At 55.4% G+C, this 230686-nt stretch carries 207 protein-coding genes, 4 tRNA genes and 1 riboswitch (1 of these 212 running past the window's edge); of the genes, 97 read left to right on the plus strand and 114 right to left on the minus strand.

Translation table 11 applies throughout. From position 1 onward, the window contains the following. Positions 1-158 precede the first annotated feature (158 nt). Positions 159-992, minus strand: a complete 834-nt coding sequence (locus AUQ43_RS13940; RefSeq protein WP_062956828.1) for an ABC transporter substrate-binding protein — start codon at positions 990-992, stop codon at positions 159-161. Between the two features lie 279 nt (positions 993-1271). Continuing rightward, positions 1272-3017 carry a DEAD/DEAH box helicase gene (locus AUQ43_RS13945; protein ID WP_062956829.1) on the minus strand — a complete coding sequence of 582 codons (1746 nt, stop codon included), beginning with the start codon at positions 3015-3017 and terminating at the stop codon, positions 1272-1274. A 381-nt stretch (positions 3018-3398) separates the two neighbouring features. On the opposite strand from AUQ43_RS13945, the gene AUQ43_RS13950 reads away from it, so the two are divergent. Next, entirely contained in the window at positions 3399-5069 is a 1671-nt protein-coding gene (locus AUQ43_RS13950; protein WP_062956830.1) for a methyl-accepting chemotaxis protein, read from the plus strand. Between the two features lie 94 nt (positions 5070-5163). Here the strand turns inward: AUQ43_RS13950 and AUQ43_RS13955 are convergent, their stop codons facing one another. Further along, a complete protein-coding gene (locus tag AUQ43_RS13955) occupies positions 5164-5868 on the minus strand; it encodes an SDR family oxidoreductase (protein WP_062956831.1) in 705 nt (234 codons plus the stop codon). 120 nt (positions 5869-5988) lie between these two features. Here AUQ43_RS13955 and AUQ43_RS13960 point away from each other — a divergent pair, with 120 nt between their 5' ends. After that, positions 5989-6894: a LysR substrate-binding domain-containing protein gene (locus AUQ43_RS13960; RefSeq protein ID WP_062956832.1), complete on the plus strand. Its 906-nt coding sequence runs from the start codon at positions 5989-5991 to the stop codon at positions 6892-6894. A 52-nt stretch (positions 6895-6946) separates the two neighbouring features. Here AUQ43_RS13960 and AUQ43_RS13965 read toward each other — a convergent pair whose 3' ends face one another. Beyond that, on the minus strand, positions 6947-7807 hold the full coding sequence (locus AUQ43_RS13965; RefSeq protein WP_062956833.1) for a prephenate dehydratase: 861 nt from the start codon (positions 7805-7807) through the stop codon (positions 6947-6949). A gap of 69 nt (positions 7808-7876) precedes the next feature. Further along, entirely contained in the window at positions 7877-8617 is a 741-nt protein-coding gene (locus AUQ43_RS13970) for a 3-deoxy-manno-octulosonate cytidylyltransferase (protein WP_062956834.1), read from the minus strand. Positions 8618-9000: 383 nt separating this feature from the next. Here AUQ43_RS13970 and AUQ43_RS13975 point away from each other — a divergent pair, with 383 nt between their 5' ends. From AUQ43_RS13975 to AUQ43_RS13990, 4 genes are all read left to right on the plus strand, one after another. Continuing rightward, positions 9001-9696: a cytochrome c family protein gene (locus AUQ43_RS13975; RefSeq protein ID WP_062956835.1), complete on the plus strand. Its 696-nt coding sequence runs from the start codon at positions 9001-9003 to the stop codon at positions 9694-9696. Positions 9697-9884: 188 nt separating this feature from the next. Next, entirely contained in the window at positions 9885-10667 is a 783-nt protein-coding gene (hisN, locus tag AUQ43_RS13980; RefSeq protein ID WP_062956836.1) for a histidinol-phosphatase, read from the plus strand. A 60-nt stretch (positions 10668-10727) separates the two neighbouring features. Then, complete coding sequence (locus AUQ43_RS13985) at positions 10728-11519, plus strand: inositol monophosphatase family protein (RefSeq protein ID WP_062956837.1); 792 nt, start codon at positions 10728-10730, stop codon at positions 11517-11519. A gap of 89 nt (positions 11520-11608) precedes the next feature. Then, on the plus strand, positions 11609-12826 hold the full coding sequence (locus tag AUQ43_RS13990) for a sodium:proton antiporter (protein WP_062956838.1): 1218 nt from the start codon (positions 11609-11611) through the stop codon (positions 12824-12826). Positions 12827-12883: 57 nt separating this feature from the next. Here the strand turns inward: AUQ43_RS13990 and AUQ43_RS13995 are convergent, their stop codons facing one another. The 5 genes from AUQ43_RS13995 to AUQ43_RS14015 all read right to left on the minus strand — a co-directional run bounded on the left by AUQ43_RS13995 (position 12884) and on the right by AUQ43_RS14015 (position 17804). After that, on the minus strand, positions 12884-13543 hold the full coding sequence (locus AUQ43_RS13995) for a LysE family translocator (RefSeq protein ID WP_062956839.1): 660 nt from the start codon (positions 13541-13543) through the stop codon (positions 12884-12886). Then, the gene (locus AUQ43_RS14000; RefSeq protein WP_062956840.1) at positions 13540-14040 is read right to left on the minus strand and encodes a DinB family protein; all 501 of its coding nucleotides are present in this window, start codon (positions 14038-14040) and stop codon (positions 13540-13542) included. Before AUQ43_RS14000 ends, AUQ43_RS13995 begins: the two co-directional genes overlap by 4 nt. Before the next feature lie 45 nt (positions 14041-14085). After that, on the minus strand, positions 14086-15039 hold the full coding sequence (locus tag AUQ43_RS14005) for a DMT family transporter (protein WP_062956841.1): 954 nt from the start codon (positions 15037-15039) through the stop codon (positions 14086-14088). 145 nt (positions 15040-15184) lie between these two features. Beyond that, positions 15185-17197, minus strand: a complete 2013-nt coding sequence (locus AUQ43_RS14010) for a potassium/proton antiporter (protein WP_062956842.1) — start codon at positions 17195-17197, stop codon at positions 15185-15187. 145 nt (positions 17198-17342) lie between these two features. Then, on the minus strand, positions 17343-17804 hold the full coding sequence (locus AUQ43_RS14015) for an Lrp/AsnC family transcriptional regulator (protein ID WP_062956843.1): 462 nt from the start codon (positions 17802-17804) through the stop codon (positions 17343-17345). Between the two features lie 162 nt (positions 17805-17966). Between AUQ43_RS14015 and AUQ43_RS14020 the strand changes: the two genes are divergently transcribed. The 5 genes from AUQ43_RS14020 (at position 17967) to AUQ43_RS14040 (ending at position 23254) form a co-directional block, all read left to right on the plus strand. Further along, complete coding sequence (locus AUQ43_RS14020; RefSeq protein WP_062956844.1) at positions 17967-18953, plus strand: DMT family transporter; 987 nt, start codon at positions 17967-17969, stop codon at positions 18951-18953. Next, positions 18946-19896, plus strand: coding sequence for a DMT family transporter (locus AUQ43_RS14025; protein WP_062956845.1), 951 nt, complete (start codon positions 18946-18948; stop codon positions 19894-19896). Before AUQ43_RS14020 ends, AUQ43_RS14025 begins: the two co-directional genes overlap by 8 nt. Before the next feature lie 4 nt (positions 19897-19900). After that, complete coding sequence (locus AUQ43_RS14030) at positions 19901-20797, plus strand: DMT family transporter (protein ID WP_062956846.1); 897 nt, start codon at positions 19901-19903, stop codon at positions 20795-20797. A 190-nt stretch (positions 20798-20987) separates the two neighbouring features. Continuing rightward, positions 20988-22376: a hypothetical protein gene (locus AUQ43_RS14035; RefSeq protein ID WP_062956847.1), complete on the plus strand. Its 1389-nt coding sequence runs from the start codon at positions 20988-20990 to the stop codon at positions 22374-22376. A gap of 116 nt (positions 22377-22492) precedes the next feature. Next, positions 22493-23254, plus strand: coding sequence for an SDR family NAD(P)-dependent oxidoreductase (locus tag AUQ43_RS14040; protein ID WP_062956848.1), 762 nt, complete (start codon positions 22493-22495; stop codon positions 23252-23254). Positions 23255-23339: 85 nt separating this feature from the next. Here AUQ43_RS14040 and AUQ43_RS14045 read toward each other — a convergent pair whose 3' ends face one another. From AUQ43_RS14045 to AUQ43_RS14055, 3 genes are all read right to left on the minus strand, one after another. Then, positions 23340-23630, minus strand: coding sequence for a 4a-hydroxytetrahydrobiopterin dehydratase (locus AUQ43_RS14045; RefSeq protein WP_062957325.1), 291 nt, complete (start codon positions 23628-23630; stop codon positions 23340-23342). A 67-nt stretch (positions 23631-23697) separates the two neighbouring features. Beyond that, entirely contained in the window at positions 23698-24333 is a 636-nt protein-coding gene (locus AUQ43_RS14050; RefSeq protein WP_062956849.1) for a uracil-DNA glycosylase family protein, read from the minus strand. Positions 24334-24336: 3 nt separating this feature from the next. Then, a complete protein-coding gene (locus AUQ43_RS14055; protein WP_062956850.1) occupies positions 24337-24996 on the minus strand; it encodes a glutathione S-transferase family protein in 660 nt (219 codons plus the stop codon). Between AUQ43_RS14055 and AUQ43_RS20460 the strand changes: the two genes are divergently transcribed. The 3 genes from AUQ43_RS20460 to AUQ43_RS14065 all read left to right on the plus strand — a co-directional run bounded on the left by AUQ43_RS20460 (position 24995) and on the right by AUQ43_RS14065 (position 27117). Beyond that, positions 24995-25141, plus strand: a complete 147-nt coding sequence (locus AUQ43_RS20460) for a hypothetical protein (RefSeq protein WP_198157171.1) — start codon at positions 24995-24997, stop codon at positions 25139-25141. The two genes, AUQ43_RS14055 and AUQ43_RS20460, sit on opposite strands and share 2 nt — an antisense overlap. A gap of 125 nt (positions 25142-25266) precedes the next feature. After that, positions 25267-26667: a M17 family metallopeptidase gene (locus AUQ43_RS14060; RefSeq protein WP_062956851.1), complete on the plus strand. Its 1401-nt coding sequence runs from the start codon at positions 25267-25269 to the stop codon at positions 26665-26667. A 102-nt stretch (positions 26668-26769) separates the two neighbouring features. Next, positions 26770-27117, plus strand: a complete 348-nt coding sequence (locus AUQ43_RS14065; protein WP_062956852.1) for a MarR family transcriptional regulator — start codon at positions 26770-26772, stop codon at positions 27115-27117. Positions 27118-27390: 273 nt separating this feature from the next. Here the strand turns inward: AUQ43_RS14065 and AUQ43_RS14070 are convergent, their stop codons facing one another. The 7 genes from AUQ43_RS14070 to AUQ43_RS14100 form a co-directional block, all read right to left on the minus strand. After that, positions 27391-28098 (minus strand): LysE family translocator, encoded by a 708-nt coding sequence (locus tag AUQ43_RS14070; RefSeq protein ID WP_062956853.1) that lies wholly within the window; start codon positions 28096-28098, stop codon positions 27391-27393. 147 nt (positions 28099-28245) lie between these two features. After that, positions 28246-28932, minus strand: coding sequence for a hypothetical protein (locus AUQ43_RS14075; RefSeq protein ID WP_062956854.1), 687 nt, complete (start codon positions 28930-28932; stop codon positions 28246-28248). Between the two features lie 85 nt (positions 28933-29017). After that, positions 29018-30652 carry an ABC transporter ATP-binding protein gene (locus tag AUQ43_RS14080; RefSeq protein WP_062956855.1) on the minus strand — a complete coding sequence of 545 codons (1635 nt, stop codon included), beginning with the start codon at positions 30650-30652 and terminating at the stop codon, positions 29018-29020. 11 nt (positions 30653-30663) lie between these two features. After that, positions 30664-31695, minus strand: coding sequence for an ABC transporter permease (locus tag AUQ43_RS14085; protein ID WP_062956856.1), 1032 nt, complete (start codon positions 31693-31695; stop codon positions 30664-30666). 2 nt (positions 31696-31697) lie between these two features. After that, on the minus strand, positions 31698-32819 hold the full coding sequence (locus AUQ43_RS14090) for a microcin C ABC transporter permease YejB (RefSeq protein WP_062956857.1): 1122 nt from the start codon (positions 32817-32819) through the stop codon (positions 31698-31700). 3 nt (positions 32820-32822) lie between these two features. Further along, positions 32823-34775 (minus strand): extracellular solute-binding protein, encoded by a 1953-nt coding sequence (locus tag AUQ43_RS14095; RefSeq protein WP_232310682.1) that lies wholly within the window; start codon positions 34773-34775, stop codon positions 32823-32825. A 184-nt stretch (positions 34776-34959) separates the two neighbouring features. After that, positions 34960-35895: a LysR substrate-binding domain-containing protein gene (locus tag AUQ43_RS14100; RefSeq protein WP_062956858.1), complete on the minus strand. Its 936-nt coding sequence runs from the start codon at positions 35893-35895 to the stop codon at positions 34960-34962. Between the two features lie 169 nt (positions 35896-36064). On the opposite strand from AUQ43_RS14100, the gene AUQ43_RS14105 reads away from it, so the two are divergent. Beyond that, a complete protein-coding gene (locus AUQ43_RS14105; RefSeq protein ID WP_062956859.1) occupies positions 36065-36274 on the plus strand; it encodes a DUF1127 domain-containing protein in 210 nt (69 codons plus the stop codon). Positions 36275-36547: 273 nt separating this feature from the next. On the opposite strand, the gene AUQ43_RS14110 is transcribed toward AUQ43_RS14105, so the two are convergent. The 3 genes from AUQ43_RS14110 to AUQ43_RS14120 form a co-directional block, all read right to left on the minus strand. Next, entirely contained in the window at positions 36548-37825 is a 1278-nt protein-coding gene (locus AUQ43_RS14110) for a bifunctional 2-polyprenyl-6-hydroxyphenol methylase/3-demethylubiquinol 3-O-methyltransferase UbiG (RefSeq protein ID WP_062957327.1), read from the minus strand. A 77-nt stretch (positions 37826-37902) separates the two neighbouring features. Next, a complete protein-coding gene (locus AUQ43_RS14115; RefSeq protein ID WP_062957328.1) occupies positions 37903-38895 on the minus strand; it encodes an NADPH:quinone oxidoreductase family protein in 993 nt (330 codons plus the stop codon). A gap of 127 nt (positions 38896-39022) precedes the next feature. Next, complete coding sequence (locus AUQ43_RS14120) at positions 39023-39328, minus strand: hypothetical protein (protein ID WP_062956860.1); 306 nt, start codon at positions 39326-39328, stop codon at positions 39023-39025. 349 nt (positions 39329-39677) lie between these two features. Here AUQ43_RS14120 and AUQ43_RS14125 point away from each other — a divergent pair. Both AUQ43_RS14125 and AUQ43_RS14130 read left to right on the plus strand, forming a co-directional pair. Beyond that, positions 39678-39767 (plus strand) — tRNA-Ser (locus tag AUQ43_RS14125). Between the two features lie 152 nt (positions 39768-39919). Next, the gene (locus AUQ43_RS14130) at positions 39920-40105 is read left to right on the plus strand and encodes a hypothetical protein (protein ID WP_232310683.1); all 186 of its coding nucleotides are present in this window, start codon (positions 39920-39922) and stop codon (positions 40103-40105) included. Between the two features lies 1 nt (position 40106). On the opposite strand, the gene AUQ43_RS14135 is transcribed toward AUQ43_RS14130, so the two are convergent. Further along, entirely contained in the window at positions 40107-40613 is a 507-nt protein-coding gene (locus AUQ43_RS14135; RefSeq protein ID WP_062956861.1) for a MarR family winged helix-turn-helix transcriptional regulator, read from the minus strand. A 169-nt stretch (positions 40614-40782) separates the two neighbouring features. Between AUQ43_RS14135 and AUQ43_RS14140 the strand changes: the two genes are divergently transcribed. Then, positions 40783-41682: an EamA family transporter gene (locus AUQ43_RS14140; protein WP_062956862.1), complete on the plus strand. Its 900-nt coding sequence runs from the start codon at positions 40783-40785 to the stop codon at positions 41680-41682. Between the two features lie 36 nt (positions 41683-41718). Next, positions 41719-42381, plus strand: coding sequence for an NAD(P)-dependent oxidoreductase (locus AUQ43_RS14145; protein ID WP_062956863.1), 663 nt, complete (start codon positions 41719-41721; stop codon positions 42379-42381). Positions 42382-42454: 73 nt separating this feature from the next. Here AUQ43_RS14145 and AUQ43_RS14150 read toward each other — a convergent pair whose 3' ends face one another. From AUQ43_RS14150 to AUQ43_RS14180, 7 genes are all read right to left on the minus strand, one after another. Next, positions 42455-43231 (minus strand): pyrroline-5-carboxylate reductase, encoded by a 777-nt coding sequence (locus AUQ43_RS14150; protein WP_062956864.1) that lies wholly within the window; start codon positions 43229-43231, stop codon positions 42455-42457. Further along, positions 43228-43824: an RNA 2',3'-cyclic phosphodiesterase gene (gene thpR, locus AUQ43_RS14155; RefSeq protein ID WP_062956865.1), complete on the minus strand. Its 597-nt coding sequence runs from the start codon at positions 43822-43824 to the stop codon at positions 43228-43230. The genes AUQ43_RS14150 and thpR overlap by 4 nt, the downstream gene beginning before the upstream one ends. Positions 43825-43890: 66 nt before the next feature. Next, positions 43891-44757, minus strand: coding sequence for a pirin family protein (locus AUQ43_RS14160; RefSeq protein ID WP_062956866.1), 867 nt, complete (start codon positions 44755-44757; stop codon positions 43891-43893). A 125-nt stretch (positions 44758-44882) separates the two neighbouring features. Continuing rightward, the gene (locus AUQ43_RS14165; RefSeq protein WP_062956867.1) at positions 44883-45923 is read right to left on the minus strand and encodes an NADP(H)-dependent aldo-keto reductase; all 1041 of its coding nucleotides are present in this window, start codon (positions 45921-45923) and stop codon (positions 44883-44885) included. A 152-nt stretch (positions 45924-46075) separates the two neighbouring features. Then, positions 46076-47194, minus strand: a complete 1119-nt coding sequence (locus tag AUQ43_RS14170) for an FIST C-terminal domain-containing protein (RefSeq protein ID WP_062956868.1) — start codon at positions 47192-47194, stop codon at positions 46076-46078. Between the two features lie 146 nt (positions 47195-47340). Next, positions 47341-48045 carry a J domain-containing protein gene (locus AUQ43_RS14175; RefSeq protein ID WP_062956869.1) on the minus strand — a complete coding sequence of 235 codons (705 nt, stop codon included), beginning with the start codon at positions 48043-48045 and terminating at the stop codon, positions 47341-47343. A gap of 1029 nt (positions 48046-49074) precedes the next feature. Next, entirely contained in the window at positions 49075-49737 is a 663-nt protein-coding gene (locus tag AUQ43_RS14180) for an arylesterase (protein ID WP_232310684.1), read from the minus strand. A 242-nt stretch (positions 49738-49979) separates the two neighbouring features. Between AUQ43_RS14180 and AUQ43_RS14185 the strand changes: the two genes are divergently transcribed. After that, entirely contained in the window at positions 49980-50726 is a 747-nt protein-coding gene (locus AUQ43_RS14185) for an ABC transporter ATP-binding protein (RefSeq protein ID WP_062956871.1), read from the plus strand. Beyond that, the gene (locus tag AUQ43_RS14190; protein ID WP_062956872.1) at positions 50723-53281 is read left to right on the plus strand and encodes an ABC transporter permease; all 2559 of its coding nucleotides are present in this window, start codon (positions 50723-50725) and stop codon (positions 53279-53281) included. Before AUQ43_RS14185 ends, AUQ43_RS14190 begins: the two co-directional genes overlap by 4 nt. 105 nt (positions 53282-53386) lie before the next feature. On the opposite strand, the gene AUQ43_RS14195 is transcribed toward AUQ43_RS14190, so the two are convergent. Together AUQ43_RS14195 and AUQ43_RS14200 are read right to left on the minus strand one after the other, a co-directional pair. Next, positions 53387-55003: an acyl-CoA synthetase gene (locus AUQ43_RS14195; RefSeq protein WP_062956873.1), complete on the minus strand. Its 1617-nt coding sequence runs from the start codon at positions 55001-55003 to the stop codon at positions 53387-53389. A 109-nt stretch (positions 55004-55112) separates the two neighbouring features. Further along, on the minus strand, positions 55113-56624 hold the full coding sequence (locus AUQ43_RS14200) for a hypothetical protein (protein WP_232310685.1): 1512 nt from the start codon (positions 56622-56624) through the stop codon (positions 55113-55115). Positions 56625-56881: 257 nt separating this feature from the next. Here AUQ43_RS14200 and AUQ43_RS14205 point away from each other — a divergent pair, with 257 nt between their 5' ends. After that, the gene (locus AUQ43_RS14205) at positions 56882-57601 is read left to right on the plus strand and encodes a Bax inhibitor-1/YccA family protein (protein WP_062956874.1); all 720 of its coding nucleotides are present in this window, start codon (positions 56882-56884) and stop codon (positions 57599-57601) included. 120 nt (positions 57602-57721) lie between these two features. Here AUQ43_RS14205 and AUQ43_RS14210 read toward each other — a convergent pair whose 3' ends face one another. The 6 genes from AUQ43_RS14210 to AUQ43_RS14235 form a co-directional block, all read right to left on the minus strand. Then, positions 57722-59332: a hypothetical protein gene (locus AUQ43_RS14210; protein ID WP_062956875.1), complete on the minus strand. Its 1611-nt coding sequence runs from the start codon at positions 59330-59332 to the stop codon at positions 57722-57724. Positions 59333-59522: 190 nt separating this feature from the next. Further along, on the minus strand, positions 59523-60536 hold the full coding sequence (gene htpX, locus AUQ43_RS14215; RefSeq protein WP_062956876.1) for a zinc metalloprotease HtpX: 1014 nt from the start codon (positions 60534-60536) through the stop codon (positions 59523-59525). A 204-nt stretch (positions 60537-60740) separates the two neighbouring features. Then, the gene (locus AUQ43_RS14220) at positions 60741-63920 is read right to left on the minus strand and encodes an efflux RND transporter permease subunit (protein ID WP_062956877.1); all 3180 of its coding nucleotides are present in this window, start codon (positions 63918-63920) and stop codon (positions 60741-60743) included. 36 nt (positions 63921-63956) lie between these two features. Next, complete coding sequence (locus AUQ43_RS14225; RefSeq protein ID WP_232310686.1) at positions 63957-65132, minus strand: efflux RND transporter periplasmic adaptor subunit; 1176 nt, start codon at positions 65130-65132, stop codon at positions 63957-63959. 135 nt (positions 65133-65267) lie between these two features. Continuing rightward, positions 65268-65906, minus strand: coding sequence for a TetR/AcrR family transcriptional regulator (locus AUQ43_RS14230; protein WP_062956878.1), 639 nt, complete (start codon positions 65904-65906; stop codon positions 65268-65270). 308 nt (positions 65907-66214) lie between these two features. Next, a complete protein-coding gene (locus tag AUQ43_RS14235) occupies positions 66215-71050 on the minus strand; it encodes an NAD-glutamate dehydrogenase (RefSeq protein WP_062956879.1) in 4836 nt (1611 codons plus the stop codon). Positions 71051-71416: 366 nt separating this feature from the next. Between AUQ43_RS14235 and fabI the strand changes: the two genes are divergently transcribed. Next, positions 71417-72175 (plus strand): enoyl-ACP reductase FabI, encoded by a 759-nt coding sequence (fabI, locus tag AUQ43_RS14240; RefSeq protein WP_062956880.1) that lies wholly within the window; start codon positions 71417-71419, stop codon positions 72173-72175. 8 nt (positions 72176-72183) lie between these two features. On the opposite strand, the gene AUQ43_RS14245 is transcribed toward fabI, so the two are convergent. The 3 genes from AUQ43_RS14245 to AUQ43_RS14255 all read right to left on the minus strand — a co-directional run bounded on the left by AUQ43_RS14245 (position 72184) and on the right by AUQ43_RS14255 (position 73120). Next, on the minus strand, positions 72184-72825 hold the full coding sequence (locus AUQ43_RS14245) for a DUF488 family protein (RefSeq protein ID WP_062956881.1): 642 nt from the start codon (positions 72823-72825) through the stop codon (positions 72184-72186). Positions 72826-72933: 108 nt separating this feature from the next. After that, a tRNA-Gly gene (locus tag AUQ43_RS14250) sits at positions 72934-73008 on the minus strand. A gap of 37 nt (positions 73009-73045) precedes the next feature. Beyond that, positions 73046-73120: transfer RNA gene (locus tag AUQ43_RS14255), tRNA-Gly, on the minus strand. 218 nt (positions 73121-73338) lie between these two features. On the opposite strand from AUQ43_RS14255, the gene AUQ43_RS14260 reads away from it, so the two are divergent. The 5 genes from AUQ43_RS14260 (at position 73339) to AUQ43_RS14280 (ending at position 76245) form a co-directional block, all read left to right on the plus strand. Continuing rightward, positions 73339-73857: a prolyl-tRNA synthetase associated domain-containing protein gene (locus tag AUQ43_RS14260; RefSeq protein ID WP_062956882.1), complete on the plus strand. Its 519-nt coding sequence runs from the start codon at positions 73339-73341 to the stop codon at positions 73855-73857. Between the two features lie 134 nt (positions 73858-73991). Beyond that, positions 73992-74918, plus strand: a complete 927-nt coding sequence (gene trxA, locus AUQ43_RS14265) for a thioredoxin (protein WP_084272110.1) — start codon at positions 73992-73994, stop codon at positions 74916-74918. Beyond that, on the plus strand, positions 74915-75607 hold the full coding sequence (locus AUQ43_RS14270; protein WP_062956883.1) for an LON peptidase substrate-binding domain-containing protein: 693 nt from the start codon (positions 74915-74917) through the stop codon (positions 75605-75607). Before trxA (AUQ43_RS14265) ends, AUQ43_RS14270 begins: the two co-directional genes overlap by 4 nt. Before the next feature lie 47 nt (positions 75608-75654). Beyond that, positions 75655-75843: a Trm112 family protein gene (locus tag AUQ43_RS14275; RefSeq protein WP_062956884.1), complete on the plus strand. Its 189-nt coding sequence runs from the start codon at positions 75655-75657 to the stop codon at positions 75841-75843. Between the two features lie 15 nt (positions 75844-75858). Then, a complete protein-coding gene (locus tag AUQ43_RS14280) occupies positions 75859-76245 on the plus strand; it encodes a gamma-butyrobetaine hydroxylase-like domain-containing protein (RefSeq protein WP_062956885.1) in 387 nt (128 codons plus the stop codon). Positions 76246-76362: 117 nt separating this feature from the next. Here the strand turns inward: AUQ43_RS14280 and AUQ43_RS14285 are convergent, their stop codons facing one another. Together AUQ43_RS14285 and ubiH are read right to left on the minus strand one after the other, a co-directional pair. Beyond that, on the minus strand, positions 76363-77025 hold the full coding sequence (locus AUQ43_RS14285) for an OmpW family protein (RefSeq protein ID WP_062956886.1): 663 nt from the start codon (positions 77023-77025) through the stop codon (positions 76363-76365). Positions 77026-77222: 197 nt separating this feature from the next. Further along, positions 77223-78446, minus strand: a complete 1224-nt coding sequence (gene ubiH / locus AUQ43_RS14290) for a 2-octaprenyl-6-methoxyphenyl hydroxylase (protein WP_084272111.1) — start codon at positions 78444-78446, stop codon at positions 77223-77225. Between the two features lie 584 nt (positions 78447-79030). Here ubiH and AUQ43_RS14295 point away from each other — a divergent pair. The 5 genes from AUQ43_RS14295 (at position 79031) to AUQ43_RS14315 (ending at position 86820) form a co-directional block, all read left to right on the plus strand. Continuing rightward, positions 79031-79369: a P-II family nitrogen regulator gene (locus AUQ43_RS14295; protein WP_007088725.1), complete on the plus strand. Its 339-nt coding sequence runs from the start codon at positions 79031-79033 to the stop codon at positions 79367-79369. A gap of 23 nt (positions 79370-79392) precedes the next feature. After that, the gene (gene amt, locus AUQ43_RS14300; RefSeq protein WP_062956887.1) at positions 79393-80721 is read left to right on the plus strand and encodes an ammonium transporter; all 1329 of its coding nucleotides are present in this window, start codon (positions 79393-79395) and stop codon (positions 80719-80721) included. A gap of 267 nt (positions 80722-80988) precedes the next feature. After that, positions 80989-82191: an aminotransferase class I/II-fold pyridoxal phosphate-dependent enzyme gene (locus tag AUQ43_RS14305; RefSeq protein ID WP_232310687.1), complete on the plus strand. Its 1203-nt coding sequence runs from the start codon at positions 80989-80991 to the stop codon at positions 82189-82191. 56 nt (positions 82192-82247) lie between these two features. Continuing rightward, a complete protein-coding gene (locus AUQ43_RS14310) occupies positions 82248-84698 on the plus strand; it encodes a DNA translocase FtsK (RefSeq protein ID WP_062956888.1) in 2451 nt (816 codons plus the stop codon). Positions 84699-85134: 436 nt separating this feature from the next. Then, the gene (locus tag AUQ43_RS14315; protein ID WP_084272112.1) at positions 85135-86820 is read left to right on the plus strand and encodes a methyl-accepting chemotaxis protein; all 1686 of its coding nucleotides are present in this window, start codon (positions 85135-85137) and stop codon (positions 86818-86820) included. A gap of 74 nt (positions 86821-86894) precedes the next feature. Here the strand turns inward: AUQ43_RS14315 and trxA (AUQ43_RS14320) are convergent, their stop codons facing one another. The 6 genes from trxA (AUQ43_RS14320) to tsaE form a co-directional block, all read right to left on the minus strand. Beyond that, complete coding sequence (gene trxA, locus AUQ43_RS14320) at positions 86895-87215, minus strand: thioredoxin TrxA (RefSeq protein WP_008888557.1); 321 nt, start codon at positions 87213-87215, stop codon at positions 86895-86897. 163 nt (positions 87216-87378) lie between these two features. Beyond that, on the minus strand, positions 87379-90843 hold the full coding sequence (addA, locus tag AUQ43_RS14325) for a double-strand break repair helicase AddA (protein ID WP_062956890.1): 3465 nt from the start codon (positions 90841-90843) through the stop codon (positions 87379-87381). Beyond that, positions 90840-94001: a double-strand break repair protein AddB gene (gene addB, locus AUQ43_RS14330; RefSeq protein ID WP_062956891.1), complete on the minus strand. Its 3162-nt coding sequence runs from the start codon at positions 93999-94001 to the stop codon at positions 90840-90842. The genes addA and addB overlap by 4 nt, the downstream gene beginning before the upstream one ends. Beyond that, the gene (locus AUQ43_RS14335; protein ID WP_062956892.1) at positions 94001-94762 is read right to left on the minus strand and encodes a nucleotidyltransferase family protein; all 762 of its coding nucleotides are present in this window, start codon (positions 94760-94762) and stop codon (positions 94001-94003) included. The genes addB and AUQ43_RS14335 overlap by 1 nt, the downstream gene beginning before the upstream one ends. Beyond that, positions 94759-95883 (minus strand): aminoglycoside phosphotransferase family protein, encoded by a 1125-nt coding sequence (locus AUQ43_RS14340; protein WP_062956893.1) that lies wholly within the window; start codon positions 95881-95883, stop codon positions 94759-94761. Before AUQ43_RS14340 ends, AUQ43_RS14335 begins: the two co-directional genes overlap by 4 nt. After that, positions 95880-96356, minus strand: coding sequence for a tRNA (adenosine(37)-N6)-threonylcarbamoyltransferase complex ATPase subunit type 1 TsaE (tsaE, locus tag AUQ43_RS14345; protein WP_062957335.1), 477 nt, complete (start codon positions 96354-96356; stop codon positions 95880-95882). Before tsaE ends, AUQ43_RS14340 begins: the two co-directional genes overlap by 4 nt. A 241-nt stretch (positions 96357-96597) precedes the next feature. Here tsaE and AUQ43_RS14350 point away from each other — a divergent pair, with 241 nt between their 5' ends. The 3 genes from AUQ43_RS14350 to AUQ43_RS14360 all read left to right on the plus strand — a co-directional run bounded on the left by AUQ43_RS14350 (position 96598) and on the right by AUQ43_RS14360 (position 98501). Further along, complete coding sequence (locus AUQ43_RS14350; RefSeq protein WP_062956894.1) at positions 96598-97620, plus strand: NAD(P)/FAD-dependent oxidoreductase; 1023 nt, start codon at positions 96598-96600, stop codon at positions 97618-97620. A gap of 36 nt (positions 97621-97656) precedes the next feature. After that, positions 97657-98055 carry a GFA family protein gene (locus AUQ43_RS14355; protein WP_062956895.1) on the plus strand — a complete coding sequence of 133 codons (399 nt, stop codon included), beginning with the start codon at positions 97657-97659 and terminating at the stop codon, positions 98053-98055. A 173-nt stretch (positions 98056-98228) separates the two neighbouring features. Then, positions 98229-98501, plus strand: a complete 273-nt coding sequence (locus tag AUQ43_RS14360) for a hypothetical protein (protein WP_062956896.1) — start codon at positions 98229-98231, stop codon at positions 98499-98501. Between the two features lie 97 nt (positions 98502-98598). Here the strand turns inward: AUQ43_RS14360 and AUQ43_RS14365 are convergent, their stop codons facing one another. Both AUQ43_RS14365 and lepA read right to left on the minus strand, forming a co-directional pair. Next, positions 98599-99063 carry a heme-degrading domain-containing protein gene (locus AUQ43_RS14365; protein WP_062956897.1) on the minus strand — a complete coding sequence of 155 codons (465 nt, stop codon included), beginning with the start codon at positions 99061-99063 and terminating at the stop codon, positions 98599-98601. 132 nt (positions 99064-99195) lie between these two features. Beyond that, positions 99196-101001 (minus strand): translation elongation factor 4, encoded by a 1806-nt coding sequence (gene lepA, locus AUQ43_RS14370; RefSeq protein WP_062956898.1) that lies wholly within the window; start codon positions 100999-101001, stop codon positions 99196-99198. A gap of 85 nt (positions 101002-101086) precedes the next feature. Here lepA and AUQ43_RS20345 point away from each other — a divergent pair, with 85 nt between their 5' ends. The 3 genes from AUQ43_RS20345 (at position 101087) to AUQ43_RS14385 (ending at position 104194) form a co-directional block, all read left to right on the plus strand. After that, positions 101087-101413 carry a hypothetical protein gene (locus AUQ43_RS20345; protein WP_147250444.1) on the plus strand — a complete coding sequence of 109 codons (327 nt, stop codon included), beginning with the start codon at positions 101087-101089 and terminating at the stop codon, positions 101411-101413. A 132-nt stretch (positions 101414-101545) separates the two neighbouring features. Beyond that, positions 101546-103609 (plus strand): ATP-binding protein, encoded by a 2064-nt coding sequence (locus AUQ43_RS14380; protein WP_062956900.1) that lies wholly within the window; start codon positions 101546-101548, stop codon positions 103607-103609. 111 nt (positions 103610-103720) lie between these two features. Next, entirely contained in the window at positions 103721-104194 is a 474-nt protein-coding gene (locus tag AUQ43_RS14385) for a hypothetical protein (RefSeq protein WP_062957336.1), read from the plus strand. Between the two features lie 79 nt (positions 104195-104273). Here the strand turns inward: AUQ43_RS14385 and pheT are convergent, their stop codons facing one another. The 4 genes from pheT to rpmI form a co-directional block, all read right to left on the minus strand. Then, positions 104274-106682 carry a phenylalanine--tRNA ligase subunit beta gene (gene pheT, locus AUQ43_RS14390; RefSeq protein WP_062956901.1) on the minus strand — a complete coding sequence of 803 codons (2409 nt, stop codon included), beginning with the start codon at positions 106680-106682 and terminating at the stop codon, positions 104274-104276. Between the two features lie 4 nt (positions 106683-106686). After that, on the minus strand, positions 106687-107757 hold the full coding sequence (pheS, locus tag AUQ43_RS14395; RefSeq protein WP_062956902.1) for a phenylalanine--tRNA ligase subunit alpha: 1071 nt from the start codon (positions 107755-107757) through the stop codon (positions 106687-106689). A 114-nt stretch (positions 107758-107871) separates the two neighbouring features. Then, positions 107872-108228, minus strand: a complete 357-nt coding sequence (rplT, locus tag AUQ43_RS14400; RefSeq protein ID WP_008888574.1) for a 50S ribosomal protein L20 — start codon at positions 108226-108228, stop codon at positions 107872-107874. A 17-nt stretch (positions 108229-108245) separates the two neighbouring features. Continuing rightward, complete coding sequence (gene rpmI / locus AUQ43_RS14405) at positions 108246-108443, minus strand: 50S ribosomal protein L35 (RefSeq protein ID WP_008888575.1); 198 nt, start codon at positions 108441-108443, stop codon at positions 108246-108248. A gap of 253 nt (positions 108444-108696) precedes the next feature. On the opposite strand from rpmI, the gene AUQ43_RS14410 reads away from it, so the two are divergent. Next, on the plus strand, positions 108697-109647 hold the full coding sequence (locus tag AUQ43_RS14410) for an AEC family transporter (RefSeq protein ID WP_062956903.1): 951 nt from the start codon (positions 108697-108699) through the stop codon (positions 109645-109647). Between the two features lie 67 nt (positions 109648-109714). Here the strand turns inward: AUQ43_RS14410 and AUQ43_RS14415 are convergent, their stop codons facing one another. The 4 genes from AUQ43_RS14415 to AUQ43_RS14430 form a co-directional block, all read right to left on the minus strand. Further along, positions 109715-110119 carry a response regulator gene (locus AUQ43_RS14415; RefSeq protein WP_062956904.1) on the minus strand — a complete coding sequence of 135 codons (405 nt, stop codon included), beginning with the start codon at positions 110117-110119 and terminating at the stop codon, positions 109715-109717. Between the two features lie 52 nt (positions 110120-110171). Next, entirely contained in the window at positions 110172-110687 is a 516-nt protein-coding gene (infC, locus tag AUQ43_RS14420) for a translation initiation factor IF-3 (RefSeq protein ID WP_062956905.1), read from the minus strand. 229 nt (positions 110688-110916) lie between these two features. Next, entirely contained in the window at positions 110917-111915 is a 999-nt protein-coding gene (locus AUQ43_RS14425; protein WP_084272113.1) for a glycosyltransferase family 9 protein, read from the minus strand. Further along, positions 111912-113126 carry a glycosyltransferase family 4 protein gene (locus tag AUQ43_RS14430; RefSeq protein ID WP_062957338.1) on the minus strand — a complete coding sequence of 405 codons (1215 nt, stop codon included), beginning with the start codon at positions 113124-113126 and terminating at the stop codon, positions 111912-111914. Before AUQ43_RS14430 ends, AUQ43_RS14425 begins: the two co-directional genes overlap by 4 nt. Before the next feature lie 57 nt (positions 113127-113183). Here AUQ43_RS14430 and AUQ43_RS14435 point away from each other — a divergent pair, with 57 nt between their 5' ends. Beyond that, entirely contained in the window at positions 113184-113993 is an 810-nt protein-coding gene (locus AUQ43_RS14435; protein WP_062956906.1) for a carboxylesterase, read from the plus strand. A gap of 39 nt (positions 113994-114032) precedes the next feature. Here AUQ43_RS14435 and AUQ43_RS14440 read toward each other — a convergent pair whose 3' ends face one another. From AUQ43_RS14440 to tsaD, 5 genes are all read right to left on the minus strand, one after another. Further along, the gene (locus tag AUQ43_RS14440; protein WP_062956907.1) at positions 114033-114368 is read right to left on the minus strand and encodes a Rieske (2Fe-2S) protein; all 336 of its coding nucleotides are present in this window, start codon (positions 114366-114368) and stop codon (positions 114033-114035) included. After that, entirely contained in the window at positions 114365-114778 is a 414-nt protein-coding gene (locus AUQ43_RS14445; RefSeq protein WP_062956908.1) for an EVE domain-containing protein, read from the minus strand. The genes AUQ43_RS14440 and AUQ43_RS14445 overlap by 4 nt, the downstream gene beginning before the upstream one ends. A 3-nt stretch (positions 114779-114781) precedes the next feature. Continuing rightward, positions 114782-115060, minus strand: coding sequence for a YciI family protein (locus AUQ43_RS14450; protein ID WP_008888584.1), 279 nt, complete (start codon positions 115058-115060; stop codon positions 114782-114784). Between the two features lie 102 nt (positions 115061-115162). Beyond that, positions 115163-116167 (minus strand): NAD(P)H-dependent glycerol-3-phosphate dehydrogenase, encoded by a 1005-nt coding sequence (locus AUQ43_RS14455; protein WP_062956909.1) that lies wholly within the window; start codon positions 116165-116167, stop codon positions 115163-115165. A 69-nt stretch (positions 116168-116236) separates the two neighbouring features. Continuing rightward, positions 116237-117295, minus strand: a complete 1059-nt coding sequence (gene tsaD, locus AUQ43_RS14460; RefSeq protein ID WP_062957339.1) for a tRNA (adenosine(37)-N6)-threonylcarbamoyltransferase complex transferase subunit TsaD — start codon at positions 117293-117295, stop codon at positions 116237-116239. Positions 117296-117585: 290 nt separating this feature from the next. Here tsaD and hemC point away from each other — a divergent pair, with 290 nt between their 5' ends. Together hemC and AUQ43_RS14470 are read left to right on the plus strand one after the other, a co-directional pair. Further along, a complete protein-coding gene (hemC, locus tag AUQ43_RS14465) occupies positions 117586-118530 on the plus strand; it encodes a hydroxymethylbilane synthase (protein ID WP_062956910.1) in 945 nt (314 codons plus the stop codon). 23 nt (positions 118531-118553) lie between these two features. Next, a complete protein-coding gene (locus AUQ43_RS14470) occupies positions 118554-119273 on the plus strand; it encodes a uroporphyrinogen-III synthase (protein ID WP_062956911.1) in 720 nt (239 codons plus the stop codon). Positions 119274-119296: 23 nt separating this feature from the next. Here the strand turns inward: AUQ43_RS14470 and AUQ43_RS20580 are convergent, their stop codons facing one another. Further along, the gene (locus AUQ43_RS20580; protein WP_232310688.1) at positions 119297-119710 is read right to left on the minus strand and encodes a hypothetical protein; all 414 of its coding nucleotides are present in this window, start codon (positions 119708-119710) and stop codon (positions 119297-119299) included. On the opposite strand from AUQ43_RS20580, the gene AUQ43_RS14475 reads away from it, so the two are divergent. Together AUQ43_RS14475 and AUQ43_RS14480 are read left to right on the plus strand one after the other, a co-directional pair. Further along, the gene (locus tag AUQ43_RS14475) at positions 119700-120857 is read left to right on the plus strand and encodes a COG4223 family protein (protein WP_232310689.1); all 1158 of its coding nucleotides are present in this window, start codon (positions 119700-119702) and stop codon (positions 120855-120857) included. The two genes, AUQ43_RS20580 and AUQ43_RS14475, sit on opposite strands and share 11 nt — an antisense overlap. Further along, positions 120854-122305, plus strand: coding sequence for a heme biosynthesis protein HemY (locus AUQ43_RS14480; protein WP_062956913.1), 1452 nt, complete (start codon positions 120854-120856; stop codon positions 122303-122305). The genes AUQ43_RS14475 and AUQ43_RS14480 overlap by 4 nt, the downstream gene beginning before the upstream one ends. Before the next feature lie 78 nt (positions 122306-122383). Here the strand turns inward: AUQ43_RS14480 and purH are convergent, their stop codons facing one another. The 4 genes from purH to AUQ43_RS14500 form a co-directional block, all read right to left on the minus strand. Then, a complete protein-coding gene (purH, locus tag AUQ43_RS14485) occupies positions 122384-123961 on the minus strand; it encodes a bifunctional phosphoribosylaminoimidazolecarboxamide formyltransferase/IMP cyclohydrolase (protein ID WP_062956914.1) in 1578 nt (525 codons plus the stop codon). Positions 123962-124303: 342 nt separating this feature from the next. After that, positions 124304-125710 (minus strand): VOC family protein, encoded by a 1407-nt coding sequence (locus AUQ43_RS14490; RefSeq protein WP_198157172.1) that lies wholly within the window; start codon positions 125708-125710, stop codon positions 124304-124306. A gap of 223 nt (positions 125711-125933) precedes the next feature. Further along, positions 125934-127883: a nucleoside-diphosphate sugar epimerase/dehydratase gene (locus tag AUQ43_RS14495; RefSeq protein ID WP_062956916.1), complete on the minus strand. Its 1950-nt coding sequence runs from the start codon at positions 127881-127883 to the stop codon at positions 125934-125936. 126 nt (positions 127884-128009) lie between these two features. Beyond that, the gene (locus AUQ43_RS14500) at positions 128010-129020 is read right to left on the minus strand and encodes a glycosyltransferase family 4 protein (protein WP_062956917.1); all 1011 of its coding nucleotides are present in this window, start codon (positions 129018-129020) and stop codon (positions 128010-128012) included. A 205-nt stretch (positions 129021-129225) separates the two neighbouring features. Here AUQ43_RS14500 and AUQ43_RS14505 point away from each other — a divergent pair, with 205 nt between their 5' ends. After that, on the plus strand, positions 129226-130569 hold the full coding sequence (locus AUQ43_RS14505; RefSeq protein ID WP_062956918.1) for an RsmB/NOP family class I SAM-dependent RNA methyltransferase: 1344 nt from the start codon (positions 129226-129228) through the stop codon (positions 130567-130569). A 132-nt stretch (positions 130570-130701) separates the two neighbouring features. Next, on the plus strand, positions 130702-131367 hold the full coding sequence (rpe, locus tag AUQ43_RS14510; RefSeq protein ID WP_062956919.1) for a ribulose-phosphate 3-epimerase: 666 nt from the start codon (positions 130702-130704) through the stop codon (positions 131365-131367). Positions 131368-131450: 83 nt separating this feature from the next. Here rpe and AUQ43_RS14515 read toward each other — a convergent pair whose 3' ends face one another. Then, the gene (locus AUQ43_RS14515; RefSeq protein WP_062956920.1) at positions 131451-131714 is read right to left on the minus strand and encodes a DUF1674 domain-containing protein; all 264 of its coding nucleotides are present in this window, start codon (positions 131712-131714) and stop codon (positions 131451-131453) included. A 246-nt stretch (positions 131715-131960) separates the two neighbouring features. On the opposite strand from AUQ43_RS14515, the gene AUQ43_RS14520 reads away from it, so the two are divergent. The 5 genes from AUQ43_RS14520 to AUQ43_RS14540 all read left to right on the plus strand — a co-directional run bounded on the left by AUQ43_RS14520 (position 131961) and on the right by AUQ43_RS14540 (position 137472). Then, positions 131961-134327 (plus strand): Tex family protein, encoded by a 2367-nt coding sequence (locus AUQ43_RS14520; RefSeq protein WP_062956921.1) that lies wholly within the window; start codon positions 131961-131963, stop codon positions 134325-134327. A 120-nt stretch (positions 134328-134447) separates the two neighbouring features. Then, a riboswitch (TPP riboswitch) is annotated at positions 134448-134553 on the plus strand. Positions 134554-134623: 70 nt separating this feature from the next. Further along, positions 134624-135433, plus strand: coding sequence for a hydroxyethylthiazole kinase (gene thiM / locus AUQ43_RS14525; RefSeq protein WP_062956922.1), 810 nt, complete (start codon positions 134624-134626; stop codon positions 135431-135433). Further along, the gene (thiE, locus tag AUQ43_RS14530; RefSeq protein ID WP_062956923.1) at positions 135430-136074 is read left to right on the plus strand and encodes a thiamine phosphate synthase; all 645 of its coding nucleotides are present in this window, start codon (positions 135430-135432) and stop codon (positions 136072-136074) included. Before thiM ends, thiE begins: the two co-directional genes overlap by 4 nt. A 156-nt stretch (positions 136075-136230) precedes the next feature. Then, positions 136231-136569 carry a hypothetical protein gene (locus AUQ43_RS14535; RefSeq protein WP_232310690.1) on the plus strand — a complete coding sequence of 113 codons (339 nt, stop codon included), beginning with the start codon at positions 136231-136233 and terminating at the stop codon, positions 136567-136569. Between the two features lie 297 nt (positions 136570-136866). Further along, positions 136867-137472 carry a superoxide dismutase gene (locus tag AUQ43_RS14540; RefSeq protein WP_062956924.1) on the plus strand — a complete coding sequence of 202 codons (606 nt, stop codon included), beginning with the start codon at positions 136867-136869 and terminating at the stop codon, positions 137470-137472. 134 nt (positions 137473-137606) lie between these two features. Here AUQ43_RS14540 and AUQ43_RS14545 read toward each other — a convergent pair whose 3' ends face one another. The 3 genes from AUQ43_RS14545 to AUQ43_RS14555 are packed head-to-tail and all read right to left on the minus strand — an operon-like array spanning position 137607 to position 141702. Next, entirely contained in the window at positions 137607-139106 is a 1500-nt protein-coding gene (locus tag AUQ43_RS14545; RefSeq protein ID WP_062956925.1) for an aldehyde dehydrogenase family protein, read from the minus strand. A gap of 60 nt (positions 139107-139166) precedes the next feature. Further along, entirely contained in the window at positions 139167-140483 is a 1317-nt protein-coding gene (locus AUQ43_RS14550) for an aspartate aminotransferase family protein (protein ID WP_084272114.1), read from the minus strand. Between the two features lie 31 nt (positions 140484-140514). Next, positions 140515-141702, minus strand: a complete 1188-nt coding sequence (locus AUQ43_RS14555; RefSeq protein ID WP_062956926.1) for an FAD-binding oxidoreductase — start codon at positions 141700-141702, stop codon at positions 140515-140517. 279 nt (positions 141703-141981) lie between these two features. Between AUQ43_RS14555 and gcvA the strand changes: the two genes are divergently transcribed. Beyond that, positions 141982-142914 carry a transcriptional regulator GcvA gene (gene gcvA / locus AUQ43_RS14560; protein WP_062956927.1) on the plus strand — a complete coding sequence of 311 codons (933 nt, stop codon included), beginning with the start codon at positions 141982-141984 and terminating at the stop codon, positions 142912-142914. Positions 142915-142927: 13 nt separating this feature from the next. On the opposite strand, the gene AUQ43_RS14565 is transcribed toward gcvA, so the two are convergent. The 8 genes from AUQ43_RS14565 to AUQ43_RS14600 all read right to left on the minus strand — a co-directional run bounded on the left by AUQ43_RS14565 (position 142928) and on the right by AUQ43_RS14600 (position 151343). After that, complete coding sequence (locus AUQ43_RS14565; protein ID WP_062956928.1) at positions 142928-143752, minus strand: heme ABC transporter ATP-binding protein; 825 nt, start codon at positions 143750-143752, stop codon at positions 142928-142930. Further along, positions 143749-144816 (minus strand): iron ABC transporter permease, encoded by a 1068-nt coding sequence (locus AUQ43_RS14570; RefSeq protein WP_232310691.1) that lies wholly within the window; start codon positions 144814-144816, stop codon positions 143749-143751. Before AUQ43_RS14570 ends, AUQ43_RS14565 begins: the two co-directional genes overlap by 4 nt. Positions 144817-144830: 14 nt before the next feature. Beyond that, entirely contained in the window at positions 144831-145688 is an 858-nt protein-coding gene (locus AUQ43_RS14575; RefSeq protein WP_062956929.1) for a hemin ABC transporter substrate-binding protein, read from the minus strand. Between the two features lie 7 nt (positions 145689-145695). Next, entirely contained in the window at positions 145696-146778 is a 1083-nt protein-coding gene (locus tag AUQ43_RS14580; RefSeq protein ID WP_062956930.1) for a hemin-degrading factor, read from the minus strand. 58 nt (positions 146779-146836) lie between these two features. Continuing rightward, a complete protein-coding gene (locus AUQ43_RS14585; RefSeq protein ID WP_062956931.1) occupies positions 146837-148885 on the minus strand; it encodes a TonB-dependent hemoglobin/transferrin/lactoferrin family receptor in 2049 nt (682 codons plus the stop codon). A gap of 117 nt (positions 148886-149002) precedes the next feature. Further along, positions 149003-149170 carry a hemin uptake protein HemP gene (gene hemP, locus AUQ43_RS20640; protein ID WP_084272143.1) on the minus strand — a complete coding sequence of 56 codons (168 nt, stop codon included), beginning with the start codon at positions 149168-149170 and terminating at the stop codon, positions 149003-149005. A 195-nt stretch (positions 149171-149365) separates the two neighbouring features. Further along, complete coding sequence (locus AUQ43_RS14595; RefSeq protein WP_062956933.1) at positions 149366-150634, minus strand: MFS transporter; 1269 nt, start codon at positions 150632-150634, stop codon at positions 149366-149368. A gap of 76 nt (positions 150635-150710) precedes the next feature. Continuing rightward, a complete protein-coding gene (locus AUQ43_RS14600; RefSeq protein WP_062956934.1) occupies positions 150711-151343 on the minus strand; it encodes a LysE family translocator in 633 nt (210 codons plus the stop codon). A gap of 160 nt (positions 151344-151503) precedes the next feature. Here AUQ43_RS14600 and iadA point away from each other — a divergent pair, with 160 nt between their 5' ends. The 14 genes from iadA (at position 151504) to AUQ43_RS14670 (ending at position 166270) form a co-directional block, all read left to right on the plus strand. Continuing rightward, positions 151504-152673, plus strand: a complete 1170-nt coding sequence (gene iadA / locus AUQ43_RS14605) for a beta-aspartyl-peptidase (protein WP_062956935.1) — start codon at positions 151504-151506, stop codon at positions 152671-152673. A 204-nt stretch (positions 152674-152877) separates the two neighbouring features. Next, positions 152878-153111 carry a hypothetical protein gene (locus tag AUQ43_RS14610; protein WP_062956936.1) on the plus strand — a complete coding sequence of 78 codons (234 nt, stop codon included), beginning with the start codon at positions 152878-152880 and terminating at the stop codon, positions 153109-153111. Next, entirely contained in the window at positions 153108-153683 is a 576-nt protein-coding gene (locus AUQ43_RS14615; RefSeq protein WP_062956937.1) for an RT0821/Lpp0805 family surface protein, read from the plus strand. Before AUQ43_RS14610 ends, AUQ43_RS14615 begins: the two co-directional genes overlap by 4 nt. A 235-nt stretch (positions 153684-153918) precedes the next feature. Beyond that, positions 153919-154215, plus strand: a complete 297-nt coding sequence (locus AUQ43_RS14620; RefSeq protein ID WP_062956938.1) for an SCP2 sterol-binding domain-containing protein — start codon at positions 153919-153921, stop codon at positions 154213-154215. Between the two features lie 33 nt (positions 154216-154248). Beyond that, positions 154249-154917 carry a DUF6134 family protein gene (locus tag AUQ43_RS14625; protein ID WP_062956939.1) on the plus strand — a complete coding sequence of 223 codons (669 nt, stop codon included), beginning with the start codon at positions 154249-154251 and terminating at the stop codon, positions 154915-154917. A gap of 54 nt (positions 154918-154971) precedes the next feature. Then, a complete protein-coding gene (locus tag AUQ43_RS14630; RefSeq protein ID WP_062956940.1) occupies positions 154972-156282 on the plus strand; it encodes an OmpP1/FadL family transporter in 1311 nt (436 codons plus the stop codon). A 97-nt stretch (positions 156283-156379) separates the two neighbouring features. Then, a complete protein-coding gene (locus AUQ43_RS14635) occupies positions 156380-158071 on the plus strand; it encodes a long-chain fatty acid--CoA ligase (RefSeq protein ID WP_062957343.1) in 1692 nt (563 codons plus the stop codon). A 104-nt stretch (positions 158072-158175) separates the two neighbouring features. Beyond that, a complete protein-coding gene (locus AUQ43_RS14640; protein WP_062956941.1) occupies positions 158176-158580 on the plus strand; it encodes a MerR family DNA-binding transcriptional regulator in 405 nt (134 codons plus the stop codon). 45 nt (positions 158581-158625) lie between these two features. Further along, on the plus strand, positions 158626-159762 hold the full coding sequence (locus tag AUQ43_RS14645) for a thiolase family protein (RefSeq protein ID WP_062956942.1): 1137 nt from the start codon (positions 158626-158628) through the stop codon (positions 159760-159762). Further along, entirely contained in the window at positions 159762-162086 is a 2325-nt protein-coding gene (locus tag AUQ43_RS14650) for a 3-hydroxyacyl-CoA dehydrogenase/enoyl-CoA hydratase family protein (RefSeq protein ID WP_062956943.1), read from the plus strand. The genes AUQ43_RS14645 and AUQ43_RS14650 overlap by 1 nt, the downstream gene beginning before the upstream one ends. A 22-nt stretch (positions 162087-162108) precedes the next feature. Then, on the plus strand, positions 162109-163893 hold the full coding sequence (locus AUQ43_RS14655) for an acyl-CoA dehydrogenase C-terminal domain-containing protein (protein ID WP_062956944.1): 1785 nt from the start codon (positions 162109-162111) through the stop codon (positions 163891-163893). A 55-nt stretch (positions 163894-163948) separates the two neighbouring features. Further along, complete coding sequence (locus AUQ43_RS14660) at positions 163949-164479, plus strand: acyl-CoA thioesterase (RefSeq protein WP_062956945.1); 531 nt, start codon at positions 163949-163951, stop codon at positions 164477-164479. Between the two features lie 68 nt (positions 164480-164547). Next, positions 164548-165354 (plus strand): enoyl-CoA hydratase/isomerase family protein, encoded by an 807-nt coding sequence (locus AUQ43_RS14665; protein ID WP_062956946.1) that lies wholly within the window; start codon positions 164548-164550, stop codon positions 165352-165354. 22 nt (positions 165355-165376) lie between these two features. Beyond that, positions 165377-166270, plus strand: a complete 894-nt coding sequence (locus tag AUQ43_RS14670) for an NAD(P)-dependent oxidoreductase (RefSeq protein ID WP_062956947.1) — start codon at positions 165377-165379, stop codon at positions 166268-166270. 271 nt (positions 166271-166541) lie between these two features. Here AUQ43_RS14670 and AUQ43_RS14675 read toward each other — a convergent pair whose 3' ends face one another. The 4 genes from AUQ43_RS14675 to AUQ43_RS14690 form a co-directional block, all read right to left on the minus strand. After that, positions 166542-167021, minus strand: coding sequence for a hypothetical protein (locus AUQ43_RS14675; protein ID WP_062956948.1), 480 nt, complete (start codon positions 167019-167021; stop codon positions 166542-166544). A 137-nt stretch (positions 167022-167158) separates the two neighbouring features. Then, positions 167159-169276, minus strand: a complete 2118-nt coding sequence (gene mdoH, locus AUQ43_RS14680; protein ID WP_062956949.1) for a glucans biosynthesis glucosyltransferase MdoH — start codon at positions 169274-169276, stop codon at positions 167159-167161. 56 nt (positions 169277-169332) lie between these two features. Continuing rightward, on the minus strand, positions 169333-171066 hold the full coding sequence (locus AUQ43_RS14685; protein WP_232310692.1) for a glucan biosynthesis protein: 1734 nt from the start codon (positions 171064-171066) through the stop codon (positions 169333-169335). A 260-nt stretch (positions 171067-171326) separates the two neighbouring features. Beyond that, positions 171327-172220 (minus strand): AraC family transcriptional regulator, encoded by an 894-nt coding sequence (locus AUQ43_RS14690; protein WP_062957344.1) that lies wholly within the window; start codon positions 172218-172220, stop codon positions 171327-171329. A 118-nt stretch (positions 172221-172338) separates the two neighbouring features. Between AUQ43_RS14690 and AUQ43_RS14695 the strand changes: the two genes are divergently transcribed. Further along, entirely contained in the window at positions 172339-172878 is a 540-nt protein-coding gene (locus AUQ43_RS14695) for a YHS domain-containing (seleno)protein (protein WP_062956951.1), read from the plus strand. A 149-nt stretch (positions 172879-173027) separates the two neighbouring features. Here the strand turns inward: AUQ43_RS14695 and AUQ43_RS14700 are convergent, their stop codons facing one another. The 4 genes from AUQ43_RS14700 to AUQ43_RS14715 are packed head-to-tail and all read right to left on the minus strand — an operon-like array spanning position 173028 to position 177667. Then, on the minus strand, positions 173028-174626 hold the full coding sequence (locus tag AUQ43_RS14700; protein ID WP_062956952.1) for a gamma-glutamyltransferase family protein: 1599 nt from the start codon (positions 174624-174626) through the stop codon (positions 173028-173030). A 9-nt stretch (positions 174627-174635) separates the two neighbouring features. After that, positions 174636-176159, minus strand: coding sequence for a tripartite tricarboxylate transporter permease (locus tag AUQ43_RS14705; protein WP_062956953.1), 1524 nt, complete (start codon positions 176157-176159; stop codon positions 174636-174638). A gap of 15 nt (positions 176160-176174) precedes the next feature. Beyond that, a complete protein-coding gene (locus AUQ43_RS14710; RefSeq protein ID WP_062956954.1) occupies positions 176175-176726 on the minus strand; it encodes a tripartite tricarboxylate transporter TctB family protein in 552 nt (183 codons plus the stop codon). Next, positions 176723-177667 carry a tripartite tricarboxylate transporter substrate binding protein gene (locus AUQ43_RS14715; protein WP_062956955.1) on the minus strand — a complete coding sequence of 315 codons (945 nt, stop codon included), beginning with the start codon at positions 177665-177667 and terminating at the stop codon, positions 176723-176725. Before AUQ43_RS14715 ends, AUQ43_RS14710 begins: the two co-directional genes overlap by 4 nt. A gap of 211 nt (positions 177668-177878) precedes the next feature. Between AUQ43_RS14715 and AUQ43_RS14720 the strand changes: the two genes are divergently transcribed. Together AUQ43_RS14720 and AUQ43_RS14725 are read left to right on the plus strand one after the other, a co-directional pair. Then, positions 177879-178712: a sulfite exporter TauE/SafE family protein gene (locus tag AUQ43_RS14720; protein ID WP_062956956.1), complete on the plus strand. Its 834-nt coding sequence runs from the start codon at positions 177879-177881 to the stop codon at positions 178710-178712. Between the two features lie 113 nt (positions 178713-178825). Then, positions 178826-179497: a FadR/GntR family transcriptional regulator gene (locus tag AUQ43_RS14725; RefSeq protein WP_062956957.1), complete on the plus strand. Its 672-nt coding sequence runs from the start codon at positions 178826-178828 to the stop codon at positions 179495-179497. A 32-nt stretch (positions 179498-179529) separates the two neighbouring features. On the opposite strand, the gene AUQ43_RS14730 is transcribed toward AUQ43_RS14725, so the two are convergent. From AUQ43_RS14730 to AUQ43_RS14750, 5 genes are all read right to left on the minus strand, one after another. Then, positions 179530-180288 carry an aspartate/glutamate racemase family protein gene (locus tag AUQ43_RS14730; RefSeq protein WP_062956958.1) on the minus strand — a complete coding sequence of 253 codons (759 nt, stop codon included), beginning with the start codon at positions 180286-180288 and terminating at the stop codon, positions 179530-179532. After that, the gene (locus AUQ43_RS14735) at positions 180285-181121 is read right to left on the minus strand and encodes an ABC transporter permease (RefSeq protein WP_062956959.1); all 837 of its coding nucleotides are present in this window, start codon (positions 181119-181121) and stop codon (positions 180285-180287) included. Before AUQ43_RS14735 ends, AUQ43_RS14730 begins: the two co-directional genes overlap by 4 nt. A gap of 2 nt (positions 181122-181123) precedes the next feature. Continuing rightward, complete coding sequence (locus AUQ43_RS14740; protein WP_062956960.1) at positions 181124-181981, minus strand: ABC transporter permease; 858 nt, start codon at positions 181979-181981, stop codon at positions 181124-181126. Between the two features lie 161 nt (positions 181982-182142). Further along, the gene (locus AUQ43_RS14745) at positions 182143-183459 is read right to left on the minus strand and encodes a PotD/PotF family extracellular solute-binding protein (RefSeq protein WP_062956961.1); all 1317 of its coding nucleotides are present in this window, start codon (positions 183457-183459) and stop codon (positions 182143-182145) included. Positions 183460-183495: 36 nt separating this feature from the next. After that, positions 183496-184581, minus strand: a complete 1086-nt coding sequence (locus AUQ43_RS14750; protein ID WP_062956962.1) for an ABC transporter ATP-binding protein — start codon at positions 184579-184581, stop codon at positions 183496-183498. A gap of 321 nt (positions 184582-184902) precedes the next feature. On the opposite strand from AUQ43_RS14750, the gene AUQ43_RS14755 reads away from it, so the two are divergent. The 3 genes from AUQ43_RS14755 to AUQ43_RS14765 all read left to right on the plus strand — a co-directional run bounded on the left by AUQ43_RS14755 (position 184903) and on the right by AUQ43_RS14765 (position 188354). Beyond that, entirely contained in the window at positions 184903-185634 is a 732-nt protein-coding gene (locus AUQ43_RS14755; RefSeq protein WP_062956963.1) for a GntR family transcriptional regulator, read from the plus strand. 536 nt (positions 185635-186170) lie between these two features. After that, the gene (locus AUQ43_RS14760) at positions 186171-187748 is read left to right on the plus strand and encodes an aldehyde dehydrogenase (NADP(+)) (protein WP_062956964.1); all 1578 of its coding nucleotides are present in this window, start codon (positions 186171-186173) and stop codon (positions 187746-187748) included. A gap of 180 nt (positions 187749-187928) precedes the next feature. Then, a complete protein-coding gene (locus AUQ43_RS14765; RefSeq protein ID WP_084272115.1) occupies positions 187929-188354 on the plus strand; it encodes a GFA family protein in 426 nt (141 codons plus the stop codon). 12 nt (positions 188355-188366) lie between these two features. On the opposite strand, the gene AUQ43_RS14770 is transcribed toward AUQ43_RS14765, so the two are convergent. Continuing rightward, positions 188367-188816, minus strand: a complete 450-nt coding sequence (locus tag AUQ43_RS14770) for a PaaI family thioesterase (protein WP_062956966.1) — start codon at positions 188814-188816, stop codon at positions 188367-188369. A 301-nt stretch (positions 188817-189117) separates the two neighbouring features. Here AUQ43_RS14770 and AUQ43_RS14775 point away from each other — a divergent pair, with 301 nt between their 5' ends. Together AUQ43_RS14775 and AUQ43_RS14780 are read left to right on the plus strand one after the other, a co-directional pair. Next, positions 189118-189294, plus strand: coding sequence for a hypothetical protein (locus tag AUQ43_RS14775; protein ID WP_157088467.1), 177 nt, complete (start codon positions 189118-189120; stop codon positions 189292-189294). Between the two features lie 91 nt (positions 189295-189385). Further along, positions 189386-190318, plus strand: a complete 933-nt coding sequence (locus AUQ43_RS14780) for a LysR family transcriptional regulator (protein ID WP_062956968.1) — start codon at positions 189386-189388, stop codon at positions 190316-190318. Between the two features lie 19 nt (positions 190319-190337). Here AUQ43_RS14780 and AUQ43_RS14785 read toward each other — a convergent pair whose 3' ends face one another. Next, positions 190338-191138: a CbiX/SirB N-terminal domain-containing protein gene (locus tag AUQ43_RS14785; RefSeq protein ID WP_062957345.1), complete on the minus strand. Its 801-nt coding sequence runs from the start codon at positions 191136-191138 to the stop codon at positions 190338-190340. A 104-nt stretch (positions 191139-191242) separates the two neighbouring features. After that, the gene (locus tag AUQ43_RS14790; RefSeq protein WP_062956969.1) at positions 191243-192154 is read right to left on the minus strand and encodes a LysR family transcriptional regulator; all 912 of its coding nucleotides are present in this window, start codon (positions 192152-192154) and stop codon (positions 191243-191245) included. A 140-nt stretch (positions 192155-192294) separates the two neighbouring features. Between AUQ43_RS14790 and AUQ43_RS14795 the strand changes: the two genes are divergently transcribed. The 4 genes from AUQ43_RS14795 to AUQ43_RS14810 all read left to right on the plus strand — a co-directional run bounded on the left by AUQ43_RS14795 (position 192295) and on the right by AUQ43_RS14810 (position 195107). Continuing rightward, complete coding sequence (locus tag AUQ43_RS14795) at positions 192295-192996, plus strand: pirin family protein (protein ID WP_062956970.1); 702 nt, start codon at positions 192295-192297, stop codon at positions 192994-192996. Next, positions 192996-193208 (plus strand): DoxX family protein, encoded by a 213-nt coding sequence (locus AUQ43_RS14800; RefSeq protein WP_062956971.1) that lies wholly within the window; start codon positions 192996-192998, stop codon positions 193206-193208. The genes AUQ43_RS14795 and AUQ43_RS14800 overlap by 1 nt, the downstream gene beginning before the upstream one ends. A gap of 158 nt (positions 193209-193366) precedes the next feature. After that, positions 193367-193840 (plus strand): response regulator, encoded by a 474-nt coding sequence (locus AUQ43_RS14805; protein WP_062956972.1) that lies wholly within the window; start codon positions 193367-193369, stop codon positions 193838-193840. Between the two features lie 16 nt (positions 193841-193856). After that, the gene (locus AUQ43_RS14810; RefSeq protein ID WP_062956973.1) at positions 193857-195107 is read left to right on the plus strand and encodes a response regulator; all 1251 of its coding nucleotides are present in this window, start codon (positions 193857-193859) and stop codon (positions 195105-195107) included. Between the two features lie 79 nt (positions 195108-195186). Here the strand turns inward: AUQ43_RS14810 and AUQ43_RS14815 are convergent, their stop codons facing one another. The 3 genes from AUQ43_RS14815 to AUQ43_RS14825 form a co-directional block, all read right to left on the minus strand. Beyond that, positions 195187-196662, minus strand: a complete 1476-nt coding sequence (locus tag AUQ43_RS14815) for a sensor histidine kinase (RefSeq protein WP_062956974.1) — start codon at positions 196660-196662, stop codon at positions 195187-195189. A 31-nt stretch (positions 196663-196693) separates the two neighbouring features. Beyond that, positions 196694-197173 (minus strand): hypothetical protein, encoded by a 480-nt coding sequence (locus AUQ43_RS14820; protein WP_232310693.1) that lies wholly within the window; start codon positions 197171-197173, stop codon positions 196694-196696. A 90-nt stretch (positions 197174-197263) separates the two neighbouring features. Further along, complete coding sequence (locus tag AUQ43_RS14825; RefSeq protein ID WP_062956976.1) at positions 197264-198451, minus strand: EAL domain-containing protein; 1188 nt, start codon at positions 198449-198451, stop codon at positions 197264-197266. Between the two features lie 147 nt (positions 198452-198598). Here AUQ43_RS14825 and AUQ43_RS14830 point away from each other — a divergent pair, with 147 nt between their 5' ends. The 5 genes from AUQ43_RS14830 (at position 198599) to AUQ43_RS14850 (ending at position 204078) form a co-directional block, all read left to right on the plus strand. Continuing rightward, the gene (locus AUQ43_RS14830; protein ID WP_062956977.1) at positions 198599-199567 is read left to right on the plus strand and encodes a response regulator; all 969 of its coding nucleotides are present in this window, start codon (positions 198599-198601) and stop codon (positions 199565-199567) included. Between the two features lie 173 nt (positions 199568-199740). Then, positions 199741-200406: a sugar transferase gene (locus AUQ43_RS14835; protein ID WP_181838543.1), complete on the plus strand. Its 666-nt coding sequence runs from the start codon at positions 199741-199743 to the stop codon at positions 200404-200406. Further along, positions 200406-201608, plus strand: coding sequence for an outer membrane beta-barrel protein (locus AUQ43_RS14840; protein ID WP_062956979.1), 1203 nt, complete (start codon positions 200406-200408; stop codon positions 201606-201608). The genes AUQ43_RS14835 and AUQ43_RS14840 overlap by 1 nt, the downstream gene beginning before the upstream one ends. Next, positions 201609-202169, plus strand: coding sequence for a polysaccharide biosynthesis/export family protein (locus AUQ43_RS14845; protein ID WP_062956980.1), 561 nt, complete (start codon positions 201609-201611; stop codon positions 202167-202169). A gap of 241 nt (positions 202170-202410) precedes the next feature. Beyond that, positions 202411-204078, plus strand: coding sequence for a thiamine pyrophosphate-binding protein (locus AUQ43_RS14850; protein WP_062956981.1), 1668 nt, complete (start codon positions 202411-202413; stop codon positions 204076-204078). A gap of 36 nt (positions 204079-204114) precedes the next feature. On the opposite strand, the gene AUQ43_RS14855 is transcribed toward AUQ43_RS14850, so the two are convergent. The 4 genes from AUQ43_RS14855 to AUQ43_RS14870 all read right to left on the minus strand — a co-directional run bounded on the left by AUQ43_RS14855 (position 204115) and on the right by AUQ43_RS14870 (position 208168). Continuing rightward, positions 204115-204762, minus strand: coding sequence for a 5'-methylthioadenosine/S-adenosylhomocysteine nucleosidase (locus tag AUQ43_RS14855; protein WP_062956982.1), 648 nt, complete (start codon positions 204760-204762; stop codon positions 204115-204117). A 92-nt stretch (positions 204763-204854) separates the two neighbouring features. Then, positions 204855-204931 (minus strand) — tRNA-Arg (locus AUQ43_RS14860). 150 nt (positions 204932-205081) lie between these two features. Further along, positions 205082-206818: an adenylate/guanylate cyclase domain-containing protein gene (locus tag AUQ43_RS14865; RefSeq protein ID WP_062956983.1), complete on the minus strand. Its 1737-nt coding sequence runs from the start codon at positions 206816-206818 to the stop codon at positions 205082-205084. A gap of 408 nt (positions 206819-207226) precedes the next feature. After that, positions 207227-208168 (minus strand): alpha/beta hydrolase, encoded by a 942-nt coding sequence (locus AUQ43_RS14870; protein WP_062956984.1) that lies wholly within the window; start codon positions 208166-208168, stop codon positions 207227-207229. 312 nt (positions 208169-208480) lie between these two features. Here AUQ43_RS14870 and AUQ43_RS14880 point away from each other — a divergent pair, with 312 nt between their 5' ends. Further along, positions 208481-208768, plus strand: coding sequence for a hypothetical protein (locus AUQ43_RS14880; protein ID WP_062956986.1), 288 nt, complete (start codon positions 208481-208483; stop codon positions 208766-208768). 98 nt (positions 208769-208866) lie between these two features. On the opposite strand, the gene AUQ43_RS14885 is transcribed toward AUQ43_RS14880, so the two are convergent. Continuing rightward, the gene (locus AUQ43_RS14885; protein ID WP_062956987.1) at positions 208867-209829 is read right to left on the minus strand and encodes an ABC transporter ATP-binding protein; all 963 of its coding nucleotides are present in this window, start codon (positions 209827-209829) and stop codon (positions 208867-208869) included. A 195-nt stretch (positions 209830-210024) separates the two neighbouring features. Between AUQ43_RS14885 and AUQ43_RS14890 the strand changes: the two genes are divergently transcribed. From AUQ43_RS14890 to AUQ43_RS14910, 5 genes are all read left to right on the plus strand, one after another. Further along, entirely contained in the window at positions 210025-210204 is a 180-nt protein-coding gene (locus AUQ43_RS14890) for a zinc-finger domain-containing protein (RefSeq protein WP_062957346.1), read from the plus strand. Positions 210205-210352: 148 nt separating this feature from the next. After that, complete coding sequence (gene trpB, locus AUQ43_RS14895; RefSeq protein ID WP_114129816.1) at positions 210353-211570, plus strand: tryptophan synthase subunit beta; 1218 nt, start codon at positions 210353-210355, stop codon at positions 211568-211570. Further along, complete coding sequence (trpA, locus tag AUQ43_RS14900; RefSeq protein ID WP_062956989.1) at positions 211567-212415, plus strand: tryptophan synthase subunit alpha; 849 nt, start codon at positions 211567-211569, stop codon at positions 212413-212415. Before trpB ends, trpA begins: the two co-directional genes overlap by 4 nt. Positions 212416-212470: 55 nt before the next feature. Then, positions 212471-213397 carry an acetyl-CoA carboxylase, carboxyltransferase subunit beta gene (gene accD / locus AUQ43_RS14905; protein ID WP_062956990.1) on the plus strand — a complete coding sequence of 309 codons (927 nt, stop codon included), beginning with the start codon at positions 212471-212473 and terminating at the stop codon, positions 213395-213397. A gap of 1 nt (position 213398) precedes the next feature. Beyond that, complete coding sequence (locus tag AUQ43_RS14910; protein WP_084272117.1) at positions 213399-214688, plus strand: folylpolyglutamate synthase/dihydrofolate synthase family protein; 1290 nt, start codon at positions 213399-213401, stop codon at positions 214686-214688. On the opposite strand, the gene AUQ43_RS14915 is transcribed toward AUQ43_RS14910, so the two are convergent. Together AUQ43_RS14915 and AUQ43_RS14920 are read right to left on the minus strand one after the other, a co-directional pair. Then, a complete protein-coding gene (locus tag AUQ43_RS14915) occupies positions 214689-215261 on the minus strand; it encodes an alpha/beta hydrolase (RefSeq protein WP_062956992.1) in 573 nt (190 codons plus the stop codon). A 42-nt stretch (positions 215262-215303) separates the two neighbouring features. After that, positions 215304-216065, minus strand: coding sequence for a hypothetical protein (locus AUQ43_RS14920; RefSeq protein ID WP_062956993.1), 762 nt, complete (start codon positions 216063-216065; stop codon positions 215304-215306). A 302-nt stretch (positions 216066-216367) separates the two neighbouring features. Between AUQ43_RS14920 and polA the strand changes: the two genes are divergently transcribed. Then, positions 216368-219187 (plus strand): DNA polymerase I, encoded by a 2820-nt coding sequence (gene polA, locus AUQ43_RS14925; protein ID WP_062956994.1) that lies wholly within the window; start codon positions 216368-216370, stop codon positions 219185-219187. A 99-nt stretch (positions 219188-219286) separates the two neighbouring features. Here polA and dapB read toward each other — a convergent pair whose 3' ends face one another. From dapB to AUQ43_RS14945, 4 genes are all read right to left on the minus strand, one after another. Then, the gene (gene dapB / locus AUQ43_RS14930) at positions 219287-220087 is read right to left on the minus strand and encodes a 4-hydroxy-tetrahydrodipicolinate reductase (protein ID WP_062956995.1); all 801 of its coding nucleotides are present in this window, start codon (positions 220085-220087) and stop codon (positions 219287-219289) included. A gap of 130 nt (positions 220088-220217) precedes the next feature. Further along, positions 220218-221366: a molecular chaperone DnaJ gene (gene dnaJ, locus AUQ43_RS14935; protein ID WP_062956996.1), complete on the minus strand. Its 1149-nt coding sequence runs from the start codon at positions 221364-221366 to the stop codon at positions 220218-220220. Positions 221367-221470: 104 nt separating this feature from the next. Beyond that, positions 221471-223387, minus strand: a complete 1917-nt coding sequence (gene dnaK, locus AUQ43_RS14940) for a molecular chaperone DnaK (RefSeq protein WP_062956997.1) — start codon at positions 223385-223387, stop codon at positions 221471-221473. Positions 223388-223723: 336 nt separating this feature from the next. Further along, complete coding sequence (locus AUQ43_RS14945; protein WP_062956998.1) at positions 223724-224224, minus strand: DUF2244 domain-containing protein; 501 nt, start codon at positions 224222-224224, stop codon at positions 223724-223726. A gap of 127 nt (positions 224225-224351) precedes the next feature. Between AUQ43_RS14945 and AUQ43_RS14950 the strand changes: the two genes are divergently transcribed. Together AUQ43_RS14950 and nth are read left to right on the plus strand one after the other, a co-directional pair. Beyond that, positions 224352-225302, plus strand: coding sequence for a glycosyltransferase family 2 protein (locus AUQ43_RS14950; protein WP_062956999.1), 951 nt, complete (start codon positions 224352-224354; stop codon positions 225300-225302). 25 nt (positions 225303-225327) lie between these two features. Next, positions 225328-225969: an endonuclease III gene (nth, locus tag AUQ43_RS14955; RefSeq protein WP_062957347.1), complete on the plus strand. Its 642-nt coding sequence runs from the start codon at positions 225328-225330 to the stop codon at positions 225967-225969. Positions 225970-226013: 44 nt separating this feature from the next. On the opposite strand, the gene AUQ43_RS14960 is transcribed toward nth, so the two are convergent. Next, the gene (locus tag AUQ43_RS14960) at positions 226014-227387 is read right to left on the minus strand and encodes a penicillin-binding protein activator (protein WP_232310694.1); all 1374 of its coding nucleotides are present in this window, start codon (positions 227385-227387) and stop codon (positions 226014-226016) included. Positions 227388-227389: 2 nt separating this feature from the next. Here AUQ43_RS14960 and rsmI point away from each other — a divergent pair, with 2 nt between their 5' ends. Further along, positions 227390-228448, plus strand: coding sequence for a 16S rRNA (cytidine(1402)-2'-O)-methyltransferase (gene rsmI, locus AUQ43_RS14965; RefSeq protein ID WP_084272118.1), 1059 nt, complete (start codon positions 227390-227392; stop codon positions 228446-228448). A 2-nt stretch (positions 228449-228450) separates the two neighbouring features. Beyond that, positions 228451-228834 carry a YraN family protein gene (locus AUQ43_RS14970; RefSeq protein ID WP_062957000.1) on the plus strand — a complete coding sequence of 128 codons (384 nt, stop codon included), beginning with the start codon at positions 228451-228453 and terminating at the stop codon, positions 228832-228834. 23 nt (positions 228835-228857) lie between these two features. On the opposite strand, the gene AUQ43_RS14975 is transcribed toward AUQ43_RS14970, so the two are convergent. Further along, entirely contained in the window at positions 228858-229265 is a 408-nt protein-coding gene (locus tag AUQ43_RS14975) for a DUF2000 family protein (protein ID WP_062957001.1), read from the minus strand. A gap of 32 nt (positions 229266-229297) precedes the next feature. Here AUQ43_RS14975 and AUQ43_RS14980 point away from each other — a divergent pair, with 32 nt between their 5' ends. Beyond that, positions 229298-230161 carry an AraC family transcriptional regulator gene (locus tag AUQ43_RS14980; RefSeq protein WP_062957002.1) on the plus strand — a complete coding sequence of 288 codons (864 nt, stop codon included), beginning with the start codon at positions 229298-229300 and terminating at the stop codon, positions 230159-230161. A 146-nt stretch (positions 230162-230307) separates the two neighbouring features. Next, on the plus strand, positions 230308-230686 hold the 5' portion of the coding sequence (locus AUQ43_RS14985) for a BON domain-containing protein (protein WP_232310695.1). It continues 254 nt past the right edge of the window; the window shows 379 of its 633 coding nt (coding positions 1-379); it begins with the start codon at positions 230308-230310; its stop codon lies beyond the right edge, outside the window.

The following is a 230686-nucleotide window of genomic DNA, read 5'->3' on the forward strand; positions in this document are numbered from 1 at the left end:
CACTGACGGTTGGAGGTTGGAGAACAGGTGTCGGAGAGTAGGCGCCGGATGTTTGTCGCCATCGGTTGGTCGCCAGAGGTTTTGCTAAACGTGGCGGTCGGGCGGATTGCTCGTTTTACCCTCGACGCCTTGTCGGGCGCTGGCCTGGTCGGGACGCCCTAGTTGGTGTGTTCGCCCCAGTCCTGAATGCTGGCTTCGAGCATTTCGGTCATGACACCTTTTGAAACGAGTTCGAAAACAGCACGCGAAATACGGCCCCGCAGGTCGCCGGAATTGCATTCCGATTTGTGCGACATGGTCAGATACAGGTTTTCGGTGCTGACAGGCGTTTCGTAGCTGCGGATATTGGTGATATTTTCGTGGGCCGCCACGGCCTTGCCGGGGAATTCTTCGTAGATCAGGTATTCAGCCCGACTCAGCGAGAGCATTTGCAACCCCTGTTCAAGACTTGGCACCTCGCGGATGGTCAGATTGTGGCGGGCATAGGCATCGAACGCCTGGCCGAAACTGTTATTGATCACGGTAAGCCCTTCGATCCCGACAAGATCCGACCACTGGCTATAGCCCAGATCAAGATTGTCGCGGGTCCAGATCAGGGTACGGGTGCCCTGAAAGGCCGGATAGAAATAATCCATGTATTCGAGGCGCGGCAGGGTCAGGAAAGCGCCGGCAATCATATCAATCGTACCGTCGCGCATATGTTGCTGCACACGGCCCCAATTGCCCGAATAGACCACGTCAATTTCGACACCTGCGATTTCACCAACGCGCTTGATGAAGTCAGCAGCAGCACCTTGCAAGGCTTCACCATCCTTGGCGACCCAAAGATAAGGCGGGTAGTCGGGGTTGCCCGATGCCACCAGACGCGTGCAATCGCGATGTCCATCTGCATCATGGGCAAAGCTGTAATCAGAGGCCTGCGCACGCAGCGGCAGCCAACCAATCACGGTGGCCAACGCCATGGCCAAAGATGCATGCCTGATGTTCATCATTTCCACTCTTTCCCTGCCTGTAGGCCAAACCAAGGCGCCGTGCAGAACAGAATACTTAAGCTTAGGTGTAGTAAATTTAGCCGAATTCCACACTTCGGAATAGGTCTAAACACGTTTATCTCGAATTCAGAACCGGAATAACACACGCCAAAATGGCGAAGGACCAGCTGTCGCCAGCTGGTCCCCCCATTATCAATGTCATTCCCGGTGATCACCCGGCACCGCATCTGATGTGCATCTTCATCACACTAGACAGATACAGACCGGATCCAGGGTCGTTTACGCCGAACGGCGTTTCATACCCTGATTGCCACCACGGCTGTCGCGGCGCGGACGTTCGTTGAAGTCACGTCGACCGGCATCGCGACCGCCATCACGGCCACGGAAGTTGCCACCGCGATCCCCACGCGGCTTATCGGCAAAACGGCGCTCATCGCGGTTGCCGCCTTCGCGCTGGTCACGGTTGGCAGCACCTTCGCCACGCGGGCGGAAGTTGCCACCACGGCCACCACGGCCACCACGCTCTTCGCGTTCAGCACGCGGCGGGCGATCATCATTGTCAAACCGCGGCTTGCGGAAATCATGATCTTCGCGGCGCGGACGATCATTGAAGTCACGACGACCACCGCCATCACGCGCAGCGCGTTCACCTTCGCCACGGCCGCCATCACGACCGCCGCCGAAGCCACGCCCGCGACCACCGTCACGATTGTCACCACGGGCACCATCGCGGCCGCCATCACGACCACCACCGAAGCCACCACGGCCCCGGCCACCATCACGGCCGCCAAAACCACCGCGACCGCCGCCGCCGAAGCCACGACCACCGTCACGGCCACCACGACCACGACCGCCGCCACCACCGGCACCGAACGAACGGGGCGGCGGAGCGGCATGGAATTCGTGATCTTCGTCAATATCGACATCCTGTTTGATCAGGCGTTCGATGTTGCGAAGCAGGCGAATGTCACGCGGCTCGCAGAATGAAATCGCAATACCTTCGGCACTGCCACGACCGGTACGACCGATACGGTGAACATAGCTTTCGGCATCCTGGGGCAGATCGTAGTTCACAACGTGGGTAATACCCGGAACGTCGATACCACGTGCGGCAACATCGGTCGCAATCAGGACCGGGAAACGGCCATTGCGGAAGTTGCGCAGGATTTTCTGACGGATGCGCTGCTGTTTGTCGCCATGGATGGCATCGCTGTCGATGTCTTCATCGCGCAGCTGGAACGACAGTTCGTCGGCATCTGCCTTGGTTTTGGTGAAGACCAGAACACGCTCTGCTTCATCACGCTTGAGCAGCTGAACCAGAAGCTTGGTCTTGTCGTGACGTTTCACGAACATGCCAACCTGGGTCACGCGCTCGGTCACGCTCGACTGCGGAGCCGTTTCAACCTTGACCGGGTCATTGAGAAGACGGTCGGTCAGGTGTTTGACTTCCGGCGGCATGGTTGCCGAGAACATCACGGTCTGATGATTGTTCGGAAGCAGTTCCGCCACGGTCAGAACATCTTCGGAGAAGCCCATGTCGAGCATACGGTCGGCTTCATCAAGGATGAAGACTTCGACATCGTCGAAACGAACCGTGTTGCGTGACATGTGGTCAAGCAGACGACCCGGGGTCGCAACCAGGATATCAACGCCACGGCGCAGTTCCTGAATCTGCGGGCCCATCGGGGAGCCACCAAAGACAACAGAAGAAAACAGGCGGATGCCTTTTTTGAAATCACGCAGGCACTGGCCGATCTGGGTCGCCAGTTCGCGGGTCGGTGCCAGAATAACAGCGCGCGGCTGACCCGGTTTCGGGCGCTGCGGGTTTTCGGCAAGACGCTGCAGCAACGGCAGGCAGAAAGCGGCCGTTTTGCCGCCACCCGTATGGGAAATCCCCATCAGGTCCTTGCCTTCGAGAAGGGCCGGGATCGTCGCAGCCTGAATTTCGGTCGGCGCGGTAAAACCGGCAGCTTCAACATTGCGCAGCAGGGGCTCGATGAGGTTGAGCCCATTAAAATTCGTCATAAAGGAAAGTCCTTCGTTTATCCGGTCGGCGCCATGTTCACGCCTGTGGTGCCTGCCCAAACGCAGTCAAGACCGGTGCTTGGCAAAGAGCCAGCGTCGGACCCGCATGAGAGGCAAATGATGTGAGGCATCGACGTCATCACGTCGTACCCGCCCTCGCCTTTTCATACAGTTCCTGACAGCTCATTCTGTCTTTGCAAGCGAAGGAATGAGCGGGGTGATACAGGGCAGCGCACAATAAGTCAAACATTCCCCGCGCCGATCAGCCATGCAAAAACGCTTAGCCCCTGATAATGCGACGAAAGTTTCTTTTTAAATTAATCATTTAAGGCAAAAATAAAGTGTACGGAGTGGAGAACTGCATTTCAAAAGGGGAATTCCATGCGGTTTCGCGTTGTGACGGGGATTTTTTCAATTCCCGCGATCTGTCTGGTTGTGTTGCTTGCAATCATCGCGACAGTATCATTGAACTATCAAACAAGCCTGCGTAACGGAAAATTCGAACAGATTTCGCATCTGACCGAAGGGGCCGTGACCATCGTTAACAGCTTTGTCGCCAAAGCCAAAAGCGGCGAGATGAGCGAAGCCGACGCCAAGGCAGCAGCCCTCGATCTTCTTAATGATTATCGGTTCGACGGCGAGAACTATATTTATGCCACCGACTATAATCACTGCATGGTTCTTGATCCGCTCAGCCCCGGTGATGTCGGCAAGTGCAATCCCGACAGCCGGGTGCGCAGCATGATTGTCGAGGCCGCCAAATCGGGCGGTGACATTATCACCTATGAAACCAAGAAGCCCGGCGAAGGGGACAAACTGATCGAGAAAGCGGCCTATGTCCGCCCGATCACCGAATGGAACTGGGCCCTTGGTGCCGGTGTCTATATGGATGACGTCCAGTCAGAGTTCGTTTCCATCATCACCCGTATCGTGATCATTTCCGCCATCGCCATCGTGATTGCCGGGATTCTTTCGTGGATTGTCGGCACCCGGATCACGCGTGGCATCGTTGGCCTGAATGACAGCATCCGCGCGATTGCCGATGGCGATTACAATGCGCCAGTGGAAACCGATTCCCGTTTCATTGAAATCGGCGATATGGGCGAAGGGGTTCTGGCACTGCGTGACAAATCGGCACAGGCCCAGAAGCTTGAAAATGATGCCGCGGGTCTCAAGGCAAAATCCGAAAAAGAACGCCGCGAGAATATCCGCGCGATTGCATCTAAACTTGAAAGCGAAGTTGGCGGGATCGCAGGTGCTTTGGATCAGTCGGTCAAACGCAGCAATGATCTTGCGATCAGCATGGCACGCAATGCCGATGGCATTCTGGGTCAAAGCCAGCATGCAGCATCCGCAGCCGGTGAAGTGTCGCACAGTGTTGATGCGGTTGCAGCCGCGACCGAGGAACTGTCATCGTCGATCACGGAAATCAACGTCCAGATCAGCCAGATGTCGAACACGGTCGAACGGGCAACCGATGAAAGCCAAAGCGCATCCAATGATGTTGCTGGCCTCTCGGCAACGGTCGAGAAGATCAAGGAAATCATCGGCCTGATCAATGACATTGCAGGCCAGACCAACCTTCTGGCGCTCAATGCCACGATCGAGGCGGCCCGTGCCGGTGAAGCAGGCAAAGGCTTTGCCGTGGTGGCCAACGAGGTGAAGAACCTTGCGACCCAGACAGCAAAGGCAACCGACGAAATTGCCGCCCAGATCAATGACATTGTCGATGGCACCGAACGTGCCGTAACCGGCATTTCGCGGGTTTCGGAAACCATCGAACAGGTCAGAAGTGCCTCGACCGCGATTGCCGCAGCCATCGAGGAACAGGGTGCTGCAACGCAGGAAATCTCGGGCAACGCCAACCGCAGTGCGGACGGGGTCAAGGAGATCTCCAACAGTGTTGAAGACACCATGAACAATGCCCAGAGCACGACACAGGAAGCAGATGAACTGAAATCAGCCTCCGCCGAACTTTCCAGCCGTTCGAGCGAGCTGACCCAGATCATCAAGCGTTTCTCGACCGATCTTTTGAAGCAAGCCGGTTCATAAGAACCTGATATCAAGAAGGGCCGGACATTAGATTGTCCGGCCCTTTTTGTGTTTATTGCGTGTTTTTCGGGAGAACCGCAGTCACGATCATGCGTTACACCGAACGCGTAATCCCGCCATCGACCCGGATATTCTGGCCGGTAATGTATCCGGCACCGTCGGAAGCAAGGAATGCAATGGTGGCGGCAATTTCATCGCTTTTGCCATAACGCCCCATCGGCACGCGATTGCGTCGCTCGTCCGTTTCCGGCAGGCTGTCGATGAAGCCCGGAAGCACGTTGTTCATACGGATATTTTCCGCGGCATATTTATCAGCGAACAGTTTGGTAAATGCCGCAAGTCCCGCCCGGAAAACACCGGATGTCGGGAAGACCGGATCCGGTTCGAAAGCGGCAAATGTTGAAATGTTGATGATCACACCGCCGCCCTGCTTTTGCATGATCGGTGTTACGAGACGGGTCGGGCGGACCGCGTTCAGGAAATAGACATCCATCCCCGCATGCCAGTCTTCGTCTGTCAGGTCGAGCACGGGTTTGCGCGGACCATGACCGCCAGAATTGACCAGAACGTCAATGCGCCCCCATTCTGCCATCGCCAGATCGACCAGTTTCTGAAGGTCATCTTCCGACTGGTTTGAGCCGGTGACACCGATGCCACCGAGCTCCTTTGCCAGTGCTTCACCCTTGCCCGACGAGGACAGGATCGCAACTTTATATCCTTCGGCTGCGAGCTTGCGGGCAGCATCGGCACCCATGCCACTGCCACCGGCGGTGATAAGTGCTACTTTTTCTACTGTCATGATGATTCCTTTCCTTGGCATTTTCCGGCCTGAGAAACTATGATATTTTCGAAAAATAAAGCCTTACAGCATGCCACACCAATCATAATTTCATCGTCGAGACTGTAGAAAAACTATCTCATGGACATATCATCGGCACCAACACCTCCCCTGAACGGTCTTCGGGCATTCGATGCCGCGGGACGGTATCTGAATTTCAGGCTGGCGGCGGAAGAACTTGGTGTGACGCAAGGCGCGGTTGCCCAGCAGGTTCGCGGACTTGAGGCCTTTTTGGGGGTGACGCTTCTGGATCGCTTGCCACGCGGGCTTAGACTGACGGAAAACGGGCTTCGATTTCATGCCGAAATCAGCCGGGCCTTTGACATCATCCGCAATGCAACACAAACGTTGCAGCCCAAATCCACACATCTGACGATCAGTGTCACACCGACCTTTGCAGCAAAGTGGCTGATCCCGCGTCTGCCGGATTTCACGGCAGAAAATCCGCATATCGATTTGCGGATTGTTGCGACGGAAAAGACATCCAATTTCCATTCGGATGGTGTTGATCTTGCCGTTCGCCAAACAGGTTCGTCGTTTGCAGCGGGACTGTCTGCGGATTTTTTGTTCGCACATGACATCGTTTCGATTTGCAGTCCCGCACTGCAATCAAAATTCGGTCAAACCCCGGACATCAACGATCTGGATCAGCTTGTACTTATTCATGACTCGCACAATTTGTGGCCGGAATATCTGGAACTGGTTTTCGGGCGGAAAATTTCAGACAAGGCAAAAGCCGTGCGCCTGAACCAGACCAGTCTGGCAATTGATGCGGCCCTGTCGGGGCAAGGCATTGCCCTTGCCAGCCGGTTTCTGGTGGAGAATGATTTAAAGGAAGGGCGGCTTGTCCAGCCCTTTGCCGAGACCCTGCATGGCGGGTCGGATTTCCATCTTGTTATTCCGCGCCAAAGCAAAAAACCCGATGCCTGCCGTCAGGTGCGTCAATGGATGCTTAGCCAGGCCAGGCGCACGGTCGCCGACAAATGACAAAAGGGCCGGAAATGGCCGGCCCTTTGGCATTGGGTATGTGGCTGCGCGCCTACTCGGCCGGAAGATTGTTTTCCTTGCGGAAGGAATGCGCCGGATAAACACCCAGAATGCGGACTTCGTGCGAGAAGAATTGCAGTTCTTCGAGCGCGTGGCGCAGGCCGAGCTGTTCGGGGTGGGCTTCGACCTCGGCGAAGAACTGGGTCGCGGTGAAGTGGCCTTCGACCATGTAGCTTTCAAGCTTGGTCATGTTGATGCCGTTGGTGGCAAAACCGCCCAGCGCCTTATAGAGCGCAGCCGCAACGTTGCGCACCCGGAAGACGAAGCTGGTGACGACCGGCGTGCCATCATTGGGAATATCAAGCGGTTCGCGCGCGAGAATGATAAAGCGCGTGGTGTTGTGTGCGGCGTCTTCGACCTCGGTACGGAGCACATCAAGGCCGTAAATCTCGGCCGCCAGCGCAGGCGCGATGGCGGCAATTGATTTGTCGCCGCGATCAGCAACTTCCTTGGCGCAGCCCGCGGTATCGGGCCCGACGACCGCATTCACACCGAGTTCCTTGCGCAGTTTGCGGCATTGGCCAAGCGCGTGAACGTGGCTGTGGATTTCCTTGATGTCCTCGATCCTGGTACCGGGCACAGCAACCAGCGCGTGGTTAATGCGCAGGAAGGTTTCGCCGATAATATGCACACCGGACTCTGGCAGGATGTGGTGGACGTCCGCCACGCGACCGGCCAGCGTATTGTCAATCGGGATCACCGCCAGATCGACGTCGCCTTCTTCAAGCGCACCAAAAGCGCCTTCAAAGGTCCTGTACGGTACTGTCGTTGCACCCGGAAAGGCGCGACGGGCTGCCTGATCTGAATAGGCACCGTGCATTCCCTGAAAAGCGATCCTTTGTTGCGCAGTCATCTGGCTGTTTCCTGAAGTGGTCATGTATTTTGATTATGAACTTAAAGCACTTGGTGGCTGGTTCCGCAACTATGCACCCAGCACTTCGCGCGCGCGTTCAAGGTCTTCTTGCGTATCAACGCCAAGCGGCACACCATCCACCAGGGCAACCGCAATCACCATGCCGTTTTCAAGCGCGCGCAACTGTTCGAGCTTTTCACGTTGTTCAAGTTCGGCGGGCGGCAGTGAGACAAAACGATCAAGGGCCGCACGGCGATAGGTATAAAGACCGATGTGATGATAAAGCGGCCCGTCCCCGTAGGGTGCAGTCGCGCGCGTAAAGTAAAGAGCACGTGCGACACGCCCGGAACCAAAGGCCGCGACGGCCTTGACCACATTGGGGTTGGTGCGTTCTTCGTCGCGTTTGATTTCAGCGGCCAAAGTCGCGATATCCACCGACGGGTCAGCAAGCGGTTCAAACACCGCACGGATGTCGGCGGCATCAATGGTTGGCAGATCGCCCTGCACATTGACCACGGCGTCAAACTTGCCTTCGGGGTCGAATGTCTGAAGTGCTTGATGCACACGATCCGAACCGCTGGGCAAATCGGGATCGGTCAAAACGGCAATACCCCCGGCAGCCGTAACCGCATCGGCAATTTCCTGTTCGGCGCAGGCGACCAGAACCGGGCCGATTCCCGCCTCAGACGCGCGTTTCCAAACCTGCACGATCATGGGTTCGCCACAGATATCGGCCAGCGGTTTATTTGGTAAACGTGTGGACGCCATGCGGGCGGGAATTACAACGACAGGATTGCGCGGGGTCGACATTTCTTTACTCCGATCAGGCACAAATCACCGGTGTTTGATCTTGCGCAAAGCATGATGTGAAACAGCAATGGCAGAACACAGGCATTAATCGGCGCGACATTAGCCGGTTTTGGTGTGGCGACGAAAGGCGGAATCGCTTTTTTGCAGGACACCGGGGGCAATTACGTGAATGCGTTTAGACACTAGACGAAAGTTCTAAGGCAAGCATGTTCACCTTGGTGTTTAAGAAAGGTTGATGCAAATCGCTGAAACGTATAGTTTCCCACCGATCAGTTTTGCCAGCGGTTACACGTGTGTTTCTCATCAATGAGAGTTGCCGGGGACGCATGGGTAGAACATAAAGATAAAACCTGAGAGTGATTAGGCTGTAACGGGGTCCCGTCATGAACACGATGGAAATCAACAAGATCGTCGCCGGCGTTATTTGTGCTGTGCTTCTGGTAGTGGTTGTCGGCAAGGTCGGCAGCGCGCTGGTCAGTCCTGAAGAACTGGAAGCACCGGTATATCCGTTCTCCGAGGACGTGATGGCGGGTGCAAGTGCGCCTGCTGCTGCACCGGCAGAACCGGCAGGCCCGGAACCGATTCTTGCCATGCTGGCCTCGGCCGATATGGGTGAAGGCGAAAAAGTCTTCAAAAAATGCGCATCCTGCCATGACGTCGAAAAAGGCGGCCCGAACAAAACCGGCCCGAACCTTTATGGCATCGTTGGTGCAGACTTTGCGCACAGAGATGACTTCTCCTACTCCGATAGCATGGCCAACCATGGCGGCAGCTGGGGCTTTGAGGAGCTGAACGAATTCCTTTACAAGCCGCGCGATTACATCGATGGCACCAAAATGAGCTTTGGCGGTCTGAAAAAGGCCGAAGACCGTGCAGCGGTTATTGCCTGGCTGAACACCAAGTCTGACAACCCGGTCGCCCTGCCCGATCCGGCAGCGGTCGAAGCCGCGGAAGCGGCCGAAGAGGCTGTTGACGAGGCAGCCGAAGCGGTTGAGGAAGCTGTTGACGAAGCAGCCACCGCCGTTGAGGGTGCCGCCGAAGAAGCCGGCGACGCGATTGACGCGGCCACCGCGCAATAAGCACGCAATAAAGACATCGTCTGACCATCAATCTGTGGTCAGCACCGATTTCGCAGGGGACAGGAAACTGTCCCCTGTTTGCATTTGGGTGTTTGTTTCGGATCACGGCCCAAGGCGTTCTTGCGTTCCGGGTCCAAAGCAGAAATATTACCGCCCACATAACATCAACTGCCTGCAGGAATGCCTTTATGGAAAATCTCGACCCGTTTTTGGAAATTGCCCACAAGCTGGCAGATGCGGCGCGCCCTGTTGTGCGCAAATATTACCGCACCCCGGTCGCGGTTGACGTAAAGGCCGATGACAGCCCGGTGACGATTGCGGATCGCGAGGTTGAACGCACCATGCGCGATATCCTGAATGCGGAATTGCCCGACCATGGCATTCTGGGCGAGGAACATGGCCGCGAAAATGTTGATGCGGAATATGTCTGGGTGCTTGATCCGATTGACGGGACCAAATCGTTCATTGCCGGCAAGCCGAGCTTTGCGACCCTGATCGCGCTTTGCCACAAGGGAACCCCGGTTCTGGGCATTATTGATCAGGCGATTACCGATGAACGCTGGGTCGGCGTCATGGGACAGGCCAGCACGATGAATGGCGTTGAGATCAGCGCACGCGAATGCGAAGAGCTGAAAAGTGCGACCTTCTTTACCACCGCGCCTGAACTGTTCAAGGGCGATGCCGCCAAGGCCTACGCGGCGATTTCGAAGAACTGCCGTGTGCCGATGTACGGGGTGGATGCCTATGCCTATGGCCTGACCGCCCTTGGCCTTGCCGATACGGTGGTTGAGACCGGAATGCAGGCATATGATTTTTGTGCGCTGGTGCCGGTTGTCGAGGGTGCGGGCGGTGTGATGACCGACTGGTCGGGCAAGCCGCTTGATATCGATAGTGCCGGTGATGTGGTTGCCAGTGGTGATGCGCGTTGCCATCAGGATGTTCTGGCAACGATCAAGGCCGCGATGGCCTGATCGCATTTACCGTCTGACCGCGCCGCCACCCAACTGATCTTGCCGAATACTGGAAATCCGATGACCAACAATGCCCCGTTTCTCGATATGGCCCACAAGCTTGCCGATGCGGCGCGCCCGGTGCTGCAAAGCTATTACCGCAAGCCGCTTGATATCGATGAAAAGGGTGATGCCAGCCTGGTCACCGACGCCGACCGGGCGATCGAGCGCACCATGCGCGACCTGATCAATGCGGAACTGCCCGATCACGGCATTCTGGGCGAGGAATACGGCCCGGAAAACCTTGATGCGGAATATGTCTGGATCCTTGATCCGATTGACGGCACCAAATCATTCATTACCGGCAAGCCCAGCTTCAACACCCTGATTGCACTGTGCCGCAATGGCAAGCCGGTGCTGGGCGTGATCGATCAGGCGATCCTTGATGAACGCTGGATCGGGGTGGACGGACAGCCCACCACGCTTAATGGCAAGGCGGTCACGGCACGTGAATGCCAACACCTGAAAGATGCCACCATTTTCACCACCGGACCGGATCTTTTCATTGATCCAAAGGCAATTGCCGGATACGAGGCGATCTTTGGTGCCGCGAGGCAGCCAATTTACGGGATTGATTCATATGGCTATGGCCTGATTGCCATGGGGTTTGGCGATGTGTTGGTGGAATCCAATCTGCAGCCCTATGATTTCTGTGCCGCGGTGCCGGTGATTGAGGGTGCGGGCGGGATCATCACTGATTGGGATGGCAATGCCCTTACGATGCACAGTGGCGATCTGGTGATTGCCAGTGGTGATGCGCGTGCCCATGCCGAAGGGCTTGCGGTTTTGCAAAAGGCCATCGCGCAGGATTGAGGCCTGCCGTAACTGGTTGGCGAATGGTGACCTTTCGGGCACACTTGCCGTGATCAGGGCAACATCACGGCAACAGGTTGGGCAGCGCCATGTTTGAATGGGTGATCATTCTTTTTCTCGGCTCCGGGCTGATATACGGGCTGCAATCACGTCGCCTGCAACGGCGTAATATTTCATCGCCGATGATGATGTTTCTGACCGGGATGCTGGTGGCCCTGCCGCTTGGCATTTGGCACGGTGCGCCGCTTGATGCGCTTTCGGGCAGCATTCATTTTGCCACCGGCTTTGCCGAGATGACGCTGGCGATCATTCTGTTTCTTGATGCCGCTGTTCTGAATTACCGCAAGGAAAGTGCCGCGCGCAACGTGGCGATCCGGCTTTTGCTGGTGGGCCTGCCGCTCACCATCGGGGTGACATGGACCTTTATCGTCGGGCTTGATCCATCCATCGGGTTGGTGTCGGCACTCATCCTGGCACTTATTGTCAGCCCGACCGATGCCGCCCTTGGCCGACCTGTGCTTGAAAACAAGGGCGTGCCCGAACCGGTCCGCCAGGGCATCAATATTGAAAGCGGGCTGAATGACGGGCTGGTCCTGCCGGTTTTCACCACGGCGGTGTTGCTTGAAGCCAATCTTCTGAGTAACGGACATCAGGGCTGGGTGGCCGAGGCGCTGCTTGAAATTTCAATCGGTGCCGTGATCGGGGTTGTATCTGGCTTCGTGATCGGGCAAGTCGTTAATCATGCGGTCAAGCACCGCACCATGGTCGTGCGGTTTGAAAGACTGCTTGGTGTTCTGGCAGCGCTTTTCATTTTCCTTCTGGCCGAGGAATTGGGCGGCAATGGCTTTGTTGCGGCCTTTGCCGGGGGGCTTGCGCTTAATATCTCGAGCGACAAGGTGCGCGATACCATCGAAAGCTTTGGCGAGGCCGAGTCAGAGCTTTTGACCATGCTGACATTCTTTGTCTTTGGCCTGATCGTTGTGCCAGCACTTTATGACGCCTGGACATGGCAGATGCTGGTGTTTTCCATTGCAAGCCTTGCTGTGCTGCGCCCGCTTTGTGTCTGGATTTGCATGATTGGCAGCCCCTATAGCCTGGGCGAGAAGCTTTATATCGGCTGGTTCGGACCGCGCGGGATTGCATCGGTGATTTACATGCTGATCATGGCAACCATGATCGAGCCGGGCACGTTCAAGCCGCTGTTTGCGGCAGGTGCGATGATTATCTGCATCAGCATTGTCGCGCACGGTATTACAGCCGCCCCGGCATCACACGCACTGGTGCGCTATCTGGCGCGAAAATCCTAGTCGGGCAAGCCCCTTTGGGAGCGGCGGGCAGACATAAAAAGTCCCTGCCCGGTCAGCTTATTGCTGGGTGATGGCAAGGCGGATGCCAAGCGCGATGAACATGGTGCCAAGGGCACGATGCAACCACGCGCCAAGCCTGCGGCTGCCCTTGATCCGCCCGGCAGCGGATGCCACAGCCATGACCAGCATGCCTTCAACGACAAGTGCGATCAACAGCACCACCAGCCCCAGAACAAGAAACTGGGTCGCCCCATTGCCCATGGCCGGATCGACAAATTGCGGCAGAAAGGCCATGAAGAAAATCGCGACCTTTGGATTGAGCACATCAATCATTACCCCCTGACGCCAGGCGGCAAATGCTGTCATCGGTTTTGTTGAAACGGGTGCTGCCGGTTCATCGGAGCCGGCATCGTTGGCGGATTTGGCAAAACTGCTGCGCAGCGCCCCGAGACCAAGCCAGACCAGATAAGCCACCCCGATCCATTTGACGATGGCAAAGGCAAGGGCGGAAGTCGCAAGGATTGCGGACAAACCAAGGGTCGCCGCCAGCACATGCACAAACGCCCCGGACACCACACCAAAGGATGAAAACAAGCCGATCTTGCGCCCGTAAACGGCCGTCTGCCCGACAATATAGGCCATATCCGGCCCGGGCGAGATATTGAGCAACAGTGCGGCGATCAGAAACGGCGTATAGGCAACGAACAGCTCGATCATGCCAGCAGTTCCCGACCGAAATAGATCAGGTCAATCTCAAGCGGACCTGAGCCGGCCTCAATCAGCATATTGGACAGTTGCCCGCGATGATGGGTCTGATGGTTGAACATATGCCCCAAAATCAGATCGCGCGGCATGGTATAGGCCCCGGCGGTAACGGACTGATAGCTTAGATCGGATGTGACTTCGGCGTCGGTCAGGTTTCTGGTGAATTCAAGGATCGCCTGATCTTCGGCTTCGCGCGCGGTACGCAGTTCATCGAAGTCTTCGTAAAGCACAGTATCAAGCGCCATGGTCACCGGACTACCCAGCAAGCGCCCCATCCAAAGCCGGTCGGCAACGACAAGATGGTTGAGTGTGCGCATGATTGACGGGAAGAAGGCGCGGCGGGGCGCGTCCAGTTCGGCCTTTGACAATTTTGCGCAGGCATCATAGGCATGGGTATTGGCCCAGATATTATATTGCGCCATGCGTTCGAAATAGGCCGCACCGTTCATCTTCTTACTCCGTCTTTAGATCTGCCTTTGGGGTCGCGGTCGCGATCAGGACTTCGCCGCCGGATTTGGCGTGCAGGTGGTCGAAACTGGCACCGCCGCCGGTGCGACCTGTTCAAGCACCTGACTTGCCGGTTTGGGCACACGTTTGGTCAGAATAACCACGTTGCCCACCAAAGTCAGTGCAACACCCCAGATAATATTGCCTGTCCAGTGGAAATCCTCAAACCAGGTCGACAGCAACAGCGCGACAATCGGAAACATCACCGAACTATATGCCGCACGATCCGGCCCGATCTTGCCCAGAAGCGTCAGATAGAAGCCAAAGCCCAGAACCGACCCGAACAATGCGAGATAGACCAGTGCTGCCATGAAGCTGGCACTCGGATCAAAGGAAACCGGAATCCCGGCAAGGGCGATATAGCCAAACAGCAAGACCGTGCCATAAAGCATGCCAAAGGCATTGGCCTGCATGACCGGCACGCCGCGCGCATGGTTGCGGGCTGATGCCATATTGCCAAGCGATGCGATGTAACTGCCCGCAAGGGATACCAGAAGCCCGATGCTGCCACCTGTGGTGAGATCAAATGCGGCCAGATCGTTGGCAAACACCATGGCAATGCCGGTAAGGCCAATCCCGGCCCCGATCAAAGTGCGGGTTTCGGGGCGGCGGCGGAAAAAGATCACGCCATTAATCATGTTCATGATGACGATGGTCGAAAATACCACCGCCAGAAGCCCAGATGTCAGATGCACACTGGCGAGATAGATCAGCACATAGTTCAGCGAAAACAGACAAACACCCAGAGCCGCCATGAAGAAATGATCGCGAAGCGTAAAGCGCATCGGCAAACGGCGGAAGCCACACCAGGCCATCATGATCAGCGTTGCCAGCGCAAACCGATAGGCAACCGCAACTTCGGGCGCGACCGAAAGCTGATACTGAATGGCGATCCAGGTCGATCCCCAGATCAAGACAACCGCTGCATAAAGACCCAACATGGCCCAAGGACTCCAAAATATTTGAAGCCACAATTTAAGGCAGTTCAGAATCGACACCAAACCAGCTTTTTTGATCCGGGCATTAGCCAAACTAATCCAAAACCCTGAAATCTAATGCATTACCGATCAGGTTTTTTGGGTGGATCTATTTCGACGGGCTTTTGCCATTGCCTTTCGGTTTGGTGGGTTCAGCACCTTCTTTCGGTGTTTCACCAACCGTGTCGTTGGCCACATCGTCGATCATATCGTCAGATGCGTCAGACATGTCGGGTGCCTCAGGCAGATCAGTCTCGTCTGTGGCAGCTTCGGCAGTCTTGGCCGTCGATGATGTCTGATCGCGAAGTGCAGCGTTCTTTTCGGCCCGCCTGCGTTTCTGCCAGTCTTTCCAGATTGCCAGCAACTCGCTGCGTGACTGGAAGATCGGGATGCGACGTTTGGGTTTGGTTTTTTGTTGTTCGACTGCAAGGCCGACTTCGATCACGCCATGTTCGTCATCTGTGCGACGCACGATCAGCTCCACCGTGCCATAAGACAGGCGATCGCCGAGTTCGAGGTCGCCGGCAAGTTCACGTTCCATGATCTCGGCCACGGTTAGCTCGGCGTCATTGTCGGCAAGGGCGAAGCCGTAAAGGCGCGCGATATCGGCAATGCGGGTATCGGCCGGGAAGCTGAAATCACCAAACAGTTCGACGTCATTGGCCCCCTCTGCCGGACCGGCGAAGAGCTGATCAAGCAGTTCGACATGGCGCGGCGGGGTGATGATATAGACCTGATCACCGGCCTGAATGGGCCCGGCAGAATGCGGACGCAGCGACGCGCCATCGCGCAGGATCAGGCTGGGCCGTGCCCAACGCGGAATGCGCTGGCCGGTGGCAACCGCACTGGCGTCGTGCACGCGATAGACAACAATTTCCTGATTGGCATTACCGGGCAATTCCAGATCAATACGATCCACCGGACCATGGCGCGGCGGCACGATAATGCCCAACCAGTTGGCGACCTTGCGGATCGTCCAGCCCTGCAACAGAAGCGAGGTGATGACGACGATAAAGGCGGTGTTAAACAGTAACTGTCCTTCGGGCACACCTTCGACCATCGGCACAATGGCAAGCAGGATCGACACCGCCCCGCGCAAGCCAACCCATGAAATAAAGGCCGTGTCATTGCGCGAGAAGTTAAAGAACATCAGGCAAAGCCAGACCGCAACCGGGCGGGCGATAAACACCAGAACAAGTGCCAGGATCACGCCCGGAACAATCACTTCACCAAATTCAGATGGCGTTGCCAGAAGACCCAGCGTGACAAACATCGCGATCTGGGCCAGCCACGTCGTGACATGCTGAAAACGCCGGACACCGACGCTCATTTGCATTTTGCTGTTCCCGGCATAAAGGCCCGCAACATAGACCGCCAAAAAGCCACTGCCGCCCAGAATACTGGTCGCGCCAAACAAACTGAGGGCAAGCGCCATGGTGATGATCGGCACCAGACCGGGTTCAAGTTTGACCCGGTTGATCATCCAGACCAGAGCATATCCACCGGCCAGACCAAAGATGCCGCCAAGACCAATCTGCAGAATGAAGCGCTGCAGGAGCTCAAGGGCGATGTTTTCGCCGCCGCCCAGAATGATCAGCTCGACCAGCGATATGGTCAGAAACACCGCCATCGGGTCGTTCGAACCCGATTCAACTTCCAGCGTGCTGCGCGTACGATCACGCAGATTGATGCCGCCAACGCGTAACAGGAAAAACACCGCCGCCGCATCGGTCGAGCTGACAATCGCACCAAACAAAAGCGCGACCAGCCATGGCACATCGAGCACCAGCCATGTGACCCCGCCAATGACACCCGTGGTAATCATCACGCCGATGGTCGCCAGAACCAGCGAGGGCCCGGCGGCAATTTTCAACGTTCGAAGCTGGGTTTCAAAGCCACTGTCAAACAGGATGAGGGCGAGTGCGATAGAGCCGATGAAATAGGCCAGCGGCGCATTGTCGAACATGATGCCGCCAATGCCATCTTCGCCCGCGCCCAGCCCGACAAACAGAAACACCAGCAGCAAGGGTGCGCCGACCCGGAAGCTGACCAGACTGGTGAAAACGGCAACCACCACCAGAATCGATGCAATCAGGATCACCAGATTCATCGATTCAATCATTTCGGGGGCTCCTGTGTCGGGACATCACAATGGGTGTGGCGGATTACTCGCGCATTACTATCACATCAGATACTTAGGAAATGATGACCGATAATGCCATCGCACCAGAGATATCGATAAAAATTATCCGGAAACTGCAAATCAATCAGTCGTTCTCGGATTCAGCCGGAACAAACAGTGTTTCTTTCGATGTCGACAAGGCAATTTCCGGAAGAACTTCGACCACGCCGGGCATTTCCTTGATCGTGTCGGAAATAAATGATTCCAGATGCGCGGTATCACGCAGACGCAGTTTGATCAGAAAGTCAAAGCGCCCTGTCATGTGATGACATTCAAGCACCTCGTCGGCCTTGATCAGGGATTTTACCAGCTTCTTGTTGCCCTTGGCCGGATCAGTGCGCAGCCAGACCAGTGCGGTCAGGGCCCGGCCAATGGCCTGCGGATCAACTGAAATACGATAGGCTTGAATGACCCCCTGTTCGCGCATCTTGCGTACGCGATCATTCACTGCAGAAACCGATAGCCCGACCTTGGTCCCCAAAACCGAATAGGACAGCGACGCGTCTTCCTGCAGGATGTCGATCAATTTGCGATCAATTGCATCCATTAATCTTCCCCCTGAATGGATTTGATGGCGTTGATCTTACACGAAAAATCGGCAGGCGCGAACTGTTCGCCACAACTTAAGGGTTATTCCTGCGGGCGGCTGGACCATTTTTATGCGGTTGGACTGGATTTTTTCCAGATAGCTGCGTAATGCTAGAAGATAATGAACGCGCCCCAACCCAATTCTGACAATGCAGCCCTGATGGGCGCCCTTCTGATGATCAGTGCTGCAATGTGTTTTGCGGTAATGGCCGTCTTTATCCGCTATGTCACAGCCGACCTTCACCCGTTCGAGGCATCGTTTTTCCGCAACCTGTTTGGATTGCTGCCGATGGTGCCATGGATGGTGCGCCATGGGCGGAGCGGATTGAAGACCGAGCGGTTCAAGCTGCATTTTCTGCGCGGTGTGCTTGGCTTTGGGGCGATGTCGTGCATTTTTACTGCCCTGTCCTTGTCCCCGGCTGCCCAAGTCATCGCGATCAATTTTACCCTGCCGATCCTGACCACGGTTCTTGCCGCCATTGTGGTCCGCGAAACCGTTCGCGCGCGCCGCTGGAGCGCGATTGCCATTGGCTTTGTCGGGGCAATGATTGTGATCCGTCCGTTTGGCCAAAGCTTTGAGACCGGCGCGATCCTGGCCCTTGGTGCGACCGTGTTCATGGCCTGTGCGATGACCACGGTCAAAATGCTGTCGCGCACCGAAAGTGCCAATGCCATCGTGACGTGGATGGGGCTGATCATGACACCACTGTCGCTGATCCCGGCCCTGATTTACTGGCAGGGGCCAAGCGTTTGGCAGTTATTTATCCTGCTGGTGATTGCGGTAACCGGTACCGCCGGTCAGCAATTGCTGGTGCGGGCATACCGCACTGCGGACCAGTCCTATGTCATGATCTTTGATTTCCTGCGCCTGCCCTTTGTTGCGATCCTTGCCTATATCATGTTTGGCGAAGTGGTTGATTTCTGGACGTGGGCCGGGGCGGCCCTGATTATCGGATCAGCGCTTTATATCGCGCGGCGCGAGGCGGTTCTGGCGAAAAAGGCCAGAACACAGACTCGCCTGCCGACCACCGCCCCCGCCGACCCACAAGCCATCCCCGCAACCAAGATCGACCGTGCCGACCGACCGAAAGACGATCCTGATGCGTAGCTGGTTCAACGCGTTGCCACCGTATCTGCAAGCCACGGCATTTGGCCTGATGGCATCAATCAGTGCTGCGGTATTTTCGGTATTTGTCCGGCTTGCGACCGAGCATATCCACCCGCTTCAGGCCGTGTTTTTTCGCAATTTCTTCGGGCTGTTGTTCATCGCGCCGCTTGCACTTCGCGCGGGTCTGACGCCGCTTAAAACCAAGCGATTCCCAATGTTTTGTTTACGCGCGGTTCTGTCGATGGGGGCGATGAGTTTCTGGTTTTCGGCCATTGCCTATATGCCACTGGCCGAGGCAACCGCGCTTAACTTTACCGTGCCACTGTTTGGCACCATTCTGGCCGCGATCTTTTTGGGTGAGACAATCCGAAAATACCGGATTGCCGCGCTTCTGGTCGGGTTCGGCGGGGTCTTGGTCATTATCCGGCCGGGTGATGAGGCTGTGCAATTGGCAAGCCTGTTGCCGATTGCGGCTGCGGTTTGCATGGCGAGTGCGGGTCTGACGATCAAGTCGCTGTCACGGACTGAAAACCCGACCACCATCATTCTGTACATGATGGTGCTGACCACGCCGATGACCCTGATCCCGGCGCTTTTTGTCTGGCAGACGCCAAGCCTTGAGGCGATCTTGCTGATGGTGGCGGGCGCGTTCATGGCCAACCTGACGCAGATCGGCAATACCAATGCGTTTCGGGTCTATGATTACGGCTTTGTCGTCGGGTTCAATTACCTGCGCCTGCCCTTTGTGTCGATCATCGCGCTGGTGATCTTTGGCGAAGTACCGGAAATCTGGCTTCTGCCCGGTGCGATTTTGATTGTCGGGTCCGCACTTTATATCGCCCGGCGCGAGGCGAAACTGAACCGTGAAGCCAACCGCCTCAAACGCGGCCTGTCGGCCACGGCAAGCGATCTTGATCTGCCGCCTTCCAACAGGAAGTCGTGACAGCATGCGGACATGGTTCAACACCCAATCCGATGTGATGCGGGCAAGCTTTTTCGCGCTGTTTGCAGCCATTCTGGCGGCGTGTTTTACCCTGACGATCCGCTATGCCACCGAGGAGTTGCATCCCTATCAGGCGGTGTTTTTACGCTTTGCCTTTGGCTTGATCCTGATTTTGCCGATGGTTATGAAGCGCGGGATTGGCAGCCTTGCCACCAAGCGCCTGCCGCTGTTTGGAGTGCGTGGCATCCTGTCGGCGGCAAAGATGTGTTTATGGTTCATGGCAGTTTTGTATTTGCCGCTGGCAGAGGCCACGACGCTGAATTTTACAGTGCCCTTGTTTGGCACCGTTCTGGCCGCACTGATCCTGCGCGAACAGGTGCGCATTCACCGCTGGCTTGCGATTGTCATCGGATTTATTGGTGTGGCGCTGATCATTCAGCCCGGGACAGATACCATGCGAGCGGCCAGCATTTTGCCGATTGCAGCGGCAATCTGCATGGCCAGTGCCGGGTTGATCACAAAGCGGTTGGTGGCAACCGAGTCCACCGCATCGCTCTTGTTTTATCTGATGATCATCACCACACCGGTTTCCCTGATCCCGGCATTGTTCGTCTGGCAGACGCCAAGCTGGTCTGCACTTGGCCTGATGGCGGTTGCCGCCCTGATGATGAATGTGATGCAGATTTGCAATGTCAGAGCCCTGCAACTGGCCGATTACAGTTTCTTTGTCGGGTTTTCCTATTTGCGTTTGCCGATCATTGCGGTGCTGGCGCTGATCCTGTTTGGCGAAGTGCCCGATATCTGGATATTGCCCGGCGGGGCGATGATTATCGGGGCTGCGATCTATGTCGCACTTCGGGAAGGAAAATTGAACAGCGAAGCCAGACGGATCGAACGGTAGCACGCTTCATGGACAAGCAATTGCGAACCACGTACGCCAACTTCTAAAGAGACCAGCAATTGGGAGTTTCAACCTGAAACCCGTAAGAACGAACCTTCTACCAATCCAACACCTTGCCAAACCATGTGAACCTGCAACAAAAAAAGCTACTATTGCACCAATTATCCAACAACAGTTGCGGACCTAACTAATGATAAAAGATACAGCGTTCATCGGGATAGGATCTGAGGAAACGTCGATTGATCCAATTCAGTACATTAGCAATTACAACATCTCTGAGCTCGATTATCTATTTTGGAACTCGGCAACTTTCAGCGATGAATTCAGCAGATATGTAAAGAATGTTTACGGCAGCTCTAGCGAGAATACTAGACAGCAGTCCTGCATTACTTACTCAGAAAAGACAGAAAAACTTATAGATTTTTCAGAAAATGGTGGAAACATTGTAATATTTACTGGAGGAGAAACAAAAGTAAACATTGGGTTTGGAAGACGGGATGACCCATCATTACTTGAAAAGTTTCGCCTATCAAGAACACATGGTAAAAGATATAAATTTATTGAAAATGAAAAAATTAACAGAACGCTAAATGAAATATATTCAGAAATAAATTACTCATTTATAATAAAAAACAATAAAACAAAAACTTTGATAACAGTTCCCAGAACTGAAGAAGTAATATCTTCCTTTTATCTAACTGATGGAGGCGGAATTGTTATAGCGATGCCGCTACCTACTTCATCACCCCTCCCAGTAAGTAAAATTAAGACTCTGATATCAGATATTAAGGCCGAATTTTCAGCGGAAAATTCGAAGAGCGATCTTCCAAGACTTGCATCAAACTATCATCTACCGCTGGAACACCAAAAAACAGCTGAAAACAAAAAAATATCTGAAGAGATACAAGCTATGCAGGCTCAAATAGATGAAAATAGGCTGATAATCTCGAAGGAGGCTGAATGGAAGCACCTATTTTCGTCACATGATGAAGCGCTTGAGAAAGCAGCAGCCAAAGCCTTTGAGGAACTTGGGTTTTTAGTGGGCTTTGGACCCAAAACTCACTGCGACATTGTCTGCGTAAAAGAAAAAACAATACTTGCAGTTGAAGTAAAAGGCCTGAAGAGAAGTGCAAAACCTGCAAACGTCAATCAATGTAAAAGATGGATTTCAGACATTGTAGGTGCTCTTGATTATGCACCAGACGACAAAGATAGCGTTCTAGAAGAATACGTTGATTGCCTTAAGAAACTTGGCGTCAAAAACCCGTCTTCTTCAGAAGAATGGGACGTCAAAGGTGTCGTTGTGATCAACACGTTTAGGAACAATTCACTCGAAGATCGAAATGATCCGAGCGAGCCTTCATTTAACAAGCAAGTTCGTGAACGGATGAAACGTGAGAACATCTGTGGAATGACCGGGATACAACTACTTAATCTTGTTATACGCATCACAGAGAACCCGTCAGAGAAAGAAAGTGTTTGCGAAACCATCATCAAAACTGCCGGACAAATTGACCTTAAAGAAGATTGGAAAACCTACATCAGCAAAGTTGAGATATGCGAAACAGACCCAAAATGAAGGCTCCAACCCCTGAACACTTAAAATCAAACAGATAGCCGTTGCCGACAAAAGATATAATTTGGTATACAAATACCAAATTAAGCATAAACACGCGCGTCTGGAGGCTTCACGTCATGCAAATCAAGGGTTCGATTGCCATTGTTACCGGGGCTGCGTCTGGTCTTGGGGCGGCAACGGCAGAGACACTGGCGAATGCCGGGGCACGGATTGCCGCCTTTGATCTGAATACAGACGGGGCCAAGGCAACGGCCGAGAAACTGGGGGGCGTTGGCTATGGCGTGGATGTTTCGAATGCCGAAAGTGTCGAGCACGCAGTTTCCAAGGTGGTCAAGGATATCGGTATTCCGTCGATCCTTGTGAATTGTGCAGGCATCGTGCATGGCGAGCGGATCGTCGGGCGCGAAGGTCCGGCTGATCTTGAAGCCTTTTCCAAGGTGATCACGGTCAACCTGATCGGCACATTCAACATGATGCGGGTTGCCGCCACCGCGATGAGCCAGAACACCCCATCAGACTCCGGCGAGCGCGGGGTGATTATCAACACCGCCTCCATCGCGGCCTTTGAAGGGCAGATCGGGCAAGCAGCCTATGCCGCGTCCAAGGGCGGGGTTGCGTCGCTTACCCTGCCGGCCGCGCGTGAATTGGCGCGACACGGGGTTCGGGTGGCGTCAATCGCACCGGGTCTGTTTGGCACACCGATGTTGATGGGCCTGCCGGACGAGGTTCAGGAAAGCCTGGCTGCCAATACGCCGTTCCCCAAACGCCTTGGTGATCCGTATGAATATGGTCGTCTGGCGATGCATATCTGTGAAAATGAAATGATCAATGGCGAGACCATTCGCATTGATGGCGCGGTCCGGCTGGAACCGAAATAGTCCCACACCATTTCGCTTCTTTATCACCGCAGCCAAAGCGCCCTGTCGTCCCCCCAGCGGCAGGGCGCAATTTTCAGGGCAAGCTTTATTCGCCTGCCGCCGTTTGGCAGAAGGTTGCCAGATCAATGTCCTTTTGCGTCACGCCACCGGCATCGTGGGTGGTGAGCGTCATTTCGACCTTGTTATAGACATTGAACCATTCGGGATGGTGATCCATCTTGTCGGCCTTGAGTGCCACCCGCGCCATGAAGCCGAAGGCGGCATTGAAATCGCCAAACTTGTAGACGCGCTTGATTGAAAGCCCGTCATCGGCAAGCGTCCAGCCCGGAAGATCGGCAAGTGCGGTTTCGATGGTGGATTTTTCAAGTTTGCTCATATGGCGTGCCTCCATTGGTTGAAGTCTGCGCGCATTGGAACATAAATCCTGCCATAGCCCAAATCGTCTAGCCCAACAGGCTGTGCACCCGGCTTTGCAGGATTGGCAGAAGGTCGCGTTCAAACCACGGGTTCTTTTTCATCCAGGCGGTGTTGCGCCAGCTTGGATGGGGCATGGGCAGGATGTCTTCGCCAAGGAAGTCGTCAAACTGATGGACGGTTTCGGTCATGGTCTTGGCGCGGCGTTTACCAAGATAGCGTTCTTGCGCATATTGCCCGATCAGAAGCGTCAGACCGATATCGGGCAGATGTTGGCGGAGCGCATCATGCCAGGTCGGGGCGCATTCCGGGCGGGGTGGCAGATCCCCACCGCGCTCAAAGCGGCCGGGATAGCAAAAGCCCATCGGCATGATGGCGAGCTTTGCCGGATCGTAAAAATCATCAACAGATAGCCCCAGCCAGTCGCGCAACCGATCGCCCGATGCATCATTCCACGGCAAGCCGGTTTCATGTACGCGGGTACCGGGCGCCTGCCCGATCACCAGAATGCGTGCCGATTTCGCCATGCGCACCACCGGGCGCGGACCAAGTGGCAAATCCCCCGCGCAGATACGGCATGCACGGACGTCTGCCAGCACCCGATCAAGGGCATCATCCCCGCCCATCGGATCAATTTCAGGCAATTGTCCAGTCAGCCCCGGCATGGGTTATTTGACCTCTTCTTCCGCGATCACCCATTCCTCGGCCGCAGCGGCCGCGTACCATTCCTGCATGTCCGGCAGGGCAAGGATGGTTTCCATATAGGCATTGCCAATCGGATCGAGGGTCACGCCATAGGTTTTGAAGCGCGAAACGACCGGGGCATACATGGCATCGGCTATCGAGAATTGGCCAAACAGGAAATCCCCGCCCTGACCATATTGGGTGCGGCACATCTTGAAGATTTCAGTGATGCGGTTGATGTCCTTGTCCACACCGGCGTTGCGGCCAAGCCCGGCCAAGCTTTTGCGGCAATTCATCGGCATGGAACTGCGCAGCGCGCCAAAGCCGCCATGCATTTCAAGCGACACGGAACGGGCAATCGCACGCACATCGATGTCCAACGGCCAGAGCATGGTGTCAGGCTGGTGGTCTGCGATGTATTCGAGAATGCCAAGCGCCTCCCAGATGGTTTTCTTGCCATCGAAGAAGGCCGGGACCTTGGCACTGGGGGAGAAGACCGGGGCCTTGGCGTGCCATTCTTCGGTGCGCAGCGGAATGAGCTTTTCCTCGAACGCTACGCCAGCGACGCGCAGGCCAAGCCATGCACGCAGCGACCAGGACGAATAGTTTTTATTGCCAATATAAAGCACGGGAAGGTTTTGCATGGTGGGACCTTTGGCGGTTGGCGCGATTGGTATGTCTGATGATAGCGGCGATTACTATCTGGTCTTTGGGCGTCGGGTTCAAGCCAGACATTCAAGCGCGGTTTCAAGTGCAAAGTTGCGTGCTGATTGTGTGAATGAGTTTTGACCCCGGGGGATGGCAGCCGTAAGATCAGACAACATATCTTGTGAACACATCTTGCGTGGGCCGTTGCTGCTGCGCGGCTGCCCATTGCGTTCACCATCACCCGTCACCATCAGGGAAGTCTTAAATTGTTCGACCACATCATCGCACGCGACCCTTCTGCCAACCCGACCCCTATTACCCCCATCCTTGAAAGCGGCTTTGAAAGCTGGCTTGCCACGCAATCCGACGCGACCAAGTCATGGATTGCCGCCAACGGGTTTGAGGGCAAGCGCGGCACGCAACTTTCGCTTCCCGGTGCGGATGGATCGGTCGGGACGGTCCTGATCGGGTACGCTGATGATGCCAAGGCGATCTGGGATTTTGCCGGTCTGCCGAAATCCCTGGCCGCCGGGACCTATGCCCTTTCCGATGATCTGACCGATAAGGACGATCTTTATGAGAAGGCTGCCCTTGGGCTTTATCTGGGTGGGTATCAGTTTGATCGTTATCGCAAGGATGATGGCAAGAAGGACAAGCGCGCCAGGATCGCCCTGCACGATATTGATGCGGCCAAGCGTGCCGAAAACATCGCGCGCGGGATCGGCCTTGCACGCGATCTGATCAATGTGCCTGCCAATGACATGGGCCCGGCAGAGCTTGAAGAAGCCGCCAGTGCGCTGGGCAAGGAATTTGGTGCCAAGGTCAGTGCGATTGTGGGCGAAGAGCTGATCAAGCAAAATTACCCTGCCATTCACACCGTGGGACACGGCAGCGATCGCGCGCCACGCCTGATTGATCTTAAATGGGGTGACGAAAATGCACCAAAGATCACACTGGTTGGCAAGGGCGTTTGCTTTGACACGGGGGGCTATGACCTTAAACCGTCAAGCAACATGATCCTGATGAAAAAGGACATGGGTGGTTCGGCACAGGTTCTTGGCCTTGCGCGCATGATCATGGCGGCCAACCTTCCGGTGCGGTTGCGCGTTCTGATCCCGGCGGTCGAAAACATGGTGTCAGGCCGGGCCTATCGCCCGAGTGATATTTTGCAAACCCGCAAGGGCATTACGGTTGAGGTTGGCAATACCGATGCCGAAGGCCGCATTGTGCTTTCCGATGCCCTGACCGAGGCAGCATCCGAAGACCCCGACATGCTGCTTGATTTCGCGACCCTGACCGGGGCTGCACGTGTGGCACTTGGTCTTGGTCTGCCGGCGCTGTTTTCCAATGACGATGATCTGGCCAACGGGTTAATGGAAACGGGTCTGGCGGAAAATGATCCGCTGTGGCGTTTGCCGCTGTGGGATGATTATCGCAGCCAGCTTGATAGCAAGGCGGCTGACATGAACAATATTTCCGGCAGTCCGTTTGGCGGCGCGATTATTGCCGCCCTGTTCCTTGATCGGTTTGCAGAGGGGGCAAAAAGCTGGGCGCATATCGATCTGATGGCGTGGAACCCGTCTGACCGCCCGGGTCGTCCGACCGGCGGCGAGGCACAGGGCATTCGGGCCGCCTTCAAGCTGATCAAGGATCGTTACGGTAAGTAAACCAAAACGGAAAATACATTTTCCCCAATTACACCTTTGACATCATTGCCGGGGTCAGGTAGAGATTACGTATTCGTAACAAATAAATTGTTGGGCACAAACATGTCGATCGAGATCAAACCGTCTCAGGCGCTTGACCTTTGGCGTATCGCGATTGTTGAGAGTGTGCGTCGGGATTCCCCCGACCTGTCAGCCCGACAGATGGCCTTGTTGCTTAGCGTTTACCTGACCCCGGCACCGCATACCGTGCGCGGTCTTTCCGAGGCGCTTAACATTTCCAAACCGGCAATTACCCGTGCGCTTGATCGTCTGAGCTCCCTTGGCATGGTCAAACGCAAGGTCGATGAAGAAGATCGCCGTTCGGTGCTGGTTCAAAGGACCGTCAAAGGGTCCGTCTTCCTGCGTGAATTCGGCGATATCATCGTCGGCGCCGGTCTTGAGACCGAATAATCCGGTTGTAAAACAAATTTCGGACGTCTGAAACCAGACCGGAAATGATGCCCGAGGGGGCGATTTTGGCGCAAAGTGGCGCAAAACCGACCTTTTAGGACAGCAAAGCTTCCCCATCTTGAATGCATGAAAACTGATATGGCGAAAATTCGCTATATACAGACTGGTTGGTCTGTAGCGTGGCTGACCAAATCTCTGTGACAGAAGGAATTTCTTCCCTCTATATCAACGTGTTACAGGCCCCGTGAACACGTGATGCATGGCATATCGGTGCTAGCGGTCCGATTGCTGGATTATAGGTTGTTCAGGAGATATATGCGGCTTGGCCATGGTTTCGGGCATCTCGATCAGGGCCAAAAGGCCCGCTGCAACGATCAAAACGCCACCGGACAGCCGTGCAATCACGTTATTGCCCCCACGCTTGACCAGCCAGGGCATGACCCGCGCGGCCCCGACCGCATAAATCATTACGAAACTGTAATCAAGAAACACGAAGGTCGCGCCAAGGATCAGCAATTGGGGTGCCAATGGCTCGGCGGGGTCTACAAACTGCGGGAACAGTGCCCCGAAAAACGCAATCGCCTTGGGGTTGCCAGCAGCAACCAGAAAGCCTTCGCGAAACAGACGCAGGGCATTGGCCGGTTCAAAGCAGGTCCGGTTATTCGTTTCGGTACCGGTTTTGATCTTGATTTCCGTGGGCTTGCGAAAGAATGACAGCAAACCGATCACCAGCAAAAACCCAACACCACACCATTTGACGATGGCAAAGGCGGTTACCGATGTTGCCAGGACTGCCCCCAGACCAACCGCAGCAATTACCATCTGGATCATGTTGGCTGTGACATCACCAAGGGCTGTCATCAGGGTGGGGCGTGCGCCATAGCGCAGCGCATGTGACATGCCAATCAGGATGCTTGGCCCCGGTGTCAGGACCAGCAAAAAGACAAGCAGGGTAAAACTGAGCCAGATTTCAAAGGACATGTTGGGGCTACTCCGGTGACGAATGCCCACCGGATATCACACCCCAGATCACAGACAAGTGCCGGTTCGGCAATGGCCCATGCACGAGGCGCGCGCCATGACATCCATCAGGCGCGCCCGGACCGGATCACGGTGCGCAATCAAGACTTAGCGTTTTTTGACGTCGCCCGGCCAGAAATCATAGAACATGCGGATCTGGACAGAACGCAATGTATCGGGCGGAAGAACGCCTTGGGCTGTGCGCAGCAACTTGTTCTGAAGGGCTGCGAAATACCGATTTCCCGCGGGCTGGAACGGGCTGAAAGGCGGTTCCTTGGTGATTTCCTCGCCATTTTCCTTGGCCTGTTCGGCGGCCTCAGCTTCGGCGGCGAGTTCTTCCTCTGTCTTGGGGGGAGGTGGTGGCAGCAAGGCAGGGGCGGTATATTTGAAGCCACGCTTGCCCGGTTCGCGGGTTTCAAAGCGATGTTCGGTATCGCGATACATCAGGCGCTGAAGATCGACCAGAAAAGCGTTGATGACCTTGGGCAGGCGTTGTTCGATGACGCCCACAGCCTGCTTGTTGGTGGCTTCCAGCCAGATGTTAAACACCATCTGACGGATGGCGCCGCTTTTGCGCAGGACCACCGTCAACGAAACCGGATCAGGCACGACAACGGTATCGGGAATTTCCGGGACGGCGGGTTCTTTGTCTTGCTGGGTTTCTGCGCCATCCCCGGACGCAGTACTGGCACGGGCGGGCAGACTGACTGAAAACAATATTACGGCCAGCGCAACGATCAAAGCGCGGCCCCAAAGACGATGTCCGGTTCGATTTTTGATCGCACGTGACAACATATCCACTCTTAATCCTGCCTTTACGGTTCTGTTATTCTTGCCGTGTCATACGGGTTGTAGCCGATCACGGATGACTCTTCTGATCCTACTTACTGACAAATTCTGTCCCCGCAGCCTTAAGATCAAGGGCCGCAGCCAGAAGGGCCTTGGTGTAGGGCTCTGCCGGGTTGTCAAACACATCGGCCGCCGCACCGCTTTCAACCAGTTTCCCGTTCTTCATCACCATGACCCGATGCGACAGTGCACGCACGACGCGTAAATCATGGCTGATGAACAAGTATGCCATTTTATGGCGCGCCTGCAAATCGCGCAGCAAGTCAACGATTTGGGCCTGTACCGACATATCAAGCGCCGATGTCGGTTCATCCAATACGATAAAGCGCGGCTTTAGCACCAGTGCGCGTGCAATCGAGATGCGCTGACGCTGCCCGCCGGAAAATTCGTGCGGATAGCGATCCATGGCATTTTGCGGCAGGTCGACTTCGTCAAGCGCCTCGGCAATGCGGGCTTCACGTTCGGCCTGGGTCAGGTCGGGCGCATGGATTTCCAACCCCTCACCAACGATCTGGGCGATGGACATGCGCGGGCTGAGCGATCCGAACGGGTCCTGAAAGACCACCTGCATGTCGCGGCGCAGTTTGCGCAGATCAGCACCAGAGAACCCGCGGATATCCTGCCCGGCAAAGCGGATATCCCCGCTTGATTTCAAAAGCCTGAGGATCGCCATGGCCAGGGTTGTTTTGCCCGATCCGCTTTCGCCAACGATGCCAAGGGTTTCGCCCTGTTTAAGGGACAGCGAAATCTGATCAACCGCATTCAGATAATGATCGGGCCGCCCAAGGATTCCCTTGCGCCCGATCGGGAACTGAACATGGATGTTGCTGGTTTCAAGCAACTCTGTTGCGTTTTCCGGCAAGGGCGGGGCTTCGCCACTTGGCACGGCCGACAGCAGCTTTTTGGTATAGGCATGCTTGGGCGCATCAAACAGGGTGCGGGCTTCGCCGGCTTCTACAATCTCGCCGTTTTTCATCACGCAGACGGTTTGCGCCATCTTCTGAACAATCTGCAGATCATGGGTGATCAGCAAAAGCGCCATGCCCAGTTTATCCTGCAGGTCCTTGAGCAGTTCGAGGATTTGCGCCTGAATGGTGACATCAAGGGCCGTGGTCGGTTCATCAGCAATCAGGAGTTCCGGCTCGTTGGCAAGGGCCATGGCGATCATCACACGCTGGCGCTGGCCACCGGAAAGTTCGTGCGGCAGGGCCTTAAGGCGCGACGCCGGATCGGGAATACCGACAAGTTCAAGCAATTCAAGAATACGCGCGCGCGCCTTGGCACCGCGCAGGCCCTTGTGGAGCAACAACACCTCGCCGACCTGCTTTTCGATATTGTGCAGCGGATTAAGGGACGTCATCGGCTCCTGAAAGATCATGGAAATCCGGTTGCCACGGATTTTGCGAAGCTTGCGTTCCTTGGCCCCGACCATTTCCTGCCCATCAAAGATGATCGAACCGGACGGATGGCTGGCGCGCGGATAGGGCAGCAATTGCAAAATCGAAAGTGCGGTGACCGACTTGCCAGATCCACTTTCACCGACAAGCGCCATGGTTTCGCCGCGCTCAAGGGTAAAGGACACATCCTTTACCGCAGTGGCATCGGCGAATTTGACCGAAAGATCGCGAACGGCAAGGAGCGGCTGATGGGCGGATTGCGCTGTCATTTTCCTACTCCTTAAAACGTCTTGCGCGGATCAAAGGCATCACGCACCGCTTCACCGATAAAGATCAAAAGACTGAGCATGACGGCGATGGCAAAGAAGGCCGTGATGCCAAGCCACGGGGCTTGCAGGTTGTTCTTGCCCTGGAACAGCAATTCACCAAGTGACGGAGAGCCCGGCGGCATGCCCAGTGACAGGAAATCAAGCGAAGTGAGCGCGACAATCGAGCCATTCAAGACAAACGGCAGGAAAGTGATGGTTGCCACCATCGCGTTGGGCAAAACGTGGCGATACATGATCCGGAAGTCGGTCATGCCAAGCGCACGTGCGGCACGGACATATTCAAAGTTACGCGCACGCAGGAATTCCGCACGGACAAGGCCGGTCAAACTCATCCAGCTAAACAACACGAGGATGAACAGCAACGTCCAGAAACCCGGCGCAAACAGGCTGGCAAGAATGATCAGGATGAAGAGTTGCGGCAGGCCTGACCAGATTTCGATCACGCGCTGAAAACCAAGATCGACCCAGCCGCCGAAATATCCCTGCACTGCGCCTGCTGCAATGCCGATCACGGAACTGACGGCCGTCAGGGCCAGACCGAACAGGATGGAAATCCTGAAGCCGTAGATCAAACGTGCGAGAACATCACGCCCCAATTCATCCGTACCAAGCAAGTGCCGCCATGATGGCGGGGCCGGTTGTGGTTCGCGCATTTCAAAATCGATGGTGTCGTAGGAAAACGGTATTAAAGGCCAGATGGCAAAGCCGTTTTCGGAAATCTTGTTCTGGATATAGGGATCATAAAAATCCGTCTCGATGTCGAAATCCCCGCCATAGACCGTTTCGGGGTGGTCCGATACGATCGGCACGTACCAGTCATCGCCATACTTAACAAAGATCGGTTTGTCATTGGCGACCAGTTCGGCCACCAGACAAATGACAAACAGGATTGTAAAGATCACAAGCGACCAATAGCCACGCTTGTTGGCCTTGAAGTTTGACAGACGACGCTGATTGAGCGGTGAGAGAACGGCATTGAACATGATCAATTCCCCCGCGCTTCAAAGTCGATCCGTGGATCAACCAGATGGTAGCTGAGGTCGCTGATCAGGTTCATGATCAGGCCAAACAGCGTGAAGAAATAAAGGGTTGCGAACATCACCGGATAATCACGGGTCATCACTGCGTTAAACCCAAGCAGGCCCAGACCATCAAGGGAGAAGATCACCTCGATCAGGACCGAGCCGGTAAACAGCATCCCGACCAGCGCACTGGGGAACCCGGCAATGATCAGAAGCATGGCGTTGCGGAACACGTGACCATAGAGCACACGTTTTTCGGTGAGCCCCTTGGCACGTGCCGTCACGACATACTGTTTGTTGATTTCATCCAGAAACGAGTTCTTGGTCAGCATGGTCAGCGTGGCAAAACCCGAAATCGTCAAAGCGATGATCGGAAGGGTCAGATGCCAGAAGTAGTCAACGATCTTGCCCCACAAGGACAGCTGTTCCCAATTTGACGATGTCAGCCCGCGCAACGGGAACCAGTCAAGATAGCTGCCCCCGGCAAAGACCACGATCAGCATGACCGCAAACAAGAAGCCCGGAATGGCAAAGCCAACAATGATTGCAGCTGATGACCAAATGTCGAAATTCGATCCATCACGCACCGCCTTGGTAATGCCAAGCGGAATCGAGATGATGTAGATGATCAGGGTTGACCAGAGCCCCAGTGAGATCGAAACCGGCATTTTATCGACCACGAGATCAACCACGTCGCGGTCCTGAAAATAGCTTTGGCCGAAATCAAAGGTCAGATAGTTCTTCATCATCATCCAGAACCGCTCGTGGGCGGGCTTATCAAACCCGAACTGCACTTCGAGCTGTTTGATGATTTCGGGATCAAGCCCCTGCGCCCCGCGATAGTCCGAGGTCGAGGAGAAATTGTTACCCGACGCCGATGATGCATCTGACCTGCTGCCACCGCCGCTGTCACTGCCCTGATTGGTCACCCGCGCGGTCGAGGAAACGTCGGTTCCCTGCAGTTGGGCAATGACCTGTTCAACCGGTCCGCCCGGCGCGAACTGAATGATCGCGAAGTTCAGCAGCATAATGCCAAACAAGGTCACCGGAATCAGGAGCAAACGGCGCAGAATATAGTTCAGCATGGCCTAGTTCATCCCCATCTGAAGTTTTGCAGCCTTGTCCGGATCAATCCACCAGCGCATGACCGACATCCCCTGGAGCGGGACTTCATCGGGCCGCCCGAAGATGTTCCACCACACCATGCGATCACCGCCGAGATAGTATTGTGGAATGACATAATCCCCCCACAGCAACACCCGATCGAGTGCGCGGGTGGCGGCAACCAGTTCTTCCCAGCTGTTCGCAGACGTAATGTTTTCGATCATCGCATCAACCACGGGGTTCTTGATCCCGGCGAAGTTGCGCGATCCCGGCTGATCAGCGGCCTCGGAGCTCCAGAACACGCGTTGCTCGTTGCCCGGTGTCAGAGACTGTTGCCACCAGAAGGTCGTGACTTCAAAATCAAAGGCCTGAATGCGGTTCACCCATTGGCCGGTATCAATCAGGCGGATATCCATTTCGACGCCCAGCTGTTTGAGGCGCGATTTGACCACCAGCGCAATCTTTTCGAGTCCGGGTTGGCGAATGATCAGTTCGAAACGGAATGGCTGACCCGTTTCCTTGTTCACCAGAACCTTGTCGCGCACTTCCCAACCGGCTTCGTTGAGCAGTGTCATCGCTTCACGCAGGGCTTCGCGGCGACCGTTGGGCGCATCGAAATCTGGCAGGGTATAGGGTTCGGTAAACAGTCTGGCTGGCAGTTGATCACGATACGGTTCCAGCAGGGCCAGTTCATCGCCCGTGGGAATGCCGGTTGCCGCCAGTTCGGAGTTCACAAAGAAGCTGTCGGTCCGGCTATATGCCCCATAGAACATGGCGCGGTTGAGCCACTGGAAATCAAAGCCATATTGCAACGCGCGCCGAACACGCTGATCCGAAAAGATCGGCAGGCGATTATTCATCACATAGGCCTGCATTCCGACCGGCAGATTATCGGGCATGAATTCCTTCTGGATGTCGCCGCGTTCCACCGCCGGGGTGTTATAGGCGGTGTTCCAGTCCCGGGATGAATGCTCTGAGCGGATCATATATTCCCCGGCAAGGAACGCCTGACGCTGTACTTCGGGGTCAAGGTAGGTGTCGTACTGAATGGTATCGAAATTGTTCTGCCCGCGATTGACGGGCAAATTCGCCGCCCAGTAGTTGGGGTCACGTTCATAGGTGATGCGACGGCCTGCCTCGATGCTGGCAACTTTATAAGCCCCGCTGCCAACCGGGATTTCGAAGGTGGTTTTGGCGAAGTCCTTACCGTCCCAGAATTTCTTGGGCATGATCGAAATGCCCGCCACGGTCAACGGCGTTTCGCGATTGTTCCCCGGTTTGAAAGTGAATTTGACGGTGAGTTCGTCAATGATTTCGGCCCCTTCGATCTGTGAGAAGACCTGTCGATAGACCGGACTGCCCTTTTCCAGCAGGATTTCATAGGAGAACTTCACATCCTCGGCGGTGATGTCGCTGCCATCCTGAAATTTTGCACGCGGGTCAAGGTGGAAGATGGCAAAGGATCGGTCCTGCGGGAGTTCGATCTCGCGGGCGATGAGGCCATACATCGAAGAGGGTTCATCGGCACTGGAAACCATCAGGCTATCGTAAATCAGGCCTATGCCCGCCGCTGCATTGCCCTTGAGCGTGAAGGGGTTAAGCGTATCGAAGGCAACGATGGAAGATTGCAACAGCTTGCCGCCCGTGGGCGCATCCGGATTCACATAATCAAAATGATGGAAGTCCGGGCCGTATTTCAGATCACCATAAAGCGAGATGCCATGTGACCGCGTGGTCAGCGGCGCCAGATCAGTCTCGTCCACGGCCACTGTCGGGGCCGGATTGATGTTTGGTTTGCTGTCTTCCTGCGCATGTATGCCTGTGGATGGCAGAACGGCGGCAAGCAGGGTGAAGGCGCTGGCAAAAAGGATGGATGTCATGGCCGCGCCCAGCCGCCCCCTGCCCGGCATTTTCATGCTGGCTGCATACGAAATCATGTGATTATCGTCTTTCCCCTGATGCAAGCTGATGCCTGTTGTCTCTGTTTTACTATGTGAGCTTACACTGCAGGACGCAATCAATGGTCACCAATTGTCTTGGCCAATCATGATGCGACTGTGAATATTGCCACACGAGAACTATCTGATACTCACTATTAAATCGTTCAATTTCAAGGCACCATCACGTGACCTTGCTGTTTTCCATGTCTTTTTTCGACAGTTTCTGCCGTCCGGTTTCAAGCTTGATCTCGGTCATCAACCAATCACGGAACGCCTTGACCTTGCGCCGTTCCAGTCGCCCGCGCGGATAACTCAGCGAATAGGCATAGGGGCTATCAACCGGCAAATCGAACGGGACGGTCAATCGATTGGTCACGACATATTCCCCGATCATCGCCGGATCGGAAATGACCACGCCAAAGCCACTTGCCGCAGCCTCCATCGCCATATCAAGGGTGGCGAAAACCGGGCCCTTTGAACCATCGACCCCCTTGATACCCGTCCCTTCGAGCCAGATGCGCCAGTCTTCACGCTGGGCAGAGCAATGCAACAATGTGACACGGGCAAGGTCTTCGGGTGTTTCAAGTTGCTTGGCCAGGTCGGGATGGCACACCGGCAACAGACGTTCGCCGGTCAGGAATTCATGGACAAGCTGTTCGTTGCCGTGATCGGCAAAACGGATGGCGATATCGACCTCGTTGAAATCAACAGAGGCCAGATCATCGTTATAGGTGCCCAACTGGACCTGAAAATCGGGGTATTCCATCTGAAACCGCCCCAGACGCGGCACGATCCAGCGCATGGAAAATGTCAGCGGGGCGGTGACGGAAAGCAGCGTGTCATCCGCACGGTCTTCGACCTTGGCAACCGCGTCTTCCATGGCATCAAAGGCCGGCGTCAGTGATTCCAGAAGGTTGCGCCCGGCACGGGTCAACCGAAGGCTTCTGTGGTGGCGTTCGAAAAGCTGCCGCCCGAGCACCTCTTCGAGATGCTGCACCTGTCGACTGACAGCCCCTTGGGTCACGTTGAGCTCATGTGACGCTTTGGTGAAACTTTCGAGCCTTCCGGCCACTTCGAAGGCCCTGAGCGCGTTTAACGGTAACGGACGGCGTTTCATGACAGCTGCTTTGCATGATAAAAACTCATACCATGATGACAAAAGGTGGTTTGAGCGCAAGCCTTTTTTCAATTAACCCTGAGTTTAACGAGAGTATAGACACACGCATCATGGATGCACGGGCCGCTGAAGTGTTGAGAGCAGGCCTCGTTTTAAAAGGATTAGAACAATGGTTGCTATCACCAAAGACGCAGGCGCATTCGCCACCACCCGTCGCCATCACAATACCACCAGCCTGCTGGATCTGCCGCGCACCTGGTTCAAACGCCACGACCTGCGCCAGAAACTTGCAGACATGGATGCCCACATGCTGCGTGATATCGGCTGGACCGTCTACGACGCAAAACGCGAAGCGGCCAAGCCGTTCTGGAAAGCTTAACCCGCGCAAAAGCGCATAACCGAGTGTTTTGTCATGCAGAACAATGTAACCCCGCTGCACAGCGCAATTACTTTCCCGCTTCAGGTTCTGATCGAAGCCCTGATGGATGCGTGGAAAGGCATCAGCCTTAAATAAGGCTTTGCACCCAAGATCCCTGAGCGCAATTCCAGCCTCCCCCCGTTGGAAAGTGCGCATGTAAATGCCGGTCACATCCCCTTGTGACCGGCATTTCTTTTTGCACCAACACAGGCGAGAAATCGCAGACGTGCCGGGTTATTTTTTCGGGGGATAGCGCAAATACATCAGGTTTGCGGCATTGAGCACCGAATACATCACCGCAAATTGCGCGTTGAATTCGAACTTTTCGGGCTTCGGATCGAACATCGCGTAGATTTCATCAATCGAGCGCTTGCCATCAATCCGCGACAGGATGGCGGGGGATGCCGACGGCATGGTGCGGGTGACCGCAAGTCCGGTAAATGTGATCTTGATATTGCCGGTTTTGGCAACCGAACGCGCCAGCGACGGACCATCAACACGGGTAAAAGTCGGGATCAGTTCCGGCGATGGCACCGGTGGTTTGACCTTGTTCTTGGCCTTTACGACATAGAAGGTGTGCTTGGTAATATTGCCTGCCATCAGTTCGGCAAGAGCCGCGCGTTCGCGAAACGGCACATGAACCGCCCTATCAAGCACATCATGGCGCGAACAATAGGTGGTCGGGTCATAGCGCATTGGTTCGATAAAGTTTTGCAGGCGCAGACCGGCGGCCTCGACAAAATCAAAGACCTCATCGACGCGATAGGCGCGATCCTGTTGATGCAACAAAAGGTCATAGAAACCGGCATCGCCACCATGAATATGGTCGCCAACAAACGGGTTGCGCTTGAGCCAGTTGGTGCCGGGCAGCGAATTAAACAGCGCCTTGCCGAAATTCAGGCGCTTGGATCCGCCGGCCTCGGCATTCAGGCGTTCCATCATTTCCTGCATGTGATAGACGCCCTGACGACCCAACTCGCCATAGACCATCAGACCCATGCCACCATCGGGTTTGAGCGCATCGGCAAGCGCCTTGAGCCCGGCATCTGGATCCGGCAGGTGATGGAGCACCCCGCAGCAATCAATATAGTCAAACGGACCATATTCAGCGGCCAGATCCACAAAGGACCCGGTCACAAAGGTAACGTTCTTTTCCAGGCTGCGGCGTTTGATCCGCGCTTCGGCAATGGCGCGCGAACTTTCGGAAAGGTCGATATAGACGATCTCGGCCTTGGCCTTGCGATCGCGGGCCTGCTGGGCCAGCATGACCAGCGCATCGCCAGTCCCGCCACCCGCGACGAGAATTTTGATCTTGCCGCTTTTGGTCTGTGCGGATGGATCGCGCCCGCCAAAGACGAAATGCACAACCTCGTCCCAGTTGCCCGGTGACCCGGTGATCAGGCGTTTGTCCTCATCCTCGGGACTACGTTCCGGATAGGGATAGCTTTCATACTGATCGCGCGTCTTTTGAGAAGACGGAACGTGATCGGGCCTGTTTTTATCGTCGGGCATTGCGGCGAAATCCGGCATCGAAGTGGTTGGGACGCCAGTATCCTATACCAACGAATTAATGAAGGAAATCCACGTATTTACCTGTTTGGACGACAATCAATCACCAATTTGCCGGTTGCGGTACGATCCCGGATCGACGCCAAGGCGTCCATCGCGTCTTCAAGGCGATACACCGCAGAGATCATCGGGCGGATTTCCCCGGATTTCAGGCGATCCAGAAGTTCTGTCATGCCCTGTTGTGCAATAACTGCGTTCTGTTCGAGATAGGCACCAAAATAAAAGCCAATCGCGGTGACGTTTTTGACCAGCAGGATATTGGCCGGGATTTGGGGCACCGCGCCACTGGCAAACCCGATCAGAAGCATGCGCGCGCCGGGCGCAACGCAGCGCAGGCTTTGATCAAACACATCGCCACCAACCGGATCATAAACCACGTCTGCACCTTTGGGCTGCCCAAGTGAGGCCGTGATTTCACGCACCCGGTCACGGATATTTTCGGATTTGTAATCAATGACATGATCTGCGCCATGATCACGCGCGATCTGGCATTTGTCCGCGCCGCCCGCCGTGGCAATAACCGTCGCGCCCAAAAGCTTGGCGCATTCAACCGCGGTCAGGCCAACCCCGCCAGCCGCCCCATGAACCAGAACAATCTCGCCCGGCTTGACGTCTGCGCGATATTTCAGAGCAAACCAGCTGGTGCCATAGGCAATCTGAAAGGCAGCAGCATCGTTGACATCAACACCATCGGGCAAGGCGATGACAAGACTGGCATCGGCAATGACCATTTCGGCGTAACCACCCCAGTCGGGCATCGCCATCACCGCATCGCCGGGCTTAACATTGGTCACACCATCCCCAATGGCGCGCACGGTGCCACTGACTTCAAAGCCCGGAGAAAAAGGGCCGCTGGGGCGCTTTTGATATTTGCCCTGCAAGATCAGGGTATCGGCGAAATTGACACCGCAGACTGCGATATCGATCAGAACCTGACCGGGTTGCACCACCGGATCGGGCACATCACGCCATTGCGGTTCTTCGCCAAATGCGTCGCAGATCCACGCCTTCATGCCGATTTTCCTGCCTGTTGTTGTGTTGGTTTCGGGCAGTTTGGCGGTTGGGCCCGCTGCAGACAAGGCGACAAAGGACTAAACCCGCCACGCAAATGACGGATCGATCAATCGGGAAAGCCGGATATCAGAAAATGCGCTGACGCTTGCGTTTGCGGGTCAGCAGAAGAAGGATCGCGGATGGCACAAACAGGACGACAAGTGCTGGCGCAAGGAGGACAGGCACAAAGATCGTGTCCCACACCCACACAGAGATATAGCGCTGAACGACCGATTGCAGCAGGTTGAGGCTGCCAGCATCAAGGCGATACCAGAGCTCGCCTGCGGCGACCAGTCGAAAACTGCCTGTCTGAAGCGCGGTGATGGAATCATCAACCAGCACGGCGATGCTGGCAAATAACAGGATCCATCCCAACGCCCGGAAAAACCACATTATCCTCTCCAAACTACCTGTCAGGGTCGGTATATTAGCAAAAAACACCGGAACCCTAACGGGTCTTTGCCGCCGCCGTAAAGGGGCACATGACGTACCCCGGCCGACACAGCGATTGGAAATCCTGACCTCAAACCTTACGGATGAGACATCAACAAGAAGTAAAGATTATGGCAACGCCTTCATTGCCAAAGGTTTCAGGCGGTTAAACCGTGGGTAAACACCCCGCGCCACAGGCCCATTTGCGGCGATTTCAGCAAAGTAAAAAAAGAGGCTTATTGGGCCTTGTCAAGCGCGGGCGTCTCGGCTAATGTCCGCCCGCTTTCGCGATATATCAAAGATCGCATGTGGAGAGGTGGCCGAGTGGTTTAAGGCGCACGCCTGGAAAGCGTGTTGGGGTGTAAGCCCCTCAGGGGTTCGAATCCCCTCCTCTCTGCCATTGACCAGAAAGCCTTTTTCCAAGCATACAAAAACGACCAGTTGCCCCCCGAATGTGGCGTCAGCAATACTCAGACATGCGATGTCTTTGGCGCGGCTCCTGACAGCAGGCTGTCAGGGGGATTTGTTCATGATGTCCTTTTGCACGGAGGCATGATGATCAAATACCTTTATCCTGACGGCAGCCATTGTTACCGCGCGCTGCATACAGCGCACGCAGTCTTTCGCAATGCGGATGGCAAGCTGATCGCCCGGGCCGAAAAGGCCGATGGGTCAGGCAAGTATGAGTTTGAAATCGCGGGCTTTGAGCTTTTGAGCCCGGGTATCGTTTATGACTGATCTAGCCGTTTTCTGAATCCCCGGCCGCATTCATCGCAGCCAGCCATTTGCGCAAGAGCCCGTCAAGCTGGTCGAGCTCTTCGGGGTTTAGTGCTTCGAGTATCTGATGCTGGTTGGCGACATGTTCTGTAACGGCAGCGTCGATCAGCTCAAACCCCTGGTCGGTTAGGGCAATGACAAAGCCGCGACCATCTTCGGGGTTGCGTTGACGGGTAATCAGCCCGGCCTTTTCCAGCCGGTCAAGGCGGTTGGTCATGGTGCCCGATGTCACCATGGTCCAGTCAATGAGTTCTGACGGGCTAAGCGCATAGGGCGGGCCGGACCGACGCAAGGTTGCCAGAACATCAAAACTTGCCAGTGACAGATCGTATTTTTTGAAAACACGTTCATGTGCAGCACTCAAATGGCTGCGCAGATGACCTATCCGACCAATGACACCCATTTGGGTGACATCAAGGTCAGGCCTTTCACGGCGCCACTGCGCAAGAATGCGATCAACTTTATCCATGGTCAGGGTCCAAACTATTCACATGATCGTTCCGGTCGCCCGGATTTGTGCGGATAGGCGACGCAAATCCGCGGGAAGAATTAACATCTTTCTAGGTCTTGCCGAACTTTTATCTTGACGTCAAGATTTCTAAATATATCTTGAAGTCAAGATAAATGGAGACGCCACCATGAACCGAACAACTGATTTATGCCTCACCGCACTTGCTCCAATCATTTGGGGCAGTAGCTATATCGTCACCACGGAGATGTTGCCCGATGGGTTTCCACTGACCGTGGCCCTTTTGCGCGCGCTGCCTGCCGGCTTGATCCTGTTGCTTGTGGTCCGGCAATTGCCGCCCGCCGGCTGGCGCACACGGGTATTTATTCTGGGTGCGCTTAATTTCGCAGTGTTCTGGTCGATGCTGTTTGTCGCAGCCTATCGCCTGCCCGGCGGGGTGGCAGCAACACTTGGCGCGATTCAGCCATTGCTGGTGCTGTTTTTGGCCCGCTTCGCCCTTGGATCGGGCATTACGATTCTGGGTGTTATCGCGGCAATTTCGGGATTGATCGGGGTCGCGATGCTTGTGCTTGGCCCGACAAGCAGCCTTGATCCCATTGGCATTGCTGCCGCCCTTTTCGGTGCTGCATCCATGGCTGCCGGCACCGTGATGACACGCAAATGGCAACCCCCTGTATCACCGCTGACCTTTACGGCCTGGCAATTAACCGCAGGCGGGCTGCTTTTGATCCCGGTAGCACTGATCATTGAACCGGGCTTTCCGATGCCGACGCCTGTCAATCTGGTCGGTCTGGTGTGGCTTGGCCTGATCGGGGCGGCACTGACCTATTTCCTGTGGTTCCGGGGTATTGCGCGCCTTGGCCCGACGACGGTGACAAGCTTTGGCTTTTTAAGCCCGACCAGTGCGGTTTTGCTGGGCTGGGTAATCCTGGGCGAGGCGTTAAGCCCGCTTCAGATGACTGGTGTGATTGTCGTGCTTGTCAGCATCTGGCTTGGTCAGCGCGCCGCCCGACCTGCGCCCGCACCGATCAAGAGCCCGATCACCGAACCAGCCCCGCGCACCACCTAAAAACGAAACGCCCCACATATATAAAGGAAACGTCCGATGAAGATTGTACTGTTTGGCGCCACTGGTGATGTCGGCACCGCCACCCTGCGTGAAGCCCTGACGCGTGGACATAGTGTTACCGCGATTGCGCGCAATATCCACAAACTGGCTGATGTGCCAGACAGCGTGACACGCGAAAGCGTTGATGTGCTGGCCAAGCCGGACCGCGTTGCAGAGCTGATGGCAAGCCATGACGTTGCAATCAGCGCACTTCGCCCGATCAGCGGATCAGAAAGTTTGCTGGTTGATATGAGCCGGGTTTTGCTGGACGCGGCACGTAAAACCAAAGCCCCGATTTACCTGACCGGCGGGGCCGCAACCCTGAAACTGGCCGATGATAGCGGCTATACTGTCCTGAGTGCGCCTGATTTCCTGCCTGATACCGTTCGACCGATTGCCGAGGCCTGCGCAAAGCAGGATGCGCTGTTTAATCAGTATGAAGACGTGCAATGGACCTGCCTGCGCCCGCCCGCGATGCTGATTGATGGACCGCTGACCGGGCAATATGTGCGCGGCACTGATACGCTGGTCCCCGACCATGACGGGATGGCGCGCATCAGCTTTGCTGATTTCGGCTATGCCATGGTTGATCTGATAGAAGACGGAAATGGTGGGCAGCAACGCCTGACGGTTGGGTATCAGAACAGGGCGGCGGCCTGAAACTGCTGAGCCGGATTATAGAAAGAACGGAAAACGGGCGGCCATCAAAGCCGCCCGTTTTTGTTGCCTGAACTTACTTGGCAGATGCCTTGATCCGCGCGAACACTTCATCAAGCGCAGCATGAAGCGCATCGGTGCCCTTTTCACGGATGAAAGTTTGCGCAACCTGCTCATTGAGACCACCAGCGGTGATGTGGCCTTCATAAAGATCGGCAAAACTTTGATCTGGGGATTTGTCCGTGTTCCCGGCAAGCCCGGAAAACAGCGCGGCAAGGTAGCGCCTGGCATCAGCATAGTCGGAGCCCTGTTTGACCATCCACTGCGCGGCACTTTCAAGCACGGTGAAATAGGTCGCCATCAGGGCACTGCCCGCTGCGTAGCCATCAAAGGCATCAATGGTTTCAGCCGCCACCGCACCACCGAGTTTTTCAAACAGGGCCATGACATCGGGCGAACCGGGATAGACCGCCGTGACACAGGCATGATGTTCGACCGGTGGCAGGGGGATGGCACGATCACATTGTGCGTTGGTGCCCAGCCAAAGCTTAAGGTCGGCAATCGGGATGGTGGCAATCAGGCTGACAATCTGTTTGTCATCGGGCACGCGCAGCGTTGAGAGAACATCACCGGCAATCTGTGGCAGAACCGCAAGAAAGACCATATCGGACTGATCAATGATCGCCTGATTGTCGTCTTCGACCCGCACCTGGTTAAAGTCGGCGGCGAGCTTTGCGGAGATATGCGCGCTTCGGCGTGAAACGATGATTTCGCTTGCCGGATAGTCAGATGTCAAAAGACCGCGAATGACCGCATCGCTGATTGCGCCGGTTCCGATAAAGCCTAGTTTCATTGAAAATCCTCTGTTGCGAAGGCCTCTGAGAGGTCTGGTTCAGGAAGCGGGCCATCCTTGCCATCATAGGCGGCAATCACGCGAAATTCCGGACCATCCGTTGTTGAATGGCTTTCATACAAGCAGAAACGATCAACGGTGAACACCCGCGAGGTCACATCCCCATGATCGACAATCGCCTGTTCGATGGAAGCCCGCGCGGCATCGCGATTGCGGCCCAGCGTGATATGCGGGGTGAATTTGCGCATATCCATATCCGGGCATTCTTCAAGTGCGAGAAGCGCATTTTCCACCCGATTGGCAAGCGTGTGCAACGCCGGTTGATCCTTTACCCCAGCCCAGAAGATGCGGACCTTGCGGTTGGATGCAAACATATCAAGTCCGGATACCTGCAAATCAAAGGGGTCGAATTTGACCTGCGAGAGGGCCTTGTCAATCTCGCCTGCCAGCCCCGGATCGACATTACCGATGAATTTCAGGGTGATGTGCATGTTTTCCGGGGTCTGGGGATCAAGCCCCTTTATCGCGCGCCCCAGCGGATAAAGTTCGACCGCAATATCGTGGGGAATTTCCACACCAACAAACAAACGCATGTCTTCAATCCAATTAAAGTTCGGGGGTGGGTCAGAAGCGGCTCAAGAAGGAATAGTGTATGGATATTATCCGGTCGAGCGCGCAGGCAGCGGCAAAGCGTCGTCTTCACCATCGATTTGCGGGAAATTGCCCGCCGCCCAGTCGGACTTGGCCGCTTCAATGCGGTCCTTGCTGCTGGAAACAAAGTTCCACCAGATGTGACGTTTGCCAAGCGGCAACCCGCCGAGCAACATCACACGACAATCGGTTTTGGCGACGATATCGGGGATTTCTTCGGGCGCGACATACAGAAGGCTTTGTGGTTCGTGACTTTCACCGTCGACCATTAGCGTGCCGGATACAACGTAAATCGCCCCTTCCTGATTTTCGCCAGGCAACACAAGCTGCGCGCCTTCGTCAATGGCGACATCCAGGTAATAGAGCTTGGACTTGACCGGCACCGGGGCCGTTTTGCCAAAGGCTTCGCCCGCGATCAGGCGCATATGAAGCCCGGCATCCTCGATGATTGGAAGATCATCCTTCGGCACATGATAAAAGGCGGGATCGGATTCCTCGTCCTCTTCGGGAAGGGCCACCCAAAGCTGCAAGCCATGAAGGGCATGAACCGAATTGCGCACGATCTCGGTTTCACGTTCGGAATGGGTAATACCGCGGCCCGCATGCATCCAGTTGAGATCACCCGGGGTGATTTCGATATTGCTGCCCAGACTGTCGTGATGGAGGATCGCCCCATTGAACAGATAGGTGACGGTGGCCAAGCCGATATGCGGATGCGGGGGTACATCAACACCGTGGCCGGGCTCGAACTTTACCGGGCCCATGTGATCAAAAAACACAAACGGACCGACAGAACGCACCTCGCGGTGAGGTAAAATGCGGCGGACCGTCATATCCCCGAGATCAGCTTCCTTGCCGTTGATACGCTTAACCATTGGTCGCCTCCGTCTCGGTGGTGAGGGATACGGCGAGGCATGGAATACCGCGCCGCATCTCCCAAGTTTGGGGTCAAAATCTGACCATCCTGTGACGTTACCGCCAAGGATATCCCTTCAGTTCCTTACGGGCAGGGATAGGTATAGATTTTGTGAATGTTTTCGATTTCTTCGAGAACAGTGTCCGACAGGGTGATTTTGGCGGATCCAATGTTGGATTTGAGCTGTTCCATGCTGGTTGCGCCAATGATGTTCGAGGTCAGGAACGGGCGCGAATTGACATAGGCCAGCGCCATCTGTGCCGGATCAAGGCCGTTATCCTTGGCAAGCTTCACATAGGCTTCGGTTGCCTTGACCCCGTTTTCGGTCAGATAGCGCCCGAAATATTGGGGCCAGACAGAGGAACGCGCACCTTCGGGACGCGCACCGCCCAAATATTTGCCCGACAGCGCCCCACCGCCCAGCGGCGAATAGGCCAAAAGACCGGCATCTTCGCGGATCGAACATTCGGCCAGACCGACTTCATATTGACGGGTCAGAAGGCTGTAGGGGTTCTGAACAGAGACCACGCGCGGCCAGCCATTCTTTTCGGCCAGCTCAAGGAACTTCATCAGGCCCCACGGGCTTTCATTCGACAGACCGATATGGCGGACCTTGCCAGCCTTGACCAGTTCATCAAGGGCGCCAAGGGTTTCCTCGATCGGGGTGAATTGTTCTTCCGCGTCATGGGTATAGCCCAGCTTGGAGAAGAAGTTGGAATTCCGATCCGGCCAGTGAAGCTGATAAAGATCGACATAATCGGTTTTCAGGCGCGCAAGCGAGGCGTCAATTGCCTCAAAGATTTGCCCACGGGTCAGACGCGGCCCACCACGCACATACGGGAAACGATCCGCCGGACCGACGACCTTGGTGGCAATCACCAGATCATCACGACGGCCGCGCTTTTCAAGCCAGTTACCAATGATGGTTTCGGTTTTGGTAAAGGTCTCTTCCATCGCCGGGACCGGATACATTTCGGCTGTGTCGATGAAATTGATTTCGTTGGCAGTGGCGTAATCAAGCTGTTCGAAAGCTTCGTCTTGCGTGTTCTGCTGGCCCCAGGTCATGGTGCCCAGACAAATCACACTGACATCTATATCAGTACGCCCCAGTCGACGATATTCCATATGAAATTCCCCTGTTTTGTGCCGCCAGAACCGCTGAATCGGGGCGGCACATGATTTTGCAATGGTATGAATATATCCGCTTGGCCGCGTGATGAAACCGTTGGCGGGCAAATTTATTGTGACGGGGTATGAGGTGGCCCTGGCGTCAGGACCTAGATAAACAGGGTCAGAACCCCGGTATATCCATAGAAGCGGTCATTGCAGATTTCGCCATTGCCATAAAAGCCGGTTAGCGGCAGATCGCCCAGTTCATCGCGGATGATCATCATTTCGCGGCTTTCGGTGCCAAACAGATGCGGGCCACGGGCAACGCAGCTGCAATACAGCGCTCCGCGCGGCTTGCCCGGCAGACGTTTTTGCAAATCAGCCAGCATGCGCCGCAGATCCTGCTCGGCCGCTGCCCCGTCGCGGCGGACAAAGCGGATGGCATCGCCCGCCTGCACATCACCGCTGATCGCGATCATGTTGTTATGGGGATCCACCCCCATCAGGTTGCGCACGACAAAGTCGCCGGTGTCCGATCCCGGTACCATCAGGGCCGCATGATACCGCCCCGATGCCATGGATTGTTCCCCACCGTCGGCGTCGAGTTCTTCCTTAAGCACCTCAAGGGCTGGACGATCATCAAGGGTCGAGACAATGCCATCGCGCCCCTCGGTCACGCGATGGACCGGACCAACCGGGGTGCAGGCCTGACTGATACCGACCTGAACACTGGTTTTACCGTCAAACAGAACACCCGAAAGGCCGCCATCGACAATGCGATCAGCAATCTGTGGCGCACCGCGTTCGCCCGAGGCAATCCCGCCAACCAGATAAGTCGAGCCCAACCTTGCGAGCTCGGCCAATTGACCGAGGCTGTCAGGTGCGCCCGGGTCGCCATGCACCAGACCAAAAATCGGTTGCAGACGATCAATCGCCTTTTGCAGTTCGGGGGCGTCCAGATCGGCTTCGGTTTTCAGGGGTTCAAAGATGTGGAAGTCATCACGGGCAAACGGGGCGATCATGACAGAGGCCGCCGGAACCCCGAAATAGGCGCGCCCTGATCCGCAAACCCCAACACCGGACGTTCCGATCCAGTGTTCAATCGACAGGCGCGAACGCAGGAAGGTCAGGATACTGCCAAGATCCCCGGCAAGCGGTTCGGAGACATACAAAAAAGCCAGTGCCTGTTCTGGTAATGGTTCTTTTTCCAGAAGTTCGGCAAGCTCGGATGCGACCGAGGCCCAGTTTTCACCGCTGGCATGTGCCGCCCGAAATTCCGCCGTCATGCTGTCTCCCATTGCTGGCTGGTCGGGGTGGCCGGTTCTTGTGCCCGGTCGCCAAACCAGAAATCGACTTTCTTACATCTAAGCATTGCGCGAACCCTTCCACAAGGGGCCGTGGATCGGTTTGTCATGGCGCACAATATGCGCAATCAGGAAACGTGTTTGCGCAGGATCTCCATCGCGGCATTGAGCTGCGTCATGCGCTGGTGGGAGCCATAATTGCTGTCGGGATGATGGATGGCTGCCAGAACGCGATATTTCGACCGGATCGCTCGCATATCGGGCCGGGCGCTTGGCGGAAAGCCCATGACGTGAAGCGCCTCGTTAAAGGTGGTGACGCCACGATCAAGCGGATCAAAGGCAAGGTTATCAACAATCTGACGGAGACGTTCGAGCTCTTCACGCGATTGCAGAAGTTCGACAGGTGGCTCTGCCTGACGTTTCTTAAGGGCACGGGCTTCTTCGAGGGCAGCGCGTTCAGCAGCCAATACATCTGACTTCTCGACGCGCATATTCACATCCCCCGCGTCGAAATCAATCGCCATTTGCAACGCCTTGCGCACGGTCACCACCGAAAAGCCCGGAGGCAGGCGCAATTGCAGGCGGGGTTTGCGCCGCCAGGGCCGCCCCTCGGCCGGGCCGGACTTCAGCACGATGGTTTCACGGTCCCCCTTGGGCGGATCGCCGGGGTCCTGATAGTCCTCAATCGCCTTTTCCGGAACGATCAGCATGACCGAGCGCGCCAGATCGGCGGCATTCACACCGCGCCGTTCTGCCAATTGCAGCACCGCGTCGCGGAAGATCGAGGAACAGGGAATGGTGTAGGACTGCTTGACGGTGGAAGAAGACGACACAGAACAATCCCTTTAAGGCATTGAATTATTTAATTAATTTAGCATAACCGAACATGAGAAACGCAAAAGAGCGCCCGATATTCAACAGCATAAGAAGGAAGTGTATCGACGGAGTCCGGCCCCTGCAACTGCATTTGCAGTCAAAATTGAATCGCTTCCGATTCATTCACAGGCCAATTTGCGACTCCCAGGAAACAAACGGGGTTCACTGAAAAATACCAAGCGTTTGATATAAAACATTTTTTGATGAATTACGTGTATTTCCTTGACGTCATACACCCGTTTTGACTGTTGCGGAGTTATCCACAGGTCGCAGATTACAGACACTCTTTGCGAATTCTGTTAAGTGATTGCAATAAAACATTATTTTCAAGTCGTTGTTGGGAAGAGGGTCCAATTCGTCGGCGGAGGCAAAACCGTCAAAAACTGAAATTGTCGTCGATCCCCTGTCAGAGCGTTCCCGTAAAACAACATATGCAGTTAACGTAAAGCCAGTTCGAAACATAACCGAAAGTAAATGAGGTGTTAATTTTACACCAAACCCCATGTTTTGGTCCCCAAATGGGGATTTTCAGGCAAGATTCACGGCGCACGCACCACCCGGAAGACAACGCTAAATATATGATTTAATTGTATTATTCCTGTTTCAGGTGAGTGACACTGGTATCCTTACGGTCTGACCGGTAAATCGTTTCGAGTTGTTGACATTTTCTATCTACATATGCAGTTTTTTATTGGCCGCAAGCGGCATAATTGCGCTGATTTACGCACTTGCGAAATTTTATAACTTGCTGGAAACCGCATAACCCCTTGGAAACAGCCCATTTTACGCACAGCATTCAAATCGAGCGCAAGAAACGCTCGGCACGATGTGTGCCCGACCGTCTTGTGAGCAAACCTGTGGGTTATTAACTGGAGACGTTTTGATTACAGGGGTGACGTGCCGGTTTTATGCCAACGTAACCGGATGGTGGCTTTCAGGAACCGATAACTGCCTGAATTGTCCGGCAGCCGCAGATCTTGGCCTTGTTAGCTGGCGTCTGATGTCTGCAGCAGATTGATCACATCTGGCAGGATACTTTTTACGATAACGTCCACGCCCTCGGCATTGGGGTGCATGCCGTCATCCTGATTAAGGCTGGGTTCTGCGGCAACGCCTTCAAGGAAAAACGGGTAAAGATCAACCTGATAGCGGCTGGCGAGATCAGGATAGATGCTGTTGAATTCATTACCATACGCCGTTCCCATATTGGGCGGCGCCATCATGCCAGCCAGCAAGACATCGACATCCATGCCGCGCAGCTTCTCAAGGATTTCTGCCAGATTTTCCCGGGTCTGGGACGGCTCCATACCGCGCAGTGCATCATTGGCACCAAGTTCGAGCAAGACCGCGTCGGGCTTGTCAACCAGTGCCCAGTCAAGGCGCGCAAGACCCGCCGCCGTGGTATCGCCAGAGACGGAACTATTCACGACTTCCACATCATGACCTGCATCCTTCAGGGCCGCCTCAAGCTTGGGCGCGAAGCCATTTTCATGGGCCAGGCCGTAACCGGCCATCAGGCTGTCGCCAAACAATACAAGGGTTTTGGTCGCTTGATCGGTTTCCTGCGCCCGCGCTTCATCAGAAAATCCAGCCAGGGCAAAGACAGCAATGGCAAGGGCTGCGCATGCCTGCGTGGCAGATTTACGCAACTGTTTTGCCAACTTGTACGTGAACTTGTTTACAGTGTGACCTTGCCCAAACACCGAATTCATTACAAATCTCACCTTAATATGCTGCGAACTTGCCCGAGCGGTTTCCGAACGTTTACCCTTGATGAACGCAGACAGAAGTCGTTCAGATCAAAAGAAGTCTGAACCAGAAACGTCCTGATCCGTAAACCTATTTAGCCTGCTTTGCCGATCTTGCAACGGACAACCCGATAGGACCCGAAATGAGTGTGACCGAAACCACCACGATACCGGAACAAAATGTCGCCGCGTCTGGTGAAGCGCCAAAACAGACAATTGATGTGCAAAACCTGAAGCTGCGGCTGCAAGGTCCGGCCGGGATTGTCGAGATCCTTAAAGGGGTTGATCTTTCGATTGGTGCAGGCGAGCGGGTATCGCTTGTCGGGCCGTCGGGGTCGGGCAAGACATCGCTTTTGATGGTTATTGCCGGACTGGAACAAGCCCAGGAAGGCGTTGTGAAGGTGTGTGGCAAGGACCTGCGCGCCCTTGATGAAGACGGGTTGGCCCTTTATCGCCGCCATCATGTCGGCATCGTGTTTCAGGACTTCCACCTGATCCCGACCATGAGCGCGCTGGAGAACGTTGCGCTTCCGATGGAATTCGCCGGGCGCAAGGATGCCTTTGAAAAAGCGCGCGAAGAGTTGGAGCATGTCGGGCTGGGCCATCGCACCGATCACTATCCGGGCCAGCTATCGGGCGGGGAGCAACAGCGCGTTGCGCTTGCACGTGCACTTGCCACCGACCCTGAGCTTTTGCTGGCCGACGAGCCAACCGGCAACCTTGATGGCACGACCGGTGAAACGATTATCGAACTGTTGTTTGATCTGACCAAGCGGCGCGGCTCGACCCTGCTTTTGATTACCCATGACCCTGCCCTTGCCAAGCGGTGCGACCGCACGGTGATGCTGCGCGACGGCGAAATCGTTTCGCATCTGGAATCGCAGTCATGAATACATCTGTTTCCCCCACTGACGGTGCGGACCGCCTATGGTCCATTGCCTGGCGGGTCTGTCGGCGCGAATTGCGCGGCGGGTTATCAGGTTTTCGTATTTTTCTGGCTTGTCTGGCGCTTGGCGTCGGGTCGATTGCGGCTGTCGGAAACGTTTCGGAATCCGTTCTATCGGCACTGGAGCGTGACGGGCGGAAGCTTTTGGGCGGCGATGTTGAACTGCGCCTGACCCATCAGGAAGCGACCGGTGATCAGATCGAGTGGCTGCGCGCAAACACCGAACGTGTTGCCGAACTGGCCACCATGCGCACCACGGCCTATGGCCCGGACCAGCGCCGGTTGGTGGAGCTTAAGGCGGTTGATGATGCCTATCCGCTGTTTGGCGCGATGGAGCTTGCCGACGGGGTTGCCTTTGACGGGATCCTTGAACAAAAGGATGGCGTTTGGGGGGCTGTGACCGAGGCAGGCTTGCTTGAACGGCTTCGGATCGATGTCGGTGACACGGTCGCGCTTGGCGATATTGATGTTCAAATTCGTGGTGTGATCAAGACCGAGCCTGACAAGGCCGTTGGCTTTTTCAATTTTGGTCCGCGCCTGATGGTCTCGATGGACGGGTTGATGGAGACCGGGCTGGTGCAGCCGGGCAGTCTGATCCGCTATTATTACGCTTTGGATATCAATGATAATGAAACCCCGACCGCCTTTCGCGAACGGCTTGAAGAGCGGTTCGAAGAGGCAGGCTGGCGCATTCGCGATACGGCCAATGCCAACCCCGGCCTGAAACGCTTTATCGAGCGCCTGACCCTGTTCCTGACCCTTGTTGGTCTTTCGGCCCTTTTGGTCGGGGGTATTGGTGTGGCCAATGCCGTGCGCAGCCATATCGAAAGCAAAACATCCGTTATTGCCACACTTAAATCCATCGGCGCATCGCATGCGCTGGTGCTTCGGATTTACTTCCTGCAGATCCTTGTTCTGGCCCTGATCGGGATTGCCATCGGGCTTCTGATCGGCGCGGTGACACCGGCATTGATTGCGCCGGCCCTTGCCGGGCGGCTGCCAATTGATGTGACGCTGGGCCCGGCATTGCCATCGCTGATCATTGCCACCAGCTTTGGTGTGCTGACCACTTTGGTCTTTGCCCTGCCGTCCTTGTTGCGCGCACGCGAAATCCCGGCGGCACGATTGTTCCGTGCCAGTGCCGGACTGTTTAGCGGCAGTCCTGTACGCAAGCGTGACCTGCCCTATATCGGTGTGCCGTTGGTGCTGTTGCTGATCCTGACGGTGCTGACTGCGACCGACAAGGCGATTGCGCTTGGCTTTATTGGCGGTTCGGCGGCGGCGGTGGTGATTTTCACCTTCGCCGGGCGCGGTATCGTATCCCTTTCGAAACGTTTAATTACGGGACGCAGTGCCTTTTCCAGACTGGCGCTTGCCAACCTTCACCGTCCGGGGGCAAGCACCGTACCCGTCGCGCTATCGCTTGGGTTGGGTCTGACACTGCTGGTGACGATTTCGGGGATCGAGGGCAACCTTGATAACGAGATCAACGAGAACCTGCCGGACTCTGCCCCGGCCTTCTTCTTCCTGGATATTCGCCCCGATCAGATCGACCAGTTCCGCGATCAGCTTCTGGCACAGGATAATGTTTCGGATATCGAACAAACTCCGATGCTGCGCGGTCGTGTGACGGCGGTTGATGGCGTTAATTCCAACGATGTCGGACCAGGTGATGATCGCTGGTTCCTGCGCGGTGATCGCGGGTTGACCTTTGCCGCAACCGCACCGCCTGAAACCAAACTGGTGCGCGGTGAATGGTGGTCAGCTGATTACAATGATGCGTCAAAGCCGCTGGTGTCGATCAGTGCGGATATCGGTCGCGCGTTTGACCTTGAGCCGGGCGACACCCTGACCATCAATGTGCTGGGTCGCGACATCACCGCCGAGATCGCCAATTGGCGCGAGATCGAATGGCAAAGCCTTCGTATGAATTTCGCGATGGTGTTCTCACCGGGTCTAATCGACAAGGCGCCCTATAGCCTGATCGCCACCGCCCATATGCCGCGCGAAATGGAAGAACCGGTCGATCGCATGATCGGTATGGACTTCCCGAATGTCTCAGCCATTCGCGTGCGTGAGGCGCTTGAGGCCGCCAATGCCATTCTGGCCGGGATCGGCACCGCCCTTAATGCGACCAGCATGATTGCGATTGTCGCTGGCGTGCTTGTCCTTGGCGGGGCAGTTGCGGCAGGTCGCCGCAAGCGGATCTATGACGCGGTAGTGCTCAAGACACTGGGCGCGACACGTTCAAACATTCTTTATGCCTATGCGCTGGAATACGGGATCCTTGGTCTTGCCACCGGTGTGATTGCGGCCTTTGTCGGGTCGGTTGCGGCCTGGTCGGTGCTGGTGCTGATCATGGAGGCTAACTGGGTGCTGTTGCCGATGACCATTATCGGACCGATTGCGATTGGCCTGTTTGCCACGCTGGCAGCCGGTTTTGTCGGCACATGGCAGGCTCTGCGCAGTCCGGCAGCGCCGTTGTTACGCAACGAATAGCCAACAGGCGCAGATGACCTTAAACACGCAAGGCCGGATCCAGAAAGACCCGGCCTTGTTTTATACAAAACCGTTTTGGGAACGATTTGAAATCCGGGCACGATATCAGGTGATGTCGCGCAAGGCCCGCCGCACGACCTTGCCGGTGGTTGTCATTGGCAATTGGTCAAGGAAGGCGATCTCGCGCGGGTATTCGTGTGCGGCCAATCGGGTTTTGACGAAGTTCTTGATTTCGCTTTCAAGCTCCGGACTTTCGGCGAAACCATCGGCCAATACGACAAAGGCCTTTACGATCTGGCCCCGCTGATCATCGGGCTTGCCGATCACACCGGCCATGCGCACGGCAGGATGGGCAATCAGACAGTCTTCAATTTCCCCCGGCCCGATACGATACCCGGCCGAACTGATGACATCATCATCGCGCCCGACAAAGCGGATGTACCCATCTGCATCGACACTGCCCATGTCCCCGGTCAGAAGCCATTCACCAACAAACTTGTCGCGGGTGGCTTCGGGATTGCGCCAGTATTCGAGGAACATCACCGGATCAGGCGCACGCACGGCAATGCGGCCCATTTCACCGGGTTCAAGCACCGTTCCCCCCAGATCAATCACCGCAACATCATGACCGGGCACCGGACGGCCCATAACACCGGGTTTTGAGTCCATGATCGACTGACAGGAACTAACCACCATGTTGCATTCGGTCTGGCCATAAAACTCGTTGATGGTGACATCAAACACCCGACGCCCCCAATCAAGTAATTCCGCACCCAATGTTTCACCACCGCTTGCAATAGAGCGGAGTTTGAAATTGAACCTTTGCGCCAGCTCGTCGCCCGCGGCCCGCATCATCTTGAGCGCGGTCGGTGGCAGGAAAGTATTACGCACACCATATTCCGCCATCAGGCGAAAGGCATCCTCGGGCGTGAATTTTTCAAACCGGTGGGCAACAACAGGCACGCCGTGATGCCAGGCGGGCAACAGGACATCCAAAAGCCCGCCAATCCACGCCCAATCAGCCGGGGTCCACATGACATCCCCGTCTTCGGGGAAGAAATCATGTGACATTTCAACACCGGGCAAATGTCCCAGCAACACACGGTGCGCATGCAAAGCACCCTTTGGCTGACCGGTGGTGCCCGATGTGTAGATGATCAGCGCCGGTTCATCGGCACGGGTGTTGACCGGTTCGAAATCGTCACTGGCTTCTGATGACAGGGCCTTGAAATCAAAACAGTTGTCTGGCGCCCCATCGATCACATAGACATATTCAAGTGCGGGCAAAAGATCGCGAATTTCAGCGATCTTGGCGGCCCCTTCCTTGTCGGTCACCAGTACCTTGGCGGCACAGTTCCCCAGACGATATTCGAGCGCATCCACCCCAAACAGGGTAAAGAGCGGCACGGCAATACCGCCCATTTTATAAGTCGCAACATGGGCGATCGCCGTTTCCGGACTTTGTGGCAACAGGATCCCGACCCGGTCGCCACGCCGTATGCCATGACGGCGCATGACATTGGCAAAGCGGTTTGACAGGCGTTTGATCTGTGAAAATGTATAGTCACGGCGCGTGCCATCACGCCTGCGATGCATCAATGCCAAACGATCCGGGTCGTCCGCCCATTTGTCGCAGACATCAACGCCGATATTGAAGTGGGTCGGCACGTCCCAGGCAAAACTTGAACGCACCGAAGCATAGTCAGAACGACTGCCCAGCATATTTCCTCCCTGAATTCGCCGCTGTTCTTTGTTTTTGGGTGCGGCAAATGTTGCGATGCATGCTAGTGGCAATCGTGGAAAATTGGAAGGTCTCTCTGTTCGTGATCGGTTAGCTGCCCGGATCAAGCAGAAAGGTAAAGTTGGCAACCTGTCCGGCGTCACTTGTTGCGCGGGCATGGCATCCCAAACAGGTGGCATCCGGTTGATCCTGCATGAAGCTTTCAAGCGTGCTGTTGGTCAGAAAACGCGGCACTTCACCAATACCAAACGGTGCACCGCCGGGATTTCCGATCCATTGCGTACCCAGCAGCATGTAATTTGCCCAGACGGTGCCCGAAAGTTTGCCCTGCCAAACAAAGTTGCTTTCCGCCGTGCCGGAAAACAGCCGCCAGCAGCGCACGATTTCCGGGGGCAAGGGCCTATCCCCCGATGACAGGCGGGCATATGGCGCATGGTCGGCCCATTTCAGGGTTTCAGAGATTGGCTGGTTGGCGGGGCTGCCGACCGCCCCCATCCCGCCGTAAAAGGCGTATTGCTGATCCACTGGCCCCGGTGACAGGCATCCGTTTTCAAACGGTTCCTTGGTGATGATGCTGTTGGGACGGAGCGCATTTGTGGCCAGGGGAACATTATCGACATGCTCGAAACTCGACCAGATCCAGCGATCCCCATTGCCGCTGGCAACCCGTTGCACAAGATGCAGGCCAACCAGCCCGACCGTGACATCAAGGCATGTCGCCTGCCCGTCCAGCATCTGGTCACTGCCAAGCGATATCCGCGCCGGGCGGGTGAAGTAGCGCGCATTTTCTGCCGCATTGTCGGGGGACAGAATGCGCCATGCGAACTTTAACAGTTGCGCGCCCATCACACCGGGCGCCGATGGCGGAATTGCCGAATCAGGCTTTTGCACCCCATCGCCATTGGCGATGGTGGCCTTAACCTTGCTTTCGGCACCCGCCGTCAAATGCCCGGTCGGGAAATCAATGAACTGTCCGGTATTGGCAAATCGCGCACGCCCGGCCTTTGATTGCAGGTTGTTGGCAATGATGTAGTCAGCGGCCACCGGATTGATGCGTGTTTCAAACAGAACAAAGTTACCTGCCTGATCAATCAGCGTATCTCCGGTCGATTGCAGGTAGCTTGCCAGCAACAGATGCCCGTCTGGCAGATCATCCCTGCATGCTGGATTGGGATAGGCCAGCTCGGCAAACAGATCACGCCGTGTCGGGAATGTTTCCCAGTAGGTTTTCTGGCCCGGGTACTCAAGTGGGCTCATCAGCGCTGTGAAGGCCTGCCACGAGAATCGATCAAACGGGCGTTGAGCATGATAAGCCAGAAATCGATAAACGAAGCTGGCATCAAATTCCGGCACATCAACCGGGGCAACAGCGCACGGGGCATCACCATTGCCATCGGCACAAAATTCCGATCCGTCATAAACATCGGTAAAGACCGGAATGTCACCATCACCCGGCGCACGTTGAAGGTTGGCATTTTGCGCCTTCACATCCAAGGCAACAGCACCAAAAAGCCCCGCGATCAGCCCGCCGGTTACCAGTGCACGCCAAAACACCCGGACCGGGTTTGACAGCGACATATGGTTTGCGGCGCGAAATGACATGGGGTCGGGCCTGTATGCGTTGAGTGGATTTTTTGCGAGTCCCGCAAGCGTCATCATAGACCCGTTTACAAAACCTGTCGTCATCGGGTGATTTCACGATAGCGTCATATCGAAGGTGAACAAGTTCACATCTGATGGCGACCTATTGGCACCCGATCAGGCAAACCGTTGCTTTTCACGGAAATCCTGCCATATTTTGATCATCGCAGAATTGTATACCTATGTTCTGCTCACAATTGGATCAAAGAGGGATTTCAATGGCTTTTGAAACGCGTCAACGCGGCTATGACGTCTCGGTTGGCCGGTCGGCGGCCGAGATCGATGAAGGTCTCCGCGCCTATATGCTGCGTGTCTACAACTACATGGCATCTGCACTTGCCTTGACCGGTATCGTGGCAATGGCTGTGTCGACCAGCCCGACCCTGATGCAGGCTATTTTCGGCACTGGGCTGCACTGGATTGTCATGCTGGCCCCGATCGGGCTTGTCGTCTTCCTGAGCGCACGCATCCACAAGATGAGCTTTGGTGCTGCACAGGCGACATTCTGGATCTATGCCGCAATGATGGGTCTGTCCCTTGCGTCGATCTTCCTGGTTTATACCGGTGAGTCGATTGCACGTACCTTCTTCATCACCGCGGGTACCTTTGGTGCGATGAGCCTGTTTGGCTACACCACCAAGAAAGACCTTTCGGGCTGGGGCAGCTTCCTGTTCATGGGCCTGATCGGTATCATCATCGCGATGGTGGTGAATATCTTCCTTGCAAGCACGATGCTGCAGTTCGTCATTTCGGCGGCTGGTGTTCTGATCTTCACGGGCCTTACCGCCTATGACACCCAGCGCATCAAGGAAGAGTATCACGAACATGACGATGCAACGACCGCAGGCAAAAAAGCCCTGTTTGGTGCGCTGCGTCTGTATCTCGACTTCGTGAACCTGTTCATCATGCTGCTGCACTTCTTCGGTAACCGCGAATAGAAGTCATCCGGCTAGAACATCACGCTTCGCAGTCAAAACCCCGCAGCCTTGCGCTGCGGGGTTTCTTTTTGTCGAACTGCCGGATGAATGAAGCAGGTCCTTGCCCGAAGTAAAAACACATCAGGAGGCGTTTGCAGCACCTTTGTCCGAACTTTCACCAACACCGCCGGTGGCATCCATGACCGTCTTGCGGTGACCAAGCTGTGACAGGAAGTTTTCCGATCGGGTGTAGCCGCCAGATGCGGCACGTGCCGCGCCCTTCGCCCCTGCTTCGTTAAAGGCTTCGTAGGCTTGGGAATAGCTCATCCGGGCATGGGTGAGCATTTCGATATCCTTGTGAAGGTTGCCGTTGGTCAAATAGACAGTTGCAAGGGCAAACATGATCCGCCCCCAGATATAGGGATGATCGCGCCGCGTGCAGACCTTGAGTGCGGCCTGAAAGACCGGGACCACCTGTGTATCGGGGATCGTGACATCACGGATGGTTGCCGAAGACACAATTGCCTCGGCCAGACCATAGGCGATTGTCGCATAAAGCGGGCCATGAACACGGGCATTGATCATGCCAATTGCCCGGCGGTAATGCGCAGCCCCCTTGTCGACAAGCTTGGCGTCTTCCTTGTCCTTGCCGGTGAGCACCATGGCTTCGCCAAGCTTGCAAATCGAAAGCGCACGATCCACCGGAGACCCCATGGAGAGCTCAATCCGGCGTTCCAGCATCCGCCAGATCGCAATGGACAATGCACCAGAACGCGCCTTGAGGTTGGCAATCAGCGACCAGTTCACAAGTGCCCCATACAGGGCAAGCGCCGCGACGGTGCGCGGGTTTATTTTGGAAAAATCACTGATCCCGTCAAGAAGCGTGGAAAGCGGAACCTCCTGGGCGCCCGCATTATCAGCATCAAGTGACTCGCCCTTGAGCCCGGTCGGGGCAGCGGTTTTTCCTGTGGCGGACACTGGTTTTTCGGAAGCTTCGCTGACCATTTTCCGGATATAGGGTTCCATGACGCGCAAGGCACTTGCGCAATAGGATCGATCCCCGGTTTCCGAAAGAACGAACGCCCCGAATCCATAGGCAAGCCCCACACCGGCACCGCCCTGCGAAAAGATATCACCGCCGTGAATTCGGTCCTGAAGGTCTTCAAGGACAGCGGCCAGTCGGGCAATCTGCAGGGCGCGCTGTTCGCCGCCGGTTGATTTCAGCACAAGCTGGGCCGTCAGGAGAATGCGCAATGCCTCGGAAACATCAGGATGGGTCAGCTGACGGAAACTGTATGTCTGGGGCAGCATCAAGTCATAAAGTGACGATGCCAGCGCATCACTGACCATGTGAAGATCAAGATAGCCGTTGCGCGGATCCTGACGCCCCCAGAAGACAGTATCGACATCCTTGCGATGTGCGACGTTCAGAACGCCAAGTTGCGCCTCGCGCATGGCTTGAAACGGGTCGGCTGCATCGGGATTGGGTGAGAAGAACTGATCAATCCGAACCCCGGCACTTTCCGGGACAGAAGACACCGCAGCCTTCACAACATCGGCAACTTCGTCGTCAACACTTGCGCCGATATGGGCATTCGGTTCTGGCGGTGTGAAGCGCGCGATACCATACCGGCACAGAACATCGTCGGCTGCCAGAACGTCGTCGGCAGCACCCCCCATATCATCGACAGTGTCCGCACCCGTGATCAGGGATTTGAACACGAGGCCAACCATTGACCAGAAACCAGCCATTATTGTCCTTATCTGTCCCTTGCTTTGAAGAGCCTGACAGCAAGGGTCCTTAGACTTTTATCGGATCATTTTCGTCCTGTATTCAAGGTTGGTCAATGCTGTGCGTTGTCATTTTTATCATACCGAAGGATAAGGCAAACGACCCCAAGTTGGGTTAACTGACCACCAGACACATAAAGGCACCGGATCTTCAGGATTCCCAGGGCCGTTTGCGCTGACGCGACGTGCCACGTTTGGGAGCAGCAGGTTTCGCGGACTTGCGCCCCCACGGCCCACGGCTGGACGCGGGTCTGGCGGTGCGGGGTGTTTGTTCGGCCTGATGGCCGTGCACGGGGCTTTGTGCGGAACTTTGCGAAGAGCCAGCCAAGGCCTGCAGGCGCGCAATGCGGTTGGCCATGTTGGGGTGGGTAGAGAACAGGCTATCGACGCCTTTTCCGGATAACGGGTTGGCAATATACATGTGTGCGGTTGCCGGATTGCGTTCGGCATCCATATTCGGGACGGCGTGAACACCCTTATCTAGTTTGTTCAAGGCACTGGCCAGCCACATCGGATGGCCGCAGATTTCAGCCCCGATCTTGTCGGCCTCATATTCGCGGGTCCGCGAGATTGCCATCTGCACGATCATCGCCCCCAAGGGCGCGAGAATCGCAATCAGGATCATGCCGATCCCGCCCAGCGGATTGTTGTTATCGCGATTGCCGCCAAACATGCCGGCAAACATTGCAAAGTTGGCCAACGCAGAAATCGCCCCGGCGATGGTCGCGGTAATGGTCATGGTCAGAGTATCGCGGTTTTTCACATGCGCCAGCTCGTGGGCCATAACGCCGGCGATTTCGTTGCGATCAAGGAGCTTAAGCAACCCTGTGGTCGCAGCCACCGCTGCATTTTCCGGGTTTCGCCCGGTGGCAAAGGCATTGGGTTGCGGGTTTTCGATGACGTAAACCTTGGGCATTGGCAGGTCGGCATTGCGCGCAAGGTCACGGACCATCGCCACCAGTTCTGGTGCTGTTTTATCATCCACCTGCCGTGCGCTGCGCATGCGCAGCAACATGGCATCCGAATTCCAGTAGGCGAACACATTCATGGCAGCTGCAAACAGCAGCGCGATAATCATGCCCTGTTGCCCGCCAATCATCATGCCAACAGCGCCAAACAGCGCGGTCAGGCCAGCAAGCAACAAACCGGTACGCACATAGTTCATGGTCGAAAACCCTTATCGACAAACATCCCGACCGAAAGATAAGGCGATGTGCAGCCAAGGCAAGGGCCATCAGATCAGACTGAGAGATGGCTCACACGAAAAAACGGGGCTGACCTTTGTCAGCCCCGTTCGGGAGTTTCAAAACAGCCGAACCGGCGGGGTCGGGGGAAAAGACAGTCCAGCTGTTTTGTGCAACGATATCGGTCACTCCGCAGGCTGATGTGCATCAACCTCGTCAAGTGAACGAACGTCGTTGCGCCGGCCAATCATGCGTACAAGGACATAAAAGACCGGGGTCAGGATCAGGCCAAATATCGTCACACCCAGCATGCCCGAGAACACGGCAATACCAATTGCGTGGCGCATCTCGGCACCGGCACCACTGGACAGGACCAGCGGAACGACGCCCATGATAAAGGCCAAGGAAGTCATCAGGATCGGGCGCAGACGCAAACGGCTGGCCTCGATCGCGGCTTGAACGGTGCTGCGGCCCTGATGTTCAAGTTCGCGGGCGAACTCGACAATCAGGATGGCGTTCTTTGATGCCAGTCCGGCCAGCACAAAAAGGCTGATCTGGGTGAAGATGTTATTGTCACCCCCAAACAGATAGACACCAAAAACAGCGGACAGGATGCTCATCGGGACGATCAGGATCACCGCCAATGGCATGGTCAGGCTTTCATATTGAGCCGCCAGCATCAGGAACACGAGCAGGATACAAATCGGGAAAACAAAGATCGCCGTGTTGCCTGCCAGAATCTGCTGATAGGTCAGCTCTGTCCATTCATAGGACATACCCGGTGGCAAGGTTTCATCAAGGATCTTGGTGATTGCGGCCTGTGCTTCGCCACTTGAATATCCCGGTGCCGCATTGCCATTAAGATCAGCCGAACGGAATGCGTTATAGCGCATCGCCGTGTCCGGCCCGAATGTTTCGGAAACCGAAAGCACGGAACCAAGCGGCACCATATCGCCATCTGCGTTGCGCGTTTGCAGACGCAGAATGTCATCGGGGCTTGAACGATACGGCTTGTCTGCCTGTGCGATCACCTGATAGGTGCGGCCAAAGGCGTTGAAGTCATTGACATACATTGACCCCAAATAGACCTGCATGGTCCGGAAGACTTCATCAACAGGGATGCCAAGCTGCTGGACCTTGGTACGGTCAAGCGTCGCCTGAAGCTGCGGCACATTGATGTTGTAGCTTGAAAACACGCCGGTCAGTTCCGGGGCTGCCCATGCCTTGGCAAGGACCTGTTTCATCGCATCATCAAGCGCACCATAGCCCTGATCGGTTCGGTCCTGTACCTGCAGCTTGAAACCACCAACAGTGCCAAGCCCCTGCACCGGCGGCGCGGGGAAGATGGCAACAAAGGCCTCGTCGATGCCTGCGAACTTCTGTTGCAGTTTGCCTGCGATGGCAAGCCCTGACAGATCATCGCTTTTGCGTTCATCAAAGTCCTTGAGGGTGACAAACACGATGCCGGCACTTGAGCTGTTCACAAAGCCGTTGATCGAAAGCCCCGGGAACGCCACAGCACTTTCCACTCCGGGTTCCTTGAGCGCGATGTCAGACATTTCGCGAATAACATCCTCGGTCCGGTCCAGTGTTGCGCCCTGCGGAAGCTGGGCGAAACTGACAAGATATTGCTTGTCCTGCAACGGTACGAAACCTGTCGGCAGGATCTGGAACCCCTGATAGGTCAACGCCAGAAGACCGACATAAAGCGCCATCATGATGGTCTTCATGCCCAGCAGACGCTTCACACCACCGGCATAAAGATCAGTACTGCGGTTAAAGAAGCGGTTGAACCCGCGGAAGAACCAGCCAAAGACAAAGTCCATGCCGCGTGTCAGCCAGTCTTTTGGCGCGTCGTGGCTGCGCAGGAGCACAGCCGACAAAGCCGGGCTCAGCGTCAGTGAGTTGACGGTGGAAATGATCGTGGCAATGGCAATGGTCAGGGCAAATTGCTGATAGAACTGACCGGTCAGGCCGGAAATAAAGGCAATCGGCACAAATACACCGGTGATGACAAGCGAGGTCGCGATAATCGGCCCCGTAACTTCGCGCATGGCCGCCACTGTTGCATCACGCGGGGAAAGACCACGTTCAATGTTACGTTCGACGTTTTCGACCACGACAATCGCGTCATCAACCACAATCCCGATGGCCAAAATCAAACCAAACAACGACAGCACGTTGATCGAAAAGCCCATCAACAGCATCAGCGCGAAGGTACCAATGATTGATACCGGCACGGCCAGCAACGGAATGATCGACGCACGCCACGTCTGCAAGAAGACGGTGACCACGACAACAACAAGCGCAACTGCTTCGAGCAGGGTCATGATCACCGACTTGATCGAGCCGCGCACAAACACGGTCGGGTCGTAAACGATGGAATAATCCAGATCTTCGGGGAAGCCCTGTTTGAGTTCTTCCATCGTCGCGCGGACGTTGCTTGAAATATCGAGCGCGTTCGAGCCCGGTGATGCAAAGATCGGGATCGCGACCGCAGGCTTGTTATCAAGCAGGGAACGCAGCGCATATTGCTGGGCTTCCATTTCAACGCGGGCAACATCGCCCAGACGTGTGACGGTGCCATCCACTTCCCGCTTGACGATGATGTTTTCGAATTCTTCAGGGCTTTCCAAACGACCACTGATATTGATCGGCAGCTGGAACTGTACGCCGCTGTCATAGGGCGCGCCACCGATGATCCCGGCGGCGACCTGTACGTTCTGGCTTTGGATGGCCGAAACCACTTCGCCCGCCGTCAGGTTGCGTTCGGCAACCTTGTCGGGGTTGAGCCAGACGCGCATGGCGTAATCGCCCGACCCAAACAGCCCGACCTGCCCGACACCGGTGATACGTGCCAGACGGTCACGCACATTCAGTGTCGCGTAGTTGCGCAGATACAGCATGTCATAGCGTTCATTGGGGGAACGCAAATGCACGACCATGGTCAGATCCGGTGAACGCTTGGACACCGTTACGCCAAGCTGGCGCACGATATCAGGCAAGCGCGGTTCGGCCTGCGACACACGGTTCTGGATTTTTTGCTGGGCCAGATCGGGGTCGGTTCCGATTTCAAAGGTCACGGTAAGTGATAGATTGCCATCGGTGGTGGCCAGCGAGTTGATATAAAGCATCCCCTCGACCCCGTTGATTTGTTCTTCAAGCGGGGATGCGACTGTGTCGGATATCTCGGCGGGGTTGGCGCCGGGGAATTTGGCTTCGACAACGATCGACGGCGGGACGACTTCCGGATACTCGGAGATCGGCAAACGCCACATGGCAATCAGGCCCGCCAACAATATCAGGACGGACAGAACACCGGCAAAGATCGGGCGATCCACGAAAAGTCTGGACAAATTTTGCATGACAGTCAGCCTTGCTTACGTGCGGCTCCGCATCCCTCAGGATGCAGAGGCCTGCAGGATTTCAGGGGCGACCGCCATGCCTGGGCGGACTTTCATGATGCCGTTGACAATCACCAGCTCGCCGACCTCAAGACCAGATGAAATGATCCGCTTGCCGTCAAGCTCGGCACCCAGCGTAACCTGGCGATAGGCAACCGTATTGTCGGGGGCTACGACATAAACGAATTTACGATCCTGATCGGTGCTGATCGCTTCGGGCGAGATCATGATCACGTCGTTCTTGCCAAGGGTGCCGACTTCAAGGCTGGCAAAGGTGCCCGGTATCAGGCTGCCATCAAGATTGTCGAAAAGCGCACGCGTTCGGATGGTGCCGGTGCGGGCATCGATCCGGTTGTCGAAGCTGTGCACATGACCCGAAATCTGACGCCCGTTCGACAGGGTCATGTTGACCGGAATGTGTTGCGCGGCATCGTCAATCTTGCCGCTATCGCCAAGGCTGGCAAAGAAGGTCTGCTCATCCAGATCAAAGTCGGCATAGATCTTGTCGGTCGAGACGATGGTGGTCAGAACCGGCGCATTGGCACCGGCATTAACCTGATTGCCGACAGTAAGCTCCACACGGCTGACGCGGCCATCAATCGGTGCCTTGACATAGGCGTGGTCAAGTTCGATCTCTGCCAGTTCAAGCTTTGCCTTTGTGCGGCTGACGTCGCTTTGCGCGACCTGATAAGCACTTAAACGCTCGTCATAGACGCGTTTTGATACTGTGCCGTTCGAGACGAGCTTTTCCGCGCGTTCCTTTTCCTTTGCCGCCAATGACAGGTTCTGACGGGCAGCGGCAAGCTCGGCGCGGGCTTCATCGACGGCAGCCTGATAGCTGCGCGGATCAATGACCGCAAGAATGTCCCCCTTTTTGACCTGCTGACCATCTTCAAAGCGGATTTCGACAATTGCGCCGCTGACTTGCGGGCGCAACTGAACTTCCTCCACCGCGCTCAGGCAGCCGGAAAAGTTGCTCCAGAGGCGGACAGACTGGCTTTTGACACCCGATACGGTGACGGGGGTTGCCGGGGGTACGGATTGTTCCGTTTGAGCCGCGACCTCATCAGCGGCGGAACCGGTGATATGCAGGCCATATCCACCGGCGGCAACGGCCAGCGCCATGACAGCTGCCGGCAGCAAAATTTTGCGTTTTGATCGAGACTGCATCATTCCATCTTCCAAATAGGTTATGCCGCGCACAGGCGACCCGTTTGGAAGAAAAATGGATACCGATCGGTATGTTTGCAAGTGAAATTAGAGAATAATCTGAATTATTTTCCCTACACACTGAAATTTTTAAGGGTTTTACGCGGCTGAACCAGACTCTATGTCCCTGTATTTGCACTGCAAATTGAGGATCCGGCAGATACCGTTACGAATATCAGACCGAACGGTATCAAGATCGTTGAAAACCTGACCATACGTCAGCAGACCGTGAACATACTGGAAAATCAGTCGCGCCAAAGTCGTGACATCACCACCCTCACCCAGCATGCCTTCGCCTTTCAGGCCGCGCACCATAGACGCCAGATACTTGATCTGTTCTTCGGCAAGTTCGCGCGAACAGGCCTGGATCGGCGCATCTTCCGGCCCGACCTGCCCACCAGCGGTGAAAATAGGGCAAACACAGACTTCGTTTTCCCCCGGGACGGCATAGCGTTCCTGCTTGTTGCAAATGAGTTCGATATAACCGTTAAGCTGATCAAGCGGAGGAACATCGGGGGAAAAGATGGCGCGAAGCTCGTCCTTGCCCTTTTCCCAGTGATGGCGGGCCGCCGCCGCAAACAACTCCGCCTTGCTGTCAAAGTGATGATAGAACGCGCCCTTTGTCACCCCGGCATGCTTGCAGACGTCACTCACACCAACATCGTGATAGCTCCGTGTCGCCAATAGCTCCATCGCTGTTTCAAGCAGCTTGTTCCGGGTTTCTGCGGCGTTCCTCATGACCTTGACCTGTTTTGTTTATATAGCTCAGATATACATACCGGTTGGTATTTTTCAAGGAATACACCGGTAATATTGTAAATAAGTCATATGAAAATGGCAGCAGGATGACAGGATCTCCCATTCCTTCCCGTGATCTAGTGCAAATCTTGCTGCATCGTTCATTTTGCCAATAAGGCGGTATGTATTCTGAACGACCCGCTGTGGGCGCAGGCCATTGATTGAAGACATGTAAAACAAAAAAAGAAGGGCGCCCGTTACAGGCGCCCTTCCGTGCTTAAGAACAGGGTCTTCCGACCTGCCAGACGTCAGGCGCCGGTCAGAGCCCGGATCTGGCGGTTGGCCACTGTGATCATGGCAAGATCAATCTGACCGGCCGAGCGCAGCTCATTGATCAGATCATCGCAACGCGCACAGCCGCGCTGGCGATCCTGAACCCAGATATCAAGCAGATCGGATCCCGATGTGCCTTTCTTACCTGCTGCGAGAACCGAACGGGTCAGTTCGCGCTGATGGCCAAACAGGTCATCAATCACGGCTGCGCGAGCCAGTTTCTGCCAATAGGTATCGGCTTCGATGGACTCGGCAGCGGAACGCATCAGACCCAGCTGGAAGCGTGCACCGACCGCGAAGTAGGTCGCAGACACTTCGATCACGTCGCGTCCGGTTGCCTCTGCGATGCGGACCACATCACAGATTGCAACCATTTGCGCGGCTGATGCCACCCGCCACGCGATGTCTTCGGGGACACCCTGTGCGACGAGTGACTTAGACTTGTCTGCCAGCGCCTTGCGGGCAGCTGCGTCCTCGGGCACGATTTCCTCGAAGCATTCGATGACCTTGGAAACCGCCGGGCGGAACATTTCGATCTTGGCACCGACATTAAGTTCCTCGCAATTGCGCAGGAACCAAAGGGTCACATCGTTCACCATGCGATTGATTTCGCGGAACATGCTGGTCTGCAGCTTGGCCAGCACGACGTTATCAAGCGCCTCGATGCCGTCCCACAAGTCGCGAAGCCCGAAGACCGCACGCGTGATCAGATAACCACGCGACACATCAACTGCCGACATGCCGGTGGCTTCCATCATGTCATGGACAAAGGTGCCACCAACCCGGTTGACCAGGCTGTTGGTCGCCACGGTTGCGATAATTTCACGTCTCAAACGATGGTTCGAAATCGCATCGGCGTATTTTTTGCGCAATGCCGTCGGGAAATAGCGCACCAGTTCCTCGACCAGAACCGGATCATCGGGCAAATCGGACTCAAGAATTTCGTCATAGAGCCACAATTTCGCATAGGGCATGAGAACCGAGACTTCCGGACGCGTCAGGCCCTCATGCGCATTGGCACGACGGGTAAGTTCCTCGTCATCAGGAAGATATTCGATTTCGCGGTTCAGTCGCCCTTCGCGTTCTAGCATGCGGATCAAGCGGACCTGTGCATCAAGGATATCGGCACTTTCCGCATCGGCATTCGAGATCGCCTGGCTTTGCAGATAGTTATCACGCAGCACCAGATCGCCGACCTCATCAGTCATATCGACCAGCAACTTGTTACGCTGCTTTTCGGTCATATCGCCCGCCGCGACCACTTCGCCCACAAGGATCTTGATATTGACCTCGTGGTCCGAGCAGTTCACGCCCGCCGCGTTATCAATTGCATCGGTATTGAGGCGACCACCAACATGCGCATATTCAATACGACCGCGCTGGGTCGCGCCAAGGTTGGCCCCCTCGCCGACGACCTTTGCGCGAACTTCGCGACCATTGATGCGGATGGCATCGTTGGCACGGTCACCGGCATCGGCGTTGGTTTCGACACTGGACTTGATATAGGTCCCGATACCGCCAAACCACAGAAGTTCGACGTCGGACTTCAGGATGGCCTTCATCATCTCAGCCGGGGTGATCTTGCCACTGCCAAGCCCCAGCACCTTGCGGACTTCGGGTGACGGATCAAGGGTCTTGGCCTTGCGATCAAAGATATCCCCGCCCTTTGACAGGGTTTTCTTGTCATAGTCGGCCCAGCTGGAACGCGGCATGTCAAACAGACGTTTGCGCTCGGCAAAGCTTTTGACCGGGTCCGGGTCCGGATCGACAAAGATGTGCATGTGGTTAAAGGCAGCCACAAGCTTGATCTGTTCGGACAGCAACATGCCGTTGCCAAACACATCGCCCGACATATCGCCAACACCCGCAACAGTAAACGGCGTGGTCTGGATGTTCTTGCCCATTTCGCGGAAGTGGCGCTTGACCGACTCCCACGCACCACGGGCGGTAATGCCCATTTTCTTGTGGTCATAGCCCTGCGAGCCACCCGAAGCAAAGGCATCATCAAGCCAGAAGCCATAATCACGCGCGACACCATTGGCGATGTCAGAAAATGTCGCCGTGCCCTTGTCGGCCGCGACAACCAGATAGGGATCATCATCATCCAGACGGCGGACACGTTTGGGTGCCACGATTTCACCGGCAACGATATTATCGGTGATATCAAGCATGCCGCTCATCAGGGTTTTGTAGCAGGCGATGCCTTCTTCAAGGAACGCTTCACGCGTGCCATCGACTGGCGGGCGTTTGACAACAAAGCCGCCCTTGGAGCCGACCGGCACGATCACCGCATTCTTGACCATCTGGGCTTTGACCAGACCGAGGATTTCGGTGCGGAAATCTTCCTGACGGTCTGACCAGCGAATGCCGCCACGCGCGACCGGTCCACCGCGCAGGTGAACGGCTTCGACCCGCGGGGAATAGACAAAGATTTCACGCCACGGCCGGGGCAGCGGCAAATCTTCGATCATGCCGGAGTTAAATTTGACCGACAGATAGGATTTCGGATTTCCATCCGCGTCATACTGGAAGAAGTTGGTGCGGAGCGTTGCTTGCACGAGGTTAAGGAAGGCCCGCAAGATACGGTCTTCGTCCGGATTCATCACGTCTTCAAGACGGCTGATGATATCGGCTTCAATTGCCTCAACCTCGGAGGTCTGATCTGCATCACGATCCGGATCAAAGCGCGCCACAAACAGCGATACAAGGGCCGATGCCAGTGCCGGGTTGTTGGCAAGGGTCTTGGCCATATAGGCCTGCGAGAAGGCAGACCCCGTCTGGCGAGTGTAACGCGCATAGGCACGCAGGATCACCACTTCGCGCCAATGCAGGTTGCCCAGAAGGACAAGACGGTTGAAGGCATCATTTTCAACCTCCCCATGCCAGATGCGGACAAACAGTTCCTGGAACTTGTTGCGCACGTCATGGAGGCTGAATTCGCCGTCGACCTCTACCCCGAAATCATGAATGCGGACATCGGTATCAACATCACGCGGGCTGACCGTGAACGGATTCTCTGTGATGACCTTAAGGCCCATGTTTTCAAGCATGGGCAGGACATCCGAGAGCGGCACAGGTGCGCCGGGATTATAGATCTTGAAGCGCAGCTCGTTCTCGGCTGCTTCGATCGGGCGATACAGGTTCACCCGCAGGTCACTGGCACTAATGACTTCTTCGATGCGTTCGATATCAAGTTCGGCACTTTCGACCGTGAAACGTTCGCGATAATCGGTCGAGAAGCTTTCGCCATAGCGACGATGTAGCGCCAAACCGCGTTCCTCGCCCAGTTCACGGACAAGAACCTGACGCAGGGTATCGGACCAGTCACGGGCCGCTTCGACCAGTTGGCGTTCAATATCGGGCACGCTGTATTCGGGCAGCTCCCCCGGATTGGTTTTGACCAGCAGATGCAAACGCGCAAGCGGGCTGTCCCCGATCAGGGTGTAGTGGGCGGTGACCTTGCCATCAAAGGCGTTTTCAATCACCGCCTGGAACTTCAGACGCAGCTTGGTGGTAAAGCGATCACGCGGGCAGAACAGCTGACAGGAGACAAACCGTTCAAAGGCATCGCGGCGCACGAACAGTGCGATACGCTGGCGCTCCTGAAGGTGCAGGATACCCATGCAGGTATGATACAGATCATCCAGATCAACCTGGAAAAGCTCATCACGCGGATAGGTTTCAAGGATATTGACCAGCGCCTTGCCATCGTGACTTGCCGGCGGGAAGCCAGCACGTTTGACCGTTTCGGCCAGTTTCATCCGCAGAAGCGGGATAAGGCGCGGGCTGAGGTTATAGGCGACCGAGGTAAACAGACCGACAAACAGGTGCTGCCCAACCACCTTGCCCTTGGCGTCGAACTGTTTGACGACAATCGTATCAAGATGCACTGAACGGTGGACGGTCGATTGCTTGTTGGCCTTGGTCACCATCAGCAGGCTTGGCTTGGTGACGAAGTCCTGAACTTCTGGTGACAGGTTGCCGATCTGGCGCAGCTCGTCAAAGACGTGGGTTCCCTCACGCGACAGAATGCCGAGCTGATTTTTCACCTCAACATCGACCTGGGACTTTTTGCCACCGCTTTTGAAGCGGTATTCCCGATACCCAAGGAAGGTGAAGTGATCATTATGCAGCCAGCCAAGGAAATCCTGCACTTCGCGGCGGTCATCATCGGACGCATCTGCCTTGACCTCGCCGATTTCATCAAGAACATCGGTGACCTTTTTCAGCATCGGCTGCCAGTCACGCACGGCAAGCGCGACGTCTGTCAGGCAGTTTTCAAGCCGATCATGAACCTTGGCGAGCACGTTCTTGTCGGTCTGTTCGTCGATTTCGACATGCATGACCGATTCACGCGGATCATTGGTTTCCTCAACACCGGCAACGCGCTGCAAGTCACCGTTGTCATCACGCGCAATGCGCATGATCGGGTGAATGACAAGATGCACCGTCAGATCAAGTTCATGCAGGGCGGCTGTCACCGAGTCCACCAGAAACGGCATGTCGGTATTGTTGATTTCGATCACGGTGTGATCAGACGTCCAGCCATGTTCTTCAAGATCGGGGTTATAGACCCTTATCTTGGCGGTATCTGCCGCAGGGCGCTTTTGCGCAAATTTGTATAGTGTGAGTGCCGCGCCATAAAGCGAGTCGACAGATCGACCCGCCATGTCGTCAGGCGGAACATCCTTATAAAAAAGGCGAACGAATGCTTCTGCATCCTTCGCCATTTCGCCAGACATTCGCTGATGGATTTTCTCGACAACCTTGTCGATGACTTCCCGTTTTGGGTCGCCGTTTCGGGCTTTCATGACCAATTTCCCTTTTTCCCGGCTCTGTTTGCCAGAACCGAAACACCGATCTTTGCGACCGGTGCAACACACCACTGATTTTGCTTTATTTGGGACGTAGAGCGGGATTTTCCATCATGAAGGCACCTGAAAACCCCGCGCGCCCGTAAGCCTACACATAACGGATCATCTGCCTAAAAACTATGCTTCTGCACAAAAAAAATTCATTTAACCAACAGACTAGCATGTAGCCGCAAAATCATCGGCAAGGCGTGATTGTCACAGAATTTTGCACTTTTTTGCAGCGCAAAACCCGGTACACTTTGAAAGACGACCCATTTTACCGGTTACTTCGCAGTCGCACATAATCCGAAAAGGAACAGCAACATGCTTGAAGGCAAAAAAGGGCTGATCGTCGGAATTGCCAATGAAATGTCCATCGCCTGGGGATGTGCCCGCGTTTTCAAACGCGAAGGCGCAGAGCTTGCCGTGACCTACCTTAACGACAAGGCCAGACAATTTGTCGAACCATTGGCCCGGGAAATCGAAGCACAAATCTTTGCCCCGCTTGACGTCCGCGAACAGGCACAGGAAGACGCGCTGTTTGCCGAAATAGAACAGAAATGGGGAAAGCTTGATTTTATTCTGCATTCCATCGCCTTTGCCCCGGCAGATGACCTTCATGGACGTGTCGTCGATTGTTCGCGCGACGGGTTTATGGCGGCGATGGATATTTCATGCCATTCCTTTGCACGACTTGCCAAACGGTCAGAACCGCTCATCCGTGATGGCGGCGCGCTTCTGACCGTGACGTATATGGGGTCAGAACGGGTCATTGATCATTACGGCGTCATGGGCCCGGTCAAGGCAGCACTGGAAAGCATGACCCGCTATATGGCTGCCGAACTGGGCCCCAAGGGAATTCGTTGCCATGCAATTTCACCCGGCCCGCTTTTGACCCGCGCAGCATCCGGAATTGCCGAATTTCAGCACCTGATGGACAAAGCCACAGACCGTGCGCCATCGCATCGTCTGGTAACCATTGATGAAATCGGTGAACTGGCAGCGTTTCTTGCCAGTGATCGGGCCAAATCATTGACCGGCGATGTTGTCCATATTGATGGTGGCTATAACATTATGGGCTAGGCGGCACGTTAGCGCCGCTTTATCGCGTCATCAGCCTTGGGAGCAACGCGCTTGATCTGACGGGCAAGTGCCAGCTTGATCTCGGCATCCGGGTCTGGTTCCGCAGCGGCAAACAGATCGGGTACATCCCCGCCATTGATCGCAATCATCCGTGCATCGGTTTCAGACTGGGCTTCAACCCGCCCATCGACCAGATGGTGCAAATCAAAGCCGGCGTCCTTTAAAGCCGGAGCAATCAACAGGGTGCGATGACAGTCCAGCGGATCCTTCTCGGCACACATCAGGCAGATTCGGTATTTCCCTGCCCCGGCCACCAGCCGTTCAATGCCCGATTTGAAATCAGACCGTTCTGCCATCAGGTCATAATCAAGCTGCCCGTCAGGATAAAGTTCGGGCATTTGCGGCTTTCCGCCCATGACATCGCCCATAAAGACATAAGCAATGCCATTTTCGCGCAGGAACGGTCCGAAGCTCTCGGAGTCAAAGGCCGTCCAATAGCTTGATCCCTTGAAGGTCCGGATATCGGCCACGGCGGTAATACCGTGGGCTCTAAACAGGGCAAGCAAACTTTCCCTGTCGTGGCCAGCATAGCCAACAGTGTAGATGATGCGCCCGGACAATGCGGATTTATCGGCGGTCAGATCAGACATACCCAGAACACACGACAAAACGCATTTTCTTGCAAGCAAGAACGGTCAGGAGTCTTGATCCAAAAACAAAAAGACCGCCCCGAAGGACGGCCTTTTAAACTTTCATCATGGAGCGGGCGAAGAGATTCGAACTCTCGACCCTAACCTTGGCAAGGTTATGCTCTACCCCTGAGCTACGCCCGCATCATCATGAAAGCGATGCATTTTGAAACCTGTCTGATGGAGCGGGCGAAGAGATTCGAACTCTCGACCCTAACCTTGGCAAGGTTATGCTCTACCCCTGAGCTACGCCCGCGTTCATCAGATTGTTTCTGCCCCTGTGGAGCGGCGCGGATAATAGCCCAACAAAGAGCGATTGCAACCCTTTTTTCCATGAAAACGTAACAATGGGAATTTTGGCGGTTTTCCTTGACTTTAAGCGCCTGAATTGTCGAAATCCGACCCGGTTTATGCAAATTTGCGTCCGGTTTTGAACTTGGTTATCTTCTGGCGCACAGCCACAAGGGAAAGAGCATGAGCGATCCATCAACCCAGCTTTTCGATCACCTTGCCAAATTGGGCATCAAAACGACCACACATGAACATGATCCGCTGTTTACGGTCGAGGATTCGCAAAAGCTGCGCGGCGACCTGCCGGGACTCCATTCCAAGAACCTGTTTGTCAAAGACAAGAAGGGTGCGCTGTGGCTGGTTGTCGCAGAGGAAGAGACAGAGATCCGCATGAACCACCTGCACAAGCGGCTGGGATGCGCACGCTTGTCGTTTGGGAAGCCGGAACTTCTGATCGAAACGCTGGGCGTCAAGCCGGGCTCGGTAACGCCCTTTGCGCTGCTCAATGATCAGGAGCGCAAGGTGAACCTTGCCCTTGATGCAAAGCTTGCCAAAGGGGATGTGCTGAACTTCCACCCCTTGCGAAATGACCGTACCACGACAATTACCTCAGCAGACCTGTTAACCTTCATCGACTCACTTGGTTATGAGGCGATGATCATTGATTTCGACGCCGAACCCGCCGCAATTGACGATAAATGAACTACGGACAGCTGAGGCAAGTCCTTCAATCTGCTTATATTTAAGTATAAGTGACGCGCAATATCACATGACTGCCTCTTGTCGTCCGGGCATGGCGGTATCATCTAGAATTCAGAATTAGCGAGTGAATTATAATGTCGATCATTCTTGACGCGAATGCGCCAGATGGCGCCACCAGCCAAAATCAGGATTCCGACCTGATCAAGGACAGCAGTGTAGAAACATTTGTTCAGGACGTCATTGAACCGTCCATGGAAGTGCCGGTTGTTGTCGATTTCTGGGCACCATGGTGCGGGCCTTGCAAAAACCTGACCCCGATTATTGAAAAGGTCACCCGGGAGGCCGGCGGACGCGTAAAACTGGTTAAGGTCAATATCGACGAAAACCAGGAACTGGCGATGCAGCTTCGCATCCAGTCGGTCCCGACCGTTTACGCCTTCAAGGGCGGACGCCCGGTTGATGGTTTCCAGGGCGGCCAGCCCGAAAGCGAAGTGCGCGCCTTCTATGAAAAACTTGCCGGTGGCCCGATTGAAAGTCCGATCGAGGGACTTCTGGAACAGGCAAGTGCCGAACTTGCAGAGGAAAACTTTGAAGCGGCACATGGCATTTACGTTAGCATCCTTGAACGCGAGCAGGAAAATGAAGACGCCATTGGCGGCATGATCCGCTGCATGGTCGGCATGGATGAGGTTGAAGAAGCCCGCCACTTTGTTGACAACATGTCTGATACTGATCGCCTGAAGGCACCGATTGCGGCCGCCATCAGCGCCCTTGAACTTGCAGAGACAGGTGTGTCGGGCGAGGATCTTGATGCCGCGCGCGCCAAGGCCGAAGCTAACCCGAACGACCCGCAGGCACAGTTTGATTACGGCATGGCCTGCTTTGCCAAGAACAAGCGTGAAGAAGCGGTCAACGCCATGATCACCATCATTCGCAACAATCGCGAATGGAACGAGGATGCAGGACGCACCCAGCTCCTGAAGTTTTTTGAAGCCTGGGGCCCGATGGACCCTGCCAGCGTCGCCGGACGCCGTGCCTTATCGACGGTATTGTTTTCATGAGCATATGCGGCCCCTTTGATCCTGAACTTTCGGATCTTCCGGAAACCATGCCAGTATTCCCGCTGAGCGGTGCGCTTTTGCTGCCGCGCGGGCATCTGCCGCTCAATATTTTTGAGCCGCGATACATGAATATGGTGACTGATGCCCTTGGACAGGACCGGATCATCGGCATGATCCAGCCCCGTCCGGATCAGAACAACGCCTATTTCATGGACCCGGAAAACCCTAAAATCTTTTCGACAGGATGTGCGGGCCGCATTACCGCCTTTAGTGAAACCGACGATGGCCGCTTCCTGATCACGCTGACCGGCGTATGCCGTTTTAACGTCATCGAGGAATTACCCGAAAATAGCGGCGGCTATCGCCGGGTACGCGGCGATTTCGACCCCTGGCGGGATGATCTGGAAATTCCCGAGGCGAATGACATGCCGATCAATCGTGATCGGTTGCGCATGGCGCTAGAGGCCTATTTTGCTCAGCATTCGTTACGGTCGTGCTGGGATACCCTGGCAGACAGCGATGATGAAATGCTGATCACCACCATTTCCATGGGCTGTCGGCTCAGTCCGCTTGAAAAACAGGCTTTGCTCGAATGCACAACCCTGTATGATCGCGGCGATATGCTCACGACGTTGCTTGAGATGGCTGTCCACGCCGATCCAAAGCAGACGTACAGCAACTCCAACTGACCATTCATGCCGTCCTGGACGACATAGTTAACCCGAAGGCTGAATTCATGACTGCGACCCCAAGCCCGGTAGACCCGAAACTTCTTGAAATCCTTGTCTGTCCGGTAACAAAACAGGCGCTGGAATATGATCGCGACAATAACGAATTGATCAGCCCCAAAGCCGGTCTTGCCTATCCGATCCGTGATGGCATTCCGATCATGCTGCCTGATGAAGCCCGCGCCATCGAAGATTAAGGCAAACAGCCTGTCATGACACAAGACAGCTTCACCCCGGCTTTTACCCCGGTTGAAATCAATTATCTGCGTGATGATCGCATTCTGGAAATTATCTGGGATGACGGTGTGAAAACCCGCCTTGGTGCCGAGTTGCTTCGGGTTGAAAGCCCGTCAGCCGAGGTTCAGGGGCATCATCCCTCGGAAAAGAAAATCATCGCCGGACGCCGCCATGTCGGCATCATTGATATTGTGCCGGTCGGGAACTATGCCGTGCGCATCAGTTTTGATGACTTGCATGATAGCGGCCTGTTCAGCTGGCAATATCTGCGCGAGATGCACGACAATCAGGACAATCTTTGGGCGGACTATCTCGCTGCACTCGAAGCACGCGGACTTTCGCGCGATCCCGCTAAACGATAGCAACCGCGCCGCATCCCGCCAGTCCATGAAGACCCCCAAAACAAAAGCGGCCCTGCCAATGACAGGACCGCTTTTTTAAATGTTTTGACGAGACGTCCATCCCGTCACTCAGGTTTCCTAGAAGCGATAGCCAACACCGAGGCCAAAGACCCACGGATCAAGATGCGCTTTGGAGGTGTTCGCACCATTGTTGATGCTGACATCGGTATCGAGATAGATCTTTTTGACGTCGAAGTTGACCGACCACGGGCCGGAAATTGCGTAGTCAAAACCAGCCTGGAAGGCATAGCCAAAGCCGTCATCATACTCTACCGAGTTAAACTGACCTGGCTTGGAGTCATAGAAGAAGGTGTAGTTGATACCGGCACCAACATACGGGCTCCAGCGGCTTTCAGGCATGAAGTGGTACTGCACCGTCAGGGTCGGCGGCAACAGACGAACAGAACCCGCATCAAGGGTCGGGTTCGCCCAATCCAGATCATGCTGGGTGGTTGCAGCGATCAACTCAAATGCGATGTTGTCAGTCACGAAGTACGAAAAGTCGACTTCGGGCACGGCATCGTTGCTCAGCTGGCCATGACCAGTGCCGTTGTTGATGTTGTGGTCATAGGTGTCCTCATCCGGAACCATCGCAATACCGCGCGCACGAATGACAATATCACCGGCCTGTTTGGTTTTGAATTCGGCGGTCTGTGCGGAAGCCGGATTGGCTGCAACAAGCGAAGCGGCCATCATGCCACCCAACAAAGCGGTGCCAAGAAGTTTGGATTTGAATGACATTATCTGTCCCCTGTTAGTTTGATCAACTCGCTGGGGACATTGCGCCTTTCGGTTTGCTGACTTGTTGACACAAATCAACAAGCAACGACAAAAAACGACATGTTTTTGAACGATTTTAAATGACTTTGGATCATTTAAGCTGAAGTTCCCGGTTTTTGATCAAAACCAGGTCTTCATCGCACTACATGATCCAGGGACTACAAAGATTTGCCTTGCATCAACTTCGGCAGAGTCCCGGCATACCCCATGGCATGGGACATGAACGTCTTTTTAAGTGGCGGGATTTTTTCGACCACGGCCAAACCGATATCGCGCGCCCAGCGGACCGGGGCAATGTCATTTGAAAACAGACGGGTGGTGAGATCGGTAACCGCCAACATCACCGTATTATCAAACCGGCGCCATTGTTCGTACTCTGCCAGGACATCCGCACTGCCAATGTCACGACCCAGACGACGGGCATTGACGAGAATTTCGGCCAGAACGGCGACATCACGAATGCCCATATTCAGCCCCTGACCGGCAATGGGATGCATGCCATGGGCCGCGTCACCAATCAGCGCCAAGCGATCCTGCGTGTAGTGATAGGCATGCTGCAAACCCAGCGGATAGCAGAAACGCGGACCAATCACCTCAAGATCACCCAGATATCCGTCAAACCGACGATGGAGTTCATCCACAAAGGTCTGCTCATCAAGATTGACCAGATAATTGGCCTGTTCGGTGCCCTCCGTCCAGACGATCGAACAGCGGTTGTCCGTCATTGGCAGAATGGCAAACGGACCGGCAGGCAAGAAGTGTTCAACCGCCAAACCATTATGCGGCTGCTTGTGCTTGACCGTGCAAACGACCGCACTTTGCTTGTAGCTCCAGTTATAGGTCTTGATCCCGGCCCACTCGCGCAGCATGGACTTGCGCCCCTCTGCGCCGATTGCAAGCGGCGCCCGCACAGATTGCCCGTCTGCAAGCGTGATGGTCATATTGCCCTGATCACGGTCAATCGTTTCAACACGTGCCGGTGCAATCATTTTGACCAGATCGTTTTTTTCAATCGCACGATACAGCGCACTGCGGGTCACAAGGTTTTCGACGATATAGCCAAGCGGTTCGTCACCAACTTCATGGTGATCGTAATGCAAGAAGAGCGGACTTTGTCCGTCGGCAATCCGGATATCAAGGATCGGTTCGGCCGCATCGGCCATGTTTTCCCAGGCCCCGATAACATCAAGCACCGATTTGGAGGCCGCTGCAATCGCACAGGTACGACCATCATAATTTGCGGTCAGGATGGTTTTGGGATCTGCATAATCAATCACTACAGACTTCATACCACCATGCGCCAATGCCAGAGCCATGGAAGCGCCATTCAATCCGCCCCCCAGAATAATGACATCGGTTTGAAGTGCCTGCTGATCATGCATGTCGCAAATTCCTGTGTCGTTTGGCCACCGCACATGACGCCGGTTTACCCTGTGGACCGGCGGGCTGCGTTGACCTGACGCAACAAGGCGTCGTGAAAGCGTTGTTTGCACATCTTTACCCTGCCCGATACGCGCCTACAACCCGCACCGATCATCGCGGGGCCCGTAATCTTGCCTGCCAGGCCACCGACGATGCATTAAGCCCATCTGCTGCACACCATCAACCCACAGGCAGCCCATACACTTTACCACGCAATACATGCCCCCAGTTGCAGGAAAACTGGTCTTGATCAGTAAATGACCGCCACAGGCCATTGAGCTGCAAGTGCTTTTCTTTTCCACGGCCGGTTGATTAAAAAATATGCACATTTTTTGGACAACAACAGATTTTGTGCAGATTTTAATCCGTACAGGGCAAAACAAAGTCATCATTCCATCACTGCGATTCATTATTTTGTCTTTTTCATTCAGTAACTTACAAGATTGATTTTGAGTCTGGCACGATTCTTGGTTTGGAACGGGGGACTGCGAAATCGTGATTACCACGTTGGTATTCAACGGATATGCCGGGAGGTCGCAATATTATGAAACTTGTTACTGCTGTAATTAAACCGTTCAAACTGGACGAAGTCCGCGAGGCGCTCAGCGCACTGGGCGTTCAGGGTTTGACGGTCACTGAAGTCAAAGGTTTTGGCCGTCAGAAAGGCCAGACCGAAATTTATCGTGGTGCTGAATACATGGTCAGCTTCTTGCCGAAGGTGAAGCTGGAAGTCGCCATCACGGATAATCTGGTTGATCAGGTTGTCGAAGCTATCACCAAAACTGCTCAAACCGGGAAAATCGGGGACGGTAAGATTTTCGTTCTTGATGTGAGCCAGGCGGTCCGTATCCGTACTGGTGAAACCGGCGACGACGCCCTGTAAGTCCAGAGACAAGGGGAGACATTATGACTATTTCCATGAAGAAAACCGGCCTTGCTGCAGCTGCAGCTACCGCCCTTCTGGCAATCGCTTCTCCGGCTTTTGCACAGGACGCAGGCGTTCCGGCCGAAACCCAGTTCATTCTCAACAGCTTTAGCTTCCTGTTCAGTGGCGCCGTCGTCATGTTCATGGCTGCTGGCTTTGCAATGCTGGAAAGCGGTCTTGTACGGACCAAAAACGTAACCACCATCCTGCTGAAGAACATCGGTCTCTTCTCCATCGCAGGCATCATGTACTACCTCATCGGTTACAACCTGATGTACATGGATGTATCTGGCTGGATCGGCTCGTTGAGCCTGTGGAGCGCAGATGACTCCGCTGCCCTTGGTGGCGACTTCTCTGGCGGTTATTCCGCAACGTCCGACTGGTTCTTCCAGATGGTCTTCGTTGCCACCGCAGCTTCGATCGTTTCCGGTACTGTTGCCGAGCGTATCAAACTGTGGCCATTCCTGATCTTCGTCGTTGTTCTGACTGGCGTCCTGTATCCGATCACCGGTTCCTGGACCTGGGGCGGCGGCTGGCTCGCAGAGATGGGCTTCTCTGACTTTGCCGGTTCCACCATTGTGCACTCGGTCGGCGGCTGGGCTGCTCTGACCGGCGCGATCATCCTTGGTGCTCGTAAAGGCAAGTACGGTGAAGACGGTTCGGTTCATCCGATGCCGGGTTCGAACCTTCCGCTTGCAACGCTTGGTACCTTCATCCTGTGGCTCGGCTGGTTCGGCTTCAACGGTGGTTCCCAGCTTGCTATGGGTACCGGCGCTGACGTTATCGCCATTGCCAACATCTATGGCAACACCACCATGGCTGCTGCTGGCGGTGTGGTTGCAGCAATCATCCTGACCCAGATCCTTTACAAAAAGGTCGACCTCACCATGGCACTTAACGGTGCACTGGCTGGTCTGGTCTCGATCACGGCTGCTCCGGACACCCCGACCATTGGCTCGGCGATCATCATCGGTGCAATCGGTGGTATCCTGGTTGTCATCGCGGTTCCGCTGCTCGACAAACTGAAAATCGACGACGTTGTCGGTGCTGTTTCGGTTCACCTTGTTGCTGGTATCTGGGGCACACTTGCTGTTCCGTTCACCAATGATGGTGCTTCCTTCGGTACGCAGATCACCGGTATCGTTGCAATGGGTGCCTTCACCATCGTTGCTTCGTCGATCGTTTGGTTCGCTCTGAAATTCACTGTTGGTATTCGCCTCTCCGAGGAAGAGGAAGCCAACGGTTCGGATGCGACCGAGCTCGGCCTGGAAGCTTATCCGGAATTCGGCAAGGGTTCCCAGCGCTTCTAAGCAAGACATTCTGACGGGTACCGTGTTCGCACGGTACCCGATCAACAAGATCAAAAGCCCGTCCGGGGAAACCCGGGCGGGCTTTTTTGTCGGCGTCATGCAAGCTTTTAGCGGTTTCGCACATCACTATCGCAGTGGCGGTTTAACGCCGATTTCATGCCGCTCTTAAATGTTTCTTTGCACTTTTGGCATAGGGGTAAAGTCAGGGGATTTTACCCATCTTCTGAAGAACGGCACCGCCGATGGCGGGCCACAGACCATGCTGGAATGACGACGAACATGTTTAACGCGCGCCTGGATCAATTGCCTGCCTATCCGTTTCCGCGATTGGCAACCCTGCTTGACGGTATTGAACCCGGTCAGCCACCCCTTGTCATGTCGATCGGCGAACCGCAACACGAACCGCCTGCGATGATCACCGATGCCATGGTCAAGCATGCCAGCCTCTGGCACAAATATCCGCCCGGCGCGGGCACACCGGAACTCCGCGACGCCATCAAAAACTGGCTGGATCGGCGCTATAACCTGCCCGCAGACATGATCAATCGCGATGACCACGTCCTGCCGGTCGCAGGTACACGCGAAGCACTTTATCTGATCGCGACCACCGTCATTCCGCAGGATCAGCCCGGACCAAAACCCAAGGTCTTGCTGCCAAATCCGTTCTATCAGGTTTATTGCGGGGCAGCGGTTCTCAATGATGCCGAAATGGTACCGCTGGCCGCTGGCCCGGATAACGGCTTCATGCCCGATCTTGATCAGATTGACCCAAGTGATCTGGATGCCTGTGCACTGTTCTTCCTGTGCTCGCCCGCCAATCCGCAAGGGGCGATTGCATCGCGCGACTATCTTGAACAGATCATTGCGCTGGCCCGCAAGCATGACTTCGTTCTGGCCATGGATGAATGCTATGCCGATATCTATGACCGCACCGCCCCGACGGGCGCGTTGGAAATTTGCGCCGCGCAAGGCGGGAACATGGACAATATTCTTGTCTTCCACAGCCTTTCGAAACGGTCCAGCGCACCGGGTCTGAGATCGGGCTTTGTTGCCGGTGACGCCAAAATCGTCAAACGCTTCACCGCGCTGCGCAGTTATTGCTCCGCCACGGTTCCGATGCCGGTAATGGCAGCATCCACCATGCTTTGGAACGATGATGCCCATGCAGAGGCCAATCGTGACCTCTATCGTGCGAAAATCGACATCGCCGAGGAAGTCTTTGGCAACCGGTTTGGTTTTTATCGCCCGCCGGGGGGCTTTTTCCTGTGGCTTGATGTTGGTGATGACGAAGCCGCCACCCGGAAAATCTGGAAGGAAACCGGCGTAAAAGTCATTCCCGGCAGTTACCTGTCGATGACCGATGCTAGGGGCAACAATCCGGGCAAACGGTATATTCGCATTGCCCTTGTTCACGATCTTGAAACCACGCGGGAAGGACTGACCCGCATCGCGCAGGCATTGGACAATTAGGGTTCAGTGCATCGCACCCAGCAGAACAGCAGGACTTAACCAGAACGGATACCCAGATGAGCAGCCAGTCAAACACTCTTGGAACCGCTTTCATGCCCGGCAGTCTTGTAACACTGCTCAAGCGCAGTGGCTTGCGGTTTTGCGGCCTTGGGCTGGTATTGCTGGCCATGGCCCTGTTCATCATGCTGATTGGTTTTCATCCGGGCGACCCATCCTTTAACCACGCAACAGACCGGACAACAGTGTTTAATCCACTGGGTATTGTTGGCGCCTATGGCGCGGATTTGATGTTGCGTACGCTTGGTCTGGCCTCTGCCCTGATTACGGTTCTGCTGGTTGGTTGGGGACTGCGCCTGATTGCAGTGAAGCCGTTTCGCTGGATGTGGGCGCGGTTCCTTGTGCTGCCACTTGCCCTGCTTCTGGTCGCAACGTCGGCAGCCGACATTCAGCCGGGTATGCATTGGCCACTGACGGTCGGTTTGGGCGGCTTTGCCGGTGATTTATTGCTCAACAAGTTACAAGCTGGTTTTGCGATGATCGGTGTACCCGGTGCGCGGGCGCTGATTGCGCTGGCATCCATGGTGCTCGGTCTGGCACTGACGATCTTTTGCATGGCCTATTCCCTGTCAGAGTGGGAGCGCCTCGGCACGGCCCTGTCCTTTGCCGGTGGCAAGGTGATTTCGGGCATTCGCGCCATCATCCCGACCGGAAGCAACGACGAACCGCTTGCCAAACGGGCTCCCGGATCGCGTCAGGAACCGTCGATGGACAAAGGCAAGTCGAAGCTTGGCAGCGCCATCTCGACCCGCAAATCCGAACCAATTTCCACCCCCGCCGAAGACGATGGCTTTGACGATGATGACGGCGATCACGAACCGCCGGTACATATCGTCGCCGCCCCCGCCGCCAAGCTGCAACCAAGCCAGAAGGCCGCGGCCCAGCGTCAGGCATCGCTTGATCTGGGCACCGAAGAATACCGCTTTCCGCCGCTTGACCTTCTGGGCGAACCCGACCCGGCTGATGCCAACCCGGTTGATCAGGAAGCGCTGGCACAGAATGCGCGCTTGCTGGAAACTGTCCTGCAGGACTTTGGCGTTAAGGGCGAGATCGTTCAGGTCCGCCCCGGTCCGGTTGTTACCCTTTATGAGCTGGAGCCCGCCGCCGGTGTCAAATCATCGCGCGTTATTGGTCTGGCTGATGATATTGCGCGCTCCATGAGTGCGATTGCTGCCCGTGTTGCCGTGGTCCCGGGCCGTAACGTTATCGGGATCGAATTGCCGAATGTGCGCCGTGAAACCGTGCATCTGCATGAAATTCTGGCATCGAGTGATTTTGAAAAGAACACCGGCAAGCTGAATATGAGCCTTGGCAAGGATATCGGCGGCACACCGGTGATTGCCGATCTGTCGAAAATGCCGCACTTGCTGATTGCCGGTACCACGGGTTCGGGCAAGTCGGTGGGTGTGAACGCGATGATCCTGTCGCTTCTCTATCGGATGAAGCCCGAAGAATGCCGCTTCATCATGATCGATCCCAAGATGCTTGAACTGTCGATCTATGACGGCATCCCGCATCTTCTGACACCGGTTGTGACCGATCCGCACAAGGCGGTTGTCGCCCTTAAATGGGCGGTGCGCGAGATGGAAGACCGGTATCGCGCCATGAGCCAGGTCGGTGTGCGTAACATCGCGGGCTATAACAAACGCATCAAGGAAGCAGCCGCCAAGGGCGAACAACTGACCCGACGTGTTCAGACCGGCTTTGATCCGGAAACCGGCAAACCGATCTTTGAAGATCAGGAACTGCCGATGGAACCGCTGCCATTTATCGTCATCATCGTTGACGAAATGGCTGACTTGATGCTTGTCGCAGGCAAGGATGTGGAAGCATCCATCCAGCGTCTGGCACAGATGGCCCGTGCGGCTGGTCTGCATCTGATCATGGCGACCCAGCGCCCATCGGTCGACGTGATCACGGGTACGATCAAGGCCAACTTCCCGACACGTATTTCCTATTCCGTGACCTCGAAAATCGATTCGCGCACCATTTTGGGTGAAATGGGCGCCGAGCAGCTTCTGGGTCAGGGGGATATGCTTTACATGGGCCAGGGTGGCCGTTTGCAGCGTGTCCACGGACCGTTTGTGTCCGATGAAGAAGTCGAAAGCATCGTCAAGCATCTGCGCGATCAGGGCGATCCGGCCTATCTTGAAACCGTTACCGAAGAACCCGAAGAAGATCCTGTCGCGGCCTATATGGCAGGTGGTAATGCCGGGGCTTCCGGCGGTTCGGGATCGGATGATGATCTTTACAATCAGGCAGTTGGCATTGTCCTGCGCGAGAAGAAGGCATCGACCAGCTTTATCCAGCGCAAGCTTTCCATCGGCTATAACCGCGCGGCCCGCATCATCGAACAGATGGAAGAAAACGGCGTTGTTTCAGCAGCCAACCATGTCGGCAAGCGCGAAGTCCTGATGGAAAACATGGATGGTACCCCCTACGAATACTGATGGATAAACCATCCGCTTCGTGGCGCACGGTTTCACAAAATGACAAAAGGCGGCCTGTTTCAGGGCCGCCTTTCGTCGTTTGAGCCGGATGATCGAATTGTTGCCATGCCTGAGGTCTGAGCCGAATCGACTTCCCCATATTTGCAGGTTACTTGAGGTTGCGCCGCCCAACCCAAGCCAAAACCAGCGGCCTGGGTTCCGCAATCTCCCCGCAAAGCGCGTTCCTTTAGCCCCTTTGTAATCGGCCCAAAGAAGATATTTTACTTAATTCAAATATATTAATCGTTGTTTTCCAATTATTTATAAAACTTTTTAGGAATGGTTTGGCCCAAATCAATGTCTCATTTTCTCAATCGACTATAGCCAGCTGTGTTCTGCATTCAGCGGATCAAATGCCCATACATTCAGTCAACACTCATGCGGGTTAGGTCTTACTATGAGGCTCTCTGATTTTTCATTCGCGGCGAAGTTGCGCGGCGTTATGGTTCTTGTGGCAATCGCACTGGCGGCTTCTGCTATCCTGAACTTGTATTCCCTTCACGAAACCATGATGGATGACCGCAAGATCACCTTGCGTTATGTCGTCGATCAGTCGACCAGCATTGTTCAGGACTATGCCGAACGCGCAAAGTCAGGCGAGATGAGCGAGGCCGACGCCAAGGCAGCCGCCCTTAAAACACTGGCAAGCCAACGGTTCGATAACAACAACTACGTGTTCGTCACCGAGCGCGATGGCACGATGGCCATGCACCCGCTGGTGCCCGAGCTGGTCGGCAAAAGCGCGGCTTCAGTCAAGGACCCGACCGGCGCAACACCGATCGCAGAACTTAGCGCCATTGCCGTTCAGTCCGGCGAGGGGTTTGTTTCTTATGTGTGGCCGCATCCAAATACCAACAACAACGAACCGAAGCTGGCATATGCCAAACTCGTGCAGGGCTGGGACCTAATCGTTGCCGCCGGCATCTATACCGATGATGTGGAAGCAGCCTTTTGGAATGTCGCAACGATGGATCTTGTCACACTTGTGGTGATCATGGCCGTTATTGGCGGCCTGGCCTTTGCCATCGAACGCAGCACAACCGCCCCGTTGCGCGGCATCACCGAAGCACTTTCGCACCTTGCAGATGGTGATACATCGGTCAAAAGCGATGCCACAGATCGCAAGGACGAGATTGGTGATCTTGCCCGCGCACTCGAAGTATTCCGCGAAAACCGGGAAAAAGCCGACCGTCTGCAAAAAGAACAGGAAACCGCAAACGCCGCACAACTGGCACGCGCCAAGCAGGTTAATGCCCGCATTGCGAAGTTTGAGCAGGACGTTGAAAGTGACCTGACCGTGGTTAACGCCGCTGTCGACCAACTGCGTAGCACCGCAACCGGCATGGCCGCCCAGTCTGATCAGACATCGGGTCAGGCCGCAAATGTTGCAGCCGCAACGGAACAGGCTGCAACCAACGTTGAAACCGTCGCATCGGCTGCCGAGCAGCTGGCAGCGGCGATTGACGAAATCACCGCCCAGGTCAGCCGAAGCTCTGACATCGCGCAGGCTGGCGCCAACGAAGCCGATGACGCGACGGCGATCTTCGCCGAACTGGCCAATGCATCGGATAAGATTGGCGAAGTGGTTGAGCTTATCCAGTCGATTGCCGAGCAAACCAACCTTCTGGCCCTGAACGCGACAATTGAAGCCGCCCGCGCCGGTGAGGCTGGCAAAGGTTTTGCGGTTGTCGCAGCCGAGGTTAAAAACCTGGCAAATCAGACAACACGTGCGACCGAAGATATCGCCAGCCAGATCGAAGGCATCCAAAGCAGCACTCAGGGTGCGCTTGGCGCGATTGAGCATCTGTCATCGCGCATGAAGGAACTAAATGAAGTTGCCGGGGGTATTGCTGCGGCCGTAAGCGAACAGGATGCTGCCACTGGTGAAATCGCCCGAAATGTCTCGGAAGCAGCGGCAGGTACCAAGGAAGTCGCCCATAACGTTGTTGGCCTGCGCGAGTCCGCAGACGAAGAGCGTGTTTCATCGGGCCAAGTTCTGTCCGCATCCAACAGCCTGTCGGACAAATCACAAGCGCTTCTGTCGCAGGTCAAGCGGTTCCTGGAAGACATCCGGGCCGCCTGAGTTTGCACACAGCAGACAAAAAAAGGCGGGCTGAAATTCAGCCCGCCTTTTTTAATTCAATGATCCGACAAAGATCAGATCGACTGGTTGATCCAGTCAACAAGGGCGCTTTTCGGCAGTGCGCCGACTTTCATCGCCGCGACTTCGCCGCCCTTGAAGATCATCAGGGTCGGAATGCCACGAACACCGTATTTCGCCGGGGTGTTCGGGTTTTCGTCGATATTCACCTTGGCGATCTTGAGCTTGCCGCCCAGTTCACCAGCGATTTCATCGAGATATGGAGCAATCTGTTTGCACGGACCGCACCACTCAGCCCAGAAATCGACCAAAACCGGGTCGTTGGAACCCAGAACGTCGGTATCGAACGAACCGTCGGAAACTTTAATCGTGGTCATACTTTCAGATCCTAGTTGTTACGAGGCAAGGCGGGCGAACCCGCAAACCTCGATCCGCTTTATGAGGCCAAGGTAGGCAGCACCGACGCAAACGTCAAGCGCATTGGGCCTGCCCAAAGAAACTGCACGGCGCCAAGCCTTGTCACACCCGGAGTCGGTTCCGTCAGCCAAATGTCAGAATATGTTCAGGCAGCTCCACCATCCACGGCCCGTTGGTCCAAAGAATGAAACACCTGACCGTCTTGCCCGGATACATTTGCGCCAGTGCCGCGCGGTAAATCGACATCTGGCGGCGATAGGCACGCGGCGTATCTTCGACATCGCGTGGCGGCGGTCGATTGGTTTTGTAATCGACAATCATCACTTCGTCATCGCGAACGACAAGCCGGTCAATCTGGGCGGAAACCACATCCCCGCCGACAATGCCGACAAGCGGCACCTCTGCCCGTGATCCGGGTGCAAAGACCGGGGCGAAGGCCGGGTTATCGAATATGCCCAGCGTTTCATTGGCGATTTCGATCTGCTGATCGGGATCAAGCGCATGGATCGGCTGGGCAAGGAAACGTTCCGCAGCCTTGCGACGGGCCTGCTCGGGCAGATCCGGCAGAAGTTCGAGCAGCTTGTGGATCAGAAGTCCGCGCTTAAAGCTTTGCCCCTGATCTCCGCCAAGCGGTGACTGGTGAACCTCGTCCTCCTCGATCATGCGGCTGGGTGCCAGCGGTTTGGGCGGGAAGGATTCTGTTGGCGCGACAGCCCGGATCAGATGGCGTTCGGTCGATTGTTGCGAGTCCGCAACATCATCCGTACGATCGGGCTTTGGGGCCTGACTTTGTTCAGTCTCCCAGATCCAGCCTTCCCCGTCCCATCCCGATCCGGAATAGGCCGAAAGATCAATCTGGGCCGGTTTGGCGTAGCCTTCCATCGCTTGGCTACACAGATTGTACCAGCAATGCTCTGGCGCCTTGCGCCGCCCCTGCCAACCACAGATGTAAAGGCGGTCTTCTGCGCGTGTCAGGGCGACATACAGCAGGCGGTTATATTCCTGATCGCGTTTAAGTGCGATGTCATCGCGCAGGCGCGCAACAAGATCGGTTTCAAGCGCCACGCGCGGCAACCAGAACATCAGGTTGCGATCTTCCTGCCAAAACAGGTTCGGGGCCTGTGTCGGCACCTGCATGGTATCGGGCAGGAACACAATGGGGGCCTGAAGCCCCTTGGCACCATGCACGGTCATAATGCGGACCTCATCGCGCCCGCTTTGTTCAAGGTCACGCTTGATCTCGGCATCGCCCGCCATCAGCCAGTGCAGGAAGCCCTGAAGCGTTGGCGCATGATCAGCCTCATACCCCATGGCGAGGTTTAGGAATTCGTCAATCGGATCGTTCGCCTCGATCCCCAGACGACCAACTAGACGGGCACGGACGCCACGCGCTTCTTCACCGCGACCGCCGAGAAGTTCGGCATAAAGTTCAAACGGGCGTTCGTAATCAACCCGGCCCAGCCACTTGAACAGAAAGGCATAGGCACGCGCAAACGGCGATCCGTCTTCAACCACAGCCGCCTTTTCACGCAGCGCATGCCAAAGGGTTCTGGAGCGGTTATGGGCAATTTCAAACAGCTGATCGTCATCAAGCCCGATCAACGGGCTTTTTAGCACCTCGGCCAGTGTCAGGTCATCTTCGGGCATCAACAGGAACCGCCCAAATGCCACCAGATCCATCACCGCAAGCTGATCGGTGATTTGCATGCGGTCAACACCGGCAACGGGAACATTGCGTTCCTTAAGCGCCTTGACGACCTCATCGACAAAGGCAGTACGACGGCGCACAAGGATCATGAAGTCACCTGCGCGCACCGGACGGCCCCGAGACGTCAGATTTTCCTTTTCATCAATCGCATGGCGGATGCGCCCGGCAATGACGCGGGCAAGGCGAATTTCCGGATCTTCGAGGCGGATAATGCGGGTCGGCGGTGTCCAGGGGTCTTCGGGTGCGCGCTCTTCGGGTTCGACGGCAGGCCAAAGTTCAATCCGCCCGGCCTGCCCGACACGGAACGGGCTGTGAAGCACATCGGCGCCATCATCGCCCACACCTTGCCTGGCGACTGGCCCGGCAAACACACGATCCACCGTGCCCAGCACCGCATCGGTGGACCGGAACGAGATGTTCATCGGAACTTCGCGCCAGTCGGCAGCAATTTCACGCGCCCGTTCACGGAAATAACGGCGCATTTCGGCGAATTTTTCGGGATCAGCGCGCTGGAAACTATAGATCGATTGTTTGGCATCGCCGACGGCAAAGATGGTGCGTGGCTTATCGGCATGGCGCCCGGCATCGATAAAGAATTCCTCGGCCAGAATACGCACCACTTCCCACTGTTCGGGGTTGGTATCCTGCGCCTCGTCAATCAGGACGTGATCCAGGCCTTCATCAAGCTTGAACAACACCCAGCCGGCAATCCCGGCCTGACGTTGCAAAAGCTGCAAGCTGGTCAAGATCAGGTCATCGTAATCAAGACGGGCATGCAGGGCCTTTTTGGTGGCATAGCGGTCCAGCATCGCATTGCCGATGGTAATCAGGGCCGATGTCGCCCCGGCCATTGCGGCGGCCTTGCGTTGGCGATCGACCTCGACCAGACGCGCACATTCCTGTTCAAGCGCATCGGCCCCCATCGGGTGATTTTCGGCAGCATCCTTCGTGATCAGCTTGTCAAAGGGCTTTCCTTTTTCAGTGAAGAACACTCGGATGTAGTCGTTAAAAACAGCCACTCGATCTTCAACAGTCGTCTTTTCAAGGAATTGAGCAAGTCCGGGCACCCGCTTGAGGTCGCTTTTTTTCCCGGACTCAAGAGCTGCAAGACCTCGCAATAAGCCGTCTCGATCAAAAGCATCATCCGAAAGCGCACGACGTAATATCTCCTCGTCATCCAAACCCATAGGCACACCAAGTGCTTTATAGACTGCTTGGTGCATTCGGTTGGAGCCGCCATGACTGTGCAACATGCGCTTCAGCCGCCCACGCTCCCGAGCGAGTTCCCGCATCAAATCGCCGAAGGCACCTTCACCGACTTGAGCCGTCACTATTGCAAGGGATCGAGCAAGCTGATCGTCCCTTCCTGTGCGAGCATATGCGAGAACTTCTTCCTGTACCGCAGCCATAGTTTCGTCCGCTGTACGGTCATCCATGATTTCAAAATGCGGTGCCAAACCGGCCTCAAGCGGGAAACGGCGCAATAGCGACTGACAAAACGCATGGATGGTCTGGATTTTCATTCCGCCCGGCGCATCGAGCACACGGGCAAAAAGCTGGCGCGCACGGATGGTTTCATCGGTACTCGGCGCCATACCTGCTAGGTTGGCAAGATCAGCCTGAAGATCGCGATCCTCCATGGTGGCCCACAGACCTAATCGTTCGTTGACACGGTTGGCCATTTCGGCCGCCGCGGCCTTGGTGAAGGTCAGACACAGAATGCGATGCGGCTCGGTGCCAGAGAGCATCAGGCGCAACACGCGGTCAGAGAGCACCTTGGTCTTACCGGCACCTGCCGAGGCCGACACCCAGACCGATGCGGTCGGATCAGAGGCATTGCGTTGCAGGACGTTGGGATCAGTTCCGCGCATTTCGGTCATGACTTTTCCCCTTCGCCAACATCCTGTTTTGCATCGATGTTAGCGCTATCATCAACATCCTCGCTGCCCATCCATTCCCGCAGGCGGGCGAGATGGACATAGTCGGAATATTTCGGTGCGTGATCAGGATGAGGAACACTGAGATAGGGCGTATCGGGATCGGCAAAGGCCGCAGCAAGCCCATTAACCCCGTCCACCGCCGCGTGTGCCAGTTCGGCCGGAGTGGTTTTCAAACTCTTGGCGTCCAGTTCTTCAATTTTTCCTGCTGGGTCACCGCCGGAGAGCTTCCAAAATGCCAAACTGGCCGGAGGCCCCGCAGGCACGTCGCCAAAGCCCCCCTTTTCAGCAATCGCCGCTTCGAGCGGCAATTGAGGGGCAAAACCGCTCACTACATCTTTTTTCGCAGGTACTTGGCCGGTTTTATAATCAATGATCGCAATCCCGCCATCGCGCAGCTGATCAATGCGATCGGCACGGGCATAGACTTGAAAACCGCTGCTGGTATCAAGGGTTCCGGCCTGCTCGGTATAGGATTTCCGCACGACATCGCGGCGCGCTGCTTCAGTCTGGATGAACCATTTGGCGATGCGCTCGAACCGTGGCCACCAGAAGGCCCAAAGACCGGGACGTGCGGCCAGCGGCTTGAACACTTCGCGACCAATGATCAGCAATTCATGTTCGCCATCCGGTGGTAAATGTTCGGGATGGCGGGCGATGAACTGATCAAGGGCGTCGTGGATCAGGTTACCGTAATCGGCTGCACCTGGATCTTCGTCGATACCATCAAGCTTGCGCAGGCCAAGGATATGACGGGCGTAAATCGCATATGGGTCCCGCATCCATGTTTCGATCTGGGTCACCGACAAACGATCCGGGCGGGCGGATACGGGTGGCTTGGGTGCGGGGCGGCCGATTTTAACACGCATATCCGGCGCGGGTTCATCAATCAAGTCAGCCAGTGCTCGCCATTCCGCAGCATCAGGCTTTTCCATCGACACGCGCGATTTGCGCAGAATGTTTTCAATCCGTAACAACCAGCGTGACGGCACAGTTGGCGTGCCTTCGATACGCAGCGCACGGGTCATCACCACATCGGGCGAACAAAACAGTTGCTGGAAATCATGGGCCGATTGTCCAACACGGTGCTCGGGGGCGGGCAAGCCGAAATTACGCCGCATCGGCCGGCTCATCCACGGATCGGCCCCGGCTTCAGGTGGCCAGACACCCTCATTCAGCCCACCCAGAATGGTCAGATCGGCCTGCTGCATCTGGGCTTCGACCGTTCCCCAGATAAACAGGCGCGGATGTTTGCCATAGCGCGGACGCACGGCACGATCCGCCATCAGGGCATCGAGAAACGCGCTATACCGATTGCCCGGCATCGGCGCGAAATCCGTCAGCGCATTCAGCAATTCATGAACGAAATCCGCCAATGCCTCGCCCGCTTCGCCGCGCCACAGCCGATCAGCGCCGGTTTGGGTATCACTGGCCGCCAGTGCCTCAGCCGCCGTAACATGAGTGCGCAGCAGATGCACCGGCGCGTGCGCTTTATCGCCAGTCAGATCATCAATCGGATCAAGGCAGGTTTTAATGCGTTCCACCAAATCACTAAGGCGCGCATGATCATCGCGGATACGTTCAATCCGGCCGGTCACGCTATCTGATCCGGACGCGCTGAGGCGGGCAACCGTATCCTCGCACCAGCCATCAAGTGCCGTTTGCAACCCATCCAGCCCCGGACCCGGTCGGGCACCGCGCAGGACTTCCTTTTCCAGAAGACGGGTCAGGACTCGGAAATTCTCCGGTGACAGACCCGCCGCCGACAGGGGATGTTTCAGCAGTTCCAGCAAAGGAACAGGGGCAAATTCTTCCTGTACCGCCCGCACCACAAGGCGCAGATAAATCGCCGGTGCGGTGTCATGCAGCGGGATACCGGCCGAATCATCAATTTCAACCTCCCACCGGCGCAGTTCGGTGGCCACACGCCGGGCAAGGCCACGGTCCGGGGTGACCAGCGCGCAGGTCTTTTCAGGATGTTCGAGCGCCTCGCGCATCATAAGGGCAATTGTGGTTGCCTCTTCACGCGCACCGGAGCAATCAACCCGCAGAACGCCGTCCATCACATCCGGGCTAAATCCAGCGATGTGACGCCAGTGATGGGTGGTCTTGGCCGGTCGCAACGCTTCGCGGGCCAGACGGCGGCGCTCAATCGTGGCATCGTTTTCGGGCTCAATTGCTGGCCAAGGCAGGACACTGTCGGCATGACGGCCAATATGGCCGAGCGTCTTGCCCAGAAGATGCTGCGGATGGGCGGCATCATCGGCAATCGCTGCCCAGTCTTCGTGACCAAGTCCCGTCATCAGACCGGGCAGAACCACGCGGCCCTGCGGCATTCTAAGCACAGCCGCCATCAAATCGCGCAAAGCGGGAAACGGGCCGGTTGAGCCGACAATCAGCACCGGTGTTTCTGGCGGGTTTTCTTCCCATAGATCAATCTGTGCGGCAATCAAGGCATTGCGCCGCATGGCCCGGTCACTGACATCCTGAGAAGCCAGAATACCCGGCCAGTGAATGGTCAGGATTTGCAGAAATTCAAGGGTGAGCTGCCAGTGTTCGGCAAACTCTTCGGGCACCAGGCCCTTAAGATCGTCAAAGGCGCAGTTTTCCGTTTGCACCTGATCAAGAAAGCGTGCGAGTTCGCCTGCAAGACGGGCGGCCTGATCGGCGGTTGGTTTTTCACCGCGATGATCAGGGCGTCCCATAATCAGCTGGGTTAACAGCAATTTACGTTGGAGATCGGGGATGGCGGGCGGCAGATCAAGGGCCGCCTGTTCACCACCCGCACCATAAATCGCCAATTCATCCTCATCCGCCTCGCCCAGGGGACGAATGGTCGGAAGCAGCGTAACCGCGCCCTGTGATTGCCGCAAAAAGGCATCGCGCATCACCTTGGCGGATCGGCGATTGGGCACCATCAGAACATAGTCCGGCAGAAGATCTGGCTGATCGGCGGTTTCCGCCATCAGTTGTTTGGCGATCAGATCGGCAAAGGCAACACCGGGCGGAATGAAAAACAGGTTTGAGGGCGGCGTTGCCTCCCCCGCGAAGGAAGCTTCGTCATAGTCGGGCGCGTCCATGTAATCAAACAGGTCGGCCATCAAACTCCCCCGGATGCGGCTTTCTTGGTGCGCTCGACCTCAAGCGCCTTGGCAATGACAGGCTCTGACTCTTCAAGCGCCTCAGGCGTACCGATATGGAAATATCCACCATCATGGACCAGACCATAACACCGTCCAGCGGCCAACGCCTTGTCATAAACGACATTCAGCGACCAGGCACCATCGGGCGTGTCTTGAAATAGGTGCGGCGCCAGAATCTGCACGCCGGTAAAGAAATACGGGGCTGACAGCGCATCACCGCGCCGTTTCAAGCGCCCATCCACCTGCCAGAAGAAATCCCCTGCCCCATCATAACCATAGCCGTCTGAGACGGGATAAAGCGCCAGAAGTGCATCCATGTGATCGGGGTCAAAAGCATTGATCAGGCGATCAAACAGTGGCTCCGCCCCCTCGGTCCAGAAGACATCGGCATTGGCAATCAGGACCGCGTCATCATCAAGTTTGGAGAGCGCATTTTTCACCCCGCCGCCGGTTTCAAGCAGGTCTTCTTCGGGCGAGGTCACAATTGCGGGGGCAGTTCTGTTGGCAACATGATCCATGATCTGTTGCCCAAGATAGTGCGAATTGACCACCGCCTGCGTGACACCGGCGTTTGCCAGTTTATCAAGCACATGATCAAGCATCGGCTTGCCCGCGACCGATATCAGCGGCTTTGGCATGGTATCGGTGATCGGGCGCATGCGCTTGCCAAGGCCCGCCGCCAGAACCATGGCCTGTGCCTTTGCGTTTGGTGCGCTCATAATTGTGCCTCTTTGCCTGACGGTGCGGGAGTTTTGGAAATTTGCGGTGCGGTGCGCGCATCGGACGGAATATGGGCATCCACCCAGTCCTGAAGGGCCAGCAGGTTATCAGCCGCCCCGCGCAGGATCATGTCCCAGCAGCGCGGGATAAAGTCGAAATAACGGGTCTTTCCGGCCTTGCTCGCAAGCCAGCCAAACCGGCCCAGGATGCGGAAATTGCGCACCATCGAGGTTGCAATATAGGCTGTTTCGAAACCAGAACGATCAATGTCAGGGAAAGCAGCGAGATAGAATTCCTTCATCCGCGCTTCAAGGTCCGGGCCGATATCATGGCGCACATCGCGCAGAAGCGACGCCAGATCATAGGGCCGTGGTGCGATTGCCGCGTCCTGAAAATCAATGATGCCGCAATCATCACCGCCCTCGCCATTTTCAACCAGCATCAGGTTATCAACGTGATAATCACGGTGAATGATCACCTCGCCCACCTGCCAGCAAAGTGGCAGCACGGTTTCAAGAAGCTGATCAAAGGCCGTGCTTGCCGCTTCACGCTTGGCGGCATCCGGGATGATGAGTGGCAGATAATCGTCCTTGAAGCTGCCAAGCATCCGGCGCAGGTTTTCCGGGTCATAGCGCACCAGACCGCAATCATTCATCCCGCCCCCGTCGCAGAAGCGGTGCAGGGTGATCAGCTGTTCGATGGCACGCAAATAAAGCGCATCCTGCGTCATGCCATCAAGCATCGCACTGCCCGTGAGCGCCTCGGTAAAGGTGATATCGCCGAAATCCTCGATCAGGACCAAGCCGCGCTTTTCATCCGCCTCATAGATTTCGGGCACTCGCCAACCGGCCTGTTGGAACAGGTTTGTGGTTTGCAATACCGGCGAAACAGAGGCCGAGCGTTCTGGGTTGTCATGTATACCGTGCGGATCGACATGAATTGCCGTCGGCGGAAAATCCATCAGAAGGGCGGTGTCATGGCGCCGTTCGAGGCGGAAATATTTCCGCGCCGAGGCATCATCAACCAACGGCATGACCTGTGCCATCTGCCAGCCACAGGTAACCAGAAAATCCTGGCGTTCGGCGTTACGGCGTTCCTGATCGGGGCTTGCGCGGTTCATGACGGATCCACCACCAGATCATTGATACGCGTCACCCAGTCATCGCCATGCGGCTCAAGCTTGAACACACGGCCATCAGGGTTCGATCCGGGATCGATATGAATATCAAGACGGTTTTCCGGGGTCAGATATTCCAAGCGGTCGGGCCATTCGATCAGGCTGACGGCATCAGAAAAGGCGTCCTCAATATCAAGTTCGTGGACTTCTTCGGGGTCAGACAGTCGATACAGGTCAAAATGCCAGACCGGCACGCGATCAAGTTCATAGATCTGAACCAGTGTGAAAGTCGGACTGGGAACTTCTTCATGCGGGTTATCGACCACCGCCCGAATGAAGGCGCGGCAAAAGGCACTTTTACCCATGCCGAGTGTCCCATGCATCAAAATCACGTCCCCTGCCCTGGCAACAGCGGCAAGCTTGGCGGCTAGGGCTTCGGTCCCGTTTTGATCGCTGACAGTGACTGTCCTGGTCATGATGTCCGTCTTTTGAGTGGCTCTTGCATTCTGTTTTAGGGGTTTGATGCGGCCTTTCGCAATGATTTTGCGACGCCAGTTTTTGCATGTGGCTGAAATCACGACGCAACGCCGGATAATGGGCAGTTTACATTGCGATATCATGCCCCAGATGCTATCTGGCTGCATAAGAAATCCCGCACACCGCCGGGCTTGGGGTCAGCCCCCTACCCAAATTCGATTTTATTTGGATGGAAGAAGTATGTCAGACGCATCGCATAGCACAGATATTGCCATTATTGGCGCAGGCCCGGTCGGGCTTTTTGCGGTTTTCGAAGCCGGTATGCTGGGGCTTAAATCCCATGTGATCGACGCGCTTGATATGGTCGGCGGCCAGTGCAGCGCGCTTTATCCTGAAAAACCGATTTTCGACATTCCGGCCCATCCGCAGATTGCCGGTCAGGACCTTATTCACGAACTTGCCAAACAGGCCGACCCGTTCGAGCCGACCTATCATCTTGGTCAGCAGGTCACCAAGCTTGAAAAACGCGATGATGGCCGTTTCACGCTGGTAACCACCAAGGGCACGGTCATTGATGCCGGTGCGGTTGTGATTGCGGCTGGCTGCGGTGCCTTTGGCCCGAACAAACCGCCTATGGATGGCCTTGAAGATTACGAAGGATCCGGTGGCGTTCAGTATTACGTCAAACGTCGTGCCGACTTTGCTGGCAAAAACGTCGTGATTGCCGGTGGCGGTGATTCGGCTGTGGACTGGGCCCTGTCGCTGCATGACATCGCCGCCAAGGTAATGGTTGTTCATCGTCGCCCGAAATTCCGTGCTGCCCCTGACAGCAGCGCGAAACTGCATGCACTGGCAGAAACGGGCAAGATCGAGATGGTCATTCCCTATCAGCTTAAAGGGCTTAAGGGTGAAAACGGCATTCTGTCACACGTGGTTGTCGCAACGCTGAAGGGCGAAGAGCGTGAACTTGAAGCCGATCATCTTCTGCCGTTCTTTGGCCTTGCCATGGAACTTGGCCCGATTGCCAACTGGGGCCTTAATCTTGAGAAAAACCATATCGGCGTGAAACAGGCGACGATGGAAACATCGGTCCCGGGCATCTTTGCCATCGGCGATATCGCGACCTATGAGCATAAACTCAAGCTGATCCTGTCGGGTTTTGCCGAAGGGGCAAGCGCGATCCACGCTGCACGCGCCTATATGTTCCCGGACAAGGAATTCCACTTCGAATATTCGACCACGACGGGTGTTCCGAACGAATAACCCGACATTTGGTCAAAGTTTTCAAGGAAGCGCACCATGACCACAAAACATCACGAACATCGTGGAGGTTGTCTTTGTGGCGCGGTGCGCTTTGTTGCATCCGGGGAACCGATTGGCAGCAATCACTGCCATTGCGGCATGTGTCGCAAGGATAGCGGTTCGGGTGTTTCGACCTTTGTTGCGTTCCCGGCCAATGCTGTCACATGGGATAGCAAGCCGCGCGAATATGAAAGCTCGCCTGGCAAATATCGCGGATTTTGCCCGATTTGCGGATCAAGCGTTACCTGGCGCAAGGGCGATGATGACAGCTTCATCGATTTCCGATTGGGCACATTTGATGACCCAATCCTGTTCAAGGCCAAAAAGCATCTTTGGATGAGCACGGCACTGCCGAGCTTTGCCGGAATTGACCCTGAGATCGAGCATTTTGATTAAGCGCGACGCGCCCTGACCCTCTTTAGAGTATCAAAGCTCGTTCCTGTCAAACTGGTGACATCACAGGTACTGGACAAAAGAAACTTTGTCTCTGGCCCTCAGGGCTCAATCATGACAGGCTGCAAAACTCTACCAAGAGCAGAATTCGCACATATCACCATCAGGGGAACGAAATGAGCGACCAGAATCAGGGCGACCAACCGAATAACCGCCGAAAGATGAATATGCGCAAACTGATGCTGTTTGGTTCAGGTACGCTTTTGCTTGGCACCTTGCTGATGATGGTGACGTTCCAAACCACCTTTCAGATGATGATGCATGGACGTTCTGCTGGCAGCTTCATCATTGTCATTGGTACAGCGGTTGCGATCGGCCTTTTGGTCGCCGGTTCGACCATCATATCAAAATGGGTATCCCATAAGGTTCAGGCCATTCTGGAAGAGTAAGCCTGCCCTGTCGCCCGGGTTCCCGTTTGACGTCAGGTATCGCAGAAATATAGCGTTTAACAGTCCGGTCAAATCACCGGGTTAAACTCACTGTGTCTTAAAGCTTGGCCAACACACCAAGATGTTCGGCCAACACATCAACAATCATGCCGTGATCTTCATGCGATGCGAGGCCGGAAACCGTGATCGCGCCAATCACGCCCACACCCGCAACCCGGATCGGGAAACTGCCGCCGTGGTCGGCATAGTCGGCAAAATCAATTCCGTGATCTGCCAGTGTTTTGCCCTTGGCTTTCAACTCAGCGCCAAAGCGCATCGAGCTCTGATGTTCACGCAGCACCAGATTGCTTTTGCGTCGTGCCCAGGCATCGTTGGCCGGTTTGGCGCCGGAAAGGGATACGTGAAACAGGGTACGGTCCGGGGTGCGGATATTGACAGCGACCGGGGCGTTTTGCGCTTGTGCCAAGCCGACCAGTTTGGAGCCAATCGACCAGGCGGTGTCTTCGTCAAAACGGTCAAACACCAGAATTTCTTCCTGTCTGGCAAGCTGGTCCAAATCCATTGCGGGCTCCTTGGGCAAATAACGGGTTGGTGTGGCCATCCATAACGCAGCACACGGCCATGGGGAACCACAAAGAAAAAAGGCTGCATCCGCAATGGAATACAGCCTTTGTTTCGAAGTCGTAATTTCGGCTTACTTGTCGTCGCCCATCTTGAGCGCGTTGATAAAGGCCGATTGCGGAATTTCGACCTTGCCGAACTGACGCATCTTTTTCTTACCGGCCTTCTGTTTTTCAAGCAGCTTGCGTTTACGTGAAACGTCACCGCCGTAACATTTTGCCGTCACGTCCTTGCGCAGGGCCGAGACAGTTTCACGGGCAATCACCTTGCCACCGATGGCGGCCTGAATGGCGATGCGGAACATCTGGCGCGGAATCAGGTCCTTGAGGCGCTTACAGATTTCGCGGCCACGATATTCAGCCGCCGAGCGGTGCACCATCAGGGCCAGCGCATCGACCGGCTCTTCGTTGACAAGGATGGAAACCTTGACCAGATCGCTCTCGTCATAGCCTGCGATCTCGTAATCGAAGCTGGCATAACCGCGCGAAATTGATTTCAGACGGTCATAGAAGTCAAACACCACTTCGTTGAGCGGCAGCTTGTAAACCGCCATCGCACGGTTCCCGACATAAGTCAGGTCCTGCTGAATGCCACGGCGTTCGGTGCAAAGGGTCAGGATCCCGCCAAGATATTCATCGGGGACCATGATCGATGCCTTGATCCACGGCTCTTCAATCGCCTTGATCTTGGTCACATCCGGGAAATCAGCAGGGTTGTGCAGCGTGATTTCCTCGCCCTTGCTCATGGTGATCTTGTAAGACACCGAAGGGGCGGTTGTGATCAGTTCAAGCTCGAACTCGCGCTCGAGACGTTCCTGAATGATTTCAAGATGAAGGAGGCCAAGGAAGCCACAACGGAAACCAAGACCAAGGGCGGTCGAGTTTTCCGGTTCGAACTGGAAGGACGCGTCATTGAGGTGCAGCTTTTCAAGCGCATCACGCAGCACTTCATATTCGCTGGTATCGACCGGGAAGATACCACAGAACACCACCGGAATGGACGGCTTGAAACCGGCCAGCGGCTTGGCGCAGGGGCGTTTTTCCTCGGTAATGGTATCACCGACTTCACATTCGGCAACCGTTTTCATACCGCAGTTGATGAAGCCAACTTCACCCGGGCCGAGTTCATCAAGCGCAAGCGGTTTTGGTGTGAACACACCGACACGCTCAATCTGATGGGTAACCTTGGCGTTCATGAAGCGGACTTTCTGGCCCTTTTTAAGGGTGCCTTCCTTGACGCGCACAAGAATCATCACACCCAGATAGGTGTCATACCAACTATCAACCAGAAGAACTTCAAGCGGTGCATCCGCATCCCCGGTGGGCGGGGGCAAACGTTCGATCAGCGCGTCAAGAACATCGGGCACACCCATGCCGGTCTTGGCCGAAATCATGACCGCGTCAGAGGCATCAATGCCAATGACTTCCTCGATCTGTTCCTTGACCCGGTCAGGTTCTGCAGCCGGAAGATCGACCTTGTTGAGAACCGGGACGATTTCATGATCGTTTTCAATCGCCTGATAGACGTTGGCAAGGGTCTGGGCTTCCACGCCTTGCGCGGCATCAACCACCAAAAGCGACCCTTCGCAGGCGGCCAGTGAGCGCGATACTTCGTAGGCGAAGTCGACGTGACCCGGCGTATCCATCAGGTTCAGGGTATATTCCTGCCCATCCTTGGCGGTGTATTTCAACCGAACAGCCTGGGATTTAATGGTAATACCGCGTTCACGTTCGATATCCATCGAGTCGAGAACCTGTTCGGCCATTTCACGCTCGGTCAGGCCACCGGTCAACTGGATCAGACGATCGGCCAGGGTCGATTTACCATGGTCGATATGGGCGATGATCGAAAAGTTACGAATGTTCTTAAGGTCAGTCATTTTGGCTGCTTCTGGCACTAAATTGGCTGGCATTCCGCCGCGTGGCACATTTGGTTTCGAAACGGTGTGATCACCCGCTACCCGATTGATCAACAGCACGCAAATCGTCAGTCGTGGCTTTGTACCCTTCTGCGTCAGCCAGCCATTTTCGGCGGCGACATCAGATCAATTCACATCATTGATGCAAAAAGGAACAAACAGAAAGTCCGTGTTGCGCGACAATTGCATCCATCGGAAATTCGGTTTGGTCATTTCCCGGATCAATCACCAGCGGGTTTATAGGGGTTTTTGCGCCGAATTAGAAGCGTTGTGTTATGTACAAGCGATGCGCACGCAAACCGTGATCCGGCACACAGATGACAACCACGTCAAAAGTGCTTTGACCGGTTTGGATTTCAGCCCCGGCAAGTGACCCTGACCGCAGGCAAATGGGTCACCACAGCTATGAATTCAATTGTTTGTTTCCTTTTCAACCACGCAAAAAGGCCTTAGGTTTAGTACTTGAGGAAACAATAATTTTGTCTGGCAGAGATACGCCAAAAACATGTTCATAACGTCAATCGAGCCATCCCTGTCCAAACGCAGCCTTGTGACGCTGCGCAAGCGGCTTGCGGCATTGACGCTGACTGGTGTTTTTGTCCTGCTGTTTTCCTTCTTCTTCATTCAGAAGACGCTTTATGACAGCGCTGTTGATAATGCCAGTTCACAGCTCGAAGCCACGGCGTTTCGACTGGGATCAATGCTGCTGTTGCACAATGATGTCGATCTGCAAAAGATCGTCGCAGATGACCCCGACATAACTGTCGGCCTGCTTGACAATCAGCTTAACCAGATCAAGGGGTTTATCCCGCCGCATCTGCTGGGTGATCTTGGCGAGTATATCAGCACCCAACAAACAGAACGTGATTCGCTGCTGTGTGTCCATAGCAGCGAAGTCATGGTGCTGGCCTATAGCAAACTGCCCGAAATCAACCGGATTGTCGTGACTTACACGCCGCGCAGTACGCTTTTGGGGAACTGGCGCGATGCATTCATCTTGCATGCGCTGATGTTTGTCATGGCGATGTCCATCCTGTGCGGGCTGGCTGTCTGGCTTTGGCAGCGCCTGAAACGGCAACACATGCGGGCCGCCCACCTTGCAGAACATTTCAGCGACACGGAAAACACCCTGTCGGAATGCGGGTGTGCGGTGATCAGTTGGCCGGTCGATACACCGGATGGCAGGCTGACAACACAATTAAACTGGCCCGAAATCCTTGGCCCGACGGCGGACAATATCGGCACAAGCATGACCGATTTTCTGGATCGTTTATCACCAGCATCGCGAACCAAGCTGCGAGGTCCGCTGATTGATAATGTCTGGCCGGATGCACGCGTCGGTACGATGGTCGATGTCCGAACGGCAAACAACCAGATGCAGCGCTTTTACCTGATGGCGCATCGATACAGTGAATATGATCGCGAGTTCACGTCAGTTCTGCTTCTCGAAACCGCAACGCAACAGGAACTCTGTCATCCGTTTGAGACCTACCTGCGGCACACGCCCGAACCGGCAATTGCTGTTGATAAGGACGGCATTCTGCGCGGTTTCAGCCCGGCACTTGAAGACCTGATGGGATTGCCCGTGCATGACGTCGTCAACAAGCCCTTCTTCAAGCTGTTTGTCGCCGACGATCAACAAACCGCAATGACTGCCATGCGCCAGAAAGGCAACATGTCGATGGCGGGCGACGGCAAATCCATTTTGCGCGTTCTGGACCGCAAAGAAAATGTCCACTGGCTGGCCTGGCATTGTGTTGGGCCGTTTGATGACATGATTTTCTGTAGCGCACGCGACGTAACCGAGTTTGTCGAAAATGCCAACAAGCTGCGCGATACGCTTGATCAGCTTAAACGCAGCAACGAAGACCTTGAACAGTTTGCCTATGTGGCATCCCATGACTTGCAACAGCCCCTGCGCATGGTGGCAAGCTATACGCAGCTTCTCAAGCAACGCTATGGCGGCACATTGGATCAGGAAGCTGACGAATATATCGACTTTGCCGTTGATGGCGCCAAGCGCATGCACAAGCTGATCAGTCATCTGCTTGAATATGCCAAAACCGGCGTCGGTGAGGATTTCACTGAAATAGATTGCAATCAGGTCCTGAACGAGGCGCAAGCCGACCTCAAGGACGTAATCGGGCGCGAACACGCGACCATCACCCATGATGACCTGCCCACCGTCATGGGCGACCGGATCGCCCTTTCACGCCTGTTCCAGAACCTTTTGTCCAATGCCATCAAGTATCGACGCCCCGGCGTTCCGCCGCATATATCAATTACGGTCGAACCCGACCCGGTTATGCGCGATCAATGGCGTTTTTCGGTGCGTGACAATGGCATTGGAGTCCATCCCGAACACGCACAGCGGATTTTCCGACTGTTCCAGCGCCTGCATAAAGACGAGTTCTCCGGAACCGGACTTGGCCTGTCGCTCTGCCGCAAGATCGTTGAACAGCATGGTGGTCGCATCTGGCTTGATACCAGTCGCCCGATCAGTGACCCCGGCACGACCATCATCTTTACACTGCGCGTTCATCACCCCGACACAGCCGCAAACCGATAATACGACCCTGCACCGTTCTTGCCGGGCCCGGATGGCAAGTATCTTGCTTCATGTCCAGCATGAGACGGGCAGACAGGTAAAAGCTGCCCTGTGCCTGCTATGGAGCGTTCAATGTTGAAGACCATGATCCTGTCCCACCCTGCACTTAAGCCCGTTCTGGTGATGCTGGGCCTTTTGGCGCTCAGCGCGTGTGGGTCGGACATGCGCACCATGAATGACAGCCACATGCAGACACTGGCTTATTACTTTGCCGAACACGAACCGGGCGAACCACTTCCGCGTGGTTGGCGGCGTCTGGATGGCGCAGAAATCAATTACCGTTTTGCAAACGAAACATATGCCGTCTATTCAATTGACGAGGACGAGCAGCTTTTGGTCATGCATCTCTATGACAATGGCACCGGCCGGCTGGAGGCCGATGATGATCGGGAACGCTGCGAATGGAACAGCATGGTCGATCAGCTGACAATCGAATGCGATGACACCGATATGGAATGGCATATCTTTACCAATGGGCCGGATCTGATCGCGCTGGATCTGGATGAAGACGAATACGCCATATTACGCAAACGCCCCGGTCGGTAAATTTGACCGATACCCGACAAACAAAACGGGCTGCTCAGTATTGGAGCAGCCCGTTTTTATGAGTATCTTTGTTGAAAGATTAGGCGCGCAGAGATCCACCCGTGGCTTTCTCAACCGCGTCGACAACCTTTTTACAGACCGCTTCGATTTCTTCTTCGGTCAGGGTCGCCTTGGTTGGCTGCAGCGTGATCGAGAAGGCGAGTGACTTCTTGCCATCCTCAATCCCCTTGCCAGCATAAAGATCGAAGATCGTAACATCCGTGATCAGATTGCGATCAGCACCCTTTGCAGCCTTGATGATTGCCTCTGCCTTTACACTCTCATCAAGCAGGAAGGCAAAATCACGCTCAACCGACTGGAAGCTTGATGCCTTGAGCGCCGGACGGGCCGTGCCCTTTTTCTTGGGCATGGGTACGTTTTCAACAAACAGTTCAAACGCCACAACGCGGCCTTTAACACCCAGAGCCTTGAGCACCTTCGGATGCAGTTCACCGAAGTAACCAAGGACATTTTTCGGGCCCAGCTGCAGCGCCGCCGAGCGGCCCGGATGGTACCATTCCGGCGCACCGTCGGTATTGACCTGAACATTGGCGGCATTGGTACCCAGTGCTTCGATCAGGGCTTCGGCATCTGCCTTGACGTCAAAGACATCAACATCACGACGCGAACCCGTCCAGCTGCGCTCGGTGGTGGCACCTGCACGCAGACCGGCGGCGACCAAACTTTGATCACCTGGCTGATCGCCAAAGAATTCCGGACCAACTTCGAACAGGGCAAGGTCGGAGAACCCGCGCGCCTGATTCCGGCCAGCCGCCGCGATCATGTTGATCAGGGCATTCGGGCGCATGATATCCAGGTCCGAACTGATCGGGTTTGCCAGATACAGCCCTTCTTTGAGCTCGCCAAACAGCTTGGCCCAGCGCGAATCCGTAAAGGACCAGGTCACGGTTTCATAAAGACCACGCGACGCCAGCACACGACGGGTCAAACCAACACGCTTTTGCATCGGTGACAGGGCCGGAACCGGCAGGCTGCTTTCACGCTCAAGCGGCACGGTCGGGATTTTGTCGTAACCGACAATACGCAGGACTTCCTCGACCAGATCGGCTTCGCCAATGATGTCCGGTCGCCAGGTCGGTGCGACAGCGGTAATCACCGGAGCCGAACCACTGACTTCGAAACCAAGCGATTTCAGAATATCGATGGCACGATCGGCCTCGACAGCGACACCGCCGAGTTCAAGAATACGATCGATGCGCAGATCAAAGGAATTGCGCGGGTCGGGCACTTCGCCAGCCTTAACGACGTGCGAGACTTCCCCGCCGCAGATTTCCGTAATCAGATGGGTGGCAACTTCCATGCCCCAAGCAATTGATTGCGGGTCAACACCACGTTCGAAACGGTAACGGGCATCAGAATTGACCTGAAGCTTGCGGCCTGTCTTGGCAATGCTGATCGGATCAAACAGCGCACATTCGACAAACACATTGGTGGTTTCTTCAAGGCAGCCAGTTTCTTCGCCACCGATGATCCCCCCGATGCCAAGTGCCTTTGCCTGATCGGCAATCACCACCATGGAATCGGAAAGTTCGTATTCCTTGTTATCAAGGGCTGCGATCTTTTCACCATTGGTCGCGTAGCGCACATTGATGTCACCCGACAGTTTGTCGGCATCAAACACGTGCAGCGGACGGCCCAGATCGTGGGTGACCAAGTTGGTGATATCCACCAGTGCAGAGATCGGACGCAGACCGATGGCTTCCAGACGGGCTTTGAGCCAATCCGGGCTTTCGGCGTTTTTTACACCACGGATGTAACGGCCATAAAATGCCGGAACCGCGTTGTTTGCCGCGATCTCGCTGCTGATCGTAACACCAATCGGGCTGTCAAACGCACCAGTGACCGGCTCTTGGCGCGGATCGGCCTTAAGCGTTCCGATACCCGCAGCCGCCAGATCACGCGCAATCCCGCGCACACCGGTGCAGTCCGGGCGGTTTGGTGTCAGCCCGATTTCAATGATCGGGTCATCCGCACCAAGCACGCCGGCAACCGGAGCGCCGATTTCAGCATCTTCGGGCAGTTCGATAATGCCGTCATGATCTTCACCAAGGCAAAGCTCACGGGTGGAGCACATCATGCCCTGACTTTCGACACCACGGATCTTGCCCGGCTTCAGTTTGGAACCATCAATCGGAATGACCGCGCCCGGCTGTGCCAGGGCAACCTTGATGCCGGTACGCGCATTCGGGGCACCACAAACGACCTGAATAACCTTTTCGCCGGTATTAACCCGGCACAGTTTCAGGCGGTCAGCATCCGGATGTTGTCCGGCTTCTTCAATGTGGGCGACACGAATGTCGGCAAGGGCTGCCGCGCGGTCGGTGACATCTTCGATCTCAAGACCGATATCGGTCAGTTTTTCGGCGACCACCTCGATCGATGCATCGGTATCAAGGTGCTGTTTCAGCCAATTCAGTGTGAATTTCATATCCTCAGCCCCTTACCATGTTCGGTACATCCAGCGGCACGAAACCATAATGTTTCAGCCAGCGCAGATCGGTATCGAAGAAGGTGCGAAGATCGGGAATACCGTATTTCAGCATCGCGATACGTTCGATCCCCATACCAAAGGCAAAGCCCTGATATTCTTCGGGATCAAGACCACAGGCAGACAGGACACGCGGATGAACCATGCCGCAGCCAAGAATTTCCAGCCAGTCGTCGCCTTCGCCAATCTTGAGCTCACCACCCTTGCGCGAGCAGCCGATATCCATTTCGGCACTCGGCTCGGTGAAGGGGAAGAAGCTTGGACGATAGCGAACCGGCACGTCATCAAGTTCGAAATAGGTTTTGACGAACTCCAGCAGGCAACCCTTGAGATGACCCATGTGGGTTTTCTTGTCGATGACCAGACCTTCGACCTGATGGAACATTGGCGTGTGGGTCATATCGCTGTCAGAGCGATAGGTGCGGCCCGGCGCAATGATGCGGATCGGCGGGGTTTTGGACTGCATGGTCCGGATCTGCACCGGCGAGGTGTGGGTCCGCAGCACGAGGCGCGATCCATCTTCCTGTTCGGGCAAATAGAAGGTGTCCTGCATTTCACGCGCGGGATGTTCCGGCGGAATGTTCAGCGCGGTGAAGTTATGGAAGTCGTCTTCAACATCCGGGCCTTCGGCCAGGGCAAAGCCCATCTCGCCGAAGATCGAGACGATTTCGTCAATCGTCTGGCTGATCGGGTGAATGCGGCCCGCGGTTTCATCCGGGCGCGAAGACAGGGTGACGTCGATCCGCTCACCCGACAGACGTGCCTCAAGGGCGGCATCTTCAAGGGCATTTTTGCGGGTTTCAATTGCGCCAGCAACCTGGTCCTTGACGGCGTTCAGCGTCTGACCAAATTCACGACGCTGGTCCGGGTCCATCTTGCCAAGGTTTTTCATCAGGCCGGTAATGCGGCCTTTCTTGCCAAGGGCGCTGATGCGGACGTCTTCAAGCGCGGTCAGATCCGCTGCCTTTTCGACTTCCGCCAGAACCTCTTCGCGCAATGCTTCGATGTTTTCCATAACTTCCGACGCTTTGGCTTGGGTTTAAAAATCACAAAAAGAAAAGGGACGGCCAATATGGCCGCCCCTGATCAAATCAGGCAAGTGCCGATGAAACCTTTTTACAAAGGTTTATCAGTCCAGTGCAGCCTGCGCCTGGGTGACCAGAGCTTTGAAAGCTTCCGGCTCACGCACTGCGATGTCGGCAAGAACCTTACGGTCCAGTTCAACACCAGCCTTTTTCAGGCCATTCATGAACTGCGAATAGCTCAGACCGTTCTCACGTGCGCCAGCGTTGATACGCTGGATCCAGAGCGAGCGGAACTGGCGTTTCTTAACGCGACGATCGCGGTATGCATACTGCAGACCTTTTTCCACAGCCTGAACGGCGGTGCGGAAAGTATTGTTGCGGCGACCGCGGTAACCCTTGGCAGCCTTAATAACCTTGCGGTGACGAGCGTGTGAAGACACGCCCCCTTTTACACGAGCCATTTAACTCTCCTTCAACCTTAACCGTACGGCAGGAATTTTTTGACGATGCGGGCATCTGCGTCACAGAGAATCTCCGTGCCACGTGCCTGGCGCTTCATCTTGGTCGGTTTCGCAGTCAGAAGGTGGCGCTTGTTTGCCACGTTGTGACGGACTTTCCCGCTTGCGGTCAGGCGAAAGCGTTTTTTCGCACTCGCTTTGGTCTTCATCTTGGGCATTTTTCTATCCTTGCAAAAGCAATGAAAACGAAATCCCCTACGGCGGCTGGGCATGCCCTGAAGGTCAAATACAAACCTTCCAGCCTCACCACCTGTTTTGGGGACGGGTGGTTATAGACTCCGACTTTACCTTTTTCAAGGGCCAATTCAGCCCTTTCCCCTTGCTTTTTCGGGGATTAAGCCGCCATTGTGCCCAAGTACTTCTATTCGCTGCCCGATACACCTTGTTGCCTTTCGCCATCTGATCGAACAAATGTCGCAAATCACATCAATTATTTTACCATTTTTCGCCCTGATCGGCCTTGGCTGGGTCGGCGGCAAGTTCAGAATTGTCTCACCTGATGGCATGCGGGGCATAAACGGCTTCGTTTTTTATTTTGCTTTGCCTGCCCTTCTGTTCAAGGCACTGGCGACCCGAAGCCCTTCGGAAATCTGGCAACCAGACATCATACTCGTCTATGGTGGCGCGACTCTTGTAGTATATGGTGCGAGCCGCATTATCGCAGCCAGGGTGTTTCACCTTGATCCATCAAGCCAGACGCTATTTTCGTTTGCCGGGACCATGGGCAATGTGGGCTTTATGGGACTTCCACTGATCATCGGCCTGCTCGGCCCCGAAGCCACAGTGCCACTAATTGTCGCCCTTGCAGTCGATTTGATTATCATGCTGCCGCTGTCGCTTTTGCTTCTGGAAGGCGCAAAACATTCCAAGGGCAGCAATCCAGCGGGCAAGATCATCCGTGGCACTTTTACCAACCCCGTGGTGCTGGCGATTTCCTTTGGTGTCGCGGCAAGCTTGCTTGATCTTGATTGGCCCGACGGAATTGATTACCTGCTCGACCTTCTTGGGCAGAGTGCTGGCCCGGCGGCGCTGTTTGCCATCGGCGTTGCACTGGTCGGGCGACCAATTGCCGAGAAGCGCGCCGAACTTGCCACAATGTCCATGGCCAAGCTGATCATTCATCCCATCGCGGTGTTTATCGGGTTCTGGGTTGCAGGTTCTGCCAGCGTGCTTGAAACAACGGCCGTCTTGTTGCTGGCTGCCCTTCCGACTGCGGGAAATATCTTTGTCATTGCCACGACCTATGACCGCTATGTCGTACGCAGTTCTTCCATCGTGCTGGTAACGACCGCTCTTGGTGTGATCAGCTTTTCAGCCTTTTCGGTCTATATCGACACGATTGTTGGCTGGCTTGGACCCTAGGTTCGGGCGCAGCAGCTCTCGGCAGAAATAAATGATCGATAAACAGGACGCCGCAACAGGCAGCAGATCAAATGGCGGTCTTGATTGTATGCGCCCGGCCGATCCACTTCTCGACTCGGCTCATGAGCTTTTCACGATTGATCGGCTTAAGGACAAAGTCGTTCCCACCTGCCGCAACACCACCGCGCAAGTCTTCCTCGCCCTGCCGGGCAGTGACATAGATAATGGCACAGGCAAGGTTGGGAAAATGGGTGCGAACATTAATTGCCGTCTCAAACCCGTTCATGTCGGGCATCATGATATCCATCAGGATGATACGCGGACGTTTTGTCTTGAGAAGCTTGAGAAGGTCCTTGCCAGAGGAAACGCCCTGAAACGTGAAACCGCCGCTTTCAACGATTCGTTTCAGAAGAACCAAGCTCTTGGGGTCATCATCGACACCAACGATCAGCAGATCATTTCCAGCTGGCATGGCATTCCCTCTTTGGCTTGAACCTCAGGGTAAAAAGGCAAAACGCCGCGTCTTAACGCGGCGCCAGTACCATAATCATAACACGGCCTTCCATCTTTGGCATCATTTCAGGCTTTGCGAGTTCTTCAAGATCCCCCGAAAAGCGCTGCAGCATGCCAAGACCAAGGTCCTGGTGAGCCATCTCACGTCCGCGGAAACGCAACGTGACTTTCACCTTGTCTCCACCGCCAAGAAACTTCTGCGCGGCACGCAGTTTGACGTTGTAGTCGTGGATATCGATGTTCGGGCGGAGTTTGATCTCCTTGACCTCGATAACCTTCTGTTTCTTTTTGGCCTCGTTCTGCTTCTTGCTTTGTTCGTATTTGAACTTGCCGTAATCAATCAGCTTGCACACTGGCGGCTCGGCATTGGGAGCGACTTCGACAAGGTCGAGCCCCACTTCGGCTGCCATTTCAATGCCTTCACGCACCGTTATCGGGTCGGACATATTGCCTTCAGCGTCAACAACACAGATGGAACGGGCTTTGATATCCTCATTGACGCGCGGACCTTCCTTGGTCGGCTGCATCGGTTTGCGTGGTCGTGCTATGGATAATCTCCTATGGTCATCAAACAAATCGGTCAGAAACAGAAACAGGAAAGCACACCCGGAACTTACGAGGTGTTTTCCTTGAGACCTCACCTAGCATATCCACGTGCGTTCAGAAAGCAATGTTTTTAGGCAATTCCAGTCGCCTCAAAGCCCTATTTTCCGCGCCTTTGTCCGGGACTAACAAATTGGGGAAATGTCCAAAATCCTAGTCCACCAGATCAAGGCGTTCGCGAATGACGTCCATCACCCGTTTCACCGTGAGTTGGCGCAGATCGTTTTCACGCACGATACTGACGGCATTTGGACCATGACCGCGTGGCGCACTGAGTTTTGGATCAGACTCGCGCGAAAACAGAACGACTGACGGTGCACCGGCCGCCGCGGCAATATGCATCGGTCCCGTGTCATTGCCAATTGCCAGAACCGAGCGCGCGGCAAGCGATGCAATATCAAGAAACCCTGTCCGCCCCATGAGATTTCGGGCCTTTGGGCACATCTGGTCAATCCGGTTCAGTACATCCGCTTCGCTTGCTGTGCCAATCAGAACCGGAGTCAATCGGTAGTCTGCCAATTTCTTGGCCAGTAATCCGAAGCGCTCGGCTGGCCAACGTTTCGCGGGGCGATGCGGCGCTCCGCCCGGACAAATCAGGACAAACGGGCTTCTAACACCAAAACGCTCCAGATCAATGTCCGGCCCGGAAAGAAACGGGGCCGGAACCTCCTTGATACCTGCATCTGCAAGCTGTTCGGCCACACGATCAATCGTGTGCATGGTATCGCGCGCCGGGTTGGCATGAGGATGTGAACATCCTCTGGCAATGCCGGACCATTCCGGCTTCGGCCCAGGCCAGAACAGCTTGAAATAGAACCCTGTCCGGTCTGACGTTTGAAGATCATAGACCCTATCAAATCGGCCATTCTTGAGGAAACGCCGGAGAGCCAGAACTTCACGCACCTGGGTGAGCTTCGGGCGGCGGTCTATGGCAATTGAATCGAAAAATCCACTCGCCTTCATCAGATCGACATAAGGCTTTGTGGTAAGGACAGTAATGTGCGCATCAGGATGGGCGGCACGAATGGCTGCAAACGGCCCCATTGCAAGAACAACATCGCCCAGTGCCGACAGCTTAATGACCAGAATGCGCTCACGCGTGTCAGAACCTTGGGATTCTGTGGCGACATTCTCCGTTTGCTTATTAATCATGCAGCGTTCCTGGTCACCCGTTTGAGTGCCTTGGCGTAGACATTGAGCGTACGTTCGGCCATTTGCTCTAATGAGAACTCCGCAATCACGTGATTACGTCCCTTGGTTGCGAGTTTTGCCCGTTTTTCCGGCGTCAAATTCAAGACCTGAATGAGCGCACGTGAGAGCTGATCAACCTCGTTCGGACTCACCAACCAGCCGGTCTCACCGGGGAGAACTGTCTCCATCGCCCCACCATGTGCGGTTGACACAACCGGGCGCCCCATGGCCTGTGCTTCAGAAGGAATACGACCAAAAGCTTCTGGTTCGGTAGATGGGCATGCAACAACATCCGCCAGCATATAAGCCGCTGGCATATCGTTGCAGTGATCAACGATATGAACCACATCTTCCAAACCCAGCTTGCGTGTGATTTGGAGAATTTCCTCACGATACCCGGTACGGCCCTGATCAGAGCCGACAATCAGGCATCGCACCTTGCGATGACCGAGCTCCTTAAGAACCGCCGGTAACGCACGGATCAGGAAACCATGCCCCTTCCAACGGGTGATACGCCCCGGAAGCATGATGACATATTCTTCGCCATCAAGACGCCACTGGTTGGAAAGTGCAATCAGGCGCTCCTGACTTACATTTTCCGGATTGAACAGGTCCACGTTGGTACCGCGCGGCACGATATTCAGGCGATCTGGTTCAACCTTGTAGTATTTGTTGATGTGATTTGCGATGTGCTTGGAGATCGCGATCACCTGATCACCCATGGTCATGATCGCATTATAGCGTCGCTTGAACGGGTTGGTGTATCCGGAGTAGGTCCCGTGGAAGGTCGTCACAAACGGGATACCCGTCTTGCGCGCCGCAAAATAGGCACTCCAGGCCGGCGCACGCGAACGGGCGTGAATGATATCGACACCCTCTTCACGGATTAGTTTGACGAGCGCATCAATATTCTTGCGCATGGTCAAAATATTCTTTGATTTCAGCGGAAGGGTGATGTGTTGCGCGCCAAAGCGAGAAAGTTCGCGTTCCAGTCGACCACCTTGTGATGCAACCAGCGCCTTGCCACCACCATCGACAATGGCACGCGCAATATCGACAGTACCACGCTCGACACCACCGGCATCCAGTTCAGGAAGTACCTGTAAAATAACGGCAGGTCGGTAGTCCCCGCCTTGCGCTTGGGGCTCTGATCGATAGACTGTATCTGTCATTACTTCTGACGCGCTCATGCAACTCCAACCACCAACACCCAAGGACAATTGCCTCGGATGACACATGATCTGCCGACGCCACAGCCCCAAAAGCCGAAATTTCTCAACCGGCCAGATGGATCAAAAATCGCATACCATCACGTGCCGGGCAAGCAATCTAGCCCAGAGACGCCAAATGCACCTGGCGTGATGTTTCTTGGTGGTTTCATGTCAGACATGACAGGAACCAAGGCCACTCATCTTGAGGCGCACTGCACTCGGCAGGGAGTGGCTTATACCCGCTTTGACTATTCCGGTCACGGACAATCGTCGGGCAAATTTGCAGATGGCACAATCGGCAAATGGACCAGCGATGCAGTTGCTGTTCTTGATGAAATCACCTCCGGTCCGCAGATTCTTGTCGGCTCCTCGATGGGTGGCTGGATCATGCTTTTGGCAGCCCTTGCGCGCAAGGAACGTGTCGCCGGACTTGTCGGCATCGCCGCTGCACCCGACTTTACAGAAGACCTGATGTGGGCGCAGTTCAGTGAAGATCAGAAAAAGACAATTATGGATGAAGGCGCGCTGATTGAACCGACCGAATATGGTGATGATCCGTACACGATTACCAAAGATCTGATTGAGGATGGCCGCAGCCAGCTTTTGCTGCGCAAGCCGATTGATCTCCAATGCCCGGTCCGGCTGGTTCAGGGCATGCAGGACCCTGATGTGCCCTGGCAAACAGCGCTCCGCCTGACCGAGGCACTGGCAACTGAAGACGTTCGGGTAGATTTGATCAAGACCGGGGATCATCGCCTGTCAGAGCCTGATCAGCTTGATGTCATCACAAAACATATTGATGAGGTGATCGCAAAGACGGTGCGTTAACGCGCCGTCTTTGCGTAAATTCGATGTGGCAATAGACGATCAGGCCAGAATGACCTGATCGTCCTTTATTTTCACCGCAACCGGTTCAAGCATGTCACCAGCGCACGGACCGGAAACGCATTCGCCGTCCTCGATCCGAAAACGTGCACCATGGGTCGAACAGATGATTTCATCACCAAAGTCGCTGATGAATTCGTCCGGTTCCATATCCAGTGGCACACCGATATGCGGGCAGCTGTTGATATAGCCAAAGACGTCGTCACCACTGCGCACGACAAAAATGCCTGTACCGCCAAGATTAAGACCCTTTGCACCCGTTGCATCAAGATCGCCAAGCGCGCAAAGGACCGTTCCCGCTGCAGGAAGATCGCTCATGGTTTGACCCCGCCCATCTCGCAAATCGCAGCCCAGGACGCGTCATCAATTGGCATGACCGACAGACGCGATTGCTTGAGCAAGGCAAGATCGGCAAAGCGCGGATCAGCTTTGATATCAGCAAGACTCACTGGTGTTTTCAGCGGCTTGACCGTTTCGAAATCAACCTGAACAAACTTGCCCTTTTCATCGGTCGGATCCGGGTAGTATTCGCGGACCACCTCGACAATCCCGACAATGCGTTTCTCGTTCACCGAATGATAAAAGAACGCCTTGTCGCCGATTTTCATCGCACGCAGGTTCTTGGCCGCCTGATGGTTCCGCACACCATCCCAGCCTTCCACACCCTTCTTGACCTGATCGTCCCACGACCAGCTTCCCGGTTCGGTTTTGACCAGCCAATATGCCATGGCTCAGAAGACCTTCTTGAACGGGCGGATGACAACGGATTCGAACAGGCCAGCCTTGGCATAAGGATCATTGGCTGCAAATTCGCGGGCGTCTTCGATGGCATCAAACTCGATGATAAAGACAGAGCCATTCATACCTTCCATATCAGGATCGAGAGTCGGGCCCGCAGCAACAATACGATCCGCAAAACCGCCCTTGATATAAGCCAGATGGTCTTCGCGATTGGCCTTGCGCACATCAAGATGGCCGGGCTTGTCAACGCAACGAATATAGAAATGCATGAACGGTTTCCTGCTTTTTTATGGGAACAATACCCCTAAATTGACAGAAGCCCCGCGTATTCTCAAGTCGAAGAAAGCCGCACAAAACCGTGATGACAGGATCTAGTCGGCGTTTTCAAGTTCGTCACGGAAAGGACGTTGCAACAGGGCGTTAATCGTACTGCGGAGATCGGCATCATGATTGGCAACCTGATCAACTGCCGCACAGATCGGCATTTCCACACCATATTTGCTGGCAACAGCTGTGATTGATGCCGCGGTGTGCACGCCTTCGGTCACCGACCGGCGCTCGGCCAGAATGTCCTCTGCCTTGCGACCTTCGCCCAGCGCGACGCCAAAGGTGTAATTGCGTGAAAGCGTCCCGGTACAGGTCAGCGTCAAATCACCAAGACCAGCCAGGCCCATCATGGTTTCAACCCGACCGCCCATGGCAACGGCCAGACGCGACATTTCGGCAATACCGCGGGTGATCAATGCAGCCCGCGCGTTATCACCCAGTTGCAAGCCGGCCACCACACCACTGGCAATCGCCAGCACGTTCTTGATCGCACCCGCGACTTCAACACCGGCCACATCCGTGCTGAAATAGGGTCGAAATTCCGGCGTCCCGATCAACTCGACCAACTGTTTGCCAAGCACGCGATCCTCACAGGCCAGCGTGATCGCAGCGGGCAGGCCGACCGCGACTTCCTGTGCGAATGTCGGCCCTGACAAAACCGCGACCGGCACATTGCCAAGGGTTTCCGAAACCACCTGCGCCATCAGCGCGCCGGTTTCCTTTTCAATGCCCTTGCTACAAATTACTGCCGGAAGCGTATCTGGCCAATGCGAGGACAATTTGGTCAGGGTTTCGCGCAAATGTTGGGCGGGGGTGACCAGCAAAACCGCATCAGAGTCGCGCAATCCTTCATAGTGGGTGGTTGCACGAAGCTCCCGGGGCAATTCGATCCCGGGCAGATAAAGATCATTTTCACCCTTGGTATTGATTTGGTCCGCCAGATCTTCGTTACGCAAGATCAGTTCAACATCTTCACCGGCCCGAACAGCCTGCACAGCCAAGGCCGTCCCCCAGGCACCGCCACCCACAACTGTAATGCGCTTTTTCATGATCTGTATCCGGCAAAAGTGAAGTTGTCTTAAGGATCGGAAAATACGTCAAACGAGGTCAGTTTGGCCTTACGCCTTTACCCCGGCACCGGGACGTTTGGGTGCTTCGGGATCGAGCGGCCAACGCGGGCGCGGTTTGAAATCAAGATCATCGCGTTCCCCAAGGCGGAAACGTTCCAGCCCGGCCCATGCAATCATGGCTGCGTTATCGGTGCAAAGATTAAGCGGTGGCGCAACCAGTTCCATACCCGCCTGATCGGTCAGCTCCACCAGACGGGTGCGCAGATATTTATTCGCTGCAACCCCGCCAGCAAGCACCAGCGTTTTGCCACCCGGATGATCGCGCATGAATTCAAACACCGCATTGCGCGCCCGGTCAATCAGGGTATCACCCACCGCACGCTGGAAGGATGCGGCAAGGTCGGCTTTGACTTCTTCCGTCTGCTGTTCGACCGGGAAGCCGTCCAGATAAGTCCGAACGGCGGTCTTGAGCCCCGAGAAGGAAAAATCGCAACCCGGACGCCCACGTAACGGGCGCGGCAGTCCAAACCGGTTCGGGTCGCCCTTGGCCGCAATCTTTTCAAGCGCCGGACCACCGGGATAACCAAGCCCCATCATCTTGGCCGTTTTGTCAAAAGCCTCACCGACCGCGTCATCAATGGTTGTTCCGATACGCTTGTATTTGCCGACACCCTCGACAATCAGAACCTGACAATGCCCACCTGACACCAATAAAAGCAGATAGGGAAAGGCGACATCATCGGTAAGGCGCACGGTCAATGCGTGACCTTCAAGGTGATTGACAGCAAGAAACGGCTTTTGGGCGGCAAAGGCAATCGCCTTGGCGGTCATCGTACCCACCATCACACCACCGATCAGTCCCGGACCACCCGTGCAGGCTACGGCGTCAAGGTCGTCAAAACCCACACCGGCATCGTCCATGGCCTCGGCGACAAGACGGTCAAGATGTTCAAGATGGGCGCGCGCTGCGATTTCAGGCACAACTCCGCCATAAGGGCGATGGTCATCAAGCTGGGACAAAACACGGTTTGCCAGAATTTCGCGCTTGTCATTCACAACAGCAGCGGCCGTTTCATCACAGCTTGTTTCGATACCCAGAACGATCATGATCCTGATCCGTTTAGCCAGCTCTGCCGCCATTTGCGGCAATCGGAATCCAATGATAGGCGTGGCGATGATGTAGCCGAAAGTTTCCGTGCTTTCCACCCCTGTGCTACGCAACTGCCATATGCAGTTATCGCGTTTCGCGAAGGGCACGAAGTTTTTGACCCGCGACTTAAATCAATGCCGCACAAATTCGAGCCGTTACAATCACCGAAAATCCACACCTCTTAACAGGGGCAGAACCCTGCCCGCAGACCTTGTTTTTAAACAGTTTTAAGACTAAGACTTCACCCATGACAGATACAGCAAAACTTCGCATTGGTACCCGTGGTTCGCCCCTCGCTCTGGCGCAGGCGCATGAGGTCCGTGACAAACTTGCAAACGCCCACCCGGAACTTGCCGAGGAAGGTGCAATCGCCATCACCGTGATCACCACCACTGGCGACAAGATTCTTGACCGTGCCCTTTCTGAAATCGGTGGCAAAGGACTGTTCACCAAGGAAATCGATGACGCGCTTCTGGGCGGAGAGATCGACCTTGCTGTCCACAGCATGAAGGATGTCCCAACGGTTCTGCCGGACGGCATGATCCTGCCGACTATTCTACCACGCGAAGATGTCCGCGATGCGTTTATTTCACTGAAATACAAAAGCTTTGCGGAAATGCCTGCCGGGTCCGTAATCGGATCGGCATCCCTTCGTCGCCAAGCCATGATCTTGAACAAGTTTCCTGACCTCAAGGTCATCACCTTCCGCGGGAATGTGCAGACCCGTTTGCGCAAACTCAGCGAAGAACAAGTTGATGCAACGCTTCTGGCAATGGCTGGCCTGAATCGTCTGGGACAGCCCGAAATCGCCACCGCCCCGATATCCGAAGACGAAATGCTCCCCGCTGTTGCACAAGGTGCAATCGGGATTACCATTCGCGAAAGCGATACGCAGAGCAAAGAATGGCTTGCCGTGCTTCATTGCGAAACTTCTGCCATTCGTGTGGCAGCCGAACGCGCAGCCCTTAAGGCACTTGATGGATCATGCCGCACCCCGATTGCTGCACTGGCCGAATTTCAGGACGATGGCAGCCTGCGGCTGCGTGTATCGATCGTACGTCCTGATGGCAGCGAACGTCTTGATACCGAACGAATGATTGCCAAACCGGATTTGGAAACAGCAAGCACCGCGGGCACAGATGCCGGTGAAGAACTTAAACAGCGTGGCGGTCCAGATTTCATTTCCGCCTGATTTGGCAACAGACAGGGACGCAGATGGGACCCTTGGTACTGAATACCCGGCCCGATACCGACTCTGCCGATCTTTTGGCCGCGCTTGACGAGCGCGGCTTCCGCCACCTGTCTGCGCCAATGCTGAATATTGCGTTCCCTGCACCGGTTCAGCCGCTTGATATGACTGTCTATCAAGCCGTGATCTTTACATCCGCAAACGGTGTACGGGCCTTTGTCAAGCTGACCGATGACCGGTCCCTTCCGGCATATTGTGTTGGTGACGCCACGGCGCGTACATGCCGTGCATTTGGCTTTGGTGATGTTCATTCGGCCAATGGGGACATCCATGATCTGGCCGCATTGATTCGCAAAATGGTTGATCCCCGGCGCGGGTCATTGTTCCATCCGGCGGCACGCAAGACAGCCGGTGATCTTGGTCAAATGCTTTTGGCTGACAGCTATCAGATAGACCGCCAAACCGTTTACGAGGCGCGTGAAAGCAGCACGCTTCCGCAACACGTCCTCGAAGCCCTGCGCAACCATCATATTGATGCTATTTTATTTTTCTCTCCCCGCACTGCGGAAACCTTTGTTAAGCTTGTGCGCAGCTATAAGCTGGAGAGAGACTTGTCAAAAACGAGCGCAATTTGCCTGAGTCCGGCGGTGCAATCGAAGATATCCGACCTTACATGGCATAGAACGCGCGTTGCATCACAACCGACACAAGAATACCTTCTTTCCGAGCTAGGGTCCCTGTCGTGATGGCTTCCAGCGCCTAACGCCGTTTAGGGAATAACCGCAAACTGCAATGGTCTGATCGTGAAAACACCAGAAACGCCAAAAACCAATGCTTCCGCAAATTCGGCCGATAAAAAAGAATCGTCCGAAACCATTTCCGTTGATAGCAAGGGCAATGCGAACTCGACCAGCAAAAAGGCCGAGACAGGGTCTGCGCCAAAGTCCAGCGTGCCAAACGCCGGAACGGGCAAGGCTGGTGCAACCGGCACGACCAAAGACAGCAGCGCTGCGGGCAAAACCACAGACAATGCTGGTGCACCGACAGGCGGCACCTCGAAACCCGACTCCAAAAACACCAAACCCGTAGATGGAGCAAAGGCCGCCTCGCCCAAGCCAGGCACTGCACCCAAAAGCAAAAGCGGCGGCGGTGGAAAAGCTCTGTTCCTTTTCGTGATCATCATTGTCGGCGCCTTGGCTGCTGGTTGGCTGACGCGTGCCATCTGGTGGCGCGATGCCGAACCGGTTCTGGCACAGTATATTCCTGGCGAAATTCTTGCTGAAATCGCGCCAGAGGGCGTTGGCCCGGATGTAACGTCCGGCACCGAAGTTGCCGTTACAAACACCCCGGCTGATACCAGCTCTTCGGATGGTGGAACTCTTCCAGACCCCAGCGAAGATGCCGGAATGGCCGAGAAGGATGATGGCGCACTCGCAACCGAAGACATGCTGCCAAGTGCGGGTGAAAACAGTGCATCAACAGCAAATGCCGACCCCATCCCGGATGGGGCTGTTGTAATTGATCCCGATCTGACCGAACGCCTGTCGCGTCTGGAAGGTACGATTGATGCGCTTCGTGAACGCCTGAATAACGAACGTGGCGACACGCTGAACAACACGGTTGCACGCCGCATGGCAGAAATCGAAACCCGTACCGCCCCGATCGAGGAACTGGCACGGGTCGAGAGCGAACTGGCCGGTGTCGCCAATGAAATGCGCGAACTGTCTGCGCGCCTGTCGACCATGGAAGAAGAAATCCGTGCGACCAGCGGCCTGCGGGTTGAAAGCCGCGGTCAGGCAATTGTCATGGCCGTGACCATCCTACGTGATGCCCTTCAGCGGGGCGGACCATTTGTGATTGCTTTGAACCAGCTTGAACGCAGTGCAGGCGACGACGAAGTCATTGCGCAACAGATCGCAACCCTGAAACCATTGGCCGAACAAGGCGCACCGACGCTTGAAAAACTACGCCAGTCCTTCCCGGCGATGGCACAGGAAGCCGTCGCGGCTGCCACCGATGATCATTCTGGAAGTGTCCTTGATGCGACCTGGGCAAACATCAAGAAGCTGGTTCCGATCCGGCGTGTGGATACAGCGGGCGAAGAGTCGCTTGAAGGTCGCTTGGTTCTGGCAGAGAACGCCTTGGCACAAGATGACCTTGATGCCGCCGTTGAGGCCCTTCAAGGGATCGAAGGCGATCATGCTGCTGCCGCCGTCAGTGACTGGCTTCAGGCTGCCGAAAATCGCCAGACCCTGAATGACGCGATCGCTACACTGAGCTCACATGCAATCAGCATTCTGACCAGTACCGGTCCGGAGGGTAGCCAATGATCCGCCTTCTGATCTTTATCCTGATCACCGCCGCACTGGTTTTCTGCACCGTCTGGTTTGCCGATAATCCGGGCCGCATGACAATTGTCTGGCTGGGATATCGCTTTGACGGGTCAATCGGCATGGTTGCGCTTGGCTTGTTGGCGCTGACGGCCGTTCTGGTCTTGCTGTGGCGTGGCTGGACCATCATTGCCAATTCGCCAGGCTGGCTCGGCCGCCTGTTGGGCAGCCGACGCCGCAAAAAAGGCCAGCAGGCCCTGACCATGGGGTTGCTGGAATTGGCATCAGGTGATGTGCGTCAGGCACTCCGCCATACAAGAGCTGTGGACCGTTATCTTGAGGATGACACACTGACCCGGCTTTTAACCGCACAAGCCGCAGAGCTTGATGGCAACAATGATGCCGCCAAGCGTCAGTTTGAGGCGATGCTCGAGAAGCCCGACTCTGCGTTCTTTGGGCTTCGTGGTCTGTTACAGCTTTCCCTGAAAGCCGATGATCGCGACTCTGCGCTTGATTATGCTGAACGGGCACACCGGCTGCGTCCACGCAATCCGGCTGTCATAGTGACACTGTTTGACTTGCTGCTGACCTCCAAACGCTGGGACAGGGCGCTTAGCCTGTTGGTTGATGCGCAGAAAGCATCCGTCTTTAGCGAGGAAGAACTCACCCATCGCCGCGCCCTTCTGATCACGGCAAAGGCAGAAGACGCCATCGCCGCCGGTGAAAATGCCGAGGCCATCAAGCTTCTGCGCAAAGCGCTCAACTCTGCGGGCGACTTCACCGGCGCTGCAGTGCTTCTGGCCGGGCTTTATCGTGATCTGAAACAGGATAGCAAGGCACGCGATGTCGTGATGCAAAGCTGGCGCACCGCCCCGTCCGCGGCGCTGGGGGCTATTTTCCGAGAATCCCTGACGGGTGATCCGTTGGCACAGGTCAAATCAGTTGAAAAGCTGGTTGCCAACAACCCCGGTCATGTTGAAAGCCAGATCGTCCTGGCCGAAGCTGCCCTTGAAGCCGATCTTTGGGGCATTGCACGCAGCAATATTGAAAAGGCCATGGCAACAAAGGCCGAAGCGCGTCATTACCGCCTTCTGGCCGATCTTGAGTTGCGTGAAAATCAGGACGGTGCAAAGGCGCGTGAATTGCTGATCAAGGCAAGCCATGCCAATCCTGATCCGGATTGGCGTTGCGGGGCCTGCGGCGCTGAAACTGACCGCTGGGTTGTTTCCTGCCCGTCCTGTCATTCGTTTGGCAGCGTTGAATGGCGGGCACCGCTTCGCGTTCATCAGGGCGATGCCACCAAGGAAACCGCAAAACCGGACACCGCAAAACCATCTGCGATTGCACAAACCGGCGTCGTTATTGATCAGGATACAGAAACGGACAAAGCCAAAGTCGGTCCGACAAACGATGACACCAAAGACGGCAAGGCAACCATTAAGGCCTGATTTTCCGTTCTGACCCAACCAACAAAAAACCCCGCAAGGCACATCCTTGCGGGGTTTTGCTTTTAAGGCCCGAAGCGCCTAGTGGCGGAAATGACGCATGCCGGTAAAGACCATGGCGATGTCATTTTCATCAGCTGCGGCGATGACTTCTTCGTCACGCATGGAACCACCGGGCTGGATCACTGCGGTCGCACCCGCCTTGACCGCGGCCAAAAGACCATCGGCAAACGGGAAGAACGCGTCCGACGATACCACTGATCCCTGCGTGCGCAGATCGCTTTCGCCGGCATTCTTGCCAGCTTCTTCCGCTTTCCATGCCGCAATGCGCGAGCTGTCAACACGGCTCATCTGACCAGCACCGATACCAACAGTCTTGCCGTCTTTGACATAGACAATGGCATTTGATTTGACGTGCTTGCCAACGCGGAAAGCAAACAGAAGATCATCAAGCTCTGCCTCGGACGGCTTGCGCTTGGTCACAACTTTCAGCTCGTCGCGTTTGACGCGACCGGCATCACGGTTCTGAAGCAGGTAACCGCCCGCCAGCGAACGCAGCGTCATGTCTTCGCCTGCCGGATCGGCCATACCACCGGTGACCAGAAGACGCAGGTTTTTCTTTGCAGCCAGAACTTCCTTGGCGGCGTCATCGGCATCCGGACAGATGACGACTTCGGCAAACAGTTTGGCGATTTCTTCGGCCGTTTGTTTATCAAGCGTACGGTTGACAGCGATGATGCCACCAAACGCCGATACCGGATCACAAGAAAGCGCCTTGTTATAGGCTTCAATCAGGCTTTCACCTTCGGCAACGCCACATGGATTGGCGTGTTTGATGATCGCAACTGCCGGCTTTTCATCGAACTCGGACACCAGCTCGAACGCGGCGTCGGTGTCGTTCAGATTATTAAACGACAGTTCCTTGCCCTGCAGCTGGGTCGCGGTGGCCACACCGGGACGGTTCTTGCCGTTGGTATAGAACGCTGCCTGCTGATGCGGGTTTTCGCCGTAACGCAGCGTCTGTTTCAGTTCGCTCGAAACATTCAAACGTTGCGGGAAGGTTTCACCAAGTTCACCGGCAAACCAGCTTGAAATCGCCGAGTCATAAGCACCCGTGCGGGCAAAGGCCTTTGCAGCCAGAACACGGCGGGTTTCAGCGGTGGTGGCACCACTATTGTCATTCATCTCGGCAACGACGCGGTCATAATCGGACGGATCAACAACCACTGTCACCGACTCATGGTTCTTGGCCGCAGAGCGGATCATGCTTGGCCCGCCGATATCGATATTTTCGATGCAGGTATCGAAATCGGCACCTTTTGCAACGGTTTCCTCGAACGGATACAGGTTCACACAAACCAGATCGATCGGGGAAATGTCGTTATCTTCCATCGCCTGCATATGGCTGGAAAGAGAACGGCGGCCCAGAAGGCCGCCGTGAATCTTCGGATGAAGAGTCTTGACGCGACCGTCCATAATTTCGGGAAAACCGGTGTGATCGGCAACTTCTTTGACCGGCACGCCAGCGGCTTCAATCGCCTTGGCAGAGCCACCGGTTGAGAGGATTTCAACACCCTGTGCGTGGAGGGATTTGGCAAATTCGACCAGACCGGTCTTGTCGGAAACGGAAATAAGCGCGCGCGCAATACGAGCAGTCATTGGGTTCGCTTTCATGCATCAATGTGATGAAGGTTGCGGACCCATTGATGATATATCGGCCCACAAAATCAGGAATGCGCATGGCTGCTCGTGCATGCGAAATGAAAGTGTGCGGGCAAACCGGCCTTTAAACGGGATTGGAAACAGATGCGTCCGATCCGGGCCGACACATGATCAATGAGTCCGAACCATGTTTCGCGCGGAGCTTTAGCATGTGCGACGCAAAATGTGGACCCCGATTCTTGCATGGCGGGTTTCCAGGTGTGTTGACGCCGATCCACCTGTAACGCAAAGCGGCGGTGACATTACGGCCACCTCGCCCAGATATTACCCAGCTGACAGTCAGGCTACGTTTTTGCGTATACCGAGTGCCTCAAGCGCTGTGTTTAGCGAGTCTTGCTCAAGCCCGGCATACAGGTCGAGTTCATCACCAACCGGTGCCCCAAGAGAGTCTTCGAATACCTTTTGGTTGGACTGTTCGGAATAGTTTTTCTGCTCGTCACTGCCAAGATTGGACTGGAAAATCCCAGCCGCACTGACCGGCAGGAAATCCTCGTAGATGATTGGATCGGCACGCAGATATCCCTGATCGACCAATGCGTTGATCGACCCCGCCAGATCCTCTTTCTTAGCCGCGTTCAAACCTGCCTTGGTCGGGCTGTAGCGGAAGAAAGCCAGTTTTTCGACACGCAGGGTTTCATAGTCATCCGGGAAGGCGCGAAAGCGTTCAGCCAGTTCGGCTTCATAATCGCGTGCGTTGGAGCCGCCCGCATTGATTTGCACAGCATGGCGAGTCGCGGCCAGCAACGTATCATAAAGCTTGCGCCCCTCGGCGGTCAGGGCGATGCCGCGCTGTTCGATCTCGCCAAACCGGGCGGTATGGGTTCCGACCGTTTCATCACGGCGACCACCGATAAAGTTCACCCGTTCTTCAAGTGCCTTGAAGCTGGTCTGGCGCAACAGGATCGGACAGGACCGTGCAGGTGGCCCTTCAACAATTGCCTTTGGCGTGATGCCACGCTTGGGCATGTTCTGCTGCACGGCATCGATATCCAGGGTGCGCGGTGTCAGGTGGTTGATATGCGGCCCCTTGAAGCAGACCACATCGGCAATCAGGCGATGGGCGTCATGAAGTTTCTGATAGGTTTCAAGCGTTACGGTCGCATCGCTATGCCAACGGAAGGTCTCCAATGCCTCGGCAACGAACTGTTCTGCCTGCGTTCGGGTCAGACCGCCGTTTTTCTCTGCCAGATAAATCAGTTTAATGGCATCCGCGGTGAAGATGTCACGCTGTGCCAGAATGCCTTCGGCTTGGCTTCGCAGATCTTCGTCTTCGATCAGCTCCAGACGCAAAAGAGACGTGAAGACACGGAACGGATTGCGTTTAAGCGCTTCCTCGTCAATCGGGCGAAATGCGGTTGAATGCACCGGCACACCAGCAACAGACAAATCATAATAGCCCACCGGATGCATACCCATAACGGCAAACAAGCGGCGCATGTTAAACAGTTCTTCTGGTTTACCGAGCCGGATCGCACCGTGGCGTTCAAGGTCGATACGCTCAAGCTCGCTGTTATGTGCAAGGCTATCGGCAAGTTCGGTTTCGGCTTCAAGTTTGCTCTGATTGATCTCGGAAACCAGTTCCATCAGCGTGCCGTATTGCGGCACTTCGCTGCGATACAAGTCAGACATCGCGCTTGAAAACATCAAACGGATTTCATCAGGATGGACTAAGGCGTCTGTCGACATGGGGCCTCCAAAAGACGGGATCATAGTGAACCGATGGAATGTCCTTGCCGGGCAGGGTCATTCCCATTCATCATCAGGATGGCAAAATATGGCCCGCTTTCGGGCATGACAAACGACAATTTTGCACGAATTCATTCCGTCAAAGAATGAACGTGAAAACCTCTGAAACGAAGAATGGAAATGGGTCGAGCAGGGTCGATTTCCAGTGGAGCGACAAGAAACCCTAAGAGGCCGTCTCGGTTTCGCTGTCATTCCTGTCAGCAAAAATCGACTTCACACCGATCTCCGGCGGTTGGAATTCCGGCACCAACTGGCTGATCAGCTCCAGCGTTTTTGTCGTGTTACGGTTGGTTGCACTGTCTTCCAATGCATCAAAAACCTGCTTGATCAGGCTGTAATCTACCACACGCGGCGCCGCCAAGAGCACCCCGTCGGTTTCGGTCGGAACAGGCGGTTCTGAGTCATGGAAAAGCTCTTCATAAAGCTTTTCACCCGGACGCAAGCCGGTCACCTTGATTTCCACATCCTTGTCCGGCTGCAAGCCAGACAGCAGGATCATCTGTCGCGCCAGATCAACGATCTTAACCGGGCGGCCCATATCAAGGACGAAAATCTTTCCGCCTTCGGTCACCCCGTGACGTCCGAGTTCCGCTGATTGCAGAACAAGCTCCACCGCCTCGGCAATGGTCATGAAGTATCGGGTAATGCCTTCATGCGTGACAGTCAGCGGTCCGCCCGCCTCAAGCTGGCGCTTGAACAACGGCACCACAGACCCGGTAGAACCCAGAACGTTGCCAAAGCGCACAGTCACAAACCGGGTCGATCCGCGCTGGTCAAGTGGCAAGGTTTCCAGCGCCTGACAATAACATTCCGCCAGGCGTTTTGATGCGCCCATGACGTTGGCCGGGTTCACCGCCTTGTCGGTTGAAATCAGAACCATCGTGCCGACACCGGCCGCACGGCAGGCCTCAGCCACATTCCGTGTGCCCAGCGTATTGGTCAGAATGCCTTCGTTGGGGTTGTGCTCAACCAGCGGCACATGCTTATACGCCGCCGCATGGAACACGATTTCGGGTTTGTAGCGATCAAACACCTGACCGATCCGGGTTTGATCGCGCACATCGCCAAGAATACTGTCGCGCGGAATATCCGGGTGCTTTTCCGCCATTTCCATGTCGATGGCGTAAAGCTGAAACTCCCCGGCATCCAGCAAGGTCAGGCTGCTTGGGTCATAGGATGCGATCTGCCGCACCAGTTCCGAGCCGATTGATCCGCCCGCACCCGTGACCAGCACACGTTTGCCGGAAATCATTTCGCGCACACGATCTCGATCCAGCCGCGCCTGAGGACGGCCCAGCAGATCTTCAATCGCGACCGGGCGAATTTGCAGCGGATCAGCAAGGCCTTCACGCAGATCACCCAGCTTGGGCAAACGCGCCAGCGTCATGCCATAGCGATCAGCGATCTCGACCCAGTTGGCGTTGTCTTCATGGCGAAGCGCATCCCCGCTCAGAACCAGCCGCCGTGGCAAACCGTACCTGCCCTTTTGCAATTTCGAAATTACATCTTCGAGCTGATCAACCGTCGCCAGAACATCAACACCGTGCATGTTACGCCCGACACGCCCCTGAGTCAGGGAAACAATGCCGATCACCTTGAATGGCGTATCAGCAGATCGTTCGGTTTCACGGATAAAGGCCTCGGCCTCATCGCCCGCCCCGATCAACAGAACCGGCAAACGTGACGTCCCTTGGCGCACCAGTGCGCGCGCCGTTGATTTGTCTTTGGCAATCCGATAGGTCAGACGCGACCCACCCAAAAGCGCCATCAGCAAAAACCACTGAATAATCGGCGCCGAACGCGGCATCCAGTCAAGGCGCGTTGTCAGAAACAGAACAAGGAAAAGGACGGCCACCGCAACCGAGACGGCCTTGGCAATCCGGATCACGTCATTCAGCGACGCATAGCGCCAGATCCCGCGATAGAGCCCGAAATACCAGAAGGACACAGCCGCGATCAGCGTAAAGATACCTGCCGAAAACAGGATGTTTTGCGGCGCATAGTAAACCACACCATCCCCGACCCGCAGATACAACGCCAACGGGAATGAGATTGCCGCCATGATGACGTCATGGACAAAGGCGATGTGGCTTCGCTGAAACGATCGCAGCATGCGGTCCCTTACTCGCAGATTTATGTTTTTATAAGGATATACCCGCTTTGCAACTGGCGGATAAGGCTTTCTTTTCGCGCCCTGTCCCGATCAAGTCAAGCAGTGCCCGCATCGGAAGAGTGTTCATCACTCCGCGTTTCCGCGCACAGGCATCCGCACCATCATGCCAACCAGACCAAGCACAACAATCAGTGCTGCAATCACCCGCATCCAGTCCGGCGTATCACTCTGGGCAAAACAGACACCGATCAGAACAAGGTTGCTGATCAGGATCATGACCGACACCCGGGCATGGGAAAAGCCGCGCTGGGCGGCTTTCTGATAGAAGTGTTCACGATGCGCCTGCCAGATTTTCTCGCGCCGCAAGGCACGTTTGATCAGGGTAAATGTTGCATCAAACAGATAATAGGATGGCAAAATCAGCGCGATGGCCCATGCCCCTTCGGATGCGACCTTTAACAACAGCCACCCCAGAATAAAGCCAAGCGGTACCGACCCGACATCACCAAGAAACAATTTCGCAGGATGCCAGTTCCAGATCAGAAACCCGATCATGATCGCAAGAATGCCAAGCCCGATATAACCAAGACCAATGAATTGCGGTAGCGGCACATAAAGCGCGAGCACGAAAATCCCAAGGCCGATTGAACCCGCTTCGACACCGGTAATCCCGTCAATCCCGTCCATGAAATTGAACAGATTAATAAACCAGACCCATGCCAAAACCACCAACACGTGATCCAGCCAGATCGGCACCAGCCCCCCAAGAACCGGTTTATCAAGCGCCAACATGCCAATGATTACGGCGACAAATTGCACAGCAAAACGTTTGGCGGCAGACAGGTCATGACGATCATCAAGCCAACTGAGCAACCCGAGTCCGGCACAGGCCCCCAGCATCAACCAATCCGTGATTTCTGTTACACCGGTAAAGGCAAAAACACCTGCCACCAGCACAATCAAAAGCGGTGTCACAGCAAGCCCGCCACCGCGCGGGGTCGGAACGGCGTGACTGGAACGGTGGTTGGGCATGTCAAGGATTGCCTTGCACCGCAGATAGTTCAGCACCACCCATGTCAGCAACATGGAGCCAACCAGAAAGATGCTTGCAAAGGTCGCAAGTCCTGCAAAAGTCATCGTTGGATCGCCCTTGTCCCTGTCCCCGTCAGATCGATCCGTCTGGATTAGCCGGACCAATTGCCCATCGCAAGGCTTTTCACCCGATCAATGCATCCGGCCAAGCCGCACAAGGCAGCTATGCCGCGCAAAACCATGCTTGATGCTTTACAGTTTGCCATGCTGGGCTTAACTACAGCACATAAACTGAAACCGGAGATATCCTTTGGCAGAACGTCGTTCCCGTCCATCCCAGCGCAATGCCCCCCGCAAACAGGCGGAGGCACCGGATCCGCGCATGCTTGCACTCAAGACCCTGCAGGAACTGCGCGGCGGTGAAGTGACGTTGGACGAGCTTCTGTCAAAGCATGGTTATGGCCTGCCGTCACTTGATCGCAATTTCCTGCGACAGTTGCTTGGCACCACCCTGCGCCATCTGGGCGAAATTGATGCGGTGCTTGCGCCGCGCTATCAGCCGCCACAGGACAGGGTTGCGGCACGTCTGACCAACATCCTGCGTCTGGGTGTCGCACAACTGTTCTTTATGGACACAACAGATTACGGTGCGGTCGATAGCACGGTAAACCTGACCCGCGATGCTGGCCTGCATAAATATGTGAAGCTTGTGAATGCGGTTCTGCGTGGTTTGCAGCGTGACGGCTTTGAATGGCCCGAAGGTGTCGAAGACTGGCAGCTCAACATCCCGGCATGGCTGCGCGGATCCTGGAAAAAGGCCTATGGCGCCGAAATCGCCCAGGGCATCGCCGAATCCTGCCTTGGTCATGCGATGCTGGATCTGTCGATCAAGGATCGCACGCAATCGGCGGAGTGGGCTGAAAAGATGGACGGCATTGTCTTGCCGACCGGGTCGGTACGACTTGAACCGGGTCGACGCATTCGCGATTTGCCGGGTTACAAGTATGGCGACTGGTGGGTGCAGGACGCAGCCGCTGCCATCCCAGCAACCCTGTTTTCGGCCTATCAGGACAAAACCATCTATGACCTGTGCGCCGCACCGGGTGGCAAGACGATGCAGTTGGCATCTCTGGGTGCCAGTGCAATTGCGGTCGATAAATCCGAAGGCCGCCTGAAACGCGTTTTCGAGAACCTTGAACGTGTGTCACTGGGTGCGGCTGTGGTCACTGGCGATGCCACCGATCTGGCACCCGACACACCGCGTGCTGATGCCGTGCTCCTTGATGCGCCCTGTTCGGCCACCGGCACCATTCGCCGCCATCCGGACATTTTGCTGCGCCAGAATGACAAGCTGATGCAATCGCTTCTACCAATCCAAAGCAAACTTCTGCGTCAGGCCGACAAGCTTTTGAATGTCGGGGGCGAATTGATCTATTGCACCTGTTCACTGCAACCCGAAGAGGGCGAGCATCAGGTCAAATCCTTCCTTGCCGATCACCCAAATTATGAACGCAAACCCGTCACTGCGAATGAACTTGGTGGCTGGGACGAGGCGATCAATGACGCCGGTGAATTGCGCATTCTGCCGATTCACATGGCCGATTTTGGCGGCATGGATGGCTTTTTCTGTGCCCGCCTTGTCAAAAAATCCTGATTTTCAGCCACAAGATCATAGTTTGACGCACACAAGGCAGCCATGAGTCCCATTCGGGTGACATGGGGTGCAATCTGGGGTATGAAGGCCGCGAATTGCCCGTATCCCATATCGCTTCAGGACCTGTGACGCATGACCACGTCAGACATTAAAATCGCACCTTCGATCCTTTCGGCCGATTTCGCCCAGCTTGGCGTTGATGTCCGCGCTGTTGACGAAGCGGGTGCTGACTATATCCATATCGATGTGATGGATGGCCACTATGTACCGAACATCACCATTGGCCCGGACGTGGTCAAAGCACTCCGCCCACATAGCGACAAGGTGTTTGACGTGCATCTGATGATCGCGCCGGTCGATCCTTATATCGAGGCATTTGCCAATGCCGGTTCCGATATCATCACCATCCACGCCGAAGCCGGCCCACACCTGCACCGCTCGCTGCAGCTGATCAAGTCGCTGGGCAAAAAGGCTGGTGTCTCGCTCAACCCGTCGACCCCGGAAAGTGTGATTGAATATGTCATGGACATGGTCGACCTGGTTCTGGTCATGACCGTGAACCCGGGCTTTGGCGGCCAGAAATTCATCCCAAGCCAGCTTGAAAAGATCAAGCGGATCCGCAAGATGATCAATGCGACCGGTCGCGATATCGACCTTGAAGTCGATGGCGGCGTAAACCCTGAAATCGCGCCTCAGGTGATCGAAGCCGGTGCGAACGTGCTGGTCGCAGGCTCCGCTACCTTCAAAGGTGGTCCGTCTGAATATGCCAACAACATCAAGGCCATCCGCGGCGCATAATCTGCGACAGCGTTGATCGCCCAAACAAGAAAGGCCGGTGCATATCGCTCCGGCCTTTCTTGTATCTGTCTCAAACCCAGCAATCAGAAATCGATGCAGCGGCCCTTGTTTTCCCAATCGCCAAAGCGGGTCGGCTCCGGACCTTTGGGTCCGCCAATCTCGCGGGCCTTGGCGGCTGCCTCCTTGGCAGCCTTCGCCTCATTCAGGGCGTTGATTGCATCCTGAGACAGCTTGGGCGCTTCTTCTGCACCGGCAATGTCCTCAGACGCCGGATTGGCTTCCGCCTGCGGCTCTGCCTTTTCCTTGGGAACTTCGTGAATGACGGTTTCGCGGAACTTTCCGGCCATTCGGCTTCTCCTGCTTTGGGCATGGCCCTGTAAATCACATTTCCCAAAGAAATAACGTGCGCGACCCATATCGGCAAGTCCACTGACCATCGGGCAAAAGCATGCACAAACCCAAGTGATTTCAGGCCTTTGGAATCAAACAGGGAATCCTGATGTGGCCGCGTGCGAAAATTTGCAAAAAACAGGCTCTTTTCGCGCAGGCTCAAAGCCGCTATTCCAAGCTTACGAGCAAAACAAGGAGAAACCATGCGTCCAATTCCCCAGCGTATCGCCGAAGAACTTTCGGTTCGTCCGGAACAGGTCATTGCCACCGTCGAGATGCTTAATGAAGGCTCCACCGTTCCGTTCATCGCCCGTTACCGCAAGGAAAAGACTGGCGGGCTTGATGACACCCAACTTCGTACGCTGGAAGAACGCCTGCGCTATCTGACAGAGCTTGAAGAACGCCGCGCATCCGTGCTCGAGAGCATCCGCGATCAGGAAAAGCTGACGCCGGAACTCGAAGCCGCGATCAACGAGGCTGATACCAAGACTCGCCTTGAAGACTTGTACCTGCCTTACAAGAAAAAGCGCCGCACCAAAGCCCAGATCGCGCGCGAAGCCGGGCTGGAGCCGCTGGCAGATAGCCTGTTTAATGATCCGACGCTGGATCCGGAAACCGAGGCGGCCAAATTTGTCGATGCCGAAAAAGGCATCGAAGACACCAAGGCCGCCCTTGATGGCGCCCGCCAGATCCTGATGGAACGTTTTGCCGAGGATGCCGACCTTGTCGCCAAACTGCGTGATCATTTATGGAATGAAGGTGAAATCACCGCGTCGGTGATCGAGGGCAAACAGGCCGAAGGTGCCAAGTTCTCAGACTATTTTGAGCATTCCGAAAAAATCAAAACCTGCCCGTCACACCGTGCGCTGGCCCTTTTCCGGGGCCGCAACGAAGACATCCTGCAACTGAAACTGACCCTTGGCAAAGAAGACGAAGACCGTCCGCGCAGCCAGCCAGGCCGCGCCGAAGTCATGATTGCCGCCCATGTCGGTATTGCCGACAAAAGTCGTGCTGCTGACAAATGGCTGATGGATACTGTGCGCTGGACATGGCGCGTCAAACTGTCGCTGTCGATTGAGCTTGATCTGTTTGGCACGTTGCGCGATTCCGCCGAAGAAGGTGCCATCAAGGTGTTTGCCGATAACCTGAAAGACCTGTTGCTGGCGGCCCCTGCCGGGCAAAAGGCGACCATGGGTCTTGATCCGGGTGTACGTACCGGGGTCAAGGTCGCGGTGGTTGATGCCACCGGCAAGCTGGTGGATACCGCAACGGTTTATCCCTTCCAGCCGCGCAATGACGTCGAAGGCGCGATCAACACCATGGCCGCGCTTGCGGCCCGCCATCAGATCGAACTGATCGCGATTGGCAATGGAACCTTTTCACGTGAAACCGACGAGCTTGCCGGTCAGATGCTTAAACGCTTCCCGGCGCTTAAGGCCACCAAGGTGATCGTCAACGAAGCCGGTGCTTCGGTCTATTCCGCATCCCAGTTCGCCGCTGAAGAATTCCCCGACCTTGATGTGTCGCTGCGCGGGGCGGCATCAATTGCGCGCCGCCTGCAGGACCCGCTGGCAGAACTGGTGAAGATCGAGCCGAAATCCATCGGTGTTGGGCAATATCAGCATGATGTATCGGAAACCAAACTGGCCCGTTCGCTTGATGCCGTGGTTGAGGATTGCGTGAACGGTGTGGGTGTTGACCTTAACACCGCCTCCATCCCGCTTCTGACCCGTGTGGCTGGCCTGACCGAGACACTGGCGCGCAATATTGTCGGCTATCGCGACTCCAACGGAGCGTTCCAGTCGCGTGCTGACCTTAAAAAGGTCGAGCGTCTTGGACCAAAGGCCTTCGAGCAATGCGCGGGCTTCTTGCGCATTCGCGGGGCGAATAACCCGCTTGACGCATCGGCCGTGCACCCGGAAGCCTATCCGCTGGTCGAAAAAATCAGTGCCAAGGCCGCCAAGCCGTTGGCAGACCTGATCGGGGATTCGGCCTTTATCAAGACGCTGCGACCTGAAGATTTCGCCGATGACACATTTGGTGTGCCAACCATCCGCGACATCATTGCCGAGCTTGATAAGCCCGGCCGTGACCCGCGCCCGGAATTCAAGACCGCCAAATTCACCAAGGGTGTGAATGAGATCAAGGATCTGCGCACCGGCATGAAGCTTGAAGGCACCGTCACCAACGTCACCAATTTTGGCGCGTTCGTTGATATCGGCGTGCATCAGGATGGTCTGGTTCATATCTCGCAGCTGGCCGACAAGTTCGTCGAGGATCCCCGTCAGGTGGTCAAGGCAGGCCAGATTGTGTCGGTTACTGTCATGGAAGTTGATGCGCCGCGCAAACGTATCGGGCTTTCGATGAAATCCGCACCCGATTACGAAGGCACACGTGAAAAGCGTACAGACAATCGCAGCACGGCCCCACGCGGGGGCAACCGTTCGCAGCATTCATCGGCAAATCTTCCTCAGGGCGGAGCGGGCCGCGGGAATGCGGCTGGCAATTCCGGCGGTGATGGTGGTGCGATGGCTGCGGCCCTTAAAGCTGCGATGGAACGGCGCAAGTAACGACACACGACAAAGAACATCATGTTTGAGAAGGCGGGGTCACATATTGATCCCGCCATTTTCTTTGCACGCCATTCTCACCCGATCAATTGACAGAAAGCGGTTTGAAACCCATGTTGAGCACTCACCAAGGGGAGCCCCGACAGGGGGCTGAGAAACTGCCGCGCAGTGACCCTTTGAACCTGATCCAGTTCATACTGGCGTAGGGACGGTGCGAACGCCGGTTACGACGTTCTCCATCTTTCCGACTTCGAACTGGGTCTCCAACCGCAACGTTTCTGCATTGGAGCCACGACATGACGACCGAAATTTCCCATACCGCGACCGATCTTTTTGAACGCATGCGTGCGACCAATCCGCTTGTTCAATGCATCACCAACTATGTCGCGATGAATTATGCCGCCAATGTTCTGTTGGCGGCGGGTGCCTCGCCCGCGATGGTTCATACACCCGAAGAATCCGGCGAATTTGCCGCGATTGCCGGGGCGCTGACGGTCAATATCGGCACCCTTTCCCCCAGTTGGGTCGAAGGCATGATTGCCGCTGCCAAATCGGCCAATGATGCCGAAAAACCTTGGGTTCTTGATCCGGTCGCGCATTTTGCGACCGGCTATCGCCGGAACGCTTTGGCCGGGCTTTTGAAACTCAACCCCACTGTCATTCGCGGCAACGCTTCGGAAATAATTGCCCTTGGCGGCGGTCAAAGTGCTGGTCAGGGGGTCGATAGTGGCGATCCTGTCGAACAGGCAGAAGATGCCGCACGCAGCCTTGCAAGCAGCCAAGGCTGCGTTGTTGCGGTAACGGGTGCGGTTGATTTCGTGACGGATGGCACGCGTTCGGTGCGCATTGCCGGCGGGTCGGATTTGATGCCAAAAATCACCGCCACGGGGTGCTCGCTGACCGCGCTTGTCGGCGCTTATCTGGCGATTGCACCCGATCAGGCGTTTGACGCCACGGTGGCCGCCCTTGGCAACTTTGCCGTGGCAGGCGAAATCGCGGCCAAGACGTCAAACGGTCCGGCATCCTTTATGACCGCCTTCATCGATGGTCTTCACAATCTTGATGGCGCAACCTATGCCAAAAATCTTCGGATTGATGTGCAATGACGTCATTTGATCTGTCGCTTTATCTGGTGCTTGATCCCGATCTCTGTCGCAGCCATTCGATGGTCGAAACCACGATGGCCGCGATTGCCGGGGGTGCGACCATCGTTCAGCTGCGTGACAAGGAGGCCGGAACAGACGGCCTCATTCGCGCTGGCCGGGAATTGATGCGCGCGATGGAAGGCACCAACGTGCCGCTTATCGTCAATGATGACATCGAAGCAGCCATCGCGATCGGCGCGCATGGGCTACATGTCGGACAGGATGATCTGCCATCACAAATCGCGCGTGATCGCCTTGGCCCGGACAAGATCATCGGCCTTTCGATTGAAAGCGAAGAGGTCGCGCAAAAGGTTGATCGCACCATTGTCGATTATGTCGGCATTGGACCGGTATTCGCGACCCCCACCAAACCCGACCACAAACCCGCCATCGGATTTGACGGGCTGGAAAAGCTGGTCCGGATGGTCGGCCTGCCATCGGTCGCGATTGGCGGGCTTAAGCGTGAACATGTGCTCCCAGCACTTGAAAGCGGTGCAGATGGCGTGGCTGTTGTGTCAGCCATTTGTGGACAACCGGACCCAAAACAGGCCACCGCCCATATCGCGGAAACTCTTAAATCTGCGCGCAATCGTACGAAATAGAGTTTCGCGGATTTACCGGCACCGTTTGCACAACACCATCAGGGCAACGATCCGCGCGCAGAACGCATGGCTGCCGCGCCCAAAGTGCGGTCATCGGCACGGAAATGCCCCATTTGCGCCGTTAATTTTTCGGCTTCGCGGATCAAGTTAGCAGGCATGAACCAAGCACAACCGCGCGAGGAAGCCATGCTTAGATCTCTGCGCAGCAAGCCGGTTGCCATTGCCCTGATTGGTCTTATGACGATCACGACAGCCGCGCTGGCTGCAATAAAATCCGCGCCAAAGCCAACGACTGACAGCGTCACCATCCATTCCGAAATGGCCAAGGGTGAAGTGACACTCAGCCATCAGGAAGACGGCACCATCGCGATCAAACGCGATTGCGTCCGTTTCCCCTGCAAGATTGATATCTCGTCGCTCAAGCGCGGCGAATATGACGTCACCCTGACCAATGGCGATGAAAGCCAGAAGATGATGGGACTCTACAAGGAATAGGCAAACCGCCTGCAGTCCCACGAAGCGTTACAAAACTTTTCGAGAAAATCCGGGAACGTTTCTGGCACAGGATTGTTCATCATATATCGATCTATCTAAACGGTAATGCATCGACGCATTGCATGAACGCCAATACGCGCTAGATAAAAGATCACAGGCAACGCACCTGATGCAGCTGTCGATCGTGCAACAAAGGTTTCCAACATGTTGCGCGGGATTTTCACTTTTATCGAAGGTGCAAAAAGGGATATGTTGCGTTACCGCACAGATTAATAACGAAAGTCGAGGAACTGTATCATGGCACTTGAACTCCCAGCACTTCCGTACGCATACGACGCGCTTGACCCGTATATGTCGGCTGAAACCCTCGAGTTTCACCACGACAAGCACCACAATGCCTATGTCGTAACCGGCAACTCCCTGCTTGAAGGCAGCGGTCTTGAAGGCAAGTCGCTTGAGGAACTCGTCGTTGCCACCTATGGCGACAAGGACAAGGCCAAGCTCTTCAACCAGGTCGGTCAGCACTGGAACCATATCGAGTTCTGGAACATGATGAAGCCGAATGGCGGTGGCAACATCCCGGGCGAACTCGAAAAGAAAATCGTCGAGGACTTCGGTTCGGTTGACGCCTTCAAAGAAGCCTTCACCGCCGCTGGCGTTGGCCAGTTCGGTTCCGGTTGGGCATGGCTGTCAATGGACAAGTCCGGCAAACTGGTTGTTTCGGGCACCCCGAACGCGGAAAACCCGCTGGTTCACGGCATGACCCCGCTTCTGGGTTGCGATGTTTGGGAACACTCCTACTACATTGATTACCGCAACCGTCGCCCGGACTACATCAAGGCGTTCCTGAACGACCTGGTAAACTGGGAATATGTTGCAGAGCGTTTCTCCAAAGCTGGCTAATCAGTCGACGCTTTGAGACTGAATTACAAAAAGCGGCTCCTTCGGGGGCCGCTTTTTTTGTGCGCGCAACACAAACAAAGAAAACCCCGCCAGCGAACCGGCGGGGTTTGGATCTAAACGGATCAGACGCGAGATCAGATATCGAACTTGATGCCCTGAGCCAGCGGCAACTCGCGGGAGTAGTTGATGGTGTTGGTTGCGCGGCGCATGTAGCCTTTCCAGGCATCCGAACCGGACTCACGACCGCCACCGGTTTCTTTCTCACCACCGAAGGCACCACCGATTTCAGCACCGGACGGGCCGATATTGACGTTGGCAATACCGCAATCGGAACCAACCGAGGACAGGAACAGTTCGGTTTCGCGCAGATCGGTCGAGAAGATGCAAGACGATAGACCCTGCGGGACGTCATTCTGAAGCGCGATGGCTTCTTCAAGCGTCTCGTAGGTCATGACATAGAGGATCGGTGCGAAGGTTTCGTGCTTCACGGTATCGGTCTGACCCGGCATTTCAACCACTGACGGGGTGACATAAAACGCGTTCGGATATTCCGATTCCAGGGTGCGTTCGCCACCATGCACGGTACCACCGTCTTTCTTGGCATTCTCAAGCGCAGTCTGCATGTTGGTATAGGCTTCTTCATCGATCAGCGGACCAACAAGGGTGCCATCAGCCAGCGGATCGCCGATCGAAACCGACTTGTAGGCCGCGATGATTTTCGGCAGCAACTGATCCTTGACGTCCTTGTGAACAATCAGGCGACGCAAGCTGGTGCAACGCTGACCACAGGTGCCAACAGCGGAGAACACAACCGCACGCACAGTCATGTCCAGATCGGCCGACGGGGTGACGATCATGGCGTTGTTGCCGCCAAGCTCAAGAATGGTACGGCCAAAGCGTTGGGCAACGCGCGGGGCAACTTCACGGCCCATGCGGGTTGAACCGGTCGCCGAAATCAGCGAAATGTCGCGGCTGTCGGTCATGATTTCACCGATTTCACGATCACCCACAACAACCTGATGCAGGTTGGCCGGCGCATCACCAAACTTGGCAATCGCCTTTTCGAGGATCTTCTGGCAAGCCAAGGCTGTGACCGGGGTTTTTTCCGACGGTTTCCAGATCACGGCGTTACCACACGCCAGTGCAAGGGCTGTGTTCCATGCCCAAGGTGCAACCGGGAAGTTGAACGCGGTGATCAGGCCAGCAACACCCAGCGGATGCCAGTTTTCCATCATTTTGTGGCCCGGACGTTCGGACGCGATGGTCAGGCCATAAAGCTGACGCGACAGGCCAAGGGCAAAGTCGCAGATATCGATCATTTCCTGAACTTCGCCAAGACCTTCCTGATAGATCTTGCCGCATTCAAGCGACACCAGACGGCCCAGCGGTTCCTTGGCCGCACGCAGTTCTTCGCCCAGAAGACGCACCAGTTCGCCACGGCGCGGACCGGGAACCTGACGCCATGCGCCAAATGCCTTTTTGGCATTGCCGATGACATCGGTCATCTCGGCGGCGGTTGTTTCGGTAACACTTGCGAATTCCGAACCGTCAACCGGGGTCTGGACACTGAGCGCGCCGTTGGCAATCTCTGCTTCGGACAGACCAAGTTCGGTCAGAATGGATTTGTAGCTCACAGTAAAACTCCCTTCGTTTTAAACTTTCCGGCGCGGATCACCGGCAAATTCGATCTCTGTTCAATCCTTGATATCGGCTACTTTTGGCAGCAGCTTGGCGATGATGGCAAAGGCCTCGTCAACCTGATCAAACGGAATGGTCAAAGGTGCCAGCAGGCGCACCACATTGGCGTGCTCACCACTTGGCATTAACAATAGCCCGTTTACGCGAGCCAGTTGCAACAAGGTTTGCAGACGTTTGGGTGACGGTTTGCCGTCATCTGCAATCAATTCAAAGGCACGCATTGCGCCAATCCCGCGCATGTTGCCAATCACATGCCCGCCGGGCAGATCGCGCAGCCATGCGATATGGGTGGCGTATTTTTCACCAAGCTGTTTGGCACGGGCGGTAAGCTTGTCGGTTTCCAGAACCTCAAAAACGCCGGTCGCTGCCGCGCACGCCACCGGATTGCCGGAATAAGTACCGCCAAGCCCGCCGGGGGCCAGCGCATTCATGACATCCTCGGCACCAGTGATGGCTGCCAACGGAAAGCCCCCGCCAATGCCCTTGCCCATAACAAGAATATCGGGCGCAACACCGGCATGCTCAATGGCAAACATCTTGCCAGTTCTGGCAAAGCCCGACTGGATTTCATCGGCAATCAGAACCATGCCGTTTTCATCACACAGCCGACGCAGCGCGATCAGAAATTCGCCATCCACAGCACGAAAACCGCCTTCGCCCTGAACAGGTTCAATCACCACAGCCCCGACGGATGCCGGATCGGCGGAAACGGCAAACAGTTTGGCGATAGCGGCCATCGCATCATCAACAGATACAACGGTTTCAGGGCAAGGATATGGCAGATGCCAAACCGGCCCCGGCAATGGGCCAAGCCCGGTTTTATACGGTTTGGTTTTGCCCGTCAGTGCCAGGGTGGCCAAGGTTCGGCCATGAAAGCCACCTTCAAAGGCGATCACGCCGGTGCGGCCGGTAAAGGCGCGCGCAAGCTTAAGCGCATTTTCCATCGCCTCTGCCCCGGAATTGGTCAGCATTGATTTTGCCGGACCTTCAATCGGGCAGTTTGCTGCCAGCCACTCGGCCACCGCGACATAGGGTTCGTGGGGCAACGCGTTATAACAGCTGTGGGTGAAACGTGCGCACTGGTCGGCAACGCGGTCCATCACCACGGGGTTGCGATGCCCGACAGTCAAAACCCCGATCCCACCAATGAAATCGATATAGCGTGTGCCTTCGACATCCCATGCCTCTGCATTCAGCGCACGATCCAGATAGACCGGATGCACATTACGTACGCCGGCAGACACAGACACGGTCGCACGGTCGCGCATCTGCGTGCTGTCTTGGGCTGGTTTGGTGTTTTCGTCACGGGGCATGTGGGGCTGCTCCGACCTTTTTGTTGATGATTTAGATAACGTTCAGTTCAAGCACCGGCGCGTTGTCACGGATGCGCTCATAGCCAAACACCGACAGATCAAGGGTTTCATACCCGTTTGTCGCGATCAGTTCGGCAATGCCACGACCGACCGCCGGGCTTTGTTGCAGGCCATGGCCAGAGAACCCGTTGGCAAAAATAAAGTTTTTAACATCCGTATGGCGGCCCAGAATCGCGTTCTGATCCAGCAGGTTATAGGAATAGTGACCCGCCCAGGCATTGACGACCTTGATGGCCTCGAACCGCTCGCAGCGTTCATACAGACCCGGCCAGATGATGTCTTCAAACAGGCTGTGATCGACATCGAAATCCCAGCATTCCGGATCACGATCCTTGGGCGGGGCAATGCCGGTAATGAAAAACTCACCTTCGGGGCGGACATAAAGACCGCTTGGGTCAATCAGCATCGGGCAGGATGCATTGATGTCTTGCGCATCCCGGCAATCAAACACAAAGATGCAGCGTTTGCGTGGCTCGACCGGAATCTCAAGACCCGCCATCCCGGCGACCTTTGATCCACCCGTGCCCGCTGCATTGACAAGCTGACCACAGCCAAAACGACGACCGTCTTTCAGAACCACACCCGTAACCTGATCGCCATCGCGCAGGACCTCGATGACTTCGCCGTCAATGTAATCAGCACCGCGACGGCGCGCCTGTTTGCGAAATGACTGCATCAGGGAATAAGCATCAAACCAGCCTTCGCCCGTGCGGCCCCAGCAACCGGCCGCCAGATCAGATGTGTTCATCCACGGGTATTTCTGGGCCAAATCATCGGGTTCCATCCAGATGATATCACCGCCAAATTCGGTCTGGGTCGCATGGTTATGACGCAGGATATCGCGGCCCTGATCGGTTGCCAGAATGAGATAGCCCTTTTCATGCAGGGCAATGTCGACTTCCGGGTCAAGGTCGCGGTTCAGATTGCGCAGGAACTGAATGCCATAGGCCGACATTTCAATATTGATCGGGGTCGAGAATTGCTGGCGGATCGACGCAGCTGAAAGGGCTGTCGAACAGAACTCATAGGTCGAGTCCTTTTCAATCACCAGAACCCGGCCCTTGAAGTCATCCCGGCCGGTCAAATGCCATGCGATGGAACTGCCGATAACCGCACCACCGACGATGATCACATCATAATTTTCGTCAACAGAACCCATTGTTGCCTTCTACCCGATGCAGTTTGTTGTCGTCCGGCCCTTGATGGCCCGGTGATTTGCAATGTTGCGCCGGAAACCGTTACCGAATGAAAGGGGGAGCTATCCTTCCAAAACATTCCAAAGTAACAGCATTCCAGCGCAGATGGCTTTCGGCCCAAACGCTTCTTGAGGTGGCGCGAGGGGGCGTAGAACCACTTAAAATCCTATGTCTTGGATGAAAAGCAAACAAACGATATATTCGCACCATATCATTCCGTTTTGTTATGAACTGGTTTTACCATGCGCCGCGTCCTGCCATCCCTTACTGCCCTGCAATTCTTTGAAAGTTCGGCCCGACATCTGTCTTTCACCCGCGCGGCAGAGGAACTTAACGTGACGCAAAGCGCAATCAGCCGTCAGATCCGTGCGCTTGAGGAATATCTGGGACGTGATCTTTTTCGCCGCGTGAAGAAACGCCTGAAACTGACAGCGGCCGGCGAAGCCTATGCCGCACAGGTGCGTGACCTTCTGGACCGGGCAGAGGCCGCCACGCTTCAGGTCATGGCCTATTCCGATGCGGGCGGGATGCTCAATGTCGGAACGCTGCCGACCTTTGGCGCACGCTGGCTTGTGCCGCGTCTTGGTGATTTCAAGGCAACCTGGCCTGACATTCAGCTTAATCTCATTACCCAGACGCGGGAGTTCAATTTCGACCGCGAGGGTATCGATATCGCCATTCACTTTGGTGAAGACAACCTGCCGGGCTGCGTGACCCACCGTTTGATGGGGGAAACCCTGATTGCGGTCTGTGCGCCCAAGCTGCTTAAGGAAAATGACGATCTGCCGATTGCCCGCGAACGCGTGCGCAATTGCACCCTGTTGCAGCATTCCACCCGTCCACGCGCCTGGCAGGACTGGCTTGCGGCCACCGGCGTTGCCGTGGTCGATGAACTGGCTGGCCCCCGGTTTGAGCATTTTCATATGGTCATTCAGGCCGCTGTCGCAGGCCTTGGGCTGGCACTTTTGCCGGAATTTCTGGTGCGTGAAGAACTTGAAAGCGGGCGCCTGGTCGCACCGTTTGATGTATCGATCCCCAACCAGCATGCCTATTACGTGGTTTATCCCAAGGAAAAGGAAAACAACTTTGCGGTCCGCGCATTTCGCGACTGGCTGATTGCAACGTGCCGCACCGAACAGGATGATCGTGCCATACCGTCGGGCACCGCCGTCTGATATCCGCCGGAAGTCAGGCGGATTGACTGATCAAAACGACTCCGCCCGCCGGGTCATTAATTGACCGGATCCGGCTTTTGAAAACTGATGACAGTAATTCCGGTCTCATGACGTCTGATACCGATCCCTGCGCGACGACTTCGCCTGCACTAAGGACAGCGACCTGATCGGCATAGCTCAGGACCTGATTGAAGTCATGCAGGATCATCAGAACGCCAACACCGCATTCCTTCGCCTCGCGCCGGGCAAGGGACAAGACCGCATGTTGATGCGCCACATCAAGACCAGCCGTCGGCTCATCCAGCAACAAGAACCGCGCAGCAGATATGGAGCCATCGCTTGCCACGTGCGTCTGGTTGGCATCCTTCATCCCCCAAAGCTGAACCAGCGCACGCGCCAGATGGACGCGCTGTTTTTCCCCACCTGACAGGGCGGGATAGGCTCGATCCGCCAGGTGGGTGATATCGGCAAGCTTGATCGCACGAATAACTTGTTTCTGATCAAACTGGCGCGTTGAAAGCTTGCGATACGGGGCACGGCCCAGTGCGACAACATCAAACACGGTGAACGGAAAAGTCATCGAGGCCGCCTGTGGCATCACCGCGCGTTCCTGCGCCAAATCAAGGGCCGAAATGGTCGAAAGGGGTCGGCCATTCTGAAACACCTTGCCGCCACTTGGCGCAAGTTCACCCGCCAAAACCTTCAGCAAGGTGGATTTGCCCGCCCCGTTCGGACCAAGAATGGCAAGAACCTCACCCGGCTCGACGGCAATGGATACATCGCGCAGCAGGTAACGCCCGCGCGCCTTGAAATCAGCCTTGTGCGCCATCAGGGTCATAGGCGACGCCTTTTCTTTTCAACGATCAATAACCCCAGGAAAAACGGGCCACCGACAATACCGGTGACAAGCCCGATGGGCAGTTCTGCCGGAAGGACGATGATGCGCGCCATCGCGTCTGCGGCAGTCAGAATGATCGCCCCGCCCATCGCCGATGCCGGAAGGACATAACGGTTATCCGGGCCGGTTGCCAGACGCACCAGATGCGGTGCCACCAACCCGACAAACCCGATAATCCCGGAAACCGCCACCGCCGCCCCGACGACAAGGGCCGTGATCACCGTGGCGCGACGTTTCAGATGTTCGACCTCAACCCCCAGATGGCGCGCTTCGGCCTCGCCCAGCAAAAATAGATTAAGCGGGGTTCCAAGCCGGATCAGATAGGTGATCCCAAGTACCATCAAGATGAGTGCGGGCAGATCAGTCGCACCGTTGCCCGAAAGTGCGCCCATCTGCCAGAAGGTCAGGCTGCGCAACTGGGCATCGTCGGCCATATAGGTAAAGACACCCACACCGGCAAAGGCAATGGCATTGATCGCAACACCGATCAGCAACATGATTGCCGCATCGGTCCGGCCATCCTGACGTGACAGAATGCTGATCACGACAGTCGCCAAAACCGCACCGCCAAAGGCCGCGACCGGCACTCCATAGGGCCCGAAAGCCGCGTAATAGCCACCAAGTATCAGGTGGCCTGCCACAATCATGCTAACCGCACCAAGGGCGGCACTGGCCGAAACACCGATAATCCCGGGATCGGCAATCGGATTGCGAAACAGGCTTTGCATCACTGCCCCGGCAAGCCCGAGGCCCGCGCCAATAATGATCGCACGCATGATCCGTGGCAAACGCAGGCTATCAAGAATGCGGGCATCAAAGGCGTCAATGCCGACATTGATGATGCCGATGCGTTGCCCAAGATGGACAAACACATCCCTGACCGAAATCTCTACCCCGCCCATGCCAAGTGACATTACGGTGGCAGCACAGAGCCCAATCATCAAAAGCACCAGAAACAGCACCGATCGGTTGACCGGCAGCTGCATCTGTAATGCGGTGACCATTTTTTTCACAGTGATCACGACCCCTGTTCGATGGCCCGAAGATGGGCCGCAAGATCACGGATTTCTTTGGCCGATGACGGACCAAAACCAAGAATGGTCGATGCAGAAATGGTAAGCACCCGACCATTCGCCACGGCCTTGTTCAGGCCAAGGACCGGATGGGCCTGAAGGCCATCAAGCCCGCCCAGCTGATCAATCGTCGACTGGGTTACCAACACATAATCGGATGCGTCCGATGCAATCACCTCGGGCGAGACGGGTTTGAAACCATCAAAGCCCGCCATGCTGTTCACCCCGCCGATCATGGTGATGATTTCATCCGCCGTGGTTTCCTGGCCCGCCGACATCGGTTTGCCATGACCAACCGCCATCAGGAACACGATACTTGGGCGATCAGCGCTGTTATTACCCTGCAGTTGCGCAAGGTCATCCTGCACGCGATCAGAAAGGGCTTTTGCCGTATCAACCTTACTCAGGGCATCTCCCGCCATCACAATGGCACCCGGCAGGTTTTCCATCTTTGCCAGCGACGGCAGGATCACAATCGGAATGCCGAGATCACTCAGTTCGCCGAGCACAACATCCGGCCCTGATTTCTCAACCGCGACAATCAAATCAGGGTTCAGGCCGATAATGCCCTCGGATGCCAGATTGCGCATATAACCCACTTTTGGCAGATCAGGCACCGGATCGGGCCGGGTACTTGTGGTATCGGTCGCAATCACACTATCGCCAGCGCCAAGGGCAAAAACAATCTCGGTTGCTGGCGCGCCGACGGTGATCACACGTTTGGGCGCACCATCGGCAAATGCGGGCACGCACAGCCCGAAGACCGCGATGATGCTCAGGATAAATCCGGTGAAATGACGCATGGCCTGGTTACTCCGCCACTGCTGCCATGGTGTTTTCCAGACGCGGCAGGCTTTCGGCCAGTTTCTGCCAATCCGGGTTTTCCGGGTCCTTGCGTTTGCGCTCGCCACAGAAGATCGCGAAATTGTTCAAATCGCGGTCATACAGTTCGATGGTGGTCACCATCCCCTCGCGGATCGGTTTGCGTACAATCCATGCTTCGAAAATCTGATCCATACGCAGATGCAGGGTAAAGGTCGGGTCCATGATGTTGATCCACTCACCCATTTCGCGAATGGTCTTGATCGGACCGGTATGGATCTGAATGGCACCGCTATTGCCAACAAATACCATGATCGAAATGCCACTTTCCGATGCCTTTTCAAGCAGGACCTTCAACGCATCGCTACTTAACCGTTCGGCAAACTCCGGGCCCGCCAGACGCATGCCTTGCTGACGGCCAACATTAAAGTCCTTGAGCATCCCGTGATATTGATGGACGTCCGTCATGCGGCGCCAATGCGCACGAAGGTTTTCAACATCAACTTCCTGATCAGCAAGTGTCACGGCTTTGGGTAGCGGCGGCAGGACCTCGATCCCCGGCAACTGGTTATCAGCCTTGAAATCGCTAATCAGTTTGTCATAGGCGGCTTCATCGGACTGATCCGTCAGGAAAATCTTGTGAACGGCGCGCCCGTCATGGTCGAAAATCTGGAAACTGCGGCGACGCCCGGCACGCGGGTTGTCGGTTTCAACCGCAAACGCATGGCCCCAATGGCCAAGAAACAGGCGCAAGTCAACATCATGATTAAGCACCAGACCCATCTCGCCATTGATGCTGATCTTGCCAAAAGTCCCGATCTTTTCGTGCACGACACTGGGATTGCGTGTCAGGATCTTGACCTGCCCCAGTTCTTCCAGACGGGGTATGAAATCACCCCAATCGGCATCAAACCGCACAACGTTGGTGCCGATGCCAGCGGCAACCAGCTCACCCTCGCTTAAGCCCAGTTCGGCGGCGATATCAACAGCATATCCCTTGGCCTCACCCGCAGCAAAGGCGGTCCAGGCTTCGGTGGCAGTCGTGAAATTGTTTGAATTGTTATCGGTCATGGCGTTTTGTCCTCCGTACAGAACGGACGGCGCGCGGTAACGCACCGTCCGACCCGGTTTAGAATTTCATGCTTGCGGAAATTTTGAAGTTGCGACCCGGCTCATAGATGATCGCGTCACTGGTGCGGTAGGTCTGATCAAGCAGGTTGTCGATGCCGGCATTGACCTGCAGGCCGTCGACATGGTCGCTGGCATCCCAACGCGCAAAAAGATCAAGACGGGTATAGCCGCCCCGGTTTGCCGTATCGTCCGGAACGCGATCCTGTTCGGCGACCATGATGGCGCGCCCGCCAAGTTCCAGCCCGTAATCCATCAGGCGATAGCCACCCGACAGGCTCAGCTTGTCGCCCTGGATGTTGGACAGGTTTTCACCAGTCTCGCTATTCTCACCGCGCAAAACCGACATCGCAACACTGCTAAACAGCAAACCGGTGTCATAGTTGACTTCGGCTTCGAAACCCTTGATTTCCGCCTCTGGCAGGTTGCTGCTGGTCGTGGTTCCATTGAAACCACCGCTCACACTTTGTTCGATGTAGTCGGTGATCTCATTTTGGAAGACAGCAACCTTGGCCCGAAGACTGTCACGGCTGGTAAACAGCTGATCGGCCTTGAAATTCGCACCAAGTTCCCACGTTTTGGCTTTCTCGGCTTCAAGATTGGGGTTGGGAACGAACTGGTTGTTCCCAAAATGGGTACCATCGTTATAAAGCTGTGTCAGGGACGGGGCATTAAAGGCTTCGGCATAGCTGACATAAGGCTGCAGCCAGGGTGCCACGCGATAGGCCACCGAAAAACGCGGTGAAATCGCATCATCCGAGCGATCCGATTGGCCTGAGGCTGATTGATCAAACGAGTCATATCGAATGCCAGCTGTAAGCTCCAGATTCTCCATCAGGGTCAGCCGGTTATCCAGATAGACACCGGTGATCAGCATATCAGCATCCGGGAACAGACCCGGGGTCGGTTCGCCATTACGACGGCCTTCCTGCGTATCTTCGAAGACCTCACCGCCCAGGGTTACTGCCAGTTCATTATCGCCGAAGGCAAAGCGGGAGGTATTGGCACCCTCCATACCAAGGGTCTCAAGCTTGCGTTCATCATGACGACCATCGGTTATGCGTTTTTCATCCAGATTGGTGCGCATGCCATAAACGGTGCCACTCGCATCAATCAGGTCATTTTTCGGGCTGAAATATTCAGCGCCAAACACGCCGGTAAGCTGTTCGGTTTCACGATCAACGATGTTTGAAAGGCTTGCACCATCCGGTGCAGCAGGGAGACGGTGATCATCGCTGTAACGTTGCACGGTCAGATGCATACGACCGGTGTCGCTAAAGTCGATCCCGCCCTTGAACAGACCATTGATATAGTCGTCATCGGTGTAGGGTTCTTTTTCACCGCTACCGTTTTCATAGCTGCCGCCGCTTTTTCGCGTAATGCCAACCAGCACATCGCTGTTTTCGGTCGGTCGGCCATAAGCGGTGCTGTTCAGGGTAAGTTTGTGATCGACAGAGGCATAGCCAGTCTTGATACGCGCGCCGATGCGATCATCACCTTCAAGCAGGTCCGTGGCATCAAGAGTCTGAAGCGTCACAGCCCCACCAAGCGCGCCCGTGCCCTGCATGGTAGATGCCGAACCGCGATACACCTCGACCGATTTCAACATTTCCGGGTCAATGAAGATCCCGCCCTTGTGGCCATTGCGCAGGTTGGCACGCGCACCGTCGATCCGGACGACAACACGGTCATCTGTCAGGCCGCGAATGGTCGGGATTTGTACCGAGCTGCGCGGCCCGCCAGAGGTTTCAACACCGGGCAAGCTATTGAGGATGTCGCCCAAACCATCTGGCTGAAAGCGATCAAGGTCCTGCTCATTAACGATGGAGACTGATGCAGGCGTATCGATTGCCGTTGTTTTCAGCTTGCTGGCGGTAACGGTAACCGTATCAAGAACAACCGCCGTTTCGACAGTCGTCGCATTCCGGGTTGGGGCAGTCTGGGTGTTGGTCGCGGGCTCGGATGCAGAATCCTGAGCGTGGGCCGCAACACTAAGCGCAAGTGTGGAAACTGTCGCCAGAAGAAGGCGCACAGAAGTGGTTCGAACCATAATGATTCCCCTGTTAGGCAGCTGTAGCTTTGTACCGATTTCGGCTGGCTGGCTGGCTTGTGCAGGGCACTGGCGCGCTGGCTGGCAAATGGTGTGTGTAAGGTGGCGAAAGAACGCCTATTTGGTCAGGATCAGTTTGTTATTTGATGTCAGGCGCAATCTGTATTCTTCCCCCTGATGAACAATGATGACCTCACGATCATTCCCCATCAGTTCATGCACCTGCATCTGCTTCACTGTTTCAGACTTTCCTGCATGTCCCGGTTCTTCTGCGATGTCGGACATCGCAAACTCCTTGTTGAATTGAATGTTATTAATAATGATTTGCATGTCTATAAGTTTGTTGCGAATGCAAGTCAAGTTCATTTCGTCAGGAGCACAAAGAAGGGTGATCAAAGTCACCCAGCAAAAAGGCACCCCGACTTGGCGCGAGGTGCCTTTTGCAAGCGACAAAATTTCTGGGATAATCAGTCGGTCAACCTAATCACCACCGATTTTTTTCGACGACCCTGCGCGCATCGACGCACAAAGCTGCACGGCTACCACCACAAACAGGAAGTAAAGTGCAACTTGCCAATCACCCAAAAGGTCATGCAATGCCCCAAACAAAACCGGACCAATGGCGGCAAACAGATAGCCCACCGATTGCGCCATGCCTGACAGTCGGGCAGAGGTCTGTGGATCCGCACCGCGCATGCCGACAAGGGTCAGGGCGATGCTGATCATGCTGCCTTGTCCAAGGCCCATACAAACCGCCCAAACATAAGGCAACTCGCTGGTGGCAAAGACAAAGCCCGGAATGGCGATGATCAACGGAATATGCAGAACCAGCATCGCCAGTTTCTTGTTGGCGATTTTCGAATAGATCAGTGGCGCGCCAAAGGCGGCCGGAATACCAAACACGTTAAACAGGGTCAGAAGGGTCGCAGCTTCGGCCTCGGAAATGCCGTGGTCGATGAAGACTTTGGCGACCCAGGCCGTGCCAGTATAGAACATCAGCGACTGACAACCAAAGAACAGGGCCAGCCACCAGGCTTCGACGTTTTTCCAAAGCGAAATGTGGGCAACCGGTGCCGGGGCTGCTCCGACATGGCGATAGCGTAACATCGGCAACCAGCAGACAAAGGCAATGGCGGCAAACACCGCCCAAACACCAAGCGACCAGCGCCAATCCCCATCCGCCGCATTTCGGATCGGGATCGAAACAAATGCCGCAATTGTCGCGCCACTTGACATGGTAAAGGTGTAAAGGGCGGTCACCAGCGCAACATGGGTCGGGAAACTGCGTCTTACCAGTGACGGGGTGAGAACATTCAAAACCGCAATGGCGGCACCCAGAATGATGGTCCCCACCACCATGACGTCATAGGCCCCGCTGGCCCTAAGCCCCTGCCCGATGGCAATGAACAGCAGCATGGTCAGAAGGGTCGCTTCCAGACCGAACTTCTGTCCCAGACGTGGCGCAAACATCGACAGCACCCCAAAGCTCAGAACCGGCAACGTGGTTAACAAACCAAGCTGCGTCCCCGAAAGCGACAGGTCGGTGCCAATGATTTCCGCCAACGGCCCCAGCCCGACAATGCTGCCGCGCATGTTGGCCGCCAGAAGCAGGATGGCCAGCAAAAAGCCGATATGTGCCCCAAGATGCTGAAAACCGCGGCTGGCATCAGGTGCTGGCTTCCCGTTCGGTGGCGTCTTGGCTGATGGGCCGACAGATGGGGGGGAATGCGGGGCGGGTTTGTCGGTCATTTTGGTGATCCGTGTTGGGTCGCGATGGTGGCGCGAACAGAACTTCAATTAGGCATTATTGCGCAAGGTTTTGCAGCTATACCGCAACAACACCCCACAAGACGCGCAGCGCAATTACGACAAACAGAACGGCAATGATCCGTTCGATCCAGGTAGCATGATCGCGCAACCATGGCAGTACAGCCCCATGCGACAATCCGATCGCCACAAGGCAATACCAGGCCGCATCAATAGCAGCTGCGGTAAAGGCCAACAGGAACTTACCGGCCCATTCGAATTCGGGCGAGACAAATTGACTGAAAAGGGCCAGGAAAAACAGGGCGATCTTGGGATTGAGAAACGCGATCATGAACCCGTCGCGTGCAGCCTGCAGGGTCGAACCCGTTACTTTCCCCGTCCCATCAACGTCAAACTTTGCACCTGCCTTTGCACCGCGCCACGCCTTAACGGCAAGCCAGGTCAGATACAACGCACCAAGGATGCTGACAGCATTATGAAAGACGGGCACAGTCTGAAACAGGATGCCAAGACCGGTCATGGTGATCACAGCATAAAAGCCGATCCCAAGCCCATGCGCCAGTGCGCAGGCAAAGCCAGCCTGACGGGAATGACCAACGGAATAGCGCAACACAACAGCCAGACTGGGACCCGGCGTCATCGCACCAAGAAGACAAATGGTTGCAACCGACAACCAGGCAGCGAAGCTCATGACGTTTCCTTTTGGTGGCGCAGGTTTGGTTCCTGCTTGGCATCATCGAAAGCTATCTGCTTGCCACAACCGTTTCAACGGAAATGAACTATCGCTATGATGCGCCTTCGCGCCACCCCGCCACCTGACCTCTGCATTTCGTAAAACACGGTTTTAAAACATGTTTTTGTTGCTCAAGAACGCCAACGTTTTCGCCCCGACCCCGCTTGGGATCAACGATATCCTGATCTGTGACGAAAAAATCGTCGCCATTGCCCCGGATCTGGTTGTTTCTGTTCCGGCAGAACTCAAAACCATTGATCTTGGTGGCAAGATGACCGTTCCCGGCTTTATCGACGGGCATGTGCATCTGATTGGTGGTGGCGGCGAGGGTGGCTTTGCCACACGTACGCCCGAAGTTGCGATTGGCAAACTGATCGAGGCCGGAATTACATCCGTTTGCGGCTTGCTCGGAACGGATGCAGCCACACGCCACATTGCCTCGCTTTACGCCAAGACCAAGGCGCTTCGTACCGAAGGCATTTCAGCCTGGTTCTTCACGGGCGGTTATCGCGTGCCCTCCCCGACACTGACCGGCAATATCGGGGATGACGTGACGTTTCTGGATGCCTGTATTGGTCTGAAAACGGCAATCTCCGATCACCGCAGCAGCCAAAGCACGGTTGACGAGCTGGCCCGCATCGCATCCCAATCTCGCATCGGCGGAATGACATCGGGCAAGGCCGGGTCTGTGGTCGTGCATCTGGGCGATGGCGACGGGCATTTTGATCCGTTACTGAGTGTGGTCGATCAAACCGAAATTCCGATTGGCCAATTCATCCCGACACATGTGAACCGCAAGCGCGCCTTGCTTGATGCGGCCAAACTCTGGGCAAAGCGTGGCGGCAATATCGACTTCACCACAGGCATTGACGCCGAACCCGACCCCAAGGGGGCAACAAAAACATCAACCAGCATTGCCGAATGCCTGGCCGATGGGGTGCCGCTTGAACGCATTTCCATGACATCGGATGGCAACGGGTCACTGCCGGATTTTGATACTGATGGCAATATGATCGGACTTTCAGTGGCTGGCTTTGAAACCGTCCCGCGCGAATTTGCCGATCTGATTGAAGTCGAAAAACTTGATATCCCAACCGCCCTTTCCCCGATAACGACGAACCCGGCACGCATGCTGGGACTGGCTGCTCGCAAAGGGCAAATCAAGGTCGGTCATGATGCCGATATCCTTGTTCTGGACGATGCATTGGCCCCTGATAGCGTCATTGCACGCGGAAAACCGGCCATGATTGGCAAGGAACGGCTTCTGCGGGGCACTTTCGAGGCCTAGCACGGCTTAATCCACTCTGGCTTAACGCGAAAACACGGTTTTTGGGCGCATAAAGCCGTATGAGTTGCCTTTTTATCGACATAACTGCCCCAAACCGCCCCCAATCCGGCCAAACTGCTTCCCGTTTTCTTTCGCAAGCTGTTGTTCATCAAAAAGGTCCGTGAATGACCACCTTAAACGAGCAAACGCGAAGGGATACGAGAGATGCGAAAGACAGCCACAATTCTTGTTGTTGCCAGTGCATTGGGACTGTCCGCATGCAGTGGATTGAGTGACCGGGATCAAAAGATGCTGAGCGGCGGTGCCATTGGTGCCGGCGTTGGCGCCGTCGGGACCGTCATAACCGGTGGATGCGTTACCTGTGGTGCTGCCATCGGTGGGGCCGTCGGCACGGGCGCAGGCTATATCATGCACGAAAACGAGAAGGCCCGAAAATGATGAAGCGGATCATTCTTCTTGCAGCGGCCCTTGGCTTGGCACTTCCTTTTGCAGCACCCGTCCCGGTGAAGGCAGATCCACCGTCCTGGGCGCCAGCACATGGTTATCGCGCCAAACAGAACAAAGGCCATTATCGCTATGGCAATGAGCTGTTTGTTTCCGATGGTGGTTTCCTGCGCTGCAATCGTGACGTGGTTGGCGCAATCATTGGTGGCGGTACCGGTGCTGTTCTTGGCTCAACCATCGGCAAGGGCAGTGGCCGGGATGCGGCCATGATTGGTGGTGCTATTCTTGGCATGCTAAGTGGTTATTCGATTGGTCGAAATCTGGACCGGGGCGATCTGGCATGCACAGGATATGCATTACAACGCGCGCCCGATGGTCAGACCGTCCGGTGGCAGAATCCCGATTCGGGTCGTAGCTACAATGTGGTTCCCACCAGCAGCTGGCGGAACGCAGAAGGACGCTATTGCCGCGAATACAGCGCAACCGCCAGAATTGGCGGAACCCTGCAGAAAACATATGGAACAGCATGCCGACAACCGGATGGTTCCTGGCAAATCGTGTCTTAGGAACGGCTTGGAACCGGCCAGTTTCCATATCGGGATATTCCCCGCATCAAGCCCGGCACTGCCGGGCTTTTTTGCGTTCAGCCCCAGACAAAGTCGAGATCTGAAATCGCTGTAATTCAATACCTTAAAGGTCTCCTATTTCCCGCTTTCGTTATTTGTTTTACGTTAACGTCACTTTGTATTACATTCTTGCCATAACCATAACAAGAATACCTGCTGACAGAGGGAGGCGTTCGTGGATGACATCCTCGAAACCGTAAAAGAAAAACTGCCGCAATTGCGCGGTTTGAATGCCGTGGTCGCCTTTGATTGCGGCGATGATGGACATATCGTAATCGATGCTACCGGTGATGAACCGGAAATCATCGATGATGACCTGTCCGATGCCGATTGCATCCTTAAAATCAAGAAAGCCAACCTCGAAAAGCTGATCGCTGGAAAGCTTGACCCGATGCTTGCCTTCACCATGGGCAAACTGAAGATCAAGGGGTCCATGGGCGTGGCAGCAAAGCTGTCATCGATGCTCGACTAATAAAGTCTCGATGATCCGTCTCACGAGGGAAGCATGCGCAATCGCATCTCGAAAAGCTGCATATCGGCCCTGATTGCCGGACTTGCGATCCATTATGCCGCACCATCGCTGGCGTCCGGATCGGAAATATTGAATTTCCGCGTCCTAAAGGACGGGGAACCGATCGGTTATGAAACCGTCGAAATCACGCCAACAGCAACAGGCCAAACCGTCACGGTCAAAACATTGACCAACGTGCAGGTGCTGTTTTTGAAGTTCCATTACGACCATCAACGCACCGAACAATGGCAGGACGGAAAGCTGGTCTCGGTCGAAACCACCACCAATGATGACGGCACGCACTACACCTGGCAGGCAAGCTATGACGCTGATTGTTACATGCTTTCCGGAAAGGGTGTCGGGAAACGTGATGCCTGTGACGCGGCCTGGCCGCTGACCCTGTGGCAAGAGAATGTCACAGGCAAAACCAATCTCTATAGCGTCATCAACGCAGAACCGTATGTCGTCAGGACAGATAAGGTTGGCAAAGAACCAGTCTTGATCGAAGCCGGGGAAACACCGGCAACCCGTTACACCATGTCGGGCGATGTAGAACGTGACCTTTGGTATGGCACCGACGGGAAATTGCTCAAAACGAGTTTCAAAAGAAAGGGTTACGACATCGACTTTATCCGAGTTGATGCGAATACCCTTCAAAAATAAAAGCGGGCGTTTTGAATCATAGATTTGAAGCGTTTTAAATTAAGGGAGAAACAGATGTCCTACTTCAAGAAGAGCTGCCTTTGGGGGGCAGCTTCGGGTACCGCACTTCTATGCGCGCTTGCCAGCGTTGGCACCGCTCACGCATCGGGTTTTCAGGTCCGCGAAACCAGCGGCACCCTTCAGGGTTCAAGCTTTGCCGGCATGACCACACTGTCAACAGACGCATCGACGATGTCCTATAACCCGGGCACGGTGGGCCAGTACAAAGAAACCAGCTATAGCGCTGGTATTACGGTCATTCGGCCGGTCGCGAAAGCAACCAACACCGTTGCAACTGATGGAACACTGACGTCCATTGCGCAGACCGGTGGCGGATACAAAGATATGGCACAGGATGCCGCAGTACCAAATGCCCATGCTGTCTGGACGCTTAACGACAACATTAACTTTGGTGTGTCCATCACAGCGCCTTGGGGCCTCGTTACGGACAATGATTCTGATTTTGCTGGCCGCTTCTTTGGCACGACATCAAAAATCAAGACAGTCAATATCAAGCCTGTCGTCGCATATCGTTTCGATAATGGCCTGAGCATTGGCGCCGGCCCGCAGGTTCAACGTTTCGAAGCATCGTTGAGCAAAGCTGTCGCGGCACTGGGCGGCGCAAAAGCGGAAGGCAACTCCACGGTTGAAGGTGACGACGTCGGCTATGGCTGGACTGCAGGCTTGAATTGGGAATTGACCGACGATACCCGTTTGGGCCTGTCATACAATTCCGAAGTCAAGCACAAGCTTAAAGGTGACATCAAGTTCGACAGTGCTGCCAAAGGGCTTGTGACGCCATACACTGATCGCAAGACAACTGCCAAGATCACAACTCCAGAAGCCATCGCTTTCGGTGCATCACATGACCTCAACGAACAGTGGACAGTCATGGGTGACGTCCAATGGACGAACTGGAATTCAGTAAAGGATCTGGTCTTCATCTATGACGGCCTTATCAACAGCTCGTTGGCAACAAGTAGCAGCACAACAGAGAACTATCACTGGGGTAGCTCATGGTTTGGAGCACTGGGTGCCCGATACCAGCATGACGAGAACTGGTCCTTTGCTGGCGGTTTCGCATATGACGAAACACCGATCAAAACACGGAACCGTAATGTACGCCTTCCAGACTCTGATCGTTACTGGGTGTCCTTTGGCGCAACATATGAGGCTGCCGACTGGGCAAACGTAACGCTTGGCTATACTCACATTTTTGCTGATGAAGCACGTGTCGATCATGCATCTTCGTCGCTTGGCAATTACTCTGCTGACTATGACGCCAAGGTCGACATCATCGCGCTGCAGGCGAAATTCAAGTTCTGATCTGCTATACTGTCCGGTGCGGGGTGCGATGGCGCACCGCATCGGGCGTCCCTTTTTTTGCCCGCAAAGTGACGTTAACGTAATGGAGTTAACGCAAGTGAACAAAGTGAACGTCCAAGAATCCCCGATCCTGCGCGATGGCGTCGACATCAGCTCGCCCGTCAAGACACGCCCGGTGCATGAGATTTTCGACAATGCAGCGGCACGGTTTCCGTTGCGCCCCTGTCTTGATTTTCTCGGCCGGATTTACGATTACAAAACCATCGCCGAACAGATTGATCGCGCTGCCGAAGGCTTCAAGCAGCTTGGTGTGCGCAAGGGTGACAAGGTGGGGCTATGCCTGCCCAACACGCCCTACTATGTGGTCTGCTATTACGCGATCCTGAAATGCGGCGGCGTGGTTGTGAATTTCAACCCGCTCTATGCCAAGCGCGAGATCGCCTATCAGATCGAGGATTCCGGTTGTCGCCTGATGGTGACCCTGAATCTAAAACAGATCTATCCCAAGGTTGCGGCCTGTCTGGATGAAACCTGCCTGAAGCGGATCGTTGTTTGTGAAATGAGCGACATCCTTCCGCCAGTCAAAAGTGTTCTGTTCTCACTGTTTAAGCGCAGCGAACTGGCCGATGTGCCGAACGACCTTCGCCACATTCCCTATTCACGGGTTCTCGGATGCAAACCGATTGATCGCGTGGTGGATATCAATGTCCATGATCTGGCCGTTCTGCAATATACAGGTGGCACAACCGGTCGGCCCAAGGGGGCAATGCTGACCCATGCCAACCTGAGTGCCAATGTTGATCAGCTAACGCGCTGGATGCCCGACGCCAAGCCGGGCCACGAAGTTACCCTGTGTGTTTTGCCATTCTTCCATGTCTTTGCCATGACAGTTGCGCTTAACACTTCGGTTAATCTGGGTGCGGAATTGGTTTTACAGCCGCGCTTTGAGCTAAGTTCCCTGATCAAGGCTTTGGACAAGAAAAAGGCCACCATTTTCCCCGGTGTTCCGACGATCTATACGGCGATCAACAACTCGGCGGAAACACTCAAATACGATCTATCTCACATCCGTTGCTGCATCTCAGGTGGTGCGCCGCTGCCGGTTGAAGTCAAACACCGGTTCGAGGAAATAACCGGCTCCAAAGTGGTCGAGGGGTACGGCCTGACCGAAGCCAGCCCGGTCTGCACCTGCAACCCGCTTAAGGGTGATAACAAGGAAGGCTCCATTGGTCGGCCATTGCCTGGCACCGAGATTGAAGTCCGGTCCCTCGATAGACCGGAACAGACCATGCCGCTTGGCGAGAAAGGCGAAGTTTGCATACGCGGTCCGCAAGTCATGCCCGGCTACTGGCAAAATGAAACGGCCACGGCCGAAACATTTGTAGATGGATGGCTGCGTACCGGTGACGTCGGCTATCAGGACGAGGACGGCTATACATTTCTTGTTGATCGCCTCAAGGACGTCATCCTGTGCAGCGGCTATAACGTTTATCCGCGTGCGATTGAGGAGGCACTTTATCTGCATGACCAGATCGCCGAAGTCACCTGCATCGGGGTGCCCGATCAGTATCGCGGACAGGCACCCAAGGCATTTGTTCGTTTGAAGGACGGCGTGACGGATGTCACGGCCCAAGACCTGCGGGCATTTCTTGACGACAAGATTTCAAGAATCGAGATGCCGCGCGAAATAGAAATCCGTGACGAACTTCCCAAAACCATGGTCGGCAAGCTGTCGAAAAAGGAATTGGTCGAGGAAGAAAGACAAAAGAGAGAAGAAAATACGGCTTAGTTGCAATGCGTTAGCGGCACGACACACACACTGAAAAAATATAAGTGACGTTAACGTAAATTAATTGACGTTTAGTGAAAAATATATACCATTAGGGGCGAATAATGACCAAAATTGACGAACGGTTTTATACCGTTCCCGAACTGGCTGGCGATCTTGGCATCACACCGCGCACCATTCGGTTTTACGAGCAAAAGGGGCTCTTGAACCCGCAACGTGCCGGCACAACCCGGGTGTATACCCGCCAGGATCGCGCCAAACTGCTCCTCATTTTGCGGGGCAAGCGACTGGGCTTCAGCCTGAAAGAGATCGCGGATTATCTTGATCTTTATGGCGCGGATCCCACCCAGGCAGAGCAGATCAAGATGCTTCTGGAACGCGTTCGGGAACGGATTTCTGACCTGGAGGAACAGCGTCAGGCACTGGACGTCACATTGGATGAATTGCGCGAAATCGAACATCAGTCGGTTGATGCGCTTAAAGAAAAGGGACTCGATCCGGCCCCGTAACAAGATCCCCGGATCAGAGGAAAGCTCAGGAAGGAAGACAAAGCCATGACCAACGCCGTAATTGCCGGATATGTCCGGTCACCCTTTACCCCGGCCCGTAAAGGGGCCCTTGCCAAGGTTCGTCCTGACGACCTTGCGGCACAGGTCGTCAAAGGTCTGGTCGAAAAGACCGGTATTGACCCCAACGCGATCGAGGATTTGATCCTTGGCTGCGCCTTCCCCGAGGGTGAACAGGGCTTCAACGTTGCCCGCCTGATCACTTTTATCGCTGGCCTGCCGCGTTCTGTTGGTGGTGTGACGGTCAACCGTTTCTGCGGTTCTTCGATGCAGTCGATCCATCAGGCGGCTGGCGCAATTGCGATCGGGGCTGGTGATGTCTTTATCTGTGCCGGCGTTGAAAGCATGACACGGGTTCCGATGATGGGCTTTAACCCGCTGCCCAATCCGGAACTTTATAAAGCCATGCCCGAGGCCTATATGGGCATGGGCGACACGGCCGAAAATGTTGCCGCCAAATACAGCCTGACCCGTGCTGATCAGGAAGCTTTTGCGGTCGAAAGCCACAAACGCGCCGCGAGCGCACAAGCGGCTGGCAAATTCACTGATGAAATCATCCCGATCCAGACCAAGGATGGTGTTGTTTCCGAAGATGGCTGCATCCGCGCAGAAACAACTGCCGAAGGCCTGGCCGACCTCAAACCGGCCTTTAAGGCAGACGGTGTTGTGACTGCTGGGACGTCGTCGCCGCTGACCGATGGTGCGTCGGCTGTTCTGGTGTGCTCCGAAGAATATGCCGCCAAAAACGGCCTGACGCCGATTGCACGCATCAAGTCGGTTGCGGTTGATGGCTGCTTACCGGAAATCATGGGGATTGGCCCGATTGGCGCATCGAAAAAGGCGCTTTCGCGGGCGGGCCTGACCTCGGCCGATATTGATGTCACCGAACTTAACGAGGCCTTCTCGTCCCAGGCCATGGCAAGCATTTCCGATCTGGGTCTGGATGGTGCCAAGGTCAATATTGATGGCGGTGCACTGGCAATTGGTCACCCGCTGGGTGCGACCGGGGCCCGTATCGTTGGCAAGGCCGCCGCAATCCTCAAACGTGATGGCGGCAAATATGCGCTGGCATCCCAGTGCATTGGCGGGGGTCAGGGGATCGCGACCATTCTGGAGGCGATGTAATGACCACCATCAAACAGGTCGCCGTTATTGGCGCCGGTGTTATGGGGGCGGGGATCGCTGCCCATATCGCCAACTCGGGGACACCCGTCCTGCTGCTTGATATCGTGCCCGAAGGGGCCAAAAACCGTAATGCGGTTACCGAGGGCGCGGTTGCCAAGATGCTGAAAACCGACCCGGCACCGTTTATGTCCAAACGGGTTGCCAAGCTGATCACGTGCGGCAATATCGAGGATGACCTTGATAAGATCGCCAAATGTGACTGGGTGATCGAAGCCGTTATTGAACGCCTTGATATCAAGCAGGATCTGTATCGCAAGATTGATGCGGTCCGTGCCAAGGGATCGGTGGTGTCATCAAACACATCGACCATTCCGCTCGCAACCCTGATTGACGGGATGGACGAAAGCTTCGCACAGGACTTCATCATTACCCACTTCTTCAACCCGCCGCGCTATATGCGCCTGCTGGAGCTGGTTGGATCAGGTGTCACCCGCGATGGTGTGATTGATGCAGTTGCCGATTTTGCTGATCGCAAACTGGGCAAGACCTGTGTCACCTGCCATGACGAACCGGGCTTTATCGCCAACCGTCTGGGCGTCTACTGGATTCAGGCCGCCATGGTTGAGGCCATGGACCGCAAACTGACGGTCGAAGAAGCCGACAGCGTCATTGGTCGCCCGTTTGGTATTCCCAAAACCGGCGTCTTTGGCCTGATGGATCTGGTGGGTCTTGATCTGATGCCCCATGTGCAATCAAGCATGGCCGGCCTTCTCGATAAATCCGATCCGTTCCATGCGATCTATCGCGAAAGCGAACTGGTCAGCAAACTGATTGCCGATGGTTATACCGGGCGCAAGGGCAAGGGTGGTTTTTACCGCCTGAACCGCGAAGGTGGTCAGAAGGTCAAGGAATCGGTGGATCTGCAAACCGGTGAATTCGCCAAATCCGAAAAGGCGCGTTTGGGCAGTGTCCGCGCCGCTGGCAAAGATCCGCGCAAGATGATGGAAGCATCTGACAAGGGTGGCCAATATGGCCGCGCTGTCATGGGCAAGACGCTGGCCTATGCGGCCTTTATTGCCGAGGCGGCTGCGAATTCCATCGTCGATGTCGATGATGCGATGAAGCTGGGTTATGCATGGAAAACTGGGCCGTTTGAACTGATTGATGCCATTGGCGTTGATGCCCTGATTTCGATGCTCGAAGAAGACGGCGTTGAAGTCCCGGCATTGCTGAAAAAGGCCGCAGGCAAGTCGTTCTACAAGGTCAAGGATGGTGAGCTTTATTACCTTGGCTTTGATGGCGAATATGCCAAGGTCACCCGCCCGGATGGCGTCATCCTGCTTGAAGATATCAAACGCAAATCCGAACGGGTTGCCGGCAACCGTGCAGCATCGCTTTGGGATATCGGTGATGGCGTTGCCTGCCTTGAATTCCATACCAAGATGAATGCGCTTGATTCCGATGTGCTTGGTGCGATCAAAACATCGATCCGGACTGTCAAAAAGCAGTTCAAGGCGATGGTCATCTATAACGAAGGCAGCAATTTCTCGGCAGGCGCCAACCTTGGTCTGGCCCTGTTTGCCGCCAATATCGCCGCCTGGCCAGAGATTGAAAACCTCGTTGAAACCGGTCAGGAAACCTACAAGGCGCTGAAATACTCGCCGTTCCCGGTCGTCGGTGCACCCAGCGGCCTTGCCCTTGGTGGCGGTTGTGAAGTCTTACTTCATTGTGATGCGGTTCAGGCTCACGGGGAAACCTATATCGGGCTGGTTGAGCCCGGCGTGGGTCTGATCCCGGCCTGGGGCGGGTGCAAGGAAATGATCCGTCGTTGGGCGGAAAATCCCAAATTCGTCAAAGGCCCGATGGCTCCAAGTGCCAAGGCGTTCGAGATCATCTCGGTTGCGACGGTCGCCAAATCGGCGATGGAGGCCAAGGAAAACCTGTTCTTCCGCGAAACTGACGGCATCACCATGAACCGCAACCGTTTGCTGGCCGATGCCAAGGAACGCGCACTTTCGATGGTCGACGGTTACGAGGCACCCGAAGAATTCACCTATCGCCTGCCGGGCGAAGCGGCGAGGGTTGCCTTTGAAATGGCGGTCGATGATTTCCATCGCCTTGGCAAGGCCACCGATTATGACCGCGTGGTCGCCGGTGAACTGGCAAAGGTTCTGGCCGGTGGTGACACCGACGTGACCGAGGAACTCTCCGAAGACGACATTCTTGAACTGGAACGCGAAGGCTTCATGCGTCTGGTCCGCAATGAAGGCACCATGGCCCGGGTTGAGCATATGCTGCTGACCGGCAAGCCGCTGCGAAACTGACCGGTCCGGGAGGAAACAGAAAATGGCTGAATATAAAGCACCCCTGCGCGACATGCGCTTCGTCCTGACCGAGCTGTTTGATTACAGCGATATCAACCAGATGCCCGGTTGCGAGGATTTTACGCCTGATGTGGTCGATGCCGTTCTCGAAGAGGCCGCGAAGGTCTGCGAAGAAGTCCTGTTCCCGATCAACCGGTCGGGCGACGAGGAAGGCTGCGCTTGGGATGACGGCGTCGTCACAACCCCCAAAGGCTTCAAGGAAGCCTACCAGACCTTTGCCGAAGGTGGCTGGACCGGGATTGCCTGTGATCCGAAATATGGCGGTCAGGGCGCGCCGAAATCCATCAATGCGCTGGTCGAGGAAATGATCTGTTCGACCAACCTGTCCTTTGGCATGTATCCGGGTCTGTCCTTTGGCGCCTATGCCGCCCTTCACAGCCACGCATCGGACGAACTCAAGGACAAATTCCTGCCCAAGATGGTCGAAGGCACCTGGTCGGGCACCATGTGTCTGACCGAACCGCATTGCGGTACCGATCTTGGCATCATCAAGACCAAGGCCGACCCCCTTGATGACGGGTCCTATGCGATTTCCGGCACCAAGATTTTCATCTCAGCCGGGGAACATGACCTGACGGAAAACATCATCCATCTGGTTCTGGCCAAGCTGCCTGACGCCCCAAGCGGCACCAAGGGCATTTCGCTGTTCCTTGTCCCGAAATTCATGGTGGGCGATGACGGATCACTTGGGGATCGCAACGCGGTCAAATGCGGTTCCATTGAACACAAGATGGGCATCAAGGCATCATCGACCTGTGTCATGAACTTTGATGGCGCGGTCGGCTATCTGGTCGGTGAACCCCATCAGGGCATGCCCGCCATGTTCACCATGATGAACCAGGAACGCCTTTCGGTTGGTATTCAGGGTCTTGGCCTTGGCGAAGCCGCCTATCAGGGTGCGCGTGCCTATGCCAAGGACCGCCTGCAGGGCCGTGCCCTAACCGGGGCAAAATCCCCCAACCAGCCTGCAGATTCCATCATCGTTCATCCCGATGTGCGGCGCATGTTGCTGACGGCAAAGGCCACCAATGAAGGCTGCCGGGCGATGGGCATGTGGGTGGCACGCGCACTTGATACTGCCAAACACCACGAAGATCCGGTCAAACGCGAAGAGGCTGACGAATTCGTTCAGCTGATGACCCCGATCGTCAAGGCGCTGTTCACCGACTGGGGCTTTGACAACACCAACCTTGGAGTTCAGGTCTTTGGCGGGCACGGCTATATCCGCGAATGGGGTATGGAACAATATGTCCGTGATGCCCGTATTGCCCAGATTTACGAAGGTACCAACGGCATTCAGGCGCTTGACCTTGTTGGCCGTAAAATGCCGACCAAGGCGGGGCGGTATCTGCGTCGTTTCTTCCATCCCGTGCAGGAATATATCGAAGCCAATGTCTCGAACGGCGACCTTGGCGAATATGTCCAGCCACTTGCCAAGGCCTTCATGCGCCTGCAACAGGCCACTGGCGAACTGGCCCAGCGCGGGATGAAAAACCCCGATGAAGCCGGTGCCGCCGCCACGGAATTCCTACGTTTGTTTGGTCTGGTTGCCGTCGGCTTCATGTGGGCCCGGATGGCGGAAATCGCACTCGCCAAACAGGGCGATGACGAAGACGGTTTCTATAAGGGCAAGCTGATCACGGCCAAGTTCTATATGGAACGTGTGCTTCCGCAATCAGGTGCCCTGTTCAGTCAGATCATGTCGGGATCCTCGACCATGATGGAACTGGACGAGGAGCTTTTCTGATCATGGCTGTGGGCCGCATGCATAAAGACCCGTCACCCGGATACGGAGCATTGTCGTGAACCTGATTTTCCGACTGATCCGCGTGGTGATCCTGTCCCTGTTGCGGCCCCGCCTGCATCCACTTGATCCGTCGACCCTGCATTTCCGGGCCTGGCCGCTGGATCTCGATATCAATGTGCATATGACAAATTCACGCTATTTCGCATTGATGGATCTGGGGCGAACCGAACTGATCATGCGCAACGGCATTGCCAGACAGATGATCAAACGCAAATGGCAACCGGTCGTGTCAGGGTCGACCATGCGCTTCAAACGCGCGATCAAACCGTTTCAGAAATTCAGCATCGAAACGCAGGCGCTCTATTGGGATGAAAAGGGGTTCTATCTTGAACAACGCTTTGTCTCGCGCGGAAAAACACTGGCCCTTGGCGTGGTAAAGGCGGTCTTTGTCGGCCCTGATGGCATCGTTGCGCCGGACGTTATCTGTCGGATGGTGGGCGCCGATGAAACGTCCCCTTCCATGCCCGACTGGCTTGCCGGATGGCCCGATATGGAAACCGCGATTGAAGCGCGATTGGCGATTTAACACACACCAGAAACCGGAAAACCGGAAAACCGGGACAAAGGCGGAAAACCCGCAGAGGAGGAAACACCATGGCATCCGATGACGCTGTATTGCTCTACATCACCGATGCGGTCGCAACCATTACGCTCAACCGCCCGGATCGCATGAATGCCCTGGATCAGGCAATGGTCAGTGGATTGTCTGCCGCCATGGACAAGATCGAAGCCAACATTTCCGATATCGGGGCTGTCATCATCGAAGGATCAGGCGGCACGTTCATGGCCGGTGGCGATGTGAAGTTCTTCCATCAGGTGTCAAAAGGCCCCGTCGAAGACGCCAGATCCCTGATCGACGCCTTGATTGATCGGGTTCATGACATCGTTTTGCGCATCAATGCCCTGCCCCGCCCGGTGATTGCCAAACTTGATGGGGCGGTTGCCGGTTTTGGCATCAGCCTGATGAATGCCTGTGATTTGGCAATTGCCACCGAAGACACCGTTTTCACGCTGGCCTACATCCATATCGGCACCTCACCCGATGGCGGTGCGACCCATTCGCTCCCCCGATTGGTCGGCATGAAAAAGGCCAAGGAAATCGCCCTGCTTGGTGATCGGTTTGGCGCAGATGAAGCCCTTGATTGCGGCCTGATCAACAAGGTCGTCCCGGCCGATCTGCTGGCATCAGTTACCGCAAAACACGCCACCCGACTGGCTACTGGCCCGCGCGATGCGATTGCGCGCACCAAGGCATTGCTGAATGCCGCCCCCGAGGCCGATCTGCAAACGCAACTGAAAGCCGAAGCCAAATCATTTGGCGATTGCGCCACGAGTGCTGATTTCCGCGAAGGTGTCGCTGCCTTTGTCGAAAAACGCACGCCACGTTTTGGCAAACCATAAGAAGAATTCAGGGAAGAATTTGATGACGAGTCTTAAAGGCAAAACACTGTTTATCACCGGCGCTTCGCGTGGCATCGGCAAGGAAATTGCCCTGCGTGCGGCCCGCGATGGGGCCAATGTCGCGATCATTGCCAAGACCGACCAACCGCATCCGAAATTGCCCGGCACCATCCACAGTGCAGCCGCCGAGATCGAGAAAGCTGGTGGCAAGGCACTGGCCCTTAAAACCGACATTCGCGATGAAGACCAGATTGCCATGGCGGTTGCCAAAACCGTGGAGACGTTTGGCGGGATCGATATCCTGATCAACAATGCCAGCGCGATCAATCTGACCCCGACGCTGGAAACCCCGATGAAGCGGTTTGACCTGATGCATCAGGTCAATACCCGTGCGAGCTTTGCCTGTGCACAGGCCTGCCTGCCGCACCTTCTGAAATCGGACAATCCGCACATCCTGACCATGTCACCACCGCCCAACCTGTCGCCGCAGTGGTTTGCCAATCACACGGCCTATACGATTTCAAAATACGGCATGAGCCTGATCACCCTTGGTCTGGCCGCGGAATTTGCTGATCAGGGTGTGGCCGTCAATTCGCTTTGGCCCGTCACGGTAATTGAAACAGCAGCGCTAAACATGATCCCCGGCCTTGAACAGGGCCGGGCGCGCACGCCACAAATCCTGGCCGATGCGGCCCATACGATCCTGACCGCACCCGCACGTGATGTCACGGGCGGCTTCTTTACCGATGAAAGCGTGTTGGAGGCCATCGGCATCAGCGATTTCGAACACTACAACCTGACACCGGGCAAACCACCCTATCCGGACTTCTTCCTTGAGCTTGACCGCAACGGAAAGAACGATCCGCAGGTTGCAAAACTGCTTACGAAACTGGGCCGCTTTCACAAAGCAGCCTGACCGTCATGGCGCCGGGGAAGTGTGTGCCTCGGCGTCTTGTAGGGGCCTGATTTTACGGCTGTGGATGATCTGCACTGGAAATCGGGCTCTCTCGCCCGCTGAACTCAACCCGCCCTTTGTGGCGGGTTCTTTTTTGCCCGAACATCATGGATGCCGCACACATAAAGGCACCGCCACAGGGGAGAATGGCGGTGCCGCCTTCGCGATGACGCTAGACATTGAGGGAAATGATGGAAAAGCGTGAAGCGAAGGAATGGTTATTTATCGGAGGTCAGGAAGCGCGACGTTCCAGTGACTGACGCGGCATTTCACAAGCGACAAGACTTGGTGTCGGCAACATCATCTGCACCGAAAGCGCCATACTAAGATCGCGGTGGTCGCGTTTGGTATCAAGGAAATGTTCCGACCAGATGCCATCACGGTTGGCCGACAGAAAAGCGCAGCGCAGCATGGAAAAACGGTTTGAGCCATGGCAGTCATGTTCACCCGTGACCTCTGCAAACCAACCGGCAATCGCGTCATGGGCGGCTTGATCGAGAATGTCCTGCATGCTGGCCCGATCATTGGCCGCAATGCTGTCTTCTGCCAGTGCCTGACGAAGCGCGTTGATCATGCGCTGACTGGCCGGCAGGGCACTGACACCAAACGAGCGCAGCCACGCATGTGCCGTATCCTCGATCAGGCGCGTCATCGCCGCTGATTCAAACGCAGCATAGCTGAAACCCTTTGATGCAACGGTCATGTCAGTCATTCGTTTGGCCCTCCGGGCGGTGAACAGTCAGCAGTACTTAACGATTGATTAAGGATAAGGATCGCTGAAAAAACGCGGGATAATTTGCTTGAAACTGGGCGTTTTTGTGGCGTGCAAAATCTTTTTAAAACAACCCACTATCTTGACGGTTTCGGGTCCTTGACCGTCACGTGATCGCGCCCTGCCATGATCTGGTCAAGCGGTTTGACCGGCCATGACAGGATCAGGAGTTTTTCATCACGCGTCAGGCTTTCAACGCCAAGCCGCGCAAGCTTTTCATAGATGATCCCTATTTCGATCGCGGTCCGCGCATCCGGCTTGCGTACCGGCAACAAAGCCGAGTGCAACGCATTGGCGTAGGGATCTTCGATCAGGCGCAGCAACCCGTCTTTGACATCGTCATCACCGCTTTCGGCATTGATGCGGGCCAATGCGCGAAGCTCTTCGGGGCTGTCATATTCTTCGGGGGTTACAAAAAGCTTCATCCGGCGTGCCGCCTTCCCGATGGCAAGGCTGCTGGAATAATGGGTCAGCCAGGGCGACAGAACCAGACCCGCCAGAATGGGCGACAGCCACCAGAAGAATGCCGTATCCACAAAAACAGCAACCGCCCCCCAGACCAGACCAAGCATGATAATGGCGCGATGGGTTTTAAGAGCAGCCTTGAAAGGCACCCCGGCGTCATCACGTTCCTGCGCATCCCAACCGACCTGATTACCGGTCAGGACGGAAAACACGAACTGCGAATGCAGCATCATCATGATCGGGGCCTGAAGCGCCGAATACAGGGTTTCAAGCATGCCACTGGCCAGCACCATCACCCCGCCATACTGCTTGCGATCACGCCCCAGACACACCATCAGGATCGAGATGATCTTGGGCAAAACCAGCATGCCGATGGTAAAGACCAGCAACACCAGCATCTCAAACGACCGGTCCACCGGCCATTGCGGGAACATGGTGAACTGACCGGGGAAGAAGCTATAGGTCAGCTGGGTGTTCTGAAGTGTCGCAATCGTCGAGCTTAGCAACAGCAAAAGCCAAAGCGGCGATGACACAAAGCTCATCACCCCCATAAAGAAATGCAGGCGGCTAAGGGGCTTGAAACCAGGCGCAACCATCAGACGCGCGTGTTGCATATTGCCCTGACACCAGCGTCGGTCACGGATGGCAAAATCAATCAGGTTGGGCGGCAATTCTTCCCAACTGCCTTCAAGCTGCGGGATCAGCCAGCATCGCCAACCGGCCTTGCGCATAAAGGCGGCCTCGACGAAATCGTGGCTCAGGATGTGTCCGCCCATCGGCGGTTTGCCCGAAAGCACCGGCAGGCCACAGCATTCAATAAACGCCTTGGTGCGAATAATCGCGTTATGGCCCCAATAGTTCGAACTGCCCATGCACCAGAATGACAGACCCGCGGACATGGTCGGGCCATGCACGCGCGAAATGAACTGCAGAATGCGGGCAAACAGGGTCTGGCGACCGGTTGGCTGCGGCGGGCTTTGAATGATCCCGGCATCCGGGTTGTTTTCCATCAGATAGGCCATATTGACCATGGCCTCGCCCGACATGACGCTGTCGGCGTCAAAGACGATCATGTGATCGTAATTTGCCGCATAGGTCTCGCAGAATTCCTTGAGGTTGCCGGACTTGCGTTCGGTGTTCTCAGCCCGGCGGCGGAAGAAAATCTTGCCCCGTGCATTCAGATCCGAACACGCCTTGGCCCATGCCATTTCCTCGGCAATCCAGATGTCTGGATCGCGCGTGTCTGACAGGACAAAGAAATGAAATGCATCAAGCTCGCCGGTTGCGACCAGACTTTCATAGCTTGCACGCAATCCGGCAAAGACGCGGTTGGGATCTTCGTTATAAACCGGGATCACCACAACGTTCTTCGATCGCAAACGACCCTTGCGCACAATGGGTTTAAGCCGTTTGAGCGTGATCGCATCAAGTTTAAGTCCACGCAAAACCAGTCCGACAATCCCGGTAAAGAAGGACAGCGAAATCCAGGCGAAGTTGATGGCAAAGAACGCCACCACCACCATTTCCATGATGGTCAGCTGATCCGCACCCAGAACATCGGTCATCAACCACGCCGCATAGGCTGTCGCCGCAATTGATGCACCAAACAGGAAGAAACGTCGCGCCCCGACGCCGGGCCCACGCAGTTTCACCGTCGGATCACAAAACGCGTCATCAAACCCGTCTGCGGGCGCAGTTCCTTTGGCTGGGGTGTTGGCGGCTTCTGTCATCTGGCTTGTCCGGGGTTATCTGTTTCTGGCAATGCGCGGTGCCTGATCCACAGGGATCAAAAGGCCCACGGCATGGTCCAGGTCTCGCTCAGGACCGTGTCCTGATAAAGGATGAAGGCCCGAAGGTTGCTTGACGTCGCATCACTGGTATTGAACAGATCAAAGATCACGCGCACCCCGCCATTTTCCGGATCGGGCATGATGCGGATATTGCGGACTTCACCCTCGGATGCGCTGATATCAGCGCGCAGTTTTTTGGCATCCTTGATGAAGTAATCCAGATCGCCACCGGCAAAGTTCAAAACAAATCGCGTCCCCGCCTGATCGTCATCATCTTGGGGCGCAAGTCGTTGAATGCGGGTATCGATAGCCTGTGCCATGCCATGCAAACCGGTGCCATCGCGGGTCGCGGTGACACTGTATTCAAGCTGCATTTCGCCACCGGCCGCCGGTTTGGTTTCAGGCACCCAATAAGCCACGATATTGTCGTTGGTTTCCGACGGGCTCGGGATTTCGACCAGTTCGATATGGCCCTTGCCCCATTTGCCCTTTGGCGTCACCCAATAGCCCGGCTGCTGGTCAAAGCGCCGTTCCAGATCCTGATAATGATCAAAGTTGCGATCACGCTGCAAAAGACCAAAGCCGGTGGGGTTTTCGTCCAAAAACGCGCTTATTTGCAGATGCTCGGGGTTTTCAAGCGGACGCCAAAGCCATTCGCCGCGCCCGTTATGGATCAAAAGCCCGTCGCTGGAATGCACTTCGCCGCGATAGTCATCAAAAAACCGGCGACGCTGTTCGCCAAACAGGAACATGCCATTCAGCGGCGCAATACCGATCTTTTCGACTCCGTCGCGGAAAAACAGATGGGCCTTGATGTCGGCCTGACTGCGCGTACCAGGCGCAATCTCAAACCGATAAGCACCTGTGACGCGCTCGCTATCCAACAGCGCATAAACCGTAATCGTGTCGGCACCATCCGTTGGCTCGACGATCCAGAATTCCCGGAAGACCGGAATTTCCTCGCCGGTCGGACCGGCAAGATCGACCGCAAGACCCCGCGCCATCTGGCCAATCGACTGGCCCTGCCCCTGCAGGCGGAAATAGGACGCGCCAAGGAAACGCGTCAGTTCATCATTGCTGGTGACGTCTGATAACGGATAACGAAGACGAAATCCGGCATAATTCTGCGTGGTGAAATCATTGCCCGAAAGGCCCGTAGTGCCGAAATCAAACAGTCCTACGGAAAACGGAATGACCTGAACTTCGCCGTCACGCACCAGATTGATGGTCACCGGAACATCATACATGGTCCCCGGGTGAAACAGCTCCAGACTGAAATCGGTCTCGGCCGGGTTAAAGAAGGCGCGCTTGGACTTGAAACGGATCTGTGCGTATTCCTCTGCACTAAGCGTCGAAAGGGCTTCGGGCAGTTCACGATGCGGGTTTTCGAACGGCTGTGCAGCCAGATTCCGCGCAAGATCGGTCACCATCGCCGGATCAAACATCACGGGTTTGGAAATATTGGATTGTTTTGGTGCCTCGGACGAGGTGGCTTCCTCAGCCGCGTTTTCTGGTGGCGTTTCTACCTGCTCAGGCTGATCGCCTGATGCCGTTTGTTCGGACGGGACGACTGTTGTTGGCGCAGGTGTTGACGCAGGTTTCGACGTCTCGGCATTTTGCTCTGCCGGGGCGGATTCATTTTCCTGTGCATGGATCGATGCCATCCCTGCGACCATGAACATCGCGGATGCGATCGCACCTGCAAGAACACGCCGAAGGGGCAGCGTCATATGCTGCTGAAAATGCTGCGTCATACTCGTATATGCTACCAACCGTTGGATTTTTCCGAACTTATTGGTTGTCGTTGTGCACAGGAAACTGGGCAGGAATGTGTCCTGATCAGGGTAAGAATCCGCAAAGCCACAACCGATCATTTGCCCAAAAGGATTGCTTTAATCCCGGACATGTCATTGGCAAAGCGTCATTTTTGCATGGGCAGCAACCACAAAACGCACTAACGATCCGCTTGACGGAACCGCAAATCCGTTTGTCAGATTGCAGATTGAAGCGCGCTGTTTTCCGCGCTGGAATCGGCGTGCAATTCACGCGGTGTCATGTTGTGGCGCTGCTGGATGGCGCGGGCAAGTGCGGTTGTACTGCGATAACCGACCTGACCTGCCACCGCCTGCAGTCTTTCGCCTTCGCGCAGCAAACCAAACGCCATATCAAGGCGAATGGTTTGCAAGAAATCACCGGGCGACGTGCCCAGCAATTCGCGAAACCGGGCGGCAAAACTCGCCCGCGACATGCCTGCCGTTTCCGCCTGTCTTTCAACCGACCAATTTTCGCCGGGATTCTGATGAAGTTCACCCACAACCCGTGCAATGCGCGGGTCGCGAAGTGCTGCAAGAATGCCAGGCCGCACAAGGTTCTGCGCCTGACAATGGCGCAACACCATCAGCAACAGCAAATCGACCAAAAGATTGATTGCCGTTCGGTGTCCGGGCTGCGCGCCCTGTGATTCCGAAAACAGCTGACCGGTGATGGCCTCAAGCCCGGGGATCTCGTCAAAGGGCAGGACAAGATATTCCGGCAGGCCGAGCTTGGCCGGGCCAAGACCCGCATCGGGAAAATCCAGATTGGCACAGACCACTTCCGCGCCACGCTCGGGCGTGTCGATATCATGGGGCACAGGACAGCCAAACAGGACAACACCCGGTCGATCAAGAACAACCGTCTTACCCCCGTCAAACAGAACGCGCATGCTGCCATGTTGCAACACATGCAGCATCCCTTGCTGCTGGGATGGCAGGTCCGGTCTTCCCTGATGATGACTGCTGCCGCAATGGGTTCCGGCAAAAATCACATCGCCACGCGGATGGTTTCCGGCAAACAGATCGGACAGAACATCCTTCTCAGACGAATTGCGTGCTTCCTCAGACAACAAGTCACTTCTCCGGCGATAGGCTGTTTTCAGATTTCAAGACGCCCTCTTGATGAACCAGTTCCGTGATCGCCTGCCAGTAAACACCCGGTGATCACCCCGTGAAGGAGATGAAAAAATGACCAAACGTTCTAGCTTCTTGCATTCCGCCGCCCTGGCCGCTGTCCTGGGTATTTCTGCAGTCGGCACCATTGTTGCGACCACCGCACCGGCAACGGCTGCTCAGGAAGTCAACATTGTTGATGGCTACGCCCTGCAGGGTTTTGACCCGGTTGCCTACTTTACCGTTGGTGCCCCGACCCCGGGCAACTCCGAATTCAAGGCAGAGCATGGCGGCGCGACCTATCGCTTTGCCAGCGCTGAAAACCGCGACCTGTTTAACGCCGACCCGGAAAAATACGCACCACAGTATGGCGGGTTCTGCGCCTTTGGTGCGGCAATGGGCCGTAAATTCGGCGCCGATCCGCAGGCATGGCGTATCGTTGACGACAAGCTTTATCTGAACTTGAACAAGGAAATCCAGAAACGTTGGATTGCTGATATCCCGGGCTTCATCCGTGGTGCCGACCACAACTGGGAAATCATCGAGACGATCGAAGACGCCAAACTGGCCGACGAAAAAATGGCCCCCAAAGGTCTGACCATCGGCGCACAATAACCCGGCCCCTGGGTTATTCTATTCCGGTTGTTCTATCCGGGTTCCTCTCTGGCTCCCTGTTGCCCGGTAAGGAAATGGCCGGTCCACAAAAGTGGACCGGCCATATCTTGTTTCAGATGACTGCGAATGCCGATCTGAAAGCAAACCCGTCAGTATCCGACAGCACAACCATCCTTGCGCGGGTCCGAGCCGGCAACGTACCCGGCATCGGTTTTGGCAATCAGCTGCGCGCCGCCAAATCCGAAATTGGTGCTGTCAGGCGTCTCGACCTTGATCGCATGGCCCTTGGCCTTAAGCGCCTCAATGACATCCGCACCGACCGAGGTTTCCACGGCAACATTCAGCCCCGAAAGCGCCTGCCAGCGCGGTGCATCAGCCGCGGTTTGCGGATCCTGCCCCCAAAGCTGGGTGCGCAGTGTCATCTGCAAATGTCCCTGTGCCTGCATCGGGCCACCCATGACGCCAAAGCTCATGACCGGATTGCCATCCAGACCCATCAGGAAGGCTGGAATGATCGTCTGGAACGGACGCTTGCCGCCCTTGACCAGATTGGGGTGACCGTCTTTCAGGCTAAAGCCGTGACCACGGTTCTGCAGACTGATCGAGGTACCCGGCACCACAACGCCAGAGCCAAAGCCCATATAGTTCGACTGGATGAATGACACCATCATGCCGTTTTCATCCGCCGCACTGACATAGACCGTGCCGCCATGTTTGGGGGCACCGGCCTTGAAATCCTGTGCCTTGTTGGCATCAATCAATGCCGCGCGGGATTTCAGATAATCATCAGACAGCAGATGCTCGACCGTGACATCGGTCATGTAATCCAGATCGGCGACATATTCGCGCATATCGGCAAAGGCCAGTTTCATGGCCTCGATCTCAAGATGAAGTGCCTCGACCGAATCCGGTTCATAATCGGTAATGTTGGTATGGCGCAGAATACCCAGCGCGATCAGCGCCGAAATGCCCTGGCCGTTTGGCGGGATTTCATGCAGCTTCACATTGCCAAAGCTTTGCGAAATCGTGCCCACCCAGTCGGCCTTGTGATTTCCAAGGTCCTCTTCCGACAGGGCCGCGCCATGTTCCTTGGCAAAGGCGGCAATCTTGCCTGCCAGTTTGCCGCGATAGAAACTCTCGCCCTTGGTTTCGGCAATATCGATCAGGCTTTCGGCTGCGGCCTTATTCACAAACAGCTCGCCCGCCTTGGGCGCCTTGCCGCCCGGCAGGAACGCCTCGGCAAAGCCCGGCTGTTTGCCAAGCAAATCACCGCCCTTTTCCCAAAGGGTGGCGATGATTGGCGATACGGCAAAACCGCGGGTCGCATATTCGATGGCCGGTTCGAACAGTTTTTCGAACGGAAGCTTGCCAAACTTGGCGGAGATTTCCTGCCACGCGGATACAGCACCCGGCGTGGTGACAGCTTCCCAGCCACGCTGTGGCATGGCATCAGCTCCGGCAAAGCGTTCCGGGCTCCAGTCAGCTGGCGCACGGCCCGATGCATTCAGACCATGCAGTTCCTTGCCATCCCAGATGATGGCATAGGCATCAGATCCAAGTCCGTTTCCGGTCGGCTCGACCACGGTGAGCGCAATCGCCGATGCAAGCGCCGCGTCGGCGGCATTGCCGCCCGCCAGCAACATGCGCAAGCCTGCCTGGGCGGCAAGCGGTTGGGATGTTGAAACCATATTGCGCGCCAGCACCGGGGAGCGGCGTGAGGCATAAAGCGCGTCGTGACGAAGTTTCATGGGTGTCTCCTAATCGCCGTCTTGTTCATCGGTGGCAGGACGGTCTTTTTTGCGCATCTTCAGCACCGAACGCACACTGAAGATGACTGAAAGAAGGGCAGCCGCCAGCAAAACGGCCGAAATCGGACGGGTAAAGAACACCGTCCAGTCCGCATCGCTCATCAATGCGCGGCGCAGGTTGGTTTCGGCAATCGGACCAAGGATCACACCGAGCACCAGCGGTGCGAGCGGGTAATCAAGCGACTTCAATCCATAACCAACAAGACCAATCGCACCAAGCAGATAAAGGTCGGTGACCCGGTTATTGAGCGCAAAGGCCCCGATCACACAACAGATCATCACGGTCGGCACAATGAACTGTTTGGGAATGTCGGTCACGCGCAGGAACAGACGCATCGACAGCACACAAACCACAAGCATCATGAGCGACGCCACAACCATGGCAACGAACATGCCATAGGCCAGATCCGCATTGTCCATGATCAGGCGCGGGCCAACCGAAATGCCATGCACCATCAAAGCCGCCATCAGGATGGCGTCAACTGCAGAGCCCGGAATACCAAGCGCAATCATCGGAATAAGACCACCACCGGCCGTGGCAGAGTTCCCGGCCTCGGAGGCGATCACGCCATCGGGGGTGCCTTTACCGAATTCTTCGGGTTTTTTGGAGCCACGCTTGGCCTGATCATATGCCAGCAAGTTCGCAATCGAGCCACCAGCCCCCGGAAGCGCACCGATAAACACACCAATCAGCGAAGAACGCACAAGATTGACCGGACGCATCAGGACTTCGCGCATGACAGCCCATGTCTTGAATTCGATGACATCGGGAATAAGCGCGTCACTGCCCTTGCCTTTGCCGTGATCCTCAACTTCGCTCATCAACTGGCTGATGGCAAAAATACCGATCAGGACAACAAGGAACGGCAGCCCCGGCATCAAAAGATCACTGTCAAAGGTCAGACGCGGGCGTCCCATCATCGGATCCGGGCCGATGGTCGCAAGGCCCAGACCAATCACCCCGGCAATCAAACCGCGCATCAGCGAATTGCCCACAAGGCTCGCGACAATGGTCAGCGCAAACACGATCAAAGAGAAATATTCCCAGGGCCCCAGTTTGACCGCCAAAAGCGCCAGTGGCGGGGCAGCGACAATCAGAACAATGGTGGAAATGACCGTCCCGAAGAACGATGACCACACACCAAGCGAAAGCGCACGTCCCGGCTCACCGCCGCGCGCCATCGGATAGGCATCAAACGTGGTTGCGACTGAACTTGGTGTACCGGGAATCCCCAGAAGGGCTGCACTGATCAGCCCGCCGGTATAACCGCCGACATAAACCGACAACATCACCGAAACACCTTGCAATGGATCCATCGCAAAGGTCAGTGGCAATGTCAGGATAATCGCCATTGTCACGGTAAAGCCCGGAATGGCAGCTGCCACGATCCCGGCAATTGAACCGATCAGCATGTAGATCAAGGTGTCAAAGGCGAACACCTGATGGGCACCGGAAATAAATGCGTCCAACATGATCGTAAACTTTACTTAGGCCGCGAACAGTACGCCACGCGGAAGAAACACGTTAAAGACCTCGGCAAACAGGATGTTCAAACCAACCGAGAAAATCAGGGCGGCGATGATCGACTGTATGAGGGTCTTTTTCGAAATACCGGCAATCAGAAGCTGGGTAATCAACAGGAAGACAAAAGTTGCCAAAGAAAACCCGGCAACCGGCAGTGCAAGCAGATAGACAACCAGCAAGCCAAACATCGCAAATGAAATGCGACGTGCCTTGACCCACTGACCGAATGCATGTGCAAGGCCATCAAGCTGACCGGCCTTTCGGATATCAATAACCGCACGCACAGATGCGATCAGGCACAAGACAGCCAGAACCGCAAAAACCAGCTTCGGGAACGATCCTGCGCCCAGCGGCTCCCACCGTGACGTCGGCAATTCACCCGCCCGGATCGACAGATAAACCGATCCAAGTCCGAAAACGATATATGAAATCAGCCGTGCGACTTCGGTTTTTGCACGCAAAGCAGCGGATGCCGATGCATCCGCTGCTGCTGATTTCCCGTTCGGGGTCGTCATCCTTCGAGCTTGCCAACCAGACGGTTGACCGTGTCGGACAACTTGCCGAGATAGGTCTTGTATTCTTCCTGGCCAAGGAACATCGGCGCAGAACCAACATTGGTGACCTTGCTGCGGACGTCTTCGCGCTGCATGACCTTTTCGAGATGCGCTTCAAGGGCATCTGCAATTTCCTGCGGCGTTCCCTTCGGCAGAACAACACCACGGGTTACCGCCAGATCAAGATCGTGGCCCAGCTCGCCAAAGGTCGGAACGTCCGGGGCTTCTTCGGTGCGCTCGGGCATACCAACCGCAGCAAAGACCAGATCACCGTTTTCAACAAACTGACCAGCCGAGGAAACGTCACCGATGGCAACGTCGATATTGCCGCCAACCAGCGCACGAATACGCTGACCGGTGCCTTCATATCCAACATAGGAGAATTCAATATCAAAGGCGTCTTCGATCATCGCCATGTGAAGATGCGGCACGCCTGCAAGGGTCACACCGGCACGCACGGCACCCGGGTTTTCTTTGGCGTAGGCAACCATTTCCTCAAAGTTCGAGAAATTGTCGTTCTTCGAAAGCGTCAGATACTGCGGTGACGAGGTCACCAGCGCGATCGGCATGAAGCTGTCCCAGTTCAGGTCGGTAATGCCCGTCCCGTTGGAAATCAGAAGACCTTCATGAATCTGCGAAACAGTATAGCCATCGGCCGGACGCTTGGCGAATTCGGCCAGACCCACATTGCCACCAACACCGGGCATGTTGATGACCGGGACGGCTTTGCCGGTTTCGTCGGCCAGACCCTGGGCAACAATACGCATCAGCGTGTCACTGCCGCCACCCGGGCCCCAAGGGACGATGAATTCGATCGGCTTTTCTGGATAGTCCTGCGCTTGCGCCGGGCCTGCAATGGCCGCGGCCATCAAGCCGGCAGCAACAGCAATCTTGCGGAACATGTGTCTTGCCTCCTGATAACATTCCTGAAGATCGTTGAACCATTACTACTTTGGTTCAATCAAATTGTCGACACATTGTTGGCATTCGCAAACCAATTTCGCAAGCGCAAAATTATATTTACCGGAAAACAAGGATTTTGTTGCACAAAACGATCAAAAATGGATAGTACCACTGATAAATTGATATCAAAATTGGTTTGGATTGGTTTCGATGATTGAAATAGAAGGCACCATGAGCCTGTATTTGGTCTGGGGGGCAGCAATGCTGTTCGCAGGCGTTTTGGGTGGCATCATGGCCGGACTTCTGGGTGTCGGTGGCGGGATCGTCATTGTCCCGGTGCTGTATCACTTTCTCACCACCATGGGTGTGGACGAAAGCTTGCGCATGCAGGTGGCCGTTGCGACGTCGCTCACCACAATCATTGCCACCGCGATTTCATCAACACGCAGCCACTATAAAAAAGGCTCGGTTGATACAGCACTTCTCAAACACTGGGGTCCGGCAATCATTGTCGGCGTGATCCTTGGCACCGCGATTGGCGGATTGGCAGATGGCCGGGTTCTGACCATCGTGTTTGCCGTGGTCGCCCTGATCGTGGCTGGCAACATGATCCTGGTAAAGGATCGCGAAACCAACGAAACCAAAAATCCGCCGAAATCGGTTTGGGCCATGCTCGGGGTGATTGCCGGCAGCCTGTCAGCCATGATGGGGATTGGCGGCGGCACCATTTGCGTGCCGGTCCTGAACTTCCTTGGTTATGACATTCGACGCGCGGTTGGCACAGCAGCGGCAATCGGTCTGATCATTGCGCTGCCCGGCACCATTGGTTACGCCATGTCGGGGATCGGCGTTGATGGTCGCCCGCCTTTTTCAATCGGTTATGTCAATGTTCTTGCTGCAGCACTGTTGATCCCGATGACCGTATTGTGCGCCCCGATCGGCGCACGCATCGCCCACAGCATTCCGCGCCGGGCCTTGCGCATGTGCTTTGGTTTGTTTTTGGCGATCACATCGCTTCGGATGTTCTACGATCTGCTGAGCTAGAAACTGCAATCAAGCCTGAATGGATTGGGCCTGTTGTTTGATAAACCAAGAGCTTATAACAATAGGTGCAGATTGGTTCGCAAGGTGAAACGCCATAAAGGTGCAGAACAACCATGAATGAAATCGCCACACAGACACTGGCGGACAAGCTCAAGGCGGGATTTGCCGATGGCGCGTTCGTCAAGGATGGTCGGGTCATTGCGGAACGCGCACTCGCCGAACAACTTGATGTCGGTCGCCGTGCCCTGCGCAAGGCCCTTGATCAGCTTGAAAGTGAAGGTCTGATTTGGCGTCGTCAGGGTCAGGGTACCTTTGTTGGCACCCCGCCGACCCCGCGTCTGCGCAAGCTTGAAGGGCTGGCCACCAAAACCAGCCCGTTCGAAATCATGGAAGTCCGCCAGGAAATCGAACCATCCATGGCCCGGTTCGCAGCCCTTCGCGCCTCACAGGGCGATATTGATGCGATGCGCAGCATGGTCGAAAAGGCCGCCAGCGCCACCACACAGGCCGAATATGAAAAATGGGATGCGGCCTTTCATCAGCGACTGGCCGAATCAGTCAAGAACACCCTGTTTCTGGCGGTGTTTGAAGCCGTCAATGCGGTGCGCCGCGAAGCTGCCTGGGCCCGCCTGCGCGAGAGCAGCCATTCAGATACATTGATCGAAGAATTAAGTGCCCAGCATCGCGACATCATCAACGCGATCGAGCAACGCGACCCCAAACGCGCCGAAGACGCCATGCGCCGCCACCTGTCGGAAGTGGAACATGCGCTTAAACAAACCTGACCTGATTGCCGGGCCTGTTGATCGCCTGATGATCAGCCCTGCGGCATAAATTCCGCAAACATGCCGTGATAGGCCTTGATTGGCGGCTTGGCATAGGCCCCGGCTTTGCTGGTGCGAAGCCCCAGAAACGCCATCGCCTCGATCATCTTGACCGCCGCACTGACCCCGTCAATTACCGGTATCCCAAGTTCTTCCTGTAGACGGTTGGCAATGTCGGTCATGCCCGCACATCCCAGAACAATCGCCTCGGCATAATCATCCGCAAGGCAAATCTCTGCCTGCTTTTTAAGGGCTGCGTACGCGCTTTTGGCATTGGCGCCCTCGAAATCAAGGGTCCGAACGCCAGCTGCACGGACCACACATTGCGAAGACGCCCCATACTTCGCCACCAGATGCTCCAGCGGTCGAACCGAAACCGCCATCGGGGTCACAATCGCAAAGCGCGATGAAACCGCAGCCGCCATCCGCATTGCGGCCTCACAAAGCCCCAGAACAGGCGCCGTCGTCATGCAGCGGGCGGCATCCACGCCGGTATCATCAAAACACGCCACAACATAACCGCCAATCGGATCGGTGTGCTGTTCAGGTGCAGCTTCAAGTTCGCGAATAACCGACAACAAGCCGACACTGGCAAAGGCTTCGTCGTAATAGCCTTCGATACTGTCGGGCCCGAAACGCGGGTTAAGGGCAAGAACCTCGGTTGATGCGCCCACGATGTTCCGGGCCTGCGACCCAACCTTTTTGGTAAAGCCGGTCGACAGGTTGGGGTTGATAACGGCGATGCGGCTCATGCTTTTTGTCCTTTGCGACGGCGCATGATCGCAACCGTGCCCAATGCCAGTGCAATCACCAGGAAAGAGAAGCCGGTGGTTACCGTGCCCAGTGCATAAAGCACCGGTGTGGTGACGTTGGTTGTCATGCCATAAATCTCAAGCGGCAGCGTATTAAGCGCGCCCGCCGTCATCAAAGTTCGGGCAAATTCATCGTAAGACAGGGTGAACGAGAACATCGCAACCCCGATCAGGCTTGGACCCACCATCGGCAACACAACATATTGAATGGTTTGCCAGTTGCTTGCGCCCAGATCGCGTGCGGCTTCCTCAAAGGACGGATCAAACCGGTTAAACACCGCAAACATGATCAAAAGCCCGAACGGGAACGTCCATGTCAGATGTGCCCCAAGGGCCGAGGTAAACCATTGCGGTTGCCATTCAACAATATTGAACAGCAGACCAATCCCCAGCGAAATCAGGATGGACGGCACGATCAGACTGGCAATCGCCAGATAAAAGATCACGCTGTCGCCCCGAAACCGCTTGCGGAAGGCAAGACCGGCCATGAAGGATACGACCACCGTCACCACCATGACAATCAGGCCAAGCTTAAGGGACCTGCTGAACGATCCACCAAAATCACCCACCGCCTGTTGTTCAAACAGATTGCCAAACCAGTGGAACGAAAAACCGTTCATCGGGAAGGTCAAACCGCCATTCTCGCCCTGGAAGGACAGAATGAAAATCGTCAGCATCGGACCGTAAAGAAACAGCACGAACAGCGCAAAGAAGGCCGCAAGGAAATAGAAGCTGGTCGGACGGCGCTCACGGGTTTTGGAAAACAATGCCATGATCACAGCTCCTTGCGGATATCAACAAGACGCAACAGTGCGGTCACGATCAGCAAAACCGTGATCAGAAGCACCACCGCACTGGCGGCTGCCGCCGGATATTGCAGAAGCCCGATTTCATTGGAAATCTGCAAACCGACCGAAGCACTCTGCCCGCCACTCATCAAACGGACCGTGATGAAATCACCCATCACCACCGTAATGACAAAGATCGACCCGATGGCTATGCCCGGTTTGGACAACGGCACGATGACGGATTTAAGGGTTTCAAACCCGCTGGCCCCGGCATCGCGCGCGGCCTCCACCAATGATCGGTCGATCCGCATCATGGAATTGAAGATCGGCACCACCATGAACAGTGCATACAAATGCACATCTGCCAGAACGACTGCGAAATCGGAAAACAGCAGGAATTCAAGCGGTTGATCAACAATCCCCAGATTGATCAGGGCAGAGTTCAAAAGCCCGTTACGCCCAAGGAACGGGATCCACGAAATCATGCGAATGATGTTCGAGGTCCAGAACGGAATGGTGCACAACATAAAGAAGACGATCTGCCAGGTCAGGCTGCGCACGTGAAACGCCAGGAAATAGGCCACTGTAAACCCGATCACCAGGGTAAAGAACCAGGTCAGAACAGCGTATTTCAGGGTGTTGAGATAGATGCTCCACGTGACTGAGGAACCCAGCAGATATTCGTAATTCTCGAAAATAAAGTCCGGCAGAATGCGGTATTCGTCATAGTCCCAGAAACTGACCACAACAATGGTCAGAAGCGGGATGACAAGAAACACCGCAAAGATCAGCGCCATCGGCGAGATCAGGAAATAGGACGATCTTTTTGACGTATCAGAAGCCATGCTCTGTCCTTGAAACCCTGCCAGAAAACCGAAAAGTAAAAACGAAAACCCAAAGGCAAAAACGAATAAGAAAGCCCGGCCCGGCACCGGAAAATAAAAGCAATATCAAACCGGGATGACGGGCGCGGCCAAAGCCGCGCCCACCCAACATCCGTCGCAGATTATGCTGCGATGAATTCGTTCCACTTGCGGACCATGTGCTTGTTCTCGTCCATGACGGAGTTCCAGCACGCGACCGAGCCCATACGCTCCTCGTAGGAACCGCCATCGCGAACAGCACCCGCTTTTTCCATGACCTTGCCGTCCGGGCTGAGGATGTCGCCTTCGGCAGCCTTGCCTTCCATCCAGAAGCCCCACTCGTCTTCGGACATGAACTTCTTCGCTGTTTCCGGTGCTGCGCTGTAGTAACCCTGACGGTTAAGATACGCACCAACCCAGCCCGACAGGTACCAGTCGATATATTCGTACGCTGCTTCCAGCTCGAGACCCGAAAGGTGCTTGGCAAGACCGATGCCGCCACCCCATGCGCGATAACCTTCCTTAAGCGGCTGGTATTTGCAGGCGATGCCTTTGGAACGCACAGCAGCAACGGCCGGCGACCACATGGACTGAATGACAACTTCGCCAGATGCCATCAGGTTGACCGACTCATCGAAGCTCTTCCAGAAGGCGCGGAACTGACCAGCTTTCTTGGCATCGATCATGACCGCGATGGTTTTGTCGATTTCTTCCTGGGTCATGTTGCCCTTATCGCCATAGGTGACTTCGCCCATGGCTTCACACACCATCGCCGCATCCATGATGCCAATCGACGGAATGTTCAGGATCGATGCTTTGCCCTTGAATGCCGGATCAAGCAGATCGGCCCAGCTGGTGATTTCGCGATCAATCAGGTCAGGGCGAATACCAAGGGTATCTGCGTTATAAATGGTCGGGATCAGGGTCATCCACTGGGTCGGCGCAGATGCAAACTCGACACTGTCGGCACCTTCAACGAAGCCAACCGTATGCGGCGCGGTACCTTGCGCGATCTCTGAATCCGGGGTCAGTTTGCCATCAATGAACAGCTTGGAGATGTACTGATAGTTTTTAAGCTTGGTGGTATCCATCGGCTGCATGGTGCCGGCCGGGAAGACCTTCTTACAGATCCAGTATTCGATATCGGCAATATCAAACGAGTTCGGCTGGGTCACGGCACGCTGGGCAACCGCATCCGAATCAAGGGCAGTCATCTGAAGGGTAAAACCAAGATCTTCTTTGACCTTGTCGGCAACGGCGTTGATGTTTGAAACACCGGTACCGAACTGACGCAGGGTGACGTTCTTGATGTTCTGGGCCCAGATGGTCGGGAAGCCGGTGATCGCACCCGAACCGATGGCAGCACCGGTAACAGCAGCGGCACCCTTGACGAAACCACGGCGCGAAACGCCGGTTTCCGTCTCAATAGATGTCTTCGAAACTTTCTTTTCGATCGTCATGTGAAGCACTCCTGATAGCTTGTTGATTTATTTCATTCAGGCCAGAACATGTGCATGTTCCGGCTTCCAATAGGCGATGAATTTGTCCAGTCGCCTGACCGGTGCCTGCCGAAATTCGCTTTCGGTCTTCATTAGGGTTAGTTCCTTGCCGTCGGCTGTGGTGGCGACAATGCGCACCCACAGGCCGAGATATTCGACCGTCGTGATCTCGACAGGGATTTGCCCGTTCTTGCAGTCTTCAGGTGGCGTTTCGTCCAAACCGATCAGGTCCGTACGAATGGTGAATTCAAGTTCTTCGCCCGCCTTGCCATCGGCAAAGCCGGGCAGAAGGAAGCTGTCCGGACCGCGCGCAAGCAAGGTGCCCGCCGGACCGGATTCCGAAACCGTGCCTTTGAAAATGTTCTGACCGCCCATGAAGTTGGCGATGAAGCGCGACTTGGGCTGGTTAAAGATTTCGTGCGGGGTGCCTTTCTGGCGAATGATCCCGTCTTCCATCACGACAACCATGTCCGAAAGGGCCAATGCCTCGTCCTGCGCGTGTGTAACGTGGACAAAGGTAATGCCCAGCTCCTGCTGCAGGCGGCGCAACTCGTCACGCATGCGCGCCCGCAGGAACGGATCAAGGGCGGAAAGCGGTTCATCAAGCAAAAGAACGGATGGCTCGGTAATCAGGGATCGGGCAAGCGCAATACGCTGTTGCTGCCCGCCAGAGAGCTGGTCGGGCTTGCGATCTGCAAATTGCTCCATATGGACCCGGGCCAGCATCTCTTTGGCCCGATCTTTACGATCCGATGGGGAGACACCTTGCATCTTGAGGCCAAAGGCGACGTTCTCCGCACATGTCATATGCGGGAAAAGCGCGTAATTCTGAAACATCATCGCCGTGCCGCGTTTGACCGGCGGCAATTCGGTAACATTGCGGTCCCCGATCAGAAGATCGCCTTCGCTGATCACTTCGTGACCGGCAATCATGCGCAATGTGGTGGATTTGCCGCACCCGGACGGGCCGATCAAGCAGCAATACGCCCCTGCCGGGATTTGCAGATCAATCGATTTAACTGCCTGTGTGCTGCCATAGAATTTCGTGACAGCAATTAATTCAATGGCCCCGTTACCCGTCATCCGCTCACCCGTCGCTGCATGCAAAATTGTTAACAATCATGTCAGCGATCCAAGGCAAGATGCGTGCCACTTGTTTTCATTGGCAGTTTTTCAGCGAGTCCCATTGACACGGCGAAACCGTTGCATTCCGTGATGACTGGTTGTTTGCCCGTTTTCTGGCCACAGGATGCGCATTAAATGTGCATTTATGTTGCAGCGCACATTTTATCATCATATTTGCTGGTCTTTAGGTGATGGCCAGTTTTTATTGTGCAAATCGTCAACAATTTTGTAGAAATAAATGACCACCCAACAGACATAAGTAATGAAAGTATCGCCACGATGGGCAAGGCCGACCAAACCGGCAGCTATAAAGGCAGTGACAAACTGCGCCCGGAGGAAATGATCTATCACGAGATGCTCGACGCGATCCTTGATCGCCGTCTGGAGCCCGGCATGAAGTTGGTTGAGGAAGATCTTGCCAAGACCTTTGGCGTCAGCCGCGCACGCATTCGCGCGACCTTTCTGCAGCTTGCCCATGACAAGTTGATCAATCTCGTTCCCAACCGTGGCGCCTTTGTCGCCGAACCGACCATTGACGAAGCCATCGAGGTCTTTTCCGCACGCCGCATGATCGAGGATGGCGTTGCGCGCAAAGTCGCGACCAGCATGACCGATGAACGCGCCGCACAGATCAAGGCGCATCTGGATCGCGAACATGATGCCCATCATCGCGGCGACCATCGCGCGGCCATCATTTTGTCGGGCGAGTTCCATCTGCTGCTGGCACGTCTTAGCGGCAACCTGGTAATCGAGGAATTTCTCGAACGCCTGATCCTGCGCACGTCGCTGATTATTGCCATGTATGCAAGCCCGCAGCCTGTTGATTGCTCGCACAGCGAACATGACCAGTTGCTCAATGCGCTGCTTAGCGGTGATCCCGACGTCGCCGCCGCGGAAATGTCGCGCCACCTTGACGCCATCCGCGACCGCCTGCAATTACAGCGCCCCAAACCCGGCAAGACCGACTTCGCCAGCATCTTTGGCCGCGTGCCAACATCCGAAGCCAGCTGACACCAGCCAGACCCAGCAAAAATACACCCAAAACACAAATGGCCCGCAAAACGGGCCAGGTTGACATTTGTGAGCAATCCTCACCTTTCCGGCCAACGGAAAGTCATATCTGGTTGTCCGCTGTAAAACAGACCGGAAATCCTGGAGAACCACCGCAATCACCTACAATTGCGCCGCGATGATGTCTCATCGCGCTGTGTCCGCACTCACCCTGCGATCAGCTTTCTTCAGCTACGTAAATCAAGATGCGAGATGGAATTTCTAATATATTCAATCGATTGATATATTTTGTATAAAATATTCGAAATTTTGATTTTGGCTTGTTATGGTCCGCGCTTGCTGGTTGCGCGACGGCATCTGTTATTATCATATTGTATGATGTTTACATCGCCAGTTTGAAAATCTAAGCTGCGCCCAGTTTATCAGACTGCGCCATCTGGCTTGTTCCTGCCCGCTTTTGCCGGTTGCATTTTCAGGTTGGACAGAACTGCGCAGTCACATCAGGTACAGGACTTAACCCCACAGGAGACTCCCACATGTTAAGTGGAAAGCATTACATCGCAGGCGAATGGCTCGATGGCCCGGATGTATTTCAGGCAGACAACCCGTCGACGGGTGACAAGCTCCCGACGAAGTTCCAGCACGGCACCGAGGAACTTGTTGATCAGGCCGTTTCCGCGGCACAGGCTTGTGCGGAAGAATTCGCTGCCATGCTTCCGGCCAAACGTGCCGGGTTCCTGCGCGCTATTGCTGATGAAATTGATGCACGCGGTGATGAGATTACCGAAATCGGCAATCTTGAATCGGCCCTGCCCGCAGCACGCCTGACCGGTGAGCGCGGTCGTACTGTTGGTCAGTTGCGCTTCTTTGCGGACTGGATCGAAGAAGGTTCATGGCTCGAAGCCCGTATCGAAACCGCGCAACCTGATCGTCAGCCGCTGCCAAAGCCCGACATCCGCGTGATGAACAAGGCGCTTGGTCCGGTTGGTGTGTTTGGTGCCTCGAACTTCCCGCTGGCGTTTTCGACCGCGGGCGGTGACACCGCATCGGCACTGGCTGCCGGTTGCCCGGTTGTCTTCAAGGGCCATGCTGCCCATCCGGGCACCTCAGAAGTCGTTGCCAAGGCCATTGAAGCAGCCGTGGAAAAGACCGGCATGCCCAAAGGCGTATTCAGCCTGATTCATGGCGGTACGCGCAAGGTTGGTCAGGCACTTGTCGCCCATCCGCTGATCAAGGCCGTTGGCTTTACCGGGTCGACCGGTGGCGGTCGTGCGCTGTTTGATATTGCCGTATCACGCCCGGAACCGATCCCGTTCTATGGAGAACTGGGCTCGAACAACCCGGTCTTCCTGCTGCCCAAGGCAATGGGTGAAAAGGCCGCCGACATTGCCAAGGGCTGGGTGGCGTCACTCACCATGGGTGTGGGCCAGTTCTGCACCAACCCGGGTCTTCTGATCGCGCTTAAGGGTGCGGATCTTGATACCTTTGTCGATACCGCCGCAAGCGAGCTCGGCCAGATTGGCGGCACCGCGATGCTGACTGACCGTGTCTCAAGCGCCTATCACGAAGTGACCGACGCCATGACCAAACATGGCAAGGTTACCTGCGCGCTGAAACGCCGTGACTCTGATGGCAAGTTTGAAGGCAGCCCGGCGATCTTCCGCACCACGGCAGCTGACTGGAAAGCCAATCCGGAACTGGCCGAGGAAATGTTCGGCCCGGCTGGCATCATTGTCGAATGTGACTCGGTCGAAGAAATGGTTTCGCTGTCCGCCACCCTGATCGGTCAGTTGACCGCGACCATCCACATGGTCGATGGCGATGCCGATACCGCCGCTGCCCTGCGTCCGGCACTGGAAAAATGTGCGGGTCGTATCCTGATCAATGGTTGGCCGACCGGTGTTGAGGTCTGCCATTCCATGGTCCACGGCGGCCCGTATCCGGCAAGTACGGATTCGCGTTCGACCTCCGTCGGCTCGCTTGCCATCAAGCGTTTCATCCGTCCGGTCTCTTATCAGGCTTTCCCGGATGCCTTGCTGCCCGACCCGATCAAGGATGCCAACCCGCTGAACATCCCGCGTCTGGTCAATGGCAAATGGCAGATGCCAGGCTAACCGGTCAGAGATGACACATTTTGAAGGGGCGCGGTTTGGCTATCGCGCCCCTTTGCTTTTTGGGCCAGCGATGATCACGATACTTTGTATGCACTTTGTATGCCGTCATGATCTATGCGCCGCTACCATGGGTGTCGTAAACCGTAAAACACCGCCCAAACCGCAGAGCGAGCCTGGCCCATGAACAAGAAATACACCGGAAAGTGCCTTTGCGGAAACGTCAGCTATATCGCGGACGGACAGCCGAAAGTTGTCGCACAATGTCATTGTGAAGAATGCCGTCGCCTAAGCGGTACCGGTCATACAGTTGGTGCAATGTTCCCGTCCGATGCCGTTTCGGTGACGGGGAAAGTGTCCCAGTTCAAATACCTGTCAGGCAAGGGGTCGGAGGTGACCAAAGCGTTTTGCGCAACCTGCGGCAGTCCGGTCTATGGCACAAACACGCGCACCCCTGACCACATAACCCTGACACTTGGCACCATGGATGATGCGTCCGGGCTGGGCATTGAAGTTGTTGTTTTCGAGCGGGACAAACCCCACTGGGACCAGCTTGACGAGAACGTCATTTCCTTTCCAGCGCAGCCGAACTGGAAACCGCAAAACTGAACTGAAGCCATCTCAGGCATCGCGCGGCACACCGGCCGGATCCTCGCTGCCACGGTGATATTTAAATGTACCGGTCGATGTTCCGATCACATCACCTGCCGCGTTATAGGCAGTTGCCTCGGTAAATACCACCTTACGCCCTCCGCCCTGCTTGCGGGCAACCACACGCACCACGCCCTGTTTTGCCATGCCCAGAAAATTGGTAGTCAGTGACAGGGTCAGGGATTTGCGCACATTTCCCGGCACCGGGCAGAAACAAATCGCATATCCCGACGCCGTATCCATCAGGGTCGTCAAAACCCCGCCATGCAGAATTCCCGCACGGTTACAGTGATGGTTTTGCACATCAAGTTCGATCACCGCATGGTCTTCGGCCCATTCCACCAACCGATAGCCAAGATGATCCTGCAAGCCGCTGCCATGAGCCTGCTCAAAGGCAAGATTATCATTCGAACCGGTCATTTACGGGCCACCTCTGTGATCAAGAATTCCCAAGCTATAACAGAAATCTGTATCGCCCGAAAACAGCGTTGAGTCGCCGCGTCAGATGGCACCAAAGCCCGCCAATCCAATCCTGTTTTTCGCGGAACTGCCTAAGTGTTGCGCGGCGCAACATAAAATAACGTATTATTTTCAATACATTAAATATACCGTTCTCCAACCAAGAACGGGATAGCGGTGAAACGAGAATAGTCGCAGGCAGGGGCGTTTGCTATTTCTGAAATCACCCCAGACACAGACGATGTCGCAAAGGATTAAAGCCATGACGACGATTGCTTATAAAGACGCAACCAGCATTGAACGTGAAGTCCGTATCGGTTGGTTCACCAGCCTTGTGCGCGCCCTTCAGGTTGCCGTGATCATGAAAGCATCCCAGGCCAAGAACCACGCAGAACTGACTGCGGACTGGAACAAGGCATGGCGTCAGGTTGAGGGTTAATTCCCCTCGTTTGAGGTTGGTGCGACGGTCCTTGAATCATCGCACCCTCAAACTGCTTGACGCTTCGGGTTGAACCACCGACAACGGTTCCATGCAAAAGTTTGATATTGTGACCATCCGGCTTTTTGTCGCCATCGTGCGCGCCGGAAGCATCAATGAAGCCGCCCGGCGCGAACATATCGCGACTTCGGCTGTTTCACGCCGCATTGGCGAACTTGAAGCCATGCTGGGCGTCAAACTTTTGCGCCGCCTGCCACGCGGGGTCGAACCGACCGAAGAAGGCGCGATCTTTGCCCGTTACGGCGAAAAGCTGTTGGGCGACCTGAACCATCTTTCCAATGAATTGCGCGATTTCAACGCCGGTGAAAAGGGCAAAATCTATCTTGCCACTGTTACCTCGGCGATCCTGACCGGCTTGCCGTCCTTTTTGGCCGATTTTGAACGCGATTTCCCACATATCACGGTCGATGTTCGCGAACTGACGTCACGCGAAAGTGCTGAATCCGTGCGTGAAGGTCGCGCTGATCTGGCAATTCTGGCCGATAACAGTCCGCTTGGCAGTCTGGCCCATGATGTATTTTGTGATGATCCGATCTGGGTGGTGACGCCCAAGGGCCACCCTTTGATCCCCAATGCCGACAATCCAAAACCCGTGAAATTTTCTGAAGCCGCGAAATACGACATCATTTCGCTGTTTGAAGGCGGGGTGATTGACGATCTGATTTCAGAAGCCGCAGCCAAATTAAAACTCGACATGCACCCGCACATTCGCGTGGTGCGTTTTGGATCGCTACGTCAGATGATTGCAGCCGGTCTTGGCATCGGCTTTTTGCGCAAAAGCTCTGTCGCGGGATATCTGGGCCATATGAATATCGCCGGCGCCCCAATTGCCGACGACTGGGCCAAACGCCAGTTGCTCATCGCCCATGAGGGTGATGCCAACCTGACCAGTGCAGCACGGTTGTTTCGCGATTACCTTCTGCGAAAATCGGGTGAAACCCGCTTCAAACCGGTTTTGGGTTAATCAAGGCTATTCCTGCTTGTCAGGCCGAACGTTGCGCCCGTTCCGCCCACAAATCCTGTCCGGTCGGCCCCAGGGGCACAGCTGTCCCGCCAAACCGTGCGACATGTCGCTCGGCTTCATCCAGAACCAGGCCGGGTAATTCGGACCACTGCCCGATGGGCGGCAGGACCTCGATCATTTCGTTGGGTTTGGCATCGATCAGTTCAGGCAGATCGTCGCGGGCATGCGTCCCGCCACCGGCCAGCATCGGGATAACCATCGTCTGACGGTGTGAAGCAATATCACGCCAATCGGCAAGCGATGGTGATCCTTCAACATTGCCAATGCAAATTTCCGCCCCGACACAAATCCGGCCTAACCGGTCTGCCAGACGCACGGTTTCGGGCAAGGATTGCGTCAAGGTCTTCAGGCCGTGCGGCACAAGGAAGACAGAGGTATCTGCAAGATCCCAGTCCCGCTTGCGCGCCGTGGCATGGATCCGCGCGGCGATCATTTCGCTAAAGCCGGGCAGATTGATCGCAGGCGGCAAAATGACACTGTCGCTCAGTCCTGCCTCATGCAGCTTGGACGGCAGTTCTTCGAACACCAGATAGCCTTCGCTAAAGAAAAGCGGGAAAACAATCAGGCGGTCGGCATCGCCAGATGCCTTGAGCATTTCAAGCTGATCGCTGACCGCAGGCTGGCTTCGCATATAGCCATGGCTGACCAGACCGTTCCAGTCAGGCGCAATCGTTCTGGCAAGGTCGCCCGCCGGGTCGCCGCCGTTACCGCTGTTGCCATGGGACACCATCATCAGTGTCGGCATTTCGAAATCAGTCATGCCAGTCACCATAATTGCTTACATTAGAGCGTAGTTTGATATACGCGTCATGCAACCGTCTGGATCGCTAGATGACCAGAATGCAGTGAATTTTCAGGGCAAGACTACTGAACAAGATCCCATCGCGGTTGATCGCCAAAACGATCCTGAATGAATTCGACAAGTAACCGAATACGCGCGGCAAACTGGCGACTGGGCGGATATAGAAGATACAGCGTCAACGGATCGGGTGCATAGTCGCATAGAATGCTCACCAACTGGCCCGTTTGCAGTTCCGGCCCGGCGATAAAGGTTGGCAGTTCGGCAATACCCAAACCGGCCAGAGCGGCATCGCGCAAAATTTCGGCGTTATTGCAGCAAAAGGTACCATTGACCTGAATGGCCACCGGCCCGTCAGGTCCGGTCATTTTCCACCGCGCACCAGATGGCAGATTGCCGTAATGCAGACATGGCATACGCGCCAGATCACGAATGTCGGTCGGCTCCCCATGGGTTCTGATAAATTCGGGCGAGACACACAACACGCGGCGCATCGGCACGATTTCATGATCAATCAGGGCAAGGGTATCGGTCGGTCGACTGATGCGCACGGTCATGTCAAACCCGTCTGCGACCGGGTCAATAAAGTGATCATCAAGGGTCAAATCGACGCGAATATCCGGATATGCCCGCGCAAAATCAACCAATGCCGGTCCCAGATGCAGCGTGCCAAAGGACATTGGGGCATTGATCCTGATATCGCCTGAGGGGCGATCACGATGTTCACGAATGGAATCCTCGGCATCGCCAAGATCCGCCAGAATGACTTTGGCCCGCTGATAAAAAGCCTGACCACTGGGCGTGACAGATACCTTGCGCGTTGTGCGGTTCAGCAACTGAACCCCAAGATCATCTTCAAGGGCGGCCACCGCCCGATTGACCTGGGAACGTGATTGCCCGATGGCACGTGCGGCCGCGGCAAAGCTGCCTTCTTCCACCACGCGCACGAAATTCTGCAAACTGACCAGTTTATCCACGGCCTTTATTCCCGTTCACGCCTCATTGAGCCTCGATTGTTGCATATAATGCAACACAATGGCGATTATTACACGAATTGTCTCCTTTGTTGAAAAGGGTATTCTGCCTCCAACAACAGACACCCTCATGGAGGTAGACCATGCTTATCAAGGTAGATGCAGACACCCGTGGCCGTGCCCAGTTTGGCTGGCTGGATTCCAATCATACCTTTTCGTTCGGTCATTATTACGATCCGAACCGCATGGGCTGGGGCCCGCTGCGGGTGATCAATGAAGACCGGGTCATTCCCGGTGCCGGTTTTGACACCCATGGCCACAAGGATATGGAAATCATTTCCTATGTTCTTGATGGTGCCCTTGAACACAAGGACAGCATTGGCAACGGATCTGTAATTCACCCCGGCCGACTGCAGCGCATGACGGCAGGCACTGGTATTCGCCATTCCGAATACAACCATTCGAAAAGCGATCCTGTGCATTTCCTGCAAATCTGGATCATCCCCGAAGCTGCGGGTCTGGAACCGGGATACGAGGAAAAGGAGATCGCCCGACATGACACCGGATCAGGCCTGACCCTGATCGGTAGCCGTGATGGTCGTGAAAACTCGATCACCATTCACCAAAACGTCGATCTGTACGTTGCCCATCTGAGCGACGGTGAGACAGCAAAACACAACATCGCAAAAGGCCGGATCGCGTGGATACAAGTCGCACGCGGAAATCTGACTGTGAATGGCGAAACCCTTAGTGCCGGTGACGGTGTGGCCATCAAAGAAGAAGACGAAATCGTCTTTGCCGATGCCAGCAACGCCGAAGCCCTTTTGTTTGACATGGCGGCCTGATGTTGACGGTCGGGCTTCTGACCCGACCGGTGGCAGCAGGCATCCTTGTCTTCATGGCGATTGCAGTCTCAACCCATGTGCCAGCTGGCTCTTTCTGGAACGACGGCGGATTTGAAAGGCCCCTGATGTGGGGTCTGCCTGCCCTGTCAGTCGTCATTCAGGGCGGCGGAAAATTCTCGGCCGATCGCAAGACTGGTCGTGAATTCCAGTAATCGCGTCATTTTCGTGAACATTCTTAACGGGCTGCCCCGGGTGCAGCCCGTTTTGCTTATGTGTCTCCCCATTTGGGGATATTGCCAAAAGCAGAAAACCGCAAAGATAGCGACCGTCACCACATTTACCCGTTTACAGTTCAACCCGGTAACCGCTCATGAATGTCGCATCACCCAGAAACAGCCAGAATGATATTGAAATCGCCAACGGCCTGCGCCGTTGCAAGGGCGACAATGCCGATGGCAAACAAAACGCAGAGAAGCGCTTTTTGCTGGTCGATGACAGCATCGAACTGCGTTTCTCGGTCCGCCGGATCTTGCGCAGCGCGGGTGCCAAGCACATCGATGTCGCGGACAATGGTGAAACTGCGCTTAAGATGTTGGCTGAGGCCGGGCGCAAACAGGCCCCCTATGACGTGGTCATTATGGATTACATGATGCCGGGCATGTCGGGCATCGAAATGCTGTATGAAATAAAGCGCCGCGAAATCAAGAATGCCGAAGGCACACGCAAAATCATGCTGACCGGCTTCTATAACGCTGAACTCAACACAGAAGCCAAATCCGTTGGCGTATCAATCGTGCTGAGCAAACCGTGTGACGCGGCCAGTCTTTCGGCCGCGATCTCATAAGACGACGTCAAAAGAAATGTCGCACAACGCATCGATCATATTTGTTGATGATGACCCCTATGTCCTAAGGGGCTTGCGACGACGCATGCTGTCACGGCGTCCGAACTGGAAAATGCGCTTCTATGAAAGTGCGCAACAGGCGTTGTTGGGACTGGAACAACAGCCGGCAGACGTCGTCATTTCCGACATGCGCATGCCGTCGATGGACGGGGCGGAGTTCCTGCGGATCGTCGCAGAACGGTGGCCCCAGACATCGCGCATTCTGTTGTCTGGCTTTGCCGATCAAACAGCCATTCAGAATGGCGCTGCCGCCACCCATCATTTCCTGGCCAAACCCTGCAGCGATAGCAACATCATTCAGGTCGCCGAGCGCGGCCTGATCATGAACATATATCTGCGCGACCCGTATCTGGTTAATCTGCTTTCCATCGTTCCTGGCCATCTGATCTGGCCAACGACCTTTCGTCGCCTGCATTCGATACTGCAATTCAGCGGTCCCAGCAGCCAGGCCGAACTTACTGCTTTCGCAAAGGACCACCCGGCATTAACGGCGCTGGCCAATGAGCTTGCCCAGCGTGAACAACTCATCCCCGGGGATAGCCATCACAGCTTCATCAAACTTCTTGAAATCTTGGGCATCGAAACCATCAAGGCACTGTGTGTGCTGTGGTGCGAAATGGGACAACCTGACAATATTGATGGCAAGCAGATCAGTGTTGACCTTCATCGTCCCCTTGTCCTTGGCTTGATGGCGGCCGAAATTGCCCGACTTCGCAACCTTGAACCGAACTCCGTCGATCAGATCCGTGCCGCTGCCCTTCTGTGTCACATCGGCGATGCTTTCACTGCCCGCGCCGTGCCCGACAAACATATGGCCAGCCGCCATCTTGCAGACGTCGATAACTGCGACATCATATCAGCTGAAATCAGCGAAATGGGCTTTGCCCATCCGGCTGTGTCAGCATGCCTGTGTGCCCGTTGGGGCTTTTCCCATCAGGTCATTGAAAACATCGCGTTTCATCACCGACCGGAAGCGGCCCCGACTGCAAATTCCGAAAGCCTTCTGATTGTCTATGCGGCACAATATTTTGCCCGCAAGACAGGTATTGATGGTGCAGCATGGGCACAAAAATATGATCTGGCAGGCAGCTATATCACCAAATGCGGCGCTGGCACCGAATGGCCCGTCTGGGAACGCGCCTGCGCCGAGAAGCATGTCTCTCTGAAACGTGCCAGACACGGGGCCATCTGGCAGGGCGCATCCTGAAATCAGGTGGCGACAAACGATTTGCCCGAAACATGGCTGGCGAAGGTGGCTGGGTGTTTCAATCAGTTATCTCGGTTACTTACCGCAACAGGCTGCTAAGGTCGCTGGGCCCGTCAAGAATATCTGCATTGGCTTTATCCATGGTTGCCTTATCGGGCTTGGGCAACCGAATGATGAATTCTGCACCGTCGGCATAGTCCGCTGACAATGTCAGGTCACCGTTGAAATCATCCTGAATAAGCTTGCGGCAAATCGGTAGCCCCTGCCCGGTGCCGACCCCCCTTTCCTTGGTGGTAAAGAAGTAGTCGAAAATGCGTTCCTTAATTTCTTGTGGCACGCCGGACCCGTTGTCACGCAAACGGATATAGACATTGTCATCATCCGAATGAACCGCCAGTTCAATCCGGCCGCGTCGCTGTCCACTTTCACGAATGGACTGGGATGCATTGACGATCAGATTAATCAGCGCCTGCGACAGATGGTTTCTGCGGCCGCTGACTTCAGTAACATCCGTTTGCATGACAACATCCAGATCAGCGATATGCTTGACCTGGTTTCGGGTCAGGGTAACGGCAGTCTCAATTTCCTCTGAAATCGAAATCAGCTCGACCGCATCAGTCGTTGGATGGGCAAACTTGCGAATGCCCCGGACAATCTCGGCAATCCGGTTAAGACCCTGAATGCTTTCATCAATCGCCATGGGTACTTCTTCGGTAATGAAGTCGACCTTGTCTTTTTCAAGATTAAGCCGCGGCGGTTCGTTTGGATCCTTGCGCTCAATCGCCCCGACAAGATCGGAAAAGCTGTCTGACAGGAACTCAAGGTTGTTCTGGATATATTGCGCCGGTGTGTTGATTTCATGGGCAACACCGCCTGCCAGCGTCCCAAGGGCGTGCATCTTGGCGTAGTCGGCGGCTTCCTCGATCACTTCCTGTTCCTGCCGCGCCTTCTGGGCGGCCATATCAGCCGCAAAAATCTTCTGACGCTGCCGAATCATGAACCCGCCAAGGGCGACCATGACAATCACACCAACAAAGAACAGATAGGAAAGAATCTGAATGTCACGCTTCACGACCGAAATATTGTTGGCGTTGTATACAGAGACAAAGTTGGTGGTCCGCACCACAGCCTGCTGCAAATCCTCGTTCATCGGCTCAAGCAAGCTATACAACACGGTCAGTTTTTCTTCGGGATCGTTGATCACCGCAATCGCAGCATCGATCTGGTCGATCTGGACCTCCAGCTGTTTGATTGCTTCAGCAACTTCCGGCACCGTAAAAAGGATTTCGAACCCGTCCCCATCGCGCAGCAAGTAGACGCGGCTGACCAGAATTTCATATTCCAGCAACACCTCATCGACCGCATCATCGGTCAAACCAACCCGACCGAGTGCGGCCTCGATATCGCGCTGAACAACAAGAAACTGACGCTGAACCTGGAAAACCGCCCAAACGAAATTTTCGCGGTACTTGAAGCGCTCGTCGTCAAGCTGACGGACGATGGCGGTGGAAAAAACGCCATAAATCGCAACAAACAGGACCAATGCGATAAACATGGCCCTGCCTGACGTCTTGAAAAAGAACGACTTAATTCGCTGCATCAACCGACTTTACCTGCCAGACGGAATAAGCCCAATAAGTATCAGTCTGAAATTGTTCATCGGCATCATAGGGAAAGATCACCCAGAACGGTCCCTTTTCGCGTACCGACATCTCCGCGCCATTCAGATGATAGGCCAGAATGGCACCATCTTCACGCAGGACATTGGCCGGTACCATGACGCTGTAATCATTGAGTGCTGAAACACGAACGGTTTCCGCGTTCAGACCATAGGTATCAAACAGCAGGTCAAACGCCACACCCCGAAATGTCTGTACGCCGTCGGTCCACTCGGTCGAGGTGCTGATTTCAGTGGCCTGCAAATCCATCAGTTCCTGCAGGGTGACTTGAACCGTCTTGCCATCGGCCCTGGTCATCGAAAGCATGCTGTCTGCCCATGCCGGACCAGCAAAGAAACCAAACAATGCGACCGCAACAACGATCCGTTCAAGTGCACTTTTCATCATCGTTTTCATGCTCCATCACATGCATATACAGAGTGGTCGCCAGCTAACGTTTTTCAATCCCGGATTACCGGAAATTTGACGACATATTGATCAGCCTGACGCCCGAAGCGACGTCATTGCAGTTTCTTCCCACTGTTCGAGCGGAACCGGTGCGCCAAGATGAAACCCCTGTAGTTCCGTTATACCGTAAACCTGAAGTTTTTCTGCCACTTTCGCGCTTTCAATCCCCTTGGCCGAAATCGAAAGACCCATTTTCGAACAGACCTGTGCAATCCATTCAACAAAGGCATCATCAAGGAAATCGGTCATGATGCCGCGCACCAGATTGCGATCAAGCTTGATCCCGGCGAACACTTCATGACGCAGCAGATGCAGCGAGTTGTTGCCCGATCCGAAATCATCAATCAAAAGCCCGATGCCGCGCTCGCGCAAGCGCGCTGCACTTGCCAGCATTTCAAGATCATTGGGCAACAGTTGTTTTTCGGGAACTTCAAAGGACACATTCACACCGCGCATCCGCATCTTTTCATAGAACCGGATGATCAGTTCAAAGAATTGCGGCGTCTTGAGCGAAAAGGCCGACAAATTGACCGCAATATTGGCCTGGTCGCCCAGAAGCGCACTATAACGCGGTGCCTGATCCACCATGATCGCCATCAACTGACTGCCAAGACGGTTGATGACCGGATTGTCCTGGCAGGATTCGATGATCTCGTCGATCCCGAATTCCTTTTCAAGCGACGGCATGCGACACAAGATTTCTGCACCGCACAGACCAAGATCACTTGCGCGGAAACGCGGTTGCAAAACGGTATGGAAGTCAGCACGATCAATCGCATTGTTGACCATATGGGCCGACGGACCGATCGGCATGCTTTTGACGCCAGGATTGGTTTTAAGAATGCGATCAATCGCCTCCTTGAGCGTCGCGACCGAAACCGGCTTGGCCAGCACACGGGATACCATCGCCTGATTGATGGCCTCGCGCAAAGACAGGCTTGAAACATTGCCTGACAACAGCATCCGATGGATGTTCGGTGCCAGACGCGCTGCCTGCTTAAGGAACGTAATACCATCAAGGGCGGGCATCACCAGATCGGCAATGATCAGATCGGTCCGCGTGTGGTTCTGCGCAAGCCAGCCCAGTGCCGCCTGCCCATCCGTGTAGGTCACGAATTCAAAGCACCCCGACAGGGTACGACGTACCGCTGCGAGCAACTTTTCATCATCATCGACCATCAGAATGACGGGGCGCTGTATCTCAACCTGATCCTGCACAGGACTTCTCCGAACGCGGATTACCGCAAAAACCATCTCAGTCAGCCATGCAAAAATGCGCCGTCGACGCACAGCAGGCTTTGAAGCGTCGAAGATTAGTGTCAGACTGCCATTCTCCGACATCCCCATTTGTGGAGGGCAGTTTTAATGACGGCCAACAAGTTGGTCCGACTTGCATTTGTTGATGATGACGAAAACCTTCTGTCGTCCCATCGCCGCAATTTTGCCCGTCTGCGCCCGGACTGGGAGGGTGTCTTTCTCAATGATCCGATTGCCGCACGCGATGCCATTACGGCAGATGCTGATATCGCGGCTGTCATCCTTGATATTCACATGCCCGGCATGACCGGACTTGAACTTGCCGCAGAGCTGCGCAAGGCACGCAAGGACCTGATCATCTTGATGCTTACCGGGTATGCTGATCTGCAATCGGCACTGCTTGCGGTAAACGAGCTGGGCGTGTTTCGCTTCTATCCAAAGCCCACCATGCTCGAAACGATGCTCGATGACATCGACGCTGAAATCAAAAGCCGCCTTGGCCAAAACGAGGATACCCTGCCAACGGAATTCCTTGATCTGTTTGAGCTGGGCGTGATTGCCGTTGATGCAGACCTTAATATCCTGCACCTGAATGCGCAGGGGGCTGATGTATTGCGTCGATCATCCCTGGTGCGATCAGGTTCACAAGGGCAGCTGATCATTGATCCGAACCCCGAAGGACTGGCCGGCTTCTTGTCACCGCAGGGCAAGACTGTGCCGCGCAGTCATCAAAGTTTTTCGCTTGAACGCGATGGTGAAAAACTCTCGCTTCTGATCCGTCGGGTCCCGAAAAAAGCCGATGGCAAACAAAGCTTCATGATCATTCTGGTTGATCCGGCCAAGCAGCGCCCGCCCGCCATCGACGATCTGATGGATCTGTTTGGCCTGACACGTTCTGAAGCCAAACTGACCCAGAAACTTGCCGAAGGTCTCGCCCTTGATCAGGCCGCCGAACTTGTCGGGATTTCACATAGTTCCGCGCGCACATACCTTAAGACGATCTTTTCGAAAACCGGTGTCAACCGCCAGCCCCAGCTGATGAAAACCGTGCTCTCAAGCATTCCGTCCCTACGCTAACGCGCTGTAACTTCGACCTTAAATCTGACCTTGCAGCCAAGGACACATGCCATAAAAACTTGAAAATACCGCCAATCCATCTACCCTGAGTTATGAAACATCAGGGATGATGCATGTTGGGGTGGGCATCGGGTTTGATCAGGAATACCGACATATCAGAACCGCCGCGGGCCTTGATTTGGCCCCGCTCTGCCTATGATGGATTTGCCAAACGTGCCTGTGACCTGATCCTTGCCGGGTTTGGTTTAATCCTGCTTTCGCCGGTTCTGGTTGCTATTGGTGTGTTGCTGTTCGGGTTGGGCTTTACCAAACCGCTTTTTCTTCAAAAACGCGTTGGCCAGCACGGTCAGACCTTTGTCATTTTCAAGTTCAGAACCCTGCGCAACAGGACCTGTCGTGCGGTTCCCCCGCCGATACTTCGCGGCTCAAACAGGTTCACATTGATGTTGCGCCTCAGCGGTCTTGATGAATTGCCGCAACTCATAAATGTGCTGAAAGGCGAGATGTCGCTGGTCGGGCCGCGCCCGCACAGCCTTGTCGATGATCACAACTTTACTGCGTGCATCGCGGGCTACGCCGATCGGCTGGCAATCAAACCCGGCATGACCGGCTGGGCACAGGTTCAGGGCTGGCGTGGCCCGGTTTGTAACGAGGATCATTTACGTGCGCGCATTACCTGCGACCGCCAGTATATCCGGCGTCAAAATCTTCTGTTTGATGGCTTCATTCTGATCCGAACGCTTGCTTTGCCTTTCAAAACATTGGGGCATTCCGCGCCGTGGCAACGGCCCTGTCATGGGCTGAAACCCTGCCTTCATTGCGATCGGCGGCAGGTTTGATGCACAGATACTTCCTGCCCGTTGCACTTATTTTGGCAATTACGCCTGGCGCTGCGCAGGCGATGGATCAGCCCGATGATCCCGGCGGCATTCGGATCGGTCGCCTGTTGGCCACACCATCGCTTGATACCGGCGCGCGATATGACAGCAACATCTTTCAAAGCGATGCCAACCCGACCAGCGATGTCATCACAACCCTGACCCCGCGCCTGACCCTGCAAGGCGACTGGCGGGTTTTTCAGCTGCATCTTTCTGCGGGTGGCGAGCTCGGCTTTTTTGCCGACTCTTCGGCCGACGATTATCAGGATGCCACTGTCGAGATTGCAGGCAGTGTTGAACTGGGCACCACTTCGATAGAGGGCGGGATTGATATCAAACGCAGCCATGACGCGCGGGGTAGCAACGATGTCCCGACAAGTGCGACCGAACCTGTGATCTATCGCGATGTCCGTGCGCAAATCGGCGGACGCCATGTGACCAACGGCTTGCATTACGAATCACAGTTTTCGCTGCGCCGTCTGGCGTTCGAGGACAGCACGGCGCGCAACGGATCGCATATCCGCAATGATGACCGTGATCGTCTTGAACTGCGCGAAACCCTGCGTGTTCTCTGGCCGCTTGATCTTGGCCGCGAAGCGTATGGCGAAGTCACGTTCAACCAGCGCCAATATGACCGTATTCCCGATGATGGCGGACGTGTTCGCGATTCTTCTGGCTATCAGCTCCTTGGTGGTATCCGCCTTGACCTGACCGATCTGATCCGCGCTGATCTGGCCGCAGGACGGATGAGCCAGACCTATGCCGACCCGGCCTTCGGCGACATCGCCGATTATACGCTGCGTGGTGATTTTGACTGGTCGGTCACCCGTCTGACCAACATTACGTTCAATGCCGCGCGCACCGTGCGCGAAACCACCCAAACCGGGGCCAGCGGCATTCTGGCCCTTGAAGCAGGGGCGGGCATTTCCCATGAACTGCGCCGGTGGCTAAGCCTTTCAATCAACGCTGCCTACAGCTCTGAAAACTATCAACAGACCACGCGGCGCGACACCATCACGCAGTTGGGGTTTGGTATCGGCTATGACCTTAATCGCTTTGCACAGATCGAAGGCGGCATTGCCTATGACCAACGAGATTCAAACAGCTCTGGTGAGGATTATGAACGCCTGCAAAGCCACCTCCGCCTCACGCTGGAGATGTAAATGACCGAAAAAGCGCACCGATCCATTTCCCGACTCCCACAACTTTATGCCGCCCTTGTCATGCTGATGACCATGGTGATGGTCCCGATGGCAGCGGCGCAAACCATTTATGTCATGGATAGTGGCGATACAGTGCGCGTCACCGTGTTTGGCGAACCGGACCTGTCTGGCGAATTCAAGGTCGATGCCATGGGCAGGTTAAACCTTGCACTGATTGGGCAAGTTGATGTTCGCAACCTCACCACCGATCAGGCCCGTCAGAAAATCCATGATGCCTATCAGGATGGCTATTTGCGTCATCCCGATGTTGCGGTTGAAATCGTCGCCTTTCGCCCGTTTTTCATCATGGGGGAGGTCAATCAGCCGGGTTCCTATGATTATGTGCCGGGCATGAATGTGCTCAATGCCATCGCAATTGGCGGTGGGCTGAGCTATCGCGGCGATGAAGACGATATCGAAATCCTGCGCGGTCATGACGCATCCCGCGTCGTCATTCCGGCAACGCTCGCCACCATCGTCATGCCCGGTGATATCGTACGCGTGGCAGAAAGATACTTCTAAATCACTACGATTTGGCAGATTTGCAGTATAATCGACCATGAATTTTCGATCAAAACGCAGGGATTTTAGAACTGCTCGACACATCGTCGGACTTTCTGCCATTTTGCCGATCTGGCATCTTTACCTTTGCCCGTTTTCCATGATGAAATCGCGATCACGCCATCATTAGGGTCAGAACCCGTATGGCAAACCGATAAACTCAAAAAGCCCACTTTGCCCCACGCAACGGAGTTCACGAAACATGTCCGGGAAAACAGAAACGCGCCATGGCGGACGCATTCTGGTCGATCAACTGGCCCTGCACGGGGCCGAACGCGTCTTTCTTGTTCCGGGCGAAAGTTACCTCGCCGTGCTGGATGGCCTTGTCGATCATCCCGACATGGAACCGATCATCTGCCGACAGGAAGGTGGTGCTGCCATCATGGCAGAGGCCTATGGCAAGCTGACCAACAAACCCGGCATTTGCATGGTCACCCGTGGTCCGGGTGCGACAAATGCATCAGCCGGCGTGCATGTCGCCCATCAGGACAGCACGCCAATGATCCTGCTGGTCGGGCAGATCGGGCGGGACATGGTCGATCGCGAAGCGTTTCAGGAAGTCGATTATCGCAAGATGTTCGAACCGCTTGCCAAGTGGGTCGGGCAGATTGATGACATCAACCGCATCCCGGAATATATCAGCCACGCCTATCACATCGCGACATCCGGTCGCCCCGGCCCGGTGGTTCTGGCCCTACCTGAAGACATGCTGTCTTCAAGCACCGATGTTGCCGATGCCAAACCCTACGTCCCGGTCGAGGCCAAAACAGCGCCTGAAGATGTCTCTCGCTTCCGTGATGCCCTTGCGAAATCCGAAAAGCCCGTCATGATCGTTGGCGGGGGCGGCTGGACCCGCGAAGCGACTGAAAACCTTAAATCGTTTGCAGTTCGTAACAATGTGCCGATTGCGACAAGCTTCCGCTGTCAGGACTATATCCCCAACACGCATAGCCACTTCATTGGTGATGTCGGTATTGGCATCAATCCCAAGCTGGCCGCGTTCATCAAGGACAGTGATCTTGTGATTTTGGTCGGCTCGCGCATGGGGGAAATGACCAGCAGCGGCTATAGCCTGCTTGATATCCCCTGCCCGCAACAAAAACTCGTCCATGTATATAGCGGGCCGGATGAACTGGGCCGGGTCTATCGCCCGGATGTTGCAATCAATGCGTCCCAGCGATCCTTCCTGCGTGCGATTGCGATGATGGAACCGGTGGATGGATCGGCCCGCGACGAAATGATCGAAACAGCACACGCCAACTACATCACCTTTTCCACCCCGGTTGAAACCCCGGGCGATGTCAAAATGGCCCATGTGGTGGCGGAATTGCGCGAAAAGCTGCCCGATAATGCGATTGTCACCAATGGGGCGGGCAACTATGCCGCCTTTTTGCATCGCTTTTTCCGTTACCGGGAATACCGCACCGAACTGGCACCGACCTCGGGTTCGATGGGTTATGGCCTTCCGGCCTCGGTCTCGGCCAAGCTCGCCCATCCGGATCGTCCGGTGGTCTGTCTTGCCGGCGACGGGTGTTTCTTGATGCACGGGCAGGAATTTGCCACCGCCGTGCAATATGGCGCGAATATCATCACGCTGGTGGTCAATAACGGCATGTTTGGCACCATCCGCATGCATCAGGAACGCAACTATCCCGGTCGCGTTTCGGGGACCGAACTGCACAACCCGGATTTCGCCGCCTACGCCAAGGCCTTTGGCGGATATGGCGAAACCGTCACCAAAACCGCGGATTTCGGCCCGGCCTTTGACCGCGCTGTCGCCTCCGGCAAACCGGCCATCCTTGAAATCCAGGTGGACCCACAGGCACTCACCCCGATCAAAACCCTTGATCAAATCCGCGCAGGCACCTGAGAATTCTTGATTGTTTCGAAAATGCAATAAGCGGGATCAGCGTTTGGGAATGCTGATCTCGCCGCTTTCCAGTCCTGCTTTCAGGGCATCAACGGCAACGGCCAGCTTTTCGTCAACGACATGCAGATAAGCCGTCCAGTCCGAAAGCTTGGAAAGCTCTTCCTTGCCATCGGAAATGCCGCGCAAACCAATCAGCGGCACATCAAACTTGTGGCACGCACGCAGGATGGCAAAGCTTTCCATATCAACCATGTCGGCATCAATGACGTCGTAAGCAGCCCCTGACACCACATTGGCCCCGGTCGACAAACGTGCTTCGGGGATGCCTGGAATGCGCAACGCCATCTCGATCTCGGCGGGCAGATCAACAAACGGCGTGCAGCCCTTCTCAAAGCCCAGAACCGACGCATCCATATCGCGATAGGATACCGATACCGCCTGATAAACCTCGGCCTGCTCCAACGTGCGCGAACCGGCCGACCCCAAGGTCACCACAAGATCAGGCAAATCACCCGCCAACTTCAATTCGGTCAACGCAGCCGTCAGATTGATCGCAGCCTCCACCGGCCCGACCCCGATCATCAGCGGCGTAAACCGCGCCTTGAGGAAATCCCCATACTCCGCCGGTGCCGCCATACAAAACAGCACGTTATGGCCAGACAGGTTGTGAAGGTAGCCGCGCATAATCCTAATCCCGAATTTCGAATGATTTCGGGAAGATTAAACACCCATGCCGGAAATACCAGCACAAACAAGGCTATGATTTTGGAGAGAATTGGCGCACCCGACAGGATTCGAACCTGTGGCCTTCGCCTTCGGAGGGCGACGCTCTATCCAGCTGAGCTACGGGTGCGCAATATATGGGGCCATGACTGGAATATGTGGCCCGAGTGCGATGGGTGATACAGGTTTTGGCCTGAACGGGCAAGGGTTTTCGAACCCTTTTGGCACCTTCGTCATCACCAATCCCGGTTAAGGTAACCTTGGCAGGTTCCGGCTGCAATCAGCTTTCGACGTCGCGGCGTTCATATGGGTCACGCACCACCCAGGTGCCGTTCCATTCGCGGTCCTGTTCGCGCCTCTCAAGGCGTTCCATCCGGTTCATCATCAGCTGGGCGGCAAAGTCGCTGTCATCAAATTCCATGACTTCTTCATACAGCGGGCGGGCGGCATCGAAATTGCCATCGCGATAATGCGCCATGGCGGTTTCATATTTGCTGCGCCATTCGCGCCGTTCATCGGAAAGCTGTCCACCGGGGGCGAGGACTTCGTAAAGGAAGACAACCTTTTCCGTACCCAGCAGCACCACATGATCCAGATCGCGCATTTCAACCTCGCCCGATGCCATGCTGGCGGTTTCGTGGGACGCGAGAATTTGCGTGCCATAAACCCGGTTGGCCTTTTCAAGGCGGTTGGCGTAGTTCACGCAATCGCCAACCACGGTATAGGCGCGGGATTTATCCGTGCCGATGGAACCAACCACGACCTCGCCGGTCGCAATGCCAACACGGATTTCAAGGCCATGATCACCGATCAGATCGGCATATTTGGTCTTGAGCGCGTTAAAGCGCGCGACCTGTTCAAGGGCGGCCTGACAGGCATGCTTGGCATGCGCCCCTTCGCCGCAGAAGGGTGGACCCCAGAAGCCAATCACCCGGTCACCAACAAAGTTGTCGATAATGCCGCTTTGATTGGCAATCGGTTCGGTCATCGCGGTCAGATAGTCATTGAGGAAATCGACAAGTTTTTCGGGCGGGGTATGTTCGGCCAGCCAGTCAAACCCGGTCAGGTTCACGACACTGACCGTCATCACGCGCTTTTCGGAATTCTCAAGCGCGGTTTCCTGATTGATAAGATTATTGATGACTTTCGGATCGACATATTTGCCAAACCGTTCGCGCATCCGAAACCGCACACGGAGTTCACGGGTCATGCGGTTAAAGGCATCGGCCATGCGGCCAAAATCACCCTTGGTGCTGAATTCAAGCTTGGTATCAAGCTTGCCCGATTGAACGGAGTTAAGCGCATTGGTCGTCTTGCGCACGGCAATCACCACCGCATGCGCCATGTAATAGGCCAGCGAGATACCGATAATCACGGCGGCCAGCATCATGATGAATTCGGCCTGAATCAGGAAATCTTCGCGCTTGGAAACGTTTTCCACCGTATCGGCGGCGTAATCTTCAAGCAGGCGAATTTCGTTGCGCAGGTTCAGCACGATAATCCGGTGCAGGCCGCGCACGGTTTTTTCCTGCGCCCCGGCATCGGGAAGATTGCCCTCGCTGACCTGATCAAGCAGCCGTTCAACACCAAGGGAAAACTGTGCCGACACATCGGCGAATTCACGCATGCGCACATCAAGATCAAGCAGTACGCCTTCGTCAAAATGACCGGATGCCTGCGCCCGACCAAGGGCCGCAAAGGTAAAGGATTTGCGAAACGCCTGTTCGATCTGGGTTTGCTTGGCTTCGATTTCGATTTCGAGACCATTCAAAAGCGATGTCTGCGGCCCGTCACGTTCGACCACGCGCATGTATCGGTCAATCAGTGAAATCTGTTCAAGCTGGCGCGCACGAACATCCGAAAGCGAGTCCTTGACCGGCGTGACATAGCGCGACACCGCTTCAAGATCGCCATTGATGCCAAGGGACTGGATCACGGAGAACCCGGTGGCCACGACGAGCCACACGACAAAAAAGGCCGCGACACCCAGGAACTTCGCCCGAATGGTCCTTAGCATGCCGGTCCTGATCCTCCGGTTAAGTGATGGTGCACCGTCAAACGCTGCTTGGCATATCGGAACGAAACAGCGGTTCGACAACCCGCATAATGCATTGCAACTGCAGGGTCAGGACCCGTCAATATGCTTGCAGTGGTCTGCAAAATTTGTGCGGATACGCGAAGCAAGATCGCAGGGATATATTTATATTTCAAGATTTTGCGACAAAGTAGCGGTGCAAATTTTACTGATCCGAAGGACAATCGCTATCTATGCAACCTTCTGCGTCAAAGTCCTCGACCGGGCATTAGCCCGCTCTTCGAACATTTCCTAGTATTTCGCATAGATAGCGATTGCCACTGTAACCATATTGACGGGTCCTGACCCTTGAAAAGGCTACCTGATCATGCATTGGTGGTCAAAACGCAATCAGTTAATGGTGCAGGAATAATTTTGATCGGTTTGCCCACCCATCACCCAACGCCGGATATCCTCGATCGCCACCGGCCCGTTCAGATCGCGCAGCAGCATGTGATAACCCGCCCGATAGAGGCAGCGATGATAGGCAGGCAGACCAAGGCTTGAGAGTTCATCATCAAGGGCCACAACCGCATCGGGCGGGATCACCTGATCCTGCACGCCCGACAGCAAAAGGGTCGGCACTGAAATGTCGCGGGCGCGAATGCGCGCCAGATCCATGATATCCGCAACACCAGCGATCAGATCGACCCGAACGGCGGACATCATGTATGGATCACGCGAAAGCCGACGCAGCATTTCGATATTGTCTGACGGCCAGATATCAAGCCCCTGCCCGGTTAGCGGCAACCAGGGCAGGCTGTGCGACATGATCGAAAGCGGGGCTGTCTGATACCACGGCATCATATCGCGGTTCCAAACTGCGGGTGCCACCAGAACCAATCCATCCATCAAATGCCCACGGGTAGCTGCGGTAATGATTGCCACCGCCCCGCCCATTGAATTGCCCAGAAGATAAACCGGCGTATCAGGGTAACGTGCGCGCAACAGGGTCAAAACATCGCTGGCATCATTGACAAGGCTTGCCGCGCCGGCCCAGAACGGGCGCGACGGGCTTCGACCAAAGCCCCGCTGATCAAAGGCATAAATGGCAATCCCGCTTGGGCCGATCTGCTCGCCCAACTCCATGAAGGCATTGGCATAATCGCCCATCCCGTGCAGACCAAGAATCACCGCATCGGGATTTTCAAGATCACCCCAGCTTTGCAACGGCAGCTCCGTCCCGTCAGCCGCAACAAAAACATCTGGCCCAAGCACGGTCTGGGCAATCGGTGGCCCCGCCGGACGAACGGTCGGCGCACAGGCGCCAACCATCCCGGCAAACAAAAGCATGGCACAAAGGCGAAAAACGGGACGCAAAAAATACGCTGACAAGACGGCGACCAACCCTAAGCAGGAAACAGGGACACTCAATGAAGATCATAATGCGTTCGCCCGCAAGGTGTTGTCACACATTACATATTCCAGGCAGGCAGACGGGTTATTGAGGAAATTCTGGTTTAAGGTTTAACCAATCGGCGCAATCTAGTAGAACTACAGCAGGTTCAGCGGGTTTTTTAATCCAATGACAGATGCAGACATTGGTTATTTTGCCTTGTTGCCATAACGATCGTTCCACACGTTTTCCAACGAAAGGATACGACCATGAGCATGAAAGAAGCTTACGAGAAAAAACTGGAAGCCCAACTCAACGAGTGGAGTGCCCAGATTGACAAGCTTAAGGCGCAGGCTGATTTGGCAGAAGCCGACGTACAACTGCAATATCAGAAACAGGTCCAGGAACTGCGCGCCATGCAAGACGAGGCCGAGCAGAAGCTCCGCGAATTGCAGCAATCAAGCGATGACGCCTGGAACGACCTGAAAGCGGGCATGGATAACGCTTGGGACTCGATTGAAGCCGCGATGAAGGCGGCTTCCAACAGGTTCAAGTAATCAAGCGGTTCAAAACGTAATCACACAAAACCCCGCAAGTTTTCTTGCGGGGTTTTGCATATCTGGCCAAATCACAGACCAGGTTCAGGCCGTCAGGATCACGCAGCCTTGCCTGCGCGTTCCTTGTTATTGTCACGCGTCAGCATCAGGAAGATGTCTTCCAGATCGCCTTCTTCGGTCGACAAGTCCTTGATCGCAAGGCCACAGCCGTGAATCGCCTCAAGGATCTCCGCCATCTGCGTGTTGCTTGGGCGGTAATGAAGGGCGATCTGGTTTTCCGATTTAAGCTCCGCACCCCAGGGCGACAGAGCTTCGGGTACTGCGTTCAGTTCGTTGTTCACGGTCAGAATCAGCGTCTTGTGATCAATCCGGCGCAGCAGGCTGCGCTTGTCTTCATGGGCAATCACGTTGCCCTGATTGATGATCGCGATCTCGTCACACAGTTCTTCGGCTTCTTCAAGATAATGCGTGGTCAGGACGATGGTCACACCCGCCGCGTTCAGTTCCTTGACGTAAGCCCAAAGCTGCTGGCGCAGTTCGATATCGACACCGGCCGTCGGTTCATCAAGGACCAGTACGGGCGGTGTATGCACCATGGCCTTGCCGACCAGAAGACGGCGACGCATCCCGCCCGACAGCGAACGGGCATACGAGTCTGCCTTGTCTGCCAGGCCAATGGCGGCCAGAATCTCGTCGGTGCGGCGTTCGGGTTTGGGCACGCCATACAGGCCCGCCTGCAATTCCATCACCTGACGCGGGGTGAAAAATGCATCAAGGTTCAGTTCCTGGGGCACAATCCCGATGGAACAGCGTGCTGCACGCATCTGGGCTTCGATATCATATCCCCAGATTTTTGCCGTACCGCTGGACTTGGTCACGAGACCGGCCAGGATGTTGATAAATGTAGATTTTCCGGCACCGTTCGGACCCAGCAGGGCAAAAAACGAGCCGCGCGGTATTTTGAGCGAAACGTTATCAAGGGCGAGTTTTTCGCCGTTTGATCCCTTATAGACCTTTGTCAGCCCCTCGACTTCGATGGCATAGTCGGGCATTGCAGTCATATGTCAGTGATCTCCACTCTTTTCCGCGTCGCCTGTTTGCGCTAAGACCATGGGGCGCCATGAGCACGCGGAAGTATTGATTGAATATGCCCAATCGGTATCATTCCCGGGAAACCGGGGTCAATGCTGTCCACAGTGCGTGGCCAATCCCGATGGTCATACAAGCCTGAAAATGGCAAACTTGGAACTGGATATATGAAGATCACCGAAGAAATCAAAGTCGGCACGTTAAATGTTGCCTGTGACGGCGGAAAAGGTCACCTTGGGCACCCGACCGTTTACCTCAATCTTGAGGACAAGGGTGAGGTGGTCTGCCCGTACTGCTCGAAAAAATATATCTTCGACAAATCCTTGGCCGAGCACGCAGCCCACTAATCCAAACCCTGCTATTTCGGGTACAGTATGGGGCCAGACACCGCCGGTCCTTGCGCACTGGCGGTCTGGCAAACCATATAGTGTCACCTGATTTGTACCTGCCTATGCTGTCGTGAACGCCATCACGGCCAATCCACGGGGAACTTCCATGACGTCTTCTGCACCTAACAGCTTTCGCGCCCTGCCCGATCCGGACGGACATTTTGGCAATTTCGGTGGACGCTTTGTCGCCGAAACCCTGATGCCGCTGATCCTGGAGCTGGAACAGGCCTATAAGGACGCCAAGGCAGACCCCGCCTTCAAAAAGGAGATGGACTACTATCTCCGTCACTATGTTGGCCGTGAAAATCCGCTTTATTTTGCCGAACGCCTGTCCGAGCACCTTGGCGGCGCAAAAATCTATTTCAAGCGCGAGGATCTCAACCATACCGGCGCGCACAAGATCAACAACTGCATCGGCCAGATCCTGTTGGCCAAGCGCATGGGCAAAACCCGTATTATCGCCGAAACCGGTGCTGGTCAGCATGGCGTTGCGACCGCGACCGTTTGTGCACGCTTTGGCCTGCCCTGCACGGTCTATATGGGTTCGAAGGACATCGAACGTCAGTCGCCCAACGTGTTCCGCATGCGCCTGCTTGGTGCCGAAGTCAAACCGGTGGTATCGGGCTCAAATTCGCTCAAGGATGCGATGAACGAAGCCCTGCGTGACTGGGTCACCAACGTTGAAGATACGTTCTATATCATCGGTACCGCTGCTGGCCCGCACCCCTATCCGGAAATGGTCCGTGATTTCCAGTCAGTAATTGGCAACGAATCCCGTCAACAGATCATGGAAGCCGAAGGCCGCCTGCCCGATCAGGTGATTGCCTCTGTCGGTGGCGGTTCGAATGCGATTGGCCTGTTCCATCCGTTCCTGGATGACAAGGGCGTTGATGTCGTGGGTGTCGAAGCCGCCGGTCACGGCGTTCACACCGGCAACCATGCCGCAAGCCTGTCTGCCGGTCGGCCGGGTGTTCTGCACGGCAACCGGACCTATCTGCTGATGGATGATGACGGCCAGATCAAGGAAGCCGATTCGATTTCGGCCGGTCTGGATTATCCGGGCATCGGGCCGGAGCACAGCTGGCTTAAGGATATCGGTCGCGCGCGCTATGAGCCGATCACGGATAAAGAGGCGCTTGAGGCCTTCAAACTCTGTTCGGAACTTGAAGGCATCATTCCGGCACTGGAATGCAGCCACGCGATTGCGCAGATCATGAAAGAGGCCCCGAAAATGGGCAAGGACCAGATCATCCTCATGTGTCTGAGTGGCCGGGGTGACAAGGACATCTTTACCGTGGCCGAAGCACTGGGAGTAGAATTGTGAGCGACGCTATCATCGGCGGCCAGGACCGCATCGCCAAACGTTTTGCCAAGCTCAAGGAAGAAGACCGTGCAGGTCTGGTAACCTTTATCACTGCAGGCGATCCGGACCCGGAAACCTCGTTTGAAATCCTCAAACAGCTGCCTGATGCCGGTGCAGACATCATCGAGCTGGGCATGCCGTTTACCGACCCGATGGCCGATGGCCCCGCCATTCAGGAAGCATCGATCCGGGCCCTTGATGCCGGCATGCATATGCGCAAGACCCTGTCGATTGTGCGCGGCTTCCGCGATCAGGACCATGAAACGCCGATCATTCTGATGGGCTATTACAACCCGATCTATATCTATGGCGTTGCCGAATTTCTTGAAGATGCACGCAATGCCGGTGTTGATGGCCTGATCGTTGTTGATTTGCCGCCAGAAGAAGATCCGGAACTGTGCATCCCGACGGTGGAAAAGGGCCTGTCCTTTATCCGCCTGACCACGCCGACCTCTGATGACAAGCGTCTTCCGAAACTTGTTCAGAATACCTCGGGCTTTGTTTACTATGTCTCGGTTGCCGGTGTGACCGGTGCCGGATCGGCCAGCAATGACCAGATTGTCGAAGCGATGGGGCGTCTGAAGCGCCATACCGACCTTCCGATTGCGGTCGGATTTGGCATCAAGACTGCCGAACAGGCAGCAGACGTGGCAAAGCAGGCAGATGCCGCGGTGGTAGGTTCGGCAATCGTATCAAAAATTGCCGAAAGTCTTGACGAAAACGGCAAGGCCACCGATAAGACCGCCTCTATGGTTACCGGCCTTGTGCGTGAACTTGCAAACGGGGTCCGAAACGCGCGCAAGTAAGCTGTGCTGCGTTTGAAAGAACCGATATAGACAGAACCAAGGATCAGTATCCGATATGTCGTGGCTGACTGAATTCGTCCGTCCAAAGATTCAGAAACTTGTTCGCCGCACTGATGTGCCCGAAAATCTGTGGCACAAATGCAAATCTTGCGAACAGATGATTTTCCACCGCGATCTGGCAAAGAACAATCATGTTTGCCAGCACTGCGGTCATCACATGCGCATTTCTGCCAAGGACCGTCTTGCGACCCTGTTTGATGATGGCAAGTACCAGACCATCGAACTGCCGAATGTCCCGGTCGATCCGCTGAGATTCCGCGATCAGAAGAAATATACCGACCGCCTCAAGGCCGCACAGGCCAAAGCGACCTTCAAGGATGCGCTGGCTGTGGCGCACGGCGAAGTCGGCGGTCATGCGACCGTTGTTGCTGTTTTTGACTTCTCCTTCATGGGCGGATCAATGGGCATTGCGGTGGGCGAAGGCATTGTTGCTGCAGCCGAACTGGCCTGTGTGCAGGATGCGGCCCTGATCATCGTACCGGCTTCGGGTGGCGCACGTATGCAGGAAGGCATTCTCAGCCTGATGCAGATGGCCCGCACCACGGCGGCGATTGAAAAGGTCAAGGAACAGGGTCTGCCCTATTTCGTGCTTCTGACCGATCCGACCACCGGCGGTGTTTCGGCATCCTTTGCCATGCTGGGCGATATCCAGATCGCCGAGCCGGGCGCACAAATCGGCTTTGCCGGGCGTCGCGTGATCGAAAGCACCATCCGCGAAAAACTGCCGGATGACTTCCAGACGGCCGAATACCTTCTGGAACATGGCATGGTGGATATGGTCGTGCCGCGTTCGGAACTGAACGCGACCTTTGGCCGCCTGATCGACATGATCCGTCGCACCAAACCGGGTGCGGCTGTGGTCCCGATCAAGGATGCCAAGGCGAAATCGACCAAATCCAAAACTCCGAGTGCGGATAAATAACTTGGCGGGCAGCGACGCAATCCTTGCTCGCCTCGGCAAGCTGCACCCGAAAGTCATCGATCTTTCGCTGGGGCGGATTACCCGACTGCTTGAAAAGCTGGGCAATCCGCACCTTGCCCTTCCCCCTGTCATTCATATTGCCGGCACCAATGGCAAGGGATCGACCCTGGCCTATCTGCGGGCGATCTACGAGGCTGCGGGTCTTCGGGTGCATTGCTCCACCTCGCCGCACCTGGTGCGCTTCCACGAACGTATCACCCTTGCCGGGGACATGATCTCCGAAGATGCGCTTTGTGAACTTCTTGAAGAAGTCGAAGCGGTCAATGGCGGGGAATCGATTACCTTCTTTGAAATCACCCAGGCGGCGGCGTTCCTTGCCTTTTCGCGCGTTCCAGCCGATGTTTTGTTGCTTGAAACCGGTCTTGGCGGGCGCGTGGATGCATCCAACGTCATTGATACCCCGGCAGCAACCGTGATTACCCCGATTTCGCTCGATCATCAGGGGTTCCTTGGCGATACAATTGCCAAGATCGCCTTTGAAAAAGCCGGGATCATGAAAACCGGGGTTCCCTGTATCACTGCCCCGCAAAGCCTTGAGGCCTTTAATAAACTGGCCTGCTATGCCAACCGGATCTCGGCCCCGATCTTCAATGATTTCGCCGTCATTGAAGAACGCGAAGACGGCTTTGCCATTCGCATTGGCACCGATCAGATCGACCTGCCACACCCGGCCCTGCCCGGGCGCCATCAATACACCAATGCCGCCACCGCGATTGCCACCGTGCGCAAGGCGGGTATTCCCGGCTCTGACGGCATGGATACGGATATCCTTGCGCGCGGCCTTGAAACCGCAAGCTGGCCTGCACGTCTGCAAAAACTGACCACCGGGCCACTGTGTGATGCCTTGCCTGCTGGCTGCGAGCTGATTCTGGATGGTGGCCACAACATCGCCGCGTCCGAAGCCATCGCCGACTGGCTATCGCGTCAGCCCGCTGGCGATACCGTGGTGATCATGGGCATGCTTGATAATCGCGATGCCAAGGCATTCCTCAAACCGTTGGTAACACACATCACAGCCTTTGCCGGCGTCCCGATCCCCGGCGAACATCAGGCCCACCTGCCCGAAACACTGCGTGATGCCGCGATTGCGTCCGGTATTAGCCCGGCCTTTTCCTGTGACGGGTTCGAAGCGGCCATTACGCCGCTTCTGGATGCCTGTGCAACGCCGAAGCGGGTACTGATTCTCGGTTCGCTTTATCTGGCCGGGCTGGTTCTGGAAAATCACGCCTGATCAAGCGTATATAAGAATTTTCTCAATCAATGCCGTAATATCACCGTCTAACAGTAAGTGTCCGGCGGTGTTTAACCGAATTTGGTCCGCGTGGGCGAAGTGCTGCAGATAGGTTTCGCAATGCGCGAACCTGACAATTTTGTCATCGACGCTGTGGCAAAAATGCATTGGTTTACATTCTTCTAGGACCGCAACTTCATCCTCGGTCAGAGAAAACTCAGTGACTTCCCAATCCGCCAGCCCCCAAAACGGTGCGGCGATGCTAAAGATCGCGGAAAATCGGTCCTTGCCGCGCCAGATATCGGGGTTTCGCGCCAAGTATTGCAAAATGGATGATCCACCAAGCGAATGGCCAACCAAAACGGCCCCTGATTTCGCTTGCGATACCGTCTGGTCGATCTGAGACAACCATGCATCTATATCCGGGCGCTCAGGAGCGGGCATCAAGGGTGCGATGATGTTGAATTTGTCGCCCAATGCCGCTTCAAGCCGTGAAATCAGGCCGGTACTGCCATTCTTACCGCCTTGCGGGCCAGCACTGTGGATAAAAACCAGATCACGTTTCACTGCCATGATGCCTCCGTCATTTTTCAGCGGTCATCAAACCGTCCGTGTTCAGACGTCGGGCAACTCGACTTTGCGGCGCGCATTGCCATTTGTCGGTCCGCCACCACCGTCGGTACTGCGCAGGCGCAGATTACCTGCCTTGTGCACACGGCGGCGATCACCCTGAACCGGGGGCGGCAGACCCTTGTTACCCTTTTTGGTGTCGTCATTTTTGGTCAATCCGGGGTCGCCATTTTTGGCCGCCTCGCGTTTGACCTTGCGCCCGGTAATCCAAGTATAACCCAGCACATACAGCAAAAATCCACCCACACCGACGGTCAGGGTCAGGAACTGCAAAACCGGTATAAAACTGCCAAAAATCTGCCCGCCGCCATAGATCATGAAAATGCAAAGCGCGGCCACCGGGGCAAGTGCCAAAAAGAAGATACCGCGTACCTTGTGGCGGATCGGGCCATAATGCATCAGCATCGCATAGAACAGATACATCAGCGCGACAAAGACCACGAGTTTGATCAGCAAGATGAAGTGATCAAAATTGGCAAGACGTTGATTGCGTTCGTAAATGCCAAAGACAACAAACAAGCCATGGACGATCAGACCAAAGATCCCGAAGGTGAGAATAAAGCGCAGCCAAACGCTGACGCTAAAAAACCTGCGCCATCCCGTACCGTTCGCATTGCGACGGTCTTTCTGCTTTTTGCGTTTCCGGGTGGCGAGCTTCATATCATCTGAAAGCTCACGCGCCGGACCTGCAGTTTCCACGCCGATGCCTTTTGGCAAGAATTCCGGCTTGCTTGTTTTCCGGGCCACGAACCCGATCTCCCATGTCCCTTGGGATGAAGTTATTCGTTACCATAGCAATCCCGGGGCAAGCTGATAAGCACAAAGAAGAACCGTGCTAGAAAACCCCGCGAATGAGGGCGTTACCGTTCTTGTTTCGAATTCGAAACTTTATCGAGTGCAAGCTCTGAACACCATCAAACTCTCTTGCCCAAATCTGTCAGGAGGTCGGGTTGTTTTTGCCTGAAATCGGCAGGCGGTACTCGACTTAAGGGCCCGGATCGGGCATTCTTCGGGCCAATCATTTTCACGCATAAAAGAGCACGAGACGCATGACAGATTCCGCCCCGTCCGATACCGGTTCGTCCGCCGACAAAGCCCCGCGTCGCGTCGTTCTGGTTGACGGTTCCGGCTTTATTTTCCGCGCTTTCCACGCCCTGCCACCGATGACGAGCCCCGATGGCACGCCGGTGAATGCGGTCTATGGCTTCTGCACCATGCTGATGAAGCTGCGCGAAGATACCAAACCCGACCATATGGCGGTGATCTTTGACACCAAGGGCAAGTCGTTCCGCAACGACTTCTATCCGGATTACAAGGCACATCGTCCGCCACCCCCCGAAGAACTGGTCCCGCAGTTCGGCCTGATCCGTGATGCGACACGCGCTTTCAACCTGCCGTCGATCGAACTTGACGGCTTTGAAGCCGACGATCTGATCGCGACCTATGCCCGCCAGGCCGAGGCAGAAGGTTCTGACGTGATTATCGTGTCTTCGGACAAGGACCTCATGCAACTTGTCACCGATCGGGTGCAAATGTTTGATGCGATGAAGAATCGCACCATCGGTGCTGCCGAAGTTCTGGAAAAATTCGGCGTCAACCCGGACAAGGTCATTGATATTCAGGCCCTTGCAGGCGATTCCGTTGATAACGTGCCCGGTGTGCCGGGCATTGGTGTTAAGACCGCCGCACAACTTATTGATGAATATGGTGATCTTGATTCTCTACTGGAGCGCGCTGGCGAAATCAAACAGCCCAAGCGCCGCGAGAAACTGATCGAAAATGCCGAACTTGCCCGTATTTCGCGCGATCTGGTGACGCTCAAGACCGATGTGCCGGTGGTTGAACCGCTGGGTGACTTCGAATTGCGCGAACCTGATCCCGAAGTTCTTTTAAGCTTCATCGCAAGTCACGGCTTTAAATCATTGCTTTCTAAAGTAAAGTCGAAATTTGGCGGCGATGTTGAGTTTGAAAGCCCGACGGCCGCCGGTGTTGGCGTCAATGATATCAAGGTCGGAAAGGCCGAATATGAACTGGTGCAGGATGAAGATCGTCTAAAGCACTGGATTTCCGAGGCCGAGTATCTTGGCACCGTCGCGGTTGATACCGAAACCACATCCCTTGATGCCCATCAGGCCAAACTGGTCGGCATTTCGCTTTCGACCGAGCCCGGCAATGGCTGCTACATCCCGCTCGGCCATGTTGGTGGCGAGGCACAAGGTGGCTTTGACTTCGGCGACAATCCTGCTGAAAACAAGGACGCGCCCAAGCAAATCAAGCTTGAACGCGCGATTGAGCTTCTCAAACCGCTACTTGAAGACCCGGGTGTTCTCAAGGTCGGTCAGAACCTGAAATACGATATGATCGTTCTGGCCCGCCATGGCGTCAATGTTGCCCCGATGGATGACACCATGGTGCTGTCCTATGTGCTTGACGGCACCAGCCACGGGCACGGTATAGATGAACTGGCCGAACTGCATCTTGATTACAAGCCGATTTCCTTCAAGGACGTCTGTGGCAGTGGCAAAACCCAGATCACCTTTGATCAGGTCCCGCTCGACAAGGCGCTCGATTACGCGGCCGAGGATGCCGATATCACACTGCGCCTGCATCGATTGCTCAAACCCCGCATCGCACAGGAACATATGGCCAGCGTCTATGAGACGCTTGATCGTCCGCTGGTCCCGGTTCTGGCCAAGATGGAAGGCCTTGGGGTCAAGGTCGATGCCGAAATCCTGAAAAACCTGTCCGATGATTTCGCCAAACGCATGGCATCGCTTGAAGAAACCATTCACGAAATGGCGGGCGAGCCATTCAATCTTGGCAGTCCCAAGCAGTTGGGCGAGATCCTGTTTGATAAAATGAGCCTGCCCGGCGGTAAAAAGACCAAAACCGGCGCCTGGCAGACCGGGGCCGACGTGCTTGAAGCCCTGGCCGCACAGGGCCATGACCTGCCAGCCAAGCTTCTGGAATGGCGTCAGCTTTCCAAGCTCAAAAGCACCTATACAGACGCCCTTGCCCATCACATCAATCCCAATACAGGGCGGGTACACACCAGTTACGGACAGACCAACGTCAATACCGGGCGTTTGTCATCCAACGACCCGAACCTGCAAAACATCCCGATCCGAAGCGAAGAAGGCCGGAAAATCCGTACCGCCTTTGTCGCCGAGCCGGGTCACAAGCTGATTTCAGCCGACTATTCGCAGATCGAGCTGCGCCTTTTGGCCCATGTGGCCGAGATCGAAGCCCTTCGCGAAGCGTTCAAGAACGGCGAGGACATCCACGCCGCAACCGCCTCAAAGGTCTTTGGTGTGCCGATCGAGGGCATGGACCCGATGGTCCGCCGCAAGGCCAAGGCGATTAACTTCGGCATCATTTACGGCATCTCGGCCTTTGGTCTGGCCAACCAGCTTGGCATTCCGCAAAAAGAAGCCAAGGCCTTCATCGAAGCCTATTTCGAGATTTATCCCGGCATCCGCGATTACATGGACGAGGCCAAGGAATTTGCCAAAAAGCACGGCTTTGTCCGCACCCTGTTTGGCCGCCATATCCATATCAGTGGCATCAATGACAAGAATGGCATGCGCCGGAGCTTTGGTGAACGTGCGGCCATCAACGCCCCAATTCAGGGCGGGGCGGCAGACATCATCAAACGCGCGATGATCGCCGTTCCCGGTGCATTGCTTGATGCCGGGCTCAAGACCCGCATGCTACTTCAGGTCCACGATGAATTGATCTTTGAAGCCCCGGAAGACGAAACCGAAAGGGCGATCAAGACCATCCGCGAGGTCATGGAAAATGCCGCCCATCTTTCAGTACCGCTGATTGCTGATGCTGGCACCGGCGATAGCTGGGCCGACGCGCACTGATCAGCGCGTCCAAACGCACAGAAACCAAAAAGAAGACCCCGCTGCAGTTCATTGCAGCGGGGTCTTCTTGTATTAGGTTCGCTTTGTCGCGCTAAGCGATTAGAGTCCCAGTACTTCACGCATGGAATAAAGCCCCGGTGCCTTGCCTTCGGCCCATTTGGCGGCACGGACAGCACCCTTGGCAAAGACTTCGCGTGACGATGCCTTGTGGGTGATCTCGATCCGCTCTCCCTCGCAGGCAAAGACAACCGTGTGGTCACCAACCACATCACCACCGCGCAGGGTCGCAAAGCCGATGGTGCCGTCTTCACGTGCACCGGTATGGCCATCGCGCGATCGCACAGAAACCTCATCAAGCTTCACTCCACGGCCCTTGGCCGCGGCTTCACCCAGGCCAAGCGCTGTGCCCGACGGCGCATCGACCTTGTGTTTATGGTGCATTTCAACGATTTCGATGTCCGCCACATCCTTGTCCAGGACGCTCGCCACCTTCTCGACCAGCGCAAAGGCCAGGTTCACACCAACACTCATATTCGGGGCAAAGATGATCGGGGCCTTTTCGGCGGCAACCTTCAGCTCTTCTTTCTGATCATTGGACAGGCCCGTGGTGCCAATCACAAGGATCTTGCCGGTTTCTGCAGCCAGTTTTGCATGTTTCATCGTCGCGGCCGGGGCGGTGAAATCAATCACCGCGTCAACGGCCTCAAACAACGCCTTGGGATCATCGCCGACCACAACGCCGCTTTCTTCCAGACCGGCGATCAGGGTAACGTCCTTGCCGATGAACGGGCTTCCGGGCAGGTCCGTGCCGCCACCAACTTCACAGCCCTTGGTCTTGGCGGTTTCATTCACCAGCATCCGTCCCATACGGCCAGCACATCCAACAATCCCGATCTTCATTTCCGGTCTCCTCCGGGCAAGCAAGTTCAAATTTGTAATTGCTTTAACACAAGGCCCTGACAGCGCAAAACAAAACCCCCGACAAAGCTGCCGGGGGTTTTGGAAATCAATCTTTCACAGCACACGCCGATCAGTCGGTCAGGTCTTTCCAGATTTCTTTCATCTTGGAAAAGAACCCTTCGCTTTCCGGGCTGGAACCTTCTTCGCGCGAAATCTCGTCGAATTCCTCAAGCAGTTCCTTCTGACGGTCTGTCAGATTGACCGGAGTTTCGACGCTGACTTCGACAAACATGTCACCCCGTGCCTGACTGCGCAGGATGGTCATCCCCTTGCCGCGCAGACGAAGCTGCTGACCGGATTGTGTGCCTGCCGGGATGTTGATCCGCGTACGGGTCCCTTCGATCGTTGGCACCTCGATGGTGCCACCAAGGGCAGCCTTGCCCATCGGGATCGGAATCCGGCAATAAAGGTTGGCACCTTCACGCTGGAAGAAGCGGTGATGGGCAATATCAAGAAAGATATAAAGATCGCCCGCTGGCGCCCCGTTCGTCCCTGCCTCGCCCTCGCCTGCAAGGCGAATGCGCGTGCCGTCTTCGACACCGGCCGGAATGGTGACCTGAAGGGTCTTTTCCTTTTCGACGCGGCCAACACCGTGACAGGCCTTGCACGGGTTCTTGACGATCTTGCCCTTGCCATGGCAGCTCGGGCAGGTGCGTTCAATGGTAAAGAATCCCTGCTGCGCGCGAACCTTGCCGTGACCATTACAGGTCGGGCAATTGACCGGCTGCGAACCGGCTTCGGCACCGGTACCGTCACAGCTTTCGCACGATACGGACCCGGGGATGGTAATCTCGGCCTTTTTGCCTTCGAACGCTTCTTCAAGCGAGATCGCCATGTTGTAGCGCAGATCTGCCCCGCGGGAAGATCCGCCACCACCGCGGCGACCGCCGCCCATGGCGCCAAAGATTTCGTCAAAGACGTCGGCAAATCCACCGCCACCAAATCCACCGCCGAAGCCGCCACCAAAGCCGCCTCCGCCACCGGGGCCACCCTGTTCGAAGGCGGCGTGGCCAAAGCGGTCATAGGCCGCACGTTTTTCCTGATCCTTCAGGATTTCGTAGGCTTCGTTAACCTGCTTGAATTTGATTTCAGCTTCGGTATCGCCCGGATTTTTATCCGGGTGATATTTCATGGCTTGCTTGCGATAGGCGCTTTTCAGCTCGGCTGCGCTGGCATCTTTGCTGACACCCAACAGCTCGTAATAATCTTCTTTCGCCATCTGTAACTCCGAAATACGGTCGGGCCGTTCCAGCAAATACTTGCGTCCGGAACGGCCCGATTTTTCTTTACAGGGCGTCGTTCAAGACGACCTCTGCGGTCGCCTTACTTGTCTTTTTTGTTGTCATCGACTTCTTCGAAGTCGGCGTCAACAACACCGTCGTCCGCCTGTGCAGAGGCATCAGCGTCTGCCGCTTCACCGTCGCCAGCTTCTTCCTGCTGGGCCTGATACATGGCTTCGCCAAGTTTCATCGAGGCCTGCTGCAGTTCATTCAGCTTGGTGGTGATGGCTTCGGGATCTTCACCGTCCTTGGCTTCTTTCAAAGCCGACAGGGCGTTTTCGATTTCCGACTTGGTCGCATCGTCAACCTTGTCGCCATGCTCCGAAAGGTTCTTTTCGGTGGCGTGGATGATGGCTTCTGCCTGGTTGCGGGCTTCAACAAGGGCTTTACGCTTCTTGTCGGCTTCGGCGTTGCTTTCCGCGTCCTTGACCATGTTTTCGATCTCGTCATCGGAAAGACCACCAGATGCCTGAATACGGATCTGCTGTTCCTTGTTGGTCGCCTTGTCCTTGGCAGACACGTTGACGATACCGTTGGCATCAATGTCAAAGGTCACTTCAATCTGCGGAACACCGCGCGGTGCCGGCGGGATACCAACCAGATCAAACTGGCCAAGCATCTTGTTATCGGCTGCCATTTCACGTTCACCCTGGAAGACGCGGATGGTCACGGCCGTCTGATTGTCTTCAGCGGTCGAGAAGGTCTGCGACTTGCGGGTCGGGATCGTGGTGTTACGGTCGATCAGGCGGGTGAAGACACCACCGAGCGTCTCGATACCAAGCGACAGCGGGGTCACATCAAGCAGAAGAACGTCTTTGACGTCACCCTGCAGGACACCACCCTGAATCGCGGCACCAAGGGCAACAACCTCATCCGGGTTCACACCTTTGTGCGGATCACGGCCAAAGAACTCTTTAACGCGTTCCTGAACCTTCGGCATACGGGTCATGCCGCCGACCAGAATGACGTCGTCGATTTCACCTGCAGTGATACCGGCGTCTTTCAGGGCCGCTTTGCACGGGGTCATGGTGCGTTCGATCAGATCGGACACCAGACCTTCAAGCTTCGCACGCGACAGCTTGATGTTGAGGTGTTTCGGGCCGGATGCGTCTGCGGTGATGAACGGCAGGTTGACATCGGTCTGCATCGACGAGGACAGCTCGATCTTGGCTTTCTCGGCAGCTTCTTTCAGACGCTGCAGGGCCAGACGGTCCTTGCGAAGGTCGATCTGCTGTTCCTTTTTGAACTCGTCAGCAAGGTAATCAATGATCTGTTTGTCGAAGTCTTCACCACCAAGGAAGGTATCACCGTTGGTCGATTTAACTTCGAAAACACCATCGCCGATTTCCAGAACCGACACGTCAAAGGTACCGCCACCAAGGTCATAAACGACCACGGTGCCGCCGTCTTTCTTGTCCAGACCATACGCAAGTGCTGCTGCGGTCGGCTCGTTAATGATACGTTTGACTTCAAGACCAGCAATCTTGCCGGCGTCTTTGGTCGCCTGGCGCTGGGAGTCGTTGAAGTATGCCGGAACGGTAATCACGGCTTCGGTAACTTCTTCGCCAAGGTGACCTTCGGCGGTTTCCTTCATTTTCTGAAGCACCATGGCTGCGATCTGGCTCGGCGCCATTTTGTCGCCATTGACTTCAACCCAAGCATCGCCGTTCTCGCCCGAGATGATTTTGTACGGGACAAGATCTTTGTCTTTTTCGACTTCCGGATCGCCATAACGACGACCGATCAGACGCTTGATGGCAAACAGGGTGTTTTCCGGGTTGGTGACTGCCTGGCGTTTCGCCGGCTGACCGACAAGGCGTTCACCATCATCGGTGAAAGCGACCATTGACGGAGTAGTACGGGCACCTTCGCTGTTTTCAATCACGCGGCCTTCTTTGCCGTCCATAACTGCTACGCAGGAGTTGGTGGTGCCAAGGTCGATACCAATAATCTTACCCATAGTAAGTTCCTCTTTTAGCGGCCGGTCCGTCCCGCAGCCTCCGAACTGAAGCGCCGCGCAGGACCTCCTGGGACCAATGGTTGTAATACACGTATTTTTTCTGGGGGCTCTTCGTTACCCCGCGAACCTATATATGAAAGTCGCCACAAAGTCGCAAGCGGTCAAAGTGGGGAATCTTGGCTGTTTTTTGCCTTCCAACCGCAATTTTCACCCGATCACCACGGCAATAACCCCTTTAAACTGGCAAAATCGTGGGAAATCATCCGTTTTGGAGGCGTAAAACCCGGCTTTCAATTTGTTTCATAACCGGGTTGCAAAACATTCAGACCAGCGCACTCAGATCGGAATATCGGCGGGATTACAACGGGTCTGACGCAAGACAGCCTCAAGCTTGATCGCCAGGCTCTCCTTTTCATCTGGGCCCAGAAAACGTGCGATTTCCAGACTTTTGCCATGTGTGCGCAGGAAAAGGGTGGCCTGTTCATCTTCGCCCCGTTCCAAAACGACACGTAGCCAATAGGGCTGAAAATCAAATTCCTGACGTTCCCCGCGCACCGAAATCCGCGTCACCCTGAGATTACCTTGGGCAAGTTCAATCCGTTCTTCCTGCCGGGCAGAGCGGAAGCTGAAATAAAACGCCAATGACAGCAAGACAACATCCAGCCCCAGAAACCCGATCACCGGCCACGCCCCCACAGACCAGAAAATAAAGCCGATGGTCGTGATCAGACCTGTCAGAAACAGCACAATATTTCGCGCCGCACGGCGCGACAGCGACCGCGGCGGAAACAGATCCACCCGAAAGATCGGTTTTGCTGAACGCGGCACGTTTGGCATTTGCAGTCTCACGAAAGCTGAGTGATATCCGCAGAAGGGTTTCTTGCACCAATGAAGCAACGTCATTTACATTGCGTCGCCAAACGCTAGATTGGCAGCTTGCTTATCCTTCATCGTGGTAAAATCAATGACCAAAGTCAGTTACGTTATAACACTGTTTAACAAGCAAGAATATATTCGACCGGTATTGGATTCCGTACTTGCGCAGACAGGCGATTTCGAACGTGAAGTTATTCTGGTCAATGATGGATCTACGGATGAAACGCTGCCACGGATCGAGGCCTATGCCAGTAAACAACCCAATATAGTGATTATATCGATCGAAAATTCCGGTCCCTCTGTTGCGTTGAACACTGGAATCAAATCCGCCACGGGGGACTTTATCAAGTTTGTCGATGGCGACGACGTATTGTGCCCGAATTCCACAGAGCTTTTGTTAAACGCGCTCACAAAAACCGGGGCCGGTTTGGCCCACTCAAGGATTGAAGAGGTTGAAGTGTATTCTGAAACTTATCAGAAACCAACTGCGAACCTTGCCAACCAACATCCAATACCAAACACGAATGCCATCGCAACGATGATCGAAAAAGCCCATTTCAATCCTAGCTGCGTTCTTCTCCGGACCGAACTTGCGCAAAAGGTGGGCGGCTCTGATGAAAGAGTATTTATTCAGGATTACTCCCTATGTTTGCGGGTTTCGCGCATTGCCAATTTCGTTGAGGTCCCAATTGTTCTAGCCTATGCCCCGAAAGAGGCTGCAAGCCGTTTGTCGGGATATGGTGCTGGCGCACAAGTGTTACACGACCTCAACCTTGCGCTCGCCTACCTGTTGGAAGCCCATACCGACTTGCCGCCTGAAATGCGCAGTAAAATTGTCAAACGAGCAACAAGCAGGTCCTGGCGCTGGGCCAAACGCTTGGAAAAAAAGTCCGTATTCTCAAAGGAATTCAGAAATTACATACTTTCGAAACTTGGACTTGTTGGATCAAGGCCCGAAAGGCTCGTTTTTGACAGCTGTGAAACATTCCGGCGGACCTCCACAATCAGGTTCCCCAGACATCTCACCGGCCAATCTTGATAAGGACGTCCTCATGGCCCGCCCGATGAACAAAGCCGCCATCGAAGAGTTTTTCCAGCGTCTTTCCGATGCCGACCCGGAACCGAAGGGGGAGCTCGATTACACCAATCCCTACACCCTTCTGGTCGCGGTTGCTCTTTCGGCGCAAGCCACCGATGTCGGGGTGAACAAGGCGACCAAAAAGCTGTTTCAGATCGTCGAAACCCCGCAGGATATGCTCGACCTTGGCGAAGAGGCCTTGATCGAGCACATCAAGACCATCGGGCTTTATCGCGGCAAGGCCAAGAATGTCATGGCCGCAGCCAAGATCCTTGTTGAAAAACATGGCGGGATCGTACCCAACGATCAGGAAGCACTCGAAGCACTGCCCGGTGTCGGGCGCAAAACAGCCAATGTGGTGCGCAATATCGCCTGGGGTGAGCATACCATGGCGGTCGATACCCATATCTTCCGGCTGGGCAACCGGACCGGCATGGCCAATGGCAAAACAGTTCTGGCCGTTGAAAAGGCGTTGCTCAAAAAAGTCCCGCCGCGCTTCATGACCCATGCCCATCACTGGCTGATCCTGCATGGGCGGTATATCTGCAAGGCGCGCAAGCCACGCTGTGGTGACTGCATCGTCAATGATCTTTGCAACTACAAAGACAAAACGCCTGCCGAGGCATAATTCGGCAGGCGTCTGGAAGATTTACGCGGGTTCAGCTTCCCTGATCAGAAAACCAGATCAAAGCTTGCCGGGGCTGGTGCAATCACCTTTGCGCCATCGGGCTCAATTTGCATGATGGCATAGCCGCGCTCGGACTGGCCGTCCGGGGTCAGGCGGAAAATACCATCCACACCGACAAACCCGCCCGGATTGGTCAGGGTTTCCTGGCTCATATTATTTCCATCGCGCGCCATCAGGGCGGCCAAGGCCGTACTGTCATAGGCAAGGCTTGAGATCCTTGGCGGCTGACTGCCAAATGTGCGTTCAAAGCGCGACGCAAACAGTTCCCAGTTTTCCGGATTGGGGGCGGCAAAAATCCCGCCCTGAAGGGCCGGTTCCGAAAACAGGGCCGGATCGTTCCAGCCAAACGTGCCGATAAACTGCACGACCGACGGATCAATATCGTAATAGGCCAGAAGCGAGGAAACCTGACGCAATTCCCCACCAGTCGCGGGCAGGATCAGGGCGTCAAAATCGAGCTCGCCAAAAGTATCAACACCTTCAAGGCGGCGCAGCGCGCGTTTTGATCCGGCACTGCCATCGGCTTCAAGCTGTGCCTTGTGCGCCCGCAAGTTCGCGCGCCTTGCGTCGTAATTGGCAAAGTCACGAATGGTTTGCTGCAGGTTTTCCGAGCCGGGCTGATAAAAAGCCACGCGGCCAAGATTGCCTCCAACGCGCGAGACAACGCTATTCAATCCGCTGGCGATCTGACGGCCATAGTCGTTTTGCGGCAGAAGGGCCGCGAAACGATAGCGCCCTTGCGTTGTGGCATAACCAGCCGCACGGGCAATCTGGTCTTCCGGGATCAGGCCATTGACCCAGACACCGCTTTCAGCCACCCGGCGATTGTTGGAAAAGGCCACCACCGGCACATTGGCCGACTTGGCAACTTCGCTGGCGCCACTGACCGATTCGGCAAATAGCGGCCCCAGGATCATCTTCGCACCGGCCTCAACCGCTTCACGCGCGGCATTTTGCCCGCCCTGATAAGTTCCGGCGGTATCAATTGGCATCAAAACAAAGTCGTCACCGGCAATATCAAACATGGCAAGCTCTGCGGCGTGACGCATGGCACGCCCCAGATCCCCGTGCTGACCAGACAGCGGAAGCAACAAGGCAACCCGCTTTTCAAAGACCGCAGCTTCGTCATTGAACAGCATCGGAAGTTCCGCACCCTCACCTTCCGGCAGGGCGGCTTCACTGGGCCATGGGTTGGCATCGGGGATCAATCCCTGATCCGGGGCGCTGGTGGGATCGACGGTGTTCGTCCCGGGCTGATTGGTACTTTCAACCGGGGCTCCGTCACGTTGCGATCCGAACAGGTCCGTGATACTCGTGGTCGCATTACATGCGCTTAGCCCGAAAGAGAGGACAACCACAGATGCCGTCCGGCGCACGATCCGGCCCCAAGCCGGAAAAAGATCCGAAAACCGATCCCGATCTGACAACGCCTGACACGGCAGCGCCTCTTTCTGCATCCGGTTCTTTGACGGATGACGTTTCGGACAACCCACTCTCACCTCCAGATAAGTCGTTTCGACCGCAGGGTAATGCGGGCGAGGATGCAAGTAAACATGATGAAAGCCATTTGCCGCTTTCATCTGGTCTTTATCTGGTTGCTACTCCAATCGGAAATTTGGGCGATATTACGTTCAGGGCGCTCGAAATCCTCAAACGCGCCGATGTCATCCTGTGCGAAGACACCCGAACATCGGGCAAATTGCTGTCGCGCTATGGCGTGAAAACCAAGCGAATCGCCTATCACGAACATAACGCGGCAAAGATGCGCCCCGAAATCATGGACCGTCTTGGCAAGGGTCAGGGACTGGCACTGATTTCCGATGCAGGCACCCCGTTGATCAATGATCCCGGCTATAAGCTGGTGCGCGATTGCAAGGAAGAAGGCTTTAACGTCACCGCAGCACCGGGTGCGGCATCGCCGATTGTCGCCCTGATCCTGTCCGGTCTGCCAAGCGATCACTTCTTTTATGCTGGTTTCCTGCCGCCCAAAACGATGGCGCGCAAAAAGGAACTCGCCCGGTTCGCCCCGATCCCGGGCAGCCTGATCTTTCTTGAAAGCCCCAAACGACTGGCGGCAAGCCTGAAAGATATGGGCGAAATGCTCGGTGGCACGCGCGAAGCCGCGGTGACCCGCGAACTCACCAAGATGTTTGAAGAAGTCCGCAACGGCACGCTGGCCGATCTTGCCGCCCATTATGACGAGGCGGGCGCACCAAAGGGCGAGATCGTGGTGATTGTCGGCCCGGCCGATGCCAGCGCAGCAGAACCCAGTGCCGAGGATATTGACGCGCGCCTAAGCGAGCTGATCAAAACCCACCGCACCAAGGAGGCGGCTGATATCCTTGCCAAGGAAACCGGCCTCAAGAAGCGCGACCTTTATAATCGTGCCCTTGAACTGGCCAAATCGGACCCGAACTGACCATGACCCGATCCCGTCCCTTGCCTGATGACACATCAAGCCGCAAGCGGGCGGAAAAGGCCGGACGCCGGGCGGAAAAGCTTTGTGAATTCTGGCTGCGCCTGAAGGGCTATCGCATTCTTGCCACCCGCCATAAAAGCCCTGCCGGTGAGATTGACATCATCGCCAGACGCGGAAATATCCTGATCGCCATTGAGGTCAAAAACCGCGCTGATCATGAAGCCGCCCTTCACGCCATCACACCCAGACAACAAAACCGCATCGCCCGCGCGCTTGAAGCCTATGCGGGCAAAATCGGCCATGCGGGCGACCTGCGGCTTGATCTGATGATTGTCGGCAAATGGGGCTGGATCACCCATCTCGGAAATGCTTGGCAGGTTTCTTAGGCAGCGAAACCTGCCATCCGGGCTCAGGGATGCATCTTCGCACCCTTGGTAATTTTATCGACACTGCGTTTGTCAGCGTGAATGCCAATACCTACAAACTTAGCGTTTTGCGGATCAGCCTTGGCAAACACATCGCGATTGGCGCCGTCATGGCCGGTGGCAAACATGTCCTCGATATAGGCAGACATTCGGACACCGCGGTTTAACGCCCGCTGATGGATTTTGGCGATGGTGTCACTGTCAGCCGCCAGAACGATGGCGGGCTGCCGTGATAGCGGGTTATAGACGTTCTGGTTTGCATCAATATAGGGCTCCCCGATAATATCTGGGGTCTGGGCGACAATGCCGCTCATCAGGAACGCCGTGACATTCAGGGATTGCCAAGCTTCAAGGTCATTGCGCAAAATCAGGGCAACTTTGGTATCAAACATCTACTTACTCCAGTCGGTCGGGTAATCTGGTAATGAAAGAAGCAATAGACCAGCCTGATGATCGCGGTATTGAACGTTTGTGCAAAAAACGTGAACGCTTCGTCGCTGCGCCGACCGCACCGGGGATCGAGCGGATCGAAGCCCTTTTTTATGGCAACATGTTCACCCCGCATCGCCACGATACCTATGCGCTTGGCATCACCCTGCAAGGCATTCAGACCTTCAACTATCGCGGGGAATTTCGCGCCAGCAATCCGGGCAATATCATCATCCTGCATCCAGACGAGCTGCATGATGGCGGGGCGGGTACCGATGATGGCTTGCAATATCGCATGCTTTATCTTGAACCGGCCTTGTTGCGATCGGGCCTTGATCATGAAAGCGACCCCCTGCCCTTTGTCGGCGAACCGGTTATTCAGGACCCGGTGTTGTGGTCGATCATGGCGTCTGCATTGGGTGAACTTGAATGCGACATGGATCCGCTTTTGCGTGACCAGTTTGTTGGCGATATTGCCCAACGCCTGTCATTGCACGCCAAGGCACCGCTGAAACGCCCGCGCTTCAACGCCAGCCAAAGCATGGATCAGGTGCGCGCCTTTCTTGAAGACAACTTTGACCGCCCGGTGCAGTCTGACGAGCTTGAACAGGTTGCCAATATGGACCGTTTTCGTCTGATCCGCCATTTCCGGGCACGGTTCGGGACAACACCCTATCGCTATTTGATGATGCGCCGCCTGCAAAAGGCACGTGCGATGATGGCGCTGGGCCAGTCGCTTGCCGGAATCGCGGCCGAAACGGGCTTTGCCGATCAAAGCCATTTCAACCGCCATTTCCGCCAGACTTATGGCGTGTCACCGGGACGCTGGGCGGAATTGCTGACTAGCAAAACCCATTGACGGGTGCCACTGGCCATCCAGCCTGACGCCCAATTTTCAGAAAAATGCATTTTTACTGATAAAGCGGCCCGGATTTTAAAACTCTTTAACCCCCGCGCTCCAGTATGGACCCTGAAGACTGGGGGAACTGGACGAGACATCCGTATATGTCACCAACAATAATGGTCAATCGGCCACTTGGCATCGCCAAAGCACTTTTACTGAGCGCTATTTGCCTGATACCGCTTGCGGGATGCACGCCTGCATCCGTTGTGGTCGGGGCCGGCGCAACCGCGGGCGTTGCAGCGTTTCAGGAGCGCGGCCTGAACGGCGCGGTCAGTGATACAGCGATCACCGCCCAGATATGGCAGAAGTTTCTGGCACAGGACGAAAAGCTGTTTCTCGATATCGAGATCGAAGTGGTTGAAGGCGAAGTTCTTTTGGCAGGCCAGGTGCCGACTGTCAGCGATCAGCTTGAAGCCGTGCGATTAAGCTGGCAGGTTAATGGGGTCAAAAGCGTTCATAACGAGATCGAGATCGGCGAGG

It is taken from the genome of Thalassospira sp. MCCC 1A01148 (genome assembly GCF_001613795.1).
Lineage (GTDB): Bacteria > Pseudomonadota > Alphaproteobacteria > Rhodospirillales > Thalassospiraceae > Thalassospira.

Bases quoted from the DNA above. Each gene is read 5' to 3' on its own strand.
- AUQ43_RS13940 (WP_062956828.1), bottom strand. From the start codon at position 992: ATGATGAACATCAGGCATGCATCTTTGGCCATGGCGTTGGCCACCGTG.
- AUQ43_RS13945 (WP_062956829.1), bottom strand. From the start codon at position 3,017: ATGACGAATTTTAATGGGCTCAACCTCATCGAGCCCCTGCTGCGCAAT.
- AUQ43_RS13950 (WP_062956830.1), top strand. From the start codon at position 3,399: ATGCGGTTTCGCGTTGTGACGGGGATTTTTTCAATTCCCGCGATCTGT.
- AUQ43_RS13955 (WP_062956831.1), bottom strand. From the start codon at position 5,868: ATGACAGTAGAAAAAGTAGCACTTATCACCGCCGGTGGCAGTGGCATG.
- AUQ43_RS13960 (WP_062956832.1), top strand. From the start codon at position 5,989: ATGGACATATCATCGGCACCAACACCTCCCCTGAACGGTCTTCGGGCA.
- AUQ43_RS13965 (WP_062956833.1), bottom strand. From the start codon at position 7,807: ATGACTGCGCAACAAAGGATCGCTTTTCAGGGAATGCACGGTGCCTAT.
- AUQ43_RS13970 (WP_062956834.1), bottom strand. From the start codon at position 8,617: ATGTCGACCCCGCGCAATCCTGTCGTTGTAATTCCCGCCCGCATGGCG.
- AUQ43_RS13975 (WP_062956835.1), top strand. From the start codon at position 9,001: ATGAACACGATGGAAATCAACAAGATCGTCGCCGGCGTTATTTGTGCT.
- hisN (WP_062956836.1), top strand. From the start codon at position 9,885: ATGGAAAATCTCGACCCGTTTTTGGAAATTGCCCACAAGCTGGCAGAT.
- AUQ43_RS13985 (WP_062956837.1), top strand. From the start codon at position 10,728: ATGACCAACAATGCCCCGTTTCTCGATATGGCCCACAAGCTTGCCGAT.
- AUQ43_RS13990 (WP_062956838.1), top strand. From the start codon at position 11,609: ATGTTTGAATGGGTGATCATTCTTTTTCTCGGCTCCGGGCTGATATAC.
- AUQ43_RS13995 (WP_062956839.1), bottom strand. From the start codon at position 13,543: ATGATCGAGCTGTTCGTTGCCTATACGCCGTTTCTGATCGCCGCACTG.
- AUQ43_RS14000 (WP_062956840.1), bottom strand. From the start codon at position 14,040: ATGAACGGTGCGGCCTATTTCGAACGCATGGCGCAATATAATATCTGG.
- AUQ43_RS14005 (WP_062956841.1), bottom strand. From the start codon at position 15,039: ATGTTGGGTCTTTATGCAGCGGTTGTCTTGATCTGGGGATCGACCTGG.
- AUQ43_RS14010 (WP_062956842.1), bottom strand. From the start codon at position 17,197: ATGATTGAATCGATGAATCTGGTGATCCTGATTGCATCGATTCTGGTG.
- AUQ43_RS14015 (WP_062956843.1), bottom strand. From the start codon at position 17,804: ATGGATGCAATTGATCGCAAATTGATCGACATCCTGCAGGAAGACGCG.
- AUQ43_RS14020 (WP_062956844.1), top strand. From the start codon at position 17,967: ATGAACGCGCCCCAACCCAATTCTGACAATGCAGCCCTGATGGGCGCC.
- AUQ43_RS14025 (WP_062956845.1), top strand. From the start codon at position 18,946: ATGCGTAGCTGGTTCAACGCGTTGCCACCGTATCTGCAAGCCACGGCA.
- AUQ43_RS14030 (WP_062956846.1), top strand. From the start codon at position 19,901: ATGCGGACATGGTTCAACACCCAATCCGATGTGATGCGGGCAAGCTTT.
- AUQ43_RS14035 (WP_062956847.1), top strand. From the start codon at position 20,988: ATGATAAAAGATACAGCGTTCATCGGGATAGGATCTGAGGAAACGTCG.
- AUQ43_RS14040 (WP_062956848.1), top strand. From the start codon at position 22,493: ATGCAAATCAAGGGTTCGATTGCCATTGTTACCGGGGCTGCGTCTGGT.
- AUQ43_RS14045 (WP_062957325.1), bottom strand. From the start codon at position 23,630: ATGAGCAAACTTGAAAAATCCACCATCGAAACCGCACTTGCCGATCTT.
- AUQ43_RS14050 (WP_062956849.1), bottom strand. From the start codon at position 24,333: ATGCCGGGGCTGACTGGACAATTGCCTGAAATTGATCCGATGGGCGGG.
- AUQ43_RS20460 (WP_198157171.1), top strand. From the start codon at position 24,995: ATGGTGGGACCTTTGGCGGTTGGCGCGATTGGTATGTCTGATGATAGC.
- AUQ43_RS14055 (WP_062956850.1), bottom strand. From the start codon at position 24,996: ATGCAAAACCTTCCCGTGCTTTATATTGGCAATAAAAACTATTCGTCC.
- AUQ43_RS14065 (WP_062956852.1), top strand. From the start codon at position 26,770: ATGTCGATCGAGATCAAACCGTCTCAGGCGCTTGACCTTTGGCGTATC.
- AUQ43_RS14070 (WP_062956853.1), bottom strand. From the start codon at position 28,098: ATGTCCTTTGAAATCTGGCTCAGTTTTACCCTGCTTGTCTTTTTGCTG.
- AUQ43_RS14075 (WP_062956854.1), bottom strand. From the start codon at position 28,932: ATGTTGTCACGTGCGATCAAAAATCGAACCGGACATCGTCTTTGGGGC.
- AUQ43_RS14080 (WP_062956855.1), bottom strand. From the start codon at position 30,652: ATGACAGCGCAATCCGCCCATCAGCCGCTCCTTGCCGTTCGCGATCTT.
- AUQ43_RS14085 (WP_062956856.1), bottom strand. From the start codon at position 31,695: ATGTTCAATGCCGTTCTCTCACCGCTCAATCAGCGTCGTCTGTCAAAC.
- AUQ43_RS14090 (WP_062956857.1), bottom strand. From the start codon at position 32,819: ATGCTGAACTATATTCTGCGCCGTTTGCTCCTGATTCCGGTGACCTTG.
- AUQ43_RS14095 (WP_232310682.1), bottom strand. From the start codon at position 34,775: ATGATTTCGTATGCAGCCAGCATGAAAATGCCGGGCAGGGGGCGGCTG.
- AUQ43_RS14100 (WP_062956858.1), bottom strand. From the start codon at position 35,895: ATGAAACGCCGTCCGTTACCGTTAAACGCGCTCAGGGCCTTCGAAGTG.
- AUQ43_RS14105 (WP_062956859.1), top strand. From the start codon at position 36,065: ATGGTTGCTATCACCAAAGACGCAGGCGCATTCGCCACCACCCGTCGC.
- AUQ43_RS14110 (WP_062957327.1), bottom strand. From the start codon at position 37,825: ATGCCCGACGATAAAAACAGGCCCGATCACGTTCCGTCTTCTCAAAAG.
- AUQ43_RS14115 (WP_062957328.1), bottom strand. From the start codon at position 38,895: ATGAAGGCGTGGATCTGCGACGCATTTGGCGAAGAACCGCAATGGCGT.
- AUQ43_RS14120 (WP_062956860.1), bottom strand. From the start codon at position 39,328: ATGTGGTTTTTCCGGGCGTTGGGATGGATCCTGTTATTTGCCAGCATC.
- AUQ43_RS14130 (WP_232310683.1), top strand. From the start codon at position 39,920: ATGATGATCAAATACCTTTATCCTGACGGCAGCCATTGTTACCGCGCG.
- AUQ43_RS14135 (WP_062956861.1), bottom strand. From the start codon at position 40,613: ATGGATAAAGTTGATCGCATTCTTGCGCAGTGGCGCCGTGAAAGGCCT.
- AUQ43_RS14140 (WP_062956862.1), top strand. From the start codon at position 40,783: ATGAACCGAACAACTGATTTATGCCTCACCGCACTTGCTCCAATCATT.
- AUQ43_RS14145 (WP_062956863.1), top strand. From the start codon at position 41,719: ATGAAGATTGTACTGTTTGGCGCCACTGGTGATGTCGGCACCGCCACC.
- AUQ43_RS14150 (WP_062956864.1), bottom strand. From the start codon at position 43,231: ATGAAACTAGGCTTTATCGGAACCGGCGCAATCAGCGATGCGGTCATT.
- thpR (WP_062956865.1), bottom strand. From the start codon at position 43,824: ATGCGTTTGTTTGTTGGTGTGGAAATTCCCCACGATATTGCGGTCGAA.
- AUQ43_RS14160 (WP_062956866.1), bottom strand. From the start codon at position 44,757: ATGGTTAAGCGTATCAACGGCAAGGAAGCTGATCTCGGGGATATGACG.
- AUQ43_RS14165 (WP_062956867.1), bottom strand. From the start codon at position 45,923: ATGGAATATCGTCGACTGGGGCGTACTGATATAGATGTCAGTGTGATT.
- AUQ43_RS14170 (WP_062956868.1), bottom strand. From the start codon at position 47,194: ATGACGGCGGAATTTCGGGCGGCACATGCCAGCGGTGAAAACTGGGCC.
- AUQ43_RS14185 (WP_062956871.1), top strand. From the start codon at position 49,980: ATGAGTGTGACCGAAACCACCACGATACCGGAACAAAATGTCGCCGCG.
- AUQ43_RS14190 (WP_062956872.1), top strand. From the start codon at position 50,723: ATGAATACATCTGTTTCCCCCACTGACGGTGCGGACCGCCTATGGTCC.
- AUQ43_RS14195 (WP_062956873.1), bottom strand. From the start codon at position 55,003: ATGCTGGGCAGTCGTTCTGACTATGCTTCGGTGCGTTCAAGTTTTGCC.
- AUQ43_RS14200 (WP_232310685.1), bottom strand. From the start codon at position 56,624: ATGTCATTTCGCGCCGCAAACCATATGTCGCTGTCAAACCCGGTCCGG.
- AUQ43_RS14205 (WP_062956874.1), top strand. From the start codon at position 56,882: ATGGCTTTTGAAACGCGTCAACGCGGCTATGACGTCTCGGTTGGCCGG.
- AUQ43_RS14210 (WP_062956875.1), bottom strand. From the start codon at position 59,332: ATGGCTGGTTTCTGGTCAATGGTTGGCCTCGTGTTCAAATCCCTGATC.
- htpX (WP_062956876.1), bottom strand. From the start codon at position 60,536: ATGAACTATGTGCGTACCGGTTTGTTGCTTGCTGGCCTGACCGCGCTG.
- AUQ43_RS14220 (WP_062956877.1), bottom strand. From the start codon at position 63,920: ATGCAAAATTTGTCCAGACTTTTCGTGGATCGCCCGATCTTTGCCGGT.
- AUQ43_RS14225 (WP_232310686.1), bottom strand. From the start codon at position 65,132: ATGATGCAGTCTCGATCAAAACGCAAAATTTTGCTGCCGGCAGCTGTC.
- AUQ43_RS14230 (WP_062956878.1), bottom strand. From the start codon at position 65,906: ATGAGGAACGCCGCAGAAACCCGGAACAAGCTGCTTGAAACAGCGATG.
- AUQ43_RS14235 (WP_062956879.1), bottom strand. From the start codon at position 71,050: ATGAAAGCCCGAAACGGCGACCCAAAACGGGAAGTCATCGACAAGGTT.
- fabI (WP_062956880.1), top strand. From the start codon at position 71,417: ATGCTTGAAGGCAAAAAAGGGCTGATCGTCGGAATTGCCAATGAAATG.
- AUQ43_RS14245 (WP_062956881.1), bottom strand. From the start codon at position 72,825: ATGTCTGATCTGACCGCCGATAAATCCGCATTGTCCGGGCGCATCATC.
- AUQ43_RS14260 (WP_062956882.1), top strand. From the start codon at position 73,339: ATGAGCGATCCATCAACCCAGCTTTTCGATCACCTTGCCAAATTGGGC.
- trxA (WP_084272110.1), top strand. From the start codon at position 73,992: ATGTCGATCATTCTTGACGCGAATGCGCCAGATGGCGCCACCAGCCAA.
- AUQ43_RS14270 (WP_062956883.1), top strand. From the start codon at position 74,915: ATGAGCATATGCGGCCCCTTTGATCCTGAACTTTCGGATCTTCCGGAA.
- AUQ43_RS14275 (WP_062956884.1), top strand. From the start codon at position 75,655: ATGACTGCGACCCCAAGCCCGGTAGACCCGAAACTTCTTGAAATCCTT.
- AUQ43_RS14280 (WP_062956885.1), top strand. From the start codon at position 75,859: ATGACACAAGACAGCTTCACCCCGGCTTTTACCCCGGTTGAAATCAAT.
- AUQ43_RS14285 (WP_062956886.1), bottom strand. From the start codon at position 77,025: ATGTCATTCAAATCCAAACTTCTTGGCACCGCTTTGTTGGGTGGCATG.
- ubiH (WP_084272111.1), bottom strand. From the start codon at position 78,446: ATGCATGATCAGCAGGCACTTCAAACCGATGTCATTATTCTGGGGGGC.
- AUQ43_RS14295 (WP_007088725.1), top strand. From the start codon at position 79,031: ATGAAACTTGTTACTGCTGTAATTAAACCGTTCAAACTGGACGAAGTC.
- amt (WP_062956887.1), top strand. From the start codon at position 79,393: ATGACTATTTCCATGAAGAAAACCGGCCTTGCTGCAGCTGCAGCTACC.
- AUQ43_RS14305 (WP_232310687.1), top strand. From the start codon at position 80,989: ATGACGACGAACATGTTTAACGCGCGCCTGGATCAATTGCCTGCCTAT.
- AUQ43_RS14310 (WP_062956888.1), top strand. From the start codon at position 82,248: ATGAGCAGCCAGTCAAACACTCTTGGAACCGCTTTCATGCCCGGCAGT.
- AUQ43_RS14315 (WP_084272112.1), top strand. From the start codon at position 85,135: ATGAGGCTCTCTGATTTTTCATTCGCGGCGAAGTTGCGCGGCGTTATG.
- trxA (WP_008888557.1), bottom strand. From the start codon at position 87,215: ATGACCACGATTAAAGTTTCCGACGGTTCGTTCGATACCGACGTTCTG.
- addA (WP_062956890.1), bottom strand. From the start codon at position 90,843: ATGACCGAAATGCGCGGAACTGATCCCAACGTCCTGCAACGCAATGCC.
- addB (WP_062956891.1), bottom strand. From the start codon at position 94,001: ATGGCCGACCTGTTTGATTACATGGACGCGCCCGACTATGACGAAGCT.
- AUQ43_RS14335 (WP_062956892.1), bottom strand. From the start codon at position 94,762: ATGAGCGCACCAAACGCAAAGGCACAGGCCATGGTTCTGGCGGCGGGC.
- AUQ43_RS14340 (WP_062956893.1), bottom strand. From the start codon at position 95,883: ATGAACCGCGCAAGCCCCGATCAGGAACGCCGTAACGCCGAACGCCAG.
- tsaE (WP_062957335.1), bottom strand. From the start codon at position 96,356: ATGACCAGGACAGTCACTGTCAGCGATCAAAACGGGACCGAAGCCCTA.
- AUQ43_RS14350 (WP_062956894.1), top strand. From the start codon at position 96,598: ATGTCAGACGCATCGCATAGCACAGATATTGCCATTATTGGCGCAGGC.
- AUQ43_RS14355 (WP_062956895.1), top strand. From the start codon at position 97,657: ATGACCACAAAACATCACGAACATCGTGGAGGTTGTCTTTGTGGCGCG.
- AUQ43_RS14360 (WP_062956896.1), top strand. From the start codon at position 98,229: ATGAGCGACCAGAATCAGGGCGACCAACCGAATAACCGCCGAAAGATG.
- AUQ43_RS14365 (WP_062956897.1), bottom strand. From the start codon at position 99,063: ATGGATTTGGACCAGCTTGCCAGACAGGAAGAAATTCTGGTGTTTGAC.
- lepA (WP_062956898.1), bottom strand. From the start codon at position 101,001: ATGACTGACCTTAAGAACATTCGTAACTTTTCGATCATCGCCCATATC.
- AUQ43_RS14380 (WP_062956900.1), top strand. From the start codon at position 101,546: ATGTTCATAACGTCAATCGAGCCATCCCTGTCCAAACGCAGCCTTGTG.
- AUQ43_RS14385 (WP_062957336.1), top strand. From the start codon at position 103,721: ATGTTGAAGACCATGATCCTGTCCCACCCTGCACTTAAGCCCGTTCTG.
- pheT (WP_062956901.1), bottom strand. From the start codon at position 106,682: ATGAAATTCACACTGAATTGGCTGAAACAGCACCTTGATACCGATGCA.
- pheS (WP_062956902.1), bottom strand. From the start codon at position 107,757: ATGGAAAACATCGAAGCATTGCGCGAAGAGGTTCTGGCGGAAGTCGAA.
- rplT (WP_008888574.1), bottom strand. From the start codon at position 108,228: ATGGCTCGTGTAAAAGGGGGCGTGTCTTCACACGCTCGTCACCGCAAG.
- rpmI (WP_008888575.1), bottom strand. From the start codon at position 108,443: ATGCCCAAGATGAAGACCAAAGCGAGTGCGAAAAAACGCTTTCGCCTG.
- AUQ43_RS14410 (WP_062956903.1), top strand. From the start codon at position 108,697: ATGTCGCAAATCACATCAATTATTTTACCATTTTTCGCCCTGATCGGC.
- AUQ43_RS14415 (WP_062956904.1), bottom strand. From the start codon at position 110,119: ATGCCAGCTGGAAATGATCTGCTGATCGTTGGTGTCGATGATGACCCC.
- infC (WP_062956905.1), bottom strand. From the start codon at position 110,687: ATGCAGCCGACCAAGGAAGGTCCGCGCGTCAATGAGGATATCAAAGCC.
- AUQ43_RS14425 (WP_084272113.1), bottom strand. From the start codon at position 111,915: ATGATTAATAAGCAAACGGAGAATGTCGCCACAGAATCCCAAGGTTCT.
- AUQ43_RS14430 (WP_062957338.1), bottom strand. From the start codon at position 113,126: ATGACAGATACAGTCTATCGATCAGAGCCCCAAGCGCAAGGCGGGGAC.
- AUQ43_RS14435 (WP_062956906.1), top strand. From the start codon at position 113,184: ATGACACATGATCTGCCGACGCCACAGCCCCAAAAGCCGAAATTTCTC.
- AUQ43_RS14440 (WP_062956907.1), bottom strand. From the start codon at position 114,368: ATGAGCGATCTTCCTGCAGCGGGAACGGTCCTTTGCGCGCTTGGCGAT.
- AUQ43_RS14445 (WP_062956908.1), bottom strand. From the start codon at position 114,778: ATGGCATATTGGCTGGTCAAAACCGAACCGGGAAGCTGGTCGTGGGAC.
- AUQ43_RS14450 (WP_008888584.1), bottom strand. From the start codon at position 115,060: ATGCATTTCTATATTCGTTGCGTTGACAAGCCCGGCCATCTTGATGTG.
- AUQ43_RS14455 (WP_062956909.1), bottom strand. From the start codon at position 116,167: ATGAAAAAGCGCATTACAGTTGTGGGTGGCGGTGCCTGGGGGACGGCC.
- tsaD (WP_062957339.1), bottom strand. From the start codon at position 117,295: ATGATCGTTCTGGGTATCGAAACAAGCTGTGATGAAACGGCCGCTGCT.
- hemC (WP_062956910.1), top strand. From the start codon at position 117,586: ATGACAGATACAGCAAAACTTCGCATTGGTACCCGTGGTTCGCCCCTC.
- AUQ43_RS14470 (WP_062956911.1), top strand. From the start codon at position 118,554: ATGGGACCCTTGGTACTGAATACCCGGCCCGATACCGACTCTGCCGAT.
- AUQ43_RS20580 (WP_232310688.1), bottom strand. From the start codon at position 119,710: ATGATGATCACGAAAAGGAACAGAGCTTTTCCACCGCCGCCGCTTTTG.
- AUQ43_RS14480 (WP_062956913.1), top strand. From the start codon at position 120,854: ATGATCCGCCTTCTGATCTTTATCCTGATCACCGCCGCACTGGTTTTC.
- purH (WP_062956914.1), bottom strand. From the start codon at position 123,961: ATGACTGCTCGTATTGCGCGCGCGCTTATTTCCGTTTCCGACAAGACC.
- AUQ43_RS14490 (WP_198157172.1), bottom strand. From the start codon at position 125,710: ATGTCGACAGACGCCTTAGTCCATCCTGATGAAATCCGTTTGATGTTT.
- AUQ43_RS14495 (WP_062956916.1), bottom strand. From the start codon at position 127,883: ATGCTGCGATCGTTTCAGCGAAGCCACATCGCCTTTGTCCATGACGTC.
- AUQ43_RS14500 (WP_062956917.1), bottom strand. From the start codon at position 129,020: ATGACTTTTGCAGGACTTGCGACCTTTGCAAGCATCTTTCTGGTTGGC.
- rpe (WP_062956919.1), top strand. From the start codon at position 130,702: ATGACCACGTCAGACATTAAAATCGCACCTTCGATCCTTTCGGCCGAT.
- AUQ43_RS14515 (WP_062956920.1), bottom strand. From the start codon at position 131,714: ATGGCCGGAAAGTTCCGCGAAACCGTCATTCACGAAGTTCCCAAGGAA.
- AUQ43_RS14520 (WP_062956921.1), top strand. From the start codon at position 131,961: ATGCGTCCAATTCCCCAGCGTATCGCCGAAGAACTTTCGGTTCGTCCG.
- thiM (WP_062956922.1), top strand. From the start codon at position 134,624: ATGACGACCGAAATTTCCCATACCGCGACCGATCTTTTTGAACGCATG.
- thiE (WP_062956923.1), top strand. From the start codon at position 135,430: ATGACGTCATTTGATCTGTCGCTTTATCTGGTGCTTGATCCCGATCTC.
- AUQ43_RS14535 (WP_232310690.1), top strand. From the start codon at position 136,231: ATGAACCAAGCACAACCGCGCGAGGAAGCCATGCTTAGATCTCTGCGC.
- AUQ43_RS14540 (WP_062956924.1), top strand. From the start codon at position 136,867: ATGGCACTTGAACTCCCAGCACTTCCGTACGCATACGACGCGCTTGAC.
- AUQ43_RS14550 (WP_084272114.1), bottom strand. From the start codon at position 140,483: ATGCCCCGTGACGAAAACACCAAACCAGCCCAAGACAGCACGCAGATG.
- AUQ43_RS14555 (WP_062956926.1), bottom strand. From the start codon at position 141,702: ATGGGTTCTGTTGACGAAAATTATGATGTGATCATCGTCGGTGGTGCG.
- gcvA (WP_062956927.1), top strand. From the start codon at position 141,982: ATGCGCCGCGTCCTGCCATCCCTTACTGCCCTGCAATTCTTTGAAAGT.
- AUQ43_RS14565 (WP_062956928.1), bottom strand. From the start codon at position 143,752: ATGACCCTGATGGCGCACAAGGCTGATTTCAAGGCGCGCGGGCGTTAC.
- AUQ43_RS14570 (WP_232310691.1), bottom strand. From the start codon at position 144,816: ATGGTCACCGCATTACAGATGCAGCTGCCGGTCAACCGATCGGTGCTG.
- AUQ43_RS14575 (WP_062956929.1), bottom strand. From the start codon at position 145,688: ATGCGTCATTTCACCGGATTTATCCTGAGCATCATCGCGGTCTTCGGG.
- AUQ43_RS14580 (WP_062956930.1), bottom strand. From the start codon at position 146,778: ATGACCGATAACAATTCAAACAATTTCACGACTGCCACCGAAGCCTGG.
- AUQ43_RS14585 (WP_062956931.1), bottom strand. From the start codon at position 148,885: ATGGTTCGAACCACTTCTGTGCGCCTTCTTCTGGCGACAGTTTCCACA.
- hemP (WP_084272143.1), bottom strand. From the start codon at position 149,170: ATGTCCGACATCGCAGAAGAACCGGGACATGCAGGAAAGTCTGAAACA.
- AUQ43_RS14595 (WP_062956933.1), bottom strand. From the start codon at position 150,634: ATGACCGACAAACCCGCCCCGCATTCCCCCCCATCTGTCGGCCCATCA.
- AUQ43_RS14600 (WP_062956934.1), bottom strand. From the start codon at position 151,343: ATGAGCTTCGCTGCCTGGTTGTCGGTTGCAACCATTTGTCTTCTTGGT.
- iadA (WP_062956935.1), top strand. From the start codon at position 151,504: ATGTTTTTGTTGCTCAAGAACGCCAACGTTTTCGCCCCGACCCCGCTT.
- AUQ43_RS14610 (WP_062956936.1), top strand. From the start codon at position 152,878: ATGCGAAAGACAGCCACAATTCTTGTTGTTGCCAGTGCATTGGGACTG.
- AUQ43_RS14615 (WP_062956937.1), top strand. From the start codon at position 153,108: ATGATGAAGCGGATCATTCTTCTTGCAGCGGCCCTTGGCTTGGCACTT.
- AUQ43_RS14625 (WP_062956939.1), top strand. From the start codon at position 154,249: ATGCGCAATCGCATCTCGAAAAGCTGCATATCGGCCCTGATTGCCGGA.
- AUQ43_RS14630 (WP_062956940.1), top strand. From the start codon at position 154,972: ATGTCCTACTTCAAGAAGAGCTGCCTTTGGGGGGCAGCTTCGGGTACC.
- AUQ43_RS14640 (WP_062956941.1), top strand. From the start codon at position 158,176: ATGACCAAAATTGACGAACGGTTTTATACCGTTCCCGAACTGGCTGGC.
- AUQ43_RS14645 (WP_062956942.1), top strand. From the start codon at position 158,626: ATGACCAACGCCGTAATTGCCGGATATGTCCGGTCACCCTTTACCCCG.
- AUQ43_RS14650 (WP_062956943.1), top strand. From the start codon at position 159,762: ATGACCACCATCAAACAGGTCGCCGTTATTGGCGCCGGTGTTATGGGG.
- AUQ43_RS14655 (WP_062956944.1), top strand. From the start codon at position 162,109: ATGGCTGAATATAAAGCACCCCTGCGCGACATGCGCTTCGTCCTGACC.
- AUQ43_RS14665 (WP_062956946.1), top strand. From the start codon at position 164,548: ATGGCATCCGATGACGCTGTATTGCTCTACATCACCGATGCGGTCGCA.
- AUQ43_RS14670 (WP_062956947.1), top strand. From the start codon at position 165,377: ATGACGAGTCTTAAAGGCAAAACACTGTTTATCACCGGCGCTTCGCGT.
- AUQ43_RS14675 (WP_062956948.1), bottom strand. From the start codon at position 167,021: ATGACTGACATGACCGTTGCATCAAAGGGTTTCAGCTATGCTGCGTTT.
- mdoH (WP_062956949.1), bottom strand. From the start codon at position 169,276: ATGACAGAAGCCGCCAACACCCCAGCCAAAGGAACTGCGCCCGCAGAC.
- AUQ43_RS14685 (WP_232310692.1), bottom strand. From the start codon at position 171,066: ATGACGCTGCCCCTTCGGCGTGTTCTTGCAGGTGCGATCGCATCCGCG.
- AUQ43_RS14695 (WP_062956951.1), top strand. From the start codon at position 172,339: ATGACCAAACGTTCTAGCTTCTTGCATTCCGCCGCCCTGGCCGCTGTC.
- AUQ43_RS14700 (WP_062956952.1), bottom strand. From the start codon at position 174,626: ATGAAACTTCGTCACGACGCGCTTTATGCCTCACGCCGCTCCCCGGTG.
- AUQ43_RS14705 (WP_062956953.1), bottom strand. From the start codon at position 176,159: ATGTTGGACGCATTTATTTCCGGTGCCCATCAGGTGTTCGCCTTTGAC.
- AUQ43_RS14710 (WP_062956954.1), bottom strand. From the start codon at position 176,726: ATGACGACCCCGAACGGGAAATCAGCAGCAGCGGATGCATCGGCATCC.
- AUQ43_RS14715 (WP_062956955.1), bottom strand. From the start codon at position 177,667: ATGTTCCGCAAGATTGCTGTTGCTGCCGGCTTGATGGCCGCGGCCATT.
- AUQ43_RS14720 (WP_062956956.1), top strand. From the start codon at position 177,879: ATGATTGAAATAGAAGGCACCATGAGCCTGTATTTGGTCTGGGGGGCA.
- AUQ43_RS14725 (WP_062956957.1), top strand. From the start codon at position 178,826: ATGAATGAAATCGCCACACAGACACTGGCGGACAAGCTCAAGGCGGGA.
- AUQ43_RS14730 (WP_062956958.1), bottom strand. From the start codon at position 180,288: ATGAGCCGCATCGCCGTTATCAACCCCAACCTGTCGACCGGCTTTACC.
- AUQ43_RS14735 (WP_062956959.1), bottom strand. From the start codon at position 181,121: ATGGCATTGTTTTCCAAAACCCGTGAGCGCCGTCCGACCAGCTTCTAT.
- AUQ43_RS14740 (WP_062956960.1), bottom strand. From the start codon at position 181,981: ATGGCTTCTGATACGTCAAAAAGATCGTCCTATTTCCTGATCTCGCCG.
- AUQ43_RS14745 (WP_062956961.1), bottom strand. From the start codon at position 183,459: ATGACGATCGAAAAGAAAGTTTCGAAGACATCTATTGAGACGGAAACC.
- AUQ43_RS14750 (WP_062956962.1), bottom strand. From the start codon at position 184,581: ATGACGGGTAACGGGGCCATTGAATTAATTGCTGTCACGAAATTCTAT.
- AUQ43_RS14755 (WP_062956963.1), top strand. From the start codon at position 184,903: ATGGGCAAGGCCGACCAAACCGGCAGCTATAAAGGCAGTGACAAACTG.
- AUQ43_RS14760 (WP_062956964.1), top strand. From the start codon at position 186,171: ATGTTAAGTGGAAAGCATTACATCGCAGGCGAATGGCTCGATGGCCCG.
- AUQ43_RS14765 (WP_084272115.1), top strand. From the start codon at position 187,929: ATGAACAAGAAATACACCGGAAAGTGCCTTTGCGGAAACGTCAGCTAT.
- AUQ43_RS14770 (WP_062956966.1), bottom strand. From the start codon at position 188,816: ATGACCGGTTCGAATGATAATCTTGCCTTTGAGCAGGCTCATGGCAGC.
- AUQ43_RS14775 (WP_157088467.1), top strand. From the start codon at position 189,118: ATGACGACGATTGCTTATAAAGACGCAACCAGCATTGAACGTGAAGTC.
- AUQ43_RS14780 (WP_062956968.1), top strand. From the start codon at position 189,386: ATGCAAAAGTTTGATATTGTGACCATCCGGCTTTTTGTCGCCATCGTG.
- AUQ43_RS14785 (WP_062957345.1), bottom strand. From the start codon at position 191,138: ATGACTGATTTCGAAATGCCGACACTGATGATGGTGTCCCATGGCAAC.
- AUQ43_RS14795 (WP_062956970.1), top strand. From the start codon at position 192,295: ATGCTTATCAAGGTAGATGCAGACACCCGTGGCCGTGCCCAGTTTGGC.
- AUQ43_RS14800 (WP_062956971.1), top strand. From the start codon at position 192,996: ATGTTGACGGTCGGGCTTCTGACCCGACCGGTGGCAGCAGGCATCCTT.
- AUQ43_RS14805 (WP_062956972.1), top strand. From the start codon at position 193,367: ATGAATGTCGCATCACCCAGAAACAGCCAGAATGATATTGAAATCGCC.
- AUQ43_RS14810 (WP_062956973.1), top strand. From the start codon at position 193,857: ATGTCGCACAACGCATCGATCATATTTGTTGATGATGACCCCTATGTC.
- AUQ43_RS14815 (WP_062956974.1), bottom strand. From the start codon at position 196,662: ATGTTTATCGCATTGGTCCTGTTTGTTGCGATTTATGGCGTTTTTTCC.
- AUQ43_RS14820 (WP_232310693.1), bottom strand. From the start codon at position 197,173: ATGATGAAAAGTGCACTTGAACGGATCGTTGTTGCGGTCGCATTGTTT.
- AUQ43_RS14830 (WP_062956977.1), top strand. From the start codon at position 198,599: ATGACGGCCAACAAGTTGGTCCGACTTGCATTTGTTGATGATGACGAA.
- AUQ43_RS14840 (WP_062956979.1), top strand. From the start codon at position 200,406: ATGCACAGATACTTCCTGCCCGTTGCACTTATTTTGGCAATTACGCCT.
- AUQ43_RS14845 (WP_062956980.1), top strand. From the start codon at position 201,609: ATGACCGAAAAAGCGCACCGATCCATTTCCCGACTCCCACAACTTTAT.
- AUQ43_RS14850 (WP_062956981.1), top strand. From the start codon at position 202,411: ATGTCCGGGAAAACAGAAACGCGCCATGGCGGACGCATTCTGGTCGAT.
- AUQ43_RS14855 (WP_062956982.1), bottom strand. From the start codon at position 204,762: ATGCGCGGCTACCTTCACAACCTGTCTGGCCATAACGTGCTGTTTTGT.
- AUQ43_RS14865 (WP_062956983.1), bottom strand. From the start codon at position 206,818: ATGCTAAGGACCATTCGGGCGAAGTTCCTGGGTGTCGCGGCCTTTTTT.
- AUQ43_RS14870 (WP_062956984.1), bottom strand. From the start codon at position 208,168: ATGCTTTTGTTTGCCGGGATGGTTGGCGCCTGTGCGCCGACCGTTCGT.
- AUQ43_RS14880 (WP_062956986.1), top strand. From the start codon at position 208,481: ATGAGCATGAAAGAAGCTTACGAGAAAAAACTGGAAGCCCAACTCAAC.
- AUQ43_RS14885 (WP_062956987.1), bottom strand. From the start codon at position 209,829: ATGACTGCAATGCCCGACTATGCCATCGAAGTCGAGGGGCTGACAAAG.
- AUQ43_RS14890 (WP_062957346.1), top strand. From the start codon at position 210,025: ATGAAGATCACCGAAGAAATCAAAGTCGGCACGTTAAATGTTGCCTGT.
- trpB (WP_114129816.1), top strand. From the start codon at position 210,353: ATGACGTCTTCTGCACCTAACAGCTTTCGCGCCCTGCCCGATCCGGAC.
- accD (WP_062956990.1), top strand. From the start codon at position 212,471: ATGTCGTGGCTGACTGAATTCGTCCGTCCAAAGATTCAGAAACTTGTT.
- AUQ43_RS14915 (WP_062956992.1), bottom strand. From the start codon at position 215,261: ATGGCAGTGAAACGTGATCTGGTTTTTATCCACAGTGCTGGCCCGCAA.
- polA (WP_062956994.1), top strand. From the start codon at position 216,368: ATGACAGATTCCGCCCCGTCCGATACCGGTTCGTCCGCCGACAAAGCC.
- dapB (WP_062956995.1), bottom strand. From the start codon at position 220,087: ATGAAGATCGGGATTGTTGGATGTGCTGGCCGTATGGGACGGATGCTG.
- dnaJ (WP_062956996.1), bottom strand. From the start codon at position 221,366: ATGGCGAAAGAAGATTATTACGAGCTGTTGGGTGTCAGCAAAGATGCC.
- dnaK (WP_062956997.1), bottom strand. From the start codon at position 223,387: ATGGGTAAGATTATTGGTATCGACCTTGGCACCACCAACTCCTGCGTA.
- AUQ43_RS14945 (WP_062956998.1), bottom strand. From the start codon at position 224,224: ATGCCAAACGTGCCGCGTTCAGCAAAACCGATCTTTCGGGTGGATCTG.
- AUQ43_RS14950 (WP_062956999.1), top strand. From the start codon at position 224,352: ATGACCAAAGTCAGTTACGTTATAACACTGTTTAACAAGCAAGAATAT.
- nth (WP_062957347.1), top strand. From the start codon at position 225,328: ATGAACAAAGCCGCCATCGAAGAGTTTTTCCAGCGTCTTTCCGATGCC.
- rsmI (WP_084272118.1), top strand. From the start codon at position 227,390: ATGCCGTCCGGCGCACGATCCGGCCCCAAGCCGGAAAAAGATCCGAAA.
- AUQ43_RS14970 (WP_062957000.1), top strand. From the start codon at position 228,451: ATGACCCGATCCCGTCCCTTGCCTGATGACACATCAAGCCGCAAGCGG.
- AUQ43_RS14975 (WP_062957001.1), bottom strand. From the start codon at position 229,265: ATGTTTGATACCAAAGTTGCCCTGATTTTGCGCAATGACCTTGAAGCT.
- AUQ43_RS14980 (WP_062957002.1), top strand. From the start codon at position 229,298: ATGAAAGAAGCAATAGACCAGCCTGATGATCGCGGTATTGAACGTTTG.